This window comes from Plantibacter sp. MPB07 (assembly GCF_046619465.1).
Classification (GTDB): Bacteria; Actinomycetota; Actinomycetes; order Actinomycetales; family Microbacteriaceae; genus Plantibacter; species Plantibacter auratus.
On record NZ_CP177043.1, the window covers coordinates 1,934,616 to 2,165,301 of the forward strand.

Here is a 230,686-nt window from a genome sequence, read left to right on the forward strand (position 1 = left end):
AGAACGCCCGCGCACCGGTGTCCTGGAACGCGCGCTCCACGACGTCCGGGTCCGGTCCGTCCGGACCGGTCGGCACGGGGACCAGCGTCACGCCCGCCTGCTCGGCCGCGAGGATCGCACCCCAGTAGCTCGGCGACTCGATGAGCATCGGCTGCCCCGGGCCGACGAGTGCCCGGAAGATCGAGCTGAGTCCGCTCTGGCTGCCGGAGATCACGATGACGTCCCGCGCGGTCGGCGGCGTGACCCCGGGCGGTGCGGCTGCCGCGAGGTCGGCTGCGAACCACGCCTGGAGCTCGGGCGAGCCGGCCGCCGGCGATCGGGTCATCGCCACGTCGGTGCGGGCGGCACGCGCGAGCGCGGCGCGGACCAGCCGTTCAGGCAACAGTTCTCGGGCGGGGTATCCGGAGTGCATCGCGATCGCGGCGGGTGCGACCGACCGTTGCGCCGAGGAGAGCGCGCCAGAGCGCCACGGGAGCGCCCCGAGCGCAGCGGTCTGCCAGCCGTAGTCGACCGACCGCGCCGGACGAGCCGCACGCACGAAGGTACCGACGCCCGGCCGACTCTCGATGAGCCCTCGGCCGGCCAGCTGGCGCATCGCGTTCTGGACGGTGACGGGGCTCGCTGCGAACTCGGCGGTCAACGCCCGATTGGAGGGCACGCGTGCACCCGGAGGTGCCGCTGCGATCCAAGCGGTCATGGCGGCGACGATCCGCCCGGTGCTATCGTTGTCCATGAGCCCACAGAGTAGCGTTATCGTGACGCCGGCGCGAGTGTTATCCCGCACCGGGTTCGGCTGGGGCTTCCTCGGCGTCATGGCGTTCTCCTTCACGGTCCCCGTCACGAAGGTCGCACTCGTCGGACTCTCGCCACTCTTCATCGGTTCCGGGCGCGCGGTCATCGCAGCCCTGCTCGCCGCGATCACCCTCGCCACGCTGCGAGCGCGACGACCGACCGGCGTGCAGTGGGCTCGCGTCGCGATCGTCGCCGGCGGCGTCGTCGTCGGATTCCCGCTCCTGACCTCCTTCGCCCTGACCACCGCTCCCGCCGGTCACAGCGCCGTGGTGATCGGCCTCCTCCCGGCGGCGACGGCGGTCGCCGCCGTCCTCCGGGGCGGCGAGCGCCCGACGCGTCACTTCTGGATCTTCGCGGGGTCTGGCGCGGTCGCGGCGATGCTGTTCGCCTCGGTGCAGCACGGCGGCCTCGCGCCGCTGGCCTGGTCGGACCTCCTCCTCCTCGGCGCCGTCGTCGCGGCCGCCGTCGGCTACGCGGAGGGCGGACTGCTCGCCCGGGAGCTGGGCTCCTGGCAGACGATCTCCTGGGCGCTCGTCGTGGCAGCACCGCTCATGGTCGCCCTCACAGCGCTGTCGATCGTCCAGCAGCCGCCGACCGCAGCCAGCGGCAGCTGGCTGGCGTTCGGCTACCTCGGCGTCGTGAGCATGTTCCTCGGCTTCTTCGCCTGGTATCGCGGACTCGCGATCGGCCCGATCGCCCGGGTCAGCCAGATCCAACTCGTCCAGCCGGTGCTGAGCATCGTCTGGGCGGCCCTCATCCTCCGCGAGCGACTCGACTGGGCCACCGTGCTCGGCGGGCTCGCGGTCATCCTGTGCGCCGGCCTCGCCGTCCGCACCCGTCTCGACCGGAAGTGACCCCATCATGCGCCACACCCCCACGTACCTGATGACCGACGTCGACGAGGTCAAGCGCCTCATCCGCAACCACCCGTGGGCGACGTTCGTCTCGCCCGTGAGCACCGGACTCGTCGCCTCCCACTACCCGGCGATCCTCGAGGAGGACCGGGACGAGCTGTCGATCGTCAGCCACTTCGGCCGACCGGACGAGCGCTCGCACGAGCTCGGTGAGCACGAGATCCTCGTCATCATCCAGGGACCGCACGACTACGTCTCGCCGAGCTGGTACCCGGAGGGCCAGCTGATCCCGACCTGGAACCACGTCACCGCGCACCTGTACGGCACGCCGGAGGTCCTCAGCGAGGACGAGAACTACGAGATGCTCTCGCGACTCACCGACCACTTCGAGGACCACCGACCGGACGGCCGCCACCTGTCCCAGGACGAGGCCGGCACCCGACGCGCCGCGAAGGGGACGGTCGGCCTGCGGATGCGGGTGACCCGATTCGACGCCCGCGCCAAGCTCAGTCAGAACAAGACGCCCGAGGTGGTCGACGACATCACCGCGCACCTTGCGGAGCGGAATCCGGCACTGGCCGAGGAGATGCGCCGTCAGCAGGATCGGCGGCCGGCGGGGCACTGACCCGACGGGCACCGACGCGACCGCGGGCGTCGCTCACGAGCACGAGGGCGACGCCCGCCGCACTGAGCAGGAACCCGCCGGCCGTCAGGAGCGTGAACGGCTCCCGGAAGAGGACCGCACCCGCGACGGCGGTCGTCGGCGCGACGAGGAACAGGAGCGCGTTGAGGACCGTGACCCCGATGCGACGCAGCAGCCACCAGTAGAGCCCGTAGGCCGACAGCGTCGGGACGAGCGCGAGGAAGAGCGTCGTGAGCCAGAAGGTCGCGTCGCCCGGCGGCACCGCCTCACCGGCCGCGAGGGCGAGCACGGCGAGAAGCACCATGGTCGCCGTCGCGTGGACGGTCAGCGTGAGGAGGACCGGGGATCGGTGCGGCGAGCGCCGTTCCAGGATCGTCGCGGTGATGAGGCTGACCATGGCCAGTGCGGGCAGGGCGTAGGCGATCGGCGGTGCGTCCGAGGCGCCGAACTGGGACTGCACGATGAGGAACACCCCGACTGCGCCGATCCCGAGCCCCAACCATTGAGCGCCCGGGACCCGCACGTGCAGCAGCGGTCCGGCGAGCGCCGCGATGACGAGCGGCTGGACGGCGTCGATGAGCGCGGTCGTCCCGGTCGAGATGCCCACGGCGACCGAGGCGTAGACGAACACGACGTAGCCGAACTGCGCGAACAGGCCGATGACGAGCTGCGACCACACCTGTGCCCGGGTGGCGTTCCGCCACTGCCCGCTGAGCAGTAGCACGATCGCGAGCCCCACGGCGAGCGGGACGAACCGCCAGAGGAGCACGGTGAGCACCGGCACGTCCTCGGTTCCGATCTTCGCGACGATGAACCCGGAGCTCCACGCGAGGACGAACCCGATCGCCGCGAGGGGGACGATGACCGCGCGGATCGCACGAACCACAGGTATACCGATCTGTTTACTCATCCCGGCAGTATACAGACTGGTATAGTCTTCGCATGACGGTCGACACTCCAGAGCTCGCACCCCTCACGCCGGGTGCCCGACGCGTGCTCGACGCCGCCTCCGTGCTCTTCTACGAGAACGGCATCCACGCGGTCGGCGTCGACACCATCGCGGAGGCGGCCGGCGTCACGAAGAAGACGCTCTACGACCGCTTCGGCAGCAAGGAGGCCCTCGTGCTCTCCTACCTGCAGCATCGCGACGCCCGCTGGCGCGTCTGGGTCGACGAGTTCCTCGCCCGGCACCCGGAACCCGGGATCGACCGGGTCCTCGCGATCTTCGACGCGGCGATCGGCTGGTCGGACGACAACAGCCCCAAGGGCTGCAGTGCCGTCAACGCCCGCGCGGAGATCCCCGACCACGCGACGAGCGGCCTCGTCCTTCCCGAGGTCACCCGACAGAAGCAGTGGCTCCTCGACCGCTTCGCCGAGCTCATCACCGAAGCCGGCCTGTCGGACCCCGGGGCGCGTGCCCGCGAACTCATGCTGCTGTACGAGGGCGCCATCGTGACGGTCGGGATGCGCACCTTCCGCGAACCGTTCGAGACCGCGCGTGCGATCGCGCGTCGACTCCTGGCCGCCTGACCGGAGCCGGCGCCGGTCTGTCGCCGACAACCCGACATCGCGTAGGGTCTCGGGATGGACTTCACCGACGACGCCATCGCCGCCGACCACGAGAACAGCACCGACCGCATCGCCATCGTGACCGGGGTCGGGCGCCGCCGCTCGATCGGCGCGGGACTCGCCACCGGTCTCGCCGCGGACGGTTGGAACCTCGTCCTCAACGCCTGGCGACCCTACGACGACCGCGTCGGCTACGAGCGGACCCCCGACGACCCCGAGTCGATCGCCGACGAGTGCCGTGCGCTCGGCGTGACCGTCGAGCTCGTGCTCGGCGACCTCGCCGACCCGGCGTTCCCGGCCGAGCTCGTCGGGCGGGCGGCGCAGCTGGGTCCCGTGTCGGGGCTCGTCATGTCGCACTGCGAGTCGGTGGACAGCTCGATCCTCACGACGGACCTCGACAGCTGGGACCGTCACTTCGCCGTGAACGCGCGCGCGACGTGGCTGCTCATCAAGGCCTTCGCCGAACAGCTCCCCGTGCAGGAGGCACCGCCCCGGGTGGCCGGTCGCATCGTCGCCCTCACGAGCGATCACACCGTGCACAACCTCCCCTACGGGGCGAGTAAGGGCGCGCTCGACCGCATCGTGACCGCTGCGGCGGTGGAGCTGGGCGACCGCGGGGTGCGGGCGAACGTCATCAACCCGGGTCCGATCGACACGGGTTGGATGACCGACGACATCCGCCGCTGGGGAGCCGAGGCGACGCCCGCCGGCCGGCTCGGAACGCCGTCCGACACCGCCGACCTCGTCCGCTTCCTGTTCTCGCCGGCCGGGTCCTGGATCAACGGCCAGGTGCTCTCGAGCAACGGCGGGTTCAACGTCGGCTAGGGGCGTCGCTCCCGGCCGACCCGCGCACGGATGTCGGCGATGTCGGCCGGCATGATCCGGCAGCAGCCGCCGACGATCGTCGCCCCGGCCTCCAGCCAGGCCTCCACCTCGCCGACCCCGGCGGCTCCGCGCCAACAGCGGGCGTCGGCGTCCCAGCGCTCGCCCGAGTTCGGATAGACCACCACCGCCTTGTCCGTCACGGACCGCGCAGCGGCGATGGCCGGGAGGACCTCGTCCGGGTGCGAGCAGTTGACACCGACGGCCTGGAACTCGTCGATCCCCTCGACCAGTCGGAAGCCCTCCGCCATCGGCTCGCCCGAGCGGAGACGACCGCCCTCCACCGTGAACGACAACCATGCCGGCACGCCCGAACCACGCACCAGATCGGCGAGCGCCATCGCCTCGTCGAGCGTCGGGATGGTCTCGAGGGCGAGGAGGTCGGGGCCGGCGTTGGCCAGCACCGCCAGACGCCGCTCGTGCCGCTGCCGCAGCTCGGTCCGGCTGAGACCGGAGGCACCCTCGTACTCCGAGCCGTCGCCGAGCGTCGCACCGTACGGACCGACCGACGCGGCGACGAGGAGCGGGGCGTCGGGGTCCGATTCCGACCGCGTGTCGCGCGCCGCACGCGCCACGTCGACGCTCGATCGCAGGAGCCGTTCGGTCTCGGGAGGCGCGATGCCGATGCGCTCGAACGCGTCGAACCCGACCTGGTACGACGAGGTGATGGCGATCTGCGCACCGGCGGCGAAGAACTCCCGATGAGCGTCCAGAATGGCCCGTGGCTCCTCAAGCAGCAGACGAGCGCTCCACAGCGCGTCGGAGAGGTCGTGCCCTCGTGCCTCGAGCAGCGTTCCGAGACCGCCGTCGAGGGTCCAGACACCGCTCCGAACATCCATGCCGTCCATTGTGCCCGCACCACCGCGGGGAGGGGCGCCACTGGACACCTGGTATTGTCTATACCCGTCCAGAGCCGAGAGGACGCGTTCTCCCCGAGAACGACCCGCCACCCGACGTGCAGCTCCCCCGAGCTCCGTGCCAGTGCAGCATGGCGATCCTCCGGCATTTCTCGGGCACTGAGCGACTACGCGAGTGCCGAATGATTCAACACGACTGTCAGGAAACGAGTACTACTTGTGAACTCCAGCGACAACGCGGCATCATCGTCCCCCGCATCCCCCTCCCCCAAGACCGGCCGGAAGCCGGCCCGCAAGACCAGGCGCCTCCGCGTCGACGACGTCCTCGTCGTGAAGCGGTCGCGCATCCGCACCGCCATCTCGGGCACCGTCGTCGGCAACTTCATGGAGTGGTTCGACTTCGGCATCTACGGCTACCTCGCGGTCACGATGACCGTCGTCTTCACCGAGGGACTCCCTCCTGAGGCCGGCATCCTCGTCACCCTGTTCGGGTTCGCCGTGTCGTTCCTCGTGCGTCCGCTCGGCGGGCTCGTGCTCGGACCACTCGGCGACAAGATCGGCCGGAAGAAGATCCTCTTCCTCACGATGTCGATGATGGCCGCGGCCACCGCGCTCATCGGCGTGCTGCCGACCGCCGCCCAGATCGGGCTGTGGGCCATCGCCCCGCTGTACCTCCTCAAGATGATCCAGGGCTTCTCGACCGGTGGTGAGTACGCCGGCGCTTCCACCTACGTCGCCGAGTTCTCACCGGACCGTCGCCGCGGGTTCTGGGCCTCCTGGCTCGACGTGGGGTCCTACGTCGGCTTCGCGGCCGGTGCCGGGACCGTCGCCCTCACCACGCTGATCGCGGAGGGCCTCGCCGGCCCCGACGCCATGACCGAGTTCGGTTGGCGCATCCCGTTCCTCATCGCCCTGCCGCTCGGTGCGGTGGCGGTGTGGTTCCGCCTCAAGATCCCCGAGACCCCGGCCTACGAGGTCGCCGAGACCGCCGGGGGGATCGAGTCCGAGCACGAGGACCCCATGGCCCGCCAGGGTGTCTTCGGGATCTTCCGTCACTTCTGGCGCCAGATCCTCATCGCGATGGCGATCGTCGCCGCGACGAACACCGCCGGCTACGCACTCACGAGCTACATGCCGACCTACCTCGAGAAGGACGTCGGCGTCTCCAACCTGACGGCCGCGGTCGCGACCATCCCGGTCCTGCTGATCATGTCCGCCTGTCTTCCGCTCGTCGGCCGGATGTCCGACAAGCTCGGTCGCAAGCCCGTCTACCTCATGGCCGTCGGTGCGACCCTCGCCCTCATGGTGCCGGCGTTCGCGGTCATGCAGATCGGTGAGATCTGGGCCATCTTCATCGCCCTCTTCATGGTGGCCGCCCCGGTCGCGCTGTGGGCGGGACCGTCCGCGGCCTCGCTGCCGGCGTTCTTCCCGACGGCGTCCCGCTTCGGCGCGATGGCGATCGCCTACAACCTGTCCGTCTCGCTCTTCGGCGGCACGACGCCGCTGTTCAGCGAGTTCCTCATCCAGCTCACCGGCAACACCTTCATGCCCGCGTTCTACATCATGTTCTTCGCGGCTGTGGCGGGCGTCGGCGTGCTCACGATGCGGGAGACGGCTCGTCGTCCGCTCATCGGCTCGGTGCCGACGGTCGAGACGAAGGCCGAGGCGGTGGAACTCGTCAAGGGGCAGGACGACAACCCGCTCATCGACACCCACACGATGCCACTCGACATCCTGCCGCCCGCGTCGACCAGCGGTGCCGCGGCGGACGGCCAGGACGGGCGCGTCACGACGCCCGTCGGCTAGCGGGTTCGTCGACGCGTTCGTCGAGGACGACGCGTTCGGTGAGCATGATCGGGGCGGGTGCGCGGTGCGCATCCGCCCCGTCGCGTCCGACCCGCTCCAGGAGTGCGGCCTGCCAGCCGCCGCTCGCGACCGGCTTCGCCGGGGCAGACGGTACGGTCGGCTCCACCTGCGCCTCCGACGTCGTCGACCGCTCGAGCTGCGCGACCGGGCCACGCTCCTCGACGAGCGCCTCCTGGATGATCCGTCGAGGATCGAACTGTCGAGGGTCGAGACGTTTCCACTCGGTCGGGTCGAATTCCGGTCCAAGTTCCTCGGCGGCTCGCGCCTTGGTCGTGGCGACGAGGTCGCGGACGGTGCGGACGAGCACCCCGAGTCGCTCGGCGTACACCGGCAACTGTTTCGGGCCGATGAGCACGGCCGCGAGGACGCCGATGACGATCAGCTTGTCCATGGTGAGTCCGAACACGATGCGCTCCGATGATCAGGCGGCAGGGGTGTCGGCGCGGGTGTCTGCGCGCGTGTCTGCGTCGGCCGACACCTCGTCCTTCAGGATGCGCGCCGACTGCCCGACGCTGCGGGCGAGGCTGGGGAGTTTCGCCGCGCCGAAGAACAACAGGATGACGGCGAGGACGATGAGGGCGTGCCAGCCGGTGAGGTTCTGGAGGAATCCCATGACGGGTCCTTTCGGGTCGATGCGGGTCGGGACGGGAATGCGTGGAGGTGCCGCGGTCAGCGTCCGCTCGGCGGCGTTCCACCGCCGCCAGCCCCGCCACCACCGGACGGAGCGGCACCGGCGGTCGGCGTCGTCGTGGTGTCCACCCGGACCGTGAGCGCCACCTGGTATCCCGAGGTCGCGTCGCCCGTCACCGTCGCGAGCTGCAGGGCACCGCCGTCGTCACCGAAGACGTTGTCGTCGTCGAGACTCACCTGGGCGAGGTTCCCGCTCGAACCGTCGTAGCCGGACAGCGCGTAGACGGTGTCGCACGCCGCCTGCGGCAGGGCGACCTGCGAGGTCGCGATGGCGTTCGCGGAGTCGGAGATGTCCGCGACCGTGGGGTACACCTCGAAGTGGATGTGCGGCCACCGGCCCGAGTAGCAGGCCGGGAAGATCGAGGTGTACGAGACGGTCCCCGAGCTGTCGGCGACCTGGACGCCGCGGAGGTAGGTCTCGTCCTCGATCCCGTCGGAGTACATCGAGTAGCCGCCCGACGCGTCGCAGTGCCAGACGTACACGGCGACGTCGGCGAACGGGGCGTCACCGTTCGCCATGTCGAGGATGGTGAGCGAGAGGGCCATGGGGACCCCGCTCGCGGCGGTCCCGGACCCGATGCTCGACCGGATGTCGCTGCGGACGATGCCGGACTCCTCGAGCACGTCGGCTCCGTTCGAGCCGTCGCCCGGGTAGGGGCCAGCGGTCTCGTCGGGGATCTCGCCCGATGGGAGGTCGCCGGTCGCCGTCGCGGTGCTCGTGCCGGAACTCGCGGCACCCGTGCTCGTGCTGCTGCTGCCGGACGCCCCGGTGGAGCAGGCGGCGAGCGCGACGGCCCCGACCCCGGCGCCCATGAGGCTCAGCACCGTGCGTCGGCTGACGAGGGTCCCGAGGTCGAACGCGACGCCCTGGTCGACGACCTCCTCGTCTGCCCGGTCGAGCAGGCGGCCCTCGTAGGCCGGGCCGTCCGGGGTGGTCTCGGGTGTCGGGATCCTGCTCATGGTGCGCCTCGCCTTCGTCTGCGATCGGTGGTCTCGATCGGTCGTGAGACGAGCATCGGCGTGCCGGCTATGGGCTTCCTCTGAGCCGTCCATACGTCGTCGATGGGTCCGCTGGGTGATTGCCGAGTCCGCTGATCAGCGCGGGGTGGCCTTGAGCCCGTTGGGCGGTCCGTCGCGGTCGGAGGTGGTGCGCGGCACGTCATACCGGACGAGCGCGTCGGCGCGTTCCAGGCTCGGCTGCACGCTCATCAACACCCGCTTGAGCGGATCGATGTCCCAGGCGATGACGAAGTACGCGTCGGCGCCGCCCCGATCCCGGCGCCGTTCGATGACCGCCTTCGGGATCACCGGGTCGTTCCGCATCACGAGCCACGTGTCGTGGTCGAGGCGGATCGGACGCGGGCGGGTCATGTGTCGAACATACGTTCGAATGTCGCGGGAGGCAAGTCGACGATCGAGCTGCTTAACTTTGCTTAACCGCTTGACCACCTTCTCAGCAGCCCGCTACGGTAACTGCGTAACCGATTAACCACTCACTGCAGAGGACGTCATGAACCAACGAGGGTTCCACCAGCCGAACGGCGCATGGGTCGGAGACGTCATCCCCTGGCAGGAGGACGGTGTCTTCCACCTCCTCTACCTGCACGAGTCGCGTCGCGTGCCCAAGATCGGCATGCCGTGGCATCGCGTGACCACCCGGAACCTCGTCGACTTCGACGACCTCGGCGAGGCACTGGCGTCGGGCGGACCGTCCGCGCCGGACTTCAACGTCTACACGGGCAGCGTCGTCCTGGGCCCCGACGGGGTCCACCACGTCTTCTACACGGGACAACACCCGGAGCGCCGCGGTGCCGACGGTCTGGCGCTGCAACTCGTCATGCACGCCGTCAGCACCGACGGCATGCGCACTTGGGAGCGCCGGGAGGCCGACACCTTCGGCGCCACCGCAGGGTATGAGACCGCCGACTGGCGGGATCCCTTCGTCTTCTGGGACGAGGACGCGGCCGTCTGGCGGATGCTCATCACCGCCCGACACGCACACGGCCCGGAACGGCGTCGCGGCGTCATCGCCCAATGCATCTCCACGGACCTCTCGACCTGGGAACCCGTCGAGCCGTTCTGGGACCCATGCCGCTACATCGCCCACGAGTGCCCCGAGGTCTTCCAGTGGGGCGACTGGTGGTACCTCGTGTACTCCGAGTTCAGTGAGTCGTTCACGACGCGCTACCGGATGTCGCGCACCCTGCACGGCCCCTGGATCGTCCCCGAGCACGACACGCTCGACGGACGCGCCTACTACGCGGCGAAGTCCGCCGCCCGCGACGGACGCCGGTTCTTCTTCGGCTGGATCGCCTCGCGTGAGGGAGCCCACGACGCCGGCGCCTGGCAGTGGGCCGGCACCATGTCGGTCCTCGAAGCGGAGCAGCGTGCCGACGGCACCCTCGCCTTCCATCCGCCCACCGAACTCCGCGACACCTTCGCGCCCGCCGACGAGCCGACGGACACCGTCGTCGCCCCGGGCACGGTCCTGAGCGCCCCCGACGGGTACGCCGACGCCCTGTCGGCCGTGGACGCACCGAGTTCCTTCCGACTGGTCGCCCGGTTCGACATCGCCCCCGGCACGACCGAGTGCGGCGTCCTCCTCCGGGCGAGCGACGACGGCGACGAGGGCTACGTCCTGCGCCTGGAGCCGAAGCGCGACCGCCTCGTGTTCGACCGCTGGCCCCGCTCCAGTACCGGCACGGAGCAGTGGCAGATCTCGGGCGACGTCCCGTTCGTCGTCGAACTCGAACGCCCCTGCCACCTCGCCCCCGGCTTGCACGAGCTCGAGGTGATCGTCGACGGCGACCTCTGCGTCGCGACCGTCGACGACGCGGTCGTCCTCAGCACGCGCCTCTACGACCGACCGAGCGGTCGCGTCGGCGTCTTCGTCGGTGAAGGGACCGTCACCGTCGAGGCGTGCACGCTCCTGGAACGCGACGGCGGCGACTCCGACGACGACCCCACCTCACACCGACTCCTCACCAGCACCACGTCCTGATCCCGACACCACGCTCCGCCCTGCTGCACCACCACCCGCACACCCGCACCCACCTGTGATCGATCAACGGAGATTCCGACCATGCCAACCACCGCACGCCCCCGCACCATGCGCCCCACCCGCAGCACCGCCTTCGTGGCGCTCGTCGCCGCTGCAGCGCTCGCCCTCTCCGGCTGCGCCGGCGGATCGAGTGCCACGGACCCGACCGACGTCGACCCGAAGGGCGACATCGTCCCCCGCGAGATCTCGTGGCTGCTCTCCCGCCCGGCCGACGGCGGGGTGATCACCGCCATGGAGCAGATCGCCGACGAGTACGCGAAGGACCACCCCGGCTTCTCGCTCAACCTCATCACGACGCCCGACCGCCCGTCCTACATCCAGAAGTACGAGACCCTCGCGGCCGCGAACAAGCTCCCCGAGCTCTTCGACACCGACGCGACCCCGTTCGCGCAGAAGCTCGCGAAGCAGGGCCGGATGGTCGACGTCGACCTGCTCCTCGAGGACCTCGGTCTCGCCGACTCCTACCGCGAGGCGGCGCTCAACTACCAGCGGTTCGACGACGGTTCGCTGTACATGGTGCCGTTCGAGTTCCAGCTCGAGTTCTTCTGGTACAACCGCTCGCTCCTCGAGGACGCCGGTGTCACCGTCCCGGCCACGCTCGACGACTTCCCCGCCATGTGCAAGGCGCTCCGCGCCAAGGGCGTCACCCCGATCGCACTCGACGGTCAGGACCAGTGGCCGCTCGAGCGCTACATGGCCTACTACCCGTTCCGGATGGCGGGTCCCGAGTACATCCAGGACCTGAAGGCCGGGAAGGCCTCCTTCTCAGACCCGGCAGGACAGGCCGCGGCCGAGTGGCTGTACGACCTCGGGCAGGCCGGCTGCTTCCAGGAGGGCTTCTCCTCGACCGGTTACGCGGACGCGCAGGCGCTCTTCACCTCGGGGAAGGCCGCGGTCTACAACATCGGCACCTGGGAGCTCTCGAACCTCGCTACGGATGCGCTCGACCCCGGCGTCCGTGACGCGGTCGGCACCTTCACGCTGCCGACCATCGACGGTGCCGTCACCGCCGACAACGAGTACGTCACCCCCTCCGGCATCGGCATGGCGGTGAACGCGAAGACGTACGACCCGCTCGTGCGCGACTTCCTCGCGTTCGCCCTCGAGCGCTACCCGGAGCTCTACGCGGCGACTGGCGCGCTGTCGCCGACGACCTCCGCGCAGACCACCGTCCCCGCGAACGCGACCGAGCTGTACGCGAGCTCTGTGGCGCAGGCCGACGGCGTCGGACCGGCGATCGCGATGCCCTGGGACACCCAGCTCGACCCGGCCACGAACACCCGACTCCAGCAGGAGCTGACCCTGCTCGTGCAGGGCGACATCACGCCGGACGAGTTCATCACGACGATGGATGCGGCCCTCACGGAGAACGTCGATGACTGAGCTCACCCAGAGCGCGGTGGGCGCGGCACCGGCCCGCCCACCGCGGCGGCGGAAGCCGATGTCCACCTCGATGCTGCCCCGCCGGTCGACCCTGTCGGTGCTCGTGTTCCTCGTGCCGCCGCTCGTCCTCTACGGTGTCGCCGTACTCCTGCCGATCGTGCAGTCGCTGTTCCTCAGCCTCTTCTCGTGGGACGGCATCACGGACATGGCCTTCGTCGGACTCGACAACTACGTCAAGATGCTCACCCGGGACGACGTGTTCTGGACCTCCTTCGGCAACGCCCTCGGCTACCTCGCGATCTGTCTGGTGCTCCAGCTCGGCGGCGCGCTCCTCGTCGCCGGGCTACTCACGGCCCTCCCCCGGGCCCGCGAGCTCGTCAAGACGCTCTACCTCCTGCCGGCCGTCATCTCCACGGTCGCGATCGCCATCCTGTTCCAGCGGCTGTACGCGCTCGAACCGGTCGGGCTGATCAACCAGCTGCTCGCGTGGGTCGGCCTCGGCGACCTCCAGACGGCCTGGCTGTCGAACGTGCAGACCGTCCTCGCGGCCGTGTCGATCCCGGAGGGCTGGCGGTTCACCGGCCTGTACATGCTCATCATCTATGCCGCCCTCATGGCCGTACCCCGCGACCTCGAGGAGGCCGCCAGGCTGGACGGCGCCTCCTGGTGGCAGATCTTCTGGCGGATCCGCTTCCCGTACATCCGGCCGGTGTGGATCACGACGACGGTCATGGCGACGACCTTCGCCCTCCGTGGCTTCGACATCCCGTACCTGCTGACGAACGGCGGTCCCGGTCAGTCGTCCGAGCTGCTGACCACGTACATGTACAAGACGGCGTTCGTCCACACGGACTACGGCTACGCCAGCGCGATCTCCATGTTCATCGTCGTCGAGTGTCTCGTCGCCGTCGGCCTCATCTTCCTGCTGCTCCGACGGAAGGACAAGTCATGACCGCCACCCTCCCCGCCCGGCCGACCGAACACGTCGCGCCCCCGGTAGCGCCGACACCGAAGCGGAAACCCCGGCACACCCCGCGCGTGCGGGTGCAGCGGACGATCCTCACCGTGACCGTCGTCGCGATCGTGCTTGTCCAGGTCTACCCGCTCGTCTGGTTGCTGCTCACGAGCTTCCGGACGGCGGCGGATTTCGCCGGTGGCAACCCCTTCGCGCTGCCGTCCGAGTGGACGCTCGAGAACTACGCGCGGGCGTTCTCGACCGGCAACCTCGGGCTGAACATCGTCAACAGCCTGATCGTCACCCTCGGGTCGAGTGCCCTGATCGTCATCGCCGGCATGATGGCGGCGTACGCGCTCCAGGTCCTCGGGTTCCGGTTCAGCGGGCTCGTCCGCGGCCTGTTCCTCCTCGGCATCATCGTGCCCGTGCAGATCGCGCTCGTCCCGCTGTTCATCGACTACTCGCAGGTCGGCCTGCTCGACACCCACCTGTCGATGATCATCCCGCTGGCGGCGTTCGCCCTGCCGATGGCGGTGTACCTGTTCTCCTCGTTCTACGAGTACATCCCGAGGGAGATGTACGAGGCCGCGTCGCTCGACGGGGCGGGTCCGTACCGGATCTTCGGCCAGATCACCTTCCCGCTCTCGGTCAACACGATCATCACCGTCGTGCTCGTCAACAGCATCTTCATCTGGAACGACTTCATCTTCGCGAACACCTTCGTGCTCTCGGACGGATTGAAGACCATCCCGCTCGGCCTGCAGAACTACATCGGGGCGATGGGGAACACTGATTGGACGGCGACGTTCGCCGCCGTCTGCGTCACGGTCACACCGCTGCTGCTGGTGTTCCTCGTGTTGAACAAAGCGATGATCAGCGGCCTCGAGAGCGGAGCGACCAAGGGATGAGCAGCACCGACCAGCCGAAGCCCGGCGCGGACCACCCGAAGAACACCTCGGGCATCACGATGCGCGACGTCGCGAAGGCCGCCGGCGTCTCCGTGGCGACCGTCTCGCACGTCGTCAACGACAAGCCGGGGTCGCGGATCGGCGAGGACGCGAAACGTCGGGTGCACGAGGCGGTGGCGGAGCTCGGCTACCGGCCGAACGCCCTCGCAAAGACGCTGTCCCAGGGGCACTCACGGTTCATCGGCCTCGTCGCCGACGCGATCGCGACGACCCCGTTCGCCGGCCAGATCATCCACGGCGCCCAGGACGAGGCGTGGCGCCACGGCTACGTCCTGCTCGTCGCCAACACCGACGGCAACACGGCCGCCGAGGTGGAGGCCATCGCGATGATGCTCGAGCACCAGGTCCGCGGGATCCTCTACTCGACCTGGTTCCACCACGAGATCACCGTGCCGGAGGCGCTCCTCCAGACCGACACCGTGCTCGTCGACTGCTACGCCGCCGGCAGCGGGCTCCCGGCCGTCGTCCCCGACGAGGAGCAGGGCGGGCGGACCGCGACCGAGGCGCTGCTCGCGGCCGGTCACCGACGGATCGCGTTCGTCAACACGACGACCCCCTCACCGGCACAGACCGGCCGGCTCGCCGGGTACCGATCGGCGTTGCAGGCGGCGGGGGTGGCGTTCGACGACACCCTCGTGTTCCCGGCCTCACCGGAGCAGGAGGGCGGGTACGCGGCGACCGCCGAGGTCGTCGACTCGGGCGCCACCGCGGTGTTCTGCCACAACGACCGTGTCGCGATGGGCCTCTATGACGGCCTGCGCGAGCGCGGACTGCGGATCCCCGACGACATGGCCGTCATGGGGTTCGACAACCAGGACGTCATCGCCGCCCACCTCCGGCCACCGCTGTCGACGGTCGCCCTCCCCCACTACGAGCTCGGGGCGGCCGGTGTCCGTCGGCTGCTCGGTCTCGACGCCGCGCTGCCCGCCGGGCCGCAGCTCATCGCCTGCCCGGCCATCCCGCGGCACTCCGTCTGAGGGCGCGACCGTGCACGACGAACAGCACGCCCTTCCACGGCCCGGCTTCCACCTGACGCCTGAGCGGAACTGGATGAACGACCCGAACGGCTTGGTCTTCCACCGCGGGCGGTGGCACGCGTTCTTCCAGTACAACCCGGAGGGTGGCGACTGGGGCAACATGAGCTGGGGTCACGCGTCGAGCGTCGACCTGCAGCACTGGGACGAGCATCCGGTCGCCCTGCGGTACAGCGCCGAGGAGCAGGTGTACTCGGGATCGGTGGTCGCCGCGGGTCCCGGCGGACGCCTCACGGCGTACTACACGAGCGTGTCCACCGACGGTCGGCAGGCGCAGTCCCGGGCGACCAGTGACGACGACGGGCTCACCTGGCAGCGCGACCCGGACAACCCGATCCTCGACCGCGGCTCACACGCGTTCCGCGACCCGAAGGTCATCCGGTATGAGGACGCCGCGGGCTTCCGTTGGATCATGCTGACGGTGGAAGCCGTGGAGCGTCAGGTCCTCGTGTACTCCTCCACCGACCTTCGAACCTGGGAGCACGTCAGCACCGTCGGTCCGTTCGGTCCCACCGGCGTCGTGTGGGAGTGCCCCGACCTCATCCCGCTCGCGGTCGACGGCCGCCCGGACGAGCTCCGGTGGGTCCTGCTCCTCAGCACCAACCCGATCGGCGACGCGCAGGACCCGGACGGGTCGTCGATGAGCTATCTCGTCGGCGACTTCGACGGCTCGGTGTTCACGCCTGAGCGGGCCGAGCTGCAGCGGCTCGACCACGGTCGGGACTTCTACGCGGCGGTCGGGTTCGACGGCGCTCCGGACGGCGAAGCGGTGATCCTCGGCTGGATGAGCAATTGGCGCTACGCGGCCGACCTCCCCGCCTCGCCGTGGCGGGGCGCGATGTCGCTCCCCAGACGCCTGTCCTTGACCACGGTCGACGGCCAGCCGCGACTCGTGCAGGAGCCGCCGGCCTTCGTCCGGGAACGACTGGCCGCGATCGAACCGACGACCGTCGCCCTGTCCTCGGACGCCGTCGACCTGGCGCTCGATGGCGACGGCGTGGTCGAGTTGCGCTGGGATCCGTCGATCACGGGTGAGCTGCGGCTCCGACTGACGGCCGACACCGGCGGAGCGGTCCTCATCGTCCACGACCCGGCGTCGTCGTCACTCGCCGTCACCCGGTCGGGCGGTGACATGGACACGGTGCACCCCGACTTCGCCTCCACGAGCATCGTCCCGCTCGCCGGTGACCGTCCGGCGCGGCTCCTCCTCAGCCTCGACGGCCCGCTGCTCGAGCTGTTCGTCGACGGCGGTCTCGCCACCGTCTCCGACCTCGTCCTCCTCGGGAGCGGACGACCGACGCTGACCGTCGCGAGCGAACGCGCCAGTCCCGTCTCGGTGGCCGTCGCCGTCCTCGACCGGGTGCCAGCCACCGACCAGGCGCACGCGCCCGCCTGAGCAGTCCTCCACCGCACGATCCAGCACCATCCCCGCCACGGGTGCCTTCGGCGCGCCCGTGGCACCGACGAAAGGAACCGCAATGACGCACGACCTCTCCCGCCGGACCGTCCTCCAGGGCGCCGGCCTCGGGGCGCTCGCCCTGTTCGCGAGTGCCGGCACACCCCTCGCCGCACAGGCGCAGACCACCGCACAGGCGCAGGCCTCCCTCAGATCGGTGTTCCACATGACGCCGCCGTCGGGGTGGCTCTGCGACCCGCAACGACCGGTGTTCACGAACGGCGCGTACCAGCTGTACTACCTGCACTCCGGCCAGAACAACGGCCCGGGCGGTTGGGATCACGCGACGACGACCGACAGCGTCGCCTTCACCCACCACGGGACGGTCATGCCGCTGCAGCCGGACTTCCCGGTGTGGTCGGGATCCGCCGTCGTCGACACCGCGAACACCGCCGGTTTCGGGGCGGGCGCGGTCATCGCCCTCGCGACGCAGCCCACGGACGGCGTCCGGAAGTACCAGGAGCAGTACCTCTACTGGTCGACGGACGGCGGCTTCACGTTCACGATGCTCCCCGACCCGGTGATCGTGAACACCGACGGACGTGCGGCCCAGACCACGGCGGAGATCGAGAACGCCGAGTGGTTCCGGGACCCGAAGGTCCACTGGGACGCGGCCAGGAACGAATGGGTGTGCGTCATCGGTCGGGCGCGCTACGCGGCCTTCTACACCTCGCCCGATCTCACGACCTGGCAGCTGCAGCACAACTTCGACTTCCCGAACCACGACCTCGGCGGCATCGAGTGCCCGGACCTGTTCCAGATGCGAGCGGGTGACGGCAGCTGGCACTGGGTGCTGGGCGCCAGCATGGACGCCTACTCGATCGGCCTGCCGATGACCTACGCCTACTGGACGGGCACCTGGGACGGGACGCGGTTCACGGCCGACGACCTCACCCCGCAGTGGTTGGACTGGGGCTGGGACTGGTACGCCGCCGTCACCTGGCCGAAGGCGGAGTCGCCCGACGACCGCCGGCTCGCGATCGCCTGGATGAACAACTGGAAGTACGCGGCCCGCGACGTCCCCACCGACGCCTCGGACGGCTACAACGGCCAGAACTCCGTCGTCCGGGAGCTACGACTCGAGGCGCAGTCCGGTGGTCGGTACAGCCTGCTCAGCTCACCCGTGGACGCCCTGGCCGGGTATGCGACCTCGACTGTCTCCCTCCCGGACCAGACGGTCACCGGGAGCGCCGTCCTGCCCTGGAGCGGCCGGGCGTACGAGATCGAGCTCGACCTCACCTGGGACACCGCGTCCAACGTCGGTCTCTCCGTCGGGCGCTCGGCGGACGGCTCCCGCCACACCAACATCGGGAAGGCCGGGGCCGAGCTCTACGTCGACCGCTCACCGTCCGACCTGGCCGGCTTCTCGCTGCAGCCGTACACGCGGGCCGCAGCACCGATCGACGCGGCTGCACGCTCGGTCCACCTGCGGGTCTTCGTCGACACCCAGAGCGTCGAGGTCTTCGTCAACGCCGGTCACACCGTCGTCTCGCAGCAGGTGCACTTCGCCGAGGGCGACACGGGGATCTCGCTCTACACCGATGGCGGCCCACTGACCGCCTCGGGGATCACGATCCGCGAGTTCGGCACGGCGATCTGAGGCGAGCGCCCGCATCCATGCGGCAGGATGGACGGATGGATCTCCAGAGCCTCGCCGAACACGGACGTTGGACGACAGCCCCTGCGGCGGTGACGACGGAACCGGACGGTTCCCTGCTCGTCACCGCCGTCGAGGGCAGTGACGCCTGGCGGCACACCTCCTACGGTTTCGTCCACGACACGGAGCATGCGCTGATCGCGCCGATGCAGCGACGGGCGGCGATCGAGGTGTCGTTCGTCCTCGACGGCTCCGAGCAGTTCGATCAGGCCGGTGTGTTCCTCCGCGCCTCGGAATCGACGTGGATCAAGGCCGGGGTCGAGGTGTCCGACGGGGTCGCCCAGCTCGGCGCGGTCGTCACGCACGGTACCTCCGACTGGTCGGTGGCACCGGTCCCCGACTGGCTCGGACGAACGGTCACCGTGCGCGCGAGCCGCGACGGCGACGCCGTCACCGTGCGCGCGCGGGTGGACGACGAGGACTGGCGACTGGTCCGCGTCGCCCACCTCGACCCGGAGGCCGACGTCGAGGCGGGACTCTTCTGCGCGGCCCCGACGCGGGCCGGCCTCACCGTGCGGTTCACCGCCGTCCGTCTCGGTCCGCCGGACGACGCGCTCCACGGCTGACGGTCTGCGCGGTCGCGGCATTGCGCTCCGCGAGCTGCGCGAACGCGGTGACGAGCTCGGGCGGCTCGACGACGTCGATGTCGGTGTCGAAGCGGTTCAGGGAGGCGGCGAGCGCCACCCACGACCACGCGCCGGCGGTGTAGCGCGTGCGGTCCGGGCCGAGGGGCTCGGCGGTGCCGTCGCCGACGAACGGTCGGACCGCCTCGAACGGCAGGTGGAGCACGACGGTGCCGATACAGGGCCAGGCGTCGGTCTGCTCGGATCCCTTGAACCTCGCCGCCACGAACGCCTGCACGTCTCCACCTGGCACCTCGCGCGGACGGAACCGCGGTCCGGTCGGCGTCCTCGGCACGATGCGGTCGGCGCGGAAGATCCGCCAGTCGTCGCGGTCGAGGTCCCAGGCCACGAGGTACCAGCGCCCCTGGGAGGTGACCAGGTGGTGTGGCTCGACGCACCGAGGCGGTTCCGGATCGTCGTCGGATCGCCCGAACCGGAGCACCTCCCGCGCCTGGATGGCTGCGGAGAGCACGAGGAGGACCGGCACGGCCACCTGCGGCGTCGCTCCGTCGCCGGCTCGGGGCACCGAGGTGACGTCGAGAGCGTCGAGTCGATGGCGCAGCCGCGACGGCAGGACCTGTCTCACGGTCGTCAGTGCTCGGAGCGCGGGCTCCTCGAACCCGGATCCCGCGACGGCCGCGGTCTGGAGGGCCATGGTGAGCGCGACGATCTGCTCGTCATCGAAGAGCAGCGGCGGGAGCTCGCTCCCGGCGTCGAGGTGGTACCCGCCGTCCGGCCCCATCGTGGCCTCGATGCGATACCCCATCTCGCGGAGCCGGTCGACGTCGCGTCGGATCGTGCGGCGACTGACGTCCAGCCGGTCGGCGAGCAGGGCACCCGGCCAGTCGCGCCGCGCCTGCAGGAGCGATAGCAACTGCAGGAGTCTGGAGGTCGGTGAGGCCATGATGCGAGCGTAGTCCGAGTACAGGACACAAGCTGTCCTAGACGCTTGGGACAGTGGTGCTCGACCGGGAGGAGCCCGGCACGACTCGAGGAGCACACATGAGCATCACGACCACGACCCACCTCAACTTCCAGGGCGACGCCCGCGCTGCGCTGGAGTTCTACCAGTCCGTCTTCGGCGGGCGCACGACGACCGCGAGCTACAGCGACGTCGGGATGCCGAAGGACGCCCCGGGTGCCGACCTGGTCGTCTTCGGTCAGGTCGAATCCGAGGACGGCTTCCGGGTGATGGCGTACGACAGCCCCGGAGCTCCGGCGGCGTCATTGATCGGCGCAGCACCGACCCGCCGCGAGCACGGGACGACGGTCACCGAGCAGTCCTGTTTCATCGCGGTGCGTGGCGAGACGCTCGCGGAGGTCGAGGTGTTCTGGAACCGACTCGTCGTCGGAGGTTCGATCGTCGAGGAGCTCGCAGCGTCCGCCTGGAGCCCCGGCTTCGGCATGGTGACGGACCGGTTCGGCGTCACGTGGGTGCTCGACGTCGCGGCGGCCGGCTGAGGCGTTCGCGCACGTCCTGCGAGACGGAGAACGGGCCGGTGCGGACAATCTCGTCCGCACCGGCCCGTTCCGGTCGTCAGGTTGCGACTCAGCGCACCGTGTCGAACCGCTGACCCTCGGGCTTCGAGGGCAGGAGGAAGAGGACGAACAGGATGAGGCCACCGACCGACGGGATGAGCGAGAGGAAGTAGAACGGGCCGGGGAAGTTGGCGTCGTGCAGGCGGCGCCAGGCGAGGGCCAGGTTCGGGACGATGGTCGCCAGTCCGATGAGGCAGAGGAGCACGAAGCCCGTCAGGATCAGCGGAGCAGCCTCGGGGATCTCGAGGATGCCGGGCTGGGTGTAGTACGTCCGTGCGCCCGGGCTACTGTCGAACACGACGGCCTCGCGCTGCGCGGCAGCCGACGTCGCGCCGATCAGGAAGCCCGTGAAGAAGAGGATGTTCGGGATGAGCGCGACGAGGAAGACGAACAGCGTGGCCCACCAGTACTCGCTCCGCGAGGCGCGGCCGGTGAAGGTCGCGTACTTGCGGAGGTAGCGCTTGATGGCCTGCGGGAAGGTCGCCCCGTACAGCGGGAGCGTCAGATCCTCCGGGGAGGCGGCGCCGCGGATCGGAGCGGGCGCGTACGGCTGCCCGTACGTCGGCGTCGCGGGGTATTCAGGGGTGGTGTTGGAACTCATGGTGTCTTTCGATCGAGGTACACGGTACTGAGATCCTGGCATAACACATGACCACTCAAGAACAACTTGCGCCACAGACCGACTTCGGGCATGCTCCGCGGCATTTCGATGATCCCTCTGCCGACCCCTGAGCAACCCCTCCGATCACTGAGCAACCCCCTCTGGCGCCCGAGCAACCCCGCCGGTCCCTGAGCCTGTCGAAGGGCACACGAGGAACCTCCCGCTCAGGCGACCCTCCCCCGGTCCCTGAGCAACCCCCTCCGGTCCCTGAGCAACCCCCTCCGGTCCCTGAGCTTGTCGAAGGGCACACGAGGAAACTTCCACAACCAACTCGACTCGGCATCTGGAATGTCAGTGGTCCATGGTGGACTTGTTCCATGACCGAGACCACCCGCACCGCGACCCGCGTCGGCGACGAATACGCCGCGCAACTCGCGCAGTTCTCGGACGAGTGGACTGAGATCCACCGGCAACAGGCCGTCCTGGACGCACGCAAGGCGCGCCTCCTGGCCCGCTCCGCCGCCTACGCGGACGCCTTCGCGGACGCCACGGTCCCGGCCATCTTCCCGCCGGCCGAGCGTCAGGCCCTCTCCCGACGATCCACCTGCGCGGCCCTCGCGATGGCGACCCGGACGCCGGAGCGGACGATCCAGCGTGCGACGAACGACGCCGAACGTCTCGTCAATGACGCACCGGCCGTGCTGGCGTCGCTGGAGGCGGGCCGGATCTCGGCGCGGCATGCGCAGGTGATCACCGACCAACTCAGCGACGTCCCGACCGCAGGCCGGGCAGCGTTCCTCGACCAGGTCCTGCCAGAGGCGGAGCGCATGACCGCCGCAGGCCTCAAGAGCCGCGCCCGCGTCCTGCGGGAGCGTCTCCACCCGGAATCCATCACGACACGCGCAACCCGATCCGAGGCCGACCGCCGCGTCGAGTTCGAGCCCGCAGCCGACGGCATGGCGTGGGTGCACTTGTTCACCACGGCACCGATCGCGCAGGGCATCATCGAGCGCGTCGAAGCAGCGGCGGCGGAGTCGCGCGCTGCCGGCGACACCCGCACGTGCGCGCAGCTGCAAGCCGACGCCCTGGCAACCCTCGCCCTCACCGGCGTGACACCGGAAGACGTGATGTCGAGCCCGGTGCTTCCGCATCCGATCGAGGTGCAGGAGCACATCAAGCCCACGGTGCAGATCACGGTCCCGGCGCTCAGCATGGCGGGCGTGAGCGATGCCCCGGCGATGCTCGACGGGTACGGCCCGATCGACCCCGAGACCGCGGCTCGCATCGCGGTGAACGCACCAAGCTTCACCAGGATCCTCGTCCAGCCGGAAACCGGCGCCGTCCTCTCCGTCGGGCGGAATCAATACCGGGTCCCGGCCGACCTGCAACGCGCGGTCCGCCTCCGGGACGGCACCTGTCGCGCACCCGGCTGCGGCAGGCGAGCACGGGCCTGCGACCTCGATCATTCGGTCGCCTGGCAGGACGGCGGCGCGACGGATGTCGGCAATCTCGCCTGCCTCTGCCGACATCACCACCGCATGAAGCACCTGCCCGGCTGGAGCCTCGACCACAAACCGGGCGGCGTCCTCGACTGGACGACACCTGACGGCAAACACCACCGCACAGAACCGGACCCCGCGCCGTTCTAGCCGCAGCCGGTCCCTGAGCTGCGCCGCACTGAGCCTGTCGACGTGTCGGAGGGTTCCTCGTGCGCACTTCGACAAGCTCAGTGACCGGGAAAGGTGCGCCCGAACCGTTTCGGTCCCTGAGCCTGTCGAAGGGTTCCTCGTGCGCACTTCGACAAGCTCAGTGACCGGGAAAGGTGTGCCCGGAACGATGAGGCGTCCTCGTGGGCACTTCGACAAGCTCAGTGACCGGAAGAGGTTCGCCGGGAGCGATTCGGTCCCTGAGCCTGTCGAAGGGCAGCGGGTCGTGACACCTCGGTGAGCGGAAGAGGCCCACCCGGGGTGCTCCCGGCACCTCTGCCGGCCAGAGCGCGCTCCGAGCCGCACCACGTCCTGGAAAGCGCTTGCCGAGCGGGCGCTCGCACCGGTAACCTCGTCCGGAACCCCACCCGGAAGGTCGCGATGCTGCGCCGAAACGACACCTCCACCACGCCGATCGTCGTCAACGACAACGCCGCCTGGTGCTGGTTCCAGGACGAGCGCGCGCTCGTCGATCCACGGTCGAACCTCATCGTCGTGGGGTCGATCGCGTCAACGGGCGGCGTCGACGGCGAGCAGCGCGGCGGCAACGTCGAGGTCACCGTCGTCGACCTCAGCACCGGCACCGCCGACGTCGTCGTCCTGCACGAACGCCTGGAGTCCGACGACCACGATGTTCCAGCACTCTGGCGGCGGCGCGACGGGCGCTGGCTCGCGATGTACACCCGTCACAAGACCGACGACCTCACCCGCTGGCGCATCAGCGAACCACACGACCCACGCCACTGGGGGCCCGAGCACACGTTCGACTGGAGCGCCTACACGGGCGGACTCGGCGTGACCTACTCGAACCTCCACGAACTCGACGGCCGCCTGTACTGCTTCGCCCGCGCCGTCAACGACGACCAGTGCGCGCTGGTGTCGGACGACGACGGCGACACCTGGAACTACGCCGGCAAGCTGTTCACCCGGCCGAAGGTCGGCTACGTCAACGGCTACACGCGCTACGTCTCCTCCCCCGGGCGGATCGACCTCATCACCACCGACCACCACCCGCGCGACTACGACAACAGCGTCTACCACGGCTTCCTCGACACCGACGGGCTCCACCGAACCGACGGTGCCGTCGTCGACCCGCATCCGTTGCGTGGCGACGCACCATCGCAGGTCGAGCTCACCACCCTCGTCGCCGCCGGATCACGAATGCCCGACGGCGGTAGCTGGGCCGGCGACCTGCTCTCCCACTGCTGGACCGTCGACGTGCGACGAGCCCCCGACGGCACCGTGGCCGCCGTCGTCTCCGCCCGCGCCGACGACGGACCAGCGCACCCGGACGAGGCGGCCGAACGACTCCGGCCCGTCCTGGACCACCGGTTCCTGTTCGCCCGCCTGACGCCCGGCGGCTCCTGGCAGGTACATCCGCTCGCCCTCGCCGGCCCCGGCCTCCTCCCGCACGAGCAGGACTACACCGGACTCGTGGCGATCGACCCGGACGACCTCGACTCGCTCTACGTCTCGACGCCGGTCGATCCGCGGAACGACGAACCGCTCGCCCACCACGAGATCTTCCACGGTCGCACCGATGACGACGGGGCGACTTGGGCCTGGACGCCGGTCACGGAACGCTCGGACATCGACAACCTGCGGCCGATCGTCGCGCCCGGCGACCCCTCGACCGTCTCGCTCCTCTGGTTCCGCGGGGACATGGCGAGCTCGCAGGACTACCGCTGCGAGGTCGTCCTACTCCGGCTGCCACACACCGGATGACGAGCCGTCACTCGGGCCAGGACACCTCGCCGCTGAAGTCCGGGTGCTTGCGGAGGTAGGCCTGGATGAAGGGGCAGTACGGCACGATCGTCAGTCCTCGCTCGACCGCGTCGTCGAGCGCCGCGGCGGCGAGGACGCTGCCGAGCCCCTGCCCACCGAAGTCCGGATCGATCTCGGTGTGGGTGAAGAGGATGCGACCCGGTTCCTCCCGGTACCCGGCGATCCCTGCGACGCGCTCCCCCACGAGGATCTCGTACTCGTGACGCTCGTCGTTGCGGACGACCTGCGGGCCGTCCTCGGGTGTGCTCGATGTCGACATCGGGGCTCCCTTCCGTTCGTCCCCCACTGTACGTCGAGCGATCCGTCATGTGCTGTTTACGCAGCGGCCGATTCCGCAACGTGCCGGAAACACGCGCACAGGCCATCGGAAACACGCCGGTGTCACGCTGGGCGCACCCGACGCGCTCCAGCCGCGTCCCTGCGGAGAGGCACCTCGAATGGATCAAGGAAACACAGCGTTCATCCTGATATCAGCGGCACTCGTGCTGCTCATGACACCAGGGCTCGCGTTCTTCTACGGCGGCCTGGTCAAGGCGAAGAGCGTCATCAGCATGATGATGATGAGCTTCGGCGCACTCGGCCTCATCGGCGTCCTCTGGGTGCTCTACGGGTACGCGATCGCGTTCCCCGGCTCCGAAGGCACCGTCGCCCCCTGGGCGATCGACACCGGGAACATCGGCCTGACCGCCGCCCTCGAGACGCCTGAGGGAGCGGCCTACCCGCCACTCGCCTTCGTCGCGTTCCAGGCCACCTTCGCGATCATCACCGTCGCCCTCGTCTCCGGCGCCATCGCCGACCGCGCGAAGTTCGGCTCCTGGATGATCTTCGCCGGCATCTGGGCGACCGTCGTCTACTTCCCCGTCGCGAGCTGGGTGTTCAACTTCGGCCTCGCCGACGACGGCAGCTTCGCCTACGGCGGTTGGATCACGCACGGCCTGCAGGACGTCTTCGGCGTCGGCGTCATCGACTTCGCCGGTGGCACCGCGGTCCACATCAACGCCGGTGCTGCAGCCCTCGCCCTCGCGCTCGTCCTCGGCCGCCGCGTCGGGTTCAAGAAGGGCGTCCACGTCCCCCACAACCCGCCGTTCGTCCTCCTCGGCGCCGGTCTGCTCTGGTTCGGCTGGTTCGGCTTCAACGCCGGTTCGGAACTGGCGGCCGACGGCACCGCGGCACTCGTGTTCGTCAACACCATCGCGGCCCCGGCAGCAGCCCTGCTCGCCTGGCTCGTCGTCGAGAAGATCAAGGACGGCAAGCCGACCTCCGTCGGTGCCGCGTCGGGTGCCGTCGCCGGTCTCGTCGCGATCACCCCGGCGTGCGGTTCGTTGCACCCGATCTGGGCGATCGTCCTCGGCCTCGTCGCCGGTGTCGTGTGCGCCCTCGCCATCGAGCTGAAGTTCAAGCTCGGCTTCGACGACTCGCTCGACGTCGTGGGCATCCACCTCGTCGGTGGCCTCATCGGCACCCTGTACCTCGGCTTCTTCGCCAACGGCACCGGCCTCTTCATGGGTGGTGACGCTTCGCAGCTGCTCGTCCAGGCGATCGCCGCGTTCGCCGTCCTCATCTACTCCTTCGTGCTCGCCTTCATCATCGGCTTCGCGATCGAGAAGACGATCGGCTTCCGCGTGAAGAACGAGGACGAGATCGCCGGCATCGACACCGTGGTCCACGGTGAAGAGGGATACGTCCTGGTCGACACCAAGGCCTGATCCACCGGCCTGAACGACCTGCCCGACCCGACCCGACGAGGACGAGATGCGCGGAGCAGCTGGACCCGAACCGGCTGCCACCCCCGCTCATCTCGTCCTCGTCGACGTCGCGTCACGACCACCGGCCGACCCGGGCCCGCCCCGGCTCGTCCGGTTCGCCGACCTCGTGCGGCAACCACTCGACCGCGGCCGAGGAAGCGTGCGAGACGTCTGGACGAGCACCGACGTCGACCGCCGCATCCGCTGGCGACTGCAGGTCGTCGAGCTCCGTGACGCCGCCGGGCTCATCGCCGCTCCCGACGACATGAACCACGCGATCGTCGGCTTCGCAGGCCCACAGGTCGCGGTCCGCGCGGGTGGGAACGAGCTGAACGGCCCCGGACGCATCCTGCACCGCGACGAGGTCCTGACCGTGCGCGAATCCTCCGTGCGCCTCTCGAGGCCGCGGCTGCGGGCCTCGGGGTCGAGCTCGATGATCCTGTTGAGCTACAGCACCTCGGAGGACCCGCCGACGCTGAACTTCGAGCAGCCGGAGACCGCACACGATCCCGCAGACGGCCTGCGGATCACCCTCGCCCTGCGCGGTCCGATCCGGCGCGGCGACGGCGAGGTCCCACAGGGTGCCGCCCTCGTCTCCGCGCCGTTCGCCGTTCCGCCGCGCTACCGCTGACCGCTAGCGCTGACCGGCGGTCCGGCCGTCGGCGAACCGCTGTCGCGCGTGCTGCTGCCGCGACCCGACCGGCACCGCCTCGGTCGCCGCTGGGAGCCCCATGGACGGCGTCGACACGTAGATACTCTCGGCGCGGTCGACGAGGAACGTCTCGTGCCAGACGCCGACGGCCTTCGGAGCAGACCGGGCGCGCTTGTTGAACCGCGACCAGGCAGGCCGATGGGCGGAGGCCGGTGCCGACGCGTAGGCGTAGAGCTTGTCGATCGACGACCAGTACTGCACGAGGTACGGGCCGCTGGAACCGAGCAGGATGTGCGAACCGAGGAGCCCGGACTCCGGGTCGGACATGAGCTCCTGCAGCATGCGCGGCATGTCACCGAAGATCGGGAGCCATTTGTCCACCCGCCACCACTGGTTGATGGTCATCCCGATGTGGAACACGACGAGCTCCCCCTCGTGACGATGGGTGATTCGGCCGACGACGACGCGTGACATAGACTGCTCCTGTTCGATAGTGACGCTATCCAAGTTGGATAGTAGCACTATCCAGACGAGGAGGACAGCATGAGGATCTCGGAACTCGCGGCAGTGTCCGAGGTGCCGGTGGCCACCATCAAGTACTACCTGCGCGAGCAACTCCTCCCGGAGGGCGAGCGCACCTCGGCGACCCAGGCGAGCTACGGCGACGCCCACGTGTCCCGGCTCCGCGTGATCCGCGCACTGCTCACCGCCGGCGTGAGCATCGCGGAGACCCGGAACGTCGTCGCCGCGCTGGACTCGCCGCCGGCGGGTCCGTACGACCTCCTCGGCGTCGCCCACACCGCTGTCACCCCGCGCCCGAGTGGTCCGGTCGACACGACCCGCGCACTGGAGCTCTACGAACGACTCGGCGGGATCGAGGCGCAATGCGATCCCGGACTCCTCGCCGGCCTGGCCGGAGCCCTGGACACCCTGGAACGAGCCGGCTTCACCGTGCCACCCGCAGTCCTCGACCGCTATGTCGACGCAGCGCGCAGCATCGCCGAAGCCGAGATCGACGGCATCCCGGCGGACTCACCCGAGCTCGCGGTGCAGTACATCGTGCTCGGCACCGTGCTCACCGAACCACTGATCCTCGCCCTCCGTCGGGCGGCCCAGCAGGTGGTGTCGTCGGAGCGCTTCGCCGGGACGGAACTCCCGCCGTCCGAGTCGTCCTGACGCGCAGACGTCGTGCGCCTCAGGCGTCGAGTTCCGCCGAGGTGGGCGGGTTCGCTCCTGGCCGCGACACCGTGATGCTCGCGGCCCGCGCGGCGCGGTCGAGCAGCTGCTGCAGCACCTCCTCGGACACCCCACGAAGTCGCTCCTCGGCCCCGGGCCCAGCGATACCGGCAGTCAGCAGTCCGTCGATCAGCGCACCCATGAACGTGTCGCCGGCACCGACGGTGTCGGCCACCTGCACCCGCGGCGTCTCGATCTCGAGCACGGAACCGTCTCTGACCGCGACCGCCCCGTCACCACCCATCGTCACGACCACGAGTCCCGGCCCGGCCGCGACCCATTCCCGAGCGGCGTCGACCGGTGCCACACCGGGCAGCAGGAACGCGACGTCCTCGTCACTCGCCTTCACGACGTGGGCGCGCGCGATGCAGTCGAGGGCCGCCTGGCGGACGCGGGCCGCGTCGTCGATGAGCGATGGCCTGATGTTCGGATCGTAGGTGATGAGCGCCGAGGGACGACGCGTCTCGACCAGCTCGCGGAGGCGGTCGGCACTCGGCTCGAGGACCGAGGCGATCGAGCCGGTGTGGACGACGGCGGCGTCCGGCGCACCCGAGGCCTCCAGATCGAGCGAGAGGTCGAACTCGTAGGTGGCCGCCCCCTCGGCGTCGAGGGTCGCCTGAGCTGTGGACGTCCGACCGGTCGGAGCCGACACGAGGGTCACCGCGGACGCGTCGAGCCAGGAGCGGATCGCCGCGCCGCGCTCGTCATCGCCCACATGGGTCACGAGGGCCGCGGCGCGGCCCAACCGACCGAGGGTGATCCCGACGTTCGCCGGGCTGCCGCCGGGGCTCTCCGCCTGCGTCCCGTCGAGCCGCCGGACGATGTCGATGAGGGTCTCGCCGGCGATGAGGACGTCGGTCGTGGGGGCTGCGTGCATGGCATCTCTCTCTGCTGGGTGCGAGGGTCGGGTGGCGTCAACCGGCGTCGGTCGACACCGCGGCGATGAGCGAGTCGCGCTCGATGATCGGCATCGTGACCAGCTCGTGCCCGAGGGCGTGCTGACCGAGGAGCATCGAGGCTCCGAGCGCGCCGATCTCCTGGTAGGGCAGCCGCGCGGTGGTGAGACCCGGGCGCAGGTAGCCGGCGAGGATCTCGTCGTCGAAGGAGACGACGGAGACGTCCTGCGGGATCCGACGCCCCTGTTCGAGCAGCACCTGGTAGGCACCGAAGGCGACGCCGTCGTTCGCGGCGAGGATCGCCGTGACGTCCGGGCGGCGCTCGAGGAGCGCGGCCGTCGCCTCGTAACCGGGTTCCGGCTGCCACTCGACGATGTCGACCCGAGCAGGTTCGATTCCGGCCTCCGCGAACGCCGCGGCGATGCCCGCGAAGCGCAGCGCCACCGTCGCACTCTGGCGCGGATCGTTGATGACGTCCTGCGGTAGGTCGCCGACCACGCCGATCCGTCGGTGGCCCGCGTCGACGAGCCGCTTCGCGACCGCGTACCCGGCAGCTCGCTCGTCGGGCAGGACGTTCGCATGTCCTGAAGAGGACGCTCCGTTGAGCACGACGACGGGGACACCGGTCGAGGTGGCGGGGAGGTCGATGAGGCGGGCGCCGAGGAGGCCGATGAGGATGCCGTCGACGCGGTGGTCGATCATCGTCTCGAAGGCGCGGGCGAGGCCGCCCTCGATCCCCTCGGTCTCCGCGATGAGCATCGTGTGGTCGTGGGCCTTCGACACCTCGAGCGCGCCGCCGATGAGCCCTGAGGCGTGCCGGGTGAGCGTGACCTCGTCGGAGATGAACCCGATCGTCCTGGTCTTCCCGCGGCGCAGCACCTGGGCCGCGGGGTTCGGGCGGTAGTCGAGCTCCGCTGCGGCGGCGCGAACCCGCTCGACGGCGTCCGCGGACAGCCGGGAACCGGGGCGGTCGTTCATGATCATGCTCACCGCGGCCTTGGACATGCCCGCGCGCTCCGCGACGTCCGCGAGGGTCGTGCGGCGACGTTGCGTGGACATGACACTCCCTCGTGCGGTTTGCTGAATCAGTTCAGCATATCGCGCGGAGCTGTGTTATGTTTCGTTTGCTGAATCCGTTCAGCACCTCCATTCACGGCTCATCGTCCGCGCCCTGCGAACGGTCGGCCCCGATTTCGCAGGAGCAACAACGTGGTTGATCTGAGTCGCAGGGCGGCACTCGCCCTGCTCGGTCTCGGTCTGGCGGGCACGGCCATCTCCTGGCCGCGCCTCACCGGCGGAGACATCCCCGGCCGAGGTGACGACGCCCTCACCGTCGCCCTCTTCGGCACCGCCCAGGACGCCGCCGCCCGGCAGTCGCTCGTGGACGGCTTCCAGAAGCTGCACCCCGACATCCCCGTCCGGATCATCGCGATCCAGGGCCAGGACTGGGGCAACTTCTTCGCCAAGATCCTCACGATGGTCGCGGCCGGCACCCCGCCGGACATCGTGTCGGTCGCCACGGAGGGCACCCAGCTGTTCGCCGAGCGCCTCGCCCACCCGATCGACGAGTACGTGCAGCGCGACGCCGCCGAACTGCAGGAGTACTTCGACGACGTGAACCCCTCGCTCATCGAGTCGTTCATGTACAAGGGCAACCTGTTCCAACTGCCGGACAACTTCAACGCGGCGAACATGTACTACAACACCTCCGCGTTCGAGCGGGCCGGCCTCGAACGTCCGCGCGACGACTGGTCGGTCGACGACTTCTTCGCCGTCGGCCGCACCATGCAGGCCAGCGCCCCCGGGTCGTTCCTCCCCTACTTCTGGAACAACCGGCTGTGGGGCGGCGTCGTGCCCTGGTTGTACATCAACGACACGAGCTTCCTCACCGAGGAGAAGGCACCCGGCGGCGACTGGATGTGGTCGAAGTTCTACCCGGACGAGACCCCTCGTGGTGGTGGGTACCTGTGGGAGAACGCCGACGCACTGAGCGACCGCACCGTCGAGAGCTTCGAGGTCCTGCAGCGCATGGTCTCCGAGGGCATCGCCGCGAACCCCGCCCAGGGCGGCGGCAACGAGCTCGTCTCGCTCTTCTCCCGCGGCTCGGTCGGCATGACGCCGGCCGGCGGGTTCTGGGTCAAGGGACTCAACGACGCCGGCCTCGGCGACGACGAGTACGACGTCACCTACTTCCCGAAGATGCGCGGACAACGCCACCAGTTCGGAGCCGGCGGCTACGCGATGATGCAGACGTCCGAACGCAAGGACGAGGCGTGGGAGTGGATGAAGTACTGCATCTCCGTCGAGGGCATGTCGATCGCGCACAGCCAGCCCGACTCGTCGCTGCCCCGGCGCTCGCTCAACGCCCAGCTGTACGGCGGTGACATCGGACCGAAGCACTGGGAGGTCTTCTACGACACCCTCGACCGCTTCCCGACCACGGGTCCCATGCCCGCGCCGCCCCAGCAGGCGGCCGTGGAGTCGGCCCTCATCAAGAACGTGGTCGGCGCGATCACGAACGGCCCGAACGGCGTCCGCCGCGGGCTCGAGACGATGCAGCGGGACCTCGAGCTCGCGCTGAAGGGACGATGATGGCACTGCAGTCACCGACGGCGACCCGGGCACTGGTCGTCCCGCCCGAGGCGAAGACCGGCCGCCGACGTCCCGCGCCGCGCGGGAGCCGCCTGCTCGTCTGGGTGTTCCTCGCCCCCACGCTCATCGGCCTCGGACTCTTCAGCTTCGTCCCGATCGTCGGGTCGTTCGTCCTCGCCTTCTTCCGGTGGGACATCATCTCGGCACCCGAGTTCGTCGGCATCGGCAACTTCGTCGACCTCGCGGCCAACCCCACGGTGCGCGTGTCCTTCCTGAACACGGTCGGCTTCGTGGTCGTGGCGGTGACGCTCCAGCTCGCCGTCGCGCTCCTGCTCGCGATCCTCGTGCAGTCGCGGATGCCGGAATGGCTGCGCACCTTCTTCCGCTCCGCGCTGTTCTTCCCGTTGGTGCTGTCGGCCGCGTCCGTGTCGCTCGTGATGTCGTACCTCTTCAACCAGGAGTTCGGCCTCGTCAACGAGTTCCTCGGGCTCTTCGGCGTCGGGAACATCGGCTGGTTGACGACCGGGTTCGGAGCGAAGATCGTCGTCCTCCTCGTCTACGTGTGGCAGAACTTCGGCTTCACCTTCCTGCTGTTCATCGGCGGACTCGCCGCGATCCCACGCGAGGTCTACGAGGCGTCGTCGCTCGACGGCGCGTACGGCTGGAGCCAGTTCCGGAACGTCACCCTGCCCCTCGTGAGCCCGACCATGCTCGTCGCGTCCGTCATGGCCATCATCAGCGCCCTGCAGATCTTCGACCAGCCGTACGTCCTCACGCGAGGTGGGCCGGGAGACGACACCCGTACCGCGGTGATGGTGATCTACGAGTCCGCGTTCCAGCAGCTCGACTTCGGTCTCGCCGCAGCGATCGGCATCGTGCTGACGCTCCTGATCATGCTCGTCACCGCCGCACAGTTCCGGCTGAGCAAGCGTTTCGTCTTCTACGGATGAGGTCCCAGATGTCCATCGCAGCAGTCACCCCCGACTCATCACGCCGCCGACTCGCCACGGCCGGGAAGTTCCTCGTCCTCGTCATCGCCGCGTTCCTCACGCTCGCGCCCGTCGTGTGGACGCTCATCACGGCGCTCACCCCCGCGAACGTCGACACCGGGCAGACCGAGTTCGGCCCGGGCGCGTTCATCGACGTCTTCCAGAAGATCCCGATCCTGCTCTACACGTGGAACAGCGCGCTGGTGACGCTCCTCATCGCGGCCGGGCAGATGCTCAGCGCGGCGATGGCCGGCTACGTCTTCGCGCGCTTCGACTTCGGCGGCAAGCGCATCCTGTTCGGACTCATCCTCGCCACGATGATGGTGCCGATGCAGGTGACGATCGTCCCCGTGTTCATGCTCATCCGCGGCATGGGCCTGTCGGACACGCTCCTCGCGCTCATCATCCCGATGATCCCGACGGCGTTCGGCACGTTCCTCATGCGGCAGTACTTCATGGGGTTGCCGCCGGAGCTCGCCGAGGCGGCGCAGATCGACGGGGCGGGACCGTGGAAGATCTTCTTCCGCATCTACCTGCCGCTCGCCGCCCCGGGCCTCGCGATCGTCGGCATCCTCGCGTTCAACTACCACTGGAACGAGTTCTTCCGGCCATTGATCCTGACGATCAGCGAGCAGAACTTCACCCTCCCGCTCGGGCTCGTGACCCTGCAGGGCAACCTCGGCACCGGGTCGGTCGCGACCGTCCTCGCCGGTGTCGTCCTGTCCATGATCCCGGCTGCGCTGGTCTTCGTCTTCGGCCAGAAGCCGCTGCGCGAAGGGCTCACCGCCGGCGTCAGCAAGTGACCAGCACCACCGCCCTCCCCTCGATCCGACTGATCTCGAACCGAAAGGAAGCCATGACCGGCCTCCACGCAACGCACGTCCTCGACCGCGGCTTCCCGCTGCTGCACCCCCGACCCGAGGCAGGGTGGTTGAACGATCCGAACGGCATCATGTTCGTCGACGGTCGCTGGCACGTCTTCTTCCAATACAACCCGGGGTCGGCCCGGCACGAGGACATCCACTGGGGTCACGTGAGCTCGCCGGACCTGCTCGCCTGGGAGGAGCACCCGGTGGCCCTGGCACCCCGCCCGGGCACCACCGACGGCTTCGGCTGTTGGAGCGGCGTCGGGATCGTCGACCAGGGCCGGCCGTCCGTCGTCTACTCGGGCGCGCGTGACCGGCACGGGTTCTCGGAGGTCGTCGTCGTCCACGGCTCGGCGGATGCGCAGGACTGGACCGGCGAACGCATCGTCGCTGCCGGGCTCCCCGCCGATGAGCGCGTGACGATGGTGCGCGACCCGTTCCTCTTCGAGCTGGGTGGGCGCCGCTGGGCGATCCAGGGCGCCGGCCGCTCCGACGTCGGTGGCGCACTACTCCTCTACGGCGTCGACGACCTCGACGCCTGGACCGAGGAGGGGTACCTGCTGACGGCCGATGCGCCGGTCGTCTCCGAGCTCGCTCCGTGCGAAGGGTGGGAGTGCCCGCAGCTCGTGCGGGTCGGCGACGACTGGGTGCTGCTGGTGTCACTGTGGCTCGACGGCCAGCCGCACCGCGGGGTGGCCTGGGCCCTCGGCTCGATGGAGCTCGACGAGGCCACCGGGCGACCCGTGTTCAGCGCCCGCCGGACCGGCATCATCGACGAGGGGTCGAGCTTCTACGCGCCGCAGGCCGTGCAGTCCGACGGCTCGGACGGACAGTCGGAGCGGGTGCTGCTCTGGGGCTGGGCGCAGGAGATCGCCCCCGAGGGCGTGCGCGGCCGGACACAGGCGGACACCGGCGAGCAGGGCTGGTCGGGCATGCTGACGTTCCCGCGCGAGCTCGTGGTCCGGGGCGACGAGGTCGAGCTGATCCCGGCGCGGGAGCTGACGGGACTCCGGGCCGAGGTCGTCGACGCGGCGGAACTCCCTGATCAGGCTGAGGTGCGACTCACGGGCGCAGGCGCGGCCTCCCTCGAGCTGGAGGGCTCGGAGACGCAGGTGATCTGGCGGGGCGAACTGGCCGACGGGGACGAGGTCCGCATCCTCATCGACGCGTCCATCGTCGAGATCCACCACACGGGGCACCCCGCTCGGACGTTCCGCGCGTATCCGGCCGACGGCGAGCGGTACGCCGTGCGACACGACGCGACCGTGCGAGCCGAGGCCTGGTCCCTGGAGGTCTGACGGCCTGAGCGACTCCCGTGCGACGCCGCCGGCCGATGCAACCACGCATCGTCCGGCGGCGTCAAGGTGTACGCCCAGGTTCTTCGAACGCGTAGCGTCCCCCTATGACGACCGTCGAGACGCTGGACCCCACTGCCATCGAACGCACCGAGCTGAGCCTGCGCCGGGCAAAGCGCCCGACGTCGATCCTCGCGGGTCCGTATGGTCACCCACTCCATGCGGTCGCCGTCACGATCCCGATCGGTGCATGGACGGCGAGCCTCGTGTTCGACCTCGCCTCACGCTTCGTCGACGATCCGAAGTCGTTCGCGCGCGGGGCGACCTGGCTCGTCGGGATCGGTCTCGTCGGCGCATCCGGAGCAGGGACGCTCGGACTCATGGACCTGCGCACCATCGACCGTGGCACCCCCGCCCGACGGATCGCCCTCACCCACCTCGTGGCGAACGTCGCCGCGGTCACCCTGTTCACCGGCAGCCTGATCATCCGGGCCCGATCACCGCACCACCGAGCGGGCGTCGCAGGCGTCCTGTGCAGCGTGCTCGGGTACGGCCTCGTCGGGCTGTCGGGCGTGCTCGGCGGCGAGCTCACCTACCGCTACGGCGTGCGGGTCGCCGACGAGGAGACCCAGCGCAGCGGCTACTCGCCGAAGCAGGCGCTTCCGGCGCGCTGAGCGCGACCCGCATCGGATCCGCCCCACTCCACGTTCACCGCTCGGTCGGGAGCAGTCCCAGCCGCCGTGCGGTGGCCAGTGCGTCCTCACGGGAGTCGACCCCGAGCTTCCGGTAGACGTTCCGGAAGTGGAACTTCACCGTGTTCGCGGACACGTACAGCGCCTGCGCGATGTCCTGCCGGGTCCGACCCTCCGCGGAGAGCTGGAGGATCCGGCGCTCGGTGGCGGTGAGCTCCACGAGCTGCACGGTCTCCGGCGTCGGCTCGGGACTCGAGGCGAGTGTCCGCTCGATCCGCGCATGGGTCTCGCTGGGCGACATCGTGCCGAGGAGGTGTCGAAGCGGCCTGCGCGGCGCGACCACGAACGGTGTGAGCATCCCGGTCCGCGCCGTCGTCGCGATCGCCTGCAGGAGATGCCGCCGACCGTCCTCGTCCGAGTCGTCGGCGAGCGCCGAGGTGATGAGCAGCTCCGTCTGCGCACCGGCGTCGATGTGCTCCTCTGCGAGCCCGGCGGTGGCGAGTTCCCGCGCGAGGGGTTTGCGGTCGGTCAGGAGCGCGAGCCGCGAGGCGACCGCCGCGGTGTGGGCGTTCCGGTCACGGCCGTCGAGGAGGACGCTGGCCTCCGTCGGACGGTCGAGGGCGAGGAGGAGTGACGCTTCCACGGCGTCGAGGAGTCGCTCCGACCCGGCATGACGCAGGCTGCGACCGGCGAACACGCGGGTGCGTTCGATGAGCTGCAGCGCCGCCCGTCGATCGCCCCAGAGGAGTGCGTGCTGCGCTTGCGCGTAGGTGATGAACGGCGCCCAGGACCGCTCGCGGTTGACCTGGAGCTCGAGCGTCGCGAGCGCCGCCTCCGCCGCCGCCCGGTCGACGCGGGCGATGGCGATCAAGGCCCGGGCGATGGCACCCGACAGTTGGACCAGCGGGACCATCCACCCGTGCGCGCCGCCCCCGTCGTCGTGGCGTCCGAGCCAGCGGTCCGCCTCCACGATCTCGCCGCGCACCGCGTAGAGCAGGGCGAGCTTGCCGGAGGCGTCACCGCCGTTCCGGCCGTCCCACGACTCGTGTCGGAGCTCGTACGCCTCGCGGAGCACGAGGCTCGCCTCATGGAGGTCACCTACGAGCAGTTTCGTGATCCCCACCTGCAACAGGGCGGTGGGGACGCGGGGCGCGAACTCGGTCGGGCGGTGCACGCGGGCCCGCCGCGCGAGCTCCTCGGTGATCCGCGCGTAGTGCAACGCGCGCTGGTGCCGACCGTGCACGCGGTAGGCGATCATGAACGCCGTCGATGCGCTCAGGCTGATGCGCGCGAGCTCGGTGCGAGCTCGGTCCCGGAGGTCGTCGGGATCGGTCGGGAGCTGGAACCGCCCCACCGACTGGTCGAGTGCCTCGGTCTCCCCACGGATGTTGAGCCGGATCTCCCGGACGGCGAAGACGATGGGGTGGTTCGAGAGCACGCGCGCCGGGAGCGCCTGCAGCGCACGGTCGAGCGTCGCGAGGTCGAGCGCCATGAGGATCCCCCACTCGTACTCGATCACCGAGACGACCGTGTCCCAGTCCTCCTCCTGGATGGCCGTGGTGAGGAGACGGGTGACCGGGGCGACGTCCGTGGGGTGGAGGAACCCCGCCCCGAGGGAGGGAAAGTACCTATTCCGACCGATGTGCACGGGTCAACCCTAGGTGACCCTCACCTGTCGGGGAACACCCGGGGCAGGATGCGGGGTGGTCTTTGGCCGATCCGCCCGGACCGCGTCGGGGTTGCCGCTCTACTGATCCTCGGCCCCTCAGCTGGGGCCAGGTTTTCGGCGGGCGCACCGCCGCTTCACGGGGAAGGCAGCACACATGCAGCAGCACACGGGTCGAAGGAGTCACCGCGCACGGTGGCGGAACCGGTGGGGGGCACCGTCCGCCGCTCGCGCGACCATGGGGATCATCGGGGTGACCGTCCTGTCGGCGCTCTCGCTCGTCGGGGTCGGCTCGAGCGCGCAGGCGCTGCCCGGGACGCCGGGGACGCCGCAGTCGGGCTCGATCGTCTACGCCGAGGACTTCGAGAACGGAGCGACGTCGCCGACGTACATCGAGGACTACGTCGGCGCCGACGGCACGCGCTACACCGCGGACGCCTCCTGGCGCGACCACGCCCAGTGCAACGGCAACGTGACGAGCTTCGCCTCGTCAGCGGAGCCGCAGTGTTTCGCGGAATCGGCGTCCGGTGAAGGACGCACGCGGCAGCTCGCCTGGGCCCTCGGCGCCGGCGACACGGCCAACCACTCCGTGAGCGCCTGGACGTCGCAGCAGAACCTCACCATGAACCCGCCGAACGCGGTCGAGTTCGCGACCGTCGACCCGATCGCGCTCACGAGCGCCGGCCGGTTCCTCACGACCTCGGTGGACCTCGCCGCGGTGTCCTGCAACGCGTCGCAGCAGCCCGTCCTCGAGTTCTTCCTCACCGACGACCAGGGCGACGCGCACTCCGTCGGTGCCGTCAACGGGTGCACCGCAGCCGGTTCCCGCTCCGTCACCGCGCCGGCGACCGGTGCGGCCGGGGCGGAGAACGTCCGCGTCGGCACCTACGTCTCGCCGGGAGCCGTCCTGCTCCCCGGGGCGACCGTCGGCATCGTCGCCCGCAACCTGACCGGCGGCGGCACGGCCGGCAACGACCACGCCTTCGACAACATCCAGGTGCTCGACGTCTCCCCGCAGCTGGACAAGTCGTTCAGCCCGGCGAGCGTCGTCGCCGGTGAGACGTCCACGCTGACCCTCACGATCACCAACACCGACGAGCTCGCGGCGAAGAACGGCTGGTCCTTCACGGACGCGCTGCCCGCCGGCCTGACGATCGCCGACGGCGACGCCTCGACCACCTGCCCGTCGGGTGTGGTCACCGCGCCCGAGGGCGGCTCGTCGATCGACGTCACCGGGAACCTCAGCCAGGGCATGACCTCCTGCGCCGTCACCGTCGAGGTCACCTCACCCGTCGCCGGGACGTTCACGAACGGTCCCGACAACATCACGAGCGTGGGCCTCAACCCGCCGGCCGACGCCACGGTCGAGTTCGTGCCGCAGGCTCCCGCGATCACCGTCGTGAAGTCCGCGTCACCAGCTGCTGCGGAGTACGCCGTCGGTGACGAGATCACCTACTCCTTCCTCGTCACCAACACCGGCAACGTGCCGCTCACCGACGTCCAGGTCGACGAGGGCGCGTTCACCGGGACCGGTGACCTCTCCGACGTCGTCTGCCCGCCGGGAGCGGCGACGCTCGCCCCCGCGGCGGCCGTCACCTGCGAGGCCACCTACACGATGACGCAGGCCGACATCGATGCCGGGACCGTCTCCAATTCGGCCACCGCGACCGGGACCCCGCCGCAGGGCCAGCCACCGGTCTCACCGCCGTCCGAGGTCACCATCCCGGGCGTGGCCCAGGCCCCGGCGCTCACCGTCGCGAAGTCGGCGACGCCGACGACGGTCGCGAACGCCGGCGAGGACGTCACCTACTCGTTCCTCGTCACCAACACCGGCAACGTCACCCTGACCGACGTCTCGATCATCGAGGGCGAGTTCACCGGCACCGGCGAGCTCGCCGACGTGGTGTGCCCGGCCGCAGCCGGCTCGCTCGCCCCGGCGGCGACCGTCACCTGCGAGGCGAGCTACACGGTCACGCAGGCCGACGTCGACGCCGGCTCGGTGACCAACTCGGCGACCGCGACCGGCACCCCGCCGGCAGGCGGCACTCCCCCGGTCTCACCGCCGTCGGAGACCACGGTCGAGTTCCCCGCAGCGCCCGCCATCACGGTGGCGAAGTCCGCGACGCCGACCACAGTCGCGAACGCCGGCGAGGACGTCACCTACTCGTTCCTCGTCACCAACACCGGCAACGTCACGCTGACGAACGTCGGGGTCGTCGAGGGCGACTTCACCGGCACCGGTGAGCTGTCCCAGGTCGTCTGCCCGCCGGCGGCCGGCTCGCTCGCTCCCGCCGCGACGGTCACCTGCGAGGCCACCTACACGGTGACCCAGGCCGACGTCGACGCGGGATCGGTCACGAACAGCGCGACCGCGACCGGCACTCCGCCGAACGGCGGCACTCCCCCGGTCTCGCCGCCATCGGAGACCACCGTCGCGTTCCCGGCGACACCCGCCATCACGGTCGTGAAGTCGGCCGATGCGGTGGCCCAGGACGGCCTCGCGGTCGGCCAGGTCGTCACCTACTCCTTCCTCCTCACCAACACCGGGAACGTCACGCTGACGAACCCGACGGTGGTGGAACGGGAGTTCTCCGGCGCCGGCGAGCTGTCCGACGTCGTCTGCCCGGCCGAATCCGCTTCGTTGGCACCGGGCGCGACGATCACCTGCGAGGCCACCTACACGGTCGTGCAGGCCGACGTCGACGCGGGTCTGATCACGAACTCGGCGACCGCGACGGCGACGCCGCCGAACAGCGTGAACGGTGTCCCGCCGGTCTCGCCGCCGTCCGAGGTCACGATCCCGTCGCCGCCCGTCCCCGGCCTCTCGGTGGTCAAGACGGCCGACGTCGAGCGGGCCACGACCGCGGGACAGGTCATCACCTACTCGTTCCAGGTGACGAACACCGGCAACGTCACCCTGCGTGACGTCGCGGTCCAGGAAGGTGACTTCACCGGCACGGGCACGCTGTCCGCGATCACCTGCCCGACGGGCACGGCGCTCCTCGCCCCCGGGCTCCAGGTCGTCTGCACCGCGACCTACACGGCCACCCAGGCTGACCTGAGCGCGGGCTCGATCCGCAACACCGCGTTCGGGACCGGCGTGACGCCGGGCGGCGAGTCGTTCACCTCCGACCCGTCCACGGCGACCGTGAGCACGCCGGGTCCGGTGCTCGCCTCGACCGGAACGACCGTCGCACCACTGGTGGTCGGAGCGGCGATCCTGCTGCTGCTCGGTACCGGGCTCGTCATCCGACGCCGCCTCGTCACCGGGCGCTGACCCGGACCTGACCGATCGGGCGGGTCGAGCCTTCGGGCTCGGCCCGCCCGTCGTCCTTCCACCACCACTACCCTGTTGAGGCCATGAGAACCGCGACCACCACGACCCTGCTCCGCTGCGCGGCCTTCGGCGCCGTCGGTGCCCTCATCCTGTTCCTCGTCAGCCCGCTGACGTCGACCGCCGCGGTGCTCAACCCCGTGCTCTACGCCGCGATCGCCGCCGTCACGATGGTGATGCCGATGCTCGCCAGGCGTTGGACGGGCGTCCCCGGTGCGACGGTGCTCACCGCAGCCGTCACCGGGCTCCTCGCGCTGCCCGTCACGGCCCTCGGCCCGGCGATCATCGTCGCGCTCGTCGTCCCGGCGGCGGCGATCGACCTGGTGCTCGCCCGCCGACGGCACCCCGCCCGCACGACGACCTGGCTTGCGGCTGCGGCCGGTGGCGTCGCGATCTGGGCGCTGTCCTTCGCGGTGATCTCGCCCGACCTCGTCTCACCGGTGCTCGTCATCGTGCTGCTCGCGGTCCGCGTCGTGAGCTACGTCCTCGCCATGGAGCTGGCCGGTCTCGTCGCCGGTCGCCTCCGCCGATCCGGCGTGCGATCAGGGCGTCGCCAGGACGCCCGCCGAGGATCGTCCGACGCCTGATCCGCGTCAGCCTGCAGCCGCAGCATTCCACCGGAGGCGGTCGGGGTCGGCGTCCCACTCCTCCAGCAGCGCTGCACCGGAGGCGACCGGGAAGGTCGTTATCAGGCGCTCGTCGATGCCGTACACGAGCGCGACGGCGTCGGTGTCCGTCGGTTCGCCGAGCCCCAGAACCATCCGACCGGACGGGCCGTCGGCCATCCGTACCGGTCGTGCGAGCAGGTCCTGCGCGGCCGCCGTCACCCGCGACAGCAGGGATGACGCACGGGCCCATGGGACGAATTCGTCGTCAGGGAGCCCGAACGCGCGCGCGAGCGCTCCGTCCAGCCAGCGGTCGCGTTTCAACCCGTAGGGTGTCGGGACCGCCGAGAGCAGGTAGCCGTAGACGTGGAGGAGCCCGGCGTTCCCGACCGGCCAGGCCGCGGCGAGGCCGGCGCGCGCATGCAGCGCCTCGAACAGCGCACGTGGGATCACGGGCCCGCCCGTGTGCTCGTCGATGACGGTCGACGCACCCCACGAGGCGAACCGGCCTGCCACCGTGTCCTCGTCGATCGCCGCACCCAACCAGGAGTGCTCCTCGAGCACGGTCGAGGGTTCGGTCTCTGCTCGTCCCGCGAGCTCCGTCATCATCACAGCACCACAGCATAGGCGGCTCGTGCGTCGGTGAATTCACCCGCCGTTCACCCGCCATGGTGATTGCGTCCACACTCGCCGTCCATGATGGACGCAGCGTCCGCAGGAGCGGCCGTGTGAACGACACGCTCAGAAGGAGCGCCTGTGGCCCCCACCATCCTCTTCGATTTCGACGGCACCCTCGCCCTCGGCGACGGGCCGATCACGGCCTTCGCCCGCGCCATCGCCGAGCGCACCGGCGACACCGGATTCGCGATGCGCGCCGAGGCCGCCCTCGCCGCGTTCACGACCGGCGAGACCGACGCCCGCGACGGGTACGACGCCGTGACCCGGATCGCCCGCGAAGCCGGCGTCGGTGCCGACGTCATCGGCGCGTCCTACGACGACTCCCGCGCGCTGCTCGGCTCGAGCGAAGCGGCGGTCGACTCTCCCGAGAACCTGCCCGCGTTCCTCGAGACGCTGGGCACCCACGCCCGACTCGTCCTGGCGACGAACGCCCCCGGCGACGGCATCACGGCGCTCCTCCAGTCCTGGGGCGTCGCCGAGGTGTTCGACGCCGTGCACTTCACCGTCGGGAAGCCGGCAGGCCTCGTCCCGCTCATCCGTGACGCGCTCGCCGCCGGCCCCGTCCTCGCCGTCGGCGACATCGTCGAGAACGACCTCGCTCCCGCCGCCGAGCTGGGCGCCGACACCGCCCTCGTCGGCGCGACCTTCGAGCGCTCGTCGGCCACAGCCACGATGCGTGGGCGTTCACTCGCCGACCTGTACGACCAGATCATCGCCTGGGCCGCAGCCGCATCGCGCCACCCCGACGCCTCCCAGACCTCCACTCCCGCTCCGTCCGCCTCCTGATCACCCTCCACCCTCGAAAGGCATCCCGAACATGCGCAAGACCCTGCTCCTCACCGGCGTCGCAGCCGTCGCCGCCCTCGCCCTCGCCGGCTGCAGCCCCGCCGCCTCCTCCCCGTCGGCCACGGGCACGGCGTCCTGGCCCGACTCCATCACCATCTCGCTCGTGCCGTCGGTGGAGGGCGAGGACCTCGCCGAAGCCCTCGACCCGCTCACCAGCTACCTGTCGGAGAACCTCGGCATCGAGGTCAACGGGGTCGTCGCGACCGACTACGCCGCGACCGTCGAGGCCCTCGGCAGCGACCAGGCACAGGTCATCATCACCGACGCCGGCTCGCTCTACAACGCGACCGAGCGCTACGACGCGAACCTCGTCCTGCGCGATGTCCGCTTCGGCGCGACCTCGTACGCGTCGGTCGCCTACACGAACAACCCCGACAAGTACTGCGCAGAAGCGCCGGTCATGGTCACCTACGCGGCGAGCGACACCCCGCTCTCGTACTGCAACGGCATCGAGCCCGGCGCAGACGCTGCGACCGGTGCAGGACCGGCCGCGCTGAAGGCCCTCGACAAGATCTCGAAGGGCACCAAGGTCGCCCTGCAGGCCGCGACCTCGCCCGCCGGGTACCAGTACCCCGTGGTCGCGATGCGTGACGCCGGCATCGACACGGACGCCGACATCACCCAGGTCCCGGTGGAGGGCAACAACAACGCGGTCCTCTCCGTCTACAACGGCGACGCCGAGGTCTCGTTCGGCTACTGGGACGCGCGCACGACCGTCCTCAAGGAGGCGCCCGACGTCGCCGACAAGGTCGTCGCGTTCGCCTACACCGAGATGATCCCCAACGGCGGCGTCGCGGTCTCGAAGTCGCTCCCGGCCGACCTCACCAAGCAGCTCACCAAGCTCATGGCGGGCTACGCGGACTCCTCCGATGCGGCGAAGAAGGTCATGTTCGACCTCGTCGGCCTCTCCGGCTGGACCGACAAGACCGCACCGGACGAGATCACCCGCTACGGCGAGATCCTCGACCAGTTCTCGAACTGACCCGCTCCAACCGATCGACCCTCTCCAGGAATCCGGTGCATGAACACTGATCAGCATCGCGCGGAGGCCCGAGCCCAGCTCGCGGCCTCCGCGTCGTGGTCCATCCGTCTCGACGACGTCTCGGTCACCTACCCGAACGGCACGAAGGCGCTCCGCAACGTCTCACTCGACATCGCCGCCGGGGAGATGGTCTCCGTCGTGGGGCTCTCCGGCTCCGGCAAGTCGACGCTCATCCGCACGATCAACGGCCTCGTGCCGGCGACGAGCGGGACCGTCGCCGTCGGGCCGCACACCGTCACCGGTCTGCGCGGCCGGCAGCTCCGTCGTCTGCGCGGGCACGTCGGCATGATCTTCCAGGGCTTCAACCTGGCCGACCGGACGAGCGTGTACCGCAACGTGCTCGTCGGCCGTTTCGCCAGCACCCCGACGTACCGGAACGTCCTCGGCCTGACGACCGCCGCCGACCGGGAGCTCGCCCTGCGCTCGCTCCAGTCGGTCGGCATGCTCGACAAGGTCTGGACTCGCGCGGCGCAGCTCTCCGGCGGGCAGAAGCAGCGGGTCGCGATCGCCCGTGCCCTCACGCAACAGCCGAGCGTCATGCTCGCCGACGAGCCCGTCGCGAGCCTCGACCCGCCGACCGCGCACACGGTGATGAACGACCTGCGCCGCGTGAACACCGAGACGGCTCTCACGGTGCTCGTGAACATCCACCTCATGGACCTCGCTCGCACCTACACGACCCGCATGATCGGGCTCCGCGACGGCGAACTCGTCTACGACGGCTCCGCATCCGACGCGACCGAGGCGGACTTCGAGCGGATCTACGGTCGCCCCATCCAGCCCGACGATCGGCTGGACCGATGACGGCGACCAGGACCGACGCGAAGCCGCCGTCCAGGACCGACTGGCAGCTCCCGCCCAGGCCGAGCACCCGACTGCGGACCGCGCTCATCATCGGGGCCGTGGCCGCCTTCACGATCGCCACCTGCCTCCCGGCGATCGGCGGCGTGCAGCTCGACTTCAGCGCGCTCGTCTCCCACTGGGACAACGGTTCCGGTCTGCTCCTCCAGCTCTTCCAACCCGACTTCGCCTTCCTGCCGCGCACGGTGCAACCCATGCTCGAGACGCTCCAGATGGCGCTCGTGGGTGCGGTGGCCGCGGCGTTGCTGTCCGTCCCGCTGACGCTGTGGGCGGCGGCCCCGACGAACCCGAACGGCCTGTCGCGTCGCATCCTGCGCGCGATCTTCAACGTCATCCGAGCGGTGCCCGACCTCGTCTATGCGACCATCCTCGTCGCCATGGTCGGCGTCGGTGCGCTGCCCGGCCTCCTGACGCTCTTCCTCTTCGACCTCGGCATCATCGTCAAACTCGTCTCGGAGGCGATCGACTCCGCCGACCACCCGTACATCGAGGCCGGCAAGGCCGCCGGTGGGACGCAGACGCAGATCAACCGCGTCACCGTCCTCCCGCAGGTCTGGCCGCTGTTCGCGAACCAGTGGCTGTACACCCTGGAGCTCAACGTCCGCATCTCCGCCATCCTCGGCATCGTCGGCGCCGGCGGCATCGGTCGGCTGCTCGACGAACGGCGGGCGTTCTACGCCTACGACGACGTCTCGGTGATCGTCCTCGAGATCCTCGTCGTCGTCGTGCTCATCGAGGTCACGTCCAACCTGCTGCGGAGGCGACTCGTATGACCGCGAACGATCCGAACACGTTGCTCCCCCGCCGTCCCTCGCGACTCGTCCCGACCCTCGCGGCCGTCGCCGTCGGGATCGTCGTCATCGCCGCGACCGCCGGCCTGCCGCTCGACTGGCGCGACCTCGGCACCGTCCCGGCGCAGCTCGTGCACTTCGGCGGGCTCATGTTCGAGAGCCCGAACTGGGAGAAGCTGCCGCGGGCCCTCACCGAGATGTGGCGGTCGATCTCGATGGCCTGGATCGGCGCGATCCTCTGCGTCCTCGTGTCGATCCCGCTCGGCATGCTCGCCGCAGGGTCGGTCGGGCCGGTCTGGGTGCGGCTGCCGCTGCGCGGGGTGTTCGCCGTCATCCGCGCGGTCCCGGAGGTGATCATCGCCCTCATCCTGCTCACGATCACCGGGCTGACTCCGTTCACGGGCGCGCTGGCCCTCGGGATCGCCGGCATCGGCACCCAGGGGAAGTGGGTCTACGAGACGATCGAGTCCGTGCAGGAGGGTGCCTCGGAGGCCGTCCGCGCGGCCGGTGGCGGTACCGCCGAGGTGACGCGCTGGGCGCTCTGGCCTGCCGCCGCCCCTGCACTGCTGTCGCTCGCGCTCTACCGGTTCGAGATCAACATCCGCACCTCGGCGGTCCTCGGGCTCGTCGGAGCGGGCGGGATCGGCAGCATGCTGGCGAACTACACCAACTATCGCCAGTGGGATACAGTCGGGATGCTACTGATCGTGGTGGTCGTCGTGACCATGACGATGGACGCGATCTCGGGTGCCATCCGACGCCGGATCACCCGGGGCCCCGGCATCGCCCGCACCACCCGTACCGCCCTTCCCGCCCGCACGACGAGGAGCCGCAATGTGGACAGGGTCCGCTGACGCCCCGCCGACGGCCAGGATCGCGATGCTCGCGCCGTCGCTCCAGCCGAGCGAACGCCGGGTGGCCGAGACGGTGGCCGAAGACATCGAGGCGAGCATCGAGCGCACCGCCCAAGAGGTCGCCGACCTCGCCGGCGTCGGCCGCGCCACCGTCATCCGCACCGCGCAGTCGCTCGGGTACGAGGGCTACCCGCAGCTGCGGGTCGCCCTCACCCGCGAGGTCGCGCTCGGCACACCGACCGCCCGCGACGATGGCGACCACACGATGCTCGGCACCCTCCGCGGGGCCATCGACCACTTCGCCGGACGCCTCGGCCAGACGACGTCGGCGATGACGGAGGAGACGCTCGAACGGTTCGTCCGTGTGCTCGACGAGGCGCCGAGACTGCTCATCGCGGCGAACGGACTCTCCTCACCGCTCGGTTCCGATCTGGCGATGCGGCTCATCTCGGCCGGCCGGCCGGCCGAGTACCTGCCCGACACGCTCGGGCAGCAGATCGCCGCCACCCACCTCGGCCCGGGCGCGGCGTGTCTGGTCCTGTCGGGCTCGGGTGCGAACCGGGCGTCCGTCGACGTGGCCGCGGCAGCTCGGGCGAGTGGCGCGACCGTCCTCGCGATCACCTCCTTCCCGCGCTCGGCCGTCGCCGAACTCGCCGATGTCGCGCTCGTGGTCGCTCCCATCGACGCGACCTTCCGGGACGAACTCGTGCACACCTCCCGGGCGGCCATCATGCTCGTGACGGAGTCCGTGGTCGGTCTGCTCGTGGGCCGACGGGGCGATCGTGCGCAGCGCGCCCAGTCGGCGACGCTCGCCGTCATCAGCGGCTCGCTGTCGGACGACGCCTCCGACTGACCCGGCTCAGGCCGACCGGCTCGGGCCGGTGCCGGGATCCGCGAGAATGTTCCCCATGCCCCGTCACCGACTGCGTCGTCACCTCCTCACCGCCGTGATCGCGGCCACCGGTTCACTCCTCGTCCTCACCGGCTGCGCTGGCCCGGCGACGACGCCGACCGCGGACACCGACGCGACACTCCGCGTGGGCCTCGTCCTCGAGCCGTCGGACCTGAACATCCGCACGACCTCCGGCGTCGCACTCGAGCAGGTCCTCATCGACAACGTCTACCAGGGGCTGGTCTCGCGCACGACGGACAACGAGATCGTCGACACCCTCGCCGAGCGCCACGAGGTCAGTGCCGACGGGCTCACCTACACCTTCGTCCTCCGCGACGGCGTGACCTTCCACGACGGCGCTCCGCTCACCGCGGCCGACGTGGTCGACTCGCTCACGCAGGTGCAGCAGAACGCGGCGTTCGTCGACCACCTCGACCTGGCGCAGCTCCAGACCGTCACGGCGGTCGACGACCGCACCGTCCGGTTGCAGCTCAGCTCCCCCGACTCCGACCTGCTGTGGGCGCTGACGGGTCGTGCGGGACTCGTCCTCCAGGCCGGGGCGGACAACGACCTGTCGACGACGGCGAACGGCACCGGCCCGTTCACCCTCACGTCGTGGAAGCAGGGCGACAGCATCACCGTCGAGCGGAACGACGACTACTGGGGTGACGCTCCGAAGGTGAAGGAGGTCGTCTTCAGCTACATCCCCGATGCATCCTCGGCCGTCAACGCGACCCTCGCGGGCGAGGTCGACGTGCAGATCGGTCTCGACGCGAATCTGCGGGACCAGGTCGAGCGTGCCGACGGCCTGACGATCGTCGAGGGGAGGACGACCGACAAGTACACCCTCGCCTTCAACAACCAGCGCGCACCGCTCGACGACCCCCTCGTCCGGCAGGCGCTCCGCACGGCCATCGACCACGCTGCCATCGTCGAGGCGGTCGGCGGCGCCGCGGCCCTGCAGTACGGACCGATCCCGGAGCTCGACCCCGGCTACGAGGACCTCAGTGACGTCGTGAGCTACGACCCTGAGGCTGCGAAGGCGCTCCTCGCCCAGGCCGGCCAGGAGGACCTCGCGCTCACGCTCACCGTCCCGAACCACTACGGCACCGCCGCCACCAACGTCCTGGTGTCGCAGTTCAAGGCCATCGGCGTCACCCTCACGGTCGACAGCGTCGAGTTCCCCACGTGGTTGAACGACGTCTACACGAACCACGACTACGACCTCAGTCTCGTGAACCATGTCGAGGCACGCGACGTCCAGCACTGGGCGGACCCGGACTACTACTTCGGCTACGACAATCCGACGGTGCAGTCGTTGGTCGCCGAGGCCAGGGCTGCGACCGACCCCGCGGTCGCGGACGAACGACTCCGCGAAGCCGCAGCGCTGGTCTCGAAGGACCACGCCGCAGACTGGCTCTACACCGGGATCTCCCTCACCGTCGTGCGCGACGGGGTCACCGGCTTCCCCACCGACTTCGTCAGCGAGCACCTCGACCTCCGGGACGTCGCCGTCACCGACCGATCGTCGGCGGGAGGCTAGCCGCGACCCGCACCGCGCGTGGCGGAGGACACCAGGTCGTCCTTCGGCAGCGCCGTGCCGTCCGTGAGGGCCTGCGTCCAGGTGGCCGTCGTCGCGACCGCGGCGAAGTTCGAGTCGAGCAGCGCCATGAGGGTCGTGTGCACCGTCTTCGCGTCGACGGACCCGGCCGCGTTCTCGAGGTTGATCGCACCGGTCGCGTCGGAGAGCACTTCCACCTCGATGCCGAGTTCCTCGGCGCCCGCCGCGGACGCGATGACGCAGTTGTTCGTCATGTACCCGACGAGCGTGACGGTGTCCGCGCCCTGATCGCGCAGCCACGCCTCGAGGTCCGTCCCGGCGAAGACCGAGCCGTACTCCTTCACGACCGGCTTCCACGACGGCTGCGCGCGGCGGGCGACCTCGGGGTGGAGCTCGAACGCGCTCGTGTCCGGGTCGAAGACCGGAGCCCCGCTACCTGATGAGTGCTGGACGACAGCGACCGGGATTCCTGCGGCCGTCGCCGCGTCGATGGCGGTCGCGATCCGCAGGATCGACTCCTCGCGCGGCGGGTACTGGATCGCGAGCGGACCCGCGAAGTACTCCTGCTGGACGTCGATCAGGATCAGGGCGCGGCGGGTCGTGGTCACAGGGAACTCCTCGGTTCGGTGATGGCATCGGCACGACGCCGTCTCCATCCTCCCTCGGAAGCGGACGACGCGCGCCACCGATAGTCTCGGCGCATGGGGATCAGGGGTGCGGGGATGCGGTCGGTCGGGATCAGCGCGGGGCTCGCCGTGATGGTGGTGCTGTCGGCGTCGGCGTGCGGATCGTCCGCGACGCCGAACGCGTCGCCGACCTCCGATGCACCGAGCACCCCGGCGTCGGCCGACCTCCTCGCGTGCAGCGACCTCGCATCGCTCGACACCGTCGCCGGCGTCCTCGCTGCTGAACCGGCTGACGTCGTCGAGGCCGTGCAGCCGTCCGATGCCGTGGATCTGGCCGTCCTGACGGCGGCCGGCGGGCTCGCCTGCTCCTGGCGGGTGGGCGCCGGCCAGCAGATGATCGGCGATGGAGCGGGCGACTGGGCCTACCTCTCGATCGAGATCCTGCCGGGCGCTGCCGACGACTGGGCGCCGCCCTACGCCGGCGACACACCGTCCGAGGACACGAGGACGATCGCCGGTGTCGAGGCGACCACCTCGTCGGGCGAGACCGGGTGGCGCGTGTCGGCGCCCGTCGGCTCGGCCTGGGTCGAGCTGTCGATCACCGCCTCCGGACTGACCTCCATCGGCAGCCGGTTCGAGGGGACGCCGGCGGGCGAGGTCCTCGACAACCTCGCCACGGCGGCGGAGACCACGTTCACGACGGTGGAGCCCGCCTCCGAGGCGCAGCTCGCCTGGCCCGCGCTCGCGCCGCGCGAGGGCGACGCGACCTGCGACGGCGGGCTGGACGAGGCCGGGATCGTCTCCGCACTGCAATATGGCGAGGCCACCACCACCTACACCGTCATCGATCCGCGGGCACAGCCGATCGGCGATCTGGAGGATGCGGCGAGCGCCCGAGTCGGTGCGTTCAGCTGCGAACTCTTCGCGGAGGGCTTCGGGTACACCGACATCCTGGCGGTGCAGAACGGTGCACCGATCATCGACGAGCTGGCAGCCCAGCCCGACATCGCTGGCGCGCTCCAGCCCATCACGCTCCAGGGCGCGATGGACGGCGAATCCGCGCTCGTCGCTCGTCGTTCGGACGGTCCGCGTTCGCCGCTCTACTTTTCCCTCGGCGTGTGGTTCTTCGCCGTCAGCTCCGGCGACGGAGCACAGACGGTCGCGGAGGCGATCATCGCGCAGGACCAGTAGCGGAGTGACCGACGCTCGCGACGAGCGGCACGACCGTCACGATCGGGTCGGGCTCACTCGCCGGCGGTGTCGAATCCGCAGGTCTGGATGGTCCAGGCGATGAACGCCTGGTAGTCCGGGTCGGTCGCGGCGCTCTGCACGGCCTGCGACTCGGTGAACCTCGGGTCGAGCCCGACGTCGGAGACGAGGCTGTCGGCCGGGAACTCGGCGAGGATCGCTGCGGTCTCCTCAGCGGCGGTCGCGAAGACCTCGGCGCCGGCTGCGACCTCGGCGCTCACGCCGTCCAGCGGCAGGAGGTCGCGGATCGTCGTGACCTGCGCCTGCACGGCCTCGAGGTCCTCGCCGACGGTGCCCGACTTCGCGGTCGCCGCCGCCCGGTTGGCCGCGCAGAACGCCGTGTAGTCGGCGGACCCGTCCGCAACGTCGACGGTCGCCGTGGGAGAAGCCGACGACGACGCCGCGGAGTCCCGGTCCCCGCTGGACGGTGCAGAGCATCCGGCGAGGAGGCCGGCGACGAGGAGGGCGGAGCCCCAGACGAGGGCGAGTCGGCTGCGGTGCGGTGCGGTCATGAACGAGGTCCCCTTCATCGGTCTGCGAGTCGGCGCCATCCATGTTGCCGCACCCGCGCGCGGTCCGGAAGGTCCGCGGCGCGGTCCGGAGCGTGATCTCGTATCGTTGATCGACGTGAGTACCTCCCTTCCCACGACGTTCCCGCTGTCCACCGACCGACTCGTCCTCCGCCTGCACGAACCGTCGGACGTCTCCTGGTTGCTCACGGTCTACTCGCGCCCGGACGTCGCCACCTACCTCCTCGACGAGCCGTGGACGGAGGAGGTCGCACGGACGAAGAGTGCCGAGCGGCTTCAGCGCACCGGCCTGGACAGCCCGGCGCGTGCGCTCGCACTCATCGTCGAGCACGAGGGTGTGCCGGTGGGCGAGGTCCTGCTCTGGTACACCGACCATGAGCGGGGCGTCGCCGAGATCGGCTGGGTCCTCGACCCGGCGCACGGCGGCAAGGGGTTCGCGAGCGAGGCCGTCGGTGCCGTACTCGACCTCGCGTTCAGCACCCCCGGGATGCACCGGGTCGCTGCACAGCTGGACGGGCGGAACACGACGTCGGCGCGGCTCGCGGACCGGGTCGGCATGCGGCACGAGGCCCACCTCCGGCAGAACTGGTGGAGCAAGGGCGAGTGGACCGACACGGTCGTCTTCGGCCTGTTGGCGAGCGACCGCGGCTGAGGCGGTCAACTGGCTCACCCGATCGCGATCGCGGCCGGGCCCGTGAGCGTGCCGACCTGACCCCCCTCGCCACGCCTCAGCCGTCGGTCCCCGTCACCTCGCAGATCCCGCGCTGGGGACGGCGTGTACGTCGGTGATGCCACGCTTCGCCAGCGAAGCCGGATCCGCCGCGGTCCGAGACGTCACGACCGTGACGGGCTCGCCCTGTCGACGCAGCTCGTGCCAACGCTCGAACACGACGCCACCCGGTGCCAGGTCGGCCCGAGCGATCGGGAGATCGTGGTCGTCGACCTCGACGACGACGCCGACCGTGCGTGCGAGCACCCGGTCCCTCGCGCTGCCGCGCGCGTCCGCGACGAGCTCGGCGAAGCGACGGCCGAGCGGCTTGACCGCGTTGTCCACGTCGAGCAGGCCGAGCGAGTACTCGAGGTCCTTGTAGTCGCCGAGCGACCGGGACACGTCGTGCGAGCACCACCAGGTGATCCCGCACAGACCGGGCGAGGAGAGCGCGGCCTCCACCGTCCGGGCCGCGAACTCCGGCATCTCGGTGTCCGCCAGGTTCATCGACGGAGCACCGACCTCCTGCAGCCGCACCTGACGCCCCGAGTCCGTCGCGAACGCCTTCGACAGCTCGATCGTCCACTCGATGTTCTGCGAACTCGCCCTCACCGTCGTGGACGATGAGCGAGCACGCCTGACGCGGTTCGCCTGACGCGGTTCGCCTGAGGACTCAGTGGCGCTCCGGATGGATGATCAGGAGCGGGTCGTCGACCGCCAGACGCTCCAGCACCTCGTCCGTCGTCGACCGTTTCGCCTCCTCGACGTCCGCGTCGGTCAGCGCGACGGCCTGCCAGAAGGCGACCCGGCCGTTCGGCGTCTCGATGGGGGTGACCACCGGGTCAGCGGTGACGGCGAGGGTCGTGAGGGTGCCGTCGGGATCGTCGGTCACGCCGTCGGCGAGCCGGATCCGGTCCCCGAGCCACAACTCCTGCGGCCCACTGCGCACATACTGCGCGAGGACGATCAGCGCGCGGTACGGCCACTGGGGCGGCGTCTCGTCGGCCGGTGACCGGCGCACGCGCATCGTGAGCTCGTACCCGAAACCGCTGGTCGTCGGATCGTCGGAGTCCTTGCCCCACAGCTCGGTGAGCCCGTAGGTGACGTAGAACCAGTGGTCGGGGCCCGGCAATGCCGAACACCCCTGCAGGGCGGACCCGAAGTGCAGTCCGGGCGAGTAGGCGACATGGAACTCGCGGGCACCCGGATAGTGCTGCGACACCGCCTGCGTGACGGCGTCCCATCCCCGCTCGTCGAGGTCGTCGAGGTCGGCAGCCTTGGCGGGCTCCGGCTCGCTCGCGGCGGGTGACATCGGTGGCTGCTGGGATTTGCGTCGGAAGAAGCCCATGCGACGAGTGTAGGCATCGGTCGCTCGGACGCGGCCACGGAGGCGGACGCGTCCAGCACATAGGCCGTCGGATGAGGGCGGATCAAGGGAGCCGCCATCGATCACGGCGGCGATACAGTGAACTGGCCCGACACCGGGCGGGACACCTGGGAGGCCCGATGCCACGCTGGATCGAAGGCACGGAGCGCCACCCCCGGTTCGGCCTGTTGAGCCGGAGTCAGGGGCCGCTGGCGCTTGGGGTGGGGATCGTCACGGCGATCGTCGGCATCACCAGCCCGGCCGTCCTCCGGGTCACCGAGCTCCAACTGGCTTGGGCCGTGATGGGACTCGCGCTCGCCGCGACACTCGCGCTTCCGTGGGAGCGGATCGCGCGCCCGTGGGCGCTCACCCTCGTCAGCGCCGACCTCGCCGTCGTGGGACTCGTGAACCATGCGGTGTCCCCCGTCCTCGGCGCATCGATCGTGCTACTCGCCTTCCCGGTGCTCTGGCTGTCCTACAGCTTCGGGCGCCTCGGCGTCGTCCTCGCTCTCGTGGGGAGCGTGCTCGTCATCTGGCTGCCCAGCCTGCTGTACGGCGAGGGTCCCGAGAGCGCGCAGGACCAGAGTGATCTCGTCGCGCTCACCCTGCTGCTGGTGCTGGTCATCATCGCTGTCGGCCTGCAGTCGCAGCGGTTCGAACGCGCTCAGGCGAGCGTGCGGGCCGAGGGCGAGGCGAAGGTCGAAGCTTTGGAGCGGCAGAACAGGCTGGCCGTGATGCTCCGCACCGTCGCCGACGAGGTGAACGTCGGGCTGGTCTTCTTCGACGAGCACGGAGACCAGATCCTCAACAACCGGCTCGCTGTGGAACTCGCGGCGCTGGCCGGCTACGACGCGTCGACCGGGGGCGCCCGTTTCATCTGGGCGGCGGACGGCGTCACCCCGCTGGCGACGGAGGACCAACCGGTCGTGCGGGTCCTCGACGGACAGGACGTCCGCGACTTCTTCTACTGGGTGGGGCCTCCCGGCAAGCAACGAGCCCTCGTCGCGAACGGCCGACCGGTCAGTGGCGCGGACGGCGAACCGAACGGAGCACTCCTGGTCGGACAGGACGTGACCGAGCTCACCGAAGCCGTCCGGATGCGCACCGAGTCGCTCACGAGCCTCAGCCACGAACTCCGGACACCGCTCACGAGCATCCTCGGGTACCTCGACATGCTCGAGGACGACGCGGACGTCGCGCCCCGGGTGCAGGCCCAGCTCACCGTCATCCGCCGGAGCGCCGATCATCTCGGGCGCCTGGCTGAACAGTTCCTCGCAGCGAGCGCACCCCACCTGGAGATCACCGACGAACCCGTCGACCTGAGCGCCATCGTCCTCGAGGCGGCCGACGAGCGACGACGACTCGGCCTGCCCGACGGCGTGGATCTGCGCACGGCTGCCGTGCCGACGCTGCAGCTCGTCGGCGATCGAGCACGCCTCCGCGAGTTGCTCTCGATCATGCTCGACAACGCGGTGACCTACACCCGTGCCGGCGAGATCTTCCTGAGCGTGCGCTCGGACGGTGTGGATGCGGTCATCCGCGTCACCGACACGGGGATCGGCATCCCGACGGACGAACTCGCCCGGGTCTTCGAACGGTTCCACCGGGCCGGGAACGTGCGCGAGGAGACGATCCGTGGTTCGGGTCTCGGACTCACCATCGCCAGATCCATCGCGCAGGCGCACCGTGGCACGATCGAGGCGTTCGCCACCGGAGACCCCGGTACGACCTTCATCGTCCGCCTCCCGCTGGCCCGCCGGAACCGCTCGGCCGGCTGACACCGCCGACGAGGTGTCAGCGCGCCGGGGTCGTCGCTCTCGTCGGAGACAGCGATCAGGACCGAGGACCCATGCAAGTGCGCCGAACTCATCGCTGGCTACGTCCAGGCTGGTCGTCACGTCCGCGAAACGAGAGTCAAACCGGGAACCGGCGAGCAGCGCGTGTCCGGCGCACCCCTTGGGGGCACGGTCAGCGGAGGGGTGACCGCGCCAGTACCGCGGGGTCCTGACCCTCGCGGAGAGGAAGCAGGCTGTAGAGCACACGGTACGGGCCCTTCGCCGGTGTGTTGCTGTACTGCTCCGGGCGGGTCAGCAGGTCCCAGTTCCCGCCCTGCACCCCTTCCTGCGCTGCGTCCACGCGGACGACGGTCCGCCAGGATGCGGGCACCTCGTGCCAGTGGCGATGTCCCGCGAGCTCGTCAGGACTGTTCGGCTGGGCGTTGAGGTACATGCTTCCCTCAGCCACGATCAGCACACCGCTGCCGGCGTCGTCGGTCAGCGTCGCCCAGCGGGTGTCGGCTTTGTTCCCGGTGTCCTGCGGTCGGCTGTATCTCGTGATCTGGTCCGCGACCCTCCCCGAGTATCGGCCGAAGAACGCAGAGCTGTGCCGGTCGGCGGTCGACTCCCATGGCCCCCGTCCGTACCACTCGAGGTTCGCAAGTTCGGGCCGGAGCCCGAAGGTGGTCCCGACGACCTGCGGATTGGGCGTGTCGGGCACGGGTTCGAACGTCGACAGCACGTCCACCTGGCCGTCGCCATGGATCGTGTAGACGATGGACTGCGGCGACGTCGTGATGCGCTGGCTCGGGCGGAACGGCACCGTGGTCGTGACGGACCCGCTCACGATGATGCGGACCGCGCCGGGCGTGTGGGTCGTCTCGACCGAGCTGACGGCCCAGGCCTCGCCGACACCACGCCAGGGCAGCGACGGCTCCGGGTGGGTCTCCCTGAACTCCGGGATGGACAGCTCGGGGTCGTTCGGGGCACGCCAGTAGTTCGGCATGAGGCCGCTCGCGAGCAGCTCCCGCCCGTCGTATCGCAGCGACGTCATCCGCCCCGTCATGCGGTCGACGGTGACCGAGAAGCCGGTCCCGTGGACCTCGATCAAGCCATCGCTCTCCTGGAGTCGAGGCGCTGCTGCGTCCGACACAGCTGGCGGTTCCGGCGCAGCCCCCGGCACGGAGAGGGCGAACTGGGCTCGGGCGACGACGCGGCCTGCTGGCGCCCACCGAGTCGGTGCGTCGAGCTCGATCGAGAGCTCGAGTCGGTACTCGGCTCGGTGACGCCGCTCCGCCGGCAGTTCGCACGGCAGGGTGACCTCCGCACGCTGCGACGGCCCGATCGACAGTGCAGTGCCGATGATCGTTCCGCTGCTGACGGCTCGACCGTCCTCGGTGACCGCCCACCGCAATCGGTGCTCGTCCAGGCTCGTGAACAGGTACTCGTTCGTGATCGCGACGACCCAGCTGTCGGGATCCAGGAGCGTCATGCTCACCGGTTGATGCGCCAGCTTGGCCTCCTGCAGCTTCGGCGTCGGCGTGCGGTCGGCGAGCACCAGCCCACTCATATGGGCTCCCTCCTCATTGGGATCGTCGCCCCAGTCGCCGCCGTAGGCGAGGAATTCCTCCCCCGGCCGCCCCGGCACGTCCCACCACAGTCCCTTGTCGGCCCAGTCCCAGAGGAAGCCCCCGAGCACCTGGCCGGGCTGTTCCCGGATCGCGTTCCAGGTCTCGTCGAGATAGCCGGAGGTGTTGCCCTGGCTGAACGCGTACTCGACGAGGAGGTACGGCCTCGGGTCTCGGGTCGCTCGCTCGATCAGCTGCGGGACCGGTGGGTAGAAGTCGCCGTCGAAGTCGGAGTGGTCCGACGGGACGATCGGCGAACCGGAGCCGGTCGAGTCCTGATAGCTGACCGGCCGTGAAGGGTCGTAGGCCTTGGCCCAGTCGTACATGGCCCGCAGATTCGAACCGACGCCCGATTCGTTGCCGATCGACCACGCGATCACGCAGGGATGGTTCTTGTCCCGGTCGACCATGTTCCGCATGCGCCAGAGCAGTGGTGCTCGGAGCTCGGGGCGATCTCCCGGGATGTTCGGCCGTCCGTCGCCGTCGACTCGGTTGATGTGGGTCTCGTTGTTCGCCTCGTCGAAGATGTAGAGCCCGTACTCGTCGGCGAGCTCGTACCACCGGGGGTCGTTCGGGTAGTGGGAGGTGCGGACGGCGTTGATGTTGTTCCGCTTCATCAGGGTGATGTCGGCGACCATGTCGTCCAGGCTGAGGGTGCGACCGGTCCGCGGGTTCCACTCGTGTCGGTTGACGCCTCGGATCGAGAGCGGCCGGCCGTTGATCAGGAACACGCCGTCGACGATCTCGACGCGTCGGAACCCCACGCGGGTGGACACGCGATCGACGACCGAACCGTCCGTATCCACCAGTTCAACGACGAGGGAGTACAGCTCCGGGTGCTCGGCCGTCCAGAGCCGAGGTGACCGCACGGACTCCGCCAGCGTGGCTGACCCTCCCCCGCCGGACGTCTCCGATGAAACGGATGCGGCATGCGACCAGAGCTGCGGGGCGTCCACGTCAGTCCCGTCGAACAGCGTCCCCCGCGCCTGGAGGCGATCGCCGCGAAGCTCGCCGGGGCCGCCCTGCACCTCGACGTCCAGCTCGAGTATCGCCTCGGACCAGTCGTCCGCGAGTGGAGTCCTGACCGTGAAGTCGCGGATGAACACGGACGGTCTGGAGAGCAGGCCGACACTCCGGAAGATGCCGGAGAGTCGGACGTTGTCCTGATTCTCCAGGTAGGACCCGGTCGACCATCGGTACACCTCGACGGCGAGCACGTTGGACCCCGCGCGCAGGTGCGGCGTCAGCTCGAACTCCCCGCGGGTGTAACTGTCCTCGCGATAGCCGAGGGGATGACCGTTGATCCAGACGGTGTACGCCGACTCCACGCCCTCGAATTGGAGGAACGTCCGCCGACCGTCCCAGTCCGCTGGGAGTTCGAAGCTCGTCCGGTACTGTCCGACCGGGTTGTAGCGGGTCGGGGCGTGCGGGTAGTCGCCGGTCGGAAGCGGCTGCTCGTGGTGGCCGTTCGCGCCGGTCCACGGCAGCACGGTGTTGACCCCGATCGGGAAGTCGTACCCGTGCACCTGCCAGCTCGCGGGGACGGGGAGAAGGTCCCAGTCCGAGTCGTCGACGTCCTCCCGCTCGAAGTCGGGCATCCGGGATGCGGGGTCCGGGGACCAGCGGAACCGCCAGTCACCGTCCAAGCTGAGCCTGAACGGCGAGGCGGAGCGGTCCGCCCGCACCGCACTCGCCAGGCTGTCGTACGTGACCAGCGTGGCGTGTGCGGGTTCGGTCCCCCGCTCGTACACGGCAGGGTCGTTCCATTCGGGTGTCGCGTTCATGGTCTCCTCGGATGCGATCCGGTGTTGCAACATCGATAGGGGTGGTCGGTTTCCGGCGTCAGCGCAGGCCGATCGTGAGCAGGAGATTCCCGTACAGACGTTCGTCTCCGGTCGCGATGACGACGCCGACGTCCGGGGATCGCACGCGGTCGTAGAACGCGAAGCGCTCGACCCGCTCGATCGGCACCCCGGAGCCCAGTGCCCGCGCGTAGTCGTCCTGCGCGGGGGCCTCGACGCCGGGCGGGGTCTGCATGACGGTCGCCGACTCGACGTTCACGACCGTGAGCACGGCGTCGAGCACCGTCGTGACCTCCAGCAGGCCGGGGCGCAGGTTGAGATGGATGAGTCGTGCGCCTGGACGGGTCCCGGTCAGGTAGGGGTAGTTGCCGTCGGCGATGAGGACCCCGGAGCCGTGGCCCGACGACGCGAGCGCTTCGAGCAGCGGCGGGTGGACGAGTGGGCCGGTGATCACGCGGACGCTCCAGCCGTCGCAGGGACCGTCGCGCCGTCTGCGGCGTAACCGTGCCATCCCGGGATCGTTCCGTCGACGTCCCACAGCTCGAGCCAGCTGTCGGCGCCCGGCCAGAGGAACACCTGACCCTTGATGAGTCGGTTGTTCCGCTCTGCTGAACGCAACTCCTCCAGCTCGGCAGGGGTCAGGGGGTCTTCGATCACGGCTTGCAGGTTGGCGACGAACTGCGACTCCTTCACCGAGAACGGGATCGGGATCTGACCGCGCTGCACCGCCCATTTGAGGCAGACGAGCGCCGGATGGACGCCGTGCGCGCGGGCGATCGATGCGACGACGGGGTGGTCCATGTCGGAGACGTCGGAGTCGATGCGGTCACGATCCGGTCGCGACGGCGACCCGAGGGGAGAGTAGCCCACCGGCTGGATGCCGTGGTCGAGGCAGAACCGGAACAGCTCGGGCTGCTGGAAGCACGGGTGCAGCTCCATCTCGTTCAGCGCGGGGCGGATCCGCGCATCGGAGATGATGGCCGTGAGCTTGGGGATGGTGACGTTCGAGGTCCCGAGGTGCCGGACGACCCCCTCGTCGACCAGGCTCTCGAGGGCATGCCAGAGCGCCATGAACTCCTCATGGAGGTAGGGGCGCGCGTGCTGGTCGCGGTCGGCCGCGTCCGCGAACGGTGCGTGGTGGTTCGGGAACGGCCAATGCACGAAGACGGCGTCGAGGGTGTCGAGTCGGAGGTCCCGGAGGGATCGTCGGACCGAGGCGATCGCGGCCGCCGGCTCGTGGGCGTCGTTCCACACCTTCGACATGACGAAGAGCTCCTCGCGCGGCACACCGCGGGCGATCTCTTCCTCGAGCATGGCACCGACCTGCGCCTCGTTGCCGTACACCGAGGCGCAGTCGATCAGGCGGTACCCGGCTCGGATCGCTCCGCCGACCGCCGCCGCCACGTCGTCCGCGCCGTATCGGTCGGACCCGAACGTCCCCATTCCGATCGCCGGTATCGACGCCCCGCTGGCGAGTCGTCGGGTGGGCACGCTGTCGATCTTGATCATGTCTGTGTTCTCCGTTTCATTCAGTTCGAGCGTGGTCACCGGACGGTGCCACCGGAGCGTTCCGCAGCCGTGCATCATCGCCTCGGCTCGCCGCCACTAGATGTTGAGGCCGTGGAAGAAGTCGGTGCGGAGCGCCGGGCCCGCGGGCGCCAGCTCGATCCGCACCACGGCGCCACCTGGACCCGTCAGCTCCGAGTCGGGCAGCACGACCTCGAGATGCTCGCGTGTGCGTGTCCACTCGGCGGGTTCCCGTGAGCCGAGGACCCGGACGTCGACGATCGGCCGGTTGAGGAGCCGACAGTCCGAGCCGAAACTGCGGATGCGCATCCGGCCGTCTTCCGGACGGAGAAGTCCGATCCCGTAGACGTACTCGTGGCCGACCTCGGTCATCCGCGTGAATCGGATGTCCTCGGCGGTGTACACGGCCGCCGTGGCGTCGGTGAACGAGCCGGCGGCGGGTGCGGTCGGCCCTTCCCCGAACACGACCCACGGGCGCGACCCGTAGATCGCCTCTCCGTTCACGGCCAACCAGTCACCGACCGCTTCCAACAACGTGACCTCCTCCTCGGGGATCGTCCCGTCGGGACGCGGACCGACGTTGAGCAGGAGGTTCCCGTTCTTCGAGACGACGTCGACGAGTTCCTGGATGAGCTCGGAGGCGTCCTTGTAGTCGTGCCCCTCCACCCAGCTCCATGAGGTCCGGGACACCGAGGTGTCGTTCTGCCACACCTCCGGCCGGATGGCGTCCATGGTGCCACGCTCGATGTCGAGGACCGCGGACCCGGGCGCGAACGACTCCCACTTGTAGTTGATGACGACCTCACGTCCCCACTCGGCCGCCCGGTTGTAGTAGTACGCCGCCAGCCTCCGGAGGTAGGGCTCGAACGACGGAGTCTCGATGCCGGTGTCGAAGTACAGGATCTGCGGTCGGTAGGAGTCGATGATCTCGACCGTGCGCAAGAGCCAGTCCTCCAGGAAGCGCTCGGTCGGGTTCGTCTCCTGGCGCATCGCCGGTCCGTAGAGGTCGCTGTAGGCGGGGTCGCGGACGTCGGAGTCGAACGTCATCCCGTCGTTCATGAAGAACCAGTGTTCGGCCCGGTGGCTCGACGCGCCCGTGACCAGCCACGACTGGTCGACCGCTTCGAGGAGGTCGCCCATCACGTCACGCTGCGGGCCGACCTCGGTCACCTTCCACCGCGAGCGGGCGGTGTCGTACATCGTGTAGCCGTCGTGGTGTTCGGCGACGGGCACCACGAACTGCGCGCCGGCGCGTTTGAACAGCGCCGCCCAGGCCTGCGGGTCGAAGCGCTCCATGCGGAAGTGCGGCAGGAAGTCCTTGTATCCGAAGCGGTCGTGCGGGCCGTAGGTCTCCACATGGTGGTCGAAGGCGGGGGTGCCGCGCCGATACATGGTGCGCGAATACCACTCGTTGCCGAACGCCGGCACTGAGAAGGCACCCCAGTGCAGGAACACACCGAACTTGGCGTCGCGGTACCACTGCGGAGCCCGATAGTGCGACAGCGAATCCCAGGTGGCGTCGTACGGACCGGCGTCGATGACGGCATCCACCGCTGCGAGCGCTACACGGTTGTCCGAGACGTCGACCGGTGCCGGCAGGGAGGTGGGGTCGAGCGGTTCGAGGTTCATGGGTCTCCATTCGTGGTCGCGGCTCATCGGCCGCCGAAGGCGCCCGCGCCGATCGCGGCCACCAGTTGTCGTTGGGCGACGGCGACCACGACCACCACCGGGGCGATCGTCATCACACATGCCGCCATCAGCAGTTCCCATTGCGTGCCCGTCTGGGTCGTGAAGCCGGCGATGCCGATGGGGATCGTCCACTTGTCGGAGCTGTTGAGGATGATCAACGGCCACAGGAAGCTGTTCCAGCTGCCGAGGAAGCTGAAGATCGCGAGTACCGAGATGGCCGGTCGCACGAGGGGGACGATGACGCTGGTGAGGATGCGCCAGGTCGAGGCACCGTCGAGCCGGGCCGCCTCCTCCAGTTCCGCTGGGATCTGCAGCATGAACTGCCGGAGCAGGAAGGCCCCGAACGCGCCGAACAGGCCCGGGAGGATGAGCGCGATCCAGGTGTCGGCGAGCCGGACCTGGTCGAAGCCGAGGAAGAGTGGCACGACCGCGACCTCGGCCGGCAAGGTCAGCGTGATGATGAACAGCACGAAGACGGCGCTCCGACCGGGGAATCGCAGCCGGGCGAACGCGAACGCCGTCAGGGTCGCGACGATCAGGGTCAACAGGGTCGAGACGGCCGCCACGACCAGGCTGTTGGTGAGCAGCCGTCCGAAGTCGACCTCGACCCACGCGTCCGCGAAGTTCGACCAGAGGACCTCGGAGCCGATGAACGTGATTCGCGCACCGAACACCTCGTTCGCCGGCTTCAACGCGGTGAAGAACGTCCAGATGAGCGGGAACGAGAACACGAGCGCGAACAGCCAAGCGATCGTCGAGTTGGCCACGAACCCGAGCGTGCGTCCCCGGTGACGCCGCCGAGGGCCTCGTACCGCGAGCTGCTGATCAGTCATAGTGCACCCATTTCTTCTGTCCCCAGAGTTGGAACAGGGTGAAGATCGCGATGATCACGAACAGGACGGTCGCGATGGCCGACGCGTAACCGAGCTGGTTGTTGGAGAACGCGGCCTGGTAGAGGTACAGCATGATCGTCATGGTGCTGTTACCGGGTCCGCCGCCCGTGATCACGTAGGCCTGGGCGAACGTCGACCACGCGCCGATCACGGTCAACACCGTGGTGAAGAAGAGGGCTGGGCTGACGAGCGGGAGGGTGATCGAGAACAGGCGCCGGAACCGACCGGCGCCGTCGATGCGCGACGCGGCGATGACGTCGGGGCTGATCGAGTCGAGCCCGGCTCCGAGCACGATCATGTTGTAGCCGAACGACTGCCAGAGCGACACGCCGATCACGACGGCGAGCGCCCAGTTGCCGTCGCTGAGCCATGGGATCGGCGCAAGCCCGACGGCTGCGAGCGCCTGATTGACGGCCCCGTCCTGCTGGAAGAGCAGTCGGAACACCGCGGCGTTCGCCACCATCGGAGACAGGGCCGGGATCAGGAAGATCACGCGCAGCCAGTTCCGACCGGCGATGCGGGTCTGCAGCCACATCGCCATCGCCAACGAGATCGCGATGTTCGCCGGAACGTAGACGAGCACGAAGATCGCCGTGACGAGGACGCTGTTGAGGAACTGCGAATCACGGAACAGCCGGGCGTAGTTCTCCCAGCCGGTGAACTCCGTCCCACCGAGCACGGTCGAGTCGGAGAACCCGAGGATCAGCGACGCCAGCTGCGGGACGACGATGAAGACCACCAGCCCGATGAGCCCTGGGAGGACGAATACCCATCCCACCCAACGCGGGCCCCCGAGGGGCCGGCGGCGAGGCCGACCCCTCGGACGCTCCGGTCGGGTGACCGCGCCGTCGGTGACCTCACCCTCCGCGCTGTCGAGACGCACGAACGTCATTGCGCGAGGCCTGCCTTCACCTGTTCGAGCACCTCGGCGACCGTGCGTTGACCGGAGAACGCCTCCACCTCGTACTGCGTCAACAGGGTGTCGAGCTGGGACTGGTTCGCGGGCACCGGAGACGGCGTCGCATCACCGGTCATCTGCCGGATCACCTCGGTGAACTCCGGTGACCCGACATTGGCGGACCAGGCGTCGAGCGAGTCGAGCCGGGCCGGCACGGACGCCTGCGACTTCGTCACCTCGTCGAGACCCGCCTTGCTGGTCATGGCCGTGATGGCCTCGAACGCCTTCTGCTTGTCACCACACGTCTTCGTGATGCCGAAGCCCGAGCCGCCGATGAAGCCCTTCGACTGCCCGTTCGCACTCGGGATGACGGCGATGCCCACGTTGTCCTTACCGAGCGACTCCTGAGCGTGCTGCAGATCCCAGAGCCCCTGCATCTCCATTGCGGACTGGCCGGTGTTGAACGCGTCGATGTCGGGGAACGTTCCGCCGGCGGCCGCCTCGAGCGGCTTCGCGACCTTGTGCACGGTGGCGAGGTCGACGAGCAGTTGCAGCGCGTCATGGAAGGCCGGGTCGTCGAGCAGCGGACCGTTCTCGTCCGCGTAGGGATGTCCGTCCGCCGCCATCAGCGTGCTGATGGGGTTGGACCCCTGGCCGATCGCGAACCCGTAGACGCCGTCCTTCGTCGTGGCCTTGGCCGCGGCGATGAAGTCGTCGGTGGTCCAGTCGTTCGACGGCTCGGCGACGCCGGCGTCCTTGAACATCTGCTTGTTGTAGAGGATCACGGTCGGACCGGCGTTGAACGGAAGGGCGTAGAGCTCACCGTCCACCCGGAGCTGCTCGAGCATCGCCGAACTGTAGGCGGACAGATCGAGCTTATTCTCCTTCGCCAGTTCGTCGAGCGGCTCCAGCCCCTCGACGTACGGGTTCACCCGCCCGTTCTGGAACGTGACCAGGCAGGGCGCGCTGCTGCTGCGCATCACCGTGGGCAGCTTCGTGTAGTAGTCGCCGATCGGCGGTCCGGAGAAGCTCACCGACATCGAGGGGTCGGCGTGCACTCCTCCGGCGATGTAGTCGGCCCACTGCTGTTTGTCGGCCTTCCCACCGACCCAGGTGTACATGGTGAGCGTATCGCCGTCGAGACCCGACGCCCCACCGTCGGCTCCTGAACATGCGGCGAGCCCGAGCACCAGGGCCCCGGCGGTCGTGGTGACGCCCACGCGCCTCCACCTCCGGGCACCGTTCGTCTGTGTCTGCATACAACTCCTCCTTGAGTGTTTGGGCGAAACGTTACGTTCTCCGTGAATGCTAAGAAAGCGAAATCCACGAGTCAAGCACAGGTGTCGACTTCGAAATCTTTCGTACGGCGGTATCATCAGGGCGATAGGCGTGAGAACATCCGCGTGTCCCATCGTCGAAACGATTCGTGCTGATCGACAAAGGTCGCACGAACAGACGGCCGAGCTGGCCTATGCTGAGCGGAAACGCCTCTCGCTCGGCGGTGCCCGAGCAAGAGTGGTGAGCGGCGACACCAGGAAAGGCTGGGCTGTGACGACCTACAAGGACATTCAGCGGGCCACGGGCCTCTCGCTCGCGACGATCTCGAAGTACTACAACGGGCGCAACGTCCTCGAAGCCAACCGGGACGCCATTCAGACGGCCGCGCGCGAGCTGGGGTTCCGGCCGAACCAGAACGCCCGATCGTTGCGCTCACGGCGATCGAGGACCGTCGGCGTCCTGCTTCCGGCGATCAACAACGACTTCCACCTCACGATTGTCGCCGGCGTCGAGGAAGCGCTCCGCCCGAGAGGGTTCAGCGTCATCGTGGCAGCCAGCCCTGATCCGGCCGACGACTCCGTCAACCTGCTCATGGATCGGATGGTCGACGGGATCATCGCGGTGACACCGCCACATGACGTTCCGGCTCTCCGCGCCGCCGCTTCGCAGGTCCCGGTCGTCATGGTGGACTGGCACATCGACGACGTGCGTGCCGACGGCGTCTTCCTCGACAACATCGCGGCGGGCGCGCTCGGGGCGCGCCACCTGCTCGACCATGGTCACCGCCGCATCGGCTTCGTCGGCGGCGAATCGACGATCTCCTCGATGCGACTGCGCACGGAGGGCTTCGAGACGGCGCTGTTCACGCAAGGGATCCAGGCCGACCCGGCGCTCGAACGCTTCGTGCCGCTGACGGTCGACGCCGGATACCGAGCCACCCAGGAACTGCTCGCACGATACCCCCGTCCCACGGGGCTCTTCGCGGCGAACTACGAACTCACCCTCGGCGCGGTCACCGCGATCAACGATTCGGGTCTCCGCATCGGCCGCGACATCTCGGTGGTGGGGTTCGACAGCCGCGAACTGGCACAAGCGCTCGTCCCGAAACTGACGGTCATCGTGCAACCGACCCGCAAGATCGCCAAGCACGCCGCGCGCCTCATCGCAGACCACATCGAGGCCGGCGAACGCCCGGCCCCAACGGTCAAGTACCTCGAGGCGCACCTCATCCCCGGCTCCTCGGTGTCCCGCGTCGACGACTGAGCTGTACCTTCGGCTCCGACCTCGGTCCCGATGTCCGAGCTCGGGCCCGGTCTCCTGCCCGTAGGACGGGTTCAGGGAGTGCACGTGGGGGCGGCTGACGGCTCCGGTCGCTCCTCGGCTCACCACATCGAGCAGCCCCGCTCGGCGTCGACACGTCGCCCGAGCCAATCCAGGCTCAGCCCCGTCGACCTCAGTGCCATCGTCCTGGAGGCGGCCGACGAGCGACGACGACTCGGCCTGCCCGACGGCGTGGATCTGCGCACGGCTGCCGTGCCGACGCCGCAGCTCGTCGGCGATCGAGCACGCCTCCGCGAGTTGCTCTCGATCATGCTCGACAACGCGGTGACCTACACCCGTGCCGGCGAGATCTTCCTGAGCGTGCGCTCGGACGGTGTGGATGCGGTCATCCGCGTCACCGACACGGGGATCGGCATCCCGACGGACGAACTCACCCGGGTCTTCGAACGGTTCCACCGAGCCGGGAACGTGCGCGAGGAGACGATCCGCGGCTCGGGCCTCGGACTCACCATCGCCAGATCCATCGCGCAGGCGCACCGCGGCACGATCGAGGCGTTCGCCACCGGAGACCCAGGGACGACCTTCATCGTCCGCCTCCCGCTGGCCCGCCGGAAGCGCACGGTCGGCTGACGACACCGACGAGGCGTTCGGCACGGCGGCGCAGTGCGCGTCGACGATCCGTCGGAGACCGTTGACCGTTCCCGGGGCTGTCCTGACGTGACCGTGCGAGCGATACCCATCGAGCCTCGACGGCGAAGGGCGTGAGAGGACTAGAGTGCTGGCGAAACGGGTAGGCGCGACGATGCGGAGGACCGATGAATTCCGAGACCTTCGTCCTGCTCGCCGTATCCGTGCTGGTTGCCGGGTCGTGCGCGCTGTTGTTCGTCGTCGACAGCCGTCAGTCGCTGTCCGGCCGGTACATCAACCTCTGGCTCACGGCCTCCATGCTCGCCGTCCTGTGCACCGCTTCCTACCTCGCCGCGACGGGGCTGGGGCATCCGCCCCTGGTGGTGGCGGTGGGGAACGGCGCGATGGTCGGCGCTGTCGGGTTCGTCTGGCTGGGCTGCCAGGCGTTCAACGGCCGACGGATCCGGTTCTGGTTGGTCGTCACGGTGATGCTGATCGTCATGATCCTGACGTTCCTGCCCGAGTCCCGAGGTCCGAACTGGGCGGGGGTCGTCCCGAAACTCCTGAGCCTGAGCCTCTTCGCCGTGCTGACGGCAGTCGAATCGCGGAGGGGTCTGTTCGGGTCGTTCCGGGTGAGTTGGGCGATGACGATCGTGCACGCACTCCACGCGTCCTACAGCGGTGCGCGCGCCGTCGTCTTCGGTCTCCAGGGCCCCCGTGGCGATGTGTTCGAGCGGTACTTCAACACCGAGATCACGACGGTGATCAACCTGGTGTTCGTCGTCGTCACCACGTTGGTCCTGGTGTTCCTGCGAATCGAAGAGCTCTCCAGCCGGCGGGCGAGCGGAGGACCCGGTTGCTTCACGACGGTTCGTCGGCTCTGGGCGCTCCATCGTGATCACCCGGGTTCTGTGGTCCACTCCATCGAGATCGTCGATCTCACCGTGGTCAAAGACGCCTACGGCGTGGCGCACGCGAACGATCTCGTGATCCGCCTTATCGACAGTGTCGTCCAGTCGAGCCCGGGTGCCCAAGCCGTTGCCAGCACCCGCCGAGGCACCGTCCTGCTCCTGCTGCCTCACGGGCACAGCAGCGTGGAGGCGAAGGTCGACGCCGCGATCGAGGACGCCTACTGGAAGCAGTCGGTTGCGCTTGTCGACGGGTACGCCAGCACCCTGCGGATCACGACGCTCTGAGCGGCACCGCAGCAGTCGACCGGACGGGATCTGCTGATGTCCTCACCGGCGCCCGGGCCGGGCGGTGCTCACCACCAGAAGGGCGCTTGCATCACATAGGTACGTCATCCACGTCCATCCCTTCAGCACAACGAGATTCGACGCGACCGACGCAGATCCGATCCAGCCTGGCGACCATCGGTCAGCCGACAGGCGCTGGCCCATCCGTCGGGCCGATTCGCAGTGACGCGACCAGTTCCGCATAGAGCGGGCTGCTCGCGAGCAGTTCCCGATGCGTCCCGGACGCGGACATCCGCCCCTCGTCCATCACGATGATCCGGTCCGCGTCCATGACGGTCGACAGCCGGTGAGCGATCGTCACGACCAGGCTGTCGGTCGCGATCCGTTCGACGACGTCGTGGATCGCCGCCTCGGCCAGTCCGTCCAGCTGAGCGGTCGCCTCGTCGAGCAGCAGGATGTCGGGCCTGCGGACGATCGCCCGTGCAACACCGATCCGTTGCCGTTGTCCCCCGGACAGGCTCGTCGTACTGACGGGTTCATCGAGCCCCAGGGGGAAGCGCTCGACGAGTTCACGGAGCCCGACCGCGTGCAGCGCCGCCCAGAGCTCGTCATCGTCGGCCTCGGGGAACCGGTATGCCACGTTGTACCGGATCGTGCCCGCGAGCAGCGGCGTCTCCTGCTCGACGTAGGCGATGCGCTCGCGGATCGAATGCAGTGACAGTTCGGCCATGTCGGCGCCGTTCACCAGGATCCTCCCGGCCTCCGGTCGATAGAACCCGAGGATGAGCGAGAACAAACTCGTCTTGCCAGCACCCGACGGCCCGACCACCGCGATGCGCCCATGCCAGGGAAACGATGCCGAGAAGCCGTGGATCGCCGGTCGCGCGCTTGCGGGATAGGTGAATCCGACCCGGTCGAACCGCAATGCGTCCGCTCCCGACCTGCGCGGTTCGACGCTGCGTCCTGCGGTGGTGTCCTCCCGACGGATGTCGTCCGTCTCCTGAATGCGAGCGGCGGCGGCGGCGCCTGCCTGCAGCTCGGCGACGTACATGGTGATCGAACTGACCGGCTCGACGAGCTGGAAAGCGTACAACAGGAAGGCGACGAGCGTCGACACCTCGAGCCATCCGGCGCCGATCCGCCACGCACCCACCGACAGGATCACCAGGATCGCGAACTGGATCCCGGTGCCGGCGATCGTCCACGCCAGCGCTTCCGTCCGATTGGCGCGTTTGCCATGCGCCATGGAGTCCCGCGCCTCTGCGAGGACACGCGCTTCCTCGATCGACTCCGCACGCGCGGCCTTCATGGTCCGCACGGCGCGGGCTCCTCCCTCCAGGATCCCTCCGAGGCGTCCGATCGACTCCTGCGCCAGACGCTGTGCCGCGCCGATCCGCGGCATGAGGCGGCCGGCGAACACCCCGATCACCGTGATGCATCCGACAGCGACGAGGAAGAGCGTCAGGTCGAGCACGGCCATGAGCACCAGCCCACCGATGAGCGCGATGGTCTCGTTCACGAGGTTCACGAGGCTGGAGGAGGTCGCCTGCCGGAGCAGCACGGTGTCGGAGGTGACCCTGGTGACGACTTCTCCGGTGGGCCGGAACTGCAGGTCCGCGACCCTGCCCCGGAAGAAACGTCCGACGAGCAGGCTGCGAACCGAGAACACGATGTCCTCGGCGAGATTGCCGAGGAGGACGGCCTGGGTGAATCCGAACCCTGCACCCAGCACGACGAGGCCGAGCAACAGGGCGATCGGCTGGACCATGTCACGCTCGGTACCGACCGCGTCGAGGATCTGTTTGGTCACCAACGGCGAGGCGAGTGCGGCCGCCGTCGAACCCAACCCGAGTAGGAAACCGACCACGAGCCGAGACCGGTACGGGTGGATGAACGACCAGAGGATCCGGGCGTTCGGCCAACGCCGCCGCGCTTCGGACTGCGGACGATGGATCGGTGCGGAGCTCATGATGCTGGCAGCGTAGGGACGGAGGATAAGCGCCCGATAAGCGACGCTGGGAAGGCCGGGCGGCGGCGGGCTTATCGTGCGCACAGCGCGCCTCCGTACCGTCCGGAGGATGACCACCTCTGTCCCTGCCCTGCCCGCCCCCGATGGTCGACGATCTCGGCGGCTCATCGGCCTCGACCTGTTCCGCACGCTCGCAGTGTTCGGCATGCTGGTGGCCCACGTCGGTCCGGCCTCATGGTCGCCGGACGGCGGCCTGGGCACGGTCCACTGGGAGTGGGAGGTCTTCCACTCCCGGATGCCGGCGATGTTCGCCTTCGCCGCCGGCATCTCCCTGAACCTCTCCTCCCGACGCCTGGAGTCGCCAGGCCGCGAAGCCGCCGGCATGGTCGTCCGGGCCGTCCTGCTGCTCGGCTGCGGGCTACTGCTGCTGAGCCTTCGGACACCGGTCGTGGTGATCCTCGGCGCGTTCGCGGTGTTCTTCGTCCTCGTCATCCCGTTCCTGCGCCTCCGGACGGGCCCGCTCCTCTGGGTGGTAGGGACCTGGGCGATCATCGGTCCACCCCTCTCCCTGTTCCTGCGCGCATCAGCTCCCGACGTGAGGAACATGCTCTGGGACCTGCTCGTCAGCGGGGACTATCCGGCGCTCACCTGGATGCCGTTCGTGCTCGCGGGCGTCGCGATCGGTCGTCTCGATCTCACCGGCCCCGCCGTTCGACGCCGCCTGGCACTCGTCGGCGCTGCGCTCGCCACCCTCGCCTACGGTGGCTCGGCGCTCGTCATGCAGTTCGGCGCTCGGACGGCGATCATCGCCACCCTGCCAAGACAGGACCCGGCCGAGTACGCGCAGCGCTACTTCGCCGAGCGCGGCGTCACCGACTCCGGATCCTGGTGGTGGCTCGCGAGCGACGCTCCCCACTCGGGCAGCTGGGGCGACGTGCTCGGCGCGCTGGGCACCTGCCTGTTGCTCCTGGCGGTCCTCCTGACGGTCGGCGACTGGGCGACGAGGAGCGACCGGACGCCCGCCGGCCGGCTCCGAGCCCGCCTGGCAGGCTGGCTCGCCGCCCCCGGGTCCATGGTGCTGTCGGTCTATGCGCTCCACATCGTCGGGATGTGGGTGGTGACCGCCGTCACCGGTCACAGCTTCGCGCCGGCCCAGCCGCTCTGGATACTGGCCGTCTTCACCGTCGGGCTGGGTGTCTTCGCCGTCGTGTGGTCGCGATATCAGCGACAAGGGCCGCTTGAACGGCTCATGAGCCGGGTCAGCCGGTCGCTCCTGCCGGGCGGACGAACGGGAACGCGATCGACTCGCGGATCGTCGCGCCGGTGATGAGCATGACGATCCGATCGACACCGAGACCGAGACCACCGGTGGGCGGCATCCCGAGTTCGAGAGCCGCGAGGAACGATTCGTCCACCTCCATCGCCTCAGGGTCTCCGCCGGCGGCGAGTAACGACTGCGCGGTGAGCCTCGCCCGCTGCTCGAAGGGGTCGGCGAGTTCGGTGTACGCGGTCCCGACCTCGGTTCCGAATGCGACGAGGTCCCATCGCTCCGCGAGTCCCGGAGTCGTGCGATGTCCGCGTGTCAACGGTGAGGTGCTCGCCGGGAAGTCGATGTAGAAGGTCGGCGCCGTGGTCGCCGGTTCGACGAGCTCCTCGTACAGCCGCTCGATGAGGTGCCCCGCATCGTCTGAGCTGCGGGGCTCGAGGCCGTGGTCGCGCGACACCGCTTCCAACACCGCACGGTCGCTGTCGATCGTGACGGTCACGCCGGTCACCGCGGAGACCGCGTCGCAGACGGAGAGGACCGGCCACGCTCCGGCCAGGTCGACGACGACGCCGTCCGGGCCGTTGATGAGGGTCGTGCCACTGACGGCGACGGCCATCCGTGTGATGAGGCGCTGAGCGAGCTGCCGCATGTCGGTGTAGTCGGCGTACGCGCGGTACGCCTCGACCGCCGTGAACTCGGGATTGTGCGTCGCATCGGCACCCTCGTTGCGGAAGTTGCGTCCGATCTCGAAGACCTGTGGGAAGCCTGCGACCACGAGGCGCTTGAGGGCGAGTTCCGGTGCGATGCGGAGGGTGAGGTCGGTTCGATACGCGTTGATGCGGGTGCGGAACGGGCGGGCGTTCGCTCCCCCGTGGACGGATTGCAGGATCGGCGTCTCGACCTCCAGATAGCCGTCCTCGAGCAGACCGTCCCTGAGCGCTTGGATCGCGTACGAGCGAGCGCGGACCATTTCGGCGGCTTGGGGATTGACCAGGAGGTCCAGGTGTCGCTGTCGGACTCGGGTTTCGGGATCGAGGAGACCGCCTCTGCCGGGCAGCTCGTGGAGGGCTTTCGCCGCGAGCTGCCAATCCGTCGCGATCCAGCTGAGCGTCCCGGAGCGGCTCCGGCCGACGGTCCCGGTGAAGGAGACGATGTCGCCGGGCTGGGAGGCACGGAGCGCATCGAAGCGATCGGTCCGATCTGCGGTGGCGATCACCTGCAGGACCGTGTGGTCTTCGGACACGTCGAGGAACAGGACGCCGCCGTGGTCACGACGCCGCAGCACCCGGCCCGCGATCGAACCGGACACGCTTGCCCCAGGAGCGGAGACCACCTCGACGATCCGCTGGGTGTGGCGCACGGCCGCCGGGTAGAGGTCTGCTCCAGCCATCTGCATCGCGAGCGCACGCTCGACTCGGGCGAGGTGGGTGCCGCGGCGCCGCACCGTCGCCGTCGCCGCCACCGAGGGAGCGCCGAGTTCCGATACACGCTCGGCGAAGTCCTCGGGCCGGAGGGACGACTGGCCGAGGAAGGCCCGTCGATGACCGCGACGGTCGACGATCGAATGCCCGAGGAATCCCTCCGCCCGCGCTGCAGCGAGCCACACGCGTCCGAGCGAGACACTGCGATCGCTGCAGAGGAGGCGCGGCCTCCAGTCCGGGGCGTACCGCTCGTTCGCGCGGCGGAGCGAGTCGAGCTGCCAACGACGAGACAGGGCGAGGAGGACTCGACGTTTGAGGCGCAGCATGCGCCCGGCACCCGGCCGTTCACCGCGGGCGAGGATCTCCCTGAACATCGCGAAGTTCAGCGAGATGCGGGTGATCTGGCGGGAGCCCGCCTCCTCCACGAGCCAGTCGACGAGGAACTCGGTGGTGCCGTTGACTGCGTCAGGACTCCGGCGCATGAGGTCGAGCGACAGCCCGTCGTGGTTCCACGGCACGAAGACGAGGAGGGCCTGGACCTCGTTGTCGCTGTCATGCGCGGTGACGACGACCGACCGGCCGTCACTGGCGTCGCCGAACCGTGACAAGGCCATCGAGAATCCACGCTCGACGTCGTCGTCACGCCAACGGTCCCCGAGCTCGACGAGTCGGTCGAGCTCCGCATCCGAGAGTTCGTCCTGTCGACGCATCTGCGCGCGGTATCCGGCCCGGCGCACGCGGCGGACAGCAGCACTCAACTTCGGGTCGCCCCGCAGCGCGTCGATGGCACGCTCATCGGTCCCGAGGATGGCCTCCTCCCCCATCGACGTGCTCTGCAGGCCGAGTCGCTCGTAGCAGCGCGCTCCGCGCTCCGTTGTGGAGAGCACCGCGGGTATCCACCCGAACGCTCTCGACTGATCGACGAACGCGCGGGCGGCATCCATCCAAGAGGACTCGTAGCCGATCGGATCACCGCTCGCCAAGGCGATGCCGTCGACGACCCGGAACGAGACGGCGGCTCGGCGGTCGCGTGAGAAGACGACGGACTTGTCCCGCCTGGTGGAGAAGTACGCCAGCGAGTCGTCCGTCCGCGACTCCGCGAGGAGGGCACGGAGCTGCAGCTCCTCCGATGCGGTCATGGGCCTGGACACCCGGGCCGTCCGCAGCAGGATGAGGAGCGCGATCAGCAGGGCGGTCGCGGAGATGCTCGAGACCAGGAGCGGCACCGGCGAACCGGGCCGGGAGTCCTGGTCGTGGAGCAGTGCGTCGATCGGTTCGAGACCGATGGAGGCACTGAGCGCCCAGAGCCAGGCGTCTCGTGCCGAGGTCAGCGTCCCGGGAAACCACTGCGCCAACGCCCCGCCGATCAGGACCGCGAGCGACAGTCCTGCGGCGAGCACCACTCCGGCCGTCCGGTGCGCTGCCGGCTGGAGTCGTGCCGAGAACTCCCGCCGCGCCGCGACGAGGACACCGATCACGAGTACGGCCACCGAGCCGGCGACGAGGTCGGGCAGGAGGAGCCCCGCCGGGAACGAGGTGTCGGTGACGGTGGCGATCAGGTCCCACACCGAGGTGACGACGTTCGGCACTTCGAACACGATCGTCGCGAGCATCGCCGCGTGCTGTCGCCGGACGAGCCCGGCACCCAGCACCAGGAGCAGGACGGCGTTGAAGATGAACGGTTCCGGCGACAGCCCGAAGACGGCGAGGTAGGAGCCCGCCCAGTAGATCTCGACCGGGAACAAGAGCGGCGGCACCGAGAGCACGAGGAGGGAACCAGCCAAGATCTGCAGGAAGCGCCCCATCAGCAGCGGCATCGCGGCACGCCACCCGGAACCGGTCATCGGACGGACAGGGATCCGAGCCGTCTCGATCGGAGGCGTCGACAGCGAGAGGCCGGTCGGGCCACGGCCCGGCGGTCGTTGCGGCTCAGCTGCTGCAGGCCGCACTGCACGATCTCCAGTGATGGTCATCCGGGGTCCCCTTGCCTGGTCGGAACGGACCACCATCGTGCGCGGCGTGGATAAGAGCCGGATAAGACTTCTGCGATCTGGTCCATCGCCGCCGGGTGGGCCGCATACCGTGAGGAGCGGTGACCTCCGTCGCCTGCACCGCTCAGTGGAAGGACCAGCCCGTGGACGTCGACGCCCCGATCCATCTCCCTGCCGCACTGTCAGGCGACCTCGGCTCCGACCTCCTGGCGAGCTATTGGCCGAGCGTCGCGGCGTTGTCCGTAGCGGCAGCGCTGGTCACCGGCCTGGTCGTCCTCGTCCGCAGGCGCCGGCGGGCCGCCCGTTCGAGCAAGCGGATCGTGCTCGCGGTCGGAGCCCCTGCCGTCGTGGCGATCGTCTGTGCCGTGGCCCTCGGCGTCAACACCTGGGTCGGCTACTTCCCATCGGTGGCTGCGGTCCAACGATGGCTCGACGCCTCACCGCGCAAACCCGTCGCCGCGTTCCCGACGACCGCCGTTCAGGGCGGCACGAGCGTCGTGCCGGACGGTGCGCGGCGCGTCACGACCGACGACCGAGGCTACGCGTTCCTCACCACCGTGCCGTCGCACGGACGGTCGATGCCGGACGCCGGGGCCTGGGTCTACCTTCCGCCCGGCTACGACGCAGGCGGCAACACCGCCCGCTACCCACTGCTCGTCGCCCTCCACGGCGCTCCGGGAAGCGCGGCCGACTGGTTCGCCGGAGGACGCCTCGACCAGGTACTCGACGTCCTCATCGCGGCCGGCTCGATCCCACCGGTCGTCGTCGTGTCGCCAGATCTCAACGCCGGACCCGACCGTGTCGACCGCGAGCCGTTGAACCTCCCCGGCGGCCCACAGATCGAGGATTACGTCGCGAAGGATGTCGTCGGCTGGGCGGACACGCACCTGCGGACGAAGGCCGATCCGAACCACCGCATCATCTCGGGTATGTCCTCCGGTGGACTCGGAGCACTCCTGTACGGGCTCCACCACCCTGACGTCTTCGGCGGCGTGGTGTCGATCATGCCGTACACGAACCCCTACACACCCGAGGTGACCGCGGACCCTGCCGCTCGCCAGCGGAACACGCCGCTCGAGGCCATCGCGCTGCGAGAGACCGGCGGCGATCAGCAGTTCTTCCTCGGACAGGGCGATGGGGAGAAGACGGCAGAGGCGACGCAGATCCGTGACGCACTCCGGGCGCACGACCACCCGACGACGCTCAGGGTCCTGCCTGGTCTGGCACACAACTGGACGGCCGCGCGGACGATCATGCCCTACGGGCTGGTGTGGGTGTCCCAGCGCCTGGGCTGGTCGGCCGGGTGACCGGCTGCACGCCTGCCGGTCCTCGCCCGAATCCACCCGCCATCGATTCGGATCAATCCGATCGGTCGCCGCGTCCGAGCGACGGTTGCGCCGACGCCGTATCGGGTCGCCCGTAGAACCGCTTGATGAAGAACGTGCCCCCTGCACCGTGGATCAACAGACTACCCAGTACGACCATGCTGGTGGCGGCGAGCACAGGATATCCCTGGCTGAGCGGCAGCGCGTTGAATGCGATCAGGCCGAAGACGATGGACGCGGCGCCACGAGGTCCCATGGTCGCGATGAACAGCCGATCGCGCCGCCGGACCTTCGTTCCGAGAAGCGACACCCACACCGGGATGAACCGTCCCAACGTCAAGGCGAAGAACGCGAGGATGAGAGCCGGCCACCAGTTGTAAGTCACACTGAGCAGCGTGATGGCGGCGATCCCGAACGCCAGCCAGAGCAGCAGGTTGACGAGCGAGGTGAGGTCCTCGACGAAGGACAGCTCGCGCTCTTCTTCCCATTGCTTGCCGCGCGCGAAGCGGAATGCGATGCCACACACGAATGCGGCGACGAACCCGTTCGCACCGACCATCAGCGCCAGTCCGAAGGTCGTGAGCGGAAGGGCGACGATGCCGATCCGGATGCTCTGCTGATCTGCCCAGCCCCTCCGCAGGACCACGCCGAACACCTTGCCGATCACCGTGCCGACCACGCCGCCCACGACGATGGCGAGCAATCCGGCCGGTGCCGCCTTGAGCAGGGCCCCGGCCACGTCCTGCCCGGGGGTGTGCGTGCTCGAGGCGAGCGCGAGAGCGCCCAGCAACAACGGCGCGACCAAGCCGTCGTTGTACCCGCTTTCCACGCTCAACCACCGTCGGACCTGATTCGGGATGCGCTTGTCCCGGACGATGGACAGTTCCGGTGAATAGTCCGCGGGAACGGAGATACACGCGATGGCGAGCACAGCCGCTGTGGACAGACCGAGCGGAAGACTGAGACCGAGCGCGATGACCATCGCGACCGACAGCGGAAGGGCGATGAACAGCAGCCGCAGCGGTACCGGGCCGAACTGCGCACGAATCGAGCCACGGACGTCGACTGCGTCGACGAAGAGCAACAGCGCGAGCGTGACCTCGGCGAGGTTCAAGGCGAGGTGCGAGTCGAAGAACGCCACCGACCCGTCCGCGATGAACCACCCGATGAAGCCACCCAGCACGACCATGATCATGGGCCCGTTCACCCACACCGACTTGAGCTTGCGGTGCAGCACAGCCCACACCATCGACGCGAGTCCGAGCACGAAGATCGTCGCAGCCATGACCTCTCCTCATTCGGCCACCTCGTGGAACGGCGACCGGATCAGTTTACGAATCAGATCGAAACCTCAGGCGGTGTCTCCACGATCCTTATCCGACGCTTAGGAACGGTTTCTACCCTTCCCCCATGACAAGCAAGAAGCGTTGGATGATGTGGGGTGCCACCGGGCTCGCGGTCGTCGTGGCGGTGGGATCAGGAATTCTCGTCACGACGTCGATGGATCAGGCCGAGCCGACACCGGCCGCAGCGACCGCCACGGCGGAAGCGACGACCATCACCGCGACGGTCAACGGGAAAGGCGCGATTGCAGCCGCGAGCACCGCTTCGGCGGGCTTCGTCGACGGCGGCCGGATCAGCACGATCTCCGTTGCGGTCGGCCAGACGGTCGCAGCCGGGCAGGAGCTCGCCACGGTCGACCCGGGCCCCGCCGATCTGGCTCTTGAGAAGGCCCACGGTGCGCTCACCGCAGCGCAGAGCTCCCTCGACGCCGCCCGGCAGACCGCGCAAGCAGGCGTGGATGCTCTGGCTGCTGCGAAAGCCGCCCTCGCTGCGCTCGCCGCCGACGCACCGGAGCGCCAGAGCACCGAAGGGACGATCCGGGACTTGACGGCGCAGGGGCCGACCCAGCGAGACGCCGTCGCTCAGGCGGAGAAGGTCCGTGACGACGCGCGCCGCGACGAAGCGGCCGCGCAGACGGCTCGCGACCAGACGACCTTGCTCGCGCCCATCGCCGGCGTCGTCACGGCGGTGAACGGAACCGTCGGAACCATCCTCACGGGGGGACAGTCTGCTCAGGCAGCCGGCGATGGGACGAACGCCGCCTCCGCGACGGCGTCAGCGGGCCTGGTGTCGATCGCCGACGTGTCGAGTCTTCGTGTCACCGCATCCGTACCCGAGGCGGACATCGCTTCGGTCGCCGTCGGGCAGACCGCCTCTGTGACCCTCCCGGTGAAAGGAGCCGACCCGATCGACGGTACTGTCCTCGCCGTCGCGCCGATCCCGCAGAGCAGCACGGACGGCGTCGTGAGCTATGCCGTCGCGATCCAGCTGGCGACGGTACCCGCCGGTGTCCGCCTCGGCCAGACGGCGGTCGTCGCGATCACGGTCGCGACGGCGGAGCAGGCGACTGTCGTTCCGGCTGAAGCCGTCGTTCTGACCTCCACGAGCGCGGGGACGGTCGAGGTTCGGACGAAGTCGGGTAAGACGAAGACCGTGGAGGTGACCATCGGGATCAGCACACCGACCCAGGTCCAGATCCTCGAGGGGCTCCGGCCCGGCGATACGGTGCGACTCAGCACCCCGACGGCTGCTCCGGCCGGGGGCGACGACCCTGACGGGCAAACCCCTGCCGATGATGACGGTTCGTTCGGAGGCCCGCAGTGACCAGTGCGATCTCGCTCGACGGCATCACACGGCACCACGGTCGGGACGGGACCGTGGTGCGTGCCCTGGACGGCGTCGACCTGACCGTACCCTCAGGCGAGTTCCTCGCGATCGTCGGACCGTCGGGGGCGGGTAAGTCGAGTCTGCTGAACATCCTCGGTTGTCTTGACCGTCCGACGGCCGGTGACCTCCGCATCAATGACCGGCTCGTCTCCACGATGCCACCTGCGATGGTCGCCGATATCCGCAATGCAGAGATCGGTTTCGTGTTCCAGTCGTTCAACCTCATCCCGGCGCTGACCGCGAGAGGGAACGTCGAACTTCCGATGGTGTACGCGGGTGTCGGTCGGCGTGAACGTCGAGTACGCGCCGAGGAAGCACTCGCTCGCGTGGGACTTGCGGCGCACACCGACCGACACCCCAACCAGTTGTCCGGTGGTCAACAGCAGCGGGTCGCCGTGGCGCGGGCGATCGTCAACGATCCTGCGTTCATCCTCGCCGACGAACCGACCGGCAACCTCGACTCCGAGTCGACCGAGGAGGTGCTCGGCATCATCGAGCAGCTCCACCGAGCGGGGTCGACCGTCGTCCTCATCACCCACGAGGACGAGGTGGCCGCGCGCGCGGAACGGATCGTGACGATGCAGGACGGCCGCGTCGCCCGCGACGAACGACGACCTTCGACGACCGGACAGTCGGTGATCCGATGAGGGCGGGCGATCTGCTCGGGGCCGCCGTACGGGGCATCACGGGAAATCTGACCCGGTCGATCCTGACGATGGTGATGATCGTCATCGGCGTCGGATCGGTCATCACCCTGGTCGCCGTCGGGAACGGCGCGTCCAAGCAGGTGAACGACCAGATAGCCGCGCTCGGCGCGTCGGCCATCACGGTGTCACCCGGGTTCTCGGCGACCGGGCCGGGCACGCAGCTCGAGCTCGAGGATGCCGCGGCGATACGCTCGAGCCTGGTGGCGTCGAGCGTCGCACGGGTCGCACCGCAGGTCTCCGCGGAGCGACGAGTCGTCGCGGGCAGCCGATCCGTCTCGCTGTCCGTCGTCGGCACCACCGAGGACTACTTCACCATCACCAACGCCCTGATCGCCCAGGGGCGCCCGCTCGCGGCATCCGATGCGCTGGGCGGCGGAGAAGTCACGGTCCTGGATGCCCGATCCGCTGCGGCACTGTTCCCCGCCGGAGATGCCGTCGGACAGACCGTCCTCGTCGGTTCGGCGCCGTTCCGTGTCGTGGGCGTCTTGGCCGAGGGCGGCGCTGCCCAACAGGTGTTCGGCTCCGGTCGGACGATCTACGCACCCATCGATCGCGTCCGCTCGTCCGTCACGGGATACGGTCCATTGAGCGCGCTCACCGTCGGCGCCGTGTCACCGAACGCGGTCGACCAGGCTGCGGCCGAGGTCCGAACCGTCCTCGCCCGCCAGCATGGATCCGTGGACGGAGGCGGTGCCTTCGACATCTCGACGCCGAACCAGCTCCGTTCCGTACTCGGCGGGTCAGCTGCGAGCCTCAACGGGATGCTCGCCGGCGTCGCCGCCATCAGTCTGCTCGTCGGCGGGATCGGGGTGACGAACGTCATGCTCCTCACCGTCCGTGAACGCACCAGGGAGATCGGCATCAGGAAAGCGCTCGGCGCGCGACCCTTCTCGATCGCCGGCCAGTTCATGATCGAGGCCACCGCGCTCAGCATCATCGGCGGACTCCTCGGCGTGGCTGCTGCGTTCATCGTCACGCGCACACCGATCAACGGGATTCCACCGGTGATCGAGCCAGCCACCGTCGGCCTCGCCGCCGGGCTGTCGATCGGAATCGGGATCGTCTTCGGAACCTACCCCGCCGTCAGGGCGTCTCGGATGGATCCCGTGCAAGCGCTGCGTGTCGGCGTCTGACCGCTCGGCCGCCTCACCGGCGGTTCGGCTGAGAAGACGCTGCGTCAGGCGGAGAGCTGCGCTCAGCTCGGGGGTGAGGGGCGGTCACGGTGAAGCGCGTCCTGCCCGGTCGGCTGTCCACCGTGACAGCGAAACCCGAGGCGGACGCGAGCGCGCTGACGATCGCCAACCCGAGCCCTACCGTGCTCGCGTCCCGTGTGTTGCCGCCACTCGCCGGTCGCGCCTGAGTGAAGCGCTCGAACAGCGTCGGCATGGCCTCGGCGGGGATGCCAGGGCCGTCGTCGACGACGCGCAACGAGGTCCCTGCGGCATCGACGACGACGGAGACGACCACCGAGGTCCCCGGCGGGGTGTGGTGTCCGGCATTGCCGACGAGGTTGAGCAGTATCCGTCGGATCGCGTCCTCGTCACCCTCGATGACCGCGGGCTCAGGCGGCAGCGCGAGACGCCACTGGTGCCCGGGGTGTGCGGCGTGCGCGTCCGAGACCGTCTCGAGGACGACCTTGGACAGATCGACCTCGTCATGCGCGAGCGCCGGGTCCGCATCGAGCTTGGCGAGCAGCAGCAGCTGTTCGACGAGCTTCGTCATCCGCTCGGACTCTGCGCCGATGCGCGCGAGGGCTCCGACGACCTCGCGCTGGAGACCGGGCGTGGTGACGGTGAACTCCGCATACCCACGGATGGCTGCGAGCGGGTTCCTCAGCTCGTGGCTCGCCTCAGCGACGAAGCGTCGCATCGACTCCTCGGTCGCGTGACGGGCGTTCAACGATGCTTCGACGTGCGTGAGCAGCCGGTTCAACGCGCCGGCGACCCGTCCCGCCTCCGAGTCCCGGTCCTCGTCTCGGAGCGGGACGCGTTCACCGTCGCTCACCTCGCCGGAGGACATCGGCGTCGCGGCGACCCGGTCGGCCACGCCGACGACGTGTTCCAGCGGCGCGAGTTCGCGTCGCACGAGTCGGTAACCGATGAGCGCCGCGATCGCGCCCGCGATCAGACCGATCACGAGCTCGGCAAGCATGAACGCGCGCAGCGTCGCATTGGCGTCGTCCAAGCCACCGCCGGTGATGAAGGTCAGACCCTCGCTCGGCCCGTCATCGAGGTGCAACGTCGTGCGCAGGGACAGGAAGTCGCCCAGTCCGGGAACCGTGATCGAGGTGGCCTCGTCCAGCGGAACGGGTTCGAGGATCGCCGCGGACTCCGCGGCCGTGAGGTCGCGCGCGGTGTAGTCAGGAGCCACGTACACCGAGAAGAGGACGTCGTCACCGTCCGCGATGACGTAGTACCCGTCCGGAGCGGCGAACAGGCCGAACGGGCCGTTCAGCGCGTCGAGCTCCGCCGGCGACCCGACCTCCGCCGTCACTCGACCGATCGCGTTGTCGCTCGCCAGGTACACCCCGTTCTCGGCTTGCGTCACGAGGTTCTGCTGCAGGATCGACACCGACACGACTCCGATGACGCCCACGACCGCGACGATCAAGGAACAGACCAGGAGGACGAGATGCACCCGCAACGGGAAGCGCGTCCTCCGTAGGGTCGGCCTCCGGAATCGCATCAGACCGCCGGACTCGACGGGATCGGGGTGCCCGGGCTCGAGTCGCTTGCCACGTGGACCGGTTCGTCTCGAGGAGCCTGGAGCATGTACCCGACGCGGCGCAGCGTGTGGATCATCGGGGGGCGTCCAGCGTCGATCTTCTTCCGGAGATACGAGATGTACAGCTCGACGATGTTCGATTCACGACCGAAGTCGTACTCCCACACGCGGTCCAGGATCTGATGCTTGCTGAGCACACGGTCCGCGTTCTCCATGAGGTATCGCAGCAGCGCGAACTCCGTCGCGGTCAGGGTGATGGCGTCCCCCGCCCGCGTGACGGCATGGCTGTCCTCGTTGAGGGTGAGGTCGCCGACCGTCATGAGCGGCGAACCGGACTGGCCGATCATCGGACTCCGCCTCGCAAGGCCACGGAGTCGGGCGACGACCTCATCGATACTGAAGGGCTTCGTCACGTAGTCGTCGCCTCCGGCCGTGATGCCGGAGATACGGTCCGACACCGAGCTGTTCGCGGTGAGGAACAGGACCAGGGTGTCGGGGAGGTCCTCCCGGATACGCTCGAGCACCTCCAGACCGTCCATGTCGGGGAGCACCACGTCGAGGACGACGAGATGCGGGCGGTGATCCCGAGCCTGGGCGACCGCGGCCGCTCCGGTCCCCGCGACGAGCACCTTCCAGCCCTGCTGCCTGAGGACGGCGGAGAGCAGGTGTCGCAAGTTGGCCTCGTCGTCGACGACGAGGACGCGGATGCGCGCCGCGTCAGGGGAATGCGGCGCTTGGTACATGCTGTCAGCGTGCATCAGGCTCCTGTGCGCCGGATAAGAACGATGATGAGGGCGCCGGTCGCGAGCATAGCGCGTCCTTATGTCGGAGGCCTACCGTCCATCCCATGCGCCTGCAGTGGACCCTCGCGAGCCTCTCGCTCACCATCGCCGCCCTCCTCTACCTCGGGCTGCCGTTGGAGGCGCTCTCGGGGTTCCCGCTCGACCCGTCCAGTTCCTACCTCTCGGAGCTGGCGGCCTCGGACCAGCCCACCTCGCTGCTGTTCCGAAGCACCGATCTGGTGGCGGGTGGCTTCGTCGTGCTCGGATGCCTCCTCCTGCGGGGAAGAGGAGGCCGGTCTGACCGACGACGGACCGCGACACTGCTCGCGCTCGCCGTGTTCGGTCTCGGCACCATCGCCGATGTGGTCTTCCCGATGGCCTGTGCGCCGTCGGCGAGCGCCCGGTGCGCTGCGGCGGACGTCGCCGGGAGACTGGGAACGGTCCACTCGCTGCACACCGCGTCGAGCATGGTCGCGCTGACGGCGGCGGCCACGGCGGCGGTCCTCCTGCTCATCAGCGTCATCAGGACTCCGCCGGGAGGGACGCCCGCCGGAGACACGTCGAGTGCACGACCACGCCTCGTCGTGCTGTGGGTGGTGGTCGGCGTCGTGATCGCATCGAGCGTTGTGGTGACGCTCTTGTCGGTGTCCAGCTCGGCTACCGGAGTCCTGCCGCCCGGCGGTGGCATCGCCCAACGACTGCAGACCGCCGGGATCTCAGCCATGCTCGTCGGCACACCGTTCTGGCTCCGTGTTCACGACGCAGGCTCGACCCATCGTGTCGCTCTCGGGCTCTGACGTCGCGCCCTCCTCACCAGCCGGTGAGGAGAAGGTGCTGCACGATCAGCGCGGTGATCAGCTGGAGACCGAGGGCCGGACGACGGACACGATCAGGCAACAGTGCCGTGCCGATCAGGAGCCAGGGGACGAACGGCACCCAGATGCGTTCGACCTCGGCCTTGCTCATCATGGAGAGGTCCGCGAGCAGGATGACCAGCGCAGCCGCCGCCGTGAGCACGACGACCACACGCGTCCCGCCCGCTGGGAAGGGACGCCGCATCCGCCGGACGACGACTGCGATCGACGCCGCGACGACCGGTCCGGCGCTGATCGCGAGTGCCGCGAGATTGCCCCAAACCCAGTAGGAGAACGGCCTCCTGCTCGCGATCCCAGCCCAGTAGCGCTCGACCAGGACCGGGTATGCCTGCCACCAGACGAACCCGTTCACGGCGAAGCCCAGCACCACCGCGAGCGCTGCCACCGTCGCGATCGGGAGTGGCCACCAGGATCGAGTCAGCCGGAGGATCGCGATCGCGAGGATACCGAGCAAGGGCAGTCCGTAGGACAGCATGACGCAGACGCCGAGCAGCAGGCCGGCGCAGAGCGCCCAGAGCACCATCGTCCGCGAGCGTGACGCGGTTGCGGCGCAGGCGAGTAGGCACAGGCCCCAAGCGGCGACCGCGCCGAACATCGCGTCGGCCGAGACGGCCTGCCAGATCGCAACCGGTCCGAGCGCGAGGAACGGCGCGGCACGACGCGCAGCGGACTCCGCTCCGAGTCGGCGCAGGGTGATGAGGACGGCGACCGGTGTACTCGCCGCGAGCACGATCACGACGAGACCGCTGGCGAGCCACGACCCCAGGCCGAGCTGGACCAGACCGATGAAGAAGAGGACAGCGGCCGGCGGATGCCCGGCGAGGTGCACCGGCCAGTTGTCGACGGAGTCGAGTGGAATCCGCGAGACGTACTCCTGGAGCATCGCCGGGATGTCCGTGATGGTCCTGGCGGAGCGGAGGTACTCGTACTGGTGGTCGAGGATGCGCCCCAGGCCATCCGGGCCGTCGACCAGCGCGAGCGACAGCAGCCACACGAGTCCGATGCCGAACACGACGGCGATGAGTGCTGCCCACCGGATCGTGCCGGCGAGCCGGAAAGCGGAGGCGGTCGCGAGGGCCGCGATGATGATCGCCGGGAGGGTTCCCCATCCGACGTGCGGCGACCACGCTGCGTGCAGCGGCGGGAAGGAACGGACCTGGACGTCCAGCTCCATCCAGACGGGCAGGCAGATCGCGAGGACGATCAGGAGCACCGCGACACCGACGGCGAGGATCGCAGATCGGGTGCCGACTGCCGCCCGGCCGGTCGTCACCGTCCGATTCGACGTGCCCGGCTCGCCGGGGCTCAGCATGGTGCGAAGACCACGAATCGACGGCCACCCGAGCGACGGCGCTGCACGACCCGGAGCCCGCTGCTGACACCGACGACGACAAGCGCCCGTGTACCGAGCTGCGCCCACGGAAAGGCCGCACTGCGGCGGCCGGCGTCGTCGACGATCACCGCGTCGAAGCGGTGGTCGCCCTCCATTCGGTGAGCCTCGACGACGATCCTGGCGGAGCCGTCCGGTCGGACGAGCTCGCTCGCCCTTCGCAGCAGGGCCTCGGGGTCCCCTCCGATTCCGACATTGCCGTCGAGGAGGAGCACCGCCCCCCAGCGCCCTTCACCGGGGAGGCGGTCGAAGACCGAGGCGTTGAGGACCGGCACGCCGCGTCGGGCTGCAAGCTCGACGGCGGCTGCCGAGAGGTCCACTCCAAGTGCCCGACGACCGAGCCGGACAGCCGCCTCGACCATCCGCCCCGGGCCACAACCCAGGTCGAGTACGGACCCGGTCGTCATGCCGAGCACTCCGCGGTCGACGTCGTCTGCGAAGCCACGGAACGCTGCGACGTCGATCGGCTCGCCGACCCCAGGCAGCGCAGGGTGCGACCCGACGAGTTGGAGGGTCGGTCGCCGCCGCGGGTCGAGGAGCGCCTGTTCGTACGGCGATCGTCCGCCGGCGCCGAAGGCGGGCATCGCGTCGCGTCGCGGGTCGAACAGTGTGCTTGACATCCTTCGACGCTATGGCCGCCGGGCCGAGTCCATCGGCTGAGGATCTTACGAACTGCGGACGCCTCCCCTGCTTGCCACCGAGGACGTCTGCGACGAACTACGGTGGGGCCGTGTCCTCCCATGTTCCGACCTTCGAAGCCGACCGGCTCCTCGCGGATCGACGCATCCTGATTGTCGAGGACGACCCGACCGTCCTCGAAGTCGCCGGATCCTACCTGCGTGCCGCCGGCTACATCGTCGACACCGCTACGGACGGGTTCACGGCGCTCGACATCGCCGCCCGCCGTCCACCGGACCTCGTCGTCCTCGATCGCATGTTGCCCGGCATCGACGGCCTCGAGGTCTGCCGACGCCTGCGCGCAGTACGCAGCATGCCGATCATCATGCTCACAGCGCTCGGCTCCACGGAGGATCGGATCGCCGGCCTCGAGGCCGGCGCGGACGACTACCTCGCAAAGCCGTTCTCTCCCCGCGAGCTCGTCCTGCGGGCCCAATCCATCCTTCGTCGCATCATCGGAGAATTCACACCCGAAGTCCCCTTCACCCAAGGCCGGTTCACGCTCGATCCGGCGGCGCGCACGGTCGAGCGGTCCGGCGAGCCGCTGCCCCTGTCGGCTCGTGAGTTCGATCTGTTCTCCTTCTTCCTCAAGCATCCCCGTCAGGTGTTCAGTCGCGAGCAGCTCCTCCGCTCGGTCTGGGGGTGGGAGTTCGGCGATCTGTCGACCGTCACGGTGACGGTGCGCCGTGTTCGCGAGAAGATCGAGGCAGAACCCACCCGTCCGACGCTCCTCGCCACGGTGTGGGGCGTCGGCTACCGACTCGACCTCTGAGGACGCCGTGCTCCCTGTCCAGGACATCCTGATACTCGTCGGTATCGCACTCGTCGCGGCCCTCGCGGTGACCGTCGGCGGGCTCATCGCCTTCCGCCTCACCCGACGTTCGCCGATGACCGTGCAGCTGGGGATCGTGTCGGTGTCCGGCGTACTGTCGTTCGTCCTGGCGGTGTCGTTCGCGTCGGCGTACATGTACGTGTCTCCTCACGATCTGTCGGTCGTCCTCACCATGTCCGTCATCTCGGCGATGATCTCGCTCGCGGCCGCGATGTTCCTCGGTCGTGCCCTCGCGAGGCGGAGCGCGGAGCTGACCCGCGCTGCCCGCGCATTGGGCGAGGAGGGCGGTGCGCCGTTCGACGAGGATCTCCTTCTGCAGGCCCAGGACGCGGAGTCCGCGGCGACACCCCAAGCGAACGCCGACTTCGCTCGCTTGGCGTCCGAGCTCGCCCAGACGGGCCGCCGACTCGCCGAATCACGGGCGGCGGTCACCGCAGCCGAGGAGGCACGCCGTGCCCTCATCGCGCACATCTCGCACGATCTCCGGACACCGCTCGCCGGCGTGCGCGCGATGGCGGAGGCGCTGGAGGACGGCCTCGTCGACGACCCCGCCCGCTACTACCGATTGATGCGCGGGCAGGTCGCCAGCCTGACGAGCATGGTCGACGATCTGTTCGAGCTCTCGCGGATCCAAGCCGGTGCCCTCCGGCTGCACCTCGAGCAGGTTTCCGTCGCGGATCTGGTGAGCGACGCGGTCGGTGAACTCCACGCCGTCGCGCAGCGACAGCAGGTCGAGATCCGGGCCACCGGGCAACAGGACGCCCCCATCATCCTCGGCGACGCGCGTGAGCTCTCCCGCGTGATCGCCAACATGCTGGTCAACGCGGTTGAGCACACACCGCCGGGCGGGTTCGTCGAGGTCTCGACTGCGGAGATCGCCGACCGACTGGTGCTGAGTGTCGCCAACACCGGCAGCGGCATCGTCGAAGCCGACCTCGATCAGGTCTTCGAGGCAGGTTGGCGAGGCGACCCGGCCCGGACGACGTCCATCGATGGCCTGTCGAGCGGCGGGCTCGGTCTCGCAATCGTGCAAGGCATCGTCGAGGCACACCGAGGCACCGTGTCGGTCCGGAACATCCCCGGCGGCTGCCGGTTCGAGGTCGAACTCCCACTCGGGCTCCCGACCGTCTGAGTCTCTACCGGCACACGTAGGTCGGATTGTCTCCGCTTCGTCATCCCTGACCCGGGCGTCTCCTCACGTCGGTCCGTAGCGTGGACGGCGGACGGATGGAGACCGGATGGCCGCACCAAGACTGCAGGAGATCCTGTACCGGGCCCGCGTGGCGCTCGCCACCCCGCCGCGCAACCCGCGGACCGCCGTCGTGATCGGGCGGCTCCTGGGAGCAGCGTTCATCGTCTGCTTCCTCACCGGACTCTTCAGTCATCTCCTGCAGGAACGATTGCCCTGGATGCCCTTCCCGACGAGACCGGTGTGGCTGTACCAGGGCACGCAGGGCACCCACATCATCACCGGCATCGCCTGTTTCCCGCTCCTGTTCGCCAAGCTGTACGCGGTCTTTCCCGAGCTGTTCCAGTCACCGCCGGTGCGTTCTCTCCCGCACTTCTTCGAGCGTGCATCGATCGCGGTCTTCGTCGCGGCCTCGCTGGTCGAAATCAGCATCGGGCTGCTCAACACGTATCAGTTCTATTCGGCGTTCCCGTTCTCCTTCCGGCGGGTGCACTTCGCGCTGTCGTTCGTGATCATCGGTTCGCTCGTACTCCACATCGCGATCAAGCTCCCCATCATCATGCGGTTCTGGCGCCGCTGCGGCCGTGACGCAGACACCGACACCGACACCGACACCGAGCTGATGACGGCCCCGCGACCTGAGACGAGCGCACCGTCAGAGCGGGCGACGCCGGTATCCGACACGACGGCCATGCCTGCGGCCAGGACGGGTCGCGGCCCGACCGCGGCCCTCTTCGCCTGGATCGACGGCGTCCCGGCCCCGGTGGACACCGCGGCCATCGCCACGAGCCGCCGTGGCTTCTTCGTGACCGTCGGCGCGGCTGTCGGCGCCCTGGTGCTCTTCACCGGTGGTCAGAGCATCCCCCTCCTCCGCCCGTTCACGCTCTTCGCACCAAGACGACCCGGAACCGGCCCGCAGGGACTCCCGGTGAACCACTCGGCGTCGTCGGCCGGTGTCGCCGAATCCGCCGCGGACGCTCACTGGACCCTGACGGTGCGCTCCGGTGACGCGAGTCTGACCTTTACCCGGGCGGAGCTGGCTGCTCTCCCTCAGGTCGACGCGGTCCTCCCCATCGCCTGCGTCGAAGGGTGGAGCCAGACCGCCGCCTGGCGAGGTGTCCGCCTCCGCGACCTCGTCGACCGTATCGGTGCACCGGAGCACGCGACGGTTCGAGTGCGCAGTCTGCAGGAGCACAGCGCGTACACCGTCATGATCATGCCGAGGGAGTTCGTCCGCGACGACAGGACCCTTGTCGCACTCGAGCTCGACGGGCAGGTCCTCGACCTGGACCATGGGTACCCCGCCCGCATCATCGCCCCCGCACGCCCCGGCGTCCTCCAGACGAAGTGGCTCACGAGCATCGAGGTCCTCGGATGACCGACGAGACCCCTCCCCGCGACGCCGCTTCCCGCAAACTCCGGCCCTGGCGAGTCGGCCTCGGCGTGTCCGGGGTCGCGATGCTCGGGTTCGCAGCCGTCGTCTTCCTCGACGAGGTCCGCCTCGACCAGTATCCGGGTGTCGCCGCGTGGCTGATCGGGGCGCTCATCCTGCACGACGGCGTGATCGCGTTGGCCGCCGTGGGCCTCGGGATGCTCCTGCGCCTGGCGGGATGGCGGCCGATCACCACGGCGATCGTCGGGGGTGCAACCGTCGTCGGGGCGACCATGGCGCTCATCGTCATCCCGGCCGTGGTCAAGGACGCGATCGGCACGGCGAATCCGACGGTGCTGCCACTCGACTACCTCGGCAACCTGCTCTGGTTCGAGCTCGGCGTCGTGGTCGTCGCGGTGGTCATGGCGCTGGTCGCGCGTGCCGTCAGCGGCCGCCGCCGCTGACGGCGGAGAAGGTGGCGGCGAAGGTGGTCTTCGGCGCCAGTGCCGCGACGGCCTCGGCGTCCGCGACCGTGTCAACGTCACGCAGGGTCGACAGGATCCCGACACGGTGACCCGCGTCCTGCAGCCGTTCGAGCTGCCGCGCACCCGTGTCACGCTGTGACATCGCGACCCCGCGGATCAGTGCGCCGTCGGGTCGGCGCATGCCGAGCGCCCAGAAACCGCCGTCCTCTGCCGGCCCGAACCAGGAATCCACCCCCGGGTCCCAGGCCGTGCACGGGCCGGCCAGGTCTGCTGCGCGGAGCTGGGGTGTGTCCATCCCGACGAGCAGTGTCGGACCGGCGCACCGGTCGAAGAGGTCGCCGAGTCGCTCGTCGAGCCCACCCGTGCCCTGTTGCAGGACGTCGAAGCCGTGCGCGCGTCCGGGGACGCTACTCCCCTGATAGAACAACACGCGACGTTCCGCCGGAAGCTCGGCGAGTACGCGCAGGGTGTCATCGATCGCTGCGGCCGCGAGCCGAGCGGCCTGGTCGAGCGAGAACGGCGGATGCAGCCGCGTCTTCACCCGTCCAGGGATCGGCTCCTTCGCGATGAGGACCAGGGTGGTCATCGTGTGCCCACTCGTTCACGTTCGGCAGCGAGCAGCCGGGACATGTCGGAGACCGCAGACAGTGTCCCGCGCACGGTCCCGGTGACCTTCGAGCGGCCCACGCGCGGACGATACGGCGCGTCGACCTCACGGATGCGCCACCCGTCACGGTGGGCCCGGAGCACGAGCTCGAGCGGGTAGCCGCTGCGTCGGTCTTGCAGGTCCAGCGCGACCATCGCAGCCCGGTCCGTCGCGCGCATCGGCCCGAGGTCGTGCAGCCGCAGACCGGTCCGTGCGCGGATGAGGCCCGCGAGCGCCAGGTTCGCGAACCGGGCGTGCACCGGCCACGAGCCCCGTCCGCTCGGCCTGCGCCGACCGAGTACGAGGTCGGCCTCGCCCGCGATGACCGGCGCAGTGACGCGCTCCAGATCACGGGGATCCATCGACCCGTCCGCATCGCAGAAGGCCACGATGGGACTGGTGGCCGCGAGCAGGCCTGCATGGGCCGCCGAACCGAAGCCGCGCCGCGGTTCGGAGACGACGAGCGCCCCGTGGCGACGAGCGACGGCCGCGGAATCGTCGGTCGACCCGTTGTCCACGACGATGGCCCGATACCCGGCAGGCAGCCGGCCGAGGATCCACGGCAAAGCCTGCTCCTCGTCGAGGCACGGAAACACGACATCGACCAGCGCGGTCATGCGCCCGCCGCCGGCCGCAACGGCGCATGACGGAACTCCCGCATGCCCTCGTCGAACAGCACGCCGGCCGTCCAGCCGAGCTCGAGGTGTGCACGCTCCGAGGAGGCGGTGATGTGGCGCACGTCGCCGAGGCGGTACTCCCCCGTGATGAGTGGTCGGAGCGATCCGTCGGCACACAGGGCGGAAGCGACATCGCCGATGGTGTGCACGACACCGCTGCCGATGTTGAACGAGCGCACGGTCCCCGCCCCCTGGTGGGTGCACCAATCGAGCGCAGCCAGGTTCGCTCCGGCCACGTCGTCGACGTGCACGAAGTCGCGTCGTTGGCGGCCGTCCTCGAAGACGCGGGGCGCCTCGCCTCGCGCCAACGCCGAACGGAAGAGTGACGCGACGCCGGCGTATGGCGTGTTGTGCGGCATCCCCGGCCCGTAGACGTTGTGGTACCGCAGCATCGCCGCCACGCCACCGGTCACGCGCGCCCACGCGGACGCGAGGTGCTCCTGAGCGAGCTTCGAACTCGCGTACACGTTGCGGGGGTCGAGCGCCGCATCCTCGAACAGCAGGTCCGGTTGGAGGCTCTCGCCATCGGCCCCGCGCGGTTCGAACCGACCTGCGTCAAGGTCGGCGACGGTTCGCGCGGCCGGGCGTACCGTCCCGGAGGAACTGCGATACGCGCCTTCGCCGTAGACGACCATCGAGCTGGACAGCACCAACCGCCCGATCCCGGCGGAGGCCATCCCCGAGAGCAGTTCCGCGGTCGCGAGATCGTTCGAAGCGATGTAGTCGGGTGCGTCGCTCAGCGCGACGCCGAGGCCGACCTTCGCAGCCAGGTGGAAGACCGCCTCGACACCGTCGAGCGCGGCGGCGACGGTGTCGGAGTCGCGCAGATCGCCGAGCAGGAACTCCGCACCCGGCTCGCCCCGCGCCGGATTCGTCCCGTGCACGTCGGCGCGCAATGAGTCGACGACCCGCACAGGCTCGCCTCGGGCCACCAACCCGCGGACCACGGCACGACCGATGAACCCGGCTCCCCCGGTGACGAGGATCACGACGTCGGCCGACCGAGCACGGCTTCGACGGCGCGCGGTTCGATCAGCGTCCGCGGGCGGTAGTCGGCGGGGATCGCTGCGATGAGCCGCTCCACCGCGTCGACGATCCTCGGACGAGCCGCGCGCAACCGCTCGAACACCAGCTCGGCGTCGACGGGCATGGCGTCATCCCCCGCGTCCTCGTCGGTGACGAATGCCAACGTGAGGGTGCCGAGGTTGAGCTCGGCGGCCAGCGCCACCTCCGGATACAGGGTCATGTTGATGAGGTGGGCGCCAGATGCGGCCAACCACCGGGACTCTGCCCTGGTCGAGAAACGTGGACCCTGGACAACCGCCACGGTCCCACCATCGACAGCCTCCTGGCCGAGCGTGCCCTTGGCTATCGCCCGCAGCTCGGGACAGAACGGATCGGCCGACGGGAGGTGCTGCACGTCCGGCCCTTCGAAGAACGTGTCGGCGCGCCCGTGGGTCCGATCGAGGTACTGGTCGAGGATGACGAGGCTGCCGATGGGATGGGCTGCGCTCACGGAACCGACAGCGGCCGTCGAGATGATCGCACGGACGCCGAGGGTCGCGAGAGCCCAGGCGGTAGCTCGGAAGTCGATCCGGTGCGGCGGCACACTGTGCCCAGCGCCGTGGCGCGGTACGAACACGATCTGACGTCCGCCCAACGTTCCGACCAGCACCTCGACGGTTCGATATGGCGTCTGCACGAGTCGGAGCTCGGCGGTCGCCGCGTCCAACAGGGTCGACAGTCCAGATCCGCCGATGACGGCAACAGGGATGCTCATGACTCGACCCTCTCAGCCCGAGAAGCCCGTGACACCCGGTCGCGCCTTCTTGTCTCCGCCTCGTAAGAATCGAGCACGAACTGACGCTCCGCGTCAGATCGGCTGGATCCCGCGCAGGGCGATCCCGGTGTGGACGGATCGTGCAGTCGCGACGTCCGAGGCGAGACGGGCCGCGTAGCCCACCACCGCAGACATGCATCGACGCAAGTCGCGGAAGGTCGCACGCACTGATGCCGGCGTGATACCGGGTGCGCCGTTCTGGCTGAGAAGCAGCCCGGAAGAGCACGCCGGCCCGACGTTCACACTCCTTCCGGGAGACGCGCCCGGCTCGGATCGATGACCGTTTCCCCGGATGGCGACTGTGCACTGGGCGATTGTGCACTGGGCGATTGGATCCGGTGACACCGTCGCCACGGCGGCACCGCGGAGCAGTCCGCGGTCACGCCGTGGCGACCGTGTCAGTTACTGATCCGGAGCTCCTGCTGGGCGTATCGCAGGTCATCGGCCTGGGCGAGCATGAACCGGGCGAGGTCGGTGCGAGCGATGCGCGCGCGGACCCGGTCGCCGGATCCGCTCGCGGTGCGCACCCTGACCGCTCCCGATCCGGGCTGGTCGTGGGGCATGGTGACGACCACGGTCGTCCAGTCCAGGTCCGACCCGCGAACGGCCTCACCGACCTCGGTGGATTCGATCCCGAACCTGAGTAGGGCGTAGATCGCTGTGTTCGCCGCGCGAGCCAGCGGGCTGCGCGGAATCAGAATGCTCGGCCCCCAACTGAAGACGATTCGGCGGACCCCGTGCGTGCGCATCGCGGCCACGATGTTGCGCGTCCCTGCGGCGACTGGCATGTCCTTGGACCCGCCGACGATCTGTGGAGTCAGGGTGGCCAGGACGGCGTCGGCACCGCGGACGACGTCCTCAACGGCGACCGCGTCGGTCAGCTCGCCCTGCACGACCCGTAGTCGGTCGTGGCGCAGGTCGAGCTTCGCCGGATTGCGGATGAACGCCACCACGTCATGCCCGGCGGCGAGTGCCTGTTCGACCAGGTGGATACCGGTGCGCCCGGTGGCGCCGAAGATGATCAGCTTCATGACGTCTCCCTTGCGAAGCCTGCGGGTCAGCCGTTGTAGGCGACGTAGTGCAGCTCGGCCTGCTGACGCTCGTCGTGCAGCTGCGCCAGGGCCTCCGCGATGACCTCGGGCTCGGCGTCGGGGTGGCCACCGCCGATGAGGGCGGTGATGCCCAGGTGCGCGACGTAGACGCCCTTCGGCTCCAGTGCGTTGTGCAGGTTGAGGGCCCAGTTGCGAAGTCCCGCTGCGGCGATGTTCACGTTGCCGAGGAAGGGCATGGGGCTGATGGATCCGCCGCCGGTCGTGATGAGGACGGTTCCCTTGCCTGCTGCGATCATGTCCGGCAGTACTGCCCCGACGGCGGCGAGCGCGCCTCCGAGATAGAAGTCGATCTGCGGTTGCAGGTTCTCCATCGTCACCTCGAGGACGTCGACGGGCACGAGGGATGGGTCCGCGGGCGAGAATTCGAGCACGTCGATCGGGCCGAGCGTGTCCGTGATCGAACGGAGGGCGGCGGTGACGGTCTCCGGTCGGCTGATGTCAGCGGTGAAACCGTGGGCGGTGATGCCTTCGCCCGCGAGGGTCTGGGCGAGCGAGTCGAGCTTGGACCGGGTTCGTGCGACCAGTGCGACGTCGAAGCCTCTGCGTCCGAAGGCGCGGGCGATCTCGAGGCCGAGGCCTGGGCCGGCTCCGATGATGGTGATGAGCGGCATGACGTGTCCTTTCGTGCCCTGGCGCTCCGGAGAACGTTGCAGGCATGGGGTATATTGAGGTCATCCTCAAGTTGTAGCCATTCTATGTTGAGGTCGCCCTCAATATCCACTGGAGTTGTGATGCCGCAGTCGAACGGTCTCCGCCGAGACGCACAGGCCAACGTCGAGAAGTTGCACGCGGCGGCGGTGGCGGTGTTCTCGCGCCGCGGACTCTCCGCGCCGCTGGAGGAGATCGCTCGCGAGGCCGGCGTCAGCATCGGGACCCTGTACAACCGTGTCGGATCCCGCGAGACCCTCATCGACGCGGTGATCCCGGCGATCGCCGGCGAGAAGCTCCTGGCACTGAAAGAGCAGGCGCTGGGGCAGCGATCACCGCGTACGCGGCTGGAGACGTTCATCGCAGGAATGATCGACCTGCAAGTCAGCGATCCGGCATTGAACGACGCGATGCTCCGCCGATTCCCGGATGCGACCTCGCTCATCGAGACCTGCGATCGTTCGACCGCACTCGGCCAAGACCTGATCGACGATGCCCACGCCGCAGGAGCCCTCTCCCTGGACTTCACCGCAGAAGACCTCGTGACCGTGCTGTGGATGGCCGGAACCGCGAGCCACGATCCCTCAGCCCCTGCAGGCTGGCGACGCGTCATCGACCGCGGTCTCGCCTCAGCCTGGACCACCTGACGGCGGCCCGACGCAACTGCGGTCCCGCCCGAACCACCGCTCGATCTGGTGGCGGTCCTGAGGACCCACTTGTCGCCGTGGGAGCCCGCTCGGCCGGATGAGGTCCACACGGAAGCCGGGCAAGTGGCGGACATGATTCGCAGGACAGCGACTCAGGAGGCCCGAGACGGCTGCTCCATGGGTGTGTTTGACGGTGCGTCGATTAGCGTGGTCATATGATCCGCAACGTCGCCTCTGCATTGCACGATGCTGCCTTGAGCAGCAACTTCAGCGGGGTGATTCGTCTCGACCATCCCGATGAGCAGCCTTGGACGCATGCCTATGGTTTCGCTGATCGGGCGCGTGAGCAGGAGATGACCGTTGATCATCGTTGTGTCCTCGCGAGCGTGTCGAAGGGCTTCACCGCGTTGGCGATCGGATCGCTGATCGACCGAGGCTTGCTCACCCTCGAGACCCTGGTCCGCCCGATCCTGGACCAGGATCTGCCGCTCGTCGACGATTCGGTCACCATCGGTCACCTCCTTGCGCACACGTCCGGCATCGGCGACTACATCGACGAAGCCGAGGGCGAAGTCAGCGACTACGTGTTCGATCGTCCGGTGCACCTCTTCGACAACACGACCTCCTTCCTTCCTGTGCTGGATGGACGTCCGCATCTCAGCGCACCGGGAGAGCAGTTCAGATACTGCAACAGCGGATTCGTGGTCTTGGCTCTGATCGCGGAGCGCGTGTCCGGGAAGTCCTATCACGACCTGGTGCAGGAGACGGTGTTCGCGTCCGCCGGCATGGACTCCAGCGGCTTCCCGCGTACCGACGAGATCGACGGAGACACGGCCCTCGGTTACATCGAGGAGAGCGGCTACCGGACGAACGTCTTGCACTTGCCGCTCCGAGGGAGCGGTGACGGCGGCGCGGTCAGCACCGTCGCCGATCTCGCCGCATTCTGGTCTGCGCTGTTTGATGGCCGGATCGTGTCGCAATCGACATTGCGAGCGCTCATCGAGCCGCTCCATCCGGTCGAGGCTGAACATATGCGGTACGGACGCGGTTTCTGGCGAGCTTGGACCTCGGAGCTCGTCATGCTCGAGGGATATGACGCAGGTGTTTCAGCTCGGACGTGGTACGACCCGGAATCCGGGGCTTCCGGCTCCATCATCGCGAACACCTCCGAAGGTGCGTGGCCGCTCGTCGGTGCGATCGACTGGCCGCAGCGGGATTCGCAGTGAACGCGTCCCGTCAGGCGGGTCTTGCAGTACTCCTCGATGGCACCGACACCACCTCGCAGGAGCTCGCAGGAGCTCGCAGGCGAACTCGACGTTCGGGATTCCCGATCCCGCTGCTGCCAGCCACTGCGCACCGACGACACTGACGCTGCCCGGAGCCGGTACGACGAGGAGCAGAAGTGCGGAGAGGGCCACGGAGGCGACGACCAACAGTGTCCGGTGAGCGGTGCTGACGCACGGCATGACCGTGAATCTCTGGAGCACGCGTGAGGCGCGCATTGACCGCCGGATGGATCACGGACACGCCTCGAGATGAATGCGGTGCGCGGACGATGATGCAAGGGGATACGTCCATTCCCGGGGTTCGACGACGGTGTTGCTGGCCGTTTCGAGAGTCCCATACGCTGCCATCGTGTCGAAGAGAACAATCGAAACCGTGATACCACCCGTTCGTCGGCTCGAGCTGTCGGATTGGGCCTGGGTGTCCGAATGGTTCGAGGAAGCCGTACACGACGCCCTCAGGTACGACCAGGTCGACGGCATCGACGGCGGTGGCCGCCCGGTATCGCTTCGTCAGCTGCTGGGTGGTGATGACCGTGTTCATCGGGCGGCCTCCGGACAGTGAGGGATACTGTGATTCATGTGTTCCAGCCTCCCGACACGCCACTGAGCGCGCATCAGCCCGAAGAGGTGCTGACCTCATGCTGGAAGATGATGTCATGGTGAATCCGATGGATGAGAGAACGGCGCTCGAACGGCTGGAGCCGGATGCATGGGCCGTATACCTCGAGGAGCATTCCGGCCTGCCCGGCCCGCGCGCGAACCTCACCTTGGTCCAAGCCGCCGCCGACACTGCTCGGGCCGAAGTCATCGACAGCCTTCTCCAGAACAATGGCGAGTACCAGGCCATGTGCGCAGCCGCTGCCGCGGGCCGGCGAGCGTCTGATGGATCGTTCGAGCTGCTCGCCCGTTCGCTCGCGGCCGATGACCGGTGGCGCGTGCGGGAAGGCGTCGTGATCGGGCTCCAGCTCCTCGGCGACCATGACCCCGGTGTTCTGTCCGCGATCGTGTCCGACTGGGTCACCGACCGTGACCCACTCATTGTCCGAGCCGCGGTGACCACGATCTGTGAGCCACGCCTCATCCGCACGCCGGTCGCAGCTCGAATCGCTCTCGACATATGCGGTCGAGCGACCTCCCGCCTGCTCGAGATACCACTATCGGATCGTCGCCGGCCTGCGGCCCGAACGCTTCGGCAGGCGCTTGGCTATTGCTGGAGTGTCGCCGTCGTCGCAGACCCCGAGACAGGGCTACCCGCTTTCACTGCTCTCTCGCACAGCGCGGACCCGGACGTCGCCTGGATCGTCCGGGAAAACCGGCGGAAGAAGCGCTTAGCTGAGTTCCTGGCACCCCCGAGCGAGCCGTGACGAAGGACGCGCACTGCGCGCCTGGACGTCGCAGCATCGGCCGACCGAGTATTGTTCGCTGCCGTTCGCGGGGTCGTTGCTACAGGCGTTGCTACATTTTCACGCCTATCCGGCAGCTGTCGCCCAGTTCGGCCGGTCGGACGAGCTTGCGATTGGGCAAGAAAAAAGCCGCTGACCTGGGTTTTCCAGGGCAACGGCCGGGTGACGCTGGTGGAGCCGCCCAAGGGAATCGAACCCTTGACCTTCTCATTACGAGTGAGATGCTCTGCCGACTGAGCTAGGGCGGCGCGTGCGCTGGTCGCCCGGCGCACGAGTATCCATGTTAGCGCAGCTTTTGGACCGTCGTGTACAGCTCGGCGAAAGAACGGCGGATCCGCTCGGCGAGCGACCCGGGGGTCGGCGCATCGGCCCAGCAACGCCACGCGTGGCGCAGGCCGGCGAAGCCCACCATCGTCACCATCCAGCAGCGGTCGAACAGCGCCTCCGCGTCCTCCGCGAGCGTCGGGTCGTCGTTCAGCACCCGCCGCTCGACGACCTTGTAGAGGCCCTCCTCGAAGCCGCGCATGCTCGCGATCCGCGCACCCAGGAGGTGCGGGTGGTCGCGCAGTACGTCCTTGCGGAGATGGTGGATCTCGACATCCTCGTCGGCGTCACCGACGGTGCGGGCCAGGAGCTCCCCCAGATCGGTGAGCACGTCGGTGGCAGGCCCGGCGGTGAGGAAGGCGTGCAGGGCGTCGCCGTCGGGGATCAGCGGGATGTCGCCGATCAGCGCCTCCTCCTTCGTCCCGAAGTAGTTGAAGAAGGTCCGCGGCGAGACCTCCGCCCGACGGCTCACCTCCTCGACCGTCACATTCTCGAGCCCCTGCTCACTCGCGAGCGTCAGCACCGCGTGCTGGATCGCCCGACGCGTCGCGAGCCGCTTCCGCTCGCGGAGCCCGAGTTCAGCCGGCGCCGTCACGGTCATCAGGATCCCGCCGTCAACTGCACATCGGGTCCTTCGACGGCACCGTGCCGTCGATGAGGTACTGGTCGACCGCCTCGTTCACGCAGTCGCTGCCCTTGTTGTAGCCGGTGTGACCCTCACCCTTGTAGGTGATCAGCTGACCCTTGTCGAGCTGCTCCGCGAGGTTCTGCGCCCAGACGTACGGCGTGGCCGGGTCGTTCGTCGTTCCGACGACGAGGATCGGCGCAGCACCCTTCGCGTGGATCTCCCCACGCTCGGTCCGCGTCTGGTACGGCCAGTTGGCGCAGAACGTGTCTCCGTAGGCCATGTACTCGCCGATCACGGGAGCCGCCTCCTCCAGCTGCTTCGCCTCGTCGGCCATCTTCGTCTTGTCGTCGTCGTAGCTGTAGTCGAGGCAGTTGATCGCGTTGAAGGCCTCGGTCTGATTGTCGGCGTACTTGCCGGACTCGCTGCGACCGTTATAGCCGTCGGCGAACTGGAACGCGATGTCGGTTCCACCCTGCATGACCTCGTCGAACATCTTGCTGAGGTACGGCCAGGCATCGGCCTGGTACAGCGGGTAGATGATCGCCGTGAGCAGGGTGTTGCCGCCCAGCTCTCGTCCATCGTCGCCGGGGATCGGGTTCGCGTCGACCTCGTCGAGGAGGGTCTTGATCTCGATCATCGCACTGTCGACCGATCCACTGAACGGGCAGTCCTTGCCCGTCATGCAGTCCTCGAGGTAGGCGCGAAGTGCACTCTCGAAGCCCTTGGCCTGCTCCTTGACGACCTCGAAGTTCGACGTCGACGGGTCGATCGCACCGTCGAGCACGAGGCGCCCGACGTTCTTCGGGAAGAGCTCCGCGTAGGTCGCGCCGAGGAAGGTGCCGTACGAGTACCCGAGGTAGTAGAGCTGCTTGTCGCCGACGGCGGCGCGCAGCATGTCGAGGTCCTTCGCGGCGCTCTGCGTGTCGACGAACTCGAGCATCTTGCCCGTCTCCTCCGCACACGCGTCGCCGAAGTCCTTCGCGGCCTTCTCGTTCGCGGCGATCCACTCGTCGGAGCCGCGCTTCCCCGGCGTCACGTCGTACAGGTACGCGTCCATCTCGGAGTCGGTCAGGCAGGTCACCGGCGTCGATTTACCGACACCGCGGGGATCGAAGCCGACGACGTCGAAGTTCTCCTGGAGGTCCTTGTCGACCGCGAAATCGAGGCTGTCGGCGACGAGGCTGTAGCCGGAACCACCCGGGCCGCCGGGGTTCATGAAGAGCGAGCCGATCGGCTTGCCGTTCGTCGCCTGGTGACGCACGAGCGCCAGGGAGAGTTCGCCGTCCGAGGGGTTGTCCCAGTCGATGGGCGCCTTCGCCGTGGCGCACTCGAAGCCGTCGGCACAGCCGCTGGTCTTCCAGTCGAGCTTCTGCTCGTAGAAGGGCTTCAGCTCCGCGGCGACGTCGCTCGTCGCGGGCGACGAGGACGACGTCGTCGGCTCGGCGGCCTTCGGCGGCAGGAAGGCCGTCACGCACCCGCTCAGGGTGAGCGCCGCGACCGCGAGACCGGCCACCAGGGCGACCCGCGCCGTACGGCGCGCACCGGGACCCCTGCGACGGGGTGCACCGGTCGATCCTGTCGAGTCCGACGGCTGCTGCCTGGGCGAAGTCACAGAGGCTCCCTACCGGACCGCCGACACGAGCATGGCCTCCAAGGCCAGCGCCGGGGCGACGTTCCCTTCGATTCGTGTGCGGGCGACGGAGATCGCCTCCAAGGTTTCGATCGTAACCGCAGGCGTCGTCCGGCGAGCGGCTTCCTCGAGTTCCGGACGCAATTCACGGTTGATGATCGTGGCGTCGTGCCCCAGTTGCAGGAGCACGATGTCGCGGTACAGCGAGAGCAGGTCGACCATGATCCGGTCGAGCCCGTCGCGCAGGCTGCGGGTGGCGCGCCGCTTCTGGTCCTCCTCCATCGCCCGGACCTGCGAGCGGAGGGCCGGCGGGACCGACTGGCCGGGCTCGACGCCGAGCGAGCGCAGCGTGCTCTCCCGCTCGGCCTCGTCGCGGAGCGAGGTGTACGCCTTCGCATCGTCGCCCGCCAGCTCCAGGAGGCGACCAGCGGTGACGACAGCCTGCCCCGCGCTCCTGATGTCGAGCACGGCACGGAGCGTGGACTCACGGCGCTGCCGAGCGCCGGGGTCGGTCGCGAGGCGGTGAGCCATGCCGACGTGGCTCTGCGCCTCGCGAGCGGCGCGTTCGGCGAGTTCAGGTGCCACTCCGTCGCGCCGTTTCAGCAGCTCGGCGACGTCGTCGATGGTGGGGACGCCGAGGCGGACCGAGCGGACGCGCGACCGGATGGTGGGCAACAGGTCGGCCTCGCTCGGCGCGCACAGCACCCAGATCGTGCTGCTCGGCGGTTCCTCGAGCGACTTCAGCAGCAGGTTGGACGTGCGCTCGGTCATGCGGTCGGCGTCCTCGACGACCATGACGCGGAAGCGACCGACGGACGGCGCGCGGTAGGCGTTCCGGACGAGGTCGCGGACCTCGTCGATCGTGATGATGACGCGATCGGTGCTCAGCGCGGAGAGGTCGGGGTGGGTGCGCGCCTCCACCTGACGACGGGTGACGTCGTCGCCCCCGGGCTCGCGGCTGAGGAGCGCGGCGGCGAACGCGTAGGCGAGGGTCGACCGGCCGGAACCGGGCGGCCCGGTGATGAGCCAGGCGTGGGTGAGGCCCTTGGGCGTGACCGGGTCCGACGCCGACTGGAGGAGCTCGATCGCGTCGCGTTGACCCGTCAAGTCGGTCCAGGAAGCCATGCGTCCAGGATACCGGGCGGTACCGACGTGATCCGGCGGGGCCGGGACGATGTGCACTCAGGGGCCGGAACGGTGTGCGCTCAGGGACCGGGAGGATGTGCCCTTCGACAGGCTCAGGGACCGGAAGGGTGTGGGCTCAGGGAACGGGAGAGTGTGCGCTCAGAGGAGCGGCGCGATGCGGGCCCGGATGTCGGCGGCCAGTTGCTCGGGTGGGAGCGCGGCGTCGACGACGAGGAACCGCTCGGGTTCCGCGGCCGCGAGGGCGAGGAACGACTCCCGCACCCGGGTGTGGAAGTCCTGCGCCTCGGCCTCGAGCCGGTCGAACCGCTTGTTGGCGTTGTCGAGACGACCACGGGCGACCGCGACGTCCAGGTCGAGGAGGACGGTGACGTCGGGCAGGAGGTCCTCGGCGGCCCAGAGCGAGATGCTGCGGATCTGCTCGGCGTCGAGCACGCGTCCGCTGCCCTGATAGGCGACCGACGAGTCGAGGTACCTGTCCTGGAGGACGACCTCGCCCCTCGCGAGGGCCGGTCGCACCACGGTGGCGATGTGGTGAGCACGGTCCGCTGCGTAGAGCAGGGCCTCGGCACGCGGGCTGATGTCGCCTCGGTGATGCAACACGATCTCGCGGATCTCGACACCGAGCTCACTGCCGCCCGGCTCACGGGTTCGGACGACCGTCCGCCCCTGCTGCTCGAACCAGTCACTCAGGAGTCGAGCCTGCGTCGACTTCCCGACACCGTCGCCGCCCTCGAGGGTGATGAACGGGCCCCGAGGGCGTCCTCCCTCGCTCACGTGACGGCGTCGGCCTTCGCCGCAGCCGCCTTGTTCGCAGCGCGGGTCGCGGCAGCCTTCTTCGCCGCTTCCGAACGGGCGGTCGACGTGGCCGTCGCGGACTTCGTGGCCGCTGTCTTGGCGGTCCCCGTCTTCGCGGCGGCGGTCTTCTTGGCCGGAGCCTTCTTCGCGGGTGCCTTCTTCGCGGGAGCCTTGCGACCGGCCTTCGGCTTCGCCGGGCCCTTCGCACGCTTGTCCGCCAGGAGCTGGACCGCTCGCTCGAAGTCGACGTCCTCGACCTCCTCGCCACGAGGGATCGTCGCGTTGGTCACGCCGTCCGTCACGTAGGCGCCGAAACGGCCGTCCTTGATCTTGATCGGCTTCCCGCTCTCGGGGTCGGCCTCGAACTCCTTGAGGGCGCTCGACGCCTTCCGGGCTCCGTACTTGGGCTGTGCGAACAGCTCGACGGCACCGGCGAGGTCGACCGCGAAGATGTCGTCCTCGGAGGTGAGCGACCGGGTGTCGGTGCCCTTCTTCAGGTACGGACCGTAGCGACCGTTCTGCGCGAGGATCTCTTCGCCGGACTCAGGATCGGCACCGACGACGCGCGGCAGGTCGAGGAGCTTGAGCGCGGTCTCGAGGTCGATGGTCGCGAGGTCCATCGACTTGAAGAGCGACGCGGTGCGGGGCTTCTCGGCCGCCGCCTTCTTCTTGGCGGGGGCCTTCTTCTTGGCACCCGCAGCAGGCTCGGTCACCTCGCCGGTCGCCGTGTCGACGGAGAGCTCCGCCTCGGGCTCCGGGTCGACCTCGGTGATGTACGGGCCGAAGCGTCCGTCCTTCGCGACGATCTCCTTGCCGGTCGTCGGGTTCACGCCGATGACGCGATCGCCGACGACGGGTGCGTCGATGAGCTCGTGCGCCTTCGCGGGCGTCAGCTCGTCGGGCGCGAGGTCCTCGGGCAGGTTGACCCGACGCGGCGTCGGGGCTTCCTCTCCTTCGGCCGGCGGCGGACCGTCGGGCGTGACCTCGAGGTACGGGCCGTACTTGCCGATGCGGAGCGTGACCCCGTCGTCGATGACGATCGAGTTGATGCGGCGGGCGTCGATGTCGCCGAGGTTGTCGATGACCTGACGCAGGCCGCGACCCGAATCGTCGCCGAAGTAGAAGCCCTTGAGCCAGTCGACGCGGTCGACCGAGCCGCCGGCGATCCGGTCGAGGTCGTTCTCCATCTCAGCGGTGAAGTCGTACTCGACGAGTTCCTCGAAGTACTCCTCCAGGAGACGGACGACGCTGAACGCCACCCAGCTCGGGATGAGCGCCTGGCCGCGCTGCGTCACGTAGCCGCGATCGATGATCGTGGAGATGATCGATGCGAACGTGGACGGTCGGCCGATGCCGAGCTCCTCGAGCCGCTTCACCAGGCTGGCTTCGGTGTAGCGCGGCGGCGGCGAGGTCTCGTGCCCCTTCGCCTCCGGGTCCTCGATGCCGAGCTGCTGGCCTTCGGTGAGCGGCGGCAACTTCGCCTCGGACGCGTCGTCCTGGGAGTTGCGGTCCTCGTCCTGGCCCTCTTCGTAGGCGGCGAGGAAGCCGCGGAAGGTGATGACGGTGCCGGAAGCGGTGAACTCGGCGCGGCCCACGTCGGTCTTCGACTCGAGCGTGATCGTCGCCGTGGAGCCCTTCGCGTCGGCCATCTGGCTTGCGACGGTGCGCTTCCAGATCAGGTCGTACAGCTTGAAGTCGTTGCCGCGGAGCGTCGACGCGAGCGAGGACGGCGTGCGGAAGGTGTCGCCCGAGGGACGGATCGCCTCGTGCGCCTCCTGCGCGTTCTTGCTCTTGCCGCTGTACAGGCGCGGCTTGTCGGGCACCGTCTCGGCACCGTAGAGGGCGGCAGCCTGCTTCCGCGCCGCGTCGATCGCCTGCTTGCTCAGCGACGGCGAGTCGGTACGCATGTACGTGATGTAACCGTTCTCGTACAGCGACTGCGCGACACTCATCGTCTGGCGAGCGGAGAACCGGAGCTTGCGCCCGGCCTCCTGCTGGAGCGTGGAGGTCGTGAAGGGCGCCGCCGGCCGGCGGGAGTACGGCTTGGACTCGACGGAGAGGACGGTCGCCTTCGACTGCTCGAGTGCTGCGGCGAGCGCCGTGGCCCGCTGCTCGTCGAGCGGGACGGCACTGCCCTTGAGCTGTCCGAGGTCGTCGAAGTCGCGGCCGGTGGCGACGCGGTCGCCGTCGAGCCGGACGAGACGTGCGGTGAAGGGCGCTCCGGTGGCGTCGGCTTCGGGGAGGAAACGGGCGATGACGTCCCAGTAGGAGGCGGCGCGGAAGGCGAGGCGCTCGCGCTCCCGGTCGACGACGAGTCGGGTGGCGGCGGACTGCACGCGTCCGGCGCTCAGCCCGGGGCCGACCTTGCGCCAGAGCACGGGCGAGATCTCGTACCCGTAGAGACGGTCGAGGATCCGGCGTGTCTCCTGGGCGTCGACGAGGTCGGTGTCGAGGGGCCGCGTCTTGTCCTTCGCGGCGAGGATGGCGTCCTTGGTGATCTCGTGGAAGACCATGCGGCTGACGGGGACCTTGGGCTGCAGGACCTGCAGGAGGTGCCACGCGATGGCCTCGCCTTCGCGGTCCTCATCAGTCGCGAGGAGGAGTTCGTCGGCGTTCTTGAGTGCGCGCTTGAGGTCCGCGACGGTCTTCTTCTTCGCGTCGGAGACGACGTAGTAGGGCTCGAAGCCATTGTCGACGTCGACCGAGAACTTGCCGAGCGAGCCCTTCTTGAGCTCGGCGGGAAGGTTCTTCGGCTCGATGAGGTCGCGGATGTGACCGACCGAGGACAGCACCTCGTAGTCGTCACCGAGATATCCGGCGATCGACTTCATCTTGGTCGGTGACTCTACGATCACGAGTTTCTTGCCTGCCACGAGGCTCCTTCCATCAGGCACACCATACACACGTGCACAGCAGGCTTGTCCAATCGTGGGGCGGCCACGCGCGTGTCCATCCCCTTGCGTTCTGCGGCGTTCGGAGCAGAATGTCTGCCATGAGTACCCAGACGAGTTACACCGTGAAGTTGACCGACGGTCCACTGGAGGGCAAGACGATCAGCGCCCGACTCAGCGACCACGGATCCCCGACGCCCACCGTCGACGTGCCGAGCGGCACCGCCGGGAAGGTCTACCGGTACGCCCGGACGACCGGCGAGGAGTACGACGACTCCGGCGCCCCGAGCGCCGTCGATTACCGCTTCCTGGAGGCGGTCTTCACGACCGACTCCGGTCAGGGCTGACCGATCGCACCGCTACCTCTTAATAGGTGGCGGTCGCGGGCACCCCGACGACTGCGCCGGACGCCTCCGGAGGAGGTCCGGCTCTCGCGGCGACCGTGATGGCACCGAAGGCCGTGTCGACAGTGGCGTCGACGAGGACGGTGACGCCCTCCACACTGCAGGTGCCGAGCGACGCCGCATTGCGCGCCGCGACCATGCGAGCAGTTTCGCAGGGGAAGCCTGGGAGACGACCGGACGCGGTGTCGGCTGCCGCCAACGCGGCTGCGTCGGCCGCGTTGGCCGCTCGCTGATGAGCGGCGAACAACGTCACGACGGGCAGCGTCGCCAGGAGGACGGCGACCAGCGCCCCGAGGATGCCTGCCGCCAGAACCGACCCGGCTCCGGTCTCGTCGCGCAGGTCTCGCGCCGCGCGGAGGACCAGGTGGCGCCACCTCACGCTCATCGGCCGCCACCCATTGCGCACGAGGATGCCGACACCGGGACGATGCCGGCCAGGCCTGATCCGCCCACCGCGTCGACGCGCACGCAGACGAGGTCCCCCTCCATGCCACTCGTCATGGTGGCCCCCGGGAGGACGCGCGCGACCCGGCCCGCCGCGGTCCCTGCGTCGTCACCTCGCCCCAGACTCCGGGCGGCGTCTGCAGCCGCGTCGGTCGCGCGGAGCTGGGTCAACCCGACCTGCACCGCGGAGAGCCCCATGGCCAGCACGAGGACGACGGCCGGGACGACGACCGCGAACTCCGCCGTCACCGCGCCGTCCTCCGAACGCCATGCCGACACCTGCAACCGCACGGCTCAACCGTTCGCTGTCAGGGCTCGTCGGATGAGGTCGGTGAGGATGCCCCGCACCTCGTCTCCGCGGAGGATGGCGACGAGGAGCCCGGCGAACCCGACGGCCGCCATCGTGGCCACCGCGTACTCCGCCGTGGCGGACCCCCGTTCGTCCTGCAGGACGCGCCGGACCTCGCGCGTGACACGCTGCTCGACTCGACGACCGATCGTGATCATGATGTTCCTTCCCCGCACCGGAGTGCTGCGCTCGTGGCACGAACACCTCCATGTTCGGCGACCGCGTCCAACGACGCGCGGGCGGATCCGACGTCGGCGACGGGCCGGGTCGACAGGCCGGTTGTGGAGCGAACTCGCCTTGCACCGAACCGCTATTCATGCTTGAGTAATAGTCATGGATGAACAGCTGGCGGCGCGCGACTCGCAACTCCTCCGAGGCGTGTTGCCGATGCTCATCCTGTCCACCGTGCACCGCGGCGAGACCTACGGATACGAGCTCGTCGAGCGGCTCCGAGCACTCGGCCTGGCCGATCTGGCGACCGGGGTCGTCTACCCGGTCCTCAGCCGGTTCGAACGCGACGGACTGGTGACCGCGCGTCGGGTCGCTTCCTCGGGCGGACCAGCACGGAAGTACTACGCGATCACCGAACGAGGAGACGCGGCGAGGCTCGACGCCATCGCCCGCTGGAGGGCGATGACCGACATCGCCGAACGAGGAATCGACCCTGAAGGAGCATCAGCATGATCGACCAGAAGCACCCCACCCCGGACGACCTGCTCGCCGAGCGCGCTGCACGCGGACTGAGCGTCGCGGACCGCTGGCGACGCGACTCGTACCTGCAGCGCCTCGACTGGCACCTCGAGGCCGTGGTCACGGGGCGGGAACGCCGTTCGATCATCCGTTCACTCCGGGACGAGCTCTCGGTCGATCAGCGACCGATGACGATCGCCGTGGCCGACCTCGGCTCACCACGCGCTCTGGCCGCCCGCTACGCCGACGACCCGGCCCGCTTGCGACCGACCTGGTCGATCGGGGTCATCTGGGGCGGTGTCGCGATCCTCGCCTACTGGTTCTCGTTCGCCCTGTTCACCCTCGGGATGCTCTCGGTGGTCGAGCAGTCGACACTCGATGAAGCGCACGCACGGTTCTTCTTCGTCGACGTGCTCGCCTTCGCCAACGAAGACGGCATCGGCGTCGGCTGGTCCGGCGACGTCGCGTGGATCCTCGTGCCGATCGTGATCATCGCCGTCGCCGTGCTCGTCGGCGCACGCTGCTGGCGCGCACTGCCACGCTCGCGCGACTGAAGCAGCAACGCCACTGCAGCAAGGCGGGTCTGCGGCGAACAGTTCGTCAGAAGCCGAGCGTCGTCGACGTGACGACGCTGAGGAGGAGCGGAGCCACACCGACGAGGAGGAAGGCCGGCAGGATGCAGACCCCGAGCGGGATCATGAGGCGGGTCGCGAGGATCGCGGCTGCCCGCTCACCGTCGGACCGCGCCTGATCACGCTGCTGCTCCGCCTCGCTGCGCAGCAGCTCACCGGCGGGGATGCCCGCCCTGGCCGACAGGGCGAGGACGCTCGTGATCGTGGCACCGTCGTAGGGGACGGCGAACCGCTCGCACGCCTCCTCGACGATCGACCGGGCCGCCGGCGCCGCTCCCCCACCCGCCATCGCCACCGCGACGAGGTCGAGCGACAACCCCGGTGCCGGGTCGCGCCTGGCCGCCCGTGCACTGAGCGCCGAACTCCAGCGCGCACCGACGACGAGGAACGCCACGCCCGCCGCGAGACAGCAGAGCCCAGGAGGCGTCGCGAAGAGCGTCCGCAGTGTGTCGAAGCCGAGGGCCATCCCGAGGAGGACGGCGACGAGCGGCAACCAGAGCACCAGCCTCGCCGTCGCGGACGGTCCGGCGAGCGCTGTGCCGACGTCGCGACCGATGCGGTCCAACTCGCGCAGCGACCCGGCGAGGTCCCGCAGACAGACACCGAGTGGTGCGCCGCTGATCGCAGCGACCTGCCAAGCGGCTGCCAGGCCCGCCCAGGCTGTGCGCGCGCCAGCACCCGTCTCCTGATCAGCGATGGCGGCGATCGCCGCCGGCAGGTCGCCGCCGTGCGTTGCAGCATCGGCCACCGCTGACAGCACCGCCGCGTCGGCCCGATGATCGCTCGTCGGGCCGGCTTCGTCGTCCGGTTCATCCGTCGCGAGGCCGACGGACCCCGCCGCTGATCGCGTTCGCGCATCGGCGTCCGCTTCCAGGGCCAGATGCCTCCAAGCGCTGCCAGGTGCGACGCCGGCACCCAGCAGCACGGCCAGACGACGGGTGGTGCGCGCCACGCGTGCCGGGCCGTCGTCATCGGGTTGGGCCGCACCGGGAAGCGCGGCGAGCACCCGCCGTAGGACCCGTAGCCAGGTCACGGTAACTCCTCGACGGAGAGGCGATCGTGTTCGTCGATCAGGAGGCGGCCGACCGCGACCACCTGCCGGCCGACCGGGAGCCGTGCCAGGTGCACGATGAGTCCGATCGCGCTCGTCGCCTGACGGGCGACGGCCTCCTGACTCATGCCGGCGAGCGCACCGAGCGCCTCCAAACGGGCGGGCACGTCGGTCACGGAGTTCGCATGGAGGGTGCCGGCACCACCGTCGTGCCCGGTGTTGAGCGCCGACAGCAGCTCGCGCACCTCGGGCCCCCGGCACTCGCCGAGGACGAGCCGGTCGGGACGCATGCGGAGGGCCTCGCGCAGGAGGCGTTCGAGGTCGATGCCGCCGGCCCCCTCCAGGTTGGCCTGGCGCGACTGGAGGGCGACGACATGCGGGTGGAGGATCCGCAACTCCGCGACGTCCTCGATCACGACGAGCCGCTCGACGGGCGAGGCGAGGCCCAGCAGGGCGCCGAGGAGCGTCGTCTTCCCGGAGCCACCCGCACCGGTGATGAGGATGTTCGTCCGAGCGGCGACGGCCTCGCGCAGCAGCTCGGCGACCGCCGCCGGGAACATCCCGGCGGCCTGCAGCGCATCGAACCCCAGCGCCTCGTCCCGCGGCACCCGGATGGACAGCAGCGTCCCCCGGGTCGACACCGGAGGGAGGACCACGTGGACCCGCACGCCGTCCTGCAGACGCACGTCGACGCACGGGGTCGCCTCGTCGACGTGCCGCCCGCCCCTCGCCACCAGGCGCACCGCGAGCGCTCGGATGGTCGCCTCATCGGAGCGCCACCCCACCTCGCGGACGAGCCCGGCACCGTGGTCGAGCCAGAGGCCGGACGAACCGTTGACGAAGAGGTCGGTGACCCCCGGATCGGCGAGGTAGGGAGCAAGAGCCCCGAGGTCGGCGAGCGCCGTGACCCCGCGCGACTCGGCTGCACCAGCGGGTTCGGCGTCGACCGTCGCTTCCGGAGAATCAGGAGAGGCGGCATCGGGTGGGACGGAGACGACGAAGCGATCGGACATGCGGCGAGCGTAGAAGCCCTGCGTCGAACCCCGAGGCGCGGAGGCGCGGACCTCGCAAGCTCACGCGACCGGCCTCGCTTGTGGAGCGTCGTCGGCGAACCTCAGTGCGCCTCAGCGACCGATCGTCGAGGCGCGGATGACGAGGTCCGCAGCGATCACCGGGGCGGGTGCCACCGTCCGGCCCTCGATCCGGGCGAGGAGTTGCTCGGCGCCCGCGCGACCGAGCGCCTCGCCGGGCAATCGCACGCTCGTCAACGGCGGGTCGCTCACCACCGACGACGCCAGGTCGTCGAACCCGACCACCGCGAGCTCCCCCGGCACCGGCATGCCCATCGCCCGCGCCGACTGCAGCACCCCGTACGCATGCGTGTCGGTCGCGCAGACCAGCGCGGTCACCCCGGCGTCGCGCCACCGCGGCCAGCTGTCGACGAACGCCGCGGCCGCCGCTTCGAGGTCGATGATGCTCTCCGCGCGATCGTCGGCGTGCACCCGCATCCCGCGCAAGGCAGCCTCGCGCTCGAGCAGCAGCCGACGCAGGAGGAACGTGTCCGTCGCCGTCCGCCCACCGAGGTACCCGAGCTGCCGGTGACCCAGGACGTGGAGGTGGTCGAGAAGTGCTCGGACACCGCCGAGGAGGTCGAAGTCGACGGAGACGGCGCGTCGGTCGGTGACGACGGCACCGGACGCGGCCCCCGCCGTCGTCGTCGGGAGGCGGGGTGCGTCGAGCAACACGAGCGCGGTGTCGAGCCGGAGCTCGTCCAGGAAGGCCTCGCTCGGCGCGTCGACCACGACCCCGGCCGGTCGGAGGGCCGCGAGTCGGCCGAGCGCCGCTGCCGTGGGCACGTCGCCCTCCCCGGTCACCGACACGAGCAGCTGGTACGCGTCGCCGAGGCCGGCCCGGAGCCCGCGGATCACCGCACCGAAGTAGGGGTTCGACGCGTCCGGCGTCACGAAGACGACCAGGTTGCTGGACCCGCTCGCGAGCGCCCGCGCGGCGTGGTCGGCGACGTAGCCGAGCTCCGCGATCGCCTGGCGCACCCGCTCGGCGTTCTGTGCCGACACGTGCCCGGCATCCTTGCCGTTGGCGACGAGCGACACGGTCGCGACAGACGTCCCGGCCCGCTCCGCCACCATCGCCGCCGTCACGCGACGGGCGGCGCGTGGCTGGGGATCGTTCGGTTCGAGGGGCACCCGTCGATCGTATCGGGGCCGCGGAACCCTGGGCCGAACGACCCGGTTTGGCGAACCTAAAGCGCTTGACGTAGGCTGCTCCCGGCGGACCTGAAGCGCTTTACGTGCGGCGTTGCCCGCTTCCCCCAGCACCCCCAACGATGTGGAGAACCATGCCCCGCAAGATCATCCTCGACTGCGACCCAGGCCACGACGACGCCATCGCGATCCTCCTGGCACACGGCAACCCCGAGATCGAGCTGCTCGCCGTCACGACCGTCGTCGGCAACCAGACGCTCCCGAAGGTCACCCGGAACGCCCTCGCCGTCGCCCGCATCGCCGGGATCACCGACGTGCCGTTCGCCGCCGGGGCCGACCGCCCACTCGTGCGCCCGCTCGAGAACGCGCCGGACATCCACGGCGAATCCGGTATGGACGGCCCCGTCCTCCCCGAACCGGCGATCGGCCTCGACGACCGGCACGCCATCGACCTCATCATCGACCTCGTCATGTCGCACGAGCCGGGCGAGATCACCCTCGTCCCGACCGGCGGCCTGACGAACATCGCCCTCGCAGCCCGCAAGGAGCCGCGCATCGTGGAGCGCGTCAAGGAGGTCGTCCTCATGGGCGGCGGGTACCACGTCGGCAACTGGTCGGCGGTGGCCGAGTTCAACATCAAGATCGACCCGGAGGCCGCGCACATCGTCTTCAACGAGAGCTGGCCCGTCGTCATGGTCGGCCTCGACCTCACGCACCAGGCCCTCGCCACCCCGGAGGTCGTCGAGCGGATCGCCGCGATCGGCACCGGCCCGGCGCGCTTCGTCGAGGAGCTGCTCGAGTTCTTCGGCACCACCTACAAGGACGCGCAGGGCTTCGACAGCCCGCCCGTGCACGACCCGTGCGCGGTCGCCTACGTGATCGACCCGACGATCGTGCGGACCGTCAAGGTGCCGATCGACATCGAACTCACGGGCACGCTCACCCTCGGCATGACGGTCGCCGACTTCCGCAGCCCGGCTCCGGACGACTGCAGCACCTGGGCCGCGACCGAGCTCGACCACGCACGCTTCTGGGGTCTCGTCACCGACGCCCTCGAGAACATGGGGGAGATCGAGCTGTGAGCGACCTCCTGAACTCCACGAAGCCCGCCGTCCGCATCGGCGCCCTCATGACGGCGTTGCTCGCCGCGTGCGTCGCGTTCCAGTTGAACGCCAGCATGCTGAGCCCCGCGCTCGTCAGCATGGCGCGCGAACTGCAGACCGACGACGCCACCATCGGCCTCTCGCAGACGATGTTCTTCACCACCGCCGCACTGTTCTCCGTCTTCCTCCCCCGCCTCAGCGACATCATCGGCCGGAAGCGTGTCCTGACCGGGATGCTCGTCATCATGCTCGTCGGCACCGTCGTCTCAGCCCTCGCCGTGAACGTCGAGATGCTGTTCGTCGGCCGCATCATCCAGGGCGTGTCCGGGCCGGTCGTGCCCATCACCCTGCTCATGCTGCGCGCCGAGGTCACCGACCCGAAGCGGTACGGCGCCATGATGGGCCTCATCACCGCGGTCAACGGCGGCATCGCCGGGATCGACGCCCTCGCCGGCGGCTGGCTCGTCACGAACCACGGCTTCCGGTCCGTCTTCTGGACCATGGCCGTCATCGCAGCCGTCGCGATCGTCTTCGTCGTCCTGTGGGCCGCGAACTCGCAGCCCTCGAAGGGCACGAGGATGGACTGGTGGGGCGTGCTCCCGCTCGTCGTGTCGATCGCCGCCCTGCTCACCGCGTTCAACGAGGCCGGCAAGCTCGCAGCGGCGAACTGGCTGCTCGTCGGCGGGTTCATCGTCCTCGCCCTCGTCGCGTTCGCGATCTTCTGGACCGTCGAGAACCGCGTCGCCGAACCGCTGGTCGCCACGAAGTACCTCCGCCAGCGCAGCACCTGGGCGCTCCTGCTCACGACGCTGCTCACGATGACCGGTGTCTTCGCCGTCGCCAACGGCCTCGTCACCTCGATCGCCCAGAACGCCGACGCGGGCTTCAACATGGAGGCCGACCTCGCCTCCCTCGCGTTCCTGACGCCGTACGCCCTCATCGGCTGGCTCGTCGGCCCGTTCGCCGGTCGTCTCGCGCCCACGCTCGGCTACCTGAACGTGCTCCGCATCGGCCTCATCGGCAGCATCGTCTCGATCGTCATCATGGCGCTCGTCGGCGTGCACTCGCTCCCCGTGCTCATCGCGACGACCGTCCTCATCGGTGCGACCTACGCGGGCATCGGCAACATCATGCTCAACGGGCTGGGCATCGTCCTGTCGCCGAAGGAGAACCCGGGCTTCCTGCCCGGACTGAACGCGGGCGCCTTCAACCTGGGCGCCGGCCTCAGCTTCGTCGTCCTCCCCGCCGTCCAGATCGCCGTCGCACCCGCCGGAGGCACGTCGACGGCCGGGTACACGAGTGCCATGCTGGTCGGCGCGGGCATCACCGCGGTCGCCCTGCTGGTGTCGTTCCTCATCCCGAAGCCCGCGGGCGCCGAGGTCCGTCCGGCCGAGACCGCCTCGGCAGCCTAGGAAGGTCACCATGCAGAGTCCACGCATCGTCGTCGTCGGGTCCTTGAACGCGGACCTCGTCGTCCGCACGGCACGCTTCCCGCAGCCCGGGGAGACGCTCACGGGATCCGAACTCGCCGTCATCCCCGGCGGCAAGGGCGCCAACCAGGCGGTCGCCGCGGGAAGACTGGGCGGCGACGTCACCATGGTCGGCGCGGTCGGCGACGACGCACACGGGTCCCTCCTGCTCGAGTCGCTGTCGAGCTCCGGGGTCGACGTCACCCGGATCGCCCGACGTGACGACGTCGCGACGGGCACCGCGGTCATCACCGTCGACGACGCCGGGGAGAACACGATCATCGTGTCGCCCGGGGCGAACGGCACCCTCACGCCGGATCTGATCGGCGAGGCGTGGACGGCGCTCGACGGTGCCGGCGTCGTCTGCCTGTGCCTCGAGGTGCCGATCGACACCGTGCTCGAGACGGCCCGGCGGGGCGCTGCGGCCGGCGCGCTCGTGCTCCTCAACCTCTCCCCCTACGGTCCGGTGCCGGAGGAGCTCCTCCAGGCGACCGGTGTCCTCCTCGTGAACGAGCACGAGGCGGCCGACCTCGCTGGGGTCGACCCGGAGGAGGCCGGGTGGGAGGCGACCGCCACGGCACTGCGCAGCCACGGCATCCGACGAGCCGTCGTCACGACCGGGGCCGCGGGCAGTGTCGTGATCGACGGCGAGGCCGACCCGACGTCGGTTCCGTCGCCGACGGTGGACGCCGTCGACACCACCGGCTGCGGCGACGCGTTCATGGGCGCCCTCGCGCTGCGACTCGCTGCCGGCGACGAGCTCGTCGACGCGGCTCGATTCGCCTCGACCGTCGGCAGCTACGCGGCGACCGGGGCCGGCGCCCAGGCGTCGTACCCCGATCAGGAGCAGCTCGCGGCGTTCCTCGAGCAGCGATGAGACACGGGGTCCCGCGTGAACCGACGCGGGACCCCGTGGCGCCTCACCCGGCCGCGATCACCCAGAGGTAGAGCACCGCAGCAGCGGCGATCGCCCAGCTCGTGAAGCTGCCGACGAGGAACTCCTCCGCCTTGCCGCCGACCCCGCGATCCTCGGATATCTCCGGGAAGCGCACGATGCCCTTGGCCGCGACGAGGGCGGCGATCACCATGCCGGTGCCGCTCAGCGCGAGGACGACGATGAAGACCCGTTCGAGCGGGCCGATGAGGCGCCCACCGAGCAGCTGCGTCGTCGGACGCAGCGGCGTGCCGCCCTGCTCGACGCTCCCCAACTCTCGACCGCGGATCCTGACCGTCCAGGCGGAGGCGGGCGTCACGGTCGGTTGCGGCTCATCGTCCTCACGGGCGCGGCGCAGCGACGCCCGCACGATGAGGTTGCTGCTCCGCATGAGGAAGACGAGCGTCGACCCGCCTGCGACGGCGAGGGGAAGGGGCACCTCCTGCAGCACGCCGAGGTGGAAGCCCGCGTAGACCTGTGCAGCGGGGCTGTCGGCCGTCCCTCCCGCCCCGAACACGAGTGTGGCGGCGACGACGAGGAGACCGAGCAGCAGCACGGGCCAGAGTCCGCGCGGTCGCGAGGTGTCCGAGGACGGCATGGTCACCATCCACCCGAGGGCGACGAGGCCGGTCAGTGTCGGCCACCACCAGTCGAGCCCGAGCCCCAACACGGCGAACAGCCAGACCGCCATCAGCCCGATGGCCGGCGACCAGCGCGGGCCACGGATCAGTCCACGACAGATGTCGGCGACCCCGATCATGAGCAGCAGGACGGCCGTGATCATCGAATCGGCGCTCCGGCGAGCAAGTCGAGGGCCGAGACGAGCGCGGCACCGCCCGATCGTTGCAGGTTCTGCGACACCGCGGACTGCGAGATGCCGACCTCGGCCGCCATCGACTCCTGCGATCGGCCGAGGAGCGCACCCGCGGCGAGCTGTCGCTGTCGGGGGTTCCGCATCTGATCGATCGTGTGGTCGCGCAGGGTGAGGAGTGCGTTCACGATGGCGTCTCCGTCCTGGGGCGATTCGCCCTCGAACCACGATCGCAGGTACGGCTGACGTTTGTCCTCCCGCCGATGCGCCTCGTCGATGGCGGCTCGGGCCCGCCACCAGGCGGAACCGTCCTGGATGATGGCGTCCTGGCCGGCGTCGATGTCCGTGACCTCGCCCCAGCCGAGGCCGAACCGGCAGTCGACCTCCGCAGGGAACAGGAGTCGCGCGAGGGTGGTGGCCCGCAGTGCGGTCGCGACGTCCGCGTACACGACCTGGAACTCGTCGCCGACCGTGGGACGCAGCGGCTGCTCGGCGGGCCAGGTGGCCTCCACCTGGAGGAAGACGTCCTGGATCGCACGCTGAGCGCGGGTGCGATCGTCGAGACGGCGGGAACCGACGATGTCGACGACGACGGCCAGGAGGAGATCGGTCATCCCAGAAGCATAGAGCTGATAGTGGCAGGACTATAAGCAATATTCGAATACTCACCAGCGGCCGCCTGCGGCCGACAATGGATACAGAAGAAGGCGGCACCCATTGGGGGGAATGGGTGCCGCCTCTACAGTGCTGGATTGGGGGGAATCGCTGGCACTGCATGCACGAATGTGTATTCGGCCGGGTCCAAGTGTACGCCAGTGAACGGGGAACACAAGCACTCAGACGACCCCAGATCGAGTGGTTTCCCTACCATGCCCAGATCATTCACAGACTGGGCCCGTGAATTTGTTCGGATGAGTGACAAACCCGCAACCGAGAACGCGCTACGCTCGTGCATGGCACGGACTCGACCCGCCTCGGCAGGTCGAGTCAGGAACGCGGATTCGCAAGGGAGCGAGACACACACGATGAGCACTCAGATCGACAGCCTGCTGCACGAAGACCGACGATTCCCACCGTCGGAGGAGTTCGCCGCGCAGGCGATCGCCAGCGCCGAGCTCTACGAGCGGGCGTCGAGTGACCGGCTCGCCTTCTGGGCCGAGCAGTCCCGCGAACTGCTCACGTGGAGCAAGCCGTTCACGAAGACCCTCGACTGGTCGAACCCACCCTTCGCGACCTGGTTCGACGACGGCGAGCTGAACGTCGCCTACAACTGCCTCGACCGGCACGTCGAAGCCGGCAATGGCGACCGCGTCGCACTCCACTGGGAGGGCGAGCCCGGCGACACCCGCACGATCACCTACGCCGAGCTCACGGCCGAGGTCAAGCGCGCGGCCAACCTGTTCACCAGCCTCGGCGTCGAAGCCGGCGACCGGGTCGCCATCTACCTGCCGATGATCCCGGAGGCGATCGTCTCGATGCTCGCCGTCGCGCGCATCGGCGCGGTCCACTCGGTCGTCTTCGGCGGGTTCAGCGCGGACAGCCTGCGCTCCCGCATCGACGACGCGGAGGCCAAGCTCGTCATCACCGCCGACGGCGGCTACCGCAAGGGCAAGGTCTCCGCACTCAAGCCCGCTGTCGACGCGGCGCTCGCGAGCCGCGGCGAGCTGCCCGAGCAGGCGACCGTTGACCATGTGCTCGTCGTCCGTCGCGGCGAGAACGAGGTCGACTGGACGGCCGGACGCGACCTCTGGTGGCACGAGGCCATCGCCGACGCCGAACCCGAGCACGACGCGCAGCCGTTCCCCGCCGAGCAGCCGCTCTTCATCCTCTACACCTCCGGCACCACCGGGAAGCCGAAGGGCATCCTGCACACCTCGGGTGGCTACCTGACGCAGACGGCGTTCACCCACAAGAACGTCTTCGACCTGCACCCCGAGACCGACGTGTACTGGTGCACGGCCGACATCGGTTGGATCACCGGTCACAGCTACGTCACGTACGGACCCCTCGCGAACGGCGCGACGCAGGTGCTCTACGAGGGCACGCCGGACGCCCCGCACCCGGGACGCTGGTGGGAGATCATCGAGAAGTACGGCGTGAGCATCTTCTACACGGCTCCGACGGCGATCCGCTCCTTCATGAAGCTCGGGCGGAAGATCCCGAAGCAGTTCGACCTGTCGTCACTCCGCCTGCTCGGCTCGGTGGGTGAGCCCATCAACCCCGAGGCGTGGATGTGGTACCGCAAGATCATCGGCAACAAGCTCGCGCCGATCGTCGACACCTGGTGGCAGACGGAGACCGGGGCGATCATGGTGTCGGCCCTTCCCGGTGTCACGTCGACGAAGCCCGGTAGCGCGCAGGTCCCGATCCCGGGCATCGCCATCGACGTCGTCGACGACGCCGGTGACGCGGTCGGCGCCGGCGGCGGCGGACTCCTCGTCGTGACCGAGCCCTGGCCGTCGATGCTCCGCGGCATCTGGGGCGACCCCGAGCGGTTCAAGGAGACCTACTGGGAGAAGTTCTGGGACGTCGAGGGCGGCCCGTTCTACTTCGCCGGCGACGGCGCCCGACTCGATTCGGACCGCGACGTCTGGCTGCTCGGCCGCGTCGACGACGTCATGAACGTCTCCGGGCACCGACTCTCGACCGCTGAGATCGAGTCGGCGCTCGTCGCCAACGAGATGGTGGCCGAGTCCGCCGTGGTCGGTGCGGCCGACGAGACCACCGGGCAGGCGGTCGTCGCCTTCGTCATCATCAAGGAGTCCCACCTCGAGCAGGCATCCGGACTCGCGGACATCACCGGGGCGCTCCGCAGCTGGGTCGGCGAACAGATCGGTCCGATCGCCCGCCCACGCGAGGTCTACCTCGTGAACGAACTGCCGAAGACGCGCTCCGGCAAGATCATGCGCCGTCTCCTGCGCGACGTGGCCGAGGGCCGCGAGGTGGGCGACACCACGACGCTCGCCGACACCACGGTCATGCAGATCATCACCGACAAGATGGTGAAGAGCACGTAGGTCCTCGCAGCTCCGCAGCAGGAGATCCGCTCCACAGCAGGAGAACGTAGTCACGTTGGTCCTGCTGCGGGGCGGATCTCCTGTGCTCCACAGGGCAGACTCGCGGGCACTTCATCCCCAGCACTCCTGAGTGGAGCATGTGGCCGCGCCCGGCCCGCGAAGCTGAGGTGATGGACCTCACCCCGTGGATCGACCGGCGCGACGGGATCGTGCATCGGCTCGACGCGCTCGATGCCGGAGCGACCAAGCACGGCATCGAACGAGCAAAGCAATCAGGCTCGGTCCGAGTTGTAAGACGTAACTGGCTCGTGACCGAGGCGTGTGATCCTCAACTCCTCTTCGCGGCGACGCGCGGAGGACGATTGACGTGTCTGACGATCGCCGGTCGTCGCGGCTGGTGGAACCTGGCTGACGGGTTCGTCCATCTCTCGGTCCCCTCGACGTCTGCGGCGACGACTGAAGCAGGGCTGCGGCTCCATTGGAGCGCGACACCCGCACCAGTGTCCACCCGCACACTGGTGCAGCCACCGGTGAATGCGCTCGTCCACATCGCCGAGTGCCAACCGTTCGAACGCGCGCTCGCGGTCTTCGAATCGGCTGTCCGCGTCGGCGATGCCGACCTCGACCGACTCAGACTCATGCCGATCCGTTCCCGACGGTTCAGAAGAGTGATCGACCGTGTCAGCCACCTCTCCGACTCAGGCATCGAGTCGATACCGCGCATCCGTCTCGCGCGGATCGGCATCCACATGAGCCAGCAGGTCGTGGTCGACGGTCACCGGGTCGACGGACTCATCGGCGAACGCCTCATCCTGCAGTTCGATGGACACGCCCCTCATCAGGATGCGTCGCAACGGAGCCGCGATCTCGCGCAGGATCGCCGTCTCGCGCTGTCCGGCCACACCGTCCTACGGTTCAGTTACCAGCAGGTCATGCACGAGTGGACACTCGTCGAGCGCGAGATCTCAGACGCGATCGCGCAAGGCAGGCATCAGTGGTGAACGCAGGAGATCCGCTCGGCAGCAGGATGAACGTGGCTACGTTCTCCTGCTGCGGAGCGGATCTCCTGTTGTGACGCCGCGCGCTATGCGAACTCGACGATGAGCTCCACCTCGACGGGCGAGTCGAGCGGGAGCACGGCGACGCCGACGGCAGAGCGGGCGTGCACGCCGAGGTCGCCGAAGATCTCGCCGAGGACCTCTGACGCACCGTTGATGACGCCGGGCTGGCCGGTGAACGCCGGGTCGGAGGCGACGAAGCCGACGACCTTCACGATGCGGGTGACGCGGTCGAGCGAACCGATCTGGCTCTCCACCGCGGCGAGCGCGTTGAGGGCGCACGTCCGGGCGTAGGTCTTGGCGTCCGCAGGCGAGACGAGTCCGTCGCCCTCACCCACCTTGCCGGTGGCGGGGAGCTTGCCGTCGGTCATGGGCAGCTGGCCCGAGGTGAAGACGTGCTCGCCGGAGACCACCGCGGGGATGTAGGCGGCGACGGGCGGGACGACGGTTGGCAGGGTGATACCGAGCTCGGCGAGTCGGTCGGCGATCTGGGACATGGGGGTTCCTCCGGGACGTCGGGTCAGTCGGCGATGGGGCGCTTGAGGTAGGCGACGAGCCCACCCTCCGGACCGGTGACGACCTGGACGAGCTCCCAACCCTCCCCGCCCCAGTTGTTCAGGATGGCAGCCGTGTTGTGGATCATCAGCGGCGTGGTGAGGTACTCCCAGCGGGTCATGTCTCTCCTCGATCGGGCGCTCCGCACGGAGAGGCGGAGGCGCAGGGGATCTTCATGGCGAGCCCCAAGTGAAGCTCGCTCACAGTTTCCCCGCTTACCTTCGATCCTATGCCTGAACCACGTACCCCCGCGAAGACGGTCGCGCAGAGCGTCCTCGGCTTCGTCGGCTTGAGCGTCGCCGCCGGTGTGCTCGCCACCGCCGCGGTCACCCCTGCCATCGCGATGACCGGTCTCGCCACCTCCACGGGCATCTCCGTCTTCGACGGCCTCCCCGACTACCTCCAGCTCGACTCGCTCGCCCAGAAGTCGAGCATCTACGCCAAGGACTCCGCCGGCAACCCGGTGCTCCTCGCCTCCTTCTACGACCAGAACCGCATCGAGGACAGCTGGGACCAGATCTCCCAGTTCGCGAAGGACGCCGCGGTCTCGGCCGAGGACCCCCGCTTCTTCGACCACGGTGGCATCGACCTCGCGGGCACCGTCCGAGCGGTCGTCAACAACGCCGCCGGCGGCTCGACGCAGGGTGGCTCCTCCATCACACAGCAGTACGTGAAGAACGTCCTGGTCCAGAAGGCCGAGGCGATCCCCGACAAGGCGGAGAGCGATGCGGCCTACGAGGAGGCGACCGCGACGACCCCTGAGCGCAAGCTCAAGGAGATGCGACTCGCGATCGGTCTCGAGAAGACCTACGGCAAGGAGGACATCCTCCGCGGGTACCTCAACATCTCCGGCTTCGGCGGACGCGTCTACGGGATCGAGGCGGCGTCCAACTACTACTTCAACACCACGGCGGCGAACCTCACGCTGGAGCAGGCGGCGACGCTGCTGGCGATCGTCAACAACCCCGAGAACCTCAGGATCGACAAGCCCGACAGCGCCGACAACGGCGCGGCCAACGGCTACGCCCTGACGAAGACGCGACGGGACTACGTCCTCGACCAGATGCTCAAGGAGCGGAAGATCTCCAAGGAGCAGCACGACACCGCCGTGGCGATCCCGATCACGCCGACGATCGTGCCTCCCGTCACCGGCTGTTCCGCGGCCGGGTCGTCCGCCTACTTCTGTGATTACGTGACGAACGTGCTGCAGAACAACGAGATCTTCGGCGCCACACAGGACGAACGGTGGACGAACTTCAAGCGCGGCGGGTACAGCGTCTTCACGACCCTCGACCTCGACCTCCAGAGCGCCTCGCAGGCGGCCATCGACGAATACGTCCCGAAGACGACCACTGAACTCGACCTCGGTGCCGTCTCGGTGAGCGTGCAGCCAGGGAGCGGGCGGATCCTCGCCATGGCCCAGAACAAGGACTACTCGCAGGATCCCGACGTCCTCGCGACGGGCTCCAACTACAGCGCCATCAACTACAACACCGATCAGGCGTACGGGGGCTCGGCCGGCTTCCAGCCCGGTTCGACGTACAAGATCTTCACGCTCACGGACTGGCTGAAGTCGGGCAAGGGCGTCAACGAGTCGATCAACGCGAACCGCAGATCCGACTGGGGCACCTTCACCAACAGTTGCGTCCCGGGTGGGACGGAGCAGGCGGAGGCCGGATGGAGTCCGCGGAACGACGAGGGCGAATCGGGGTCCTACACCGTGAGACGCGCCACGCAGCAGTCGATCAACACCGCGTTCATCGCGATGGCGCAGGAGCTCGACCTCTGCGACATCAGCAAGACCGCTGAGTCGATGGGCGTGCACCGTGCCGACGGCGCGCCCCTGAACAACTCCCCCGCGACCGTGCTCGGCACCAACGAGGTCGCTCCGCTGAGCATGGCGACCGCCTTCGCGACGCTCGCCGCCGGCGGCAAGACGTGCGACCCGATCGCGATCGACTCGATCACGAAGCCCGACGGTTCCACCGCCGAGGTCCCCTCGGCGAACTGCCGTCAATCCGTCGATGCGAAGGTGGCGGCCGCGGCCGACGACGTCCTCCAGGGCGTCGTCTCCAACGGCACCGCGTCCGCCTCGGGTGCCCGCACCGACGGCGTCGGTGAGCTGATCGGCAAGACCGGGACCACGGACGACGCCGAGGCGACCTGGATGAGCGGCGCGAGCACGACGGTCGCGACGGTCGTCGGCACCTTCAACGTCAGCGGACACGTCAACCTCCGCGACACCTACATCGGTGGCACCCAGGTGGCCTCCATGCGGCACTACATCTGGCCGGCGGTCATGTCGGCCGCGCTCGCCAAGTACCCGGGCGGTGACTTCCCCGAGGCGGATCGCGCCACGCTGCAGGGCGACGGTTCCGGCGGCAGCGGCGAGGACTCGACACCGACCCCGACGCCGACGGCCGACCCCACGCAGGCACCGAGCGAGGCGCCGACACCGGCTCCGGGTGACGGCGGGGACACCGATGGGACCGGCGAGGACGGCGGGCCTGCGGCGCCGGGGAACGGCAACGGGAACGGCGGCGGCGCCGGGAACGGGAACGGGAACGGCGCACCCGGATGATCGTCCGCGGCTGTCGGTCGAACGCAGACCGGCAGCCGCCCCGGGTCGCCCGGCGGCAACGATCGGGTTTCAACGCGTCGCTGAGCGGGCCTTTTTCAGGATTGTCGCTTAGCATCGATCCATGCCTCAACAACATCGCACGGCCACCGGTGTGCTCGGCGGCTTCCTCGGCTTTCTCGGGCTGAGCGTCGCAGCGGGTGTCCTCGTCACCGCCACGGTCACGCCGGCACTCGCCGTCACCGGGATCGCGACCAACAGCACGATCAACGTGTTCGACGGTCTGCCCGACTACCTGGCCCTCGACGAACTGGCGCAGAAGTCGAGCATCTACGCGACCGACAGCGCAGGCAACCCGCAGCTGCTCGCGTCCTTCTACCAGCAGAACCGCATCGAGGTCGGCTGGGACCAGATCAACCAGTTCGTCAAGGACGCGGCGATCTCGGCTGAGGACCCGCGCTTCTACGAGCACGGCGGTGTCGACCTCACCGGTACCATCCGTGCCGTCGCGATCAGCGCGACGGGACGCGACCTGCAGGGTGGTTCGTCGATCACCCAGCAGTATGTGAAGAACGTGCTCGTGCAGAAGGCCGAGGCCATCACCGACGAGGCCAAGATGAAGGCCGCGTACGAAGAGGCGACGAAGGCGACCCCGGAGCGCAAGCTCAAGGAGATGCGCATGGCCATCGGCCTCGAGAAGCGCTACGGCAAGCAGGACATCCTGCGCGGCTACCTCAACATCGCCGGGTTCGGCGGTCGCACCTACGGCATCGAGGCCGCAGCCAACTACTACTTCGCGACGACTGCCGCCAACCTGAACCTCGAGCAGGCCGCCGCGCTGATGGCGATCGTGAACAACCCGGAGACGCTGCGCCTCGACCGGCCCGACAGCGAGACGAACGGCGCGGCCAACGGGTACGCCCTCACGCTCGAACGGCGGAACTACGTCCTCGATCAGATGATCAAGGAGGGCAAGATCACCGAGGAGCAGTACTTCTGGGCGTACCGCCAGCCGATCACGCCGACCATCAACCCGGCGAGCACGGGCTGCCAGACGGCCGCGAACGTCAGCCCGGGCGCCGGGTACTTCTGCGACTACGTCACGCGGGTGTTCCAGAACAACCCGATCTTCGGCGCCACCGAGGACGAGCGCTGGGCCGCGTTCAACCGCGGTGGCTACAGCGTGTTCACGACGCTCGACCTCGACGTCCAGGGCGCCGCGCAGGCGGCGATCGACGAACTCATCCCGCGGGTGAGCGACCAGCTCGACATCGGTGCTGTGTCCGTCACCGTGCAGCCCGGTACGGGGCGCATCCTCTCGATGGCCCAGAACAAGGACTACTCGAACGACCCAGACGTCCTGGCCACCGGAGCGAACTACTCCGCGGTCAACTACAACACCGACGAAGAATACGGCGGCTCCACCGGCTTCCAACCCGGATCGACGTACAAGACCTTCACGCTCGCCGAATGGCTCAAAGAGGGGCACGGCCTGAACGAGGGCGTCGACGGCCGGAAACGGTCCCCGTGGGGCACGTTCAAGGACTCGTGCGCCGACGGCGGCACGGTCTACGCCGGTTCCGACTGGAACCCCGGCAACGACGAGGGCGGCAACGGTGGCCAGTACACCGCGCTCCAGTCGACGAAGCAGTCCATCAACACCGGCTTCATCGCGATGGCGAAGCAGCTCGACCTCTGCGGCATCCGTAAGACGGCCGAGTCGATGGGTGTCCATCGCGCCGACGGCGGTCCGCTGCTGCAGTCCCCTGCGACGGTCCTCGGCACCAACGAGGTCGCTCCGCTCAGCATGGCGACGGCCTTCGCGACCTTCGCTTCGGGCGGCATCACCTGCGACCCGATCGCGATCGACCGGGTCGTGAAGCCCGACGGCACCGAGATCCCCGTTCCGCCGGCGAACTGCCGGCAGGGCCTCGAAGCCAATGTCGCCGCTACGGCGAACGTCGCACTCCAGGCGACGTTCAACGGCGGCACGACGAGCTCGTCCCGCATCGGCGACGGCATCCCGCTCATCGGCAAGACGGGTACCACCGACAACAACGAGGCGACCTGGATGAGTGGCGCGAGCACGAAGGCGGCGACCGTCGTCGGTGTCTTCAACGCGACCGGCCACGTCAACCTGCGGCGCACCTACTTCGACGCCGGGCAGGCCGCGACGATCCGTCACAAGATCTGGCCGCGGGTCATGGCGACCGCCAACGCGAAGTTCGGCGGCGACGCATTCGGCGACCCCGACCCGTCGCTCATCAACGGCCAGTCGGTCCAGGTGCCCGACGTGGCTGGGAAGACCATCGAAGAGGCGCAGAAGCTCCTCGAGGACGCCGGCTTCGGTTTCGAGAACGGTGGCGCGGGCGACTCCGCCCTGCCGGCCGGCCAGGCGGCGAGCACCAACCCGTCCGGCACGGTGCCGAAGGGCTCCATCGTCACGGTCTACACGAGCAACGGGCTCCTGGGCGTCATCCCCGACGTCAGCGGAGCGGGCAACTTCGACGCGGCGAAGGCGGCCATCCAGGGCGCCGGGTTCACGAACGTGGGTCAGAAATGCGCGGTCGATCCCGCTGCCACGACACCGAAGGTGACCGGCGTCGATCCACCAGCCGGCACCGCAGCGCGCAAGGACGGCAAGGTGACGGTGACGGTCTCGAAGACCAGCTGTTAGCGTCCTGACGCGAGCACGGAGGGCCCGATCGGTATTCGATCGGGCCCTCCGTCGTCTGCGCCTGGCTCCCCTCCGGGCGTCTTCGGAGGGGCTACCGGTACGCTCGTGGGACGGTCGGCACCACTCGACGACCGAGGAGGAGACGATCGATGGCGGCATCCATGAGCACCGGCGGCAGACTCGGTACGGCGGCAGCCGTCGTGGCGGGCCTCGGGGCCCTCATCTTCGGATACGCGTCGATCGTCGAGCGCAACGCCTTCACGCTCCGCAGGGTGACCGCTCCCGTCCTCCCGCCCGACGCCGAGCCGATCACCGTCCTGCACCTGTCCGATCTCCACATGGCCCCCTGGCAGCGCCGCAAGCAGGCTTGGCTTCGGTCACTCGCCGATTTGCAGCCGGACGTCGTGATCAACACGGGCGACAACCTGGGGCACGAGCAGGGCATCGACGGGATCCGAGCTGCGCTCTCCGTGTTCGCCGGTGTGCCGGGGGCGTTCGTGCACGGCTCGAACGACTACTACGGGCCGAGTGCGAAGAACCCGTTCAAGTACTTCGTGCAGACGTCCTCGAAGCACGTCTCCCCGACGACGCTCGACACGGCTGCGCTCGAGCGGTTCTTCATGGACGAGCTCGGGTGGATGGACCTCAACAACGCGGTCGGTGAGATCTCGATCCGGGGCACCCGCCTCGACCTGTTCGGCGTCGACGACCCGCACAAGCACTTCGACCGGCTGGACACGCTGACGGCGCTCATCGACGAGCGACTGGACGCCGAGACGCTGGAGACCGACGACCCGTCGCTGGCCCACACGGTGACGGTCGGCGTGATGCACGCTCCGTATCGGCGGGTGCTCGACGCCTTCGTGACGCAGGGTGCGCAGTTCATCTTCGCGGGGCACACCCACGGTGGCCAGGTCTGTGTGCCGGGCTACGGCGCACTCGTGACGAACTGCGACATCCCCCGGCAGCAGGCGAAGGGGCTCAGCGTCTGGCGGCATGCCCTGCGCTCGGCGTACCTGAACGTGTCGGCGGGGATCGGGACCTCCATCTACGCGCCAGTGCGATTCGCCTGCCGGCCGGAAGCGTCGCTCGTGACCCTCCTCCCCCGCCGCACAGTGGTCTGACCCGGCCCGATTGCCCTTCGACAGGCTCAGGGAGCGGGACTCCCCGCCGGGAAACAGAGAAGCCCGGTCAGACGATTTCTCATCTGACCGGGCTTGTACTGTCGGGGTAGCGGGATTTGAACCCACGACCTCTTCGTCCCGAACGAAGCGCGCTACCAAACTGCGCCACACCCCGATGGCCCGAAGGCCTTGTCTAGGATAGCCGATTTTTCAGCGGCTGTTCGCCACTTCCTGGAATCGGTTGATCCCGGACCGGATCAGCCGGGCGCCGCCATCGCCGCCCGGCCGATCCGTGATCTCACGCCTGCTGGCGGCGACGCACGACCACGGTACCGAGCGCGGCAGCACCGACGGCGAGGAGCCCTCCGGCCACCCACGGGAGGGCGGTTCCGGCGAACCCGGTGTCGGCGAGGGCGTTGCCCCCGGCAGACGGGTCGGAGGCCGATGCGGCGGCCGCAGCGGCGTCCGCGGGGTCCAGGACGGTGAAGTCGGACGAGTCGGTCACGGCACCCTGGGTCGCGGTCAGCGTGTAGGTGCCTGCGGGGTCAGCAGCCGTGTCGATGGAGACCTGGATGTCGCCGGTCTCGCCCGCGACGGTCGACAGCGTACGAGCGGAGACACCGGCTGCGGAGGACTCGATGGTGATCGACACCGTCTGGTTCGCCGCCCAGAAGTCCGAGCACGAGTACGAGACCGCCGCGCCGCGCGCGACGCTCGCCGGCGTGATCGAGTTGCAGCTGCCAGGACCGTAGCTGTCGCCCTCGAGCGCGTTGGCTGCGGTGGGCAGCGCGACGACGGCGAGGAGGACGAGTGCGGCGGCGGAGAGAGTTCGTTTCATGTGCGGGCCCCTTGGTGTGCGGATGGCGCATGCGCTGCGTGATGCGACATGCGGACAGGGCCTGGAGCCGAGCGCTGATCACTCGTGGCCTCCATGGCCGTCATCATGCTAGGGCAGCCGCCATCTCGCCAGGGCTGGAAAACTGCGGAATTCCGCGGATGTGACCACCTTTGGGGGTACGACCTGTCCGCCTGACGCCAAGCCGGGCGAGGACCGTGCCACGCCGAAGCCCAGGAGGGTGAGATGCCCTCCGGTCAGGCCGTGGTCCGAGCGGACGACCGCTCGGACCACGGATCCCGACTGACGGATCAGGCCGTCTTGCGGCGACGGATCGTCATCGCACCGACGACGCCGGCACCCACGACGAGGAGGCCTCCGCCGATCCACGGCAGGGCTCCACCGTCGAAGCCGGTCGAGGCGAACTCGCGCTCCGAGACCTCGAACGAGGCACTCTCGGTGGTCGCGCCCTGGGTCGCCGTGACCATGCAGGTGCCGGAGGCGGTCTTGCTGGTCTCGATCGTCACCGCGAATGCACGGGCGGCGTCGGTGTTGAACGTGCCGGACGTCGGCACGGCGCTCTGCTCGGTCGCGCCGGCGGTGTTGGGCTTCGCAGCGGGAATGCTGCAGCCGGGCCCGGCGACGGTGACCGTCACCGGAGTGCCGGGATCGAAGGTGCCGTCGCAGCGGAAGACGGTCGACTCCCCCTGGGTCACCGACACCGGTGTGAGGGTCGCACAGCCGGCAGGGCCGTAGGTGGACGAGTCGGTCGCTGCACTCGCGGCGGTCGGGGCCGCGAAGACTGCCAGGAGGCAGAGCGATGCTAGGGCAAGGGTGCGCTTCATGTTGATATCCCCAAGGAACGTCGAATACCCCCTGCGTCCGCCGATTTCGGGTGGGCGTCCGCGCGAGGTTCCCCAGGGTCACGAATTCGGGTGCGTGGCTTCCTGCGGTGTTGTCATGCTATGTCAGGAGCCGCACCGAGGGAAGGCTGAAATGGTCGTTTTGCCCGTGATTCCGGGGGTTGTGACCAGGTTTGGGGGTACGTCGGAGGCCTTCGGAGCGAGCACCGTGAAGACGAGTTCCGTTGTCGCCCCCGGAGTGAGGGTCACGTCGGTCTGGGCGTAGAGACGACCGTTCGGGTCGGTCACGGCCTTGACCGGCAGGTCCTCGCCGTCGCTTGCACCGAGCAGGGTTGCGCCCAGCGGACCGTGGATCACGACGCGCGTCGCGATGTCTCCCGCGGGGGTGCCGAAACGCCCGCCCGCGGTCACGTAGTCCGGCAGGGAGGTCGCGGCATCCGTCGGCGCAGTGGACGTCAGGGTGACGGCGACGACGTATTCGGCGCCGTGCTTCGTGCACCGGGCGTCGCGGATGTCGACGTTCGTCTCCAGGTAGTAGTCCATCTTCGCGCGGGTCAGGTCCTCGAGGTAGACCCCGGTGTAGACGGCCGCGTCGTCGGTCGTCGGCGGGATCCCGGCGAGGCTCGTCTGGGCGATCAACGCCTGTTCGGCGGGGACCGCACTCCAGACGTGAAGACGGTTCTCCGCGCCGGACTCGGACAGGGCCTGGACGAGCGCGGCGGGGTCGGGCGAGCGGGAGATCATCCCCTCGAACACCGCACCCGAGACCGCGGCGAAGAACGCGTCCTGCACGAGCCGGTCCGGGAACCGGGCGTAGACGTCGCTCAACAGCGTCTTCGCCGCGTTGTCGGCGGTGAGCTCGGTGCCGTCCGGGAGGGCCACAGGCCCGGTCGCCTCCAGCAGGTGCGCGAGGACGTAGGGATCGACGGCGACCACGGTGTCGATGGGCACGCCGAACACCTGGGTCCCCATGGCTGCGGCGAGTTCCCCGGTGCGACTGAAGTCGACCGTGAGGTTGGTGTCCTGGATGTACCGGCCGAGGTTGTCGGTGTAGACGTTCTGCTCGAACGGGGTGAGCGGCAGCACGGGGGCCGGGAAGCCGGAGAAGTCGTCGCTCCCCCGGGTACCGACGAAGGAGATGACGCCCTTCTCCGCGTGGATGAGGGCCACCGCCCCGGCGATGCCGCCACTCGAGCGCAACTCCGCGTTGTTCTGGATCATCACCATGATGTTCCGAGGCCCGGCCCCGCCCGCCATGTCCGGCAGGAGCGCCGTGGCCCGCGCGGCGGTGTCGAGCATCGTGGACGCACCGGTGATCGTCCGGGTGAGCTTCTCGACGGCGTCGGCGACCACCGGCAGCGCACCGTCCGTGCCGATCGTGTCCACACGCCCGGCGATGGCGTCAGCCGCTACAGCCGCCTCGGCCACGGTCGGCGCGACGGCGCGGAGCGGCTCCGTCGCGATCGAGCCGTCCCCGGGGAGCAGGGACGACAGGTTGACGTGATCCGCGATCTCGACGACCTTCGGCACGACATCGACCGCGACGTCATCGGTCGCAGCGGCAGCCTGTCGCGCCGCGGAGAAGTTCACGCCGAGGAACGGGACCGCCTCGGCCGCCCGCCAGATGGGATCACTCGTCAGCGACACCGCCTCGCCGGTGTGCTTCGTGAGGGCACGCTGCGTCGCCTCGGTGCCGCTCGCGTCACCCTTGAGTACGGCCGACTGGAGCGACTTCGCCTCCGACTGGGCGGCTTCGAGCGCGTTCTTCGCCAGGGATGCCCGGATGCCGAGCCAGGCTCCGAGCGCGAGGACGACGAGGAGGACGGCGAGTGCGATCCACCACAGACGCGAACGCCGATGGCCGGGCAGGCGGATGCCGGCCGTCGCCGGGCGTGGGTCAGCCAAGAGTGCTCCTTGTTCGGGTAGGCACAGCCTAACCGCCGGATGACGGCCTCCGAGGGTCGGTGCACGCCCCCTTTCAGGGGTGGACGGCGCATGCGCCGACCGGGCTCCCGGCCACTCATGGCCTACGATTGCGGGATGCCGTCAGCACGCTCGTCGACCGATCTGGAGCCGCACCGCAGATGACCCGCACGCCGCGCATCGTGATCGGGATCCTGCTGCTGCTCTGCCTGTGCGTCATGCTCGGCATCGCGTTCTGGCCCACGCCCGTCGACGCCGACGGCCGGACGACGCTGCTCGCGATCCTCGACCGATTACAGGCCGCGGGCGCGCCGGACTGGTTCGACTACCGCTTCGTCGAATCGGCCGCGAACGTCGTGCTGTTCATCCCGCTCGGCGCGCTGCTCGCCCTGGAGCTGCCGTTGCGGCTCTGGTGGATCGCACCGCTGACGACGACCCTGTTCTCGGTCGCGATCGAACTCGGACAGACCCTGCTCCCCGAGCGCGTCGCGACGATCGCCGACGTCTACGCCAATGCAGCCGGAGGGCTGCTCGGCGCGACGATCGTGCTCGTCGTCCGGCTACTCGTCGCCGGTCACGGGCGACCGAGACCGACGTAACGCCACCCGGCGCCCCGCCAGGCGTCCACGTCGAGGCAGTTGCGTCCGTCCACGATCGTCTTGCCCGCGGTCAACTCGGCGACGGCCGAGGGGTCCAGGGCACGGAACGCCTTCCACTCGGTCACGACGACGACGATGTCCGCGTCCGTCACAGCCTGCTCGGCCGAGTCTGCGAACGTCAGCTGCGGGTGGAGTCGACGCGCGTTGGGGACCGCTTCCGGATCGAAGGCGAGCACCTCCGCACCCAGGCCGTTGAGCCCGACGGCGACGTCGAGGGCCGGCGAGTCGCGGACGTCGTCGCTGTCGGGCTTGAAGGCGAGCCCGAGCACCGCCACCCGCTTCCGGTAGGCGCTCCCGCCGAGCTCCTCGACGACGAGGTCGATGACGCGCTGACGGCGACGCAGGTTGATCGCGTCGACCTCCTTGAGGAACGCCACCGACTCGCCACGACCGAGCTCCTCGGCACGGGCGGTGAAGGCCCGGATGTCCTTCGGCAGGCATCCGCCGCCGAACCCGACACCGGCGTTGAGGAAGCGGCGGCCGATCCGGGCGTCGTAGCCGATCGCGTCGGCGAGCTCCGTGACGTCGGCGTCCGTGACCTCGGCGATCTCCGCCATCGCGTTGATGAAGGAGATCTTCGTGGCGAGGAACGCGTTCGCCGCGACCTTCACGAGCTCCGCGGTCGAGTAGCCGGTGGCGACGAGCGGCGTGCCGGTCGAGAGCGCCTGGGCGTAGACCTCGTCGAAGGCGGCTCGCGCGACGGCGGCGTCCTCGGGAGCCGGCGGCAGCCCGTACACGAGTCGGTCGGGCGCGATGGTGTCCTGCACGGCGAAGCCTTCCCGCAGGAACTCCGGGTTCCAGGCGAGCACGGCGCCGGTGGGGGCGACGAGTTCCGCAAGGCGCGCAGCGGTGCCGACGGGGACGGTCGACTTGCCGACGACGACGTCACCAGCCGACAGGTGGGGCAGGAGGGCCGTCACCGCAGCGTCCACGTAGCGCAGGTCGGCCGCGTTGGAGCCGGCCTTCTGCGGCGTACCGACTGCGACGAAGTGCATGGTCGCCCCGGCCGCGTCGGCCATGTCCGTGCTGAAGCGCAGGCGGCCCGACTCGACGCCGGCCAGCAGCAGCTCCGGCAGACCGGGCTCGAAGATCGGCGAGCGTCCGGCGGCGAGCGCCTCGATCTTGGCCGGGTCGACGTCGATACCGACGACCTCGTGCCCGATCGACGCCATGGCGGCCGCGTGCACGGCCCCGAGGTAGCCGCAGCCGATGACGGAGAGCTTCATGCGTGTGATCCTTCGCTGATGGGACGAACGGTGGGTGTGCTGGACAGTCGACCGCCGGACTCCTGCAGGTAGCAGACGCCGCAGAGCGATTCGTAGGTGACGGTGGTGCCGTCGATGGCGACCTGGTCGCCGTCGAACACGAAGGTGTCGCCGAACCGGCGGCCGTTGAAGATCGCCTTCCGACCGCACCGGCAGATCGTCTTGAGTTCTTCGAGGCTGTGGGCGACTTCGAGGAGACGCCGGCTCCCGGGGAACGCGACGGTCTGGAAATCGGTCCGGATGCCGTAGGCGAGCACCGGGATGCCCTCGAGCAACGCGATGCGGAGGAGGTCGTCGACCTGCTCCCCGTGGAGGAACTGGGCCTCGTCGACGAGCAGGCAGCTGACGTCCTGGCCGGTCTCCTGCACGACCCGGCGACGGTGCTCCGCGAACACCCGGACGGCGTCGTCGTCAGGACCGAGCAGGAAGTCGGCGTCGCGGGTCACGCCGAGGCGACTGACGATGGCCGCGTCGCCCTTCGTGTCGAGGGACGGCTTGGCGAGGAGGACGCGGTGGCCGCGCTCCTCGTAGTTGAACGCCGCCTGGAGCAAAGCGGTGCTCTTGCCGGAGTTCATCGCCCCGTATCGGAAGTACAGTTTCGCCACCAGGCAAGCTTAGGGTCCCAAGCTTCACCTGTCGCATCCGACGACGGACCGGGTAAGCGCCCGTGCGGCGGCTACAGCGAGATGTCGAGGGCCTCGGCGGTGCTCTCGAGGACCTTCGCGGCCGTCGCGGGGACGTCGTTCAGCGTCGAACCGTAGGTCGGGATCATCTCGCGGAGCCTCGGCTCCCACGCGGTCATCCGGTCGGGGAAGCACTTGCGCAGGACGTCGAGCATGATCGGTACGGCCGTCGAAGCGCCGGGAGAAGCGCCGAGCAGTCCCGCGATCGTGCCGTCCGCCCCCGTGATGACCTCAGTGCCGAACTGTAGGACGCCACCCTTGGCCTTGTCCTTCTTCATCACCTGCGCGCGCTGCCCGGCCTCGATGAGGTACCAGTCCTCGTCCTTCGCCGTCGGCAGGAACTCGCGGAGGCTGTCCATCTTCTGCTTGCGGGACTGCAGGAGCTGCCCGACGAGGTACGTGATGAGGCTCGGGTTGTCCTTCGCGACCGCCAGCATCGGGAGGAGGTTGTGCGGGCGCACCTGGGTGACGAGGTCGAGCATCGATCCGCGCTTGAGGAACTTCGGGCTGAACGTCGCGTACGGGCCGAAGAGGAGGCTCGCCTGACCGTCGACGACGCGGGTGTCGAGGTGCGGGACCGACATCGGCGGGGCACCGACCGAGGCCTGGCTGTAGACCTTGGCCTGGTGCTTCGAGACCACCGCGGGGTTGTCGGTGCGGAGGAACTGCCCGCCGATGGGGAAGACGCCGTAGCCCTTGATCTCGGGGATGCCGGACTTCTGCAACAGCTTGAGCGCCCATCCGCCGGCACCGACGAAGACGAAGCGGGCGTTGATCTCCATCGGTGAACGACCGAGAGTCTGGCGGCCACGGATGCGCCACGTGCCGTCCTTCAACCGCTTGAGCGACCGGACCTCGTGGTTGGCACGGACGTGCGTGTTCGGTGCTGCACCGAAGAGCTTGTGCGTGAGCGAGCCGAAGTCGACGTCGGTGCCCGCGGTGATCCGGGTGGCGGCGATGCGTTCGCCGACGGCACGACGGTTGATGAGGAGCGGAGCCCATTCGGCGATGACGGCCGGGTCCTCCGAGAACTCGATGCCGGCGAAGAGCGGCTGATCCTTCAGCGCCTCGTAGCGCTTCCGCAGGTATTCGACGTCCTTCTCGCCGCGCACGAAGGTCATGTGCGGGGTCGGGTTGATGAAGGTGTCGGGTGCGCCGAGCAGGCCCTCCTCGACGAGGTGGGACCAGAACTGGCGGCTGAGCTGGAACTGCTCGTTGATGCCGATGGCCTTCGCCGGGTCGACCTGGCCGTGGGCGTCCTGCGGCATGTAGTTGAGCTCGCACAGCGCGGCATGGCCCGTCCCGGCGTTGTTCCACGGGTTGGAGCTCTCGAGTGCGACGTCGCTCAGGCGCTCGTACACCTCGACCTTCCAGTCAGGCTGCACCTGGTGGATGAGGGCGGCGAGCGTGGCGCTCATGATGCCACCACCAATGAGGGCTACGTCGATGGTTTCGGTCACCAGAGCAGTCTAGTCGCGGCGAGGCCCGAGCTCTCCACCCGCGTGCTGTCGCTGATCGCGTGCCGTGAGATCGCTCGATGTCGAGACACTTCGGGCCGCCGGTGGGGACGCGGACTCAGCGTCCGGGGAGCGCGGGGGTGAGGGCGTCGAGCTCCTCGAGCATGCGCTGAGCGAGGTGCGCGTACCCGGCGTCGCTCGGGTGGAGGCCGTCGGCTGAGATCCACGTCGCCGGGTCCTCGTCCAGCCAGTGCGACGCACCGGAGATGTAGTCGGCCCCGATGGTGTCGGCGGCGTCGTGGACCCATCCGATGATCTGTTCGACGGACGCCGGTCGCTCGGCGGTGTACCACCAGGGCTCCACCACGATGATGCGGGTGCCGGGCAGCCCGTCGCGCAGCCGCTGGAACTCCGGTAGGATCGCCTCCTGGATCGCCTGCCCGTTGCCGGTCCACTCGAAGTTGTCGTTGATGCCGAGCGCGACGATGAGGACCTCGGGGTGCTGGGCGATGACGTCGGCCGTGACATCACCGACCTTGTCGCGCTTGCGGACGAAGCCGAGACCCGGGTAGCCGGCGTTGTACTCTGTCCAGCCTTCAGCCTTCGCGACGAGCGAAGACCAGCGCGCGGCGGGCGACGACGCTGCCGAGCCCTTCGTGTACGAGTCGCCGTAGAACGCGACGAGCGGTCCGACGGCGACCTCGGAGCCGGAGGTGTCGGCGCGGGCGACCGTCGTCTGCTGGACGTCGGCACGCAGACCGCTCACGGTGATCACCGCGGTGACGGCGATGGCCGCCGCGATGAACGCGGCCAACCAGCGTCGGCGCAGGCGTGGTCGCTGGCGGGCCATGTCGTCGTCCCCGATCGGGTGGAGGGAGGGCCGGTCAGACCGTCGCGGGCTGTGCGAGCAGCTCGGCGGCGACGATCTCGGCGATCTGCACCGCGTTGAGGGCGGCACCCTTGCGGAGGTTGTCGTTCGAGATGAACAGGGCGAGGCCCTTGCCGGCCGGCGCGCTCTGATCCGGACGGATGCGCCCCACGAACGACGGGTCTGCACCGGCGGCCTCGAGCGGCGTCGGCACGTCCGACAGCTGGACACCCGGGGCGTCGCTGAGCAGCTCGATCGCACGTTCCGGCGAAAGGTCGCGCGAGAACTCGGCGTTGATCGACAGCGAGTGGCCCGTGAACACGGGCACGCGCACGCAGGTGCCCGACACGAGCAGCTCGGGGAGCTCGAGGATCTTCCGGCTCTCGTTGCGGAGCTTCTTCTCCTCGTCGGTCTCGCCCAGGCCGTCGTCGACGATCGAACCGGCGAGCGGAATGACGTCGAAGGCGATCGGGGCGACGTACTTCTCGGGGGCCGGGAAGTCGATCGCCGAACCGTCGTGGACGAGTCGGGTGAGGTCGCCCTGGGCGACCGCGGCCTCGATCTGGCCGGCGAGTTCAGCCGCACCGGCCAGCCCGGAACCGGAGACGGCCTGGTAGGTGTTGACGATGAGGCGCGTGAGCCCGGCCTCGGCGTCGAGGACCTTGAGGACCGGCATGGCCGCCATGGTCGTGCAGTTGGGGTTCGCGACGATGCCCTTGACCGCGTCCTTGATGGCGTGCGGGTTCACCTCGCTGACGACGAGCGGGACCTCGGGGTCCATCCGCCACGCGCTCGAGTTGTCGATGACGAGCGCACCGGCAGCCGCGAACCGCGGAGCCTGCGTACGGGAGCCGGTGGCACCGGCCGAGAACAGGGCGATGTCGATGCCGCTCGGGTCGGCCGTCTCGACGTCCTCGACCACGATGTCCTGGCCACGGAACGGGAGCGTCGTGCCCGCCGAGCGAGCCGTCGCGAAGAAGCGGATCTCGCTGATCGGGAACTCGCGTTCCTCCAGCAGGCGGCGCATGACCTTGCCGACCTGACCGGTCGCTCCGACGACTCCGACACGTACACCGTTGCTCATGGGGATTCCTCTGGTTTCAGGGGGTTGTTGTGAACCATCTTGCATCAGGATCGGCGGGATCCCGCCCGTCGGTCCGTGGTCGGCTTGGTTCCGGAGCCTGTGGACGAGCCTGCTCAGCGGCCGGTGCCGCCGTGGACGACGGCTTCGTCCTCGCCGTCGAGACCGAACGCGGAGTGGACCACGTTGGCGGCCTTGTTGAGGGTGTCGGCACGCGTCACGACCGAGATGCGGATCTCGCTGGTGGAGATCATCTCGATGTTGATGCCCGCTGCGCTCAGCGCCTCGAAGAGCTTCGCCGAGACGCCGGTGTTCGTGCGCATGCCGGCCCCGACGAGGGCGAGCTTGCCGATCTGGTCGTCGTGCTGGATGGCCGAGAAGCCCACCCGCTCCTGCTCGGCCGCGAGCGCGCGGAGGACCTGCTGCGCCTCGGGCTTCGGCAGGGTGAACGAGATGTCGGTGACGCCGGAGACGGCGGTCGACACGTTCTGGACGATCATGTCGACGTTGCCGCCCGACTTCGCGACGATCGTGAAGATCTCCGCCGCCTTGCCCGGCAGGTCGGGGACACCGACGACGGTGATCTTGGCTTCGCTGAGGTCGGTCGCGACTCCGGCGACGATGGGCTGCTCCATGGGTGCCTCACCTGCTCCTGGGTTGTTGCGGCTCGCGTCGTTGAGGACGAGCGTGCCTTCGTTGTTGTTGAAGGACGACCGGACGTGGAGCGTCACGCCGTGGCGGCGTGCGTACTCGACGGCGCGGATGTAGAGGACCTTGGCGCCCGAGGCCGCGAGCTCCAGCATCTCCTCGCTGGAGATGCGGTCGATCTTCCTGGCTTTCGGGACGACGCGGGGGTCGGAGGTGAAGATGCCGTCGACGTCGGTGTAGATCTCGCAGACGTCGGCGTCGAGGGCTGCGGCGAGCGCGACGGCCGTGGTGTCGGAGCCGCCGCGACCGAGCGTGGTGATGTCGCGGGTGTCGCGGTTGAAGCCCTGGAAGCCGGCGACGATGACGATGGCGCCGTCGTCGAGGGCCTCGCGCAGGCGCACGGGGGTGACGTCGACGATGCGCGCGGCGCCGTGCTGGGCGTCGGTGATCATGCCGGCCTGGCTGCCGGTGAAGGAGCGTGCGACGTAGCCCATGCTGCTGATCGCCATCGCGAGGAGCGCCATCGAGATGCGCTCGCCGCTGGACAGCAGCATGTCGAGTTCGCGGGGCGCCGGGATGGGCGTCACCTCGTGGGCGAGGTCGAGCAGTTCGTCGGTCGTGTCGCCCATCGCCGAGACGGCGACGACGACCTCGTTGCCCGCCTTGCGGGTCTCCACGATGCGCTTCGCCACGCGCTTGATGCTCTCGGCGTCCGCGACGGAGGACCCGCCGAACTTCTGCACGATCAATGCCATCGGATCTCCTGGGGAAGTCGGTGCGGGCACGAGCGGCCCAGCGATCATCCTACCCATCCGGGCATTCCGCGCCGTTCATGTGACGAAGGGCACCCTCACCCGCTCCGGGGCAGGAGATCCGCCCCGCAGCAGGACGCTTCGGCCCGTCCGGTCCTGCTGTCGGGCCGATTTCCTGCGGTGGGGAGACGGGCGGGCCTCGGTAGGGTTGGCCTATGCAGCAGGAAGACGCGCGGGTGCTCGCGACGGTGCGACGCCTCTGGCAGGGGCTCGCCTCGCCGACCGCGCGGTTCTCCGCCGGCCGGGTCGCCGTCGTCGTGAACGCCGGCTCGATGGCGTGCCCGCCCGGATGGATCGGCGTCGTCGAGATCGACGGCAGCGCCCTGGCGATCGTGCCCGACGAGGACACCGCCAGGCGGCTCGCCATCGAGGACGAGTCACCGAGGAGCGTCGGAACGGTCGAGTTCCTCCGCTCGCGGGTGCAGGTCGCCGAGGTGCTCGGGCCGGCGACCCTCGACTACCTGCTGCCCGGGCGGTTCCGACCGGCCGAGGAGATCGACGTCGTGGCGAGCAAGGCGAGTGACCCCGCCATCGAGTCGCTGCTGTCGAAGGTGGGCGACGACGAAGCCTCGGAGAGCGGGATCTTCGGCATCACCTCGCCGCTGTTCTCGGTGCGCGAGCACGGACGGGTCCTCGCCGTCGCCGGCTACCGGTCGTGGCCGTTGGGCGTCGCGCATGTGACTGCGTTGACCGCCCCGGAGGCTCGCGGGACCGGTCTCGCGACGCGGCTCGCCTCGACCGCGGTCGAGCACGCCCTCGCGGCCGGACTCCTCCCCCAGTGGCGGGCCGCCGACACGAACCCCGGCTCACGCGCCGTCGCCCGCAAGCTCGGCTTCTCCGCGATCGGCCGGCAGCTGTCGGCTCGTCCGGTGGTCGCCGAGTGGCCGGTGCCCTCCGCCGACGCCTGAGGCGCGCCCGGCTGCCCTCACTCAGGAGTCCGTCGGCACGGCGCAACCCACCAGCCCCGACACACCGGCCGACTCCTGAGAAAGGACCGACCGGAAGCAGACCCCTCGCCCGACAAGCAGACCCGAGCCTGACGGCGGCACAGCTGCCCTATCTCAGGAGTCCCTCGGCGCGGCGCAACCCACCAGCCCCGACACACCGGCCGACTCCTGAGAAAGGACCGACCGGAAGCAGACCCCTCGCCCGACAAGCAGACCCGAGCCTGACGGCGGCACAGCTGCCCTATCTCAGGAGTCCCTCGGCGCGGCGCAACCCACCAGCCCCGACACACCGGCCGACTCCTGAGAAAGGACCGACCGGAAGCAGACCCCTCGCCCGACAAGCAGACCCGAGCCTGACGGCGGCACAGCTGCCCTATCTCAGGAGTCCCTCGGCGCGGCGCAACCCACCAGCCGCGACACACCGGCCGACTCCTGAGAAAGGACCGATGGCAAAAACGGGGTGGAGGGGCGGACGACGGGGCGGGGTGTCAGCCGCTGACGACGGTGCGACCCTCGAAGGCACGACCGAGGGTGACCTCGTCGGCGTACTCGAGGTCGCCGCCGACGGGGAGGCCGGAGGCGAGGCGTGTGATGCGGATCCCCATCGGGAGGAGCAGCCGACTGAGGTAGGTGGCGGTCGCCTCCCCCTCGAGGTTCGGGTCGGTCGCGATGATGACCTCGGTGACGGTGCCGTCGGCGAGGCGCTGCATGAGACGACGGATGTTCAGGTCGTCGGGACCGACACCGTCGATCGGGCTGATGGCGCCACCGAGCACGTGGTAGAAGCCGCGGAACTCACGCGTGCGCTCGATGGCGACGACGTCCTTCGGTTCTTCGACGACGCAGATCAGGGCCGGGTTGCGACGCGGGTCGCGGCACACGCTGCAGAGGTTCTGCTCGGAGATGTTGCCGCAGATCTCACAGAACTTGACCTTCTCGCGGACGACGGTGAGCAGCTCGGCGAGCTTCGACACGTCGAACGACTCCGTCTGGAGGATGTGGAACGCGATGCGCTGCGCCGACTTCGGACCGATACCGGGCAGCCGCCCGAACTCGTCGATCAGATCTTGGACGATTCCCTCGTACATGGCCTACCGCCCTCCGGAGCGCGGCTCGTGCGGCTGCTCCTCGATGAATGTGGCGCCGAGAAGCTCGCGGACGACGCTCTCGCCGTACCGGTTGTCGCCCGCGGGGTGGGACGTCGGCACCGGGGGCGCCTGGCGCATCCGGACCGGGGGCTGCGGGCGCTGCTCGGCGACCGGGGCCGCAGGCGGTGCGGCCTGCGGGGAGCCTGCAGGAGCTGCGGATGGCGCGACGGCCGCTGGGGATGGAGCAGGGGCCGACGACTCGAACGGGTCGGGGTAGGGCGGCTCGTCATCCGGCGGCGGTGCGTCGTCGTCGGACGGGATCGAGACGACGTCCCAGGTGACGGTACGCGAGCCGAGCGCGTCACCGTTTGACGGGCCTCGGGCGGGTGCCTGCTGGCGCGGCGGGGTCGACGGCTGGCGCTGCGCGGGTGAGCTGGCCGGCGTCCCGGAGGCTCCGGATGCGGTGGGTCGCCCGGGCTGCCCTTCGACAGGCTCAGGGACCGGAGACGGCCGAGTCGCCGAAGCAGGCTCGGGCGATGACGAGGGCCCTTCGACCGGCTCAGGGACCGAGGATGGTGGCGTCGCCGAGGCGGCACCAGGTGACGACGTGGGCCCTTCGACAGGCTCAGGGACCGGGGACGGCTCAGGGACCGGAGACCGCTCAGGGACCGGGGACGGCTCGGGCTCGTCGGCCGGCGGCGCGACCGTCGCCCACGAGGAGGCGGAGACGGAGGTCTGCTCCTCGACGGGCTCGGGGGCCGCAGGCGCAGGAGCCGCCGGGGCAGCGGGCGATGACGCAGCGGGCGACGACTCGGCGTCGGCCGGCGCAGCGGAGGCGGGCTCGCCTCCGGCTGGTGCGACGGTGGGCCACGAGGAGCGGGATCCTGACCCGCCGCTGCCGGCGGACGACTCCGGGGCTGCGGGGGCGGGGACGGTCTGCGGCAGGCTCGGGGTCGACCAGGCGGACGAGTCCGACGACGGAGCGCGGGTGGCGGGCGCAGTTGCCCGCGGTGCCGGCGGCTCGTCGGCACCGGCGACCTTGGCGAGGTACTTCACCCGCACGCCGAGGACGTCGAGGACCGCCGTGCGCAGGACCTCAGCGACACCGGTGCCGGGGGCGTGACGTGCCTTGAAGTCGTTGAGGTCGCTGTTGTTCGCGAAGACGAGCGTGAGGACGTCGTCGTCCGAGTACCCGCCGACCTGGGTGTTGACGACGATCATCCAGGCCTTGCGGTCGGCCTTCTCGACGCGCGCCACGATCTCGGGCCACGCATCGCGGATGTGCTGCAGGGTGACCGGGCCGACCCGCGGGGTGGCGGGGGTCGGTACGGCGGTCTGCACGTGGTCAGGTTCCTGCGCCGGTCGACGGTCGGGGGCCGCGGATGCTGTCGAGGCAGCGGCCGGGGCGGGAGCAGGGGTGGAGCTCGCCGCCGTGCTCGCAGGGACAGCACCGGCAGAGACCGGAGCGCCGGCAGAGGCTGCAGCGCGGTCGGCGACCACGGGCTGCGTCGAGGCCACGGGCTGCGCCGAGACCGCGGCCTGGCCGCCCTCGACGGCAGCACCCTCGACGCCGATGCGACGCTCGAGCCGCTCCACCCGGGCCAATGCACCACGAGCGGAGTCGTCGGCTGCGGGCACGAGGATGCGCGCCATCATGAGCTCGAGGTGGAGCCGGGGCGACGTGGCGCCCGTCATCTGGGTGAGCGCCTCGTTCACGACGTCGGCCGTGCGGGACAGCTCGGCGATGCCGAACGCCCGCGCCTGGGCGAGCATCTTGTCGAGTTCGTCCTGCGGGAGCCCGCGGAGGACCGCCGCCGCGTTCTCGCCCGTGGCGGCCACGACGATGAGGTCGCGGAGTCGCTCGAGCAGGTCGTCGACGAAGCGGCGTGGGTCTTGGCCGGTCTGGATGACGCGGTCGACGGTGCTGAAGGCTGCACCCGAGTCGCGGGCGGCCAGAGCGTCGACGACTTCGTCGAGCAGGGCCGTGTGAGTGTAGCCGAGCAGGGCGACCGCGCGCTCGTAGTCGACGGAGTCGCCCTCGGAGCCGGCCATCAGCTGGTCGAGCAGGGACAGCGTGTCGCGGGCGGAGCCGCCTCCGGCCCGGACGACGAGCGGCAGCACGCCGGCCTCGACACCCACGTGCTCGCTCTCGCACAGCTGCTGGACGTAGTCGAGCATCTGCGCCGGCGGGATGAGCCGGAAGGGGTAGTGGTGGGTGCGGGAGCGGATCGTGCCGATCACCTTGTCGGGCTCGGTCGTCGCGAAGATGAACTTCACGTGCTCCGGCGGCTCCTCGACGATCTTCAGCAGGGCGTTGAAGCCTTGCGGGGTGACCATGTGCGCCTCGTCGAGGATGAAGATCTTGTAGCGGTCGCGCGCGGGCGCGAAGATCGCGCGCTCGCGGAGGTCGCGGGCGTCGTCGACACCGTTGTGGCTGGCCGCGTCGATCTCGACGACGTCGAGCGAGCCGGAGCCGTCGCGGGAGAGGTCGACGCAGCTCGCGCAGACACCGCACGGGGTGTCGGTCGGGCCCTCGGCGCAGTTGAGGCAGCGCGCGAGGATGCGGGCGGACGTCGTCTTGCCGCAACCACGCGGACCACTGAACAGGTATGCGTGGTTGACGCGGTTGGTGCGGAGGGCCGTCATGAGGGGATCGGTCACCTGCGCCTGACCGATCAAGTCGGCGAACGTCTCGGGCCGATACCGGCGATACAGAGCTGTGACCACCCACCAATGGTAGCCGTCGCCCCCGACATCGGAGCCGGCTTCCCGGCAGCACCGGTCGGCCCCGCACGGTGGGGAGTTCTCCCCATCGAGGCCGTCCCCGTCGCTTCCTAGAATGGTCAGCGCCACCAGAGAGGACCAGATGGAACAGTTCACGGTCGACACGGCCCTCATCAGGGACACGACAGCCAACCTCACCGTCATCCAGAGCGAGTTCGACGCCGCGGAGAAGCACACCGCGTCGGCCGCCGACGTGATCCCCCACGAGCTCCTCGCCCGGACCCTCCAGGAGTTCTCAAGCGGCTGGGACACCAGGCGCTCGGAGTTCTCGGAGGCCATCACCACCTTGAACGGGATGGGCACGGCGATCGCCGACCACTTCGAAGGCTGGGAATCCGACCAGGCCGCGGCAGCCGGCGGAGACGGAGACGAAGGATGAGCCCGATCGCCGGCGACCCCGGTTCCATCCGCACCTGGGCGACCACCTACGGCGGCATCGCCGACACCATCGTCGAGGCTTCCTCGCAGCTGCAGTCGCTGGAACTGGGCGAGCAGACGAGCATCGCGGTCATCGAATACCACGACAACGCGCAGTACCTCGGGGAGAACATCGCGCTCACCGAGCCCCGGTACCGCGCGGTCCACGAGGCGCTCACGTTCTACGCCGACGAGCTCGAGGCAGCCCAGCAGACCGAGCGCGACGCGATCGCCGCAGCGGAGGCTGCGGAGACCGAGCACGCGAGCGCGAACAGCGACTACCTGACGAAGTGGGAGGCCGCGGACACGGCGGCCCACGATCCGGCTGCCACCGACGCCGCGGATACGAGGACCGCCTCCGACGCCGCGTGGTACCGATTGGAAGAGGCCCGCATCGCGCAGGGGCAGGCCCAGGTGGACCTCGAGAACGCCCAGATCCGCGCCGAGAACGCCGGACGCACCGCCGCCTCGATGATCACCACGGCCGTCGACGGCGACGGCATGAACGACACCTGGTGGGACGACTGGGGGAAGGGCCTCTACGACGTCCTCTCGGAGGTGGGCAAGTGGATCGTCGGGATCGTCGCCGTCGTCGCGATCGTCGGCCTCGTCCTCGCGACGATCGGGACCGCGGGTATCGGGCTCCCCGCCTTCGTCGTCGCGGGAGTCGCCGTGATCGGTGCAGCGGGTGTCGGCATCGCCGGACTCATGGGCCTGATGACCGGCGGCGCGATGCTGGCGGGCGAGAAGGGCCTCGAGAACCAGTTGATGTGGGACGCGATCGGACTCCTCCCCTTCTCGAAGTTCCTCAAGGGCCCGATCGCGAAGGCCCTCCGCAACATGGACGTGCCGACGACCGGGCCCGGTTCCCTCGCCGGAGTGCCCCGTGTCTCCGGCACGACGCCGACCACCAACCGCTTCGTCGATGCCGCAGGGCGCGGTGGAGAGACGCAGAAGGCCGCCGTCGAGTTCTACCTCGACAATCAGGTCGACATCTTCGCCTCCATCGGGCTGGAGGCAGGCAAGAACATCACCGCGGGAACGCCGTCCCTGCTGCCCGACCTCACCCCGAACGACCAGGCGCCGAACGCGCACCAGGAGGGATGGCACCCCGGCGACTCGCAGTACGTGCCGCCGGACGAGTACCGCCTCGACCCGTTGGTGCCCGACTTCGGCACGCCGTCGACCGTGTTCGGTGGTGGCGGCAACGGGACCGGTGTACAGCCACCGCCGACGGTCAGCCCATACCCGCTCACCCTGCCGGGCTCCTCGCCGGTCGTCCCCGGCGGTCAGACCTACGGCCCGGCGAACCCGACCGTGCCGGACACCGGCACCGGCACGGGCACGGACGGTCAGGGATGAGCGCGCCGACCCCGTCCGTGATCACCGTCCGCCTCGACGGTGTCGACCTCGACCGCTGGATCTGGGTTCCGCACGCCTGGCCCTACGAGGGGTTCACCGACCCGCGGGGCTGGGCGGACGCCGCGGCGAAGCGTGTCGCACGCCGGTCAGGGTTCGCCTTCGTGAAACGAGCCGCGCTCCGCGACGACCTCATCGAGATGTCGAGGAGCCGGGACAGCGTCGGCGCTCATTGGACGGTCGCCTACGCCCCCGACCTCAGCCGCCCGGCGCGCATCGCCCGCATCGAGGTGCACGACAGCCGCGTGGGGACGTACCGGAGTCTCGAGCAGTTCATGCAGCTCGACACCCCGGGTCTCGAGGGCCCACCGGTCGTCGAACCGTTCGTGTCGCCCCACCTCGGTGAGGGCATCACGGCGATCATGCACCAGCGGAACGCCGACCGGACGCTCTCCGCAGTGCGCTCGTACGGCTGGACCCTCCCCACCTGCTGGGTGTCGATGTACTACGCCGACTTCGACCTCGGGCTGATGGAGCGCCTGCGGCCCGAGTTCGATGCGCTGGCACGGGCGTTGCAGGTCGACGAGCAGGTCGTCGACTCGTGAGTTCGACGCGACCCTCCCCTCCGAGCGGCGCAGGCGTCCGATCGGTTCCGCGGCGGACACAGTTTGCATGGCCGCACGACCTCGGAACGGCGGTCTGGATCGGCATCGGGTGCATGATCGTCGGCCAGGGGTTCGCGTACCTCGCCGAGCGCTCGGCCGCTCGTCACCGCGGGGTGGTCTCGTGAGCGTTGCTCGTCGCTACCGGTTCGTCCTCCCGGCCGGTTGGGGGTATCTGGCTGCTTCGGAGAGCGTGGAGGCCGCCGTCGCCAGACTGGTTCCGGACGACGGACCCACCGCCGGACGGGCCGCCCTCGCCAAGCTCCGCCCCGTCCTCCGCCAACAGTTGCGTTCGCTCCGCGGTCGAACCGTCGCGAGCGGCGGCGTCGACATCCTGCTGCCGGTCGCCCCTCGTGCCGGCGCCATCATCCCGGCGAACATCGTGATCGCACGGCCCGGTGCCGAGGAACGGTCGGAGTACGCATCCGGCGGGCTCCCCACCGGATGGGCGTCGGCGGAGGGAGGCGCTGATCGCTCCGAACGCCGCGCCGACCTCGTCGGCGAGCTGCCCGTGACCCGCCACCTCCGGGTGCGCCGGGAACAGACCGACGAAGCCGGCACGACCGCCGACCTCATCCGAGTCGACTACTTCATCCCGGTCTCGCCGGAACGCGAACGCGAGCTCGCGCTCATCGTCAGCGCGACGGTGCTCGGCCGGGTCGGCGACGAACGCCTCCCGCCGTCGACGGTCGAGGTGCTCGTGACGCTCGTCGACGCGATCATCCACACCTTCCAGTGGGAGGAACCGCCCCGCTGAACCGCCCCGTGGCCGGATGGCGGACGTTCGTCCCCTCGCCCGGGCACGGGCGAGGGGACGTGGAGTCAGCGTCGGACGATCATGATCCAGGAGAGCTGCACGTCGGTGCCGCCGCCCGAACCGACCGGATCGAGGGTGATCGACAGGCGGCCGTCCGCGTCCGGCTGCACGGACGACAGCGTCGCCACCGTCGGAGTGCCGGTGATCGGTTGCGCGCTGAGCAGCGTCGCACCGTTCGCCCCGATGTCCGCGCGCCGGTTGTCCGCCCACTGCGACCACGGGTCGTACAGCCCGACGTACACGTCGTAGCTCCCCGCGTCGAGGGAGTCGAACGCGTACTCCAGGGTGCGGTCGGTCGCGGAACTCGCGACGTAGCGGAGCGACTCCGAGAACGGCCCGTCGGTCGTGCCCGTCTCCGCGCCGACGACGCCCCAGTTCGCGCCGGTGGCCGCGTCGGCCCCGAGCGTCCGGTCGGACGTCGAGTTGAGCAGGGTGCCGTCGGCGTCCGCCACCGAGCGGATCGCGTCGTACTCGGGCGACGCCGATCCCCCGGCGTCGACGAGGTAGACGAGGTCCTTCGGGACGACCGTCACCTGCCGGGTCACCGGGCGGGACACGCCCTCGACCGCGCCGGTGAGCGAGACCGGACCGGGGACGGCGAGCGCAGCGGTGTCCCAGGTGATCGTCCGGGTGGTCGTCGTGCCGCCCTCCGTGACCTGCGCCTCGCTCGGCAGGGTGCTCGCATCGCCGAGTCGGACGGTCGTCGGCACGTCGACGTCGACCGCGACCTTGCCCTTCCCCTCGAGGTCCGCGAGCGTCCACTCGTCGTACCACTTCAGGGACAGGGATTCGTCGTCGCCGAACTCGAGCGGGAGCCAGACGGCCGGCGCGTTGCGGAGGTCGGACGGCGTCCAGCGGTCACCCATGTAGATGAACTTGCCGGCGGCCGCGTCGATGGGGATCACGGACGTGCTCTGGCTGCCGTGGGTCGTCGACGCACCGGAGCCGCTCACCGGGTTACCGTGGTCGGTCCACTCCCCCAGCACCGAGTCGGCGGTGGCGTACTTGGCCGGGTTGGGGTTCCAGCCGGTCGCGCCCGAGGTGATGAGGTAGTACGTGCCGTCGTAGACGAACACCGCCGGTGCCTCGCGCTGTCCACCGATGTAGGTGCGGGTGAAGTCCTCGCCCTTCACGGCGCGGTCGACGGGTGCCGACAGGAACATGAAGTTCGACGACAGCTTGGAGATGAAGAGGGTCAGGTTCTCCTCGCTCGCGTAGATGATGTAGCCGGTGCCGTCGACGTCGGTGAAGAGGTTCATGTCGCGCGCCATACCGGGGCTGTCGGGCTGGTAGTTCGGCTCGCCCTCCGGTGCGACGTTCAGGCGGTAGCTGTCCACGTAGCGGAACGGGCCGGTCGGCGAGTCGGAGACCGCGACCCCGGCGGTCGCCTTCGCGTACTGCGCGTCGGACGTCGCGCTCGGGCCGTCGGTGTGGATCCACATGACCCACTGCTCGGTTGCGGCGTTGTACATGACCTTCGGCCGCTCGAGGATCGCCGCGGGGACGGCCGGATCGCTCGGGACCGTCAGGAGGTCGCGGACGACCGCCGCCCGTTGCCGGGCCGTGTAGTCGGCGTACAGCTCGGCTGCGGCCGGATCGGTCGTGAGCTGGTCGGCGGTCGACAGGGCCTGCAGCGCGAGGCCCTCGTCGGTCCAGTTGTAGAGGTCGCGCGAGGAGTACACGTGCACCCCGCGGCTGCTCGCGTAGCCGTTCCACCGGTCTTCGCCGTACCAGTAGTAGATCGGCTGGCCGTCGGCGTCCGTCGACGGAACGACCTGCCCGCCGTGCGCCTGGATCGGGTTGCCCTGATCGTCCACCCAGGCCTGGCCCGGGCGGAACGAGTCGTAGGTGACGATCGGCCGGAGTGCGGTGCGTGCGGCACCGAGCGCGTCGTAGGCGGCCGTGAGTGCCGCGGTGTCGGTCGACCCGGCGTCCACGAGCGCCTGGGCGTCGGCGATCGCCGCGTCGAGGACGGCGAGCGAGTCGGCGACGTAGCCGGCGCGCTGCCCCTCGTCGAGCGTGACGGCTCGGATCTTCGCTGCGAGCACCTCGGTGGACGCCGTGTGCGGTGCTCGGATGACGATGTAGTTCACCGCGGGGTCGGTGTAGGTGTTGGTCCGACCCGCCGGGCTGTGGACCTCGAGGTCGAGGGTCCCGTCGTCGACGCTCACGGTGAGCTGCTGCTCGAGGAGCGCGCCGGCTGGCGCGGTCACCTGGGCGAGCGTCTCGCCCTCGGCCTTGAGGTCGAGCGGTCGTGCCGCCCACCCGCTCGGCAGGTTGAACCCGAGGGTGACCTCGTACTCGCCGGCCGGGAGGTCGAAGGCGTAGTCGACCGACCTCGTCGGGAGCGAGCTGCCCGCGGGCGGTGCGTCGTACCGGAGGGAGGCGGTCTTCTCGGTCCCGGAGGAGCTGTTGGCCGTGGGGTTGCTGTTCGCGTCGGCGACGAATCCCCAGGACGCGCCGGTTGCGGCGTCGACCCCGTAGGACTGGTCGGTGCGTGACTGGTACAGCCCGATGTGGTCGCCGGCGGAGACCGCGTCGGTCACCGTGCTGCCGGCGTTCGCGAAGTAGAGGACGAAGTCGTTGGCGACGAGTTCGTCGACCGTCGGGCTCGGGTAGCTCGGTACGGCCTCGGCGCGTGGTGCGTCCGCCGTGACGAGTGCGCCGGAGAGCCCGAGCGCGAGGACGACCGCGCCCGCGACGCCACTGCGTCCGACACCGCCGCTGGAGGAGGCGCCTTCGGCGGCGCTCGAGGCCACGACCCGACGACGGCGGAGGATGAGCAGGGCACCCGCGAGCAGGAGCACCGCAGCCACGATCACCGCGGCGGCGATCGAGACACCCGACACGGCGAGCCCACCGGCACCGCCCGCACTCGTGCCCGAGCCCGGCTGACCGACCCCCGGGTCCGCCCCGGGCTCGCCGCCCGGCCCGGTTCCGGGATCGGTGCCGCCGGGCAGGGAGTCGACGGTGTTGCCTGGGCCGCCGTTCGTGCCACCGGCGACGGGGACTGCACCGGCCGCGGCGACGGCACCCGTCTCGCCGAGCGCGACACCGGCCGCGAGCAGACCGTCGGGCAGCGCCGAACGGGCGTCGTCGGCACCCCAGACCGTGACCGATCCGTCGGCGGCGATCGCCCCGGACAGGTACGGACCCGCGAAGACACGGACGACGTCGACCCCGTCGAGGGACGCCGGCACCTCGGTCTGGCCGGAGCCGTCCGCGCCCCAGGCGAGGACGGTGCCGTCGTCGGCGAGGGCGAGCGCGTGGTCGGTGCCGGCGGCGAGCTGCACGACGTCCTCGTCCGCGAGCGCCGTCGGGAGCTCGAGCTGCCCGGCGTCGCTCCGGCCCCAGGGGACGACGTCACCGTCGTCGGTGAGGGCGACGGTGAAGCCGGATCCGATCGCGACGTCGGTCACGCGTGCACCGTCGAGCGCGGTCGGGAGGTCGTTCTGTCCGAATGCGTCGTCACCCCAGAGCGCGAGCGTGCCGTCGGCGCGGACGGCGGCCGAGTTCGGTCCGCCGGCGGCGATGCGCAGGACCCGGTCGAGGCCTGCCGGGACCGTGGCCTGGCCGCCGGCATCGCGGCCCCAGGCGGTGACGGTGCCGTCGGCGGCGAGCGCGAGCGAGTGGTTCGTGCCGGCCGCGACCTGGGTGATCGTTCCGGTGAAGCTCGGGACGGTCGACTGGCCGAAGCCGTCGGCGCCCCACGCGAGCACGGTGCCGTCCGCGCCGAGCGCCACGGCGTGGCCGAGACCGGCGGCGACACCGGTGACCGGAGTGCCGACGAGCTCCGCGGGAGCCGCCGGGTCGCCCCAGCTGAGCAGGGCCGCCGCGGGCGCCTCGGCAGCGGCCGCGCTCCCCGCCGTCAGAGTGGTGGTGCCGACGATGGCGACCGCCAGGAGCCCGGCGGCGAGACCACCCCGCCGCAGGACGGCGGCACCTCCTTCCGGTGTCGATCGGTCGGGTCGTCTCGTCGCTCGTCGCATGCTGCGGCGTCCTTTCACGTCATCGTGGGGTGCTGCGGAGGTGGTGCTCAGGTGCTGCGGCCCTTCGACAAGCTCAGGGACCGGAGTTGAGGTCAGGGACCGGGGTGGAGGTGCTGGCGTTTGGATCGGTCCCTGAGCCTGTCGAAGGGCGGGGAGCGGACCTGTGACCCTTCGACAAGGTCAGGGACCGGGTGGTGCGGTCGGCGCCGCGTCTGTGCGGGCGACGCCGACCGGATCGTGGGCGGCTAGAACTCGGTCGGGCCGAGCGAGGGGCGGGCGAGGAAGGAGAGCGTCGGCGTCGTGAGCGCATGGAACTCGAACACCGTGAAGCGGTTCTCCCCGGCACGGAGCTGGCCGCCGGGGACGTACAGCGTGTGCTGCGGCCCCCGCGACCAGTAGCGGCCGAGCAGGAAGCCGTTCACCCAGACGAGCCCCTTGCCCCAGGCTGCGGTGTCGAGGAACAGGTCGGTGGGCGCGTCGAGCGTGACGGTGGCGGTGAGGAGGACCGGCCCGGCACCGCTGATCGTGGCGCCGGACGTGCGCGTGGCTGCGGCGTCGACGACGGCGTCGAGCCGGTCGAGGGCCACGGGCGCGATGCCCCACGACGTGAGTTCCACGCCGTCGAGCGACACGGGCCCGATGATCCCCTTCGGCTCCCCCAGGCGCTTGCCGTAGTTGACACGGCCCTGGTTCTCGAGGAGGAGTTCGAGCGTCTCGCCCGCCGGGATGACGATGGAGCGCTCCTTGAACTCGCGCGTGAGTGCACCGACCGGCACGCCGTCGACGGAGACGACCACGCGGTCGCGCACCTCGGCGAACCGGAGCACCCCGCCGCGTCCACCGAGCGACGCCCGGTACCGCGCCAGACCGCTGAACGCTCCGAGTTCGTCCATCGTCGGGATCCGGTCGAACGCCTGGAGCGGCGCGATCTCGTCGGCCACGTCCGCGAACGGGACCTCCTGCTCGAACGCCGCGGTGAACGCCGGGGCGTCCGTCGCCGCCGGTGGAATCTCCGTCGGCACCTCGACGTACTTCGCGATCACGTCGCGGAAGGCGAAGAACTTCTCCGTCGGGTGACCCGCCTCGTCGAGGGGCGCGTCGTAGTCGTAGGAGGTGACGTGCGAGCGGTACTGCCCCTTGTCGTTCGCGCCACCGGTGAACCCGAAGTTCGTGCCGCCGTGGAACATGTAGATGTTCACGGACGCGCCGGTAGCGAGGAGGGCGTCGAGGTCCGCCGCCGTCTCGGCGATGGGCGTCGTGTGGTGGTGCTCGCCCCAGTGGTCGAACCAGCCGTCCCAGAACTCGGAGCACATGAGCGGCCCGGTCGGCTGGTGCTCACGCAGGGTCGCGAGGCGTTCGAGCGAGCGGCTGCCGAAGGAGCCGGTCTTGTGGAGTTCGGGGATGCTGCCGTCCTCGAGCATCTGGGCCGTGGGCTGGTCGACGGTCGTCAGCGGCACGGTGATGCCGAGCTCGCGGGTCCAGTCGGTCAGCGTGCGGAGGTAGTCGTGGTCGTCGCCGTAGGCGCCGTACTCGTTCTCGACCTGCACGAGGATGACGGGACCGCCGCGGTCGATCTGCAGCGGGGCGACGATCGGCAACAGCGCCTCGAAGTACTCGCGGACGGCGGCCAGGTAGCGCGGCTCGCTGCGACGGAGGCCGAGTTCGGGGTCGTGCAGCAGCCAGCCGGGGAGGCCGCCGTTGTCCCACTCGGCGCAGATGTAGGGGCCGGGACGCACGATCGCGTACATGCCGGCGTCGGCGACGAGGCCGAGGAAGCGTTCGAGGTCGTTCACGCCCGTGGTGTCGAACACGCCGCGCTCGGGGCTGTGCTGGTTCCACGCGACGTAGGTCTCGATGGTGTTGAGGCCCATGAGCTTCGCCTTCGCGATGCGGTCCGCCCACTGCTCGGGGTGCACCCGGAAGTAGTGGAGGGCTCCGGAGATGATCCGGAACGGCTGACCGTCGAGCAGGAAGTCGTCGTCGCCGATGGAGAAGGTGGGCATGCTGGGGCTCCGTGATGAAGGGGTGCGGATGGAGCGACCACGGCCGGCCGGAGCGGATCCCGGAGGACCCTCCGACCGGCCGCGGTCGATGGTGCTGGTGCTACAGGTGCCGTTCGGCTACTTCTCGGTGACCGTGAAACCCTGCGTGTTGCCGTACTCGACGAGCTGCTTCTGCCAGTCGGCGAGGCCGTCGTTCAGGTCGGCCTTGTTCGCGTAGGACTGTCCGACGGTGTCGGCGAAGATGCTGTTCGCGTAGACCTGGTAGGGCAGGTACTGCCAACCGGTCGACACGTCCTTCGCGCCCTGCACGAGGACCTCGTTGATCTTCTGGCCACCGAAGTACTCGGGAGCTGCGGAGAGGAACTCGTCGGAGTTGAGGTCGGCGGTCGTCGCCGGGAAGCCACCGTTGTCGAGGAAGACCTTGACGCTGTCCTCGTCGTTGTTCAGCCACTTGAGGAAGCCCGCGGCGAGCGCCGGGTTCTTGCTCTGCTTCAGCACGACCTGGCCACCGCCACCGTTCTCGGCGTTGGCGGGCTTGCCGTCGTAGGTCGGGATCGGTGCGACGCGCCACTGACCGGAGGCCTCGGCGACGGACGACTCGAGCACACCGGGCATCCAGGCGCCCGTGATGAGCGTCGCGATGCTGCCGTTGCCGAGCGACTTGTACCAGTCGTCGCTCCACCCCGGGACCTCGGAGAGCAGGTCGCCCTCGACGAGCTGGTTCCAGGTGTCGGCCCACTTCTTGGAGCCCTCGTCGGCGAGGTTGACGCTCACCTTGGTGCCGTCGGCGGTGAACGGACGTCCACCGGCCTGCCAGATCATGCTGGTCGCGAAGCCGGAGTCACCGGAGTCGTTGGTGATGTACTTCGACGGGTCGGCCGTGTGCAGCTGTGCGGCTGCGGCGATGTACTCGTCCCAGGTGGTCGGCACGGCGATGCCGTACTGGTCGAACACCGTCTTGTTGTAGAACATGGCCATGGGGCCGGAGTCCTGCGGGAGGGCGTAGAGGCCGTCGCCGATGTTGACGGAGCTCCACGGGCCGGGGCTGTAGTCGTCCTTCAGGTCGCCGAAGCCGTAGGCGTTGAGGTCGACGAGGGAGTCGCTGAGCGCGAACTGCGGGATGGCGTAGTACTCGACCTGCGCGACGTCGGGGGCACCCTTACCGGCCTTGATCGCGTTCTGCAGCTTCGTGTACTCGGTGGTGTTGGTGCCGGCGTTGACGAGGTTGACCTTGACCTTGGGGTAGGCCTTCTCGAACGCGGCGACCTGCGCCTCGGCGGAGGGCGTCCAGGACCAGTAGGTGATCTCGCCACCGGCTTCGAGGGCGGATTCGATGTCCTTGGCGTCGCCCGAGGCGGTGCTGCCGCCGCCGGACGAGCAGGCGACGAGCGAGGCTCCGATCATCGCGGACGCGACGGCCGCCGTGGCCGCGCGGCGCAGAACCGTGCGAGACGGTGAGATGCGCTTCATGGGTGTTTCCTTTCACTGCGTTGGGAGGAGGAGGTGATGCGGTGGTGCGGGTTGGGAAAAGCGGGGATCAGCCCTTGACGCTGCCGGCGCTCAGACCGGACTGCCAGAAGCGCTGCAGGAAGAGGAACGCGATGACGATCGGGACGATGGTCAGGAGTGATCCGGTGATCACGAGGTTGAAGATCGGCTGAGCTGCGACACCGGTGGCCTGGGCGCTCCACTGGCTGAGGCCGACGGTGAGCGGATACCAGGTCGGCTCCGACAGCATGATGAGCGGCAGGAAGTAGTTGTTCCAGGTCGCGACGATCGCGAAGAGGAGCACCGTGACGATGCCGGGGCCGAGGAGTCGCAGCGAGATCGTGAAGAAGGTGCGGAACTCCCCCGCGCCGTCCATGCGGGCGGCCTCGAGTAGTTCTGTCGGGACCGCGTCCACCGCGTACGTCCAGATGAGGTACAGACCGAACGGGCTGACGAGCGAGGGCAGGATGACCGCCCACGGCGTGTTCGTGAGGCCGAGCTGGCTGAACATCAGGAAGGTCGGGACGGCGAGGGCCGTGCCCGGCACCGCGATGGAGCCGAGGATGATCGCGAACACGGCGCGCTTACCGGGGAACCGGAACTTGGCGAGGCCGTAGCCGCCGATCGTGGCGAGGAGCGTCGCCCCACCGGCACCGACCACCACGTAGAGGAGCGTGTTGCCGAACCAGCCGACGAACTGCCCGTCGCGGTAGGTCAGGGTGTCGACGATGTTCTGCCAGAGGTTGAACCCGCCGTCGCCGAACCAGAGGCCGAACGAGGTGAAGAGGTCGGGCTGGGACTTCGTCGCGTTGATGACGAGCCACAGGATCGGGACGACCGAGTAGATGAGGAAGACGGCCATGACGATCGTGAGGACGATCGAGCGCTTGCGGCGCGGGTCGTGGCGCTTCCGGGTTGGCCGGTCGAAGGCACGCGGGTTGCGGGCGGTCCTGGTCGACACGGTCTGCGGGCGGACGGTCGGGTTCGAGACGGTGGCCATCAGCTGTTCTCCTGTCGGGAGCCGCGCACCTGCACGACGTAGGCGATGACGGCGGTGATGACGCCCATGATGATCGCGACCGTCGCCGCGAGGTTGAACTGCTGACCGGCGAAGGACAGGTTGTAGGCGTACATGTTCGGGGTGAAGTTGCTCGTGATCACGTTGGGCGCGAGGTTCTTCAGCAGGTTCGGCTCGTTGAAGAGCTGGAACGACCCGATGACGGAGAAGATCGTCGCGATGACGAGTGCTCCGCGGAGGGCTGGGATCTTGATGCTGAAGACGGTGCGGAACTGTCCGGCCCCGTCGATCTCGGCCGCCTCGTAGATCTCACCGGGCACGACGCGGAGGGCGGCGTAAAAGATGAGCATGTTGTAGCCCATGAACTCCCACGTCACGATGTTGCCGATGGAGGCGAGGACGGCCTGGGAGCTGAACGGCTCGAGGATCTGGGCACCGACGAGGTCGTTGAAGCTGCCGGCGAGACCGAACTGGTCGCCGTAGATGAAGCCCCAGATGAGCGCCGCGACGACGCCCGGGACGGCGTACGGCAGGAAGAGCGCGATGCGGAAGAAGGCGGCGCCGTGGAGCCTGGCGCTGTCGAGCGCGAGCGCGGCGGTGAGCGACAGGGCGAGCATGATCGGCACCTGCACGACGAAGAACAGTGCGACGCGACCGAACGGCTCCCAGAACTTCGGGTCCTGAAGGACCTGGGCGTAGTTCTCGAAACCGACGAAGGCATTGCCGCCGATGAGCTTCTCCTGGAAGAAGCTGAGGTAGAGCGCATAGACGAGCGGCGCGATGATCATCAGCGCGAAGACGATCATGAAGGGGGCGATGAACGCCCAGCCCTTCCAATCCCGGCGGTCGCGTCGGTGGACACGGACCGCTGGTGGCCGGCCGGTGCGAGCGGTCGTAGTGGTCATGGGCAGCTTCCTTGCTGGGATTCGGGCGGAACCGTCGTGCGGTGGAGCCGTGCGGGGGAGGGATCGCGGTGGATGTTTACGTCAACATCTGATCGGTACCATAGCATGTTCACGTCAACATGCAAGGATGGATGCGACGATAGGGAGACCATGACGGACACCACCCGGAGAGCGCCTGGCCGCGCCAGGCGAGCACCGTCGATGGCGGACGTCGCGGCGCACGCCGGCGTCTCCTCCCAGACCGTCTCCCGCGTCGCGAACGGGCTGACCAACGTCGACGACGGCACCCGCGACCGCGTTCTGGAGGCCATGAACGAGCTCGGCTACCGCCCGAACAAGGCCGCTCGGGCGCTGCGATCGGGGCGCACCCGCAGCATCGGGATCACGATGTTCACGCTCTCCTCCTACGGCAACATGCGCACGCTCGACGCGATCACGGTGCAGGCCGCACGGGCCGGCTACTCGGTCACGGTCGTCCCCGTCGAGTACCCGACGCAACGCGACGTCGCGGTCGCCCTCGACAGCCTCCGCGAGCAGGACGTCGACGGCCTGATCATCGTCATCGAGTCGCACATCGTCGACGGCGCGGACGTCGAACTGCCCTCCGGCCTGCCCGTCGTCGTCATCGACTCCGCGGCACGCACCGACTACCCGGTCGTCGACAACGACCAGGCGCAGGGCGCGGCGCTCGCCACCCAGCACCTCCTCGACCTCGGACACCAGGGCGTCTGGCACATCGCCGGACCCCGCACCTCCTACTCGGCGGCTCGTCGCGAGCAGAGCTGGACCGACACGCTGCGCGAGGCCGGCATCACGCCGCCGCCCGCGTTCCGTGGCGACTGGTCGACGACCTCAGGGTACGAGATCGGCCTCGAGATCGCCGAGCGCCCGGAGATCACGGCCGTGTTCGCCTCGAACGATCAGATGGCGCTCGGCCTCCTCCGCGCCCTGCACGAGCGCGGGCGCGCCGTGCCGGAGTCGATCAGCGTCGTCGGCTTCGACGACACCCCGGAGTCGGACTCGTTCTGGCCGCCACTCACGACGGTGCACCAGGACTTCGACGAGATCGGACGCCGGGCGATCACCACGCTCCTCCGCGAGATCGAGGAGGGGCCGCAGCTCTCCACCGAGCCCCTCACCCCGACCTCCCTTGTGGTCCGCGCGAGCACCGCGCCCCCGCCCGCGCGCTGAGGTGAGGTGAGGGAGTTCGTCGTCCGCGCCACCGACGAGCGACGATGTGCCGCACTTCGACAGGCTCAGTGACCGGAACGGGGACCTCAGTGACCGGACCCGCCTTGACACCCGAGCGAGGGGTCGCCCATACTCGTCGGAAATGTTGACGTGAACACGGTGGTTCGACGCCGCTGAATGTTCACGTGAACATCCCCTGCACCACGGCCTCCAACGAAGGAACCACCGATGACACTGCCGTCACCAGTCCGCCGACGAACGATCGGAGCGACCGTCGCCGTCGCCCTCGGCATCGCCGCGATCGCACCAGCACTCGCCACCGTGGACGCCGCACCTGCGGCCGCCGCGGAGAGCGCTCCCCTCACCATCACCCCCAACCCCGCCTACCAGAACGAGGCGTTCGAAGGGTGGGGCACGAGCCTCGTCTGGTTCGCCAACGCGACCGGCGACTACCCCGCTGACGTCCGCCAGGACCTGTTCGACAAGGTGTTCGGCGAGGACGGCCTCAACCTCAACATCGCGCGCTACAACATCGGTGGCGGCAACGCGAGCGACGTCCCGCCCTACCTGCGGGCCGGCGGCGCGGTCGACGGCTGGTGGAACCCGGACCTCGCCGCGAGCGACGCCGACGGCCCCATCACCTCCGACTACGCCGACCGCGACCGCTACGCCGCCGCCTGGGACGCCGACGACCCGGCCTCCTACGACTTCGACGCCGATGAGACCCAGCGCTGGTGGCTCACGGCGCTCAAGGACAAGATCACCAAGTGGGAGGCGTTCAGCAACTCCCCGCCGTACTTCATGACCGAGAGCGGCTACGCCTCGGGCAACTTCAACGCCGCCGATGAACAGCTGAAGCCGGAGAGCGTCGACGACTTCGTCGCGTACCTCACCACCGTCGTCGACCACCTCGAGGCCGACACGGGCATCGACTTCGACACCATCGACCCCTTCAACGAGCCGAACACGAACTACTGGGGCACCCAGATCGACGAGGCCACCGGTTGGCCGAAGGGCGGACGCCAGGAGGGCGCACACATCGGCCCGGCCATGCAGGACACCGTCATCAAGGCCCTCGCCGAGCGCCTCGCCGCCGAGGGCACCTCGACCGAAGCCGTCATCGCGGCCATGGACGAGACGAACCCGGGCATCTTCGCGACGAACTGGAACGGCTGGTCGCAGGCCGCCAAGGACCTCGTCACGCAGCTCAACGTCCACAGCTACGGCCAGGGCGGCAGCGTCGTCGCGCGCGACATCGCGAAGACCGCCGGGAAGCCGCTGTGGATGAGCGAGGTCGAGGGCAACTGGGACTCCAGCGGCAAGCACAACCTCACGAACATCGACAACGGCATCGGTATGGCGACGCACCTCATCGACGACCTCCGCAACCTGGAGCCGACCGCGTGGGTGCTCTGGCAGCCCGTCGAGGACCTCTACAACATGGAGAAGGTCGAGAAGCTCAACTGGGGCAGCGTCCTCATCGACTTCGACTGCAACGCCGAGGGCGACTCCGAGCGACGCATCGCCGACGGTGACGCCGACCCGAGCTGCTCCGTGAAGACGAACGCGAAGTACAACACGCTCCGCAACTTCACCCACTACGTGCAGCCCGGTGACCACCTCATCCCGTCCACCGACGCGCAGACCACCACGGCGCTCCGTGCCGACGGCACCGGTGCGACCCTCGTGCACGCCAACCCGTCGACCTCGGCTCGGACGATCACCATCGACCTGTCGAAGTTCGCGGACATCGCTCCCGGCGCGACGGTCACGCCGATCGTGACGACGGAGTCCCCCGCGGACGACGTCACCGCCAACGCACTCGTGCAGGGCGACGCCGTGTCGATCGACCCGGTGACCAAGCAGGCGACGCTCACGGTCCCGGCGAAGTCGGTCACCACCTTCCTCGTCGACGGTGCGACCGGTGTCGCAGCCGACGCGGCGCCGTTCCAGGACGGACACGCCTACCAGCTCGTCGGCAAGCAGAGCGCGAAGGCGTTCACCGCCGCAGCCACGACCGGGACCGTCCCGGCCGGCACGATCACTCCGCGTGCCTCCGACGCCACGACCGGTGCCGCACAGGTGTGGACCGCCGAGCGACTCTCGGGCGGCGGCACGAACACCGACCGCTACGCCGTCCGCAGCTCGTCCGGGGCACTCCTCTCCGCGAACTCCGCCGGCACCTCGCTCGTCGCTGCGACGCGGGAACAGGCTGCGGCCGACCCATCGCTGCAGTGGATCCCGACGACGACCAACGGCTCCGACTGGAGCCTCGTGAACGTCGGGACCAGCCAGGCCCTCGAGGTCGGCGGGCAGTCCACCACGACGGGCGCCGCCGTCGGCGTCTACCAGTCGAACAACGGCGCGAACCAGACCTGGAACTTCGTCGACATCGCCCTCACGGGGGTGCAGCCGGTCACGGTGCAGACCGTCGCCGGTGTTCCGGCGGCGCTGCCCGCGACCGTGGTCCCGCTGTACGGCGCGGTCCAGGGCGCTCCGGTGCCGGTCACGTGGGACACCTCGGCCGTGGACTGGAACACGCCGGGCACGATCGTCGTGAACGGTTCCGGCACCGACGGGTGGGGTGCGGCGTTCACCGCACAGGCCACCGTCGACATCGGCGGCTTCACGACCACCGAACCGGTCTCCCTGACGGTCGCCGCAGGGTCCCCGGCGAGCGCCGTCATCGCTGCGGCACCGACGACGGTCCCGGCGCAGATCGGGGCGAGCGTCAACCGCTTCGACACGCCCGTCACGTGGGACTTCAGCACCCTCGACGACGCCGACCTCGCCGACACCGGTGTGGTGCAGGTGCGCGGCGCGGCTGCGTCGAACGACCCGGCCGCGGCACCGATCGACGCACTCCTGTCGATCATCGTCACGGCGCCCGGCGAGCGGAACATCGCACCGGACGCCACGACCGTCGCGGGTGCGACGTCCACCGAGTCGGGCTACCCGGCGAGCAACACGAAGAACGGTGTTCGGAACGACAAGGGCTGGTCGAACTGGCGCTCGTCGAACAAGCCGGCGAGCGACACGCTGAGCTACGAGCTCGGCGGTGAGCACACGATCGAGCACGTCACCTTCTACGCCTACAAGGACGGGAGCACCAACAGCTGGCCGAGTGCACTGACCGTGCAGTTCCGCGACGCCGACGGCGCGTGGATCGACGCTCCGGGTGGGGCGGTCGCTGTGCCGGTCCCGACCGATGGGACGGCTCCGGTCGTCGACGTCGACCTCGGTGGCGTCACGACGAGTGCGGTGCGCATCGTGATGACGGCGTACGCGAACACCCACCTGGTCGTCTCGGAGGTCGAGATCTATGCGCTCGCACCGTCGGTCGCGACCGAGGCGGGCCTCGCCGCGCTGCGGGTGAACGGCACGCCGGTCGAGGGCTTCGATGCAGGCGTCCTCGAGTACGAGGTGCCGCTGGCAGGGTCCGCCGACCCGGTGGTCGACGCCATCCCGGCCGACCGCGACGCGACGGTGACGATCGAGCCGCTCGAAGCAGCACCCGCGGCTGCGGCCCGTGCTGCGGCTGACGCGACCGACGGTGTCGTCATCACGGTGACGGCGGCTGACGGCGTCACCACGCAGTCGACGACCATCACCTTCGCCCGGACGGCGGTCGCGACCGCGACGCTGTCGAGCGTGGCCCGCGAGGGCGTGCCGACGACCGCGGCGGTCGTCGTGGACCCGGAGGACGCGGCAGTGGTCTACGCGTGGCTGCTCGACGACGAGGTCGTGGACGGTGCCGACACGGCGACGTTCACGCCGCCCACCGGCAGTGCTGGTGCAGCGCTCGCGGTGCGGGTCACGGTCTCCGCCGATGGCTTCGCGCCGGTGGAGACGACGTCCACGCCGGTGACGGTGCTCGCCGCCGCGGTGGACCCGGGGACCGATCCCGGCACCGACCCGGGGACGAACCCCGGGACCGGTCCCGGCACGGGCTCCGGCGGTGGCGCGGTCGGCGGTGGTGACGGCACGAGCTCGCCCTCGGGCGGTTCGGCTGCCGGAACCGACTCGCTGTCGCGCACGGGTGTGGACGTGTCGAGCATCGGGCTCGTCGCGCTGCTCCTCGGCCTCGTCGGCTTCGCGTCGGTGCTGCTCGCGCGTCGCCGTCGCTCCGCGGAGTAGGTCGCTCCTGACGAACCCCGTCACCCGTCGTCTCGGGTGGCGGGGTTCGTCGTGTGTCGGCAGGCGCGCGGTTCCCCGGGGGCACTTCGACAAGCTCAGTGACCGGAACGGTTCCGCGCACGACACGACACGGTTCCCCGAGGACACTTCGACAAGCTCAGTGACCGGAACGGTTCCACGCACGACACAAAACGGTTCCCCGAAGACACTTCGACAAGCTCAGTGACCGGAACGGTTCCACGCACGACACAAAACGGTTCCCCGAAGACACTTCGACAAGCTCAGTGACCGGAGCCCTTCCCGCGGAGAGACCCGCTCCCTGAGCCTGTCGAAGGGCCCACGAGGAAACCCCGCCGTCCGAGATGACTCGGGCGGCGGGGCTTCGTGGTGCAGGGTGACTACTCGGCGTCGAGGTCCGTCTCGAGGAGACCGGCGAGCTCGGCGAGCGCCTCGTCGGCACCCTCGCCCTCAGCGCGGAGGGTGACGACGTCGCCGTTGGTGGCGCCGAGGCTCATGATCGTGAGGATGCTCGAGGCGTCGAGCGGGCCCGAGTCGCCCAGCTCGATCGTGACGGGCACCGGCTGGCGCTTGACCGTCTCGATGAAGAGCTTGGCGGGGCGGGCGTGCAGCCCGACGCGGCTGGCGATGGTTGCTTGGCGTTCGGCCATGATGATGCTCCTTCTGCGGTTCGGTTGGTGCCGGCCGGACCAGTGGATCAGGTCAGGCTGTGGATCGGACGGGTACGGATCAGACGGTCGCGGGCTCGGCGGCGACCGCGGGGGCTGCCGAGTCGGCGCCCTCCATCGGACGACGACGGGCGAACCGCTTGAGCAGGATGACCGCGACGGCGGTGATGACCGTGCCGACGGCGACCGACAGGATGAACATCCCGATGTTGCCGATGGCGAAGAACACGAAGATGCCACCGTGCGGTGCCTGCGAGGTGACGCCGGTCGCCATGATGAGCGCACCGGTGGCGGCACCACCGAGGATCGACGCCGGGATGACGCGGAACAGGTCGGCCGCGGCGAACGGGATCGCACCCTCGCTGATGAACGCGGCGCCGAGCAGCCAGGCTGCCTTACCGTTCTCCCGCTCGACCGCGGTGAACGAACGACGGCTGAGGACGGTCGAGGCGAGCGCCATCGCGAGCGGCGGCACCATGCCCGCGGCCATCACGGCGGCCATGATCTGCCACGGTGCCTGGTTGGCGAGCGTTCCCGCACCGAGACCGGCGACGGCGAACGAGTACGCGACCTTGTTGACGGGGCCACCGAGGTCGAAGGCCATCATCGTGCCGAGGATCACGCCGAGCAGGATCGCGGAGACACCGGTGAGGCCGGAGAGCCAGGAGTTGAGGCCGTTCATGAGCGCGGCGATCGGGCCGCCGAGGACGAGGATCATCAGGCCGGAGGCGACGATCGATCCGAGGAGCGGGATGATCACGACGGGCATCAGGCCGCGCAACCAGCGGGGCACGTTGAGTCGGCCGAGGCCGTAGGCGACACCACCGGCGAGCAGACCACCGACGAGTCCGCCGAGGAAGCCGGCGCTCATGAGGAGGGCGACGGCGCCGGCGACGAACCCGGGCGCGATGCCCGGTCGGTCGGCGATCGCGAAGGCGATGAAGCCCGCGAGGGCCGGGACGAGGAAGCCCATCGACGCGGCACCGATCGAGAACGCGACCGCACCCAGGTAGGTGCCGAGGCCGCCGGCCGGCAGGTTCACGAGGCTGTTCTCGACGATGATCTTGCCGGCGTTCTCGGTGATGTCGTAGCCACCGAGGAGGAAGCCGAGGGCGATGAGCAGACCGCCACCCGCGACGAACGGGATCATGTAGCTGACGCCGGTGAGCAGCCAGCGCTTGATCGACTGACCGACGTTGGCGTCCTTCTTGTCGGACGTCGACGCGGAAGCGTCACCGGCGGCTGCGGCGACCCGCGGGGCGTTCGGGTTCGAGATCGCGGCGACCGCGTCGTTGATGAGCTGTTCCGGCGCGTCGATGCCGCGCTTCACGGGAGCCTTGATGACGGGCTTGCCGGCGAAGCGGGTGACGTCGCGGACGTCCACGTCGACGGCGAAGATGACCGCCTGCGCCTTCGCGACGACGTCGGCGGGCAGCGGGGTCGCACCGGAGGCGCCCTGCGTCTCGACGTGCAGCTCGACACCGAGGCGCTTGGCGGTGGCGGCGAGCGAGTCGGCCGCCATGTAGGTGTGGGCGATGCCCGTTGCACACGAGGTGACCGCGATGAGCACGGGCCGTGTGGCCTGGTCGCCGGCCTCGACGGGAGCCGTCGCGGCGCGCTCGGCTGCGGGAGCCGACGCCGGCTTGGGTGCATCGCTGAGTGCACCATCGACGAGGGCGACCACCGCGGCGGCGTCGGGCGCCTCACGCAGCGAGGTCACGAACTCGGACTTGATGAGCGAGCGGGCGAGCTTCGACAGGAGGGCGAGGTGCGCCTGGTCGGCGCCGTCCGGAGCCGCGATGAAGAAGAGGAGGTCGGCCGGGCCGTCGTCGGAACCGAAGTCGACGAGCGGCGAGACGCGGGCCATCGCGAGCGTCGGCTCGGTGACGGCGGCTGAACGGCAGTGCGGGATCGCGATGCCGCCAGGGATGCCGGTGTCGGTCTTGCTCTCCCGCGCCCAGGCATCGGCGAAGAGGGCCTCGGTGTCGGTGGCACGGCCGGCGCGGACGACGAGCTCGGCGAGCGCGCGGATGACACCCGCGCGATCGGTGCCGAGGTCGGCGTCGAGGGCGACGAGCCCTGGGGTGATGAGTGGGGTGGACATCTGGGTTCTCCTTCGAAACGGATGCTGGTGCTTCGGGTGGTCAGGGTGGGGTGGCCCTTCGACAAGCTCAGGGACCGGGAGTGGTGAACGGATGCTGGTGCTTCGGGTGGTCGGGGCGGCCCTTCGACAAGCTCAGGGACCGGGGTGGGCGGTCAGGGACCGGGTGGGCGGTCAGGGGCCGGGGGCGGTCAGGGGGCGGAGGGGATCCGCTGCGGGAGCTGGGCGACGTCGATGGCGGCGGCGTCCGTCCAGCTGAGCGCCGGCACGTCGCTGCCCGGGAGTGCCGCGGCTGCGGCTCCGTGGGCGACGGCCTGCGCGAGGCGTGCTGCAGGTGCGTGACCTGCGGTTCGCGCGATCAGGTAGCCGGCGAGGGAGGAGTCCCCCGCACCGACGGTGCTGCGCGCGACGATCTTCGGGGCCTGGGCCGACCAGGCGGTGTCACCCTCCACGAGGACGGCTCCTCGGGAGCCGAGCGTGACGAGGACGGCGGCGACCGGGCCGGGTCGGTCCGTGGTGCCGATGAGCGTGGCGGCGACGGACGCGGCGAGCGCCGGCTCCGCCTCGATCTCGTCGCCGGACGCGGTGCCGGTGAGTTCGGCCAGTTCGGCACCGTTCGGCTTGATGAGGTCGACGCGTTCACCGGTGGCGGCGAAGGCGGCGAGGAGGGCGGCGAGCGGCTCCCCCGAGCTGTCGACGGCGACGAGCGGGCGAGTGCCGTCGGTGAGGGCGCGAGCGGCCCGGACGATCCGTGCGTAGAAGTCGGCCGGCAGCCCGGGTGGCAGCGAACCGGCGATGACGAGCCACTCGGCACTCGCGGCGGCACGGGCGGTCGCGTCGACGAGGCGTGCAGCGTCGTCCTCGGTGAGGAGCGGACCCGGCTCGTTGATCTTGGTGGTGGTGCCGTCCGGCTCGGTCAGCGTGATGTTGCGGCGCACGGGCTGCCCGGTCGGGACGGCGAGGACGTCGATGCCCTGCGCGCGGAGCGACTCGATCATCGGGTCGGTCGATTCGCCGGGGAGGACGGCGATGGTCGCCAACTCGGCGGCGGCGATCGCCCGCGAGACGTTGACGCCCTTGCCGCCCGGCTGCTCCCGGCTGGCGAGCGCGCGGAGGACCTCGCCGCGCTCGACGATGCCGGGGAGCTCCACCGTGTGGTCGAGCGAGGGGTTGGCGGTCAGGGTGATGATCATGCGACGACCACCTCGACACCCGCAGCCTCGAGGGCGTCCCCGAGCGTCGTCGGAACGACCTCGTCGGTGATGACGGTGTCGATCTCGTCGAGGGCGGCGAAGCGGATGAGCGCTTCCTCACCGAGCTTGGCGGCGTCGGCGAGGACGACGGCCCGTCGCGAACCGCGGACGATCGCCGACTTCACGGCGCCCTCGAGCTCGTCGGGCGTGCTGAGGCCGAAGTCGGCGCTGACTCCGTTGGCGCCGACGAAGGCGATGTCGGGGCGGAACCGGCCGAGCTCGTCGACGGTCGTGCTGCCGACCGCCGCGCTCGTGATGCCACGGACGCGGCCGCCGAGGAGGTGCAGTTCGACGTGGTCGCAGTGGTGGAGCGTCGCGGCGATCGGCACGGAGTTGGTGATGACCGTGAGCGTCTGGCCGGCGGTGGCCGGGCGCCAGGTGACGAGGAGGTCGGCGAGGTGGGCTGTGGTCGTGCCGGCGTCGATGACGATCGAGCCACTGAACGTGGCCGGGATGAGCCGGAGGGCCGCACGGGCGATCGTGGCCTTCGCGTCGCTCCGCTGGCCCTGGCGATCGGCGAGGCTGGCCTCGGCGACGGAGGCACGTGCTGCGGAGACGGCACCGCCGTGGACGCGGCGTAGGACGCCGGAGGTTTCGAGCTGGTCGAGGTCGCGGCGGATCGTCTCAGCGGTGACGCCCAGCTCGCGGGAGACGTCGGCGACGGAGACCCGTCCGCTCGTCTTCACCCGGCTGGTGATGTGCTCGTGCCGCTCCGTCGCGTACATGCGTCGTCCTTGACCTTCGTTTCCGGTGTTGCAGGCTTGCAGTGCGAAGAAAGTATCACACAAACACAGAGAAACACAGATCTATGTCTTTCCCGGTCCCTGAGCTTGTCGCAGGGCGCAACATCCCCGGTCCCTGAGCTTGTCGCAGGGCGCAACCATCCCCGGTCCCTGAGCTTGTCGCAGGGCGCACTTCGACAGGCTCAGTGACCGATCAGGGAGGCCGCTCAGTGACCGATCAGGGAGGTCGCTCAGTGACCGATCAGGGAGGTCGCTCCGTGACCGGTCAGGTGGGCGGGTCGGCAGCGGGTCAGGGCGCGAGGGACGGGACCGGCAGGCGGAAGGTATGCCGCAGGGCGGACTCCGCCGCCAGGAACCCCGCCATCCCGTGCACGCCCATCCCCGGCGCGGCAGAGCTCGAGCAGAGGTAGACCCCGGCCGCGGGCGTCCGCCACGGTTCGCGACGCACCACCGGGCGCCGCAGCAGCTGACGCAGCGACGGCTCGCCCCCGGAGATGTCGCCACCGATGTCGTTGGGGTTCTCGCGTTCGACGACGACGGTGTCGCGGCCCGCCTGAGCGATGATCGTGTCGCGGAAGCCCGGCGCGAACCGTTCGATCTGATCGACGATCGCCTCCGACATGTCCACCCGGGACCCCTTCGGCACGTGGCAGTACGCCCACACCGTGTGCTTCCCCACCGGCGCGCGACTCGCGTCGAACAGCGAGGGCTGCGACAGCAGCACGTACGGTCGATCCGGATGGCGACCCGCGGCCACCGCGTTCTCGGAGGCGGCGATCTCCTCGGCCGTCCCACCGAGGTGCACGGTGGGGGCGTCGAGCAGTGCTCGGTTGGTCCACGGGATCGGCTCCGAGACCGCGAGGTCCAGCTTGAAGACGGCGTTGCCGTAGCGGAACCGATCGAGCTCACGGACGTAGTCGGTGGGGAGCCGGGACCCGACCGCCGCGACCATGTCCCGCGGGCTGGTGTCGAACAGGACCGCTGCGGACAGGGGCAGATCCGAGACGGCGGTGACCCGGTGTCCGGTGACGACGCGGCCGCCGTGCGCCTCGAGGTCGGCCACCATGGCGTCGGCGAGCGACTGCGCTCCGCCGATGGGCAGCGGCCAGCCGTCGGCGTGCGCGTTCGCGGCGAGGACGAGTCCGGCGCCCGCCGCCGGGAGCCCGGGGAGCCTCGTGATCGTGTGCGCCATGACCCCCGTGAGCATGCCGGGCGCGACCGTGCCCTCGAAGCGGCGCAGCCAGGCCGGGGATCCCTGTTCGAGCACCCGGAGGCCGAACGGGACGACGTCGAACAGCCGCTTCGGGATGGGCAGCAGCGGGTTCAGCGTGAACTCGGTCACGGCCTCCATGCGGTCGACGACGGGCTGCAGCAGCTCCCGCCACGCGATGCCGTCGACGCCGAGCGTGCCCACCGTCCGGTCGAGGTCGCGGTAGGCGATTCCGGCGCGGCCGCGATCGAGCGGGTGCCCGTAGGAGGCCTCCGGGATCAGGTAGTCGACGCGCTCCGTCGCCTTCCACGCTCGGAAGAACGGTGAGGTCAGGACCATCGGGTGGATCGCCGAGCAGACGTCGTGACGGAAGCCCGGTTCGGTCAGCTCCTGCGTCCGCAGACCGCCGCCGAGGGTGTCGGCTGCCTCATGCACCTCGACCTCGAGGCCGGCGCGCGCGAGGGTCACTGCAGCGGCGAGACCATTCGGCCCGCTGCCGACGACGACCGCATCCACCATCGCTCCAGCCTAGGTCGTGGGCGATGGACATGGGATGACGGGTTCCGCGACGCCCGCGCCGACTGGGATGGAACGGGTGGCGGTCGGCGCAACCGTGGCGCCGACCGCCGGTTCGTCTCGCACCCGAACGCGCGAGACGGCTGTGGTCACGACGGCGAACCGGCCGACGTCGTGACGGGTCTTTCGGTCCTCTGGCGCTCCGGCAGCAGCTGGCGGAGCACTCCCCCGGCGTGCGACGCCCACCGACCGACGGCGACCCAACTGCGGTCGCGGACGAAGAGCAGGTCGAGGGCGATCATCGCGAGCGAGAACGGCCACAGCCCGAGGAAGAGGCCGATGCCGAGGTGCATCAGGATCGTGAAGCCGAGCGCGAGGATCCGCGTCGGCCGCCACAGGATCAGCACCGGGAACAGCAGCTGCACCCAGACCGACAGGAACGTGGCGACCCAGACGAACGGACCGACCTGCCAGGCGAGGTCGCTCAGCGCCGGGAACGGCCGGAACACGTCGAGGACGAGCGAGTAGTAGAACGCCGTGCCCTCCCGCCACTCGGGACCCATGAGCTTGTAGATGCCGGAGTTCACGTAGACGAGCATGATCTGGTATGCGCAGAGGAGGACCGCGGTGTTGTTGGCGGCGTTCGCGAGCCACGGCGGGATCGCGAACCGACCGCGCAGGATCGGCCGCAGCGCTCGACCCCGTCGCTTGGTGAGCCACGCGTCGACCGACCAGTGACGCGACAGGTCCGCGAACACCAGGAACAGCAGCGTGATGCGGATGATCGTGTCGCCGCCGTTGGTCAGTACGGTGCTGTTGGTCGCGAGCCCCACCCAGAACACGAGCAGGACTGGCGTGACGAACCGGGTCTGCCAGCCGACGAGGAACAGCAGCCCGAGCACGATGAGCACCCCGTAGGCGAGGTCGAAGACGAAGGCGCTGTCCTTCGTGAAGACGAGCTCGAACAGCGGGAACCACGCGCGACGGTTCGCCTCCGGGTCGACCCACTTCGACGCGACGCCCCAGAGGTAGTGGCGGTCGGCGAGGCTCGTGAACAGGAAGCTGACGATCGCGACACCGTAGAGGATCCGCAGGGCGGAGAGGCTGTAGCCGGCGTGCTTGGCACCCGTGACCCAGCCGGCGAACCGGTCGAACGATGCGCGGACGGCGTTCATCGTGCACCTCCGTAGCGGGTGACGACGTCGCGGTAGACGGCGAGGGTCTCCGGGTCGATGACGTCGTCGACGTGCCGCCAGCCGAAGGTGACGGCGGTGTCGTCGAACTGCTGCTCCTCGGAGAAGCGGTTCTCGAAGTCGTTCGGGCGGGTGCGGTCGATCCGCCACCGGACGCGTTCGACGTCCTGGTCGAAGTACGCCGTGGAGAACGCGGTCGCGTACTCCTTGAGCATGTAGTCGTAGCGGAGGAACCGGACGACGTCGCCCTGCCCCGAGCCCGGAGTCGTGCTGACGGCGTCGAGGTCGGCGATGAGCGACTCGGCCGACTGGGCGCGATACCCGCCACCGTCGGCTCGCTGGATGAAGGTGTCGCGGACGAGCTCGCGCTGCTGGGCGTCGAGGGCGAGGTAGCGGGCGTTGTAGGCGAGCATCGCGTTCCACGAGGACTTCTGGATGCGCGACGGCTCGGCGTGGCCGGGGACGGCCTGCTGCTCGAGCTTCGTCACGTTGACCCAGTCGGACTTCACGAGCGTCCCGTCGGCGTCGCGCCACTGGGCCTGGACGGAGAAGGTGATGTTCGTCTTCATGATGCTCGGCGCGAAGACGTTCCACTTCTGCGTGAAGTACGGGCCGGCTGCGGCGACGACGGCACCACGGACGGGTGTGGTCGGTGAGACGATGACGAGGGTGCCCGCGACGTAGACGCCGACGAGGGCGATCGAGACCGCGGCGGCGATGCGCGCGGCCCGCTTCGGCGGGGCGGCTTCGTCCCGAGACGATCCCGCTCCCCGGTCCTGCCGACCGGACGCCGGTACCTGATCGCCGTCCGGTTCCTCGGCACCGTCTGGTCCCTGAGCCCCTTCCGGTCCCTGAGCCCCTTCCGGTCCCTGAGCCCCTTCCGGTCCCTGAGCCCCTTCCGGTCCCTGAGCCCCTTCCGGTCCCTGAGCCCCTTCCGGTCCCTGAGCCCCTTCCGGTCCCTGAGCTTGTCGAAGGGTGTCAGAACGACCCCCGACGGGTGTGCGTGTGATCGGAGTCACGGTTCCTCCTTGGTGCTGGGTGGTGATGAAACCGCGGGGCACCGGTTCGGCGGTGTCTCCGCGGGAGAAGGAGCAGGCCGTGCCGACCCGAATGCGGCACGGCCTGCTCGGCGAGGTCACTCCATACGCGCCCGTCGCGTGGCCACGAAGGCGCCTCCGAGGAGGAGCATCATGGCGCCGAGCCCCCCGAGCCACAGGCCGTCGAAGCCGGTGCTCGGCAGACCGGGGCGTGACCCCGGTGCGGTGGCGGCCACCGCGGTGACCGTGAAGGCGGTGGCCTCACGATCGAGCGGCAGGTCGCCGGTCACGGATCCGGAGAGTTCCACCCGGTGGGCACCCAGCTCGAGCGACGAGTCGATCGGGAAGGTGAACGTGGCGTTACCGGAGGCGTCAGCGATGACGGGCGTCAGTGCGAACGGGGTCGAGAAGACCGTGGCCGAGATGGTCTCGCCGGGCTCGAAGCCGGTGGCGTAGACCTCCTGGATCACACCCGTGTCGCGGACGATCGTCGAGTACTTGACCGTCGCCTGACGCTCGTCGCCGGCGTCGGTGTCGCCATCGGCGTCAGCGGCGGTGTCGGCGGCAGCGTCCACGTCAGCTGCAACATCGGTGTCAGCAGCAGCATCGACGTCAGCAGCAGCATCCACATCGGCCGCAGCGTCAGTGTCAGCGGCGGCATCCGTGTCGGCGGCAGCATCCGTGTCAGCGGCAGCATCGACGTCAGCAGCAGCATCCGTGTCGGCAGCAGCGTCCGTGTCGGCGGCAGCGTCCGTGTCGGCGGCAGCATCGACGTCAGCAGCAGCATCCGTGTCGGCAGCAGCATCCACATCGGCAGCAGCATCCACATCGGCAGCAGCATCCGTGTCAGCAGCAGCATCGACGTCGGCAGCAGCATCCGTGTCAGCAGCAGCATCCACATCAGCCGCAGCATCCGTGTCAGCAGCAGCATCCACATCAGCAGCAGCATCCGTGTCAGCAGCAGCATCCACATCAGCAGCAGCATCCGTGTCAGCAGCAGCGTCCGTGTCAGCAGCAGCATCGACGTCAGCGGCAGCATCCACATCGGCCGCAGCGTCCGTGTCAGCAGCAGCATCCGTGTCGGCGGCAGCGTCCACGTCTGCGGCAGCGTCCGTGTCAGCCGCAGCGTCCACATCGGCAGCAGCGTCTACGTCTGCGGCAGCATCCACATCGGCAGCAGCGTCGGTGTCGGCGGCAGCATCCACATCGGCAGCAGCGTCGGTGTCGGCGGCAGCGTCCACGTCAGCCGCAGCATCCACATCAGTCGCAGCGTCCGTGTCAGCCGCAGCGTCCACATCGGCAGCAGCGTCCACGTCAGCCGCAGCGTCGACGTCAGCGGCAGCGTCGACGTCAGCGGCAGCGTCGACGTCAGCGGCAGCATCCACATCAGCAGCAGCATCCACATCAGCAGCAGCATCCACGTCTGCAGCAGCATCCACATCAGCGGCGGCATCGACGTCCACGTCCACATCAGCGGCGGCATCCACGTCGGCGTCCACGTCAGCAGCAGCATCCACATCGACCGCAGCTGCGTCGGTGTCGACGTCGACCGCTCCGTCCTCGATGGTGACGTCAGCCTCGGCCGGCGTCTCGGAGACATCGCCCTCGGCGGTCACCGTGACCGGTCCGGGCGTGTAGTCGTCCGGGATCGGCAGGTCCACGGTGAAGGAACCGTCAGGGTTCGTCACCACGGTGACGGACGGTGCGCCCGGGATGGACACCGTGACCGTCTCGCCACCGGCGAAGCCCGTCCCGTCGACCGTGACCGTCTCACCCGGCAGCACCGAGGACGGGTCGACCGTGATGGCCGTGTCGTACGCGAGGATCTCGATGATCGTCGTCGCCGGCTCGTCCGATGCTGCACCGAGTGCCGTCACCGTGACGTCGCCGAGCGCGTAGCCGTCGGGGACCGGCAGGGTCACCGTGAAGCCGCCGCCGGCATTCGTCACCTGCGTGACGACCGGGGCGCCGGGGATCGACACCGTGACCGTCTCGTTGGCTGCGAAGCCCGATCCGGTGATGACCGTCGTGTTGCCGGCGATCAGCGCGTCCGGGGAGGCGGTGATGACGGGCGAGAACACGATGGCGGTGACCGTGACGGTCGCGGTGGCCGGCGTCTGCGACACCGCTCCCTCGGCCGTGACGACCAGCGGGCCGACGGGCGCGTTCGCCGGGACCGTGATCCCGACCGAGAACTCGCCGGCACCGTTCGTGGTCGCAGGGACGGCGGCGCCACCGGGCACCGTGACCGTGACGGACTCGTTCGGCGCGAAACCGGTGCCCGTGACGAGCGTCGCTCCGCCGGCCGCGACCGTGCTCGGGTCGGCGGTGATCGCCGTCTCGTAGGCCTCGACCGTGAGCTCCGCCTCGGCGGGCGTCGCCGAGGTCTCGCCGACCGCGGTCACCGTGACCGGCCCGGCGGGCGTTCCGGGCGGCACCGGCAGGGTCGCGGTGAAGCCGCCGTCGCCGTCGGCCGTCACGACGACGGGGTCGCCGCCGGGGATCGAGACGCTGACCGACTCGTTCGGCTGGAAGCCGGTACCGGTGACCGTGGTGGTCTGGCCCGGGTTCACCGTGTCCGGTGTGAGGGTGATCGCCGTGTCGTAGACCGTGGCCTCGACCGTGACGGTGGTGGTCGCCTCGGTCGCCGAGACGACGCCGAGTGCGGTGACCGTGACCGGACCGGTCGCGAAGCCCTGCGGGACGGCGAACGTCGTGGTGATCTCACCGTCGGCGTTCGAGGTGACCGTCACCGGCGCGAGGCCGGGGAAGGTGACCGTGACGCTCTCGGTCGGCGCGAAACCGGTGCCCGTGATCTCCGTCGAGGAGCCGCCGGGGACCGTCGCCGGGTCGGCAGTGATCGTCGGCGTGTAGACCACGTCGACCGTGAGGTTCGTCGTCGCAGGGGTGTCGGACGTCGCACCGAGCGCGGTCACGACGACCGTGCCCTCGGCGTAGTCGGCCGGCACGGGCAGCGACACCGAGATGGTGCCGGTCGCCGTCGCCGTGGTGGTCACCGGGTCGGCGCCAGGGATCGAGACCGTGACGCTCTCGGTCGGTGCGAAGCCGGTGCCGGTGACGAGGGTGCTGGCACCCGCGACGACCGTGGTCGGGTCGGCGGTGATGGCCGTGACGTAGGTCGTGGCCTCGACCGTGAGCGTCGCCGCGGCGGGGGTCGCCGAGACGGCACCGGTGGCGGTGACCGTGACGTCACCGATCGGGAAGTCCGCCGGGAGCGTGACGCTCACGGAGATCTCGCCGTCGGCGTTCGCCGTGGTCGGGAACGGGTCGACGATGCCCGGGACCGTGACACTCACGCTCTCGTTCGGGGCGAAGCCCGCACCGGTGACGGTCGTGCTGCCACCCGGTGCGATGGTCGCGGGATCGAGGGCGATCGCCGTTTCGTAGGCGAGCACCGTGACGGTGGCCGTCGCGTCGGTCGCCGAGAGGGCACCGGTCGCCGTGACGACGAGGTCCCCTGCGGTGGTGCCCGACGGGATCGGCAGAGCGGCGGTGAAGCCGCCGTCGCCGTTCGCCGTCACGACGACCGGTGTGCCACCGGGGATGGAGACCGAGACGGACTCGTTCGGTGCGAACCCGGTACCGGTGATCGTCGTCGAGGTGCCGGGGAGCAGCGTGTCGGGGTCGGCGGTGATCGCGGTCTCGTAGGCCACCACGGTCACGTCGGCGTCGGCGGGCGTGTTCGACGTGTCACCGGTCGCGGTGATCGTCAGCGGCCCCGCGGGCGTTCCCACCGGGATCGTCGCGGGCTGCGTGAAGTCGCCGTCGCCGTTCGTCGTCACCGTGACGGGGTCGCCGCCCGGGATCGTGATGGTGACGGTCTCGTTCGGCGCGAAGCCGGTGCCCGTGACGGTGGTGGTTCCACCCGGGTTGGCCGTCGTCGGGTCCACCGTGATCGCCGTGTCGTACACGACCGCTTCGACGAGGACCGAGGTCTGCGCCGGCGTGAGCGACAGGGCGCCCGTGGCCGTGAACGTCACCGTCGAGGGGACGAAGTCCGCCGGGAAGGCGACCACCTGGCTGATCTCGCCGAGCCCGTTCGCCGTGGTGACGACGTCGTCGAAGCCGGGAGCCGAGATGGTCACCGACTCGTTCGCGACGTAGCCGGTGCCGGACAGGATCGTCGAGTCACCGGGGTTCAGCGTGGACGGCGTCGCGGTGAGCGTCGTGTCGAACGCCTCGACGGTGATCGTCGCCGTGGCAGGCGTGGCCGACACCGCTCCGACGGCCGTCACGACGATGGGGCCGGCGGGGGTGCCGGGCAGGATCGGCAGGATGGCGGTGATGTCGCCGTCCGGGCCGGCCTCCACCACGACGGGCGTGCCGCCGGGGATGGAGACGGAGACGGACTCGCCGGGCAGGAAGCCCGTTCCGGTGACGGTGGTGCTGCCGCCGGGGAGGAGCGTGTCGGGGTCCGCGGTGATCGCCGTGTCGTAGACCGTCGCCTCGACCGTGACCGTGGTCGTCGCCTCGGTCGCGGAGACGACGCCGAGGGCCGTGACCGTGACCGGACCGACCGCGAAGTCCTGCGGGACGTCGATGGTGGTCGTGATCTCGCCCGCTGCGTTCGACGTGACGGTGATCGGGTCGAGGCCCGGGAAGGTGACTGTGACGCTCTCGCTCGGCGCGAAGCCGGAGCCTGAGATCTCGGTGCTGGTGCCGCCGGGGACCGTGGCCGGGTCGGCGGTGATCGTCGGGGTGTAGACGACGTCGACCGCGAGGTTCGTGGTGGCTGGGGTCTCGGAGACCTCACCGAGGGCGGTCACGACGACCGTGCCCTCCGCGTAGTCCGCCGGGACCGGGAGCGACACGGAGATGGTTCCGGTCGCCGATGCCTGCGTGGTGACCGAAGGCGCGCCGGGGATGGAGACCGTGACGGTCTCGTCGGGCTCGAAGCCGGTACCGGTGACGAGCGTGCTCTCCCCCGCGACGACGGTCGTCGGGTCGACCGTGATGGCCGTGACGTAGGTGGTCGCCTCGACGGTGAGCGTCGCCGTGGCCGGGGTGGCCGAGACGGCGCCGGTGGCGGTGACGGTGACGTCGCCGAGCGGGAAGTCCGCGGGGAGCGTGACACTGACCGTGATCTCACCGTCGCCGTTCGCCGTGGTCGTCACGGGCGTGGCGAGGCCGGGGATGGTGATCGTGACGGTCTCCTGAGGGACGAAGCCCGAGCCGGTGACGACCGTGCTGCCGCCAGGGGCGACGGTCTGTGGATCGAGCGCGATCGCGGTGTCGTACGCCTCGACGGTGATGACCGTCTCGGCCGGCGTGGCGGAGACCGCGCCGGTGGCGGTGACCGTGAGCTGGCCGGCGGGCGTGCCGGAGGGGATCGGCAGGACGGCCGTGAAGCCGCCATCGCCGTCAGCCGTCACGACGACGGGCGTGCCGTCCGGGTAGGAGACGGAGACCGACTCGTTCGCGGCGAAGCCGGTGCCGGTGATCGTGGTCGAGTTGCCGGGGAGGAGCGAGGCCGGGTCGGCGGTGATGGCCGTGTCGTACGGCAGCACCTCGAGGTCGGCGGTCGCCGGGGTTGCGGAGGTCTCGCCGGTCGCGGTGACGACGAGCGTGCCGGCCGGCGTGCCGTCGGGGACGGGCAGGTCGACGGTGAAGCCGCCGTCGCCGTCCGCCTCGACGGTCACCGGGGTGCCGCCCGGGTAACCGACGGTGACCGTCTCGCCAGGCAGGTAGCCGGTGCCGGTGACGGTCGTGGTGTTCCCAGGGATGAGCGACGTCGGGTCGAGCGTGATGGCGGTGTCGTAAACCGTCGCGGTGACGGTGACGACGGTGGTCGCTTCGGTCGCGGACACGGCGCCGAGGGCGGTGACCGTGACGTCACCGACCGCGAAGTTCTGTGGGACCGCGACGGGGGTGCCGATCGCGCCGAGTGCCGTGGCGGTGACGGTGATCGGCTCGAGGCCGGGGAACGTCACGACGACGTCCTCGCCGGGCGCGAAGCCGGCGCCGTTGATGATCGTGGTCGTGCCACCCGCGACCGTGGCCGGGACGGCGACGATCGACGTCTCGTAGACCACGGTGAGGTTGGTCGTGGCCGGGGTGTCGGACGTCTCGCCGAGCGCGGTCACGACGACCGGGCCTGCGGCGTAGTCCGCCGGGACGTCGAGCTCGACCGAGATCGTGCCGGTTCCGGTGGCCGTCGTGGTGACCGGGTCGACGCCGGGGATCGAGACGGCGACGGTCTCGCCCGAGGCGAAGCCGGTGCCGGTGATCGTCGTGGTCCCACCGGCGACGACACTGGCCGGGTCGGCGGTGATGGCGGTGACGTACTGCGTCGCCTCGACGGTGACCGTTGTGGTCGCTGGGCTGGCCGATGAGGCACCGGTCGCCGTGACCGTCACGGGGCCGAGCGGGAAGTCGGCCGGGAGCGTGAGGCTCGTGGAGATCGTGCCGGTACCCGTCGCGGTGGTGACGATCGGGTCGGTGAGGCCGGGGACGGTGATCGACACCGACTCGCCGGGCAGGAACCCCGTGCCGGTGATCGTGGTGCTGCCGCCCGGAGCGATCGTCGCCGGGTCGGCGGTGATGGCGGTCACGAAGGGGGCGACGACGAGGTCGGTGGTGGCCGGGGTGGCGGAGGTCGCACCGGTGGCGGTGAACGTCAGCGTCGCCGGGGTGAAGCCGGCGGGGATCGCGACGCTCTGGCTGATCACACCGGCGGCGTCCGACGTCGTGGTGACCGGGTCGAGGCCTGGCGCGGTGATGGTGACCTGCTCGTTCGCTGCGAAGCCGGTGCCGTCGATCACGGTGGCCTGGCCGGGGTTGACGGTCGCGGGCGTGGCGGTGATCGCCGTGTCGTACACGACGAGCGTGCCGCGCACAGACGACGACGCGAGGTTGACCGTCGCGAGCGAGATCGCCGGGACGAGGGAGATCTGCACGGCGCGGACCGTCGATGATCCCGCCCCGAGGTCGCCGGTGGCCGGTTGCACGTTGGCGGTCACATCGGCGACGAGGCGGACGATGTTGAGGATCGGTCCGACGACGTTCGCGGCGAGACCGCCGGTGATGCTGTTGAGGCCGGTGCCGAGCGTGTTCAGGCTGGTGAACGCGGTGGCGACGACGTTCTTGACGAGTCCGAGGACGAGGTTGACCACGCCGTCCAGCGTCAAGCCGAGGGTCGCGAGGATCGGGTTCAGCACGTTCGGGAGGAGCCCCGCCGAGGTGAAGGCGGCGGTACCGTTCTGGACCGCCCCGAGGGTCGAGTCGAGCGACAGGGAGATGACCGGCACCTGGGTGACCACGACGTTCGTCGTGACGTTGCCGGTGACCTGGATACGTGTGTTGTCCACGGCCGTCTGCAGGCCGGCGGACACGGCCGTGACCTGCGCGGTGACGGCAGACGTGATCGCGGCCGCGATGGCGGCACCGATCGGGCCGGACAGCAGCGAGGTGTTCGGCGGCAGGTCGTTGAGGTCGGGCAGCGTCGGGTCGTTCGCGAGCAGGGTCGCGAGGTCGACGGTCACGGCGCCCGTGAGGAGGTTGACGGAGACCCCCGTCGCCGCCGACTGCGACGCCTGGGTGGTGAGGATCGTGTTGACCACGGTCGACAGGTTCGGCGGGGTGACCGTCCCCGTCGCGCTCACGCGGAGGACGCCGATGAGGTTCGCGTTCAGCGCGGTGTTGAGCGCCGAGGTGAGCCCGTTGAGCGTGGTCTGCAGCGGCGGGAGGAGGCCGGTCACCTGCGTGCCGACGTTCTGCACGAGGGGGCTCTGGAAGTTGAGCGTCGCACCGGCGATCTGGTAGTCGGGAACGGCCGTGGTGCCGCCCGTCTGCGAGATCGTGGAGGCGAGGGCGCCGAGGCTGAGCGAGAGGTCGCTGAGAATCCCGCCGGTGGGCGTCCCGACCCGGCCGAGCAGACCGGTCAGGTCGAGTTCGGCGTCCGCCGGCGGAGCATCGGGTCCACCGATCGAGACGCCACCCTGGTCGGTGACCGCGCCTGAGCCGGCGATCGCGTCGCCGTTGTCGGCGGCGGACCCGTACTGAGCGACGGCACCGAGCTCGATGACGCCATTGGCACCGAACAGTTGGAGCGAGCTGCCGAGGTCGACGCCGAGGGTGTTGAGCACCTCGGCCGACAGCGGGTTCGCGGCGACCGGGTGCACCCCGCTCGGGTTCTCGGCACGGGCGCCGCCGACTGCGGCGAGGGCGTCGAGGTTGATCCCGGCCGCCTGTCCACCGAGGAAGCGGCCGAAGCCGTCGGAGACATCGGTCGGGGCCGCTGTGGCCGCCGTCGTCGATCCCATGGCGATGACCGTGCCGACCACGGCCATGGCCGCGACCTTCCACGCACGGCCTCGGCCGAGGATGCTTCGCTGCTGTTCCCCCACGGTGGAACCCTTTCTTCGGTGCACGGGCGAACCCGCGACTGGCGTCGATCCCGGCCAATCTATGGGCGGGCCTCCCTGTCCCCCAGAGGAGGGACCCCAACCTCCGTAGTGCCGGATGGAAAACCGGTACTGGCCTCCGCAGTGCGAGGCGGCGCCGCGGGACGCCGGGTTTCGATCGGTGCCGGGGGGGGCCTCCGACGCGTCATCAGTGGCGGGGCTCCAGTGCAGTCGGTTCCATCCGTGTCATGTCATCGATGACGGTTGAGAGATAACCCGCACTGGCCGGGGGTTTACCCCCGACTGGGGTGCGTAGTTTCTACTGAGAACGCTCTCTTAGGGCTGCGGGAGCACTCAGGGATTACGGATAATGGGGCATCCGACGGAGTATTCGCAGCGTCCCTAGTGATGCGGATCCCGTCGTCCTGACGGAGCTTGAGGGGGCTGCGATATGGAAGAACCGGTTGCGACGGTAGTGGAGCGAAAGCCACATCCGAGGTCGGCCGAGCAGGTCATCCCATGAACCCGGGTGCGCATCGGTTCAGTGGCGGCGCGCGGTCCGCCGCATCGCCCACCCGTCGCTCCGGCGAGTTCCGCCAATCCGCCACCCGCGCTCCCGCCCAACCGAGCGGTCGAGCGGCCGCGATCGCCCGGATGACGGCGCTCATCGCGAACCGGACCAGCACGCTCCTCGTCGGACCACACGGCTACGGCAAGACCTTCACCGCGGACGCGATCGGACGTCGGATGCACGAGGACGGACGCCCGGTCATCCACGTGTCGGGTGCGTCACGGGACGCCTCGCACACGCTGAGCGACTGGCGCACGGCGCCGAGCGGTGCCGTCTTCATCGTCGACGACGGGGCGAACCTCCATCCGGCGAGCCTCACCGACATCATCGAACTCTCGCGGTCGCGTGAGCAGGTCGCCCTGGTGACGCTGGAGCAGGAGCTCGCCGGACTGCAGGGGCGCGGCGACGATTCCGCCGACCGGCTCCTCGCCGTCTGGCGGACCGGGTCGCTCACGCGGATCGACCTCCCGGCGCTCGACGGGTTCGAAGCCTCGGCGATGGTGGACGAGGCCGCCGACGACGCGGTCCTCGACGACATGGCCAAGGCCGTCATCGTGCGACTGAGCAACGGCTCGCCACGGCTCGTGCATGAGCTCACGAAGGACGCCCTCGAGACGGGCGGGGAGTTCTACCTGCCGCGCAGCATCCTCTCGCTCGGGGTCGCAGGGGTCTCACCAAGGGTGCACGACCTCACGGAACCCCAGCTCTCCCGGCTCGAGGACGAGGGCCGGTACGCCCTGGTCATGTTGGCGAAGCTCGGTCCGGTCCCCTACTCGCGCGCGATCCGCCTGCTCGGCGAGCATCAGTTGCACGCGCTCCTCCGGCTCGGACTCGCGCGGAACGACGGCTCGGGCCAGGACCGCATCGTCGCCGACGAACTGCACGCGTGGTCGGCACTCGCGGAGTGGCGCCACAGCGGGCGACTGCACCGCCACGACCGCGTCCAGCGGACGCTCATCTCGGACCTGCGTGGCGGTGCCCGTCTCACGCCGAACGAGTCCTTCATCCTCGGCCGGTACTGGCTGACGGCCCCGCACACCGAGCTGGACGAGGGGTTCGAGTCCCTCACGATGGCCCGCACCTTCCTCGAGGCGGCGCACGTCGCGAACGTCTCCGGCCTCGCCGAGGACGGTCGTCTGCTCGCCGAACGCGCGTACACCTGGCGCCCGTCCGTGGCAGCGGCGCTCCAGTGGTCACGATCGCTCGCCATGCTGGGCGACGGTGACGGGGCTCAGCGGGTCCTCGAGGTCGATCCCGCGGCCGATTCCGACGAGGACATGCAGGCGGAGGTCTTGAGTTGGCGGGCGACCCTCGATCGCTGGTCCGAACGCACCTGCGCGCAGGAGCTGACGGAGCAGGAGGAGCACAGCCGCCTGCTGTCCCAGCGCATCCTGATGGTCGAGACCTGGCGCGACCAGGATCGGCAGGAGCCGACCGAAGGCGATGCCGTCTTCTGGAAGGTCCTGCGCGACACCGACGCCGCGCAATCCTCGCGACTCTATGCCGCCGCTGCGCTCGTGACCAGGCTCGGCCTCAGGCTGCCACCGTCCGAGCTGCGGGAGCTGCTCCAGCTGGGTGACGCCGTCTACCGGTCGGTGCCCTACAGTGCAGCGCGGCCGTTGTCGCACGCCCTGCGCGACGCGAGCGCCATGTACGTCCTGTCGGCCGGCACCATCCGCCTGCTCACCGGACTCTCCTGGGCCGGCTTCGCGCGCTACATCGACGAGTTCGTCGCTCGTGCCGAGCGCGGGACCGGGCGCCTGGCGACGACGGACCAGTGCATCGTCGGGATCCTCGGAGCCCAGTTGGCGTTCTTCGATGGCCGCCCGGACCGAACCGTGGCCGACCTCCGGGTCGTCGAACGGCTCCTCGACTCGACCGTTCCGCCCGAGGTGCACACGCAGACCGCGCTCCTCCTCGTCGGTGCTCTCGCTCAGACCGGCGAGCTTGAGGAGGCGACGGAACGGCGAGCTGCCGAGGACGAACGCCTCATCGCCGCCTCCACGGTCCTCTCCTATCTGGCCGACATCGCCGACTTCGGTCTGCTGATGGCAGGCGGTCGCGTCATGGACGCCCGGGATCACCTGCGTCGGCTCGCGCAGGACATCCGGAAGCCGCTGACCCAGCGGATCTACTCCGCGAGCCTGGCCGCCGCGGCCGGCGCCGACCTGTCCGAGACCCTGTCCTGGGTCGTGGACGCTCGATCGCAGGAGCTCACGCCCCTGCAGGCGTCGCTCATGCTGCTCCTCGAGGCCGGCGCCGCCGGCGACGCGAGCCGCGCCGAGGAGGCCGCCTGTTCGCTCGAGGAGGTCGGAGCGCGGCACCGGGCGATCGGTGCCCATCTGCTCGCAGAACGGCTCCACGAGACCCAGGGGCGACTGCAGCACGCCCGCCGTTGCGCGGAGCGGGCCGCCGAACTCGTGGGTCCCACGCCAGGCGCCGCTGCGGATGCGGAGGCCCGACGGACCTCGGTCGTGTCTCCGTCGCCCGTGTTCGCCACCTACCGGGCGGAGACGACCGATGAGACGGTGCCGGTCGAGCGCACCGTCCCCGTGGAGCCGCCCTCGACACACGCTCCGCTGGCCTACCTCTCCCGCGGGCAGACGGACACCGGCCAGGAGACCGCCGGGGCCGACTTGAGCGCGCTCACCCGGCGGGAGCTGGAGGTCGCCCTGCTCATCGCGCAAGGACTGAGCAACCAGGAGATCGCGACGCGGCTCTTCCTCAGTGTCCGCACCGTCGAGTCGCACGTGCTCCAAGCGCGGACGAAGCTGGGCGCAGGGAGACGGCGCGACCTCGGCCGCCTCGTCGCGCAGTCCTCTCAGCGTCAGGCCTGACCCCCGGATCGGGCGACGCAGCGCGGTTCAGCAGTTTTCTCGGTAGCGTCCGGCGATCCCAGTACCCCACTACTGGTTACAACCGTCAGCCTGCTGCCTATCGTCCTGAGGGTGTCGTGAGACGCGCGGAGGCCGTCTCCGCACGCCCGACACGTGCGGTGACGCGAGCCGTCACCGGCGGACTCCAGGGGGCTTCCATGACCATCGACACCAGCACCGAGGCCTCAGCGGCCACCGGCACCGACGCGCCCGTCCGCGGCCAGCGCAGCAAGCGGGCGAAGGCGATCCTCGCCGGCGGACTGGTGCTCGGCGTCGGTGCGGCCATCACGCTCGCTGCCTGGAACGACTCCGAGTTCGCGACCGGGATCTTCGCCGGTGGTGGCTTCGGCATCGAGGGCAGCACCGACGGCACCGCGTTCACGGAGCACCCGACCGAGGCTGCGGCCGCCCCGCTCACCTTCGCGGTGGAGGCCGACAACCTGGCACCCGAGGAGCCCGTCTACGCCGGGTTCGCCGTGCAGCTGACCGCCGCTTCGACGTATGCCGCGGCCGTCGACATCACCGCGACGAGCGCCGCCGCTATCGCCTCCTCGCTCAGCTACTCCGTCGTGGAGACCACCACCTTCGGCTGCGACGCCGCGAGCTTCGCCGCCGGCGACCCGCTCGTGACGGATGCCGCCACGACGTCGAGCACGGCCGCGGACATCTTCGCGCTCGGTGCCGTCACCACGCCGGTGTTCCTCTGCTTCGAGGTCACCCCGGCGGCGAGCCTCCCGCAGTCGTCGCCGAGCGGCACCGTCGTCTGGGAGTTCGCGGCCGAGTCCACCACCCCGCTGCCGTAACCCGCGGCGGGACGGCGATCATGGGACGGCACACCCCGGCGGCAGGCAGACACCACCGCACCGATGAACGACGGAGCACGTCGCGCTACACGAAGGCCAGGGCGGCCCTCGCGGCAGCGCTCGTGCTGGGCGTCGGGACCTCGCTCACCCTCGCGGCCTGGAGCGACGACGAGTTCGGGACGGCGACCTTCGCGGCGAGCACCTTCTCCGTGGAGTCGCAGACCTCGTCGTCGACCTGGGCGGCGCACGAGGCGGCGAACCCGGCCACGCTGGTGTTCAACGCCACCGCCATGTCGCCAGGACTCTCCCAGTTCGCCTACATCGACATCCGCACGACCACTGCGACGAACATCGGCGGGACGGCGGCGCTGTCGGCAGTCTCGGCGGCGACGGGCACCCTCCTGCCGCAGCTCGAGTACCGCGTGGTCACGACGGCGGCGGGCGCGGCGTGCAACGCCGCCGCGTTCACCTCGGCGACCGTCCCCGCGTACACCGCGTCGCTCTCGACGGGCACGGCTCCGCCGACCGCGACCGGCGCGCTCACCGCGGCGGGCAACTCCACCGTGCGCTTCTGCTTCGACGTGCGGGTGAAGGCCGGCACCGCCTCCAGCTTCCAGGGCGGGACAGCGTCGGCGACGTGGCAGATCACCAGCACCTCCAGTTCCTGATCGGAGCACCGTGACCCGACCCTCCACGGAAGCGATCGACGCCACCGAGCGGCAGCACCCCCGCCGCTCGGTGGCGTCGATCGTCGGCAGCACCCTGCTGAACCTCGCCGCCGTCGGCGGGGTGGTCTGCATCGTGCTCGTCATCCTCGCGACCTGCTTCAACATCACCCTCATCATGTTCAAGACCGGTTCCATGAGCCCGACGATCCCCACCGGCTCACTCGCGCTCGTCCGCGAGATCCCCGCGTCCGACATCACGGTCGGCGATGTGGTGACGGTGGATCGCGCTGGTCAGCTGCCGGTCACCCACCGCGTCACCTCGGTGACCGCCGGTGTCGACTCCGCAGGCCCACAGCGGACGATCACCATGCAGGGAGACGCGAACCTGTCGGAGGACCCCGAGCCATACACCGTCTCGACGGTCCGCATCGTGCTCGCCTCGGTGCCCGGGCTCGCGTACCTCGTCGTGTGGCTGTCCAACCCGTGGGTCCTGGCCGGACTGACGCTCAGCTGTTCGGCCCTCGTCATGTGGGCGTTCTGGCCGCGCTCCGAGCGTAAGCGCCCGCCAGGTGGCTCGGGAGGGACCGACGGAAACGGACGTACTGCTTCCCGACACCGATCCTCCACGGTCGGCGACGACGGAACCGGTCCACGACCGGCCCGCCACGCCGCGCTCCGCTGCTCACCGGTCTCCCTCCTCCTCGGAGCCGGCCTCGCGATCGGCGGCGCCGCTCCCGCGCACGCCGAGCCGATGGTCGACGTCATCACCGGTGAGGCGGTCGTCCTCACCTCGATCGGCGACCCGTCGGCCATGCGATCCCTCACTCCGGGTCGGTCGACGCCCTGGGAGGTGGGTGTCAGCACCAAGCCCGAAGCCACACCGGGGTCCATCGACGTGTCCATGGTCGGCTCCGGCTCGTCGGAGCTCGGGCTCGTCATGGTGGTCGACGCCTGCTCCGTCCGCTGGACCGCGGCCGGCTGCGTCGGCACCGTCACCCACCTGTTCGACGAGATGGCGGTGCCCGTCGACGGCGTCGAGCGCGCAGTGCTCTCGATGCGCAGCTCGGAGGCGTGGTGGCTGAGGTTCGACGTCCGGATGCCGTCCGGTACAGCGGCGGCGAACGCCTCGGTCGCCCTCACGGTCACCGCCGAGGGCATCGGCGACGACGTCTCGGTCTCGCCCGGCCCGATCACCACCCTCCCCCGCACCGGCGCGAGCATCGAATTCGCCGTGTGGGCGGCTGCGGGCGCGATCCTGATCGGTCTCGTCGGCGCGTGGTTCGGCGCGCTGCGTCAGCACTCGCGTTCGGCGAGGGGCGCTTGATGAAACCAGGTCGGTCGAGACACGTCGCGGCGGTCGTCCTCGCGACCGCTGTCGCGCTCGTCGCGGCTCCTGCTCCGCAACCGGTGGAGGCCGCATGGCAGGACGCCGAGTCGGGTGCCGCGACGTTCGCCGCACTGAGCATCCCCAAGCCCGTCTACCTCGCCGGAGCAAGCGGATGCTCCATCTCGACGACGTCGGTGCTCGGCGTCGGTCTGGTCATCAACTCCTACACCCTGACGTTCACCATGCCGGAGGGGTACGGCGCGGCGGACATCCAGGTCGGCGGCGGGAACACGTCGGCCACGATCGCGCTCGCTTCCGCGGCGGTCACACCGGCCGCGACCTCGCCGACCCCGAACCCGACGAGGCAGTACTCCGTCACATTCAACCGCGGTCTCCTCGACGGACTGCTCACCGGGCTACTCGGCGGAACCGGCTATCTCGGCGTCCGCGTAGCTCCATCGAGCCTGATCGTTCCGCCGCTCGCCCGAGACACGATCTGGACGTCACCGTGGGCCATCGTGCAGGTGGGGACGGGCCTCCTCGGGACGAACCCGACGTGCGCCGTCATCGGGTGAGTCGCGCCGGACCGGACGACTCTCTGACGATCAGCTCGAACCCGGCGCGCACCCGCCGCCCCGGCCCGACGTGCCCGGCCACGCGTTCGACCAGCATCGCGACCGCCTCGCGGGCGATGGCCTCCTTGTCGGGCGCGACCGTCGTCAGTGACCGCATCGCGTACCGGCCGTCCTCGATGTCGTCGAAGCCGACCACCGCCAGGTCGCGCGGGATGTCGACACCGCGATCCCACGCGGCACGCATCGCGCCCAGCGCCATGAGGTCGTTGAAGCAGAACACCCCGTCAGGCGGATCGCCGGCGTCGAGCATTCCACCCATGACCGCTGCACCACTCGCGCGATCGTATTCCCCTTCGGCCATATACCGGTTCGGGTCGAGTCCGGCCTCGCGCATTGCCCTCGTGAACCCGTCCACGCGCTGCTTCGCGGTGCCCGTGGAATGGGCCTGCCGACCGATGGCGCCGATGCGGGTGCATCCCCGTTCGATCAGGTGCCTGGTCGCCAGGTAGGCCGCCTCGGTCCCGTCGATGGCGACGTGGTCAGCACTTGCGCCGTAGTCGCGCTCGCCGAGCAGGACGATCGGCTGGGTCGCGGCGGCTGCTTCGACGTCGGCGGCCGTGAGGTTGAGCGCGTTGAGCAGCACGCCGTCGAACGTCGAGGACACCGCTCCCCCGGTGAGCACGGCGCGCTCGCGTTCCGGGTCGCCGTTCGTCTGGTCGACGACGAGGGTGAGCGAGCGCTTCGTGAGTTCGGGGATGAGGCAGCGGGCCAGGTCGGAGAAGTACGGAACGTCGAGCTCGGGGACGACGAGGGCGATGAGTCCGCTGCGGTTGTTCCGGAGTCCTCTCGCGTGCGGATTGGGCCGATAGCCGAGCTCGTCGATGACCGCCTGCACGCGCTTTCGGGTCTCGGCACCGACCCGTCCCGGCAGGTTCACGACGTCCGACACCGTGCGCTGGGAGACGCCGGCCGCCTGCGCGACATCCCGTGCGGTCACTGCCATCCGTGCCTCCCCGTCGGTCGCGCGCGCTCCACCGTGCGTCGGTACTGACGCAAGCGTACCGACTCCACGACCGTCGGATACCAACGGAAACCGATTTCCAAATCCGCCTTGTGCTACGTAGCACAAGCGGTTAGCGTGTCTCCCTGTCAGCACGGTCGCAGCGAGTCGAAGGAGATGCGCAGCATGTTCGAGAGCCCACCACCCATCACCCGAGCCGCCACATGAGCGCGCTCAACGAGCTGCGCGCGCTGCGGACGCCGAAGGGGGCGATCAAGCATCGCGACGCCTCCGAGTTCCGAGACAACCGCGCGGCGCTCCTCTTCCTCGGCCCCTGGATCATCGGCTTCCTCGTCATCACGCTCGGGCCGGTCCTCGTCTCGCTCTACCTGTCGTTCACCGACTACAACCTCCTCCAGAACCCGAACTTCACCGGGCTGGAGAATGCGCAGCGGATGGTCGAGGACCCCCGCCTGCACCAGTCCCTCGGGGTGACGATCACCTACGTCCTGGTCTCGGTGCCGTTGCAGCTCATGGTCGCCCTGGCGATCGCGGTCCTCCTGGATCGCGGCCTGCGCGGGCTCTCGTTCTACCGGTCGGTGCTGTACCTGCCGTCACTGCTCGGCGGCAGCGTCGCGATCGCCGTCCTCTGGCGCCTCGTCTTCGGTTCGAGCGGCCTCGTCAACGCCCTGCTCGCCGTCTTCGGTATCCAGGGCCCCGGTTGGATCTCGGAACCCGACACCGCGCTCTCGACGCTGATCATCCTGCACGTGTGGACGTTCGGCGCCCCGATGGTGATCTTCCTCGCCGGGCTCCGCCAGATCCCGCGGCAGTACTACGAGGCGGCGTCGACGGACGGTGCCGGCCGGTGGACGCAGTTCCGGTCGATCACGCTTCCGCTGCTCAGCCCGATCATCTTCTTCAACCTCGTGCTCGGCATCATCGGCGCGTTCCAGTCGTTCACGCAGGCCTACGTGGTGTCGAACGGATCGGGCGGGCCGTCCGACTCGACGCTGTTCATCACGCTCTACCTGTACCAGAAGGGCTTCGGCAGCTTCCAGATGGGGTACGCGTCGGCGATCGCGTGGCTCCTGCTCATCATCATCGCCGCCGCCACGGCCATCAACTTCTGGGCCTCGAAGTATTGGGTGTTCTACGATGACTGACCTCAAGACCCGCCCCTCGTCCGAGGACGGTCTCTCGCCCGATGCGGCAGCCCGTCGCGAGCGGGGCGACGCACAACGCGCGAAGCTCCTGCGCCGTCAGCGGATCTCGAGCATCGGCAAGCACGCGCTGCTGATCCTGCTCGGGCTGCTGATGCTGTACCCCGTGCTGTGGATGGTGGTGTCGTCGCTCCGCCCGAACGGGTACATCTTCGACAACCCGGGCCTCATGCTCGACACCTTCGAGGCGTCGAACTACACGAACGGCTGGAATGCTCTGGCGCAACCGTTCGGCAGCTACCTGGCGAACTCGGCGATCGTCGTCGTCGGCTCGATCATCGGCAACCTGCTCACCTGCTCACTCGCCGCGTACGGCTTCGCCCGGCTGCGGTTCCGGTTCAAGCGCTTCGCCTTCGCGGCGATGCTGCTCACGATGATGCTGCCGATCCACGTGCTGATCATCCCGCAGTACGTCATCTTCGCCCAGCTCGTCTGGATCAACACCTACCTGCCGCTCATCGTTCCGAAGTTCCTCGCGACGGACGCGTTCTTCATCTTCCTCATGGTGCAGTTCATCCGCGGCATCCCTCGCGAGCTCGACGAGGCGGCGCGCATCGACGGCGCCGGGCACCTGCGGATCTTCGTGCAGATCATGCTCCCGCTCATGACCCCGGCTCTCGCGACGACGGCGATCTTCACCTTCATCTGGACGTGGAACGACTTCTTCGGCCAGCTGATCTTCGTGACCGACCCCGACAAGTACACGTCGTCGGTCGCCCTCCGCTCGTTCGTCGACACCCAGTCGCAATCGGACTACGGCGCCCTCTTCGCCATGAGCGTCGTCACCCTGCTGCCGGTGTTCCTCGCCTTCCTGTTCGGTCAGCGGTTCCTCCTCCGAGGCATCGCGACCACCGGAGGCAAGTAGCCCCCGAGCTGCACTTGGTCCCTGAGCTTGTCGAAGGGCCCGGTCCCTGAGCCACAACCCGGTCCCTGAGCTTGTCGAAGGGCCCGGTCCCTGAGCCACAACCCGGTCCCTGAGCTTGTCGAAGGGCCATCCTCATCCCGTTCCATCCCTCCCGAAGGAGAACCATGCGACGCCACCCCCGCCCCCGGTCCCGCTTCCTCGGCTTCACGGCCGTCACCGCCGTCTCCGCACTCGCCCTCACCGGCTGTGCCGTGGGCGGCGGGAACGGCGACGCGTCCCTCAGCGACGAGGACGTCACCATCTCGTTCGCGTGGTGGGGAGCGAGTGCGCGCGATGAGCGCACGCGCGCTGCGATCGACCTGTTCGAGGAGCAGTACCCGAACATCACCGTGAAGCCGCAATCCACCGAGTGGGGTGGGTACTGGGACAAGCTCGCCACGACCGCCGCCGGCGGCAACGCACCCGACGTGATGCAGTTCGACCAGACGCACCTCTCCTCCTACGCGCAGCGCGGAGCGCTCGCCGACGTCGACGAGTACACCGACGTCCTCGACACTTCGGAGTTCCCGGCGCCGCTCCTCGATCAGGGCAGGGTCGACGGCAAGCTGCACGGCGTCCCGGCCGGCGTGGGGTCGACGGGCGTCCTGGTGAACACGAGCGTCCTCGCGCAGTACGGCGTCGATCTCCCCGATCCGACGACGTGGACCTGGGACGATCTCACGGCGACGGCACTCGCCGTGACGGAGGCATCCGGTGGCGCGGTGCACGGCATCACCCCCTTCGGCGGGGACATGCCGACGCTCACCCTGTGGGCCAGGCAGCACGGCAACGACGTCTACGACACCGAGGGCGAGCTCATCCTCGAGGAGTCGGTCCTCACCGACTACTGGGACTACGCGCTCGCGCAGATCCACAGCGGTGCCGCACCGACGGCATCGCAACTGGCTGAGCAGGCCGGTTCCGCGCTCGACCTCTCCGACATCGCGACGGGGAAGACCGCGTTCACCTTCGCACCGTCGGCCCTCGTCACCGCCTACCAGGCCGCCGCGCCCGACAGCGCCTTCGACCTCGTCCCCATCCCGGCGGATGCGGACGCGACGGACGGCTACATGTACGTCCGCCCGTCCATGTACTGGACGGTCTCGTCGCAGTCCGAGCACCCTGCTGAGGCGGCGCTGCTCATCGACTTCCTGACGTCGGAGCCGGCGGTCGCCAAGCTGTTCGGCACTGAGCGCGGCATGCCGGCCACACCCACCTTCCAGGAGGCGGTCGCGCCGGACCTCACGCCCGGCGATCAGATCGTCGCCGATGCGATCGAGTCCGCGACCGCACTGTCGGGCGACGCACCCGGCATCACGCCGGTCGGTGCCGAGGACGCGGAGTCCATGCTCGCCCGGTACAACCAGGACGTCCAGTTCGGCAGGAAGACCACGGCCGAGGCCGCGAAGGCCTACATCGACGAACTCCGTACGGCGATCACCGCCGCTTCCTGAGCCCCCTCCCAACCGATCCACCCATGCAAAGGAGCATCATGCAACGCCAACCACGATCCCGGTCCCGTCTCCTCGGCTTCGCAGCCGCAACCGCCATCTCGGCGCTCGCCCTCAGCGGCTGCGCCGTCGGCGGCGGGAACGGCGACGCCGCGCTCAGCGACGAGGACGTCACCATCACCTTCAACTGGTGGGGTGCCACGGCCCGCGACGAGCGCACCCGCGCGGCCATCGACCTCTTCGAGAAGAAGTACCCGAACATCACCGTGAAGGGTCAGTCCACCGAGTGGGGTGGCTACTGGGACAAGCTCGCCACCACGGTCGCCGGCGGAGACGCCCCCGACGTCATGCAGTTCGACCAGCTCTACCTCGCCTCGTACGCCCAGCGCGGTGCCCTCGCCGACCTCGGTGCTCTCGACGAGTTCCTCGACACCTCCGATCTCAGCGCCGAGGTGCTCGACCAGGGCAAGGTCAAGGACGAGCTCTACGGCGTGCCGATCGGTGTCGGCACCGTCGGTCTCATGGTCAACCGGTCCATCTTCGAGCAGTACGGGATCCAGCTGCCCGACGCGACGACGTGGACGTGGGACGAGCTCAACGAGGTCGCCCTGCAGGTGACCGAGGCCTCGGGCGGGGCCGTCCACGGGATGTCCCCCTTCGGCGGCGACATGCCGACCCTCACCCTGTGGGCCCGGCAGCACGGCAACGACATCTACGACAAGGACGGCAAGGTCATCCTGAAGCCCGAGGTCGTGGAGAGCTACTGGCAGTACGCGCTCGACCAGATCGAGAGCGGCGCGGCCCCGAGCGCCTCGCAGCTGGCCGAGGGCAACGGTGTGGCGATCGACCTCATGGACATGAGCACGGGCAAGGTCGCGATGACCTTCCAGCCGTCGTCGGTGCTCACCGCCTTTCAGGCCGCCGCTCCCGACCACCAGCTCGACCTGCTGCCGTTCCCGGCGAGCGAGGATTCGTCTGCAGGGTTCCAGTACCTGAAGCCGTCGATGTACTGGTCGGTCTCGTCGAAGTCCGAGCACCCCGCTGAGGCGGCGTTGCTGGTGGACTTCCTCACGACGGACACCGAGGTTGCCAAGCTGTTCGGCACCGAGCGCGGCATGCCCGCGAACCCGGACTTCCAGGAGGCGATCGACCCCGACCTGACGCCGACGGACCGCATCGTGGCCGGCGTGGTCGACGCCGCGCGCGAGGAGTCCGGCACCCCGCCGGCGATCACGCCCGTCGGTGGCGGCGACAGCGAGAAGATCCTCGGCCGCTACAACCAGGACGTCCAGTTCGGCAAGACGACGCCCAAGGAGGCCGCTGAAGCCTTCGTCGCCGAGCTGACGAAGGCCGTCGACGACGCCCGGTAGCAACTCCCCCGCCCTTCGACAGGCTCAGCCCCCTCGATCCCTGAGCTCGCTCCCGGTCCGCGAGCCCACCCCCGGTCCCTGATCCCCACCCCCGGTCCCTGAGCCTGTCGAAGGGCCGACGACACCTCCACCCATCACGACGCATCGGAACGACACCCATGACGCACCCTCTCCTCTTCCCCGCCCCGCTGCCGAGCGGCCGCGCCGACTCCACGCCGCAGCCGCGCCCGGAGTACCCGCGGCCGCAGCTCGTCCGTGACGGCTGGGTCAACCTCAACGGCCTGTGGGAGTTCGAGATCGATGCTGGCGACAGCGGGCTCGAGCGCGGGCTCCTCGGCCGCGAACTGACCGACCGCATCCTCGTCCCGTTTGCGCCGGAGTCGGCCGCGTCGGGCGTGGAGCACACGGACTTCATGGAGGCCGTCTGGTACCGCACGCGGTTCACGGTGCCGGCCGGCTGGCAGGGGAAGCACGGTGTGCTGCACTTCGGTGCCGTCGACCACGACACGACCGTGTGGGTCGACGGGGTCGAGGCGATGCGGCATCGGGGTGGCTTCACGCCGATCCGCGTGCCGCTCGGCGCAGTCGAGCCGGACCAGGAGCTGGAGATCGTGGTGCGCGCCCGCGACACCCGTCACGAGCCGAAGGCCGGTGGGAAGCAGGCGACCTGGTACGGCAACACCGACTGCTACTACACCCGCACGACGGGGATCTGGCAGACGGTGTGGGTGGAGGCCGTCGACGAGCTGCACCTGCGGCGGTTCACCGTGGTCCCCGATTCGGACGCCGCGCGCTTCGACTGCACGCTCATCCCCAGTCGCAACGCCGCCGGTGCGACCGCGACGGTGATCCTGTCCGCCGATGGTGTCGTCGTCGCGAGCGAGACCGCGCACCTCGGCTCGACGATGTCGCCGTCGGTGCGACTCGAGGTCCCGGCGGACCAGCAGCGGCTCTGGAGTCCCGCCGACCCGTTCCTCTATACCCTCGACATCGAGATCCGCGATGGTGCGGGCGGCGTCACCGACCGCGTCTCGAGCTACGCGGGGCTGCGCAGTGTCGCTATCGACGGCACCGCGGTGCTGATCAACGGCGAGCACGTCTTCCAGCGGCTCGTGCTCGACCAGGGGTACTGGCCGTCCTCGCTCATGACCGCGCCGGATGACGACGCGCTCGTGGCCGACATCACGCTCGGGATGGACGCCGGATTCAACGGAGCGCGGCTCCACCAGAAGGTGTTCGAGGAGCGGTACCTCTATCACGCGGACCGGCTCGGATACCTGGTGTGGGGCGAGTTCGGCGACTGGGGCGTGTCCGGCGCGGGCACGGTCGGTCACAACCAGGGTCCGACGGCGTCGTTCATCACGCAGTGGATCGAGGCGTTGGAGCGCGACGTCAACCATCCGTCGATCATCGGCTGGTGCCCCTTGAACGAGACGCACCAGACCCTGCACGACCGCGTGACCGTCCTCGACGACGTCACGCGCGGCATGTTCCTCGCGACGAAGCTCATCGACCCGAGTCGCCCGGTGATCGACGCCTCGGGCTACGCGCACCGGGTGCGGGAGACCGACGTGTGGGATGCGCACTCCTACGAGCAGGACCCGGCGGCGTTCGCAGTCGAGCAGGCCGGGATCGCGGTCGGTGAGCCGTTCACGAACCTCGAGGACGGACGCACCATCTCCTTGCCGTACGAGGGGCAGCCGTTCTTCGTGTCGGAGTTCGGCGGCATCTGGTGGAACGCGGAGCTCGCCGCCGCAGACACCGGCGGTGACTCCTGGGGCTATGGGGCGCGGGTGGCGTCGGTCGAGGAGTTCCACGAGCGCTTCGCGGGGCTCGTCCGGGTGCTGACCGACGACGAGAACATGTTCGGTTACTGCTACACGCAGCTCACCGACACGTTCCAGGAGCAGAACGGCGTCTACGACTTCGATCGCAAGCCGAAGTTCGACCTGGCCCGAGTGCGCGCGGTCCTCGCGGCCGACGCCGCCTACGAGCGCCGCGTCCGCCCTTCCGCGCCCTGACCCCTCGGTCCCCGCCGGTCCCTGAGCCCCCCCCCCCCCCCGCCGGTCCCTGAGCCTCCGCGGCTCCCTGAGCCTCCGCCGGTCCCTGAGCCTGTCGAAGGGCCCACGGGCTCCCCGCTTCGCCCAAGGACCGGCGCCCGGGTTCAGCTGCCGCTGCGTGCCAGCGTCAGCAGCACTGTGAAGGTGTTGAACCACACGTGCGTCCAGATGCCCGGTCCGAGGCGTCGGGTCGTCGCGGCGTAGACACCGTTCACCGTGCCGAGCACGAGGATGGTGAGTCCGAGCGTCACCATGGTGACCGGGCTGCCCCAGCCCTCGTAGAGGTGGACGATGGCGAAGATCAGTGCGCTCGCTCCCACCGAGACGATGGCCGCGGTGCGACGTCGGGCGGTCGAGGGCGTCGCCGCACCTCGGCGCACGCCGTTCGTCGTCCGTCCGCGGAGGATCGTGTTCCGGAATCCGCGGAGCAGGAGCCCGCGGAAGAGCGCTTCCTCGCAGAACGGGGCGACGATCGCGGTGACGAACACGGTGTTCACCAGCACCCAGACGAGCTCTGGCGACGGCGGGGCGATGTTCGACTTGGGCGTCTCGCCGGTGAGGGCGATGACGAACTGGCCGATCATGCCGCCGATCAGCTGGATGCCGACGGCGGAACCGAGCCCGATGAACACGTCGAACCAGCGGAAGCGGAGTCCGAAGTCCTTCGCCCAGGACCCGCTTCCCCAGGTGCGGCAGACGATCGCGAGGGCGACGAGGATGCCGCCGTCGAAGATGATCCACATGATCATCGTGCCGACCTCGCCGGACAGGACGCCGAAGGTCCGCGCGAGTTCGACGACGACGAGGAGCGCGATGATCGCGACGAAGGTCACCAGCGCGGTCGGGGTACCCCACCGGGTGTCAGGCGAGGGGGCGTAGGGCAGGCGCGCCTCGGCGCGGCGGGCTTCGGCACGTTCCTGGCGCGAGCCCGGGCGCAGGGCGGTCTCCGCCGGTGCAGCGGAGTGGTCGCTCATCGCTTGTTCGCGGCGAAGTACTCGCGTGCTGCCGGCACGTACATCTGGACGATCGCGACGATGGTCACGATGACGAAGATGAAGGAGAGCGGGTTGAGGGCGATCAGCCCGGTGATCGAGCCGAGGACGGAGAGGATGCCGACCACGGTGAGGACGATCCGAGCCCAGTTGCGACCCCGGAGCATGAAGAAGGCGAACAGCACGTGGAGTGCGCCGACGATGAACGCGCCGACGGCGGTCGAGATCAGGAGCACGCTCGAGGAGAGCACGCCTCCCGAGGCCGACTGTTCGGCTGCGGCCTCGGCGACGGTTCCGGCCGACATCGCGGCGGTGACGCCGGAGATGACGGAGAGGACGGCGGAGACGACCCACAGCCAGAAGGAGATGACGATCGGCGTGGGGGCGGTCTTGGTACCAGCGGTCGTGGCCATGATGCTCGTTTCGGTCGTGGAGGATCCGACGACCGGACCCTGGTTGCTCGAAGGGTATTGCCGCACCCCTGTCCCCCGGAAGGGAGGTATGTCCCGGCCTATCCGTTTTCCGCAAGATAGCCGGTCCCCTCGGTCCCTGAGCCTGTCGAAGGGCCAAGAACCGCCGCCCGCGCACCCTGTCAAGCCTGCTCGCGCGCGCTCGCGTACCTCTTAACCTGTCCCCATGACGAACGACACGAACGACACCGACCAGAACAGCAGCGAGGGAACGCCGAAGCCGGGCGGCCTGGGCGAGAACCAGACCATCCCCAACAGCGAGGACGGCCTCGCGGTCGGCCACGACCCCGACGCCTCGAACTTCAACCAAGAGGAGGACCCCGACCACCCGAGCGACGACGCGTAGGGTCCGGGAACGACGAAACGGCGGCCGGTGCAGAAGCACCGGCCGCCGTTTCGTGTGCGGCGTGAGCCGCGGTGTGGCTAGGCCGCGAGCGAAGCGCGCTGGCGACGAACCATCACGAGGACCGCGATGAGCGCTGCGCCGAGCGCGACTGCGCCGGCTGCACCCCAGACGACGAACGCCGGAGCGCCGAAGCCGGTGTCAGCGAGGTCGTTGTCGTTGCCGCCCGAGCCGGAGCCGGCAGCGGTGACCGTGAGGGTCGCGTTCACGGTGACGAGCGAGGTCAGGCCGGTGGCCGTGACCGTGTACGTGCCGGACGCGTTGCTGGGGAGCGTCACGTTGAGGTTGACGGCGCCCGTTCCGGAAGCCGTCTTCTGGAGCGACTTCGAGTCGACCGCCGCGAGGGTGGCGCCCGAGGCGTTCTCACCGGTCAGCGTGAACGAGACCGTCTCGCCGGGCTGGAAGGATCCGGCGGTGAAGGCGACCGTGCTGGTGCCGCCCGGCGTGATCGTGCCACTGACCGTGACGGATCCGTCGGGAGCGTAGAAGGCGTTGGCTGCGACAGGCGCGATGAACAGGCCCGCGAGGACCAGCGCGAAGATCGCGGTGATTTTCTTGATCATGAGTGTCCCCTTGAAGGCGTTGCAGGTGTGCTGGTGCAATGACAGTGCTGTAGCCGACCGCCTTGACGCTGTCGTCGTGCGGCGGAAGTAGATCGTGCCTCCCCGACACCCCCCGAAAACGGGTCAAGAGCGACAACAGTCCTTACTGTAGAGCAAATTCACAGTTAATGGACGCCTGTTGTGTTTCAGAGAGATGAACTTTCGGCGTGGCCACGACTTCCGGGGTTCCCGATGCGTCATACGCCGTCACACCGAGGTCGACGGTCGTGCTCTCGCCAGGCGCGAGTTCGATCGCGAACTGCGTGATCGGGAACTCACCGTCGGTCGCCGGCTGCGATGGGAGCACTGCCCCATCGCGCTCGACGCCGCCCGGCATGGACCCGGGGGGCGCATAGACGATCACCCGGAACCGGAAGCTGCCCTTGGGTACGCCGTACTGGCCCTGGCCGGTGATGTAGTCGTTGAGCGTCGTCGCCGCGTCAGCAGGTGCGGTGTTCGTCAGGGTCAATCGCAGGCCGAGGAGTCTCCCGTCGGTGCCGCACTGCGCCGTCCCGACAGCCGTCTGCACGTCGAGGTAGTAGCCCATCTTGCTGCCGGTGGCGTCGTTGATGTACACGCCGAACGCGTTGGGCGCCTGGGCCGCGGTCGGCAGCAGGTCTGTCAGCGTCGTCCCGTCCAGCAGGGCCTGTTCCGTCTCGGCCGCATTCCAGATCAACACCCGTCGTTCCGAACCGGCTTTCGCAAGCGCACCGATGAACGCGGTCGGATCGAAGTTCCCGGAGGCGATCCGGTCGAAGACCGCGCCCGACGCCGCAGCGAAGAACGCGTCCTGATCGGGACCGGCCGGGTACCGGATGTACACCTCGTTGAGCAGCAGGGCAGCTGCGTTCGCCGAGGTCAGCTCGTCGCCGGTGGCGAGGGCGATCGGGCCGGTCGCGTCGAGCAGGTAGCCGAGGGCGACCGGATCGATGCTGAGCACACCGTCGACCCGGGTTCCGAATCGCTCGAGCCACATCTCGGAGGCCAGCTGGGCCGATTCCTGGAACCGGGGCGTCAGCGTGACGTTCTGCAACCATCGACCGGTGATGTTCCCGTAGATGCCGGCCGTGTCGCTCGCGAGTGGCAACACCGGTTCCGGGAACCGCGGGAAGTCGGCGGTGGACGCCTGCTGCAACAACGTGATGCGTCCGCCATCGGTCCCGATGAGCGCGAGCGCGCCGGGGTTCCCGCCACTCGCGCGCGGCTCGGCCGGGTTCTGGAACATCACGAGGTAGGTGCGGGGTCCGTCGGCACCGAGCATGGCCGGCATCAGGTCGATCGCGCGTCTCGCCGCGTCCACCGTGTCGGCGGTCTCGGTGAGCACGGGCCGCAACTGGTCGACCGCGCCGCGGACCTGGCTGATGAGCGGGCCGTCGTCGATCGTCCGCACTCGTTTGGCAGCACCTTCCAGAGCGTCGTCAGCCTTGCGCACGTCCTCCTGTGCATCGACGATCGGCTGGAGCGGCACCGCGCCGTCGACGGGCTTGAACAGTTCCGGGCGCAGCGACCCGGCGAGGTTCACGAGCGGCGTGATGGCACCGACGGCGACATCTTCGGTCGCCCCGGCCAGCTCGCGGACGGCGGTGAGGTTCGGTCCCACCCACGGGACGATCTCGGCGGCTCGCCAGATCGGATCACTCGTGAGGCCGGCGGCCGATCGAGCATGCGCAGCCAGCTCGCGTGCGGTCTTGCCGGCCGAACCGGGATCGTCGGCGACGACCTGCTCGCGAACCGTCTGCGCCAACGGGACCGCCGCCTCGAGCTCGCCCTTGGCGAGGAAGGCGCGCACGCCGATCCAAGCCACGGCGCCGACGATGACGAGGACGAGAGCACCGACGATGAGCAGCGTCCTGCGACGGCGCACCTTCAGGCGTTCGTCACGCGCACCCTCCCGACGGCGGGCCCGCGAACTGGCGCTCGATCTCCGGCGGGCACGGTCAGTGCGGCTCGAGCCCTCTGACCGTCGGGCGGCGGGGCGACCGCCGGAAGATGAGCGACGGTCGTCGGATGGGGACGGCATGGGCGCTATTCAATCACGACGCCTGTTCCACCGGTCACGGCGGTCACACCGAGGACGAGAAGCGAGGCGTTGAAGACGATGTGCGTCACGATGGCCGGGCCGAGTCGCCCGGTGAGGACTGCGGCGGTGCCGGTTCCGAGGCCGACGAGGAACGTCCCGACACCGGTGACGAGTGCTTCCGACGGCCCGCTGGCGACCACGACGTGGAGCGAAGCGAACAGCGCTGCCGAGATCACGACGGCGATCCAAGCCGCCCGGCCGGGCATACTGCCGCGCACCGATCGCAACAGCAGTCCTCGGAAGAACAGCTCCTCCACGACGGGGGCGATCACCGTGGCCGCAAGCACGGCGACGATGAACGAGATCACGATGAGCGCACTCCCGGTCGGCGCTCCGCCGCTGGCCGTCGCCGGCAATGAGCCGTAGACGACCACCTCGAGGACACTGACGATGATGCGGAGGAGGAGCCCCGCGGCCAGCCCCCAGAGCAGGTCGATCGGTCGTAAGGCGAGGCCGATCACCGGCGCGCTTCCACGAGGAGCCGAGACGGCGAACCGGGCGAGCAGCACCGCACCGACAAGCGGGACCCACACGAGCAGGTAGCCGCCGAGCGCGTCGAACGGCTGCGGGAGCTGCACGCCAGCTCGCATGGTCGCGGCCAGGAGCGCCGCGGCCGCGAGCCCGATGAGCGCGATGGTCAGCCGCATTCTGGCGCGTCGCGCGTCCGTGCTCGAAGGGGTTCCCAGGTCGTCCGTCACGGTCGCAAAGCTACGGCACGCGTCGACTCGCTCGATCACGACGCTCGGGAACAGTTGACGGTTTGTGGCACCATGGCTCACAACCCCCTCTTCGGGGCCGCCTCCAACCGAGGTGCCATGCTCTCCCCTCTGACTGATCGGATGCCACCGCGTGGAGCTTCGTGACTATCTCCGTGTCCTTCGCAAGTACTGGGTGCTGATCGTCGCGCTCGCGCTCCTCGGGGTCGCGATCGCAGCGACCTACTCGCTCGTCAAGACGCCCGAGTACAGCTCATCGGCGAAGGTGTTCGTCTCGACGCAGTCCAGCGACAACGTGCAGGAACTGGCCCAGGGCAACGCCTTCACACAGCAGCGGGTGAAGACCTACGCCGACCTCGTGAGCACCCCGATCGTGCTGCTCCCCGTCGTCGGCTCCCTGGAACTCAACATCACGGCGGGCGAGCTCGCTCAGCAGCTCACCGCTTCGGCGCCGCTCGACACGACACTCATCGAGATCACGGCCATGAACCCCGACCCCGTGTTGGCCGCTGAGATCGCCAACACCACGGCGGAGAGTCTCACGGCTGTCGTGTCGAAGATCGAGACGCCGGAAGACGGGGCGTCCAGCCCGGTCAAGCTGACTTTGGTGCAGCAGGCCGGCGTCCCGAACACCCCGGTGAGCCCGAACGTCCCCCTCAACATCGCGCTCGGCCTGCTCGTCGGCCTCGCGATCGGTGTCGGTTTCGCCGTGCTGAAGGAGACGCTCGACACTCGCATCCGCAACGAGCGCGACGTCGAAGGTGTCACGGACATCCCGCTCATGGGCGGCATCGCGTGGGACCCGAAGGCGAAGCAGCGTCCGCTCATCGTGCAGGCCGATCCGAAGAGCCCGCGCGCCGAGTCGTTCCGCAGCCTCCGGACGAACCTGCAGTTCCTCGACGTCACCGACCAGCCACGCAGCTACGTCATCACGTCGTCCATCCAGAGTGAGGGAAAGAGCACGACGGCGGCGAACCTGGCGATCGCGCTGTCGGATGCCGGCCACAAGGTCGTCCTGATCGACGCGGACCTCCGCCGCCCGAAGCTCGCGAACTACTTCGACATCGAGGGTGCCGTCGGTCTCAGCGACGTCCTCATCCGTCGAGCCACGCTCGACGACACCATGCAGCAGTGGGGGCGCGGCCTGCTGCAGATCCTCCCCGCCGGAGCCGTACCGCCGAACCCGAGCGAGCTCCTCGGTTCCGTCGTCATGCAGAAGCTGATCCGTGGGCTGGAGCAGCAGTTCGACTACGTGATCATCGACGCACCGCCACTCCTGCCGGTCACCGACGGTGCGCTCCTCGCGCGTCACACCGGTGGAGCACTGGTAGTCGTCGCAGCCGGCCGGACCCACAAGAACCAGCTGAAGGGTGCGCTCGAATCGCTGACGCACGTGAACGCCTCGGTCGCCGGACTCGTCATGACGATGGTGCCGACGAAGGGCCCTGACGCCTACGGGTACGCACGCTACGGCTACGGAGCCGGGTACGGCTACGCCGAGGATGTGAAGAAGTGACCGGTTCCCCTGGGACCCCTTCTCGGCCGTTCTCGGTCCTCTTCGTCTGCACCGGCAACATCTGCCGCTCCGCACTGGGCGCGCAGATCCTCACCGCGCGGCTCGCGGCCGCCGGCGTCACCGCGGGTGGCCGGCCGATCGCCGTGTCGAGCGCGGGGACGGGCGTCGGCCAGGGCCTCGAGATGCCCCACGAGGTGGTCGAGCAGTCGCGTCGGTTCGGCGGATCACCGGAAGGCCACGTCCCCACACCGCTCGACCGCGACCTCGTGGCCGATGCCGACTTGATCCTGACGGCGACCCGCGAACACCGCAGCGTCGTGGCACGGCTCCTCCCCCGAGCCTCCCGCGTCACGTTCACCGTGCCCCAGTTCGCGAGGCTCGTCGCAGAGACCCACGTCGTCTCCGACCCCTGGACGCTCGTCGACGAGGTCGCCGCGCAGCGTGGCTCCGTCCCGCCGCCCGAGGACGCGGAGGACGACGACATCGAAGACCCCTACCGCCGGAGCGCGTCCACCTACGCGCGGGTCGGCGACCAGATCCACGACCACGTCTCCGTCATCGCGGATCGACTGGCCCAGGCGGGCGACCGAGCGTGACACCGAAGCAGAGCAGGTCGACCTATCGTGCGGGCGATCGCAAGGAGACATTCTGGGATCGACTCGGCTCCAAACGTCGGACGCTGGCGATCATCGGACTGGCGCTGTTCCTCATCGCCGACGTCGTCCTCGTCGGGCTCGCGCTCACGGCCAACGGCCGCAGCACTGATGACCCGACGCAGCGCCCGATTCCGACGTTCGGTGGAACCCCGACGACCACCGCCTCGCCGGAGGTCACCGAGGAGCCCGTTGCCGATGAGGCGACCAACCGGTTCATCGCTGCTGGGAACGCGACAGTCCTCTGGCGTGCGACACAGGGCACCTGCGAAGCTCCCGCCGTCGTCGAGCGCAGCGAGGACGCTGGCGTCACCTGGGCGGTGATCCCCACCGCCCAGGCGTTCGACCTCCGCGTCGTCTACGCCCTCACAGCGACGAGCGAGGACGAGGTGCAACTCGTCGGATCAGCCGGGGCGGAGTGCGCGGTGGGCGGATTCTCGTCGGCCGACGCCGGCGACACCTGGGACTCCTCGCCCGAACTGCTCTCGACCGTCGCGTACCAGACACCGGTGGCGCCGGACGGCTCCTCCGCCGTCGTCATGGCGGGTCAGCCGGTCGCGGCACCGTGCCCGGCCGTCGAGGTGCTCGCGGCAGACGAAACCCGCACGGTGACGGCCTGCTCTGCCGTCCTCGCTGAGTGGGATGCGTCGAACGGTTCATGGACAGCCATTCCGTTCGCGGGCATCCATGCCGTGGAGCTCCAGCCGGAACAGATCCTGTTCGCCGCCCGTGGAGTCACCGGTTGCACGGGCCTCGGAGTGCTCCGCGTGCCCGGCGCGACCCTGACCGCCACGTCCGCGCCGGAGGAGGTCTCGTGCATCGCCGACGCCGATCTCGCAGCACCGGCTGCACTCACGTCGGCGGACGGTGTGAGCTGGCTCTGGGTAGGCGACACGCTCTTCAGCTCGCCCGACGGCGGCGTCTCATGGGCCTCGGTCGGGTCCTGAGAACGTCGAACGACAACTGACGCCCAGTAGGGTTTCCCCTACAGTTGTCGCGATTGTGGCCCAACTGGGGCACAACCGCCAAAAAGGGGACAGATGTCGGCCATCCAGACCGCTAATGTCAACAACACCGATACATTCGCGTATCGAAACGCCGCTTTCCTCTCTCGTCATCAGTAGTAATTACGTGTTCCACCACGGAGACCGCATGTTGTCGCAGCCTTCCGTGCCGCTGCCAACGACGCCCGCGAGCACTTCCCCCGCCCCCAAGCCCGTCGTCGTGCGTGATTGGCGGCGTGTGTATGCGAACCGTCTCGCCTTGACCGATGCGCTGGTGCTCATCTGGGTGGTCTTCGGGACGCAGCTCGTGTGGTTCGACTTCGACCAGGAGACGACCTCGGTGGGGTTCGACGCCGCGCGGGTGGCAGTGAACTACACGGTCATCTCATTGGTCCTGATCGGCGCATGGATGATCGTCCTCCGGGTGTTCGGCACCCGTGAGGCGCGCATCGTCGGCAGCGGCAACGCCGAATACAAGCTCATCGCCGATGCCAGTGTCCGACTCTTCGGACTTGTCGCGATCGTCGCGTTCCTCTTCAAGCTCGACCTCGCCCGCGGGTACTTCCTCCTCGCGTTCCCCCTTGGCATCCTCGTCCTCCTGCTGTCGCGCTGGATGTGGCGGCAGTGGTTGTCGGTCCAGCGAGCCCGCGGCAGGTACTCCTCGCTGGTGCTCCTCGTCGGGTCGGCCGACTCCGCCGAGCACATCGCCGCCGAGCTGGGTCGATCGACGGACTCGGGTTACCGCGTCGTCGGTGCCTGCGTTCCGACGGGCAAGGTCGGCGGCACGCTCGGGTCCACGACGATCCCGGTCTCCGGCACCGTCGACACCGTGCTGCAGGCACTCGAAGCGACAGGTGCAGACACGGTCATCATCACGAGTTCCGATGAACTCACGCCAGTACGGGTCCGACAGCTCAGCTGGAGTCTCGAGCCGGGCCGCCAGCACCTCATCGTCGCGCCGAGCCTCACCGACATCGGTGGCCCTCGCATCCACACGCGTCCCGTCGCCGGCCTGCCGCTCATCCACGTGGAGACACCGCGCTACGAGGGACGGAAGCGGTTCTCGAAGCGGTTCTTCGACATCCTCGGTTCCGGTGCGATTCTGCTCGTCGCCTCGCCGATCCTCCTTGTCGTCGCTCTCCTCGTGAAGTTCACCAGCCCCGGACCGGTGCTGTACCGCCAGGAGCGGGTCGGGCTCAACGGTGAGCCGTTCAACATGCTCAAGTTCCGCTCCATGCGCGTCAACGCCGACGCCGAGCTCGCCGCGCTGCTCGCCCAGCAGGGCACGAGCGACCGACCGCTGTTCAAGGTCCAGAACGACCCGCGGCTCACCCGCGTCGGCGCGACCCTGCGGAAGTTCTCCCTCGACGAGTTCCCCCAGCTCATCAACGTCTTCCGCGGTGACATGAGCCTGGTCGGCCCGCGCCCGCAGCGCGAGGGCGAGGTCGCACTCTACGACTCGGCGGCCAAGCGCCGCCTGATCGTCCAGCCCGGTATGACGGGCCTCTGGCAGGTCAGCGGCCGCTCGGCGCTCAGCTGGGAGGACGCGATCCGGCTGGACTTGTACTACGTCGAGAACTGGTCGCTCATGGGGGACGTCGTCATCCTCTGGCGGACGATCCGGGCCGTCGTGGCTCCGGGCAAGGAAGCCCACTAATGGCTGGGCTCATCATCCACGAGTGGATCGAGCGGCACGGCGGCTCCGAGAACGTCGTCGATGCGATGGCCGCCGCCTACCCCGACGCCGACATCCACTGCTTGTGGAGCAACGCTCCCGACCGCTTCCCCGGCCACACCGTGAGTGAATCCTGGATCGCCCGCACACCCCTGCGGAAGAGCAAAGCGGCCGCGCTGCCGTTCATGCCGGCCACCTGGGCCAGGACCGACGTCTCCGCCGCCGACTTCGTCCTCATCAGCTCGCACGCGTTCGCGCATCACGCCGGCGGACGACAGCCGGCCGACGGCCCGCAGCGGTTCGTCTACGTCCACACACCTGCTCGATACCTCTGGGCCCCCGAGCTGGACGTCCGTGGCGGCAACCTCGCTGCCCGCGCACTCGCCCCCGCACTCCGTCGAGTCGACCGTAAGCGCGCGCAGGACGGCGCGACGTTCGCTGCCAACAGCGACTACATCCGTCAGCGGATGGAACGCTCGTGGGGCGTCGAGGCCGAGGTCATCCATCCGCCGGTCCGCGTCGAATACCTCCAGAGCGTGCCGTCCTGGGCTGACCGACTCAGCACAGAAGACGCCTACCTGTTCTCGACGCTGCCGTCCGAGTACGTCCTCGGCGCCTCCCGCTTCGTCGACTACAAACGGCTCGACGTCGCCATCCGTGCCGGCGAACTCGCCGGCTTGCCGGTCGTGCTCGCGGGCGCGGGACCGCAGCACGCCGAACTGCAGGCGCTCGCGGATGCCGCGACGGTGCCGGTCATCATCATGACGAGGCCGAGCGACGAGTTGCTCTTCGCGCTCTACCAGACAGCATCGCTCCTGGTGTTCGCAGCGGTGGAGGACTTCGGCATCATGCCCGTCGAGGCGATGGCCCTCGGCACGCCCGCGCTCGTGCTCTCCGAAGGTGGCGCGTCCGAGAGCGTGCTCGCCATCGACGGTGGTGTCGTCGTCGATGCGCTCGATGACGCGACGCTTCGCGAGGCGGTCGAGCGCGCCCTGCTCGTCGACATGGCTCCGGCTCAGGAGCGCGTCAACGCCCTGTTCGGATCCGCCGCCTTCGCCACCAAGCTCACCGGCTGGGTCGGTCGATCCGCCCGCGCTGACGGAACCGATCGGACCCTCGCCTCATGATCCTTGCCGACACCAGGTGGAGCGGCGTCCACGGCATCGGTCGCTATGCGTCCGAGGTACTCCCGCGGTTGAGCGTCGAGTGGTCGGCGCTCGAGGTCGGCGGCAAGCCGTCCGATCCGCAGGACTTCCTCCGCGTGCGCCGGACACCCGGCGGTGAGACGATCTACTCCCCCGGCTACAACGGGTTCCTCGCCCGCTCACCGCAGGTGGTCACGGTCCACGACCTCATCCACCTGCACCCCACCACCAGTCGGCGCGCGGTGTACCTCGCGCACTACTCGGCCGTCCTGCGTCCGATCATCCGTCGGAACCGACTGGTGCTGACCGTGTCAGAGACCTCCAAGCGCGCCATCGAGGAATGGGTCGACGACGACCGCGTCCGTGTCGTCAACGCCGGCAACGGACTGTCGGACGCATTCCACCCGGGCGAGGCCCCGACCGACGCTGCGGATGCTCTCCCCTACTTCCTGTACGTCGGCAACCTGCGCGCGCACAAGAACGTCGACGTCGTCTTCCGAGCGCTGGCCCGCGTGCCTGACGCCCGACTCGTCGTCGTCATGAACGACCGCGAGGGTGCCGAGCGTCGGGCCGCCGAGCTCGGGGTGGCCGATCGTGTCGAGGTGCGGAGCGGGCTCTCCGACCCGGAGCTCGCTGAGCTCTACCGCGGCGCAGCCGCCACAGTCTTCCCCTCGTTGGTCGAAGGGTTCGGACTTCCGGCGGTCGAGAGCATCGCCTGCGGAACCCCGGTGATCTTCTGGGAGGGCTGCGAGTCGATCGCCGAGATCTCGAGTGGGCAGGGTTTCCCGGTCGGTGACGCGCACGACGACCTGGCCTGGGCCGAAGCGATGCGTACGGCCCTGGCTGGCCGCCCCCATGCCACAGCGCCGGCGGCGACGTACAGCTGGGACCGGACGGCCGAGATCGTCTCGAACGTGTTGCGAGAGCGTTGATGGATCGTCCTGAAGCGGTCTCCTCGCCCCAACCTTCGATTGCCGCGGTCGTCCTGAACTGGCGCGACGCCGCGAACACGACCGCTTGCATAGCCTCGCTCGCACAGGACGGCGGTCTGAACCAGATCATCATCGTCGACAACGAGGCTGACGGCACACTTCGGCAAGCGCTCGACACGTCGGACGCTCCCACACACGTCCTGCTCGAACGGTCGGAGAACGGCGGCTTCTCCGCTGGAGTCAATGTCGGTTTGCGCTACGCCCTCGAGGCAGACGCAGACTTCGTGCTCGTCATCAACAACGACGCTCGGCTGCACGAGGGAGCGTTGTCCGTGATGCTGGCGGCGTTCGAACGCGATGCGAATGTGGGGATTGTCGGTCCGGCAATCCTCAATGAGGACGGCTCGCTCCAGGCGCTCGGCCCGGCCATCGGTTTCCCCCTGAGGATCGACGAGACAGCGGGGTCGACGAGCCCCGACTTCGTGACCTGGGCGTGCGTCCTGGTCTCCCGACGACTTCTGGAGACAGTCGGCGTGCTGGACGAGACCTTCTTCATGTATTGGGAGGACGTTGAGTTCGGCTACCGCGCCCGCGCCGCGGGTTTCGGGGTTGCGATCGCACCCGACGCGACCGTCGCACATGCGGTCTCGTCGTCGCACAGCATCGCCGGCGACCGAGTCCAGCTCTACTCGGCGTATGGACTCGGCCGTGTCGCTGCGCGTCAGCGGCACTTCCTCCTGGCCTCCGTCATCCGCGCGACGCTCCGTGTGGGCAAACGCGTCGCCGCAGGCCGATTCCGCTTCGCTGGTGACCTCTGGTTGGCGTATCGGGACGGTCTGCACCAGACGGAACAGCCTGCTTTCGAACGTGTGACGAAGGACGCTTGGCCTCGATGACCCAGAAACCTATCGCCCGGTATTACCGCGGCGCGCGAACGACGCACCTCGAGCGGCTGCACGACAGCGCCCCGGGCGACTTCTTCTATCAGAAGCCGATGTACGACTTCGATATGACCCGAGCTCCTGCAGGGGTCCGGGTGGAACAGACGTCGTTCGTGCACATCGCGGCATTGGTCCTCAAGGGCACCTACTCGAGGTTGGAGATCGTCGAACCCTACGCTCCCAGCGCACTGCCGCAGAACCTGGTTCTCTCGGTGGCAGCGCGCGTCGGCCGGCTGCTTCATCGGCAGCCGACCCAGCTCGTGACCTACGCGATCGAGAACGCAGACCTGCCGCGAAAGGTCGCTGCGAGCACGCATCTGCCAGTCGCCGTCACCCGGGCCCTGCTGCGTCTGACGGTTGGATTCTGCTACCGGTCGCTGACTCGCGTTGTCTTCGGCACCGCCGACGCGGAGACGAACTACGAAGCTTTGCTCGGCGCCCGGCTGAAGCGTCGTCCACCGGAGACGATCTTGATCTGGGGCCTGCCGACAGCCCACCCGTCCGCGCTCACCGTCGACAGCGACGAGCCGGCCTCGAAAGTGCTGTTCGTGGGTGCACTCGACGAGCGGAAGGGCATTCGCCAGCTCATGGACAGTTGGTCGGACGTGTTGGCGTCGTCGCCGAACGCCGAACTGCAGATCCTCGGCAAGGGGCCGCTCGAGGCGGAGGTCCTCCGCTGGGCGCAGACGGCACCGCGCACGACGGTCATCATCGACCCCGCCCGAGACGTCATCTTCGAGGCGCAGCGTCATGCTGACGTCGCCGTCCTGCTGTCGCAACCCTTCACCAACTGGAAGGAGCAGATCGGTCTCCCGATCATCGAGGGCCTCAGCGTCGGAACCGAGATCGTCGCCAGCACGGAAACCGGCATTGCAGAGTGGCTGCAGAAGCAGGGCCATAAAGTGCTCTCACCCACAATCAAGCGCGCAGAGCTTGCAAGCGCAATCGCCGGCGCTTTGGAGCACCGCCGGACGCGAGGAGAGATCCGGGCAGATCTACCTCCTGTTGATGGTCGCTTAGATGCTGACAGGTGGCTGTTCACCGGCGACATGCACGAAAAGACAGGGTCCTGAGTGCACCTAGCCGGCGCAACTCTGCCACGAGTACCTACCGGATGGCCGCTGGATCGTGACGTTCGCTGTCGCTTCCTACTGCGACGTTCACGGAACCCGCACTCCTCCTGCTTGCTCTGGCAAGGCCCATGAGTATGCCGAATGCCCCCCAGAACAACAGGAAGGGCGTCTTCCCGATAATCGCTGAGTTCACGAACGATGCGGCGCCGAACTGGTAAGCAATGAAGACAACGAGACCGTATGCAAGGAACCGGTAGTCAGCGTCGACGATCTTCCGCACGGCGAATGCCGCAAGGCCAGCGGTCACAATGAGCAACATCCAGGGAATGAAGAGCGCCAATCCACCTTCCACAGCCACGGCGAGATTGGCTCCGTCTGTGATCTGAACGGCGGTAGTTCCCACCACGCTCTGGCTACCGATCCCGACCCCGGTCCAAGGATTTGATCCGAAGCTGTTGAGCGCAAACTGTGTGAATGCGTCGTGACCGGCCGTCGATCCTTGAACAGACTCGTTCTGCCCTCCGAACAGCTCCTTCACGATGAAAGAGTCCGCGATCGCCCGTGAGGTCGTCGAATCTGCGAGGAGAGCCACAACAACAACGCTTCCCAGGAGCGAGAATGCGACCAACCCCGGCACCAGTTTGGAGATGCCCTCTTTGCCAAGCATTCGCAGAAGCGCCAAAAGAGCGATGACGACGGCGCCAGCGATCGCGATGCGCGAGAAGGTCGTCATGAGGGCCACGATCACGACCACGCTTGCCAGGCCACTCCGCCATGTCGGTCTCTGAGCGAATTTGAACGCCCAGAGAGATAGGAACAGAAGCAACACAGCGGAGTAGACGATGGTATTGCCCATGAGGCCGTTCGAGCGGGTGATGTCAGTTCCGAAATAGCTGAAGACACGCGTATCAGAGCTCGCCAGGAGCCAGGTCGGAAGTTGAGCTCGAAGCAGGTATTGCAGGATCCCAAAGACCGAAAACGCCACGCCCAACCGCATGATCATCTCGAGCAGTCGCCGAAGCTCGGCAGTTTCCTCAACACAAGTCGCGATATAGATAGCAAGAAACACGTATAGAGCGTGACTGCGCACCGTTGCCAATTGCTCTGCAAATGGCGCACCACCCTGAAGTAGCAAGGCAGCGTACGCGAGGACCAGCAGTAGCCAGGCGGCCATCCAGATGCTGACGGGCATGCGTCCCTGAGCGACGCCAACACGTACGACGAACGCGCCGAACATGATCACGAGCGCGCCATCGATGAGGAGCGTTGCCAACGCTGGTCCAGGCGACGGGATCAAATTGATGAACCCCGAGAAAAACACGACCCCTAGAACGAAGAGCGCCATGCGGAAGGCCGGGGACGGACGCGCGCTGGCAGTTCGCTCGATCCCCATGGACCGATCCTAACGACAAACGATCGCCCCGCCGGTGGCGTTCGATGCTACGTCGGTGAACATCATGTTTCACGATCGATGGACCGCCTGCGATCTTGCTACGATTCGAGAACTATCGTCAGGATGACCTCGCCGTCAGGTTCGAGCGTGACTCAAGCTCCAGAGCGGTCGACATCGTTCACTTCGAAAGGTCTCCCATGTACCGGCACGGCCTGCGCATGGTCAACCATGAGCGGAGCAGAAGATGAGAATCGCGATCTTCACCCCGGACATCACGTCGAACTCGCTTGGTCGTACCTACTGCCTGTGGCTGCTGATGCGGGCCAACGGCTGGGAGACCGAGGTGTTCGCTCCACGTGGAGGCGAGATCTGGGGTCCGCTGCGCGGTGGAGACTTCGCCGGGAACTGTCGCACGGTCGACGAAGACGATCCCAAACTCCTTGCGGCGGTCGAAGCTGCCGACCTGGTCCTCGCAGTCAAGCCGGTGGAGACGTCTTTCGGGCGCGCAAGACGGCTCGCGCGCACCGCCCAACGCCCACTCCTCCTCGATGTCGACGACCCGGATCTCGAGGCCGCGCTGTCGTGGCGGCGCCCCCTGCGCCGCTTCGCGAAGGGCATCCTGAAGTTCAGCGCCGTGCGCAAGAACACGGAGCTGAAGCGGCTCGCCTTGCAGGCGGACACCATCGTGAGCAATCCGGTCCTCCAAGCCATTTACGGCGGGCCTGTCGTTCCCCATGTTCGCGACGACCGGGGCTTCGGCGCACCGCACACCAGTTCCAAGCCCTCCATTGCCTTCGTCGGAACGAATCGGAAGCACAAGGGCGTCGACATCCTGCGTGAAGCGGTCGCGCACCGTCAGGATCTGGGCATCACGCTCAAGCTCACCGACGACGCGCCTGAGGACGCTCGGCCCTGGGAGCTGTGGGTCGGAATGACCTCCTTCGACGAGGGCCTCGCACTGGTCGAGAACGCGGACATCGTGGTGATCCCGAGCAAAGACGACGGATACGCCCATGGCCAGCTCCCGGCGAAGTTGATGGACGCCATGCTCGCCGGTCGCGCGGTCATCGTGAGCGACATCGAACCCATGACCTGGGCAGTGGGATCCGGCGGCTTGACGGTGGAACCGTCGTCTGTGTCGGCGCTCGCTTCGGCGCTCGGCGAGGTGGCGTCGCCGGACACACGGACGTCGTTGGGGGCGCAGGCGCGGGAACGTGCCCTCGCGTTGTTCACGGTCGAAGCACACCAAGACGCATTTCGGGCGATATGCGAGGGCGCCGTTCGTCGGTTCTCGCAGGAGACGGGTACCAAGTGAACGCTGCTCTCAACCAAGTGCGGACCCTCGCGATGCGTGCCAGACGCAAGACGAAGCGGGATCGGGTCGAGCGGGGCTTCATCGAAGCATCCGCACGGGTGCCGGGAGCCAACGCCTTCGCAGGCCTCAACCCGATGAGCCTCGCCGTCGCATCGGTCCGACCGAGCGATCAGGTCCGGCCCCGTGTCTCGCTGATCGTGCCCGAGATCAAGGCCGAAGCCATCTTCGCCGGGATCCGCACGGCTCTGGAGGTCAGTGTCGGTGTGGCGAACTCGCTCGAGCTGCCACTCCGCATCTTCGCGCTGTGGGATGAGCCCAACCCGCGGGCGTCCGCCAGCATCCGGGAATTCCTGAGGGACGAGTTCGGTCTGTCACGTTGGGCCGAGGTCGAGGTCCTCCACATATCGGCACTCACCGGTCTGGCCGTCAGCGCGGACGAGCTGTGGATCGGCACGCATTGGACCACGGTCCACCCCTTGGACGTCGCTGCTCGACTCAACGTGATCCGACCGGACCGCGTCATCTACCTCGCTCAGGATTACGAGCCTGGCTTCTATCCCTGGTCCACGGAATTCGCCATCGCTCGTGCCACCTACCATGCGGGGTTCCGCATGGTGGTGAACTCCGAACCACTCGCTGCGTACCTCCGGGATGCAGAGCGTCTCGATGTCGATCCAGCGCTGGTGTTCGCACCGAGTCTCGATCTCGGACGCCTCGAGGAATCAGCTGCGAATCGGCGGAAGTCCGCGCAGCCGTCCGTGATGTTCTACGGAAGACCGAACAAGCCTCGCAACCTCTTCGCGATCGGGATCTCCGCCTTGAAGCTCTCCGCCACATCGCCGGCGAACACTGGCGTCTCCTATTCGTCCGTCGGAGAATCGCACGCGACCGTCGCGCTGTCAGGCACCACCACGCTTGCGTCGCGCGGGAAGTTGTCCTGGCAGGCATACTTCGAGCTGCTCTCGAACACGGATGTGATGTTCTCACTGCAGCACAGCCCCCACCCGTCTCACCCACCCCTCGATTCGGTCGTCTCCGGTGGCATCACTGTGACGAACGAGTTGGCCGGCACCAGATCTGCGCTGCATCCGCGACTGCTCACCGCCGAACCTGATCCCACACTCCTCGGACAGCGTCTGAATGACGCCATCGAAATGGCACGATCGAGCGAACCTGCCGGGTTCGACTCCACGTTCATCACGAAACTCGGCGCACCGCTGACCGACGTCGTGAAGCACGCCAGCGCGCTCGTCGCCTGATCAGAATGCGTACCCATATCTGATGAGAAGACTGCGCCAAGCCTCGAACCTCCTCCTCTACCTGCTCATCCCAGGTCTCGGAGCGGCCACTCCGCTGCTGGTCTACCCGGCGTTGACCACCCAGTACGGCAGCACCGGCTTCGCTGCGGTCGCCGTCGCGCAGTCGCTCGGCCTGGCCGGTGCGACCATCTGCGAGCTCGGGTGGAGCGTCCTCGGCCCACAACGGGTTGCGAGAGCACAAACTGCTGAGCGTGCCTCGCTGTATCAGTCAGCATTGGCGACCAAGCTCCTTGCAACGCTGGTCGGCGCTCCTGTCGCAGCGGTCGCTGCCGCAGTCATCGCCACCGACTACAAGCCTGCCGCCGCGGTCCTGGCTGCCGCATCCGTGGCGACCTGCCTCAGCCCGGGTTGGTTCCTCGTAGGCGCGAACCGGCCCCTCGCCATACTGGCGTTCGAAGGCATCCCCCGGTTGCTCATCATGGCGGGGGTGGCCGGACTCCTCCTCGCCGGTGCGCCGTTGCTCGTCTACGGGATCGGCACGCTCGTCGCGGTCATCTTCACCCAGGTGGCGGTCGCGCTTCGGTTCGGTCAGCGAATCGTGCCGCGGCTCTCGGCATTCACGAGCGGTGGGGCAATCATCAAGCAGCAGCTCCCACTCACCGGCGGACGCGCCGTGAGCGTGGTCTACACCTCGCTCCCGATCGCGATCGTCGGTCTCGTCAACCCGTCCGCCGTGGCGGTGTTCGCCGCCGTCGACCGACTCATGCGGATGGCCCTCTCGATCCTCGGCGGCGTTCCCAGCCGCCTGCAGAGCTGGGTCGGTAGCGCTCCCGAGGATGGACGCGTCAAACGAAGCCGACAGTCGCTCCTCATGAATGCTGCTCTCGGTGCCATATCCGGCGTCGGGTTCGCTGTCCTCGTCCCGTTCGTCGCGAACCTGGTCTTCTCGGGAACGATCGACATCGTCTGGCAGGTCGCCGTCCTCGGTGGCGCGATCCTGTTCGCGATCTGTGCCTCGCGAGGGTTCGGACTGTCGCTCGTCGCTGAAGGCCGGGCCAACTGGATCGCCCTGGCGAACGTCCTCGCGGCCATCGCCGGTGTGGCGACCACGTTCGCGCTCACGGGCCCGCTCGGCGCCCCAGGCGCACAGCTCGGAGGCCTCTGCGCGGAGCTCGTCGGTATCGCGGTGCAGGCATTCTGCCTCTTCGTCCTGAAACGACCGCCGCTGCGCGATTCGGTGGTCTAGGACAAACCTCCCCGACCCCACCCCTGCATGCCTGTTTGGGAATCACCTGAATGCTAAGTTGAGGAGCCGACCGAGTCCGGTCGCTGCGAATTTCTTCTGGGGGAACCACATGATCCGCTCTCGTTGGCGCGCGCTGCTCGCCACGCCCGCCCTGCTTGCGCTCGTCGTCGGCGGGTCGGTGCTCACCGCTCCGGCCGCGAACGCCGCGAGCCTGCTGACCGTCACCGCGCCGGCTGATGGCTCGACCGTCGCCTCGCGCACCGTCGAGGTCACCGGTCTCGCACCGGCAGACGCCACGGTCGTCGTGCTCAACGCAGCGCAGACGGAAGAGCTCGGCCGCGGTGCCGTCACCGCCGAAGCCGAGGCCACACAGGGCACCTTCGACATCACGCTCACGCCCTACGACGACAACGACACCGTCGCGCAGTCCATCGTCGTCACCGTCGAAGACGGCTCCGAAGCGGCCGTCCCGGTGAACTTCAACCTCCCGGAAGCACCCGCAGCGCCGGTCGACTCCTTCGACGTCGCCGCTCCGACGAACGGCCAGATCTTCACCGACAGCTACATCACGTTCTCCGGCACCAGCACGGTCGGGGCCGTCATCACCATCCGGGACGCAAGCGGCGAGCGTGTCCCCGGGCAGAGCGACGTGACCGCCTTCGACGGCACGTGGACGACGGACCTCTCCTTCGCCACGTACGACGGCGTGCAGACGCTCACGATCGAAGAGTCGGTCAACAACGCAGTCGTGAACACCATCGAGCGCACCATCACGGTACCCGCGCCGACCTTCACGATCACCTCCCCGAACAACGGTGACGTGTTCACCACCGCCGACATCACCTTCACCGGTACGGGCACTGACGGTGCCATCGTCACCGTCAACGACTCGCTCGGCCGCCCGGTCAACGGCGAGAACAGCGTCACCGTCGTCAACGGCGTGTGGAGCGCCGAGCTGTCCTTCGCCAGCTTCTCCGGCGAGCGTTCCTTCGCGGTGTACGAGACGCTCGGCGACAAGTACCTCGGCGCCATCACCCGCGTCATCACCCTGCCGACGTCTGAGCCGGTGTTCTACGACGCACCGGTCTTCACCAGCCCCACGCAGGGTCAGACCGTGACCCCTGGATTCGTGTACTTCACCGGCACTGCGACTCGTGGGACCGACGTGTACATGGTCGCTGTTCCGCGCGAACTGGTCGAGAACCCGACCGCGCGTTCCTCCCAGACCGACCTCCTGTTGTCGGCGGCCTCCGCCGGAGCACGCGCGGCCGACGTCTCCGCAGCTGCAGCCGAGCCCGTCTACCCGCTCTCCGCCGTGCGCGTCGACAACTCGGGAAACTGGAACATCATGCTCAGCCTCGGCGCCGGTGACTACGTCGCATTCGCCGTGCTCATCGACTCGACCGCTGAGCGCCTCGTTCCCGTCTCGCCGATCTCCGACCCGGTCGAGTTCACGGTGGCCGCCGCTCCCGTCGTCATCGACAATGGAAACGCCACCGGACCGACGAACTCCCCCGCCACTCTGGCGAAAACGGGCGTCGAGTCGCCGTCCCTCATCGGTGCTGCAGGCCTGCTCGCCGCTGCCGGCATCCTGCTGATGCTCGTCCGCACGCGCTCGGTCCGCACGGCTCGCGCCGCAGCGAACACCGCCGCACCGCGCGCCTAGTCACCACCACGACCGCTGCCGGCGGGCTCGCTCCACTCGGAGCAGCCCGCCGGCTTCGTCGTTTACGGGGGTCCCGCACACCGGTGCAGCTCGCCCAGCGCAGCACGGCGAGGCGGGAGCAATCCCCCACTCGCCCCCAGCACGACATCCGTCGCGCGTCTACGCTAGGCAGCACAGCGGCGACCCTCGACCAGGCGTCGCCGCCGATCAGGGGGAGGCTCGAGTGGCACACGACGAGGAACCGCGTCCGGATGCCGGCCAGGAGTCCCAGCCCGAGGCACGTCCCAAACGCCCCGCCTCCCGCCGCGACTTCTTCCGCGCGGCAGGCTTCGGCGTCGCCGGGCTGGCAGCGGGCGGAGCGGTCGCCGGCGGGATCGCAGCCGCCACCGCTGCCAACCCGCAGGAGGACTACGGCTTCACACCACTCCCCAAGCGCAGCGAACCGGGCTTCGACCACGTCGTCGTCGTGATGTTCGAGAACCGCTCCTTCGACCACATGCTCGGGTGGCTCTACCCAGCGGGTGGTGAACCGGCCGGCCAGACCTTCGACGGCCTCGCCCAGGGCGAGTACAGCAACCCCGGCGAGTCCGGCGAGGCCGTCCCCGCCCACGTCTACACGGGTCCCACCGACCAGATCATGGCGCAACCCGACCCGGACCCCGGCGAGTTCTACCCACACGTCAACACGCAGCTCTTCGGCACCATCGACCCCGAGAGCAACGGCGACCTCCGCAATCCGCTGCAGCCACCGTGGAACCTCCCGGCCGACACCTCTTCGCCCAAGAACGACGGCTTCGTCAAGGACTACATCGTCAACTCGACGCTCGCCCGCGGACGCAAGCCGACGCCCGAGGAGTACTCCACCGTGATGGGAGGCTTCTCCCCCGAGATGCTGCCCGTACTGTCCACGCTCGCCAAGAACTTCGGCGTCTACGACCACTGGTACGCAGCGGTCCCCTCCCAGACCTTCTGCAACCGCTCCTTCTTCCACGCGAGCACCTCCCACGGTTACGTCACCAACATCGAGGGCGACGGGATCGGCAAGTGGCTGAGCGCACCGGCCGTCCCCACCGTGTTCAACCGGCTCGAGGAGGCCGGCAAGACCTGGCGGGTCTACTACGACGCCCAACAGGTCGTCTCCCTCACCGGTCTCCTGAGCGCACCGTCGATCGAGCGATTCTGGAAGAGCAACTTCCGCAGCATGGAGCAGTTCCACGAGGACGCAGCGAACGGCGACCTGCCCGACTACGCCTTCGTCGAACCACGCATGGTGTTCGACCACAACGACATGCACCCGCCGGTCGTCCGTCCCGACAACCCGGGCCGGGACGACGTCGACCCGGAGCTCGACTCCGCCTACTCCGACATGCGCGCCGGCGAGCAACTCCTCGGCGAGGTCTACACGGCGATCAAGCACGGGGCGTCGACCACCGGCTCGAATGCGATGAACACGGTCATGCTCGTCACCTTCGACGAACACGGCGGCATCTACGACCACGTCGCACCACCTGAGGCGACCCCGCCGTCGGGCGAGCCGGAGGCGGGCGAGATGGGCTTCACCTTCGACCGCCTCGGCCTGCGGGTGCCGGCCATCGTGATCTCCGCGTACACGAAGGCCGGCAGCGTCATCAACGAAGCGATGCATCACGGCTCACTCATGAAGACCCTCGCCGAACTGCACGGACTCGACCCGCTGACCGAACGCGACCGCACCGCCACGAGCATCTTCAACGCCGTAAACCTCACCTCACCGAGGCAACCGGTGCTGTGGCCGACGGTGACGCCCGCCTACGTGCCGCCGAACCCCGAGGCGAACGCCCGCGCCGACAAGGACAAGGACCGCAAGCGACCGCTCACGCCGCCGGCCCTCGGACTCATCGGGATCCTCCTCGCGAAGTACGAACCGGGAGCTCCGCTACCGGACAACTACGCCGACGCCTACGAGGTGCTGACGAAGCACGGTGAAGGCCTGTTCGGCACGCGGGACTGAGCGGGCGGGGCTGCCCTTCGACAAGCTCAGGGACCGAACCGGATCGAGACGGATGCGAACGCTCCGTTCCTCTCCGCACCGCTCCCGTCCCCGAGCGCCTTCCCGGTCCCCGAGCGCCCCACCCGATCCCTGCGCACCCACCCAGTCCCGGCGCACCCTTCCCGGTCCCCGAGCACCCCACTCGGTCTCTGAGTACCTTTCCCGGTCCCTGAGCTTGTCGAAGGGCGGCGACCCCCGTCGAGGTGCGACCTCAGAACTCGACGTCCGCCACCAGCGGGAACTCGGTGATCGGCTCATCGCCCCACGGGGCGAGTTCCAGGTACGTCGGACGGTCACCCTCGATATAGAGGAGCAGGCTCGCGGTCGAGGTACTCGCTTCGAGGACGGTCTGTCGCGCCATGGTGGGCTGGTCGTCGCTCTCAGGGACAAGGTCGATCGAGGGACAGGTGCCGCAACCGCACGTCCCGTGGACCGAGACGTCTGCGAGCTGTCCCGCCCATCGTTCCCGATCGGAGGCGGTGACGGCCCGGTCGACACCGTGCTCCGTACCACGGGCGACCATGGCGACCAGGAGGTCGCGCTCGCGGACGGAGAGGGGGCGCATCTGGCGAGTGTACGCGAGCCACACGAGAAGTCCCTCGCCGCTCGCAGAGCCCGGCGAGGCATCCGCACGCAACAGACGTTGGCTAAATACCCCAGATCAGCAGAGGAATCGGTCGGCGTTCGAATGTCAGTGGCTCATGTTTGGATGGTCCCATGTCCAGCAGCCCACGCGTTCCCCTCGGTCCGGTCTCCACCGACCCCTTGGGCACGCTGAGCGAGACGGTGTCCGAGCTCCTCCGCACCTGGTCGGGCGCGCTCGACCCGATCCGGCCAGGCGACGACGCCATCGAGCAGCTCGCCGGCATGAACGACGCGGGCGTGGTCCGCGTCCTCGACCAGCTGGGTGCCGTGCAGCACGTGGTCGAGGTCCTGGCCGCGCGCATCATGGGCTCGGTGTCGGAGCGTTCACGAGGCGGCATCGTCGGCCACGACCCGTTGGCCCGCAGCCACGGGTATGCGACGCCGGCCGTCATGCTCTCGGAGCGGTGGCGCATCGCTCGCGGACGCGCCGCCACGATCACCTCGGTCGCCCAGGCGATCACCCCCAAGCGCGCCCTCACCGGTGACGTCATCGAGTGCGACCGCCCCGAGATCGCCGCCGCCATCGAACCCCGGCTCGCCACTGACGCCCCCTGCGTGCCGCTGTCCGAGGGCGACAACCCGACGTGCACGGTCGACCACGACGAGGCGACCACCCCATCCGGCTTCGTCCGGTCCGCGCTCAGCGTCGAGGGCGCGGGCATCCTGCTGCGCGAGCTGCGGTTGGTGGGCTCCGGTGTCGACGACGAACGCATCCACCGTGCCGTCAGCGCCGGCATCGAGCACTGCGACGGTGCGCCGCTCGCCGAGGTCAGCAGCCTCGCCAAGCTCGTCCGCACCAGCCTCGACCAAGACGGCCCTGTGCCACGGGAGATCGCGCTCCGGAAGCAGCAGCGCTGCACCCTCCGCGAACTCCCCGACGGCATGACCGAGCTCCGCGCCTTCCTCGCGCCCGAGGCGGCGGGATGGGTCCGCGCGACGATGGACGCCGTCGTCGGCAAGCAGCTGCGACAGGTCCGGTTCATCGATCCCTCCGATGAAACGGCCGCGGCGGCAGCAACCAGCAGTGAGCTGCCCTCCGCGGATCCCCTCGACGACGCCTACGTTCCGGCCGCAGAGATGCCAGACACCCGCACGATGGACGAACGCCGGGTGGAAGCCCTCGTGAGGGTATTCCGTCACGCCGCAGGTTGCGAGTCGGCGGTCATGGAACTCGCGCCCGTCTCCCTCATCATCCGCATGGACGAACCCGATCTGGCCGACGACGGCCAGTGGTCCGACGGCAAGGCCTACATCGACGGCGTCTCCGAACCGATCTCCGCCGGCACCGCACGGTGCATGGCGGCCGATGGCCGGATCATCCCGATGGTGCTCGGCGGCCCGTCCCAGGTGCTCGACCTCGGAGTCGGCACACGGTTGTTCACCAAAGGGCAGAAGATGGCCCTCGCCGAGCGTGATGGCGGCTGCGCCTGGACCGGCTGTACCCATCCACCGTCGTATACCGAGGCTCATCACCTCGTCTGGTGGTCACGAGGCGGGCCGACCGACCTGTCCAACGGCATCCTGCTCTGCAGCTTCCATCACCATCGCATCCACAACGACGGATGGGAGGTCATCGTGCGCGACCACGTGCCCTGGTTCATCCCGCCCGCGCATATCGATCCGCATCGCATTCCACGCCGCGGCGGCAAGCCGAGGTTGCGCGCTGCCTGACAACACCATCGCACTCCGGGGGCGGACCCGGGCGTCGATTCCGACCCAAACCGGTCTGCGGAGTGCTCCGAAGTATGTGTCCCGGTCATTTTCGTTACCCGAACGCGCAAATGGCCGGCGCGCATGGCCTGGGCCAAGCGGTCCCGGCACGTGCGACCGGGCGGAGTGCAGCAATGGGGCTGCCGCTCCGCCTTCCTCCCCCGCGGAGCACGAACCGGGTTCGACAGGCTCAGGGGCCGGAGACCCGGTCATTGAGCCTGTCGAAATGCACCACGGACGACCCTTCGACAAGCTCAGGGACCGAGGGAGCGCTCAGGGACCGAGGGAGCGCTCAGGGACCGGGGGAAGCACTCAGGGGACCGAGGGGAAGTGATCCGGAACGGAGACCCGGTCATTGAGCCTGTCGAAATGCACACGAGAAACCTCTCCCTTCGACAAGCTCAGGGAACGGGGGCTATCGGTCACTGAGCCTGTCGACGTGTCAGCACCCCTACGACAGCACGAAGCCCCGCCCTCGACCGGAGTCGGAGACGGGGCTTCGCAGGGTGAGACTAGGCCGTGACCTGCGCGCCCTTGCGGCGAGCAGTGGCGAACAGCATGCCGGCAGCACCGAGGAGGAGCAGCGCGGCAGCGCCACCGACGAGGACACCCGAGTCCGAGCCGGTGTCAGCCAGCGTCGGGACGGCCGGTGCGCCAGCGGCGACCGGGTCGGCGATGACGGCGATGGAGTCAGCGCGGGCGTTGCCAGCGGTGTCGGTCACGGTGAACGTGTAGGTGCCGACCTGGATACCCTCGCCCTGCAGGGTGAGGCCCGAAGCTGCGAAACCACCGGTCTCGTCAGCGATGACCGTGTTGGCGCCGTCGGCGGAGCCGAAGATCTCACCGTTCGGGTCGGTCACGGCGAACGACAGGGTGTCGCCCGGGGTGAAGCCCGTGACGGTCACGCTGAAGCCGGCGCCGCCGGGGCGGACGTCGGAGAAGTAGATCGTGTCGGGGTCGACGAGGACCTTCGGGTCGAAGACCGGAGCGACGACCGGAGCGGCGAAGTTGTACGTGTCAGCACCGAAGGTCACCGACTGCAGCGTGTCGACCGTGCCGGCGTTGGCGAAGACACCGAACGCGAGCAGGTTGAAGTCGCCGAGCGCTTCGCTGAGCTCTGCAGGCGTGTAGGTCGCGTCGGTCGCGAGACCCGGAACGTTCTGACTGACGACCCAGTCGCCACCGAGGTTCTCGACGCCCGGCGCCACAGGACGCAGCGTTGTGAAGGTGTCGGAAGTGCCGTCGGCGAAAACGGGGATCTGGAAGTACAGGTCGTCTTCGACAGACGCGTAGCTGATGCTCGCCGCTGCCTCGAGGAAGCCGCCAGCAGCGACCGGGACACCGCCGTCGTTGTTGAAGCCGTAGATGATCTGCGAGTCACCGGTCATGGTGAGACCGGCGTCGCTCAGGACGGCCGGGGCACCAGGCGTGGCGACACCCTCGTGCCAGCCGGCGTAGTTCGTCTCATCCGGAGCGATTTGATCTGCGGTGACCTGGATCTCAGCTGCGGACGCGGGTCCGGCGATGAGGAGGGTGGATCCGGCGACAACTGCGAGGCCGGTGGCGAGAGCCGCAGTGCGGCGTGACGTCTTCAAATTCACTGAGGTGAGTACTTTCGTCTAGGGGTCCGACAGGCGCGACGTACCTGTTGGTTTTCTGAGACTAAGCGGATTCTCAGGGAAAGTTAATAGGGGGAACCACTGATTCTTTTGTCCTCCGCACAGGGGACATCGGCGCAGAAGTCGCCCGTGGTGCCCTTCGACAAGCTCAGGGGCCGGGGGTGCTCGCTGACCGGAGGAGGTGCTCGCTGGCCGGAGAGGCACCAGGGACGCCTTCGGTCACTGAGCTTGTCGAAGTGCGCTCAGGGACCGGAGGGGGTGCTCGCTGACCGGAGAGGCACCAGGGACGCCTTCGGTCACTGAGCCTGTCGAAGTGCGCTCAGGGACCGGAGGGGGTGCTCGCTGACCGGAGAGGCACCAGGGACGCCTTCGGTCACTGAGCCTGTCGAAGTGCGCTCAGGGACCGAAAGGTCGGCGACTCGCAGCTACGCCAGGGCGGCGATCGTCTGGCGGGCGATCTCGAGTTCCTCGTTCGTGGGAACGACGAGGACGGTCACCGGGGAGTCGTCCGTCGAGATCACCCGGATGCCACGCGCACGCTCGGCGTTACGATCCTCGTCGAGGATGATGCCGAGTCCCTCGAGGCCCTGCACCGCACCGGCACGGATCAGCGGCGCGTTCTCGCCGACGCCCGCCGTGAACACGACCACGTCGAGACCGCCGAGGACCGCGAGGTACGCCCCGAGGTAGTGCCGCAGGCGATGGACGGTCACGTCGAGTGCGAGCTGCGCCGCTTCGTCACCCTTCGACGCGGACTCGGTCACGTCGCGCATGTCTCCGGTACCCGACAGCCCCAGCAGACCACTGCGGCGGTTGAGCAACGTGTCGAGCTCGTCGAACCCGAGCCCAGCCTTGCGATGCAGGTGGAACAGCACCGCGGGGTCGAGGTCGCCGGAGCGCGTGCCCATGACGAGTCCTTCGAGCGGCGTCATGCCCATCGAGGTGTCGACCGAGCGGCCACCGTCGATCGCGCACGCCGACGCACCGTTGCCGAGGTGGAAGACGATCTGCTTCAGCTCACCGAGCGGGCGGTCGAGGAAGGCCGCAGCCGCCTCCGACACGAACTTGTGCGAGGTGCCGTGGAAGCCGTACCGACGGACGCGGTGCTTCGCGGCGAGCTCCGCGTCGATCGCGTAGGTGTACGCCGCGGCCGGGATGGTCTGGTGGAACGCCGTGTCGAACACCGCCACGTGCGGGACGTCGGGGAACGCGACCTGCGCCGCGTTGATGCCCTGCAGGTTCGCCGGGTTGTGCAGCGGCGCCAGCTCGGAGATGTCCTCGATGTTGATCTTCACGAGGTCCGTGACCACGGTCGGCTCGAAGAAGCGCTTCCCACCGTGCACCACCCGGTGGCCGACCGCGATCGGCGCGTGCTCGTCGAGTGACGGCCCGTGCTCGGCGAACGCATCGAGCATGACCCGGAACCCCGCCGTGTGGTCGGGGATCTCACGCTCGATGACCCAGCGCTCCTCGATGGGCGGCGTCGTCGCACCCGCGGCGTCCGGGAGGTAGGACCGGTGCTCGGCGGCACCCGTCGCGTCGCCAATGCGTTCGACGAGCCCGCTGGCGAGCGTCCGCTCCGTCTCGACATCGATGAGCTGGTATTTGAACGACGAGGAACCGGAGTTCACCACGAGGACGGTGGGCATGTGTGTCTGGACCTATTCCTGTTCCTGCGCCTGGATGGCGGTGATCGCGACGGTGTTGACGATGTCCTGCACGAGCGCGCCGCGCGACAGGTCGTTGATCGGCTTGTTGAGCCCCTGCAGCACCGGACCGATCGCGACGGCACCCGCGGAACGCTGCACCGCCTTGTACGTGTTGTTGCCGGTGTTGAGGTCGGGGAAGATGAACACGGTCGCGCGGCCGGCCACCTGCGAGTCGGGCATCTTCGTCGCGGCGACCGCGGCATCGGCAGCGGCGTCGTACTGGATCGGACCCTCGACGAGGAGGTCGGGCCGACGCTCGCGCACCTGCCGGGTCGCTGAGCGGACCTTCTCGACGTCGGCGCCCGCGCCGGAGTCACCGGTGGAGTACGACAGCATCGCGATGCGCTGCTCGATCCCGAACTGCTCCGCCGTCTCGGCCGAGGAGATCGCGATGTCGGCGAGCTGGGCGTCGGTCGGGTCGGGGTTCACCGCGCAGTCGCCGTAGACGAGCACGCGGTCGGCGAGCGCCATGAGGAACACGCTCGACACCACGGAGACACCGGGCTTCGTCTTGATGATCTCGAACGACGGCCGGATGGTGTGCGCCGTCGTGTGGGCGGCGCCCGAGACCATGCCGTCGGCGAGCCCGAGGTGCACCATCATCGTGCCGAAGTAGGAGACGTCGGTGACGGCGTCGCTCGCCATGTCGATCGTGACACCCTTGTGGGCCCGCAACCTGGCGTACTCCTCCGCGAACTTCAGGCGCAGCACCGCGTCGAAGGGGCTGACGATGGTCGCCTTGCTGAGGTCGATGCCGAGCTCGATGGCCCGCGAGCGCACCTCGATCTCCTCACCGAGGATGGTGAGGTCGGCGACCTCGCGAGCGAGCAGGGTGCCGGCCGCGCGGAGGATGCGGTCGTCGTCGCCCTCCGGCAGGACGATGTGCTTGCGGTTCGACCGCGCACGCTCCAGCAGGCCGTACTCGAACATGAGTGGCGTGACGACGTCGGCGCGCGCCACGTTGAGCAGCTCGAGCAGGAGCGGTGCGTCGACGTTCTGCTCGAACAGCGCGAGAGCGGTGTCGTACTTGCGCTGCGAGTCGGCGGCGAGACGGCCACGGGTGTTCATGACGCGGACCGCGGTGTCGTAGGTGCCGAGGTCGGTGCTGACGATCGGCGGGATCTCGCCGAGACCGGAGATGAGCTCCTCCACGACCTCGGGCAGCGGGAACCCACCGTTGAGCACGATGCCCGCGATGGACGGGAACGTGCCGGAAGCGTTGGCCATCAGCGCGGCGAGCAGCACTTCGGTGCGGTCTGCCGGGATCACGATGACGGATCCCTCGGTGATGCGCGGGAGCACGTTCACCATGGACATGCCCGCCACGACGACGCCGAGCGCCTCGCGCGTGAGCAGCTCCTCGCTGCCCTTCACGAGGGTGCCGTCGACGGCCTCGAGGATGCTGTCCATGGTCGGGGCGATGAGGAAGGTGTCTTCAGGGATGGCCCAGACGGGCACCATCGCTGCACCGGCGGCGTGGCCGGCCGGGGCGACGACGGAACCGTTCGCGGAGCCGTTCGGGTGGATGGCGTCGCTGATCGCGGCGGTGATCTCGAGGAGATTGTCGGGATCGGCGCGGTTCGCGACAACGGCGAGCAACTGGGCGTGGGCATCGGCGAGCTCACCAAGGGCGAGTTCGGCGATGTTGCGCATGTCGTCAGGTGTGCGGGCGACGGACTGGCCGAGCTGCTCCCCCGCACCCTGACCTGCGCGGCCGCCGAGCACGAGGAGGACGGGCGCACCGAGGTTGGTGGCGATCCGCGCGTTGTAGCCGAGCTCCGTCGGGCTGCCGACGTCGGTGTAGTCGGAGCCGAGGATCACGACCGCGTCGCACTGCGCCTCGATGTGCTTGTACCGCTGGACGATGCGCGAGAGCGCCGCCTCGGGATCGGTGTGCACGTCGTCGTAGCTGACGCCGATGCAGTCCTCGTAGGCGAGGTCGACGCCGTCGTGCTCGAGCAGCAGCTGCAGCACGTAGTCGGGTTTCGTCGTGGACCGTGCGATGGGGCGGAACACCCCGATCCGCTCGATCTGATGGCTCAGGGTGTCGAGGACCCCGAGGGCCACCGTCGACTTCCCGGAGTGTCCTTCGGCAGAGATGATGTAAATGCTTCGCGCCACGGTTTCCAGCCTACGGGGGCGGGCTCGGCGGGGGCTGGGTAAGCGCACAATGTCGTGGCGCTCTGGCGGACGGGCGCGAGCGCAGGAGATCGGCGCGAGAGCAGGAGGAAGCGGCGCCGGATGTCCTGCTGTGGGGCGAATGTCCTGCTGCGGTGCGGGCGGCCTGATCGTGCCGGGCCGGAGACGGCACCGCAGGCACCGCGGGCACGAAAAGACTCCCCGCGCACCCGCCAGAGCCCGGTTACCCTTGCTGCGTTTCCGCCCTGGGGGAGTTGGCCTGGATGGCGCCACGCGGGGAGCCGTCACCTAGTGTACCCGAGCCGCGACCGGGTTGCGTACGCCCCGGTTGAGGCGTTGACTGGCGGATCTGGGACCACTGGACTCAGACCACCGGTCGACCGCCGCCCCCACGAACGGGCGGCGCACCGACCGGGACCGCATCGAACGAGAGGACTCACATGACCGACGTCGTCATCGCCGGAGGACACGGACAGATCGCCCTGCACCTGCAGCGACTGCTCGCCGAAGCAGGACACTCCCCCGCCGGCATCATCCGCAACCCCGAACAGGTCGGCGAACTCCAGGGCATCGGTTCCCGAGCCATCGTCCTCGACCTCGAGCACTCCTCGGCAGCCGAACTGGCCGACGAACTCGCCGGAGCCGACGTCGTCGTGTTCGCGGCGGGAGCCGGCCCGAACAGCGGCGCCGACCGCAAGCTCACCCTCGACCGCGACGGCGCCATCCTCCTCGCCGAGGCGGCCGAGCTCGCCAAGGTCCCCCGCTACCTCATGGTGTCGGCGATGAGCACCGACGACTTCGACCCGGAGTCGGACGACGTGTTCCAGGTCTACCTGCGGGCGAAGTCCGAGGCCGACGCCGACCTCCGCGGGCGCGACCTCGACTGGACGATCGTCCGTCCGGGCGGCCTGACGGACGACGCCCCGACCGGCACGATCACCGCTGCGACGACCACCGACCGCGGCTCGATCCCGCGCGCCGACGTCGCCGCCGTGCTGTTCGCGCTCATCGAGTCGGGCGCGGCGTCCCGCACGCAGTTCGAGGTCATCGGCGGCGAGACCCCGATCCGCGAGGCGCTCTCGGCGCTGTAAGTCAGTCCGGTCCCTGAGCGGGGACGGGCAACGAACACCGGTCACTGAGCCTGTCGAAGTGCACACGGGACACCCCACCCTTCGACAAGCTCAGGGACCGGAGAGGGCCTCAGGGCCCGGAGAGGGCCTCAGGGACCGGAGAGGGTTTCAGGGACCGGAAGTCGTCTCACCGACCGGGTACGTGCTCAGTGCTCGGGTCCACACAACCGATGCCCACGACGGCTCCGAAGAGTTCCCTGACCCGCACCGGCATCGTGTGCGCGCAACCTGGCGCACATATGGAGTTCCTGTGGGCGACACGTCCAGGGGTGTTACCTGTTCGTTATCAGTCCTAGGATCGGGCAACGGGTTCCGGCCCGGACGATGTACGCAGCGCGACGGAGGCCGACGATGGACCAACGCTACGACCCCGCGTTCCAGCGCGGACACGCCGACGAGCGCACGCGCCCGAACGCCTCCGACACCGGCCGCCGCAGCCACCTCGCCTCGCTCGAGGAGATCGCCCCGCAGCTCATCCAGCCGCCCACCGACGGTCGCCCCGTCCGCCCGCCGACCGACGACCGGTTCGACGACGGCCCGCGCGCCCAGCCGTCCCGCGGCATGCCCTCGCAGACCGACCGTCGCGTCCACCCGTTCGAAGCCCGGACCGGCGACACCGCGGCGGTCGCCGATCAGCCTGGCGCGGCAGGTCCCGACGAGCAGCTCACCCAGCTCGACCAGGAGCGGTACGACGAGTACCTCGACGCCGCCGACGCCCACCGCGTCCGCGCCGTGGTCTGGGAACGGGTCCTCTGGATCGTCGGTGTCGTCCTCACGCTCGGCGGCGGTGTGGGGCTGTGGCAGTCGTTCACCCTGCTCTACCGCGGGTTCGTCGGCGACAGCGGCCCGACCGACAACTACCTCTGGATGCAGTTCCTCGGAGCGCTCGCCCCGACCCTCATCACGATCGGCCTCGCCACCATCGTCGCGCTGCTGTTCAAGCGCATGCTCGACCACGACCGCAGGAGCCGACCATGACCGAGCAGAGCAACACCAGCCGTGCCCCACGGGACACCGTCGCCGAACTGAAGCCCGCGCTGAACGCCGAGGAGTTCCAGGTGCTGGCCGAGCGCATCCTCGACAACGTCGAGCGCGTCCTCGACGGCAAGCCGTTCGCTGCCCGCATGGCCCTCATCGTGATGCTCGCCGAGGGTCACCTGCTCATCGAGGACGTCCCCGGCGTCGGCAAGACGGTCCTCGCGAAGGCCCTCGCCGCTTCCGTCGGCAGTACCGTCCGCCGCATCCAGTTCACGCCCGACCTGCTCCCGTCGGACGTCACCGGCGTCTCGATCTTCAACCAGGTCGACCGCGAGTTCGAGTTCAAGCCCGGAGCGGTGTTCGCGAACATCGTCATCGCCGACGAGATCAACCGCTCCTCGCCGAAGACCCAGTCGGCGCTGCTCGAGTCGATGGAGGAGCGTCAGGTCACGGTCGACGGCGAGACGCACGCCCTGCCGTCGCCGTTCACGGTCGTCGCCACGCAGAACCCGCTCGAGATGGAGGGCACCTACGCCCTGCCGGAAGCCCAACGCGACCGGTTCATGGCGCGTATCTCGATGGGATACCCCGACGCGTCAGCGGAACTCGCGATGCTCCGCCAGCGTGACACGGTCAACCCGCTCGACACCATCGGACCGGTCGCCTCACGCGGCGACGTCGAGCGCCTCATCGCCTGGGCCCGCGGTGTCTTCGTGTCGCCGATCGTCGAGCAGTACTGCGTCTCGATCGTGCAGGCGACCCGCGTGCACCCCGAACTCCGGCTCGGCGCGAGCCCGCGCGCCACCCTGCAACTCGTCCGCGCGGCCAAGGTGCTCGCAGCGCTCGACGGCCGCGAGTTCGTCCTGCCCGACGACATCGACCAGCTGCTCGCACCGGTCCTCGCCCACCGGCTCATCCCCACCCGCCGCGCAGTGAGCGCCCACGACCGCTCAGGCGTCCAGGCGGTCTCCGAGGTGCTCGTCGAGCTGCTGGAGCGTACGCCCGTGCCGCACTCCGGACGCACCGAGCTGAGGTCCTGATCCGATGGCCCTGCACCGCGACCGCCGGATCGCCGTGATCCGGCACCGGAGGTCCTGAGCCCATGAAGCGTCGCGTGCCGTTGACGAGACGCGCGGTCGGCGTGCTCATCGCGGCCGGCGTGTGCCTGATCTTCGCGCGCGGGATCGGCTCGCCGGAGTTGCTCGCAGCGGCCGGCCTGCTCGTCGCGCTCGTCGCCGCCAGCTTCGGCGCGGTCTACCTCGAGCGACCGTCGCTCCGGGTCGATCGCACCACCCGACCCCACCTCGTCGCGGTCGGCGGCCGGATCTCCGTCGAGGTCACGATCGCCGAGACGAGCGCGCTCCCCCACGTCCACACGGAGTGGAAGGACCGCGTGCCGGCGGGGCTCGCCGGCAGCGCCGAAGGCACCCTGCCGAGTACCGGCGTCGCGGGCATCGGATCGCGCCGTAGAACGGCCGAGTACACCGTGACGGCGCTGCGACGCGGGGAGCACGACCTCGGCCCGCTCGGGCTGACCGTGAGCGACCCGTTCGGACTCGTCGTCCGTCGTCGCGACGTGGGCGGGACGCATGCGGTCGTCGTCCTGCCGGAGGTCGTGGTTCTGCCGGAGATCCCCGCACTCACGGCCAGCCGCGACGGTTCGACGCGCCCGTCGTCGCTGCATGTCGGCGCCGGCGAGGACGACATCATCGCCCGTCCCTACCTGCCGGGGGACGCGATCCGCCGACTGCACTGGCGGGCGAGCGCGCACCACGGTGAACTGATGGTGCGGCAGGAGGAGCAGCGCAACGACCCCGAGGCGACTGTCCTCCTCGACACCGCCGCAGCCCACTGGGCCTGGCCCGACGACGATCCGTCGTACCTGCCGGCGTTCGAGCAGGCCGTGTCGCTGGCGGCCTCGATCACCGCCCACCTCGTCGACGCCGACTACCGGGTCAACCTGGTCGGTGCCGGCACCGAGGAGCTCTCCCGGGAGATCAGTGCGAGATCCGCGGCCGGTGGCCTACGGTCCAGCCCCGTCGGCGACATGGGCGACGCGCTCGCCCGCGGCGGGCAGCACCTCGAGGAGGACGACCTGGACGGCGCCCTGCTCGACCTGGCCCTCCTGCGTCCGTCGGTCCGGCCCGATCGGTTCCTCGACCTCTCACCCGTCATCGCCGCGCGCCGGTCGCAACCGGTCATCGCGATCCTCGGCGATGTGGAGGAGGGCGACCTCGGCGAGCTGACCGCCGTCGCGCACCTCTCGCCGCTCCCCGTCGCACTCCTCCCAGCCGGCGCCCGGCGTCGGTCCATCGAGCTCCTGGAGTCGGCCGGCTGGCGCTGCCACGTCGGCGAGCGCGGCGCATCGTTCCAGGCGCTGTGGTCCGGCACGAGCGGTCCGGCGACCACCACGCTGGCTCCGCAGTCGGCCGGCCGTGGTGGTCGGGGCGGCCAGGGCGGCCGCCGGGGTGCCGGAGGTGCGAATGTCCGTCGCTGAGGAACGCCGCGCGGCGGCCGCCGCCCGTGGCCGTGTGCCGTCTCGCGGAGGGGTGCCCTCGGACGTCCGTCCTGGTGCCGGCTCGTCGAACCCCCGACGCCCGTCCCGTGGCGGAACCAGCGGCGGGTCGTGGTCGGGAAGCGCCGGCGGGCGCCGGGACGACCCACGCGACACCGCGAACGTCGGCGACCTGCGTCTGGGCCTCGCCGCCTTCCTCCTCCTCGCGACGGGTGGCCTCGGATTCGGGCGGGTGCTCGACGCGCTCGACTGGTGGTTCGTCACGAATCTCGTCATCGCGATCGTCCTCGCCACGGCGATCCTCCTCCGGCGCACGAGACTGCCGGCGGTGTTCGTGTGGCTCGGCGCCGGCGTCGCATGGCTGCTGACGATCACGCTGTTCTTCGCCAGTGAGACGGCGATCATCGGCATCGTCCCGACCCCGACGACGCTCGGCGCCTTCGAACGGTTGCGTGACGCCGGGTTCCAGACCTTCCACGACGGCTCGGCCCCGCTCGACACCGACGCTGGCGTGGTCTTCGTCATGGCCGCCGGCGGCGGCCTCGTCGCGCTGGCGGTCGCCTGGCTCGTGCTCGGCCGCCACGCACCGGTGCTCGCGGCCGTCCTGGTCTTCGCCGTGTACGCCGGGCCGACCGTCGCCGTGTCGTTCCCCCTGGATCCGTGGGTGTTCGCGTTCGTCGCACTCTCCTTCCTCTGGCTGCTCCGTGAGGACGTCCGGCGCCGGGAGCTGCTGCGAGCGCTCGCCTCGGCTCGGGCCGCCGGCGATGGACGCGGCGCCGGCCCGTCGGCGATGACCGGTGCCGGTCGCTTCGGAGGCCTCGGCCCGGCCGTCCTGGTCAGTGCCGTGGCCGTGGTCGTCGCCCTCCTCACACCGGCCGTGCTGCCCGACCTCGCCGTCCGGGACGTGACCGCCGGCGCCCGTGGCAGCGGTCCGTTCGTGAACGGCATCAACCCGCTCATCTCGCTCGGCCAGAGTCTGCGGCGCCCCGCGAACACGACTGCACTCGAATACACGACCACCGCCGACGACGCCCCCTACCTCAAGGTCACCGACCTCAGCGACTTCACGGGTACGGTCTGGGGACCGGACAATTCGGGCTACAACGACGGCAACACGCTCGACGCCTTCCCCGCGCCGGCCGGGCTCAGCGAGGCGATCCCGGTCGAGACCTTCGAGACGACGGTCACGGTGGACTCGCTGTCGAGCCCGTGGCTCCCGCTGCCGTACCCGACGCAGAAGGTCGACGGGCTCCGCGGCGACTGGCGGTTCGAGGCCGCCGGGCTGACGGCGATGGCGGAGCGTGGATCCACCCGCGGGCAGACGTACACGGCGACGAGCACCGCGATCCTGCCGACCGCGCAGCAGATGCGCGACGTCCCGCCGGTCGCCGACCCGGCGTCCGCCGCCCCGTATCTCGAGCTGCCCGACGACCTGCCGCAGATCATCCGTGACACCGCTGCGGACGTCACGGCGACCGCCTCCACCGACTACGACCGCGCGATCGCCTTGCAGCGCTACTTCCGCAGCACCTTCGAGTACTCGGAGTCGGCACCCGTCGAGGAGGGCTTCGACGGCAGCGGAGCCGAAGTCATCGCGACGTTCCTGGAGCGCAAGGCCGGCTACTGCATCCACTTCTCGTCCGCGATGGCCGTGATGTCGCGCGTCCTCGGCATCCCCGCGCGGATCGCCATCGGGTACCTGCCGGGCACGACGATCGACAACACCCCGGCGAACCGCGACACCTACATCGTCACCTCGGACCAGTTGCACGCCTGGCCGGAGCTGTACTTCGAGGGTGTGGGCTGGGTGCCGTTCGAGCCGACGGCCAGCCGTGGGGTCGTGACGCAGTTCAGCGACGCGAGCACGGCGACGCCCGGCAGCGGATCGGTGAGTCCCGACAGCCGTCCGGCTCCGACCGCGGCGTCGACGCCCACCCCCACTGCGGACGCGCTCGGCGGACCGACCTCGACCCAGTCCGGTGGGGCCTTCACCGCCGCCCTCGTCCCGCTCGCGATCCTGCTCGGCGCGCTGGTGCTGCTCGCCACCCCGTCGATCGCCCGGGGACTCCGGCGTGCGGCCGGGCGTCGGCGTGCGCTGACCGAGGGGACCTCGGCCGGCTGGGCCTGGGCGGAGTTCCTCGACACCGCCCGCGACCTCGGCTTCCCCGTGACGTCGGCGGAGTCACCACGCGGGTTCGCATCGAGGTTGCGCGGACAGTTCCGGATCGAGTCGCCGGCCGTCGACCGACTCGTGGCGGCGGTCGAGCGGGAGAGCTATGCGGCGAGCGCTGCTGGTGCGGCGAGCGCCGGTTCCGTCGACGCGGCGTTGGCTGAGGCGAAGTCGGCCCTGCGGTCGGCGAGTCAACCGCTCGAACGCGTCCTCGCGGCCGTCCTCCCCCGGTCGCTCGTGCTGCGGCGCGACCAACCGGTGGACTGGCGGCCGCCTGCCGCGAGCTGACGCGTGCGGCGGTTCGTGCCGATGTCTCCGACCGTGGGCGTTCGTGCTCGGCCGGGCTCGGAGCGCGGCGGCGGGGCCGGGTGGCGCGCGGCGGTCCGGGAACCAGGTATGCTGCTATCTGGCCGTTTTTCACAAACAGCCATGGAGAATTCGCCTAGTGGCCTATGGCGCACGCTTGGAAAGCGTGTTGGGTTAACGCCCTCGGGGGTTCGAATCCCCCATTCTCCGC

The 230,686-nt window shown here is 69.3% G+C and carries 190 protein-coding genes, 3 tRNA genes and 1 other RNA gene (2 of these 194 only partly in view); 102 read left to right on the top strand and 92 right to left on the bottom strand.

What is annotated here, in order from left to right:
• Positions 1-733: the 5' portion of a PLP-dependent aminotransferase family protein gene (locus ACLIME_RS08950; protein ID WP_411558697.1), read on the bottom strand. The gene continues 680 nt to the left of window position 1, outside the view; 733 of the gene's 1,413 nt are visible here — the first part of the coding sequence; its start codon is at positions 731-733; the stop codon falls past the left edge of the window.
• Here ACLIME_RS08950 and ACLIME_RS08955 point away from each other — a divergent pair.
• Together ACLIME_RS08955 and ACLIME_RS08960 are read left to right on the top strand one after the other, a co-directional pair.
• Complete coding sequence (locus ACLIME_RS08955) at positions 732-1,646, top strand: DMT family transporter (RefSeq protein ID WP_411558786.1); 915 nt, start codon at positions 732-734, stop codon at positions 1,644-1,646. The two genes, ACLIME_RS08950 and ACLIME_RS08955, sit on opposite strands and share 2 nt — an antisense overlap.
• 7 nt (positions 1,647-1,653) lie before the next feature.
• Positions 1,654-2,271, top strand: coding sequence for an FMN-binding negative transcriptional regulator (locus ACLIME_RS08960; protein ID WP_411558698.1), 618 nt, complete (start codon positions 1,654-1,656; stop codon positions 2,269-2,271).
• On the opposite strand, the gene ACLIME_RS08965 is transcribed toward ACLIME_RS08960, so the two are convergent.
• Positions 2,189-3,199, bottom strand: a complete 1,011-nt coding sequence (locus ACLIME_RS08965; RefSeq protein ID WP_411558699.1) for a DMT family transporter — start codon at positions 3,197-3,199, stop codon at positions 2,189-2,191. The genes ACLIME_RS08960 and ACLIME_RS08965 overlap by 83 nt on opposite strands.
• Positions 3,200-3,231: 32 nt before the next feature.
• Here ACLIME_RS08965 and ACLIME_RS08970 point away from each other — a divergent pair, with 32 nt between their 5' ends.
• Positions 3,232-3,819: a TetR/AcrR family transcriptional regulator gene (locus ACLIME_RS08970; RefSeq protein WP_191941548.1), complete on the top strand. Its 588-nt coding sequence runs from the start codon at positions 3,232-3,234 to the stop codon at positions 3,817-3,819.
• Between the two features lie 54 nt (positions 3,820-3,873).
• Entirely contained in the window at positions 3,874-4,683 is an 810-nt protein-coding gene (locus tag ACLIME_RS08975) for an SDR family oxidoreductase (protein WP_411558700.1), read from the top strand.
• Here the strand turns inward: ACLIME_RS08975 and mmuM are convergent.
• Entirely contained in the window at positions 4,680-5,579 is a 900-nt protein-coding gene (gene mmuM, locus ACLIME_RS08980; RefSeq protein ID WP_411558701.1) for a homocysteine S-methyltransferase, read from the bottom strand. The genes ACLIME_RS08975 and mmuM overlap by 4 nt on opposite strands.
• A gap of 237 nt (positions 5,580-5,816) precedes the next feature.
• Here mmuM and ACLIME_RS08985 point away from each other — a divergent pair, with 237 nt between their 5' ends.
• Positions 5,817-7,403: an MFS transporter gene (locus tag ACLIME_RS08985; protein ID WP_208612368.1), complete on the top strand. Its 1,587-nt coding sequence runs from the start codon at positions 5,817-5,819 to the stop codon at positions 7,401-7,403.
• Here ACLIME_RS08985 and ACLIME_RS08990 read toward each other — a convergent pair.
• The 4 genes from ACLIME_RS08990 to ACLIME_RS09005 form a co-directional block, all read right to left on the bottom strand.
• Positions 7,384-7,869, bottom strand: a complete 486-nt coding sequence (locus ACLIME_RS08990; RefSeq protein ID WP_411558702.1) for a Sec-independent protein translocase TatB — start codon at positions 7,867-7,869, stop codon at positions 7,384-7,386. The two genes, ACLIME_RS08985 and ACLIME_RS08990, sit on opposite strands and share 20 nt — an antisense overlap.
• A 15-nt stretch (positions 7,870-7,884) precedes the next feature.
• Positions 7,885-8,076, bottom strand: coding sequence for a twin-arginine translocase TatA/TatE family subunit (locus tag ACLIME_RS08995; protein WP_124769778.1), 192 nt, complete (start codon positions 8,074-8,076; stop codon positions 7,885-7,887).
• A 56-nt stretch (positions 8,077-8,132) separates the two neighbouring features.
• Positions 8,133-9,113, bottom strand: a complete 981-nt coding sequence (locus ACLIME_RS09000) for an intradiol ring-cleavage dioxygenase (RefSeq protein ID WP_411558703.1) — start codon at positions 9,111-9,113, stop codon at positions 8,133-8,135.
• 135 nt (positions 9,114-9,248) lie between these two features.
• Positions 9,249-9,524 carry a hypothetical protein gene (locus tag ACLIME_RS09005; RefSeq protein ID WP_079706952.1) on the bottom strand — a complete coding sequence of 92 codons (276 nt, stop codon included), beginning with the start codon at positions 9,522-9,524 and terminating at the stop codon, positions 9,249-9,251.
• A gap of 139 nt (positions 9,525-9,663) precedes the next feature.
• Here ACLIME_RS09005 and ACLIME_RS09010 point away from each other — a divergent pair, with 139 nt between their 5' ends.
• The 8 genes from ACLIME_RS09010 (at position 9,664) to ACLIME_RS09045 (ending at position 19,233) form a co-directional block, all read left to right on the top strand.
• Complete coding sequence (locus ACLIME_RS09010) at positions 9,664-11,154, top strand: GH32 C-terminal domain-containing protein (protein ID WP_411558704.1); 1,491 nt, start codon at positions 9,664-9,666, stop codon at positions 11,152-11,154.
• An 81-nt stretch (positions 11,155-11,235) separates the two neighbouring features.
• On the top strand, positions 11,236-12,597 hold the full coding sequence (locus tag ACLIME_RS09015) for an ABC transporter substrate-binding protein (RefSeq protein ID WP_411558705.1): 1,362 nt from the start codon (positions 11,236-11,238) through the stop codon (positions 12,595-12,597).
• Between the two features lie 70 nt (positions 12,598-12,667).
• Positions 12,668-13,549, top strand: coding sequence for a carbohydrate ABC transporter permease (locus ACLIME_RS09020; protein ID WP_056013507.1), 882 nt, complete (start codon positions 12,668-12,670; stop codon positions 13,547-13,549).
• Positions 13,546-14,460, top strand: coding sequence for a carbohydrate ABC transporter permease (locus ACLIME_RS09025; protein ID WP_137243491.1), 915 nt, complete (start codon positions 13,546-13,548; stop codon positions 14,458-14,460). The genes ACLIME_RS09020 and ACLIME_RS09025 overlap by 4 nt, the downstream gene beginning before the upstream one ends.
• Complete coding sequence (locus ACLIME_RS09030) at positions 14,457-15,497, top strand: LacI family DNA-binding transcriptional regulator (RefSeq protein ID WP_411558706.1); 1,041 nt, start codon at positions 14,457-14,459, stop codon at positions 15,495-15,497. The genes ACLIME_RS09025 and ACLIME_RS09030 overlap by 4 nt, the downstream gene beginning before the upstream one ends.
• A gap of 10 nt (positions 15,498-15,507) precedes the next feature.
• The gene (locus ACLIME_RS09035; RefSeq protein WP_411558707.1) at positions 15,508-16,950 is read left to right on the top strand and encodes a glycoside hydrolase family 32 protein; all 1,443 of its coding nucleotides are present in this window, start codon (positions 15,508-15,510) and stop codon (positions 16,948-16,950) included.
• Between the two features lie 82 nt (positions 16,951-17,032).
• Positions 17,033-18,610, top strand: coding sequence for a glycoside hydrolase family 32 protein (locus ACLIME_RS09040; RefSeq protein ID WP_411558708.1), 1,578 nt, complete (start codon positions 17,033-17,035; stop codon positions 18,608-18,610).
• Positions 18,611-18,645: 35 nt separating this feature from the next.
• The gene (locus ACLIME_RS09045) at positions 18,646-19,233 is read left to right on the top strand and encodes a DUF1349 domain-containing protein (RefSeq protein WP_202938204.1); all 588 of its coding nucleotides are present in this window, start codon (positions 18,646-18,648) and stop codon (positions 19,231-19,233) included.
• On the opposite strand, the gene ACLIME_RS09050 is transcribed toward ACLIME_RS09045, so the two are convergent.
• Positions 19,187-20,194, bottom strand: coding sequence for a helix-turn-helix transcriptional regulator (locus ACLIME_RS09050; RefSeq protein ID WP_411558709.1), 1,008 nt, complete (start codon positions 20,192-20,194; stop codon positions 19,187-19,189). The two genes, ACLIME_RS09045 and ACLIME_RS09050, sit on opposite strands and share 47 nt — an antisense overlap.
• A 98-nt stretch (positions 20,195-20,292) precedes the next feature.
• Between ACLIME_RS09050 and ACLIME_RS09055 the strand changes: the two genes are divergently transcribed.
• Entirely contained in the window at positions 20,293-20,751 is a 459-nt protein-coding gene (locus ACLIME_RS09055; RefSeq protein WP_411558710.1) for a VOC family protein, read from the top strand.
• Positions 20,752-20,839: 88 nt separating this feature from the next.
• Here ACLIME_RS09055 and ACLIME_RS09060 read toward each other — a convergent pair whose 3' ends face one another.
• The gene (locus tag ACLIME_RS09060; protein WP_411558711.1) at positions 20,840-21,430 is read right to left on the bottom strand and encodes a DUF805 domain-containing protein; all 591 of its coding nucleotides are present in this window, start codon (positions 21,428-21,430) and stop codon (positions 20,840-20,842) included.
• 377 nt (positions 21,431-21,807) lie between these two features.
• Between ACLIME_RS09060 and ACLIME_RS09065 the strand changes: the two genes are divergently transcribed.
• Both ACLIME_RS09065 and ACLIME_RS09070 read left to right on the top strand, forming a co-directional pair.
• On the top strand, positions 21,808-23,079 hold the full coding sequence (locus ACLIME_RS09065) for a DUF222 domain-containing protein (protein ID WP_411558712.1): 1,272 nt from the start codon (positions 21,808-21,810) through the stop codon (positions 23,077-23,079).
• Positions 23,080-23,517: 438 nt separating this feature from the next.
• The gene (locus ACLIME_RS09070) at positions 23,518-24,861 is read left to right on the top strand and encodes a BNR-4 repeat-containing protein (RefSeq protein WP_411558713.1); all 1,344 of its coding nucleotides are present in this window, start codon (positions 23,518-23,520) and stop codon (positions 24,859-24,861) included.
• Positions 24,862-24,868: 7 nt separating this feature from the next.
• On the opposite strand, the gene ACLIME_RS09075 is transcribed toward ACLIME_RS09070, so the two are convergent.
• Positions 24,869-25,180 carry a GNAT family N-acetyltransferase gene (locus tag ACLIME_RS09075; RefSeq protein ID WP_079706940.1) on the bottom strand — a complete coding sequence of 104 codons (312 nt, stop codon included), beginning with the start codon at positions 25,178-25,180 and terminating at the stop codon, positions 24,869-24,871.
• A 178-nt stretch (positions 25,181-25,358) separates the two neighbouring features.
• On the opposite strand from ACLIME_RS09075, the gene ACLIME_RS09080 reads away from it, so the two are divergent.
• On the top strand, positions 25,359-26,627 hold the full coding sequence (locus ACLIME_RS09080; protein WP_079706939.1) for an ammonium transporter: 1,269 nt from the start codon (positions 25,359-25,361) through the stop codon (positions 26,625-26,627).
• Between the two features lie 46 nt (positions 26,628-26,673).
• The gene (locus ACLIME_RS09085; protein ID WP_202938209.1) at positions 26,674-27,297 is read left to right on the top strand and encodes a hypothetical protein; all 624 of its coding nucleotides are present in this window, start codon (positions 26,674-26,676) and stop codon (positions 27,295-27,297) included.
• A 3-nt stretch (positions 27,298-27,300) separates the two neighbouring features.
• Here ACLIME_RS09085 and ACLIME_RS09090 read toward each other — a convergent pair whose 3' ends face one another.
• Positions 27,301-27,792, bottom strand: coding sequence for a DUF4188 domain-containing protein (locus ACLIME_RS09090; protein ID WP_079706937.1), 492 nt, complete (start codon positions 27,790-27,792; stop codon positions 27,301-27,303).
• Positions 27,793-27,861: 69 nt separating this feature from the next.
• Here ACLIME_RS09090 and ACLIME_RS09095 point away from each other — a divergent pair, with 69 nt between their 5' ends.
• Positions 27,862-28,494 carry a MerR family transcriptional regulator gene (locus tag ACLIME_RS09095; protein ID WP_159879573.1) on the top strand — a complete coding sequence of 211 codons (633 nt, stop codon included), beginning with the start codon at positions 27,862-27,864 and terminating at the stop codon, positions 28,492-28,494.
• A gap of 19 nt (positions 28,495-28,513) precedes the next feature.
• On the opposite strand, the gene ACLIME_RS09100 is transcribed toward ACLIME_RS09095, so the two are convergent.
• Together ACLIME_RS09100 and ACLIME_RS09105 are read right to left on the bottom strand one after the other, a co-directional pair.
• Positions 28,514-29,431 (bottom strand): carbohydrate kinase family protein, encoded by a 918-nt coding sequence (locus tag ACLIME_RS09100; RefSeq protein WP_411558714.1) that lies wholly within the window; start codon positions 29,429-29,431, stop codon positions 28,514-28,516.
• Positions 29,432-29,468: 37 nt separating this feature from the next.
• The gene (locus tag ACLIME_RS09105) at positions 29,469-30,509 is read right to left on the bottom strand and encodes a LacI family DNA-binding transcriptional regulator (RefSeq protein WP_411558715.1); all 1,041 of its coding nucleotides are present in this window, start codon (positions 30,507-30,509) and stop codon (positions 29,469-29,471) included.
• A 150-nt stretch (positions 30,510-30,659) separates the two neighbouring features.
• Here ACLIME_RS09105 and ACLIME_RS09110 point away from each other — a divergent pair, with 150 nt between their 5' ends.
• The 5 genes from ACLIME_RS09110 to ACLIME_RS09130 all read left to right on the top strand — a co-directional run bounded on the left by ACLIME_RS09110 (position 30,660) and on the right by ACLIME_RS09130 (position 35,866).
• Positions 30,660-32,042 (top strand): ABC transporter substrate-binding protein, encoded by a 1,383-nt coding sequence (locus ACLIME_RS09110; protein ID WP_124769797.1) that lies wholly within the window; start codon positions 30,660-30,662, stop codon positions 32,040-32,042.
• Positions 32,042-32,992: a carbohydrate ABC transporter permease gene (locus ACLIME_RS09115; protein WP_411558716.1), complete on the top strand. Its 951-nt coding sequence runs from the start codon at positions 32,042-32,044 to the stop codon at positions 32,990-32,992. Before ACLIME_RS09110 ends, ACLIME_RS09115 begins: the two co-directional genes overlap by 1 nt.
• Before the next feature lie 8 nt (positions 32,993-33,000).
• Positions 33,001-33,834 (top strand): carbohydrate ABC transporter permease, encoded by an 834-nt coding sequence (locus ACLIME_RS09120; protein WP_175117588.1) that lies wholly within the window; start codon positions 33,001-33,003, stop codon positions 33,832-33,834.
• A 53-nt stretch (positions 33,835-33,887) separates the two neighbouring features.
• Positions 33,888-35,195 carry a glycoside hydrolase family 32 protein gene (locus tag ACLIME_RS09125; RefSeq protein ID WP_411558717.1) on the top strand — a complete coding sequence of 436 codons (1,308 nt, stop codon included), beginning with the start codon at positions 33,888-33,890 and terminating at the stop codon, positions 35,193-35,195.
• Between the two features lie 104 nt (positions 35,196-35,299).
• A complete protein-coding gene (locus ACLIME_RS09130) occupies positions 35,300-35,866 on the top strand; it encodes a DUF2231 domain-containing protein (RefSeq protein ID WP_411558718.1) in 567 nt (188 codons plus the stop codon).
• A 34-nt stretch (positions 35,867-35,900) separates the two neighbouring features.
• Here ACLIME_RS09130 and ACLIME_RS09135 read toward each other — a convergent pair whose 3' ends face one another.
• Complete coding sequence (locus tag ACLIME_RS09135; RefSeq protein WP_411558719.1) at positions 35,901-37,532, bottom strand: LuxR C-terminal-related transcriptional regulator; 1,632 nt, start codon at positions 37,530-37,532, stop codon at positions 35,901-35,903.
• Between the two features lie 175 nt (positions 37,533-37,707).
• On the opposite strand from ACLIME_RS09135, the gene ACLIME_RS09140 reads away from it, so the two are divergent.
• Positions 37,708-40,827, top strand: a complete 3,120-nt coding sequence (locus ACLIME_RS09140) for a hypothetical protein (RefSeq protein WP_411558720.1) — start codon at positions 37,708-37,710, stop codon at positions 40,825-40,827.
• Between the two features lie 83 nt (positions 40,828-40,910).
• The gene (locus tag ACLIME_RS09145; protein ID WP_411558721.1) at positions 40,911-41,471 is read left to right on the top strand and encodes a hypothetical protein; all 561 of its coding nucleotides are present in this window, start codon (positions 40,911-40,913) and stop codon (positions 41,469-41,471) included.
• A gap of 6 nt (positions 41,472-41,477) precedes the next feature.
• On the opposite strand, the gene ACLIME_RS09150 is transcribed toward ACLIME_RS09145, so the two are convergent.
• Entirely contained in the window at positions 41,478-42,095 is a 618-nt protein-coding gene (locus tag ACLIME_RS09150; protein ID WP_411558722.1) for an amino acid deaminase, read from the bottom strand.
• 150 nt (positions 42,096-42,245) lie between these two features.
• Between ACLIME_RS09150 and ACLIME_RS09155 the strand changes: the two genes are divergently transcribed.
• From ACLIME_RS09155 to ACLIME_RS09185, 7 genes are read left to right on the top strand one after another with little or no spacing between them, the layout of a single operon-like run.
• Positions 42,246-42,953, top strand: a complete 708-nt coding sequence (locus ACLIME_RS09155; protein WP_411558723.1) for an HAD family hydrolase — start codon at positions 42,246-42,248, stop codon at positions 42,951-42,953.
• Between the two features lie 31 nt (positions 42,954-42,984).
• Entirely contained in the window at positions 42,985-43,995 is a 1,011-nt protein-coding gene (phnD, locus tag ACLIME_RS09160; RefSeq protein ID WP_086474191.1) for a phosphate/phosphite/phosphonate ABC transporter substrate-binding protein, read from the top strand.
• A 39-nt stretch (positions 43,996-44,034) separates the two neighbouring features.
• Positions 44,035-44,859, top strand: coding sequence for a phosphonate ABC transporter ATP-binding protein (gene phnC / locus ACLIME_RS09165; protein WP_411558724.1), 825 nt, complete (start codon positions 44,035-44,037; stop codon positions 44,857-44,859).
• On the top strand, positions 44,856-45,689 hold the full coding sequence (gene phnE / locus ACLIME_RS09170; RefSeq protein ID WP_411558725.1) for a phosphonate ABC transporter, permease protein PhnE: 834 nt from the start codon (positions 44,856-44,858) through the stop codon (positions 45,687-45,689). The genes phnC and phnE (ACLIME_RS09170) overlap by 4 nt, the downstream gene beginning before the upstream one ends.
• Positions 45,686-46,561 carry a phosphonate ABC transporter, permease protein PhnE gene (gene phnE, locus ACLIME_RS09175; RefSeq protein WP_411558726.1) on the top strand — a complete coding sequence of 292 codons (876 nt, stop codon included), beginning with the start codon at positions 45,686-45,688 and terminating at the stop codon, positions 46,559-46,561. The genes phnE (ACLIME_RS09170) and phnE (ACLIME_RS09175) overlap by 4 nt, the downstream gene beginning before the upstream one ends.
• Positions 46,542-47,414: a MurR/RpiR family transcriptional regulator gene (locus ACLIME_RS09180; RefSeq protein ID WP_411558727.1), complete on the top strand. Its 873-nt coding sequence runs from the start codon at positions 46,542-46,544 to the stop codon at positions 47,412-47,414. The genes phnE (ACLIME_RS09175) and ACLIME_RS09180 overlap by 20 nt, the downstream gene beginning before the upstream one ends.
• Before the next feature lie 55 nt (positions 47,415-47,469).
• Positions 47,470-48,996, top strand: coding sequence for an ABC transporter substrate-binding protein (locus ACLIME_RS09185; protein WP_411558728.1), 1,527 nt, complete (start codon positions 47,470-47,472; stop codon positions 48,994-48,996).
• Here ACLIME_RS09185 and ACLIME_RS09190 read toward each other — a convergent pair.
• Positions 48,993-49,622: an isochorismatase family protein gene (locus ACLIME_RS09190; protein WP_411558729.1), complete on the bottom strand. Its 630-nt coding sequence runs from the start codon at positions 49,620-49,622 to the stop codon at positions 48,993-48,995. The genes ACLIME_RS09185 and ACLIME_RS09190 overlap by 4 nt on opposite strands.
• 93 nt (positions 49,623-49,715) lie before the next feature.
• On the opposite strand from ACLIME_RS09190, the gene ACLIME_RS09195 reads away from it, so the two are divergent.
• Positions 49,716-50,831, top strand: coding sequence for a hypothetical protein (locus tag ACLIME_RS09195; protein ID WP_411558730.1), 1,116 nt, complete (start codon positions 49,716-49,718; stop codon positions 50,829-50,831).
• Between the two features lie 53 nt (positions 50,832-50,884).
• Here the strand turns inward: ACLIME_RS09195 and ACLIME_RS09200 are convergent, their stop codons facing one another.
• On the bottom strand, positions 50,885-51,400 hold the full coding sequence (locus ACLIME_RS09200) for a hypothetical protein (RefSeq protein WP_411558731.1): 516 nt from the start codon (positions 51,398-51,400) through the stop codon (positions 50,885-50,887).
• Positions 51,401-51,515: 115 nt separating this feature from the next.
• Between ACLIME_RS09200 and ACLIME_RS09205 the strand changes: the two genes are divergently transcribed.
• Positions 51,516-52,070 (top strand): GNAT family N-acetyltransferase, encoded by a 555-nt coding sequence (locus tag ACLIME_RS09205; protein ID WP_411558732.1) that lies wholly within the window; start codon positions 51,516-51,518, stop codon positions 52,068-52,070.
• A gap of 93 nt (positions 52,071-52,163) precedes the next feature.
• Here ACLIME_RS09205 and ACLIME_RS09210 read toward each other — a convergent pair whose 3' ends face one another.
• Positions 52,164-52,739, bottom strand: a complete 576-nt coding sequence (locus tag ACLIME_RS09210; protein WP_411558733.1) for a hypothetical protein — start codon at positions 52,737-52,739, stop codon at positions 52,164-52,166.
• 61 nt (positions 52,740-52,800) lie between these two features.
• Positions 52,801-53,475 (bottom strand): suppressor of fused domain protein, encoded by a 675-nt coding sequence (locus tag ACLIME_RS09215; RefSeq protein ID WP_411558734.1) that lies wholly within the window; start codon positions 53,473-53,475, stop codon positions 52,801-52,803.
• Positions 53,476-53,633: 158 nt separating this feature from the next.
• Here ACLIME_RS09215 and ACLIME_RS09220 point away from each other — a divergent pair, with 158 nt between their 5' ends.
• Positions 53,634-55,271, top strand: a complete 1,638-nt coding sequence (locus tag ACLIME_RS09220) for a sensor histidine kinase (RefSeq protein WP_411558735.1) — start codon at positions 53,634-53,636, stop codon at positions 55,269-55,271.
• Positions 55,272-55,461: 190 nt separating this feature from the next.
• Here the strand turns inward: ACLIME_RS09220 and ACLIME_RS09225 are convergent, their stop codons facing one another.
• From ACLIME_RS09225 to ACLIME_RS09255, 7 genes are all read right to left on the bottom strand, one after another.
• On the bottom strand, positions 55,462-58,680 hold the full coding sequence (locus tag ACLIME_RS09225) for a glycoside hydrolase family 2 TIM barrel-domain containing protein (protein WP_411558736.1): 3,219 nt from the start codon (positions 58,678-58,680) through the stop codon (positions 55,462-55,464).
• Positions 58,681-58,738: 58 nt separating this feature from the next.
• Positions 58,739-59,152 (bottom strand): RbsD/FucU family protein, encoded by a 414-nt coding sequence (locus tag ACLIME_RS09230; RefSeq protein ID WP_411558737.1) that lies wholly within the window; start codon positions 59,150-59,152, stop codon positions 58,739-58,741.
• Complete coding sequence (locus ACLIME_RS09235; RefSeq protein WP_411558738.1) at positions 59,149-60,207, bottom strand: aldo/keto reductase; 1,059 nt, start codon at positions 60,205-60,207, stop codon at positions 59,149-59,151. Before ACLIME_RS09235 ends, ACLIME_RS09230 begins: the two co-directional genes overlap by 4 nt.
• 96 nt (positions 60,208-60,303) lie before the next feature.
• Positions 60,304-61,854, bottom strand: a complete 1,551-nt coding sequence (locus tag ACLIME_RS09240; protein ID WP_411558739.1) for an alpha-L-fucosidase — start codon at positions 61,852-61,854, stop codon at positions 60,304-60,306.
• Positions 61,855-61,877: 23 nt separating this feature from the next.
• Positions 61,878-62,747: a carbohydrate ABC transporter permease gene (locus ACLIME_RS09245; RefSeq protein WP_071259090.1), complete on the bottom strand. Its 870-nt coding sequence runs from the start codon at positions 62,745-62,747 to the stop codon at positions 61,878-61,880.
• Entirely contained in the window at positions 62,740-63,585 is an 846-nt protein-coding gene (locus tag ACLIME_RS09250) for a carbohydrate ABC transporter permease (RefSeq protein WP_411558740.1), read from the bottom strand. The genes ACLIME_RS09245 and ACLIME_RS09250 overlap by 8 nt, the downstream gene beginning before the upstream one ends.
• 110 nt (positions 63,586-63,695) lie before the next feature.
• Positions 63,696-64,964, bottom strand: coding sequence for an ABC transporter substrate-binding protein (locus ACLIME_RS09255; RefSeq protein ID WP_064294669.1), 1,269 nt, complete (start codon positions 64,962-64,964; stop codon positions 63,696-63,698).
• Positions 64,965-65,094: 130 nt separating this feature from the next.
• Between ACLIME_RS09255 and ACLIME_RS09260 the strand changes: the two genes are divergently transcribed.
• The 3 genes from ACLIME_RS09260 (at position 65,095) to ACLIME_RS09270 (ending at position 68,087) form a co-directional block, all read left to right on the top strand.
• Positions 65,095-66,246, top strand: a complete 1,152-nt coding sequence (locus ACLIME_RS09260; protein ID WP_411558741.1) for a LacI family DNA-binding transcriptional regulator — start codon at positions 65,095-65,097, stop codon at positions 66,244-66,246.
• Between the two features lie 84 nt (positions 66,247-66,330).
• Positions 66,331-66,894: a sensor histidine kinase gene (locus ACLIME_RS09265; protein WP_411558742.1), complete on the top strand. Its 564-nt coding sequence runs from the start codon at positions 66,331-66,333 to the stop codon at positions 66,892-66,894.
• A gap of 185 nt (positions 66,895-67,079) precedes the next feature.
• Positions 67,080-68,087, top strand: a complete 1,008-nt coding sequence (locus ACLIME_RS09270; protein ID WP_411558743.1) for a hypothetical protein — start codon at positions 67,080-67,082, stop codon at positions 68,085-68,087.
• Positions 68,088-68,268: 181 nt separating this feature from the next.
• Here ACLIME_RS09270 and ACLIME_RS09275 read toward each other — a convergent pair whose 3' ends face one another.
• Positions 68,269-70,173, bottom strand: a complete 1,905-nt coding sequence (locus ACLIME_RS09275; protein ID WP_411558744.1) for an ABC transporter ATP-binding protein — start codon at positions 70,171-70,173, stop codon at positions 68,269-68,271.
• On the opposite strand from ACLIME_RS09275, the gene ACLIME_RS09280 reads away from it, so the two are divergent.
• On the top strand, positions 70,166-71,383 hold the full coding sequence (locus ACLIME_RS09280) for a heparan-alpha-glucosaminide N-acetyltransferase domain-containing protein (RefSeq protein WP_411558745.1): 1,218 nt from the start codon (positions 70,166-70,168) through the stop codon (positions 71,381-71,383). The two genes, ACLIME_RS09275 and ACLIME_RS09280, sit on opposite strands and share 8 nt — an antisense overlap.
• On the opposite strand, the gene lysX is transcribed toward ACLIME_RS09280, so the two are convergent.
• Positions 71,316-74,717, bottom strand: coding sequence for a bifunctional lysylphosphatidylglycerol synthetase/lysine--tRNA ligase LysX (gene lysX, locus ACLIME_RS09285; protein ID WP_411558746.1), 3,402 nt, complete (start codon positions 74,715-74,717; stop codon positions 71,316-71,318). The genes ACLIME_RS09280 and lysX overlap by 68 nt on opposite strands.
• 119 nt (positions 74,718-74,836) lie before the next feature.
• Here lysX and ACLIME_RS09290 point away from each other — a divergent pair, with 119 nt between their 5' ends.
• Positions 74,837-76,042 carry an alpha/beta hydrolase gene (locus ACLIME_RS09290; protein ID WP_411558747.1) on the top strand — a complete coding sequence of 402 codons (1,206 nt, stop codon included), beginning with the start codon at positions 74,837-74,839 and terminating at the stop codon, positions 76,040-76,042.
• A 52-nt stretch (positions 76,043-76,094) separates the two neighbouring features.
• Here the strand turns inward: ACLIME_RS09290 and ACLIME_RS09295 are convergent, their stop codons facing one another.
• Complete coding sequence (locus ACLIME_RS09295; protein ID WP_411558748.1) at positions 76,095-77,345, bottom strand: cation:proton antiporter; 1,251 nt, start codon at positions 77,343-77,345, stop codon at positions 76,095-76,097.
• A gap of 125 nt (positions 77,346-77,470) precedes the next feature.
• On the opposite strand from ACLIME_RS09295, the gene ACLIME_RS09300 reads away from it, so the two are divergent.
• From ACLIME_RS09300 to ACLIME_RS09310, 3 genes are read left to right on the top strand one after another with little or no spacing between them, the layout of a single operon-like run.
• Complete coding sequence (locus ACLIME_RS09300; RefSeq protein ID WP_411558749.1) at positions 77,471-78,727, top strand: efflux RND transporter periplasmic adaptor subunit; 1,257 nt, start codon at positions 77,471-77,473, stop codon at positions 78,725-78,727.
• Positions 78,724-79,437, top strand: a complete 714-nt coding sequence (locus ACLIME_RS09305) for an ABC transporter ATP-binding protein (RefSeq protein WP_411558750.1) — start codon at positions 78,724-78,726, stop codon at positions 79,435-79,437. The genes ACLIME_RS09300 and ACLIME_RS09305 overlap by 4 nt, the downstream gene beginning before the upstream one ends.
• Positions 79,434-80,630 (top strand): ABC transporter permease, encoded by a 1,197-nt coding sequence (locus ACLIME_RS09310; protein ID WP_411558751.1) that lies wholly within the window; start codon positions 79,434-79,436, stop codon positions 80,628-80,630. Before ACLIME_RS09305 ends, ACLIME_RS09310 begins: the two co-directional genes overlap by 4 nt.
• 13 nt (positions 80,631-80,643) lie before the next feature.
• Here the strand turns inward: ACLIME_RS09310 and ACLIME_RS09315 are convergent, their stop codons facing one another.
• Positions 80,644-82,092, bottom strand: coding sequence for an ATP-binding protein (locus ACLIME_RS09315; protein WP_411558752.1), 1,449 nt, complete (start codon positions 82,090-82,092; stop codon positions 80,644-80,646).
• 89 nt (positions 82,093-82,181) lie between these two features.
• Complete coding sequence (locus tag ACLIME_RS09320; protein ID WP_411558753.1) at positions 82,182-82,964, bottom strand: response regulator transcription factor; 783 nt, start codon at positions 82,962-82,964, stop codon at positions 82,182-82,184.
• Between the two features lie 104 nt (positions 82,965-83,068).
• Here ACLIME_RS09320 and ACLIME_RS09325 point away from each other — a divergent pair, with 104 nt between their 5' ends.
• Positions 83,069-83,800 (top strand): DUF998 domain-containing protein, encoded by a 732-nt coding sequence (locus tag ACLIME_RS09325; protein ID WP_411558754.1) that lies wholly within the window; start codon positions 83,069-83,071, stop codon positions 83,798-83,800.
• Positions 83,801-83,813: 13 nt separating this feature from the next.
• Here the strand turns inward: ACLIME_RS09325 and ACLIME_RS09330 are convergent, their stop codons facing one another.
• Together ACLIME_RS09330 and ACLIME_RS09335 are read right to left on the bottom strand one after the other, a co-directional pair.
• Positions 83,814-85,151, bottom strand: a complete 1,338-nt coding sequence (locus ACLIME_RS09330; RefSeq protein WP_411558755.1) for a hypothetical protein — start codon at positions 85,149-85,151, stop codon at positions 83,814-83,816.
• A 32-nt stretch (positions 85,152-85,183) separates the two neighbouring features.
• Positions 85,184-85,888 (bottom strand): class I SAM-dependent DNA methyltransferase, encoded by a 705-nt coding sequence (locus tag ACLIME_RS09335; RefSeq protein ID WP_411558756.1) that lies wholly within the window; start codon positions 85,886-85,888, stop codon positions 85,184-85,186.
• 110 nt (positions 85,889-85,998) lie between these two features.
• Here ACLIME_RS09335 and ACLIME_RS09340 point away from each other — a divergent pair, with 110 nt between their 5' ends.
• The 4 genes from ACLIME_RS09340 to ACLIME_RS09355 all read left to right on the top strand — a co-directional run bounded on the left by ACLIME_RS09340 (position 85,999) and on the right by ACLIME_RS09355 (position 89,803).
• Positions 85,999-86,718 (top strand): response regulator transcription factor, encoded by a 720-nt coding sequence (locus tag ACLIME_RS09340; protein WP_411558757.1) that lies wholly within the window; start codon positions 85,999-86,001, stop codon positions 86,716-86,718.
• A 7-nt stretch (positions 86,719-86,725) separates the two neighbouring features.
• Positions 86,726-87,910, top strand: coding sequence for a sensor histidine kinase (locus ACLIME_RS09345; RefSeq protein WP_411558758.1), 1,185 nt, complete (start codon positions 86,726-86,728; stop codon positions 87,908-87,910).
• A 106-nt stretch (positions 87,911-88,016) separates the two neighbouring features.
• Positions 88,017-89,345 carry a molybdopterin-dependent oxidoreductase gene (locus ACLIME_RS09350; protein ID WP_411558759.1) on the top strand — a complete coding sequence of 443 codons (1,329 nt, stop codon included), beginning with the start codon at positions 88,017-88,019 and terminating at the stop codon, positions 89,343-89,345.
• A complete protein-coding gene (locus ACLIME_RS09355) occupies positions 89,342-89,803 on the top strand; it encodes a hypothetical protein (protein WP_411558760.1) in 462 nt (153 codons plus the stop codon). Before ACLIME_RS09350 ends, ACLIME_RS09355 begins: the two co-directional genes overlap by 4 nt.
• Here the strand turns inward: ACLIME_RS09355 and ACLIME_RS09360 are convergent.
• The 6 genes from ACLIME_RS09360 to ACLIME_RS09385 all read right to left on the bottom strand — a co-directional run bounded on the left by ACLIME_RS09360 (position 89,784) and on the right by ACLIME_RS09385 (position 94,710).
• Entirely contained in the window at positions 89,784-90,410 is a 627-nt protein-coding gene (locus ACLIME_RS09360) for a DUF2064 domain-containing protein (protein WP_411558761.1), read from the bottom strand. The genes ACLIME_RS09355 and ACLIME_RS09360 overlap by 20 nt on opposite strands.
• On the bottom strand, positions 90,407-91,087 hold the full coding sequence (locus ACLIME_RS09365; RefSeq protein ID WP_411558762.1) for a glycosyltransferase family 2 protein: 681 nt from the start codon (positions 91,085-91,087) through the stop codon (positions 90,407-90,409). Before ACLIME_RS09365 ends, ACLIME_RS09360 begins: the two co-directional genes overlap by 4 nt.
• Positions 91,084-92,136 (bottom strand): NAD-dependent epimerase/dehydratase family protein, encoded by a 1,053-nt coding sequence (locus ACLIME_RS09370; protein ID WP_411558763.1) that lies wholly within the window; start codon positions 92,134-92,136, stop codon positions 91,084-91,086. Before ACLIME_RS09370 ends, ACLIME_RS09365 begins: the two co-directional genes overlap by 4 nt.
• Positions 92,133-92,927 (bottom strand): MTAP family purine nucleoside phosphorylase, encoded by a 795-nt coding sequence (locus ACLIME_RS09375; protein WP_411558764.1) that lies wholly within the window; start codon positions 92,925-92,927, stop codon positions 92,133-92,135. The genes ACLIME_RS09370 and ACLIME_RS09375 overlap by 4 nt, the downstream gene beginning before the upstream one ends.
• Before the next feature lie 458 nt (positions 92,928-93,385).
• Positions 93,386-94,018 (bottom strand): NAD(P)-dependent oxidoreductase, encoded by a 633-nt coding sequence (locus ACLIME_RS09380; RefSeq protein ID WP_411558765.1) that lies wholly within the window; start codon positions 94,016-94,018, stop codon positions 93,386-93,388.
• A gap of 26 nt (positions 94,019-94,044) precedes the next feature.
• Positions 94,045-94,710 carry an SDR family NAD(P)-dependent oxidoreductase gene (locus ACLIME_RS09385; RefSeq protein WP_411558766.1) on the bottom strand — a complete coding sequence of 222 codons (666 nt, stop codon included), beginning with the start codon at positions 94,708-94,710 and terminating at the stop codon, positions 94,045-94,047.
• Between the two features lie 120 nt (positions 94,711-94,830).
• On the opposite strand from ACLIME_RS09385, the gene ACLIME_RS09390 reads away from it, so the two are divergent.
• The 3 genes from ACLIME_RS09390 to ACLIME_RS09400 all read left to right on the top strand — a co-directional run bounded on the left by ACLIME_RS09390 (position 94,831) and on the right by ACLIME_RS09400 (position 98,044).
• Positions 94,831-95,394, top strand: coding sequence for a TetR/AcrR family transcriptional regulator (locus tag ACLIME_RS09390; protein WP_411558767.1), 564 nt, complete (start codon positions 94,831-94,833; stop codon positions 95,392-95,394).
• Between the two features lie 215 nt (positions 95,395-95,609).
• Positions 95,610-96,620, top strand: a complete 1,011-nt coding sequence (locus tag ACLIME_RS09395; protein ID WP_411556736.1) for a serine hydrolase domain-containing protein — start codon at positions 95,610-95,612, stop codon at positions 96,618-96,620.
• Between the two features lie 698 nt (positions 96,621-97,318).
• Positions 97,319-98,044 (top strand): HEAT repeat domain-containing protein, encoded by a 726-nt coding sequence (locus ACLIME_RS09400; protein WP_411556737.1) that lies wholly within the window; start codon positions 97,319-97,321, stop codon positions 98,042-98,044.
• 211 nt (positions 98,045-98,255) lie between these two features.
• Here the strand turns inward: ACLIME_RS09400 and ACLIME_RS09405 are convergent.
• The 6 genes from ACLIME_RS09405 to topA form a co-directional block, all read right to left on the bottom strand.
• A tRNA-Thr gene (locus tag ACLIME_RS09405) sits at positions 98,256-98,331 on the bottom strand.
• 35 nt (positions 98,332-98,366) lie between these two features.
• The gene (locus ACLIME_RS09410) at positions 98,367-99,008 is read right to left on the bottom strand and encodes a TetR/AcrR family transcriptional regulator (protein ID WP_411556738.1); all 642 of its coding nucleotides are present in this window, start codon (positions 99,006-99,008) and stop codon (positions 98,367-98,369) included.
• A 13-nt stretch (positions 99,009-99,021) separates the two neighbouring features.
• The gene (locus ACLIME_RS09415; protein ID WP_411556739.1) at positions 99,022-100,548 is read right to left on the bottom strand and encodes an alpha/beta hydrolase; all 1,527 of its coding nucleotides are present in this window, start codon (positions 100,546-100,548) and stop codon (positions 99,022-99,024) included.
• Between the two features lie 108 nt (positions 100,549-100,656).
• Entirely contained in the window at positions 100,657-101,790 is a 1,134-nt protein-coding gene (locus ACLIME_RS09420) for a DNA polymerase III subunit delta' (RefSeq protein WP_411556740.1), read from the bottom strand.
• Positions 101,791-101,949: 159 nt separating this feature from the next.
• On the bottom strand, positions 101,950-102,585 hold the full coding sequence (tmk, locus tag ACLIME_RS09425; RefSeq protein ID WP_411556741.1) for a dTMP kinase: 636 nt from the start codon (positions 102,583-102,585) through the stop codon (positions 101,950-101,952).
• Complete coding sequence (topA, locus tag ACLIME_RS09430; RefSeq protein WP_138947189.1) at positions 102,582-105,437, bottom strand: type I DNA topoisomerase; 2,856 nt, start codon at positions 105,435-105,437, stop codon at positions 102,582-102,584. The genes tmk and topA overlap by 4 nt, the downstream gene beginning before the upstream one ends.
• A gap of 161 nt (positions 105,438-105,598) precedes the next feature.
• On the opposite strand from topA, the gene ACLIME_RS09435 reads away from it, so the two are divergent.
• On the top strand, positions 105,599-105,844 hold the full coding sequence (locus ACLIME_RS09435; protein WP_064294660.1) for a hypothetical protein: 246 nt from the start codon (positions 105,599-105,601) through the stop codon (positions 105,842-105,844).
• A gap of 19 nt (positions 105,845-105,863) precedes the next feature.
• On the opposite strand, the gene ACLIME_RS09440 is transcribed toward ACLIME_RS09435, so the two are convergent.
• Genes ACLIME_RS09440 through ACLIME_RS09450 form a run of 3 tightly spaced genes read right to left on the bottom strand, consistent with a single transcriptional unit; the run spans position 105,864 to position 106,852 of the window.
• Positions 105,864-106,286 carry an Rv3654c family TadE-like protein gene (locus ACLIME_RS09440; RefSeq protein ID WP_159879645.1) on the bottom strand — a complete coding sequence of 141 codons (423 nt, stop codon included), beginning with the start codon at positions 106,284-106,286 and terminating at the stop codon, positions 105,864-105,866.
• A complete protein-coding gene (locus ACLIME_RS09445) occupies positions 106,283-106,636 on the bottom strand; it encodes a TadE family type IV pilus minor pilin (protein ID WP_411556742.1) in 354 nt (117 codons plus the stop codon). The genes ACLIME_RS09440 and ACLIME_RS09445 overlap by 4 nt, the downstream gene beginning before the upstream one ends.
• 3 nt (positions 106,637-106,639) lie before the next feature.
• Entirely contained in the window at positions 106,640-106,852 is a 213-nt protein-coding gene (locus ACLIME_RS09450; RefSeq protein WP_121293956.1) for a DUF4244 domain-containing protein, read from the bottom strand.
• Between the two features lie 175 nt (positions 106,853-107,027).
• Between ACLIME_RS09450 and ACLIME_RS09455 the strand changes: the two genes are divergently transcribed.
• On the top strand, positions 107,028-107,378 hold the full coding sequence (locus ACLIME_RS09455; RefSeq protein WP_079706884.1) for a PadR family transcriptional regulator: 351 nt from the start codon (positions 107,028-107,030) through the stop codon (positions 107,376-107,378).
• Entirely contained in the window at positions 107,375-107,938 is a 564-nt protein-coding gene (locus tag ACLIME_RS09460; protein ID WP_411556743.1) for a hypothetical protein, read from the top strand. The genes ACLIME_RS09455 and ACLIME_RS09460 overlap by 4 nt, the downstream gene beginning before the upstream one ends.
• 46 nt (positions 107,939-107,984) lie before the next feature.
• On the opposite strand, the gene ACLIME_RS09465 is transcribed toward ACLIME_RS09460, so the two are convergent.
• The 3 genes from ACLIME_RS09465 to ACLIME_RS09475 form a co-directional block, all read right to left on the bottom strand.
• Complete coding sequence (locus ACLIME_RS09465; protein ID WP_411556744.1) at positions 107,985-109,049, bottom strand: type II secretion system F family protein; 1,065 nt, start codon at positions 109,047-109,049, stop codon at positions 107,985-107,987.
• Positions 109,046-110,080, bottom strand: coding sequence for a TadA family conjugal transfer-associated ATPase (locus ACLIME_RS09470; protein WP_411556745.1), 1,035 nt, complete (start codon positions 110,078-110,080; stop codon positions 109,046-109,048). Before ACLIME_RS09470 ends, ACLIME_RS09465 begins: the two co-directional genes overlap by 4 nt.
• A 111-nt stretch (positions 110,081-110,191) precedes the next feature.
• The gene (locus tag ACLIME_RS09475; protein WP_411556746.1) at positions 110,192-111,271 is read right to left on the bottom strand and encodes a LacI family DNA-binding transcriptional regulator; all 1,080 of its coding nucleotides are present in this window, start codon (positions 111,269-111,271) and stop codon (positions 110,192-110,194) included.
• A gap of 152 nt (positions 111,272-111,423) precedes the next feature.
• On the opposite strand from ACLIME_RS09475, the gene ACLIME_RS09480 reads away from it, so the two are divergent.
• From ACLIME_RS09480 to ACLIME_RS09490, 3 genes are read left to right on the top strand one after another with little or no spacing between them, the layout of a single operon-like run.
• Positions 111,424-112,371: a nucleoside hydrolase gene (locus ACLIME_RS09480; RefSeq protein ID WP_411556747.1), complete on the top strand. Its 948-nt coding sequence runs from the start codon at positions 111,424-111,426 to the stop codon at positions 112,369-112,371.
• A complete protein-coding gene (locus ACLIME_RS09485) occupies positions 112,368-113,804 on the top strand; it encodes an MFS transporter (protein WP_411556748.1) in 1,437 nt (478 codons plus the stop codon). Before ACLIME_RS09480 ends, ACLIME_RS09485 begins: the two co-directional genes overlap by 4 nt.
• A gap of 10 nt (positions 113,805-113,814) precedes the next feature.
• Entirely contained in the window at positions 113,815-114,738 is a 924-nt protein-coding gene (locus ACLIME_RS09490) for a ribokinase (protein ID WP_411556749.1), read from the top strand.
• 43 nt (positions 114,739-114,781) lie between these two features.
• On the opposite strand, the gene ACLIME_RS09495 is transcribed toward ACLIME_RS09490, so the two are convergent.
• A complete protein-coding gene (locus ACLIME_RS09495; protein WP_079706880.1) occupies positions 114,782-115,579 on the bottom strand; it encodes a hypothetical protein in 798 nt (265 codons plus the stop codon).
• The gene (locus ACLIME_RS09500) at positions 115,576-116,220 is read right to left on the bottom strand and encodes a SatD family protein (RefSeq protein ID WP_411556750.1); all 645 of its coding nucleotides are present in this window, start codon (positions 116,218-116,220) and stop codon (positions 115,576-115,578) included. The genes ACLIME_RS09495 and ACLIME_RS09500 overlap by 4 nt, the downstream gene beginning before the upstream one ends.
• A 411-nt stretch (positions 116,221-116,631) precedes the next feature.
• Between ACLIME_RS09500 and acs the strand changes: the two genes are divergently transcribed.
• Complete coding sequence (gene acs / locus ACLIME_RS09505) at positions 116,632-118,623, top strand: acetate--CoA ligase (protein WP_159879661.1); 1,992 nt, start codon at positions 116,632-116,634, stop codon at positions 118,621-118,623.
• Between the two features lie 170 nt (positions 118,624-118,793).
• Positions 118,794-119,624 carry an endonuclease domain-containing protein gene (locus tag ACLIME_RS09510; RefSeq protein WP_411556751.1) on the top strand — a complete coding sequence of 277 codons (831 nt, stop codon included), beginning with the start codon at positions 118,794-118,796 and terminating at the stop codon, positions 119,622-119,624.
• A gap of 83 nt (positions 119,625-119,707) precedes the next feature.
• On the opposite strand, the gene ACLIME_RS09515 is transcribed toward ACLIME_RS09510, so the two are convergent.
• Both ACLIME_RS09515 and ACLIME_RS09520 read right to left on the bottom strand, forming a co-directional pair.
• Positions 119,708-120,178, bottom strand: a complete 471-nt coding sequence (locus ACLIME_RS09515) for a RidA family protein (RefSeq protein WP_079706877.1) — start codon at positions 120,176-120,178, stop codon at positions 119,708-119,710.
• 23 nt (positions 120,179-120,201) lie between these two features.
• Entirely contained in the window at positions 120,202-120,357 is a 156-nt protein-coding gene (locus tag ACLIME_RS09520; protein ID WP_162852301.1) for a hypothetical protein, read from the bottom strand.
• Between the two features lie 108 nt (positions 120,358-120,465).
• Here ACLIME_RS09520 and ACLIME_RS09525 point away from each other — a divergent pair, with 108 nt between their 5' ends.
• The 3 genes from ACLIME_RS09525 (at position 120,466) to ACLIME_RS09535 (ending at position 126,615) form a co-directional block, all read left to right on the top strand.
• Complete coding sequence (locus ACLIME_RS09525; protein ID WP_411556752.1) at positions 120,466-122,817, top strand: transglycosylase domain-containing protein; 2,352 nt, start codon at positions 120,466-120,468, stop codon at positions 122,815-122,817.
• A gap of 121 nt (positions 122,818-122,938) precedes the next feature.
• Positions 122,939-125,491: a transglycosylase domain-containing protein gene (locus ACLIME_RS09530; protein ID WP_411556753.1), complete on the top strand. Its 2,553-nt coding sequence runs from the start codon at positions 122,939-122,941 to the stop codon at positions 125,489-125,491.
• 149 nt (positions 125,492-125,640) lie between these two features.
• Positions 125,641-126,615, top strand: coding sequence for a metallophosphoesterase (locus tag ACLIME_RS09535; protein WP_411556754.1), 975 nt, complete (start codon positions 125,641-125,643; stop codon positions 126,613-126,615).
• Positions 126,616-126,716: 101 nt separating this feature from the next.
• On the opposite strand, the gene ACLIME_RS09540 is transcribed toward ACLIME_RS09535, so the two are convergent.
• From ACLIME_RS09540 to ACLIME_RS09555, 4 genes are all read right to left on the bottom strand, one after another.
• A tRNA-Pro gene (locus ACLIME_RS09540) sits at positions 126,717-126,790 on the bottom strand.
• A gap of 123 nt (positions 126,791-126,913) precedes the next feature.
• Positions 126,914-127,453 (bottom strand): hypothetical protein, encoded by a 540-nt coding sequence (locus ACLIME_RS09545; RefSeq protein ID WP_137243715.1) that lies wholly within the window; start codon positions 127,451-127,453, stop codon positions 126,914-126,916.
• Between the two features lie 308 nt (positions 127,454-127,761).
• Positions 127,762-128,295: a hypothetical protein gene (locus ACLIME_RS09550; RefSeq protein ID WP_411556755.1), complete on the bottom strand. Its 534-nt coding sequence runs from the start codon at positions 128,293-128,295 to the stop codon at positions 127,762-127,764.
• Positions 128,296-128,418: 123 nt separating this feature from the next.
• Positions 128,419-130,218 carry a DUF4012 domain-containing protein gene (locus ACLIME_RS09555; protein WP_411556756.1) on the bottom strand — a complete coding sequence of 600 codons (1,800 nt, stop codon included), beginning with the start codon at positions 130,216-130,218 and terminating at the stop codon, positions 128,419-128,421.
• Between the two features lie 179 nt (positions 130,219-130,397).
• Here ACLIME_RS09555 and ACLIME_RS09560 point away from each other — a divergent pair, with 179 nt between their 5' ends.
• A complete protein-coding gene (locus ACLIME_RS09560; protein WP_124769897.1) occupies positions 130,398-130,835 on the top strand; it encodes a VanZ family protein in 438 nt (145 codons plus the stop codon).
• Here the strand turns inward: ACLIME_RS09560 and ACLIME_RS09565 are convergent.
• The 6 genes from ACLIME_RS09565 to ACLIME_RS09590 form a co-directional block, all read right to left on the bottom strand.
• Positions 130,811-132,121, bottom strand: a complete 1,311-nt coding sequence (locus tag ACLIME_RS09565; RefSeq protein WP_079706870.1) for a UDP-glucose dehydrogenase family protein — start codon at positions 132,119-132,121, stop codon at positions 130,811-130,813. The two genes, ACLIME_RS09560 and ACLIME_RS09565, sit on opposite strands and share 25 nt — an antisense overlap.
• Positions 132,118-132,765 carry a thymidine kinase gene (locus tag ACLIME_RS09570; RefSeq protein ID WP_079706869.1) on the bottom strand — a complete coding sequence of 216 codons (648 nt, stop codon included), beginning with the start codon at positions 132,763-132,765 and terminating at the stop codon, positions 132,118-132,120. The genes ACLIME_RS09565 and ACLIME_RS09570 overlap by 4 nt, the downstream gene beginning before the upstream one ends.
• Positions 132,766-132,836: 71 nt before the next feature.
• Positions 132,837-134,261 (bottom strand): malate dehydrogenase (quinone), encoded by a 1,425-nt coding sequence (mqo, locus tag ACLIME_RS09575; RefSeq protein WP_411558787.1) that lies wholly within the window; start codon positions 134,259-134,261, stop codon positions 132,837-132,839.
• 157 nt (positions 134,262-134,418) lie between these two features.
• A complete protein-coding gene (locus tag ACLIME_RS09580; protein ID WP_411556757.1) occupies positions 134,419-135,150 on the bottom strand; it encodes an SGNH/GDSL hydrolase family protein in 732 nt (243 codons plus the stop codon).
• 34 nt (positions 135,151-135,184) lie between these two features.
• Positions 135,185-136,252 (bottom strand): aspartate-semialdehyde dehydrogenase, encoded by a 1,068-nt coding sequence (locus tag ACLIME_RS09585; protein ID WP_079706866.1) that lies wholly within the window; start codon positions 136,250-136,252, stop codon positions 135,185-135,187.
• 113 nt (positions 136,253-136,365) lie between these two features.
• A complete protein-coding gene (locus ACLIME_RS09590; protein ID WP_079706865.1) occupies positions 136,366-137,652 on the bottom strand; it encodes an aspartate kinase in 1,287 nt (428 codons plus the stop codon).
• A 212-nt stretch (positions 137,653-137,864) separates the two neighbouring features.
• On the opposite strand from ACLIME_RS09590, the gene ACLIME_RS09595 reads away from it, so the two are divergent.
• Positions 137,865-138,617 carry a GNAT family N-acetyltransferase gene (locus ACLIME_RS09595; protein WP_411556758.1) on the top strand — a complete coding sequence of 251 codons (753 nt, stop codon included), beginning with the start codon at positions 137,865-137,867 and terminating at the stop codon, positions 138,615-138,617.
• Between the two features lie 527 nt (positions 138,618-139,144).
• Here ACLIME_RS09595 and recR read toward each other — a convergent pair.
• Complete coding sequence (gene recR / locus ACLIME_RS09600) at positions 139,145-139,744, bottom strand: recombination mediator RecR (protein ID WP_056014479.1); 600 nt, start codon at positions 139,742-139,744, stop codon at positions 139,145-139,147.
• Between the two features lie 3 nt (positions 139,745-139,747).
• The gene (locus tag ACLIME_RS09605; protein ID WP_411556759.1) at positions 139,748-142,471 is read right to left on the bottom strand and encodes a DNA polymerase III subunit gamma and tau; all 2,724 of its coding nucleotides are present in this window, start codon (positions 142,469-142,471) and stop codon (positions 139,748-139,750) included.
• Positions 142,472-142,610: 139 nt separating this feature from the next.
• Here ACLIME_RS09605 and ACLIME_RS09610 point away from each other — a divergent pair, with 139 nt between their 5' ends.
• The 4 genes from ACLIME_RS09610 to ACLIME_RS09625 all read left to right on the top strand — a co-directional run bounded on the left by ACLIME_RS09610 (position 142,611) and on the right by ACLIME_RS09625 (position 145,723).
• A complete protein-coding gene (locus tag ACLIME_RS09610; protein ID WP_139382533.1) occupies positions 142,611-142,907 on the top strand; it encodes a hypothetical protein in 297 nt (98 codons plus the stop codon).
• Complete coding sequence (locus ACLIME_RS09615; RefSeq protein ID WP_411556760.1) at positions 142,904-144,307, top strand: hypothetical protein; 1,404 nt, start codon at positions 142,904-142,906, stop codon at positions 144,305-144,307. Before ACLIME_RS09610 ends, ACLIME_RS09615 begins: the two co-directional genes overlap by 4 nt.
• The gene (locus ACLIME_RS09620; RefSeq protein WP_411556761.1) at positions 144,304-144,909 is read left to right on the top strand and encodes a hypothetical protein; all 606 of its coding nucleotides are present in this window, start codon (positions 144,304-144,306) and stop codon (positions 144,907-144,909) included. Before ACLIME_RS09615 ends, ACLIME_RS09620 begins: the two co-directional genes overlap by 4 nt.
• A gap of 181 nt (positions 144,910-145,090) precedes the next feature.
• On the top strand, positions 145,091-145,723 hold the full coding sequence (locus ACLIME_RS09625) for a hypothetical protein (protein WP_411556762.1): 633 nt from the start codon (positions 145,091-145,093) through the stop codon (positions 145,721-145,723).
• Between the two features lie 65 nt (positions 145,724-145,788).
• Here ACLIME_RS09625 and ACLIME_RS09630 read toward each other — a convergent pair whose 3' ends face one another.
• The 5 genes from ACLIME_RS09630 to ACLIME_RS09650 form a co-directional block, all read right to left on the bottom strand.
• The gene (locus tag ACLIME_RS09630; protein ID WP_411556763.1) at positions 145,789-149,772 is read right to left on the bottom strand and encodes a family 43 glycosylhydrolase; all 3,984 of its coding nucleotides are present in this window, start codon (positions 149,770-149,772) and stop codon (positions 145,789-145,791) included.
• Positions 149,773-150,017: 245 nt separating this feature from the next.
• Positions 150,018-151,775 (bottom strand): glycoside hydrolase family 35 protein, encoded by a 1,758-nt coding sequence (locus tag ACLIME_RS09635; protein ID WP_411556764.1) that lies wholly within the window; start codon positions 151,773-151,775, stop codon positions 150,018-150,020.
• A gap of 117 nt (positions 151,776-151,892) precedes the next feature.
• Entirely contained in the window at positions 151,893-153,245 is a 1,353-nt protein-coding gene (locus ACLIME_RS09640; protein WP_124769910.1) for an ABC transporter substrate-binding protein, read from the bottom strand.
• A gap of 67 nt (positions 153,246-153,312) precedes the next feature.
• Positions 153,313-154,263 carry a carbohydrate ABC transporter permease gene (locus ACLIME_RS09645; protein ID WP_064296051.1) on the bottom strand — a complete coding sequence of 317 codons (951 nt, stop codon included), beginning with the start codon at positions 154,261-154,263 and terminating at the stop codon, positions 153,313-153,315.
• Positions 154,263-155,186 carry a carbohydrate ABC transporter permease gene (locus tag ACLIME_RS09650; RefSeq protein ID WP_064296050.1) on the bottom strand — a complete coding sequence of 308 codons (924 nt, stop codon included), beginning with the start codon at positions 155,184-155,186 and terminating at the stop codon, positions 154,263-154,265. The genes ACLIME_RS09645 and ACLIME_RS09650 overlap by 1 nt, the downstream gene beginning before the upstream one ends.
• 150 nt (positions 155,187-155,336) lie before the next feature.
• On the opposite strand from ACLIME_RS09650, the gene ACLIME_RS09655 reads away from it, so the two are divergent.
• Positions 155,337-156,377 (top strand): LacI family DNA-binding transcriptional regulator, encoded by a 1,041-nt coding sequence (locus tag ACLIME_RS09655; RefSeq protein ID WP_411556765.1) that lies wholly within the window; start codon positions 155,337-155,339, stop codon positions 156,375-156,377.
• 228 nt (positions 156,378-156,605) lie between these two features.
• A complete protein-coding gene (locus ACLIME_RS09660; RefSeq protein WP_411556766.1) occupies positions 156,606-160,514 on the top strand; it encodes a glycoside hydrolase in 3,909 nt (1,302 codons plus the stop codon).
• A 398-nt stretch (positions 160,515-160,912) separates the two neighbouring features.
• On the opposite strand, the gene ACLIME_RS09665 is transcribed toward ACLIME_RS09660, so the two are convergent.
• The 8 genes from ACLIME_RS09665 to ACLIME_RS09700 all read right to left on the bottom strand — a co-directional run bounded on the left by ACLIME_RS09665 (position 160,913) and on the right by ACLIME_RS09700 (position 177,619).
• Positions 160,913-161,182, bottom strand: a complete 270-nt coding sequence (locus ACLIME_RS09665) for an HPr family phosphocarrier protein (RefSeq protein ID WP_056014456.1) — start codon at positions 161,180-161,182, stop codon at positions 160,913-160,915.
• A 79-nt stretch (positions 161,183-161,261) separates the two neighbouring features.
• Positions 161,262-163,304: a fructose-specific PTS transporter subunit EIIC gene (locus ACLIME_RS09670; RefSeq protein ID WP_411556767.1), complete on the bottom strand. Its 2,043-nt coding sequence runs from the start codon at positions 163,302-163,304 to the stop codon at positions 161,262-161,264.
• Positions 163,305-163,492: 188 nt separating this feature from the next.
• Complete coding sequence (locus tag ACLIME_RS09675) at positions 163,493-164,494, bottom strand: 1-phosphofructokinase family hexose kinase (RefSeq protein WP_411556768.1); 1,002 nt, start codon at positions 164,492-164,494, stop codon at positions 163,493-163,495.
• On the bottom strand, positions 164,491-165,279 hold the full coding sequence (locus ACLIME_RS09680) for a DeoR/GlpR family DNA-binding transcription regulator (protein ID WP_085512485.1): 789 nt from the start codon (positions 165,277-165,279) through the stop codon (positions 164,491-164,493). The genes ACLIME_RS09675 and ACLIME_RS09680 overlap by 4 nt, the downstream gene beginning before the upstream one ends.
• Before the next feature lie 307 nt (positions 165,280-165,586).
• On the bottom strand, positions 165,587-167,026 hold the full coding sequence (locus ACLIME_RS09685; protein ID WP_411556769.1) for a phytoene desaturase family protein: 1,440 nt from the start codon (positions 167,024-167,026) through the stop codon (positions 165,587-165,589).
• A 146-nt stretch (positions 167,027-167,172) separates the two neighbouring features.
• Complete coding sequence (locus tag ACLIME_RS09690) at positions 167,173-168,198, bottom strand: HTTM domain-containing protein (protein WP_411556770.1); 1,026 nt, start codon at positions 168,196-168,198, stop codon at positions 167,173-167,175.
• On the bottom strand, positions 168,195-169,430 hold the full coding sequence (locus ACLIME_RS09695; protein ID WP_411556771.1) for a DUF5819 family protein: 1,236 nt from the start codon (positions 169,428-169,430) through the stop codon (positions 168,195-168,197). Before ACLIME_RS09695 ends, ACLIME_RS09690 begins: the two co-directional genes overlap by 4 nt.
• Positions 169,352-177,619, bottom strand: coding sequence for a hypothetical protein (locus ACLIME_RS09700; RefSeq protein WP_411556772.1), 8,268 nt, complete (start codon positions 177,617-177,619; stop codon positions 169,352-169,354). The genes ACLIME_RS09695 and ACLIME_RS09700 overlap by 79 nt, the downstream gene beginning before the upstream one ends.
• Before the next feature lie 516 nt (positions 177,620-178,135).
• Between ACLIME_RS09700 and ACLIME_RS09705 the strand changes: the two genes are divergently transcribed.
• From ACLIME_RS09705 to ACLIME_RS09725, 5 genes are all read left to right on the top strand, one after another.
• Entirely contained in the window at positions 178,136-181,024 is a 2,889-nt protein-coding gene (locus tag ACLIME_RS09705) for a helix-turn-helix transcriptional regulator (RefSeq protein ID WP_411556773.1), read from the top strand.
• Between the two features lie 197 nt (positions 181,025-181,221).
• Complete coding sequence (locus ACLIME_RS09710; RefSeq protein ID WP_411556774.1) at positions 181,222-181,866, top strand: SipW-dependent-type signal peptide-containing protein; 645 nt, start codon at positions 181,222-181,224, stop codon at positions 181,864-181,866.
• 20 nt (positions 181,867-181,886) lie between these two features.
• Positions 181,887-182,534, top strand: a complete 648-nt coding sequence (locus tag ACLIME_RS09715; protein WP_411556775.1) for a SipW-dependent-type signal peptide-containing protein — start codon at positions 181,887-181,889, stop codon at positions 182,532-182,534.
• Between the two features lie 10 nt (positions 182,535-182,544).
• Positions 182,545-183,858: a signal peptidase I gene (locus ACLIME_RS09720; RefSeq protein ID WP_411556776.1), complete on the top strand. Its 1,314-nt coding sequence runs from the start codon at positions 182,545-182,547 to the stop codon at positions 183,856-183,858.
• Complete coding sequence (locus ACLIME_RS09725; protein ID WP_411556777.1) at positions 183,858-184,436, top strand: hypothetical protein; 579 nt, start codon at positions 183,858-183,860, stop codon at positions 184,434-184,436. Before ACLIME_RS09720 ends, ACLIME_RS09725 begins: the two co-directional genes overlap by 1 nt.
• On the opposite strand, the gene ACLIME_RS09730 is transcribed toward ACLIME_RS09725, so the two are convergent.
• A complete protein-coding gene (locus ACLIME_RS09730; protein ID WP_411556778.1) occupies positions 184,426-185,439 on the bottom strand; it encodes a LacI family DNA-binding transcriptional regulator in 1,014 nt (337 codons plus the stop codon). The genes ACLIME_RS09725 and ACLIME_RS09730 overlap by 11 nt on opposite strands.
• A gap of 221 nt (positions 185,440-185,660) precedes the next feature.
• Between ACLIME_RS09730 and ACLIME_RS09735 the strand changes: the two genes are divergently transcribed.
• The 5 genes from ACLIME_RS09735 to ACLIME_RS09755 all read left to right on the top strand — a co-directional run bounded on the left by ACLIME_RS09735 (position 185,661) and on the right by ACLIME_RS09755 (position 192,405).
• Positions 185,661-186,602 carry a carbohydrate ABC transporter permease gene (locus ACLIME_RS09735; protein WP_079706839.1) on the top strand — a complete coding sequence of 314 codons (942 nt, stop codon included), beginning with the start codon at positions 185,661-185,663 and terminating at the stop codon, positions 186,600-186,602.
• Positions 186,595-187,524 (top strand): carbohydrate ABC transporter permease, encoded by a 930-nt coding sequence (locus ACLIME_RS09740; RefSeq protein ID WP_411556779.1) that lies wholly within the window; start codon positions 186,595-186,597, stop codon positions 187,522-187,524. Before ACLIME_RS09735 ends, ACLIME_RS09740 begins: the two co-directional genes overlap by 8 nt.
• Before the next feature lie 164 nt (positions 187,525-187,688).
• On the top strand, positions 187,689-189,017 hold the full coding sequence (locus tag ACLIME_RS09745; protein WP_411556780.1) for an ABC transporter substrate-binding protein: 1,329 nt from the start codon (positions 187,689-187,691) through the stop codon (positions 189,015-189,017).
• A 38-nt stretch (positions 189,018-189,055) separates the two neighbouring features.
• A complete protein-coding gene (locus ACLIME_RS09750; RefSeq protein ID WP_411556781.1) occupies positions 189,056-190,384 on the top strand; it encodes an ABC transporter substrate-binding protein in 1,329 nt (442 codons plus the stop codon).
• A gap of 158 nt (positions 190,385-190,542) precedes the next feature.
• Positions 190,543-192,405, top strand: coding sequence for a glycoside hydrolase family 2 protein (locus ACLIME_RS09755; RefSeq protein WP_411556782.1), 1,863 nt, complete (start codon positions 190,543-190,545; stop codon positions 192,403-192,405).
• A 143-nt stretch (positions 192,406-192,548) separates the two neighbouring features.
• Here ACLIME_RS09755 and ACLIME_RS09760 read toward each other — a convergent pair whose 3' ends face one another.
• The gene (locus tag ACLIME_RS09760; RefSeq protein ID WP_079706834.1) at positions 192,549-193,418 is read right to left on the bottom strand and encodes a type II CAAX endopeptidase family protein; all 870 of its coding nucleotides are present in this window, start codon (positions 193,416-193,418) and stop codon (positions 192,549-192,551) included.
• Positions 193,415-193,849 (bottom strand): hypothetical protein, encoded by a 435-nt coding sequence (locus tag ACLIME_RS09765; RefSeq protein ID WP_159879719.1) that lies wholly within the window; start codon positions 193,847-193,849, stop codon positions 193,415-193,417. Before ACLIME_RS09765 ends, ACLIME_RS09760 begins: the two co-directional genes overlap by 4 nt.
• Before the next feature lie 223 nt (positions 193,850-194,072).
• Between ACLIME_RS09765 and ACLIME_RS09770 the strand changes: the two genes are divergently transcribed.
• The gene (locus ACLIME_RS09770; RefSeq protein WP_064296076.1) at positions 194,073-194,252 is read left to right on the top strand and encodes a hypothetical protein; all 180 of its coding nucleotides are present in this window, start codon (positions 194,073-194,075) and stop codon (positions 194,250-194,252) included.
• Positions 194,253-194,329: 77 nt separating this feature from the next.
• On the opposite strand, the gene ACLIME_RS09775 is transcribed toward ACLIME_RS09770, so the two are convergent.
• The 3 genes from ACLIME_RS09775 to ACLIME_RS09785 form a co-directional block, all read right to left on the bottom strand.
• On the bottom strand, positions 194,330-194,872 hold the full coding sequence (locus ACLIME_RS09775) for a hypothetical protein (protein WP_124769927.1): 543 nt from the start codon (positions 194,870-194,872) through the stop codon (positions 194,330-194,332).
• A 142-nt stretch (positions 194,873-195,014) separates the two neighbouring features.
• Positions 195,015-196,775, bottom strand: a complete 1,761-nt coding sequence (locus tag ACLIME_RS09780) for a DUF4012 domain-containing protein (protein ID WP_411556783.1) — start codon at positions 196,773-196,775, stop codon at positions 195,015-195,017.
• 161 nt (positions 196,776-196,936) lie between these two features.
• On the bottom strand, positions 196,937-197,638 hold the full coding sequence (locus tag ACLIME_RS09785; RefSeq protein WP_411556784.1) for a lysostaphin resistance A-like protein: 702 nt from the start codon (positions 197,636-197,638) through the stop codon (positions 196,937-196,939).
• 202 nt (positions 197,639-197,840) lie between these two features.
• Between ACLIME_RS09785 and ACLIME_RS09790 the strand changes: the two genes are divergently transcribed.
• The 8 genes from ACLIME_RS09790 (at position 197,841) to ACLIME_RS09825 (ending at position 206,646) form a co-directional block, all read left to right on the top strand.
• Entirely contained in the window at positions 197,841-199,223 is a 1,383-nt protein-coding gene (locus ACLIME_RS09790) for a polysaccharide biosynthesis tyrosine autokinase (protein ID WP_411556785.1), read from the top strand.
• On the top strand, positions 199,220-199,819 hold the full coding sequence (locus tag ACLIME_RS09795; protein WP_411556786.1) for a low molecular weight phosphatase family protein: 600 nt from the start codon (positions 199,220-199,222) through the stop codon (positions 199,817-199,819). Before ACLIME_RS09790 ends, ACLIME_RS09795 begins: the two co-directional genes overlap by 4 nt.
• Positions 199,816-200,823, top strand: coding sequence for a hypothetical protein (locus ACLIME_RS09800; RefSeq protein ID WP_411556787.1), 1,008 nt, complete (start codon positions 199,816-199,818; stop codon positions 200,821-200,823). Before ACLIME_RS09795 ends, ACLIME_RS09800 begins: the two co-directional genes overlap by 4 nt.
• A gap of 316 nt (positions 200,824-201,139) precedes the next feature.
• Positions 201,140-202,537, top strand: a complete 1,398-nt coding sequence (locus ACLIME_RS09805) for a sugar transferase (RefSeq protein ID WP_411556788.1) — start codon at positions 201,140-201,142, stop codon at positions 202,535-202,537.
• Positions 202,537-203,682, top strand: coding sequence for a glycosyltransferase (locus ACLIME_RS09810; protein WP_411556789.1), 1,146 nt, complete (start codon positions 202,537-202,539; stop codon positions 203,680-203,682). The genes ACLIME_RS09805 and ACLIME_RS09810 overlap by 1 nt, the downstream gene beginning before the upstream one ends.
• Positions 203,679-204,632 carry a glycosyltransferase family 4 protein gene (locus ACLIME_RS09815; RefSeq protein WP_411556790.1) on the top strand — a complete coding sequence of 318 codons (954 nt, stop codon included), beginning with the start codon at positions 203,679-203,681 and terminating at the stop codon, positions 204,630-204,632. The genes ACLIME_RS09810 and ACLIME_RS09815 overlap by 4 nt, the downstream gene beginning before the upstream one ends.
• Complete coding sequence (locus tag ACLIME_RS09820) at positions 204,632-205,528, top strand: glycosyltransferase family 2 protein (protein WP_411556791.1); 897 nt, start codon at positions 204,632-204,634, stop codon at positions 205,526-205,528. Before ACLIME_RS09815 ends, ACLIME_RS09820 begins: the two co-directional genes overlap by 1 nt.
• Positions 205,525-206,646, top strand: coding sequence for a glycosyltransferase family 4 protein (locus tag ACLIME_RS09825; protein WP_411556792.1), 1,122 nt, complete (start codon positions 205,525-205,527; stop codon positions 206,644-206,646). The genes ACLIME_RS09820 and ACLIME_RS09825 overlap by 4 nt, the downstream gene beginning before the upstream one ends.
• Before the next feature lie 34 nt (positions 206,647-206,680).
• Here the strand turns inward: ACLIME_RS09825 and ACLIME_RS09830 are convergent, their stop codons facing one another.
• Positions 206,681-208,039, bottom strand: coding sequence for an O-antigen ligase family protein (locus tag ACLIME_RS09830; protein WP_411556793.1), 1,359 nt, complete (start codon positions 208,037-208,039; stop codon positions 206,681-206,683).
• A gap of 244 nt (positions 208,040-208,283) precedes the next feature.
• Between ACLIME_RS09830 and ACLIME_RS09835 the strand changes: the two genes are divergently transcribed.
• The 5 genes from ACLIME_RS09835 (at position 208,284) to ACLIME_RS09855 (ending at position 215,515) form a co-directional block, all read left to right on the top strand.
• Complete coding sequence (locus ACLIME_RS09835) at positions 208,284-209,354, top strand: glycosyltransferase family 4 protein (RefSeq protein ID WP_411556794.1); 1,071 nt, start codon at positions 208,284-208,286, stop codon at positions 209,352-209,354.
• Positions 209,351-210,613: a hypothetical protein gene (locus tag ACLIME_RS09840; RefSeq protein WP_411556795.1), complete on the top strand. Its 1,263-nt coding sequence runs from the start codon at positions 209,351-209,353 to the stop codon at positions 210,611-210,613. Before ACLIME_RS09835 ends, ACLIME_RS09840 begins: the two co-directional genes overlap by 4 nt.
• A gap of 22 nt (positions 210,614-210,635) precedes the next feature.
• Positions 210,636-211,859: a lipopolysaccharide biosynthesis protein gene (locus ACLIME_RS09845; protein WP_411556796.1), complete on the top strand. Its 1,224-nt coding sequence runs from the start codon at positions 210,636-210,638 to the stop codon at positions 211,857-211,859.
• A 109-nt stretch (positions 211,860-211,968) separates the two neighbouring features.
• Complete coding sequence (locus tag ACLIME_RS09850; RefSeq protein WP_411556797.1) at positions 211,969-213,525, top strand: LPXTG cell wall anchor domain-containing protein; 1,557 nt, start codon at positions 211,969-211,971, stop codon at positions 213,523-213,525.
• Between the two features lie 223 nt (positions 213,526-213,748).
• Positions 213,749-215,515, top strand: coding sequence for an alkaline phosphatase family protein (locus tag ACLIME_RS09855; RefSeq protein ID WP_411556798.1), 1,767 nt, complete (start codon positions 213,749-213,751; stop codon positions 215,513-215,515).
• 250 nt (positions 215,516-215,765) lie between these two features.
• Here ACLIME_RS09855 and ACLIME_RS09860 read toward each other — a convergent pair whose 3' ends face one another.
• A complete protein-coding gene (locus ACLIME_RS09860; protein WP_411556799.1) occupies positions 215,766-216,119 on the bottom strand; it encodes a hypothetical protein in 354 nt (117 codons plus the stop codon).
• 152 nt (positions 216,120-216,271) lie between these two features.
• Between ACLIME_RS09860 and ACLIME_RS09865 the strand changes: the two genes are divergently transcribed.
• Complete coding sequence (locus ACLIME_RS09865; RefSeq protein WP_411556800.1) at positions 216,272-217,870, top strand: DUF222 domain-containing protein; 1,599 nt, start codon at positions 216,272-216,274, stop codon at positions 217,868-217,870.
• A 551-nt stretch (positions 217,871-218,421) separates the two neighbouring features.
• Here the strand turns inward: ACLIME_RS09865 and ACLIME_RS09870 are convergent.
• The 4 genes from ACLIME_RS09870 to ffs all read right to left on the bottom strand — a co-directional run bounded on the left by ACLIME_RS09870 (position 218,422) and on the right by ffs (position 223,662).
• On the bottom strand, positions 218,422-219,510 hold the full coding sequence (locus ACLIME_RS09870; RefSeq protein WP_411556801.1) for a hypothetical protein: 1,089 nt from the start codon (positions 219,508-219,510) through the stop codon (positions 218,422-218,424).
• 443 nt (positions 219,511-219,953) lie between these two features.
• A complete protein-coding gene (locus ACLIME_RS09875) occupies positions 219,954-221,177 on the bottom strand; it encodes an acetate/propionate family kinase (protein ID WP_411556802.1) in 1,224 nt (407 codons plus the stop codon).
• Between the two features lie 12 nt (positions 221,178-221,189).
• On the bottom strand, positions 221,190-223,358 hold the full coding sequence (pta, locus tag ACLIME_RS09880) for a phosphate acetyltransferase (RefSeq protein WP_159879761.1): 2,169 nt from the start codon (positions 223,356-223,358) through the stop codon (positions 221,190-221,192).
• Between the two features lie 207 nt (positions 223,359-223,565).
• Positions 223,566-223,662, bottom strand: an RNA gene (ffs, locus tag ACLIME_RS09885) — signal recognition particle sRNA small type.
• 154 nt (positions 223,663-223,816) lie between these two features.
• On the opposite strand from ffs, the gene ACLIME_RS09890 reads away from it, so the two are divergent.
• The 6 genes from ACLIME_RS09890 to ACLIME_RS09915 form a co-directional block, all read left to right on the top strand.
• Positions 223,817-224,467 (top strand): SDR family oxidoreductase, encoded by a 651-nt coding sequence (locus ACLIME_RS09890; protein ID WP_124769948.1) that lies wholly within the window; start codon positions 223,817-223,819, stop codon positions 224,465-224,467.
• Between the two features lie 390 nt (positions 224,468-224,857).
• A complete protein-coding gene (locus tag ACLIME_RS09895; RefSeq protein ID WP_411556803.1) occupies positions 224,858-225,484 on the top strand; it encodes a hypothetical protein in 627 nt (208 codons plus the stop codon).
• The gene (locus ACLIME_RS09900) at positions 225,481-226,524 is read left to right on the top strand and encodes an AAA family ATPase (RefSeq protein WP_411556804.1); all 1,044 of its coding nucleotides are present in this window, start codon (positions 225,481-225,483) and stop codon (positions 226,522-226,524) included. Before ACLIME_RS09895 ends, ACLIME_RS09900 begins: the two co-directional genes overlap by 4 nt.
• 62 nt (positions 226,525-226,586) lie before the next feature.
• Positions 226,587-227,981, top strand: a complete 1,395-nt coding sequence (locus ACLIME_RS09905; RefSeq protein ID WP_411556805.1) for a DUF58 domain-containing protein — start codon at positions 226,587-226,589, stop codon at positions 227,979-227,981.
• Positions 227,968-230,457, top strand: coding sequence for a transglutaminaseTgpA domain-containing protein (locus ACLIME_RS09910; RefSeq protein WP_411556806.1), 2,490 nt, complete (start codon positions 227,968-227,970; stop codon positions 230,455-230,457). Before ACLIME_RS09905 ends, ACLIME_RS09910 begins: the two co-directional genes overlap by 14 nt.
• A 143-nt stretch (positions 230,458-230,600) precedes the next feature.
• Positions 230,601-230,686: transfer RNA gene (locus tag ACLIME_RS09915), tRNA-Ser, on the top strand; it runs 2 nt beyond the window's last position.

Coding starts and splice junctions, on each gene's coding strand:
- ACLIME_RS09100 (WP_411558714.1), bottom strand. CDS start 29,431: ATGCACGCAGCCCCCACGACCGACGTCCTCATCGCCGGCGAGACCCTC.
- ACLIME_RS09105 (WP_411558715.1), bottom strand. CDS start 30,509: ATGTCCACGCAACGTCGCCGCACGACCCTCGCGGACGTCGCGGAGCGC.
- ACLIME_RS09195 (WP_411558730.1), top strand. CDS start 49,716: ATGGGGATCAGGGGTGCGGGGATGCGGTCGGTCGGGATCAGCGCGGGG.
- ACLIME_RS09335 (WP_411558756.1), bottom strand. CDS start 85,888: ATGTCAAGCACACTGTTCGACCCGCGACGCGACGCGATGCCCGCCTTC.
- ACLIME_RS09180 (WP_411558727.1), top strand. CDS start 46,542: ATGTGGACAGGGTCCGCTGACGCCCCGCCGACGGCCAGGATCGCGATG.
- ACLIME_RS09365 (WP_411558762.1), bottom strand. CDS start 91,087: ATGACCGCGCTGGTCGATGTCGTGTTTCCGTGCCTCGACGAGGAGCAG.
- ACLIME_RS09520 (WP_162852301.1), bottom strand. CDS start 120,357: ATGACCCGCTGGGAGTACCTCACCACGCCGCTGATGATCCACAACACG.
- ACLIME_RS09595 (WP_411556758.1), top strand. CDS start 137,865: ATGCAGCAGGAAGACGCGCGGGTGCTCGCGACGGTGCGACGCCTCTGG.
- acs (WP_159879661.1), top strand. CDS start 116,632: ATGAGCACTCAGATCGACAGCCTGCTGCACGAAGACCGACGATTCCCA.
- ACLIME_RS09360 (WP_411558761.1), bottom strand. CDS start 90,410: ATGACCACCCTGGTCCTCATCGCGAAGGAGCCGATCCCTGGACGGGTG.
- recR (WP_056014479.1), bottom strand. CDS start 139,744: ATGTACGAGGGAATCGTCCAAGATCTGATCGACGAGTTCGGGCGGCTG.
- ACLIME_RS09140 (WP_411558720.1), top strand. CDS start 37,708: ATGCAGCAGCACACGGGTCGAAGGAGTCACCGCGCACGGTGGCGGAAC.
- ACLIME_RS09020 (WP_056013507.1), top strand. CDS start 12,668: ATGCTGCCCCGCCGGTCGACCCTGTCGGTGCTCGTGTTCCTCGTGCCG.
- ACLIME_RS09325 (WP_411558754.1), top strand. CDS start 83,069: ATGCGCCTGCAGTGGACCCTCGCGAGCCTCTCGCTCACCATCGCCGCC.
- ACLIME_RS09740 (WP_411556779.1), top strand. CDS start 186,595: ATGACTGACCTCAAGACCCGCCCCTCGTCCGAGGACGGTCTCTCGCCC.
- ACLIME_RS09655 (WP_411556765.1), top strand. CDS start 155,337: ATGACGGACACCACCCGGAGAGCGCCTGGCCGCGCCAGGCGAGCACCG.
- ACLIME_RS09095 (WP_159879573.1), top strand. CDS start 27,862: ATGAGGATCTCGGAACTCGCGGCAGTGTCCGAGGTGCCGGTGGCCACC.
- phnC (WP_411558724.1), top strand. CDS start 44,035: ATGAACACTGATCAGCATCGCGCGGAGGCCCGAGCCCAGCTCGCGGCC.
- ACLIME_RS09240 (WP_411558739.1), bottom strand. CDS start 61,854: ATGAACCTCGAACCGCTCGACCCCACCTCCCTGCCGGCACCGGTCGAC.
- ACLIME_RS09640 (WP_124769910.1), bottom strand. CDS start 153,245: ATGAAGCGCATCTCACCGTCTCGCACGGTTCTGCGCCGCGCGGCCACG.
- ACLIME_RS09710 (WP_411556774.1), top strand. CDS start 181,222: ATGACCATCGACACCAGCACCGAGGCCTCAGCGGCCACCGGCACCGAC.
- ACLIME_RS09715 (WP_411556775.1), top strand. CDS start 181,887: ATGGGACGGCACACCCCGGCGGCAGGCAGACACCACCGCACCGATGAA.
- ACLIME_RS09730 (WP_411556778.1), bottom strand. CDS start 185,439: ATGGCAGTGACCGCACGGGATGTCGCGCAGGCGGCCGGCGTCTCCCAG.
- ACLIME_RS09810 (WP_411556789.1), top strand. CDS start 202,537: ATGGCTGGGCTCATCATCCACGAGTGGATCGAGCGGCACGGCGGCTCC.
- ACLIME_RS09535 (WP_411556754.1), top strand. CDS start 125,641: ATGGCGGCATCCATGAGCACCGGCGGCAGACTCGGTACGGCGGCAGCC.
- ACLIME_RS09735 (WP_079706839.1), top strand. CDS start 185,661: ATGAGCGCGCTCAACGAGCTGCGCGCGCTGCGGACGCCGAAGGGGGCG.
- ACLIME_RS09850 (WP_411556797.1), top strand. CDS start 211,969: ATGATCCGCTCTCGTTGGCGCGCGCTGCTCGCCACGCCCGCCCTGCTT.
- ACLIME_RS09900 (WP_411556804.1), top strand. CDS start 225,481: ATGACCGAGCAGAGCAACACCAGCCGTGCCCCACGGGACACCGTCGCC.
- ACLIME_RS09270 (WP_411558743.1), top strand. CDS start 67,080: ATGAATTCCGAGACCTTCGTCCTGCTCGCCGTATCCGTGCTGGTTGCC.
- ACLIME_RS09295 (WP_411558748.1), bottom strand. CDS start 77,345: ATGGCTGCGACGATCTTCGTGCTCGGACTCGCGTCGATGGTGTGGGCT.
- ACLIME_RS09565 (WP_079706870.1), bottom strand. CDS start 132,121: ATGAAGCTCTCCGTCATCGGCTGCGGCTACCTCGGGGCCGTGCACGCG.
- ACLIME_RS09375 (WP_411558764.1), bottom strand. CDS start 92,927: ATGAGCATCCCTGTTGCCGTCATCGGCGGATCTGGACTGTCGACCCTG.
- ACLIME_RS09385 (WP_411558766.1), bottom strand. CDS start 94,710: ATGCCGCTCATCACCATCATCGGAGCCGGCCCAGGCCTCGGCCTCGAG.
- ACLIME_RS09550 (WP_411556755.1), bottom strand. CDS start 128,295: ATGAAGCGCACCCTTGCCCTAGCATCGCTCTGCCTCCTGGCAGTCTTC.
- ACLIME_RS09125 (WP_411558717.1), top strand. CDS start 33,888: ATGACCGGCCTCCACGCAACGCACGTCCTCGACCGCGGCTTCCCGCTG.
- ACLIME_RS09225 (WP_411558736.1), bottom strand. CDS start 58,680: ATGAACGCGACACCCGAATGGAACGACCCTGCCGTGTACGAGCGGGGG.
- ACLIME_RS09705 (WP_411556773.1), top strand. CDS start 178,136: ATGAACCCGGGTGCGCATCGGTTCAGTGGCGGCGCGCGGTCCGCCGCA.
- ACLIME_RS09355 (WP_411558760.1), top strand. CDS start 89,342: ATGACCGACGAGACCCCTCCCCGCGACGCCGCTTCCCGCAAACTCCGG.
- ACLIME_RS09435 (WP_064294660.1), top strand. CDS start 105,599: ATGAGTACCCAGACGAGTTACACCGTGAAGTTGACCGACGGTCCACTG.
- topA (WP_138947189.1), bottom strand. CDS start 105,437: ATGAAGTCGATCGCCGGATATCTCGGTGACGACTACGAGGTGCTGTCC.
- ACLIME_RS09410 (WP_411556738.1), bottom strand. CDS start 99,008: ATGACCGTGACGGCGCCGGCTGAACTCGGGCTCCGCGAGCGGAAGCGG.
- ACLIME_RS09080 (WP_079706939.1), top strand. CDS start 25,359: ATGGATCAAGGAAACACAGCGTTCATCCTGATATCAGCGGCACTCGTG.
- ACLIME_RS09420 (WP_411556740.1), bottom strand. CDS start 101,790: ATGGCTTCCTGGACCGACTTGACGGGTCAACGCGACGCGATCGAGCTC.
- ACLIME_RS09635 (WP_411556764.1), bottom strand. CDS start 151,775: ATGCCCACCTTCTCCATCGGCGACGACGACTTCCTGCTCGACGGTCAG.
- ACLIME_RS09615 (WP_411556760.1), top strand. CDS start 142,904: ATGAGCCCGATCGCCGGCGACCCCGGTTCCATCCGCACCTGGGCGACC.
- ACLIME_RS09860 (WP_411556799.1), bottom strand. CDS start 216,119: ATGCGCCCCCTCTCCGTCCGCGAGCGCGACCTCCTGGTCGCCATGGTC.
- ACLIME_RS09725 (WP_411556777.1), top strand. CDS start 183,858: ATGAAACCAGGTCGGTCGAGACACGTCGCGGCGGTCGTCCTCGCGACC.
- ACLIME_RS09875 (WP_411556802.1), bottom strand. CDS start 221,177: ATGCCCACCGTCCTCGTGGTGAACTCCGGTTCCTCGTCGTTCAAATAC.
- ACLIME_RS09455 (WP_079706884.1), top strand. CDS start 107,028: ATGGATGAACAGCTGGCGGCGCGCGACTCGCAACTCCTCCGAGGCGTG.
- ACLIME_RS09835 (WP_411556794.1), top strand. CDS start 208,284: ATGAGAATCGCGATCTTCACCCCGGACATCACGTCGAACTCGCTTGGT.
- ACLIME_RS09440 (WP_159879645.1), bottom strand. CDS start 106,286: ATGAGCGTGAGGTGGCGCCACCTGGTCCTCCGCGCGGCGCGAGACCTG.
- ACLIME_RS09050 (WP_411558709.1), bottom strand. CDS start 20,194: ATGGCCTCACCGACCTCCAGACTCCTGCAGTTGCTATCGCTCCTGCAG.
- ACLIME_RS09545 (WP_137243715.1), bottom strand. CDS start 127,453: ATGAAACGAACTCTCTCCGCCGCCGCACTCGTCCTCCTCGCCGTCGTC.
- mmuM (WP_411558701.1), bottom strand. CDS start 5,579: ATGGATGTTCGGAGCGGTGTCTGGACCCTCGACGGCGGTCTCGGAACG.
- ACLIME_RS09895 (WP_411556803.1), top strand. CDS start 224,858: ATGGACCAACGCTACGACCCCGCGTTCCAGCGCGGACACGCCGACGAG.
- ACLIME_RS09235 (WP_411558738.1), bottom strand. CDS start 60,207: ATGATCAAGATCGACAGCGTGCCCACCCGACGACTCGCCAGCGGGGCG.
- ACLIME_RS09245 (WP_071259090.1), bottom strand. CDS start 62,747: ATGACTGATCAGCAGCTCGCGGTACGAGGCCCTCGGCGGCGTCACCGG.
- mqo (WP_411558787.1), bottom strand. CDS start 134,261: ATGAGCGCCACGCTCGCCGCCCTCATCCACCAGGTGCAGCCTGACTGG.
- ACLIME_RS09690 (WP_411556770.1), bottom strand. CDS start 168,198: ATGAACGCCGTCCGCGCATCGTTCGACCGGTTCGCCGGCTGGGTCACG.
- ACLIME_RS09490 (WP_411556749.1), top strand. CDS start 113,815: ATGCAGAGTCCACGCATCGTCGTCGTCGGGTCCTTGAACGCGGACCTC.
- ACLIME_RS09630 (WP_411556763.1), bottom strand. CDS start 149,772: ATGCGACGAGCGACGAGACGACCCGACCGATCGACACCGGAAGGAGGT.
- ACLIME_RS09380 (WP_411558765.1), bottom strand. CDS start 94,018: ATGAAGCTGATCATCTTCGGCGCCACCGGGCGCACCGGTATCCACCTG.
- ACLIME_RS09660 (WP_411556766.1), top strand. CDS start 156,606: ATGACACTGCCGTCACCAGTCCGCCGACGAACGATCGGAGCGACCGTC.
- ACLIME_RS08995 (WP_124769778.1), bottom strand. CDS start 8,076: ATGGGATTCCTCCAGAACCTCACCGGCTGGCACGCCCTCATCGTCCTC.
- ACLIME_RS09025 (WP_137243491.1), top strand. CDS start 13,546: ATGACCGCCACCCTCCCCGCCCGGCCGACCGAACACGTCGCGCCCCCG.
- ACLIME_RS09070 (WP_411558713.1), top strand. CDS start 23,518: ATGCTGCGCCGAAACGACACCTCCACCACGCCGATCGTCGTCAACGAC.
- ACLIME_RS09650 (WP_064296050.1), bottom strand. CDS start 155,186: ATGACCACTACGACCGCTCGCACCGGCCGGCCACCAGCGGTCCGTGTC.
- ACLIME_RS09310 (WP_411558751.1), top strand. CDS start 79,434: ATGAGGGCGGGCGATCTGCTCGGGGCCGCCGTACGGGGCATCACGGGA.
- ACLIME_RS09220 (WP_411558735.1), top strand. CDS start 53,634: ATGCCACGCTGGATCGAAGGCACGGAGCGCCACCCCCGGTTCGGCCTG.
- ACLIME_RS09665 (WP_056014456.1), bottom strand. CDS start 161,182: ATGGCCGAACGCCAAGCAACCATCGCCAGCCGCGTCGGGCTGCACGCC.
- ACLIME_RS09300 (WP_411558749.1), top strand. CDS start 77,471: ATGACAAGCAAGAAGCGTTGGATGATGTGGGGTGCCACCGGGCTCGCG.
- lysX (WP_411558746.1), bottom strand. CDS start 74,717: ATGACCATCACTGGAGATCGTGCAGTGCGGCCTGCAGCAGCTGAGCCG.
- phnD (WP_086474191.1), top strand. CDS start 42,985: ATGCGCAAGACCCTGCTCCTCACCGGCGTCGCAGCCGTCGCCGCCCTC.
- ACLIME_RS09060 (WP_411558711.1), bottom strand. CDS start 21,430: ATGAGTTCCAACACCACCCCTGAATACCCCGCGACGCCGACGTACGGG.
- ACLIME_RS09395 (WP_411556736.1), top strand. CDS start 95,610: ATGATCCGCAACGTCGCCTCTGCATTGCACGATGCTGCCTTGAGCAGC.
- ACLIME_RS09065 (WP_411558712.1), top strand. CDS start 21,808: ATGACCGAGACCACCCGCACCGCGACCCGCGTCGGCGACGAATACGCC.
- ACLIME_RS09515 (WP_079706877.1), bottom strand. CDS start 120,178: ATGTCCCAGATCGCCGACCGACTCGCCGAGCTCGGTATCACCCTGCCA.
- ACLIME_RS09755 (WP_411556782.1), top strand. CDS start 190,543: ATGACGCACCCTCTCCTCTTCCCCGCCCCGCTGCCGAGCGGCCGCGCC.
- ACLIME_RS09200 (WP_411558731.1), bottom strand. CDS start 51,400: ATGACCGCACCGCACCGCAGCCGACTCGCCCTCGTCTGGGGCTCCGCC.
- ACLIME_RS08970 (WP_191941548.1), top strand. CDS start 3,232: ATGACGGTCGACACTCCAGAGCTCGCACCCCTCACGCCGGGTGCCCGA.
- ACLIME_RS09215 (WP_411558734.1), bottom strand. CDS start 53,475: ATGGGCTTCTTCCGACGCAAATCCCAGCAGCCACCGATGTCACCCGCC.
- ACLIME_RS09085 (WP_202938209.1), top strand. CDS start 26,674: ATGCGCGGAGCAGCTGGACCCGAACCGGCTGCCACCCCCGCTCATCTC.
- ACLIME_RS09785 (WP_411556784.1), bottom strand. CDS start 197,638: ATGCGGCTGACCATCGCGCTCATCGGGCTCGCGGCCGCGGCGCTCCTG.
- ACLIME_RS09450 (WP_121293956.1), bottom strand. CDS start 106,852: ATGATCACGATCGGTCGTCGAGTCGAGCAGCGTGTCACGCGCGAGGTC.
- ACLIME_RS09005 (WP_079706952.1), bottom strand. CDS start 9,524: ATGACCCGCCCGCGTCCGATCCGCCTCGACCACGACACGTGGCTCGTG.
- ACLIME_RS08975 (WP_411558700.1), top strand. CDS start 3,874: ATGGACTTCACCGACGACGCCATCGCCGCCGACCACGAGAACAGCACC.
- ACLIME_RS09685 (WP_411556769.1), bottom strand. CDS start 167,026: ATGGTGGATGCGGTCGTCGTCGGCAGCGGGCCGAATGGTCTCGCCGCT.
- ACLIME_RS09320 (WP_411558753.1), bottom strand. CDS start 82,964: ATGTACCAAGCGCCGCATTCCCCTGACGCGGCGCGCATCCGCGTCCTC.
- ACLIME_RS09120 (WP_175117588.1), top strand. CDS start 33,001: ATGTCCATCGCAGCAGTCACCCCCGACTCATCACGCCGCCGACTCGCC.
- ACLIME_RS09585 (WP_079706866.1), bottom strand. CDS start 136,252: ATGAGCAACGGTGTACGTGTCGGAGTCGTCGGAGCGACCGGTCAGGTC.
- ACLIME_RS09045 (WP_202938204.1), top strand. CDS start 18,646: ATGGATCTCCAGAGCCTCGCCGAACACGGACGTTGGACGACAGCCCCT.
- ACLIME_RS09010 (WP_411558704.1), top strand. CDS start 9,664: ATGAACCAACGAGGGTTCCACCAGCCGAACGGCGCATGGGTCGGAGAC.
- ACLIME_RS09000 (WP_411558703.1), bottom strand. CDS start 9,113: ATGAGCAGGATCCCGACACCCGAGACCACCCCGGACGGCCCGGCCTAC.
- ACLIME_RS09830 (WP_411556793.1), bottom strand. CDS start 208,039: ATGGGGATCGAGCGAACTGCCAGCGCGCGTCCGTCCCCGGCCTTCCGC.
- ACLIME_RS09820 (WP_411556791.1), top strand. CDS start 204,632: ATGGATCGTCCTGAAGCGGTCTCCTCGCCCCAACCTTCGATTGCCGCG.
- ACLIME_RS09775 (WP_124769927.1), bottom strand. CDS start 194,872: ATGATCAAGAAAATCACCGCGATCTTCGCGCTGGTCCTCGCGGGCCTG.
- ACLIME_RS09765 (WP_159879719.1), bottom strand. CDS start 193,849: ATGGCCACGACCGCTGGTACCAAGACCGCCCCCACGCCGATCGTCATC.
- ACLIME_RS09530 (WP_411556753.1), top strand. CDS start 122,939: ATGCCTCAACAACATCGCACGGCCACCGGTGTGCTCGGCGGCTTCCTC.
- ACLIME_RS08965 (WP_411558699.1), bottom strand. CDS start 3,199: ATGAGTAAACAGATCGGTATACCTGTGGTTCGTGCGATCCGCGCGGTC.
- ACLIME_RS09845 (WP_411556796.1), top strand. CDS start 210,636: ATGAGAAGACTGCGCCAAGCCTCGAACCTCCTCCTCTACCTGCTCATC.
- ACLIME_RS09480 (WP_411556747.1), top strand. CDS start 111,424: ATGCCCCGCAAGATCATCCTCGACTGCGACCCAGGCCACGACGACGCC.
- ACLIME_RS09040 (WP_411558708.1), top strand. CDS start 17,033: ATGACGCACGACCTCTCCCGCCGGACCGTCCTCCAGGGCGCCGGCCTC.
- ACLIME_RS09620 (WP_411556761.1), top strand. CDS start 144,304: ATGAGCGCGCCGACCCCGTCCGTGATCACCGTCCGCCTCGACGGTGTC.
- ACLIME_RS09525 (WP_411556752.1), top strand. CDS start 120,466: ATGCCTGAACCACGTACCCCCGCGAAGACGGTCGCGCAGAGCGTCCTC.
- ACLIME_RS09055 (WP_411558710.1), top strand. CDS start 20,293: ATGAGCATCACGACCACGACCCACCTCAACTTCCAGGGCGACGCCCGC.
- ACLIME_RS09815 (WP_411556790.1), top strand. CDS start 203,679: ATGATCCTTGCCGACACCAGGTGGAGCGGCGTCCACGGCATCGGTCGC.
- ACLIME_RS09760 (WP_079706834.1), bottom strand. CDS start 193,418: ATGAGCGACCACTCCGCTGCACCGGCGGAGACCGCCCTGCGCCCGGGC.
- ACLIME_RS09680 (WP_085512485.1), bottom strand. CDS start 165,279: ATGTACGCGACGGAGCGGCACGAGCACATCACCAGCCGGGTGAAGACG.
- ACLIME_RS09115 (WP_411558716.1), top strand. CDS start 32,042: ATGGCACTGCAGTCACCGACGGCGACCCGGGCACTGGTCGTCCCGCCC.
- ACLIME_RS09075 (WP_079706940.1), bottom strand. CDS start 25,180: ATGTCGACATCGAGCACACCCGAGGACGGCCCGCAGGTCGTCCGCAAC.
- ACLIME_RS09675 (WP_411556768.1), bottom strand. CDS start 164,494: ATGATCATCACCCTGACCGCCAACCCCTCGCTCGACCACACGGTGGAG.
- phnE (WP_411558726.1), top strand. CDS start 45,686: ATGACCGCGAACGATCCGAACACGTTGCTCCCCCGCCGTCCCTCGCGA.
- ACLIME_RS09145 (WP_411558721.1), top strand. CDS start 40,911: ATGAGAACCGCGACCACCACGACCCTGCTCCGCTGCGCGGCCTTCGGC.
- ACLIME_RS09865 (WP_411556800.1), top strand. CDS start 216,272: ATGTCCAGCAGCCCACGCGTTCCCCTCGGTCCGGTCTCCACCGACCCC.
- ACLIME_RS09510 (WP_411556751.1), top strand. CDS start 118,794: ATGGACCTCACCCCGTGGATCGACCGGCGCGACGGGATCGTGCATCGG.
- ACLIME_RS09495 (WP_079706880.1), bottom strand. CDS start 115,579: ATGATCACGGCCGTCCTGCTGCTCATGATCGGGGTCGCCGACATCTGT.
- ACLIME_RS09130 (WP_411558718.1), top strand. CDS start 35,300: ATGACGACCGTCGAGACGCTGGACCCCACTGCCATCGAACGCACCGAG.
- ACLIME_RS09350 (WP_411558759.1), top strand. CDS start 88,017: ATGGCCGCACCAAGACTGCAGGAGATCCTGTACCGGGCCCGCGTGGCG.
- ACLIME_RS09905 (WP_411556805.1), top strand. CDS start 226,587: ATGAAGCGTCGCGTGCCGTTGACGAGACGCGCGGTCGGCGTGCTCATC.
- ACLIME_RS09015 (WP_411558705.1), top strand. CDS start 11,236: ATGCCAACCACCGCACGCCCCCGCACCATGCGCCCCACCCGCAGCACC.
- ACLIME_RS08960 (WP_411558698.1), top strand. CDS start 1,654: ATGCGCCACACCCCCACGTACCTGATGACCGACGTCGACGAGGTCAAG.
- ACLIME_RS09390 (WP_411558767.1), top strand. CDS start 94,831: ATGCCGCAGTCGAACGGTCTCCGCCGAGACGCACAGGCCAACGTCGAG.
- ACLIME_RS09670 (WP_411556767.1), bottom strand. CDS start 163,304: ATGTCCACCCCACTCATCACCCCAGGGCTCGTCGCCCTCGACGCCGAC.
- ACLIME_RS09150 (WP_411558722.1), bottom strand. CDS start 42,095: ATGACGGAGCTCGCGGGACGAGCAGAGACCGAACCCTCGACCGTGCTC.
- ACLIME_RS09745 (WP_411556780.1), top strand. CDS start 187,689: ATGCGACGCCACCCCCGCCCCCGGTCCCGCTTCCTCGGCTTCACGGCC.
- ACLIME_RS09910 (WP_411556806.1), top strand. CDS start 227,968: ATGTCCGTCGCTGAGGAACGCCGCGCGGCGGCCGCCGCCCGTGGCCGT.
- ACLIME_RS09280 (WP_411558745.1), top strand. CDS start 70,166: ATGACCACCTCTGTCCCTGCCCTGCCCGCCCCCGATGGTCGACGATCT.
- ACLIME_RS09645 (WP_064296051.1), bottom strand. CDS start 154,263: ATGGCCACCGTCTCGAACCCGACCGTCCGCCCGCAGACCGTGTCGACC.
- ACLIME_RS09825 (WP_411556792.1), top strand. CDS start 205,525: ATGACCCAGAAACCTATCGCCCGGTATTACCGCGGCGCGCGAACGACG.
- ACLIME_RS09770 (WP_064296076.1), top strand. CDS start 194,073: ATGACGAACGACACGAACGACACCGACCAGAACAGCAGCGAGGGAACG.
- ACLIME_RS09460 (WP_411556743.1), top strand. CDS start 107,375: ATGATCGACCAGAAGCACCCCACCCCGGACGACCTGCTCGCCGAGCGC.
- ACLIME_RS08955 (WP_411558786.1), top strand. CDS start 732: ATGAGCCCACAGAGTAGCGTTATCGTGACGCCGGCGCGAGTGTTATCC.
- ACLIME_RS09400 (WP_411556737.1), top strand. CDS start 97,319: ATGCTGGAAGATGATGTCATGGTGAATCCGATGGATGAGAGAACGGCG.
- ACLIME_RS09500 (WP_411556750.1), bottom strand. CDS start 116,220: ATGACCGATCTCCTCCTGGCCGTCGTCGTCGACATCGTCGGTTCCCGC.
- ACLIME_RS09590 (WP_079706865.1), bottom strand. CDS start 137,652: ATGGCATTGATCGTGCAGAAGTTCGGCGGGTCCTCCGTCGCGGACGCC.
- ACLIME_RS09470 (WP_411556745.1), bottom strand. CDS start 110,080: ATGTCCGATCGCTTCGTCGTCTCCGTCCCACCCGATGCCGCCTCTCCT.
- ACLIME_RS09255 (WP_064294669.1), bottom strand. CDS start 64,964: ATGCAGACACAGACGAACGGTGCCCGGAGGTGGAGGCGCGTGGGCGTC.
- ACLIME_RS09890 (WP_124769948.1), top strand. CDS start 223,817: ATGACCGACGTCGTCATCGCCGGAGGACACGGACAGATCGCCCTGCAC.
- ACLIME_RS09185 (WP_411558728.1), top strand. CDS start 47,470: ATGCCCCGTCACCGACTGCGTCGTCACCTCCTCACCGCCGTGATCGCG.
- ACLIME_RS09610 (WP_139382533.1), top strand. CDS start 142,611: ATGGAACAGTTCACGGTCGACACGGCCCTCATCAGGGACACGACAGCC.
- ACLIME_RS09030 (WP_411558706.1), top strand. CDS start 14,457: ATGAGCAGCACCGACCAGCCGAAGCCCGGCGCGGACCACCCGAAGAAC.
- ACLIME_RS09560 (WP_124769897.1), top strand. CDS start 130,398: ATGACCCGCACGCCGCGCATCGTGATCGGGATCCTGCTGCTGCTCTGC.
- ACLIME_RS09580 (WP_411556757.1), bottom strand. CDS start 135,150: ATGGCCCGCCAGCGACCACGCCTGCGCCGACGCTGGTTGGCCGCGTTC.
- ACLIME_RS09750 (WP_411556781.1), top strand. CDS start 189,056: ATGCAACGCCAACCACGATCCCGGTCCCGTCTCCTCGGCTTCGCAGCC.
- phnE (WP_411558725.1), top strand. CDS start 44,856: ATGACGGCGACCAGGACCGACGCGAAGCCGCCGTCCAGGACCGACTGG.
- ACLIME_RS09090 (WP_079706937.1), bottom strand. CDS start 27,792: ATGTCACGCGTCGTCGTCGGCCGAATCACCCATCGTCACGAGGGGGAG.